The sequence below is a fragment of the Pedobacter sp. AC163 genome (assembly GCF_979258665.1).
Genome location: NZ_OZ409872.1, coordinates 2133845 through 2364530, shown reverse-complemented (window position 1 = coordinate 2364530; position 230686 = coordinate 2133845). Strand labels below are relative to the sequence as shown.

Genomic DNA, 230686 nt, shown 5'->3' with positions numbered 1-230686 from the left:
ATCTGAGAACCTGGTTACCTATGGTGAAAGTCATGATGAAGAGCGGTTAAATTTTAAAAATTTCACCTACGGAAATGCCGCTGGCGCTTATTCGATCAAAGGCAATTTAGCTACATCTTTAAAACGAGAAGAAATGGCCGCAGCTTTTCTATTGGCTATTCCCGGGCCAAAAATGATTTGGCAATTTGGCGAATTGGGCTACGATGTCAGTATCAATTTCAATGGAAGAACTGGCGAAAAACCCATCAGATGGGAATATTTCACCGAGCCTGGTCGGAAAGCGCTGTTCGATGCTTATGCAAAATTTATCCGTTTAAAAAAGAACAATTCTATTTTTAACACGGCAAATTCAACTTACAATTTAGCTGGCGGGATTAAGTATATCAAGCTTATAGAGGGTTCGAATACGGTAATTGTTGTGGGCAACTTTGATGTAGTTAATCAAACTTCAAACATTGATTTCGGATCTTCCGGATCGTGGTTTGATGCAGTTGGTAGCAACATTAACTTGTCTTCTAATGCTTACACGGCCACTTTTGCTCCAGGCGAATATCATATTTTCAGTAAAAGTATGTTGAAATAGCGCTTTTATAATTTCATTTCGAAGCTCCCGTTTCACACTTTAATTCGATTATATCTGTAAATCTGCGACTTCGGTCTTAATAATCTTGATGTTTTTAGTTAATATTGTTTTAACAACAACTCATCCTAAATGAACGAAAAATTAACGCATCACCTGTTATGGGAACGAATTCGTTCTGGCGACAGAGATGCGTTTTTTGATCTTTACCGAACGCTTTATTATCCACTCGTAAATTTTGGAATTCGGGTTTGTGCCGATGCAGATACTTCCAGCGAAGCTACGGATCTGGTTTTTACCACCATTTGGGAAAAGCATGAAACACTCAATCGGGTAGATAATGTAGAGGCCTATCTTCGAACCTTTTTAAAACGCAAACTCTTGCGAATCCTCGAGCGGAAGCGCAAAATTAACGACGCACTTTCGAACGCTGGTGCCGATGGAGAATGGATGGAAATGAGTTATGAGGAGTTTATTGTAAAAGTGCAAAGCGATGAACTGGTGAAACACCAACTGAAAAATGCGCTCGAGAAGCTCACTTTTCGTCAGAAACAACTGATTCATTTAAAGTTTTTTGAGGGTTTAAGCTACGAGCAGATTGCTGAACAAACTAACCAAAGTATTAAAACGGCTTACAACACCATTTACGATGCGCTTAAAATATTGAGGAAAGAGTTTAAGGGATAGATCGGGTTGCTCTGGGATATTAAGCCAAACTTGCTTTCTTCAGCGTTCCTCAACCAAAGATTCACCCGCTGCATTTCAAAGAAAGCCTGCCGCTGGTCGTCATCCCGGCGAGCTCCCACGGCCCGTCATCTCGACCGAAGCGCAGCGTAGTGGAGAGATCTTTTCCACTTGTGAACATCATTCAAAGATTTTTTTGCTTCATAAATAATATAATTATCAACAAAGCACTTTATCCCGCAATTAAATTTCTTGTTTTCAAGCCTGCAAAGGCCAATTATTCTGAATATTATAAAAAAGTTAAAATTTCTTTAGGAAAAAATTAAACTTTTAGGCACTGATATATAAAAGGCAAACAACAATGGTTGATAGAAGTAAATTCAACGCAGAAGATTTCCTTGTCGATTCTACATTTCAGCAATATTGCGCTGGAACCGACAAACTTTGTGTTGGATATTGGGAGAAGTACATTAATGCCCACCCGGAACAGGCGGAAGTAATTGCCGAAGCGAAAAAATTATATGTGATTTTGAGCGGAAAAAAACGCCAGTTAAATTCACAAGTAGATTTTTTTAAGCAAGAGATGTTTCCACAACAGGAGATAAGTGCTAAAATAAGGTCTTTTTTATGGCTAAAAATTGCAGCGGCAATTGTGGTAGTTTTAGGTGCCACTTTACTTTATTTAAGCTATCGTAATTTTAAGAGCAGCGAATCCACACAGGAAGTGTTCACCTGGACAACAAAAAGCGGTGAAAGAAAAAAAATCAAGCTACAGGATGGAACGGTGGTTCTGCTAAATGCAAAAAGTACACTTTCAATTCTTAAAGGATTTAATCATGATAAAAGAGAAGTAAACCTCATAGGGGAAGCTTTTTTTGATGTCGTTCATAATAAAGAAAAACCTTTTAAAGTACATACTTCCGATTTTGATATCAATGTTTTGGGTACAGCATTTAACGTTAAATCTTATCCAGATGAAATCACTTCCGAAGCGACTTTGATTCGAGGTTTAATTACAATGGAAGCCGCAAATGGCAATGGAGGTACAATTACGTTGAAACCAAGCCAGAAGGTAACTTTCTACAAAACCCAACCATCGCTCAGAAAACCCAAGTTATCAAAACCCTCGCTGGCACGACCGGAAATCGCAATAAACCATTATACCGTTATAAAAGACAGCACAATCGTAGAAACCGCCTGGACTAAAAATCGCATCGAAATTTACGATCAGGATTTTGACGAAATCAAAGCCGTTTTAGAAAAATGGTACAATGTTAAAATCAAGTTTACTAACAGCGAAGTTGAAAAGTATCGTTTCACGGCTACATTCAGCAACGAAACCATTGAACAAGTTCTTTCAGCATTACAAAACGTAGAATATTTTAAATATGAGATAAAAGGAAATGAGGTGATCATCTCAAAATAAGAATAAAAAAAGGACGGTGTTGGAGCACCGCCCTTAATATTTCTTCTTTGATTAATTAATGGCAGTTTATGCGCAAACAGATTGCTGCCAAGAACTTATGCAACCAAAAAAACAAAAATATGATTAATTATTACTTACTGCAAGGGCATCCGCTTCGCCGGAAGCTCTTAAAATTCATTTTGCTAATGAAATTGGCCTGTATTATGGTTTTCATTACTTGCCTGAATGTTTCTGCATCGGTGTTTTCTCAGGAAAAAATATCCCTCGATGTAAAGAAAACGAAATTAGGTAAGGTTTTACAGATTATTGAACAGCAGAGCAGCTACCATTTTGTGTATAGCGCTTCTTATGTCCCGGTAAATAAAGATGTAAGCATCACCGTAACCAATACTTTGGTTACTGACGTTTTAGCCACTATTTTAAACAGAACGAACCTGAAATATTCTGTTTCTGATGGAGGTTTGATCGTGATTAGCAGGAATAAAGAAGTACCCATTACCGGTACAATCAAAGATGCTTCAGGAGGCGCATTACCGGGTGCAAGCGTTCGTGTTAAAGGGACAGGAATTGGAACCTCGACCGATATTAATGGCAAATTTGCTTTAAATGCTCCAGAAAATGCTGTTTTAGTCGTTTCTTATGCGGGTTTTCAAACTAAAGAAGTTGCTATCGGAAGCCAAACGACAATCAGTATTACATTGGTTGAAGATACCAAACAACTTACTGATGTAGTGGTAACCGCATTGGGTATTAAGAAAGAAAGAAGAGCACTAGGTTATTCGGTTACGCAGCTTTCTGGCGAAACTTTAACGCAAGCCAGAGAAAATAACATCACCAATTCGTTAGTAGGTAAAGTTGCGGGCTTAGATATTGCCGGAACTTCAGGAGGAGCGGGAGCGGCTACCAATGTCACTATTCGTGGTGTTTCGAGCATGGGTCCATCAAGTCAGCCGCTTTATGTGGTTAATGGGATACCGATGGAAAACTCTCCGGTAGGATATAAAAGCACCATTGGAATTGGAAACAACGGTGGGCAATACGATAACGCACCAGATTTGGGAGATGCCATTAGCAACATCAATCCTGATGATATCGAGAGCATTTCAGTATTAAAAGGAGCTGCAGCATCAGCGTTATATGGCAACCGAGCTAAAGCAGGTGTAATCTTAATCACCACAAAAAGTGGTAAAGGAAACAGCATTGAGTTTAGCAGTAATTATGTAGCTGAGCAGGTAATGGACAGAACCAACTGGCAATATGTTTACGGTCAGGGGGTAAACGGACAGAAACCTACTACACAATTGGCTGCGGCTTCTACAGGAAGCTCAAGCTGGGGTGCGCCTCTTGATGGATCAAGCGTTATTCAGTTTGACGGGGTAAGCAGGCCGTATTCAGCACAGCAAGATAATATCGAAGATTTTTATAGAACCGGTGGCAGCTGGACAAACACTTTGGCTTTGAACAAATCGTTTACAGGTGGAGTAATTCGTTTATCTGCAAGTGATTTAACGAATCGTTCGGTGGTGCCAAACTCAGGTTTAAACAGACAAAACTTTACATTGTCGAGCACATTCGATCCGATTAAAAACCTGGTGATTGATGCCCGTGTAAACTACATTTTAGAGCAGGCAAAAAACCGCCCGATGTTATCAGATGGGGCAGGAAATGCCAATTACAATGCAGCATTTTTGCCAACCAGTGTAAACATCGCAACATTACAGCCAGGCAAAAAGCCCGATGGAAACGAACTTTCGTACAATACAGGCAATCCGTATGCTACAAATCCTTGGTTCGCTGCAAACGATTTTATACATGATACCAATAGAGAACGTTTGTTAAGTTCGGTAAGTGCGAAATATACTTTTGATAATGGATTGTTTTTGCAAGCCAGAGCCGGAAGAGATTCTTATAAAGATACGTACATTGCAGTTACGCCATCTGGCACCGCTTATGATGTTGATGGAGGATATACCGAACAGAACAGTAAATTTTCTGATATCAACGTGGATGGGTTAATTGGTAAATCATTCAAAATTGATGACATCTCCATTACGCCCAATATTGGCGCCAGCTACCGTAGAACACATAGTGAAGGAATAACCAATAGTGGTGCGAATTTCCAGCTTTTTGGAATTTATACTTTGGCCAATACGGGTGGGAAATCTGTTTCTGCCTATAAACAAGATCAGGAAACACAGTCCATCTATGGCACGCTGGAAGTTACTTATAAAGATATTTTATACTTAACGGGAAGTGCCCGCAGTGATTGGTTTTCTACATTGGCAACTCCTGGAAGAGACAATAAACTAAACACCGTTTACCCTGCAGTTAGTGGATCATTTGTTTTTTCTGAATTGTGGAAACCATCTTTCTTAAGCTTTGGTAAATTAAGAGCAGGTTATGCGATGGTTGGTCAGGCTACCAGTCCTTTTCAAACGCAATTGTATTACAATTTACGGAGCGAGTCCATCAACAATAATCCGCTGGGTAATATTGTTAACGGCGCAATTCCGAATGCTTCTTTATTTGCATCAAGTGCAACAGAGTTGGAAATTGGAACGGAGTTGAGATTTTTCGGAGATCGTTTAAATGTTGATTTCACCTGGTACAACAAAAAATCAAAAGATGAAATTATCGATGTGCCCACTTCTACCACAACAGGATACAATGGTGCGGTATTAAACATTGGTCAGTTAAGAAATCGGGGTATTGAAGCCTTGGTTTCTGGGGTGATATTAAAAAATCAGGATTTTAGCTGGACATCAAGCATCAACGGATCTCGTAATAATAATATGGTACTTACGCTTGCTCCTGGAACGGCGTCGCAGCCTTTGGCAACGTCACGCAGTAACGTTGGTTTTCTTCAAAATTTAGAAGGTAAACCTATTGCACAAATCATGGCTTACGATTTTCAGTACGATGCAAATGGAAACATTGTAAGAGATACGAATGGTGTTCCACAACGAGGAGAATTAAAAGACTATGGTTCGGCATATCATAAATGGACTGCCGGCTGGAATAACGAATTTAATTATAAAGGCGTAAATCTCTCTTTCTTAATCGATGGGAAATGGGGCGGTAAAATCTTCTCAGCAACAGATTATTATGGCTATGTTTTTGGTTTACACCAAGCCACATTAGAAAACCGTGATCAATTGGGCGTTGGTGCAGCAAATTATTACAGCACTTATGCCAACAATGTTTCTAAACAGTTTGTGCAAGATGCCAGTTTCATCAAGTTCCGTCAATTTATATTGGGATATAACTTTCCAGCAAAGGTTTTTAATAACAAAATTAAAGGCTTAAACGTAAGTTTTGTAGGGCGTAATCTTTTCATCTTAATGAAGAAAACAGATAATATCGATCCCGAATCCAGCTATAACGCAACCATTCCTGGGATGGAACTGGGTGGCGTTCCGCCGGTGCGTACCTATGGTTTAAATTTAAGTGTTAAGTTATAATCTTTAAAAAGAATTGAAAATGAAAACGATCATAAAATTATACGTACCACTTCTATTATCAGGCCTGGCGCTAATAACAAGCTGTACTAAAAACTTCGAAAAAATTAATACCGACCCTTTATCGGTAAACCAAGAGCAGTTTAACCCAAATTATTTATTATCAACAGCCCAATTGAATTATACGGGAAGTGTAGATTTTGCTTATGAAACCTGGCGTGGCAACCTGATTTATGCCTCAACAATGATGCAGGGCATGTCATCAGTAATTAGTTATTGGGCTGGTGATAAATACATGCTGAATGAGGGCTACACCGCCGCCTATTGGGAAAAAGCTTATCCTGATCAAATAAAATATGCAGCAGATTTGGTTGAGTTTACCAAAGGGAAAGCTCAATATAATAACGTACACCAAATTGGTAGAATCTGGAAAGCGCTAATGTTTCAACGGTTGACAGATTTATATGGTGATATACCGTATTTCGATGCAGGTAAAGGATATTATACCGGAAATTTATATCCAAAATATGATGCACAGCAGGCCATTTATGCCAATCTATTAAAAGAAGTTGATGAAGCAGGAACAGCGCTTACAGCTGGGGGTGATGCAGTAACGGGCGATTTAGTTTATGGTGGTGATGTAAACAAATGGAAGCGCTTTGCTGCCAGTTTAATGTTGCGCATGGCGATGAGGTTAACGAAAGCTGATGCAACTTTAGCACAAAGTTACCTTACTAAAGCTGTTGGTAAAACTATGACTGGCGATGCCGATAACGCCTTATTTAAACATGATGCTAACGGTGGCCGGGTAACTCAAAATAGAGCAGCACAGGTATTATTGGGCGATGGTGGTCAAGAGAACTTTTATACCCGATGGAGCAGTACTTTTATCAATTATTTAAAAGCCAATAACGATCCGCGTTTGGGTAAAGTTGCAGTAACGAAGCTTTATTTAACAGATGTAACAAAAGCGCAAAACCCTGCTTTTATTACAACTGCATCTGTTCAAAAAGGGATGCCAAATGGTAAAGATTTAAGTGGTATTGCAGGTAGAGATGTTCGTCAAGATGCTTCTTATACCGATTTTACTGACTATTCTTCTCCTAATCCAGGCATGTTAAAAAGAGATGGAAATACCATTATTCTTACCTATGCAGAAACGGAATTACTTTGGGCAGAAGCCGCACAACGCTTCAATATTGGTGGCTCGGCAGCTGCACACTATAATGCAGGCGTTACCGCCGCAATGACTTATCTATCTCAGTTTGATCCATCGATGGCTTTAACTGCCGGCGATGCTGCTACCTATTTAACTGCTCACCCTTACGTTGCAGCTAATGGTTTAGAAATGATTTCTACGCAATATTGGGCGCACACCATTACCATGTTGGATTTTTACGAAACGTGGTCGAACTGGAGAAGAACTGGATTACCTGCACTGGTTCCAATTGTTTACCCAAATACCAATACAGGCGGCTCAATTCCACGGAGGTTCCCTTATCCTTTAATAGAAGGCGTATCTAATGCGGCGAATTACAAAACAGCGTCAGCAGCGGTTCCGGGTGGCGATAAATTGGTTGGTAGAGTTTGGTGGGATAAATAAACAGACTTGAAAGCTTTTAAAACCGGTGTCATTTATTTTGGCACCGGTTTTTTTTGAGTAACATTTCTAATGAGGTTTTTGATTAACGGCAGTTTAACTTGATATTTATGAACCAAACTCAACTAAATGAAATCCAGATTTTTACTAAGCATGTTTTTACTTGCAGGCATAGCTACTTATGCTCAGCAAAGCCCAAAAAGAAACCAGTCAAAAGAAACTGTTACCTCAACTCAAGTTACCGTAAAAGAAGAGCCTAAATCAATAGCTAATGAACGGACCATAAAGGTCGAAAGTTCGGTGATCACCAATCATTCTGTAAATATCGATGGCAGAGCAGTTCCTTACAAAGCAACCACTGGCACCCTTCCCGTTTGGGATGAGGATGGAAAACCCATAGCAGGGTTATTTTATACTTATTATGAAAGAAGTGATGTTTCTAATCGCGATAAAAGACCGTTGGTAATCTCCTTCAATGGTGGCCCCGGCTCTGCCTCAGTTTGGATGCACATCGCTTATACTGGTCCGGTGGTATTAAACATCGATGATGAAGGTTACCCGGTTCAGCCATATGGCTACAAGGAAAATCCTTACTCTATTTTGGATGTTGCAGATATCGTGTACATCGATCCGGTAAACACGGGTTATTCTCGGGCAGTAAGTAAAGATATTCCAACCAATAAATTTTTTGGTGTAAAAGCCGATATCAAATATCTGGCAGAATGGATCAACACCTTTGTAACCAGAAACAACCGCTGGGCATCGCCTAAATTCTTAATTGGTGAAAGCTACGGAACCACCCGTGTTTCAGGTTTGGCTTTAGAGCTTCAGAATAACCAGTGGATGTATTTAAACGGAGTCGTTTTGGTTTCTCCAACAGAACTGGGAATAGAGCGTGGTGGGCCAGTTGAAGCGGCTTTACGCTTACCTTATTTCGCGGCGACCGCCTGGTACCACAAATTATTACCTCAAGATTTGCAATCAAAAGATTTAACAGCAATGTTACCCGAAGTAGAAAGCTTCACCATTAATGAGGTGATTCCCGCAATTTCTCAAGGCAGCATGTTGAGTGCTGAAAAAAAGAAAGCTATTGCAGCGAAAATGGCCCGTTATTCTGGTTTGTCGGAAAAAGTAATAATAGACTATAACTTAAATGTGCCAACAAATTTTTTCTGGAAAGAACTGATGAGGGACAAGGGATTTACGGTTGGCCGTTTAGATTCTCGCTATCGCGGGATTGATAAAATGAGCGCTGGTGAAGGTCCGGATTATAATGCAGAGCTTACTTCGTGGCTGCATTCCTTCACGCCTGCAATAAACATGTACATCCGCAATGAGCTTAACTACAAAACCGATTTAAAGTATAACATGTTTGGCTCGGTTTATCCATGGGATAGAAGTGGCGACCAAACCGGTGATAACCTTCGTCAGGCGATGGCGCAAAACCCTTATTTACATTTATTGGTGCAATCGGGTTACTACGATGGAGCTTGCGACTACTTCAATGCGAAATACAGCATGTGGCAGTTAGATGCTGCGGGCAAATTTCAAGATCGCATGAGTTGGGAAGGCTACCGTAGCGGGCACATGATGTACCTGCGTAAAGAGGATTTGAAAAATTCGAATAATCATATTCGAGAGTTTATCAAAAAAGCATTGCCAAAAGCAGGTGAAGCGGCAAAGTTTTAACCAGGATTTTTTTAGGATTTAGGGATTCTAAGATCATACGCAAATTGGGTATGAATCCTCAGGCGCTATATTTCAAAATCAGTCTTGAGACAAAATTATTTGAAGCGCAAAGTCAGTACAACTATTTCTGTTGGTCCTGCTTTACGCTTCAATCTTTTTTGCGTAATTGTTGTGGAAAATTGAACAGAAGCTATCAAAAAAGTATTTTCGCTTCAATCAGGGCTAATTAACTTTGGGTATTGAATAGCCAGCTTACAACAATAGTTCCCAGCAATATTAACGGTTAACTTACCGTATGTGGCTTCGAAAGCAAATAACCAATTCACTTTTCCTTGTGTTGACGGTAAGTTAGTGAACATCAGATAACTGTTTCTTGCTACCTCCTCGTCCCAGCGGGACGTTTCCTCGGTAGCAAAATTAGGTGTGATAATTATTTCGTTCCGTTAGGAACGTTTCATGATCTTCGTCGATCTTTATTCAGGTGTTGCCACCTAAACCTGATCGACCGGATACCGATTCTTCATCGGTAGGAGATAGAGCAGGGCGGGACCAAGGCGATTTTTTACTGTCATTGCTTTCCAAATCATAGTCAAAATGCAATTCATCATCGCGTTATTTAGTTAGCAGGAGCGAAACAAAAAACTGTTGACCGCAAACTAAAAATAATTACTTATTTTTGTGGTTCAATTATGCAGCAAATAAAAACATCATTCGATTTTGAGAAACCTATTGCCGATTTAGTTCAGCAGATAGAAAAGGTTAAACAAGTTGCCGATAAAACAAAGGTAGATATGTCTGCCACGTTAGACGAGCTTGATGGCAAATTAGAAGAGACCACCAACAATTTATATAAAAATTTAACTGGCTGGAATAAGGTTCAAATGAGCCGTCATCCCGATCGTCCGCAAACACTCGATTACATCAGCATGATTTGTGATGATTTTATTGAGTTACATGGCGATAGGACAGTTAAAGATGATAAGGCAATTATCGGCGGTTTTGCTACCATAAACGGTCAAACGGTAATGGTTATCGGGCACCAAAAAGGTAAAAACACCAAAGAACGACAGTTTCGCAATTTCGGTATGGCCAACCCTGAAGGCTACCGCAAAGCTTTACGTTTAATGCGCCTGGCCGAGAAGTTTAACAAACCTGTAGTTTCTTTTATCGATACGATGGGTGCATATCCTGGTTTGGAAGCTGAAGAACGTGGTCAGGGTGAAGCAATTGCCCGCAACTTATTAGAAATGTCGGTGCTTCGTGTGCCCATTATTTGTGTTGTTGTTGGCGAAGGTGCATCTGGCGGCGCTTTAGGTATTGGTATTGGCGATAAAGTTTATATGCTTGAGCATACCTGGTATTCGGTTATTTCACCAGAATCTTGCTCTTCAATTCTTTGGAGAAGCTGGGATTTTAAAGAAAAAGCTGCTGAATGTTTGAAGTTAACTTCTGATGATATGTTCGGCAACAAATTAATCGACGGCATTATTCCAGAACCACTTGGAGGTGCTCATCAAGATCCTGAATTAATGGGTCAAACGCTGAAAGAATATCTTATAAAGGATTTGGCTGCCTTAGGTAAGTTGAAAACCGATAAGATGATCGAGCAAAGAATTGAAAAGTTCTGTGAAATGGGCGTTGTAAATGAATAATCATTAAAAAATAAATTTTGAATCCCGTTTAGCATCGCTAAACGGGATTTTTTTTGGATTATTAGTTTCATGGATACCCTCGTTTTCTTGCCACGCCCACACATGCCCACGCTCGTTTCAAACGAGCGTGTAAATAGGCAATCGTATATTACGATGGAAATCGTAAAATATAGTGCGCTTGTTAGAAATGAGCGCAGGCGCTAGAAGAATGCTAGCCCTTATGCCCACGCTCGTTTCCAAACGAGCGTGTAAATAGCTGATCGTATTTTACGATGGAATCGTAAAGCTATAATGCGCTCGTTAGAAATGAGCGCAGACCTAATAACCACTCGACAATCCATAAAAAAAGCAGCTACAATTAAATGCAGCTGCTTGAAAGTATTTTGAGAACTAATTTACTGTGGCGCTTGTTGCGAATAATAAGCTGAGAATTTTGCCTCTAAGCCAGTAAATATTTTCTCCAGCTGTGTGCTCACTTTGGTTTGTCCATTTGCTTTAGCTGTCCTAATCATTCTATCCAGATAGTACAACCCAGTTTGCACATTTTGCGATCCTGTTAAACCTTTTGAGGCAGAAAGATCCGCTAGATAGGTCAACTCTTTATTGATATAATCTCCAGATTGAGTTAGGATTTCATTGGCCCTTGCGGTTTCACCCAGTTTGTATAAGTTTTCAGCCATGTAGAATTTAACAACAACTGTACGAATGCCATAAAATTTCTGAGGCATTACTTCGCAATACTTATCTACCACTTTTTTAGCTTCAGCGGTTTTACCTTCCTTAATTAAACTTCCGGCTAGGTTACTGAAAATATTAGTAAAGATAAAGGTATCATCAGATGATTGTGGATCTAAATAAGTAGCATTTTTCATGTTACCCCATTTAAATTTAGTCATTACGTTGTTGTACAATACAGGTGTATTTAATTGTTCTGCTCTCTCTTCCGATGTTGTTGTGTCAGGTTGTAAAGGCATTAAACGTAATGCTAAACCTTCACTATACAAATATTTATCTAAACCATTGTATTGTTCTGAAGGAACGGTTGAAGCAAAATAAATTGGACGTTTCCAATCGTTATGCGCCAAAATATCAAGCATCGCCAGTGTACCTTTTGTAACGTAACCTTTGTTGAAAGTCCAGGTCATTTCAGGAACAATTTTCGAAGCATTGGCTGCGCTAACTGTACCTGTGCTTAACACTTGTTTAGGATCAATTGTAATTTTGAAGTTTTTAGTAGGCAAGAAATTTGATTTAGTACCATCCTGCATCGCAACCTTATCATTATCATCATTTGATAATAAGAGATCCACAATGTTTTTCAATTCTACCGCACCAGCAATTTTATAATCATCGTAAGGCATTACATCACGCTCACCCTGAACATATTGCTCTGGTTTCATCGTAATTGGTAGCGGTGCAGATTCATTTTGTTTTTTTCTGGCGCCATTGATGTACCAATCGGTATCAAACAAACTTAGGTTTACTATACGAATATCAGGACGCACATTTTCTACTTCCTGGATATACCAGAGCGGATAAGTATCATTATCGCCATAAGTAAACAGGATGGCATTTGGTGCGCAAGATTCTAAGTAATCTAAGGCAATATCATGCGGAACCATTTTGGTAGAACGATCGTGATCATCCCAACCTTGTTGCGCCATAATTACCGGAGCGGCCAATAAGCCAATTACGGTTGCCGCCACAGCGCCATTTGTTGCTGATAGCTTTTTAAATACCCATTCTTTTATGGCCAAGGCACCGAGACCAATCCAAATGGCAAAAGCATAAAAAGACCCTACGTAAGCGTAATCACGTTCACGAGGTTCTAAAGGTTTTTGATTTAGATATAAAACGATCGCAATACCTGTAAAGAAGAACAATAATGCCACTACGCCAGCATCCTTTTGGTTGCGTTTGAAGTGCCATAATGCCCCAATAATTCCCATAATTAATGGTAAAAAGAAGAAACGGTTATAAGCATTGTTATCCACTGTAGATGGTGGTAGATTAGTTTGATCGCCCCTTAACATGGCATCAATTGGCTTAATCCCGCTAATCCAGGTTCCTTCGTGGCCGCTACCCTGGCCTTGTTCATCATTCTGGCGACCAGCGAAATTCCACATGAAATAACGCATATACATGTAACCAATTTGATAACTGAACAAAAAGCCTACGTTATCAACCAAGTTTGGAACTTTGGCATCATCTAAACGCATCCATTCTTTATAAAAGGCTGCATGTCGGGCATCATCGCTATACATACGCGGCAATAAAGTGTTGTTATTATACTCGTAATCGGTTTTTACACCAGCTTTCTCGTATTTTTCGTTTCCTTTTCTCCAGATTGTTTTTCCGCCTTCTTTAATTCCAGTTCGTTCCGAATTATAATTTGGACCATAAGCTAAAGGTCTATCGCCATATTGCTCACGATTTAAATAACTCAAAAAGGAGAATGCGTCTTTCGGAGCACTGTTATTTAAGTTCGGGTCTGCTTTTGCTCTGATGATAATCATTGAGAAAGAAGCGTAACCAAAAATGATTAATACAGTAGAAATTAAGCCTAAGTTTAATAACTTCTTTTGATGTTTGATGGAGTAACGAATGCCCCAAACCAAGGCCGAAATCACTAAAATAGCGAAAAATAGAACACCCGTTCCGAAGCCTAATCCTAAAGTATTCACGAAGAATAAATCGAAGTAGGCACCAAATGAAACCAGGTACTGGATAATTCCGTATTGGATCACCGCCAAAATTAAAATACCAACTACCAGAGTTTTTATAATTCCAGAAGTTGTGGCTTTGCCTGTTCTTTTAAAGTAATAAATAAAAGCTAAGGCTGGTATGGTAAGTAAATTTAATAAGTGAATTCCGATTGATAAACCCATAATATAGGCTATGAAAAGCAGCCAACGGTCGGCTTTTGGTTCATCTGCATGAGCTTCCCACTTCAAGATTGCCCAAAAAACGATTGCTGTAAACAATGAAGATTGCGCATAAACTTCAGATTCAACTGCCGAAAACCAAAAACTATCAGAAAATGTATAGGCTAAGGCACCTACAGCACCAGCACCCATAATACTGATCAGTTTTCCAGTGGTCAGTTCATCTCCTGCTTTTAAAATTGTTTTCTTGGCCAAAGCGGTGATGGTCCAAAATAAGAATAGGATGGTAGCGGCACTACAAATAGCCGAGCCAATATTCATCCAGTAAGCAATTCTGGTTAAATCGCCTGCGGCGAAAACAGAAAAGAAGCGTTGAATCATCAAAAATAATGGTGCTCCTGGTTGGTGAACAACCTGCATTCTAAATGCTGAGGCGATAAATTCGCCGCAATCCCAGAAACTTGCTGATGGTTCAAGAGTTAAAACGTAAGTTATTGTGGCAATTAAAAAGCAGATCCAGCCGACTATATTATTGACTTTTGAATAATTCATTGGGTTGTTTGATGATATTAAAAAATGTTTTCACATAAAAATGCTGCCGAAATTAACTATTCTAGTCGATAAAACAGGTAAATTATTGGATTGATTTAACAAATTTTAACGGCTTAGCTATCATTTGCATTCACTATTTTAATCTACTTTTAATTTCAATAAATACAAAAACCCATAAACTGAATTGAAAATCTCGTTTACGGGTTCATTTTTGAAAGATGATAACTTAACTTGAAGCAAATGGACTAAAACGGCCGATTAGATTATTATATTGATCTTCCAGTTTTTTGCTTAATTCCTTTTGTTTAAATGTTTCTGTCAACCGTACCATTTGGGCAAGATAGGTAAGATAAATGCGAACATTTTGCTCGGATACCAGTTGACTTTTGCTTTCAGAAACATCAGCCAAATAAGTAAGTTCTTTGTTAATGTGGCTTGCTGATTTATTTATCATTTGGTTTGCTCTGTTCAAATCGTTTAATCGATAAAGGCTTTCCGTAATGTAAAATGAACTCACCACCTGGCGCATGGTGTAAAATTTTTCAGGAATGACCTCAAAATATTTGTTCGCCACCTGGGTGCCTTCGATGGTTTTGCCTTGATTAATCAGTGTGCTTAACAAGCCACCAAACATATTCGAAACATAAGTAACATCATCTGCCGATTGTCTATCAAGGTGGTTGGCGTGTTTAATGTTTCCATAGCTATAAACCCTCATTAAATTATGAAGCATTGGCTTTGGATTGATTAATTCATCATTTTCGGTTTCCAAACGCTCGGGTTTTAACGGAAGCAATCGCTTATTTAGTCCTTCTGTATAAAGGTATTTGTCTAAACCAATGTATTGGTCTTTCGGCATGGCAGTTGTAAAATAAATCGGCCGTTCCCAATTGTTATGCGTTAAAAGATCGAATAAAGCCAAAGTGCCTTTACTTACATAATTACCCTCATAAGTCCATTCCATGGAATTTGCAATTCTACCCGCATCTTCTTTTGGCACTGTTCCGGTATCTAAAACCTGCTTCGGATTAATAGTTAGTTTTAGATTTTTTGTTGGCAAAATATTGTATTTCGAACCGTCACTCATGGTTGCTTTGTCTTGATCATTATCAGAAAGCAAAACTTCCAAAATATCTTTTAGTTCTACCGGTTGTGCAATTTTATAATCTTGGTAATACATTACATCCCGCGTTCCGGCTACATATTGTTCAGGTTTTATAGTTAACGGCAGCGGGGCAGATTGATTTTGCTTCCGTTTCATTCCATCTATATACCAATCGGCAGTAAACAAACTTAAGTTTACTACCCGTACATCGGGACGAATATTTTCTACCTCTTGTGCATACCAAACCGGATAGGTATCGTTATCGCCATAGGTAAAAAGAATAGCGTTTGGCGCACAAGATTTTAAGTAATTCACAGCCATATCATGCGCTACGTGGCTTTCAGAACGGTCGTGGTCGTCCCAGCCTTGCGAGACCATGAGTATAGGAACAGATAAAAGGGCAATTAAAGAAGCGAAAATGCTTGCCTTGGTTGGCGAAAGCTTCTGGAAAACCCAATCTTTCAAACCAAATACGCCGAGTCCGATCCAAATTGCGAAAGCGTAGAATGAACCTACATAAGCATAATCCCTTTCGCGTGGTTCGATAGGTACTGAGTTGAGGTAAATAACTATAGCTATACCTGTGAAGACGAAAAGCAATCCAATAATTCCAGCGTCTTTCTGGTTACGTTTGAAATGCCAAATGGCTCCGATTAAACCAATAATTAATGGTAAAAAGAAAAACCTGTTGTAAGCTTTGTTTTCGGTAATAGATGGGGGTAAATTGGTTTGATTACCCAATCTTAATGCATCGAGCGGTTTAATTCCGCTTAACCAGGCACCGTTTCGCCCGCCCAACTGCCCGTCTTCATTATCTTGTCTACCCACAAAATTCCACATAAAATAGCGCATGTACATTTGTCCGGTTTGGAAAGAGAACATATAACTTAAATTATCGCTCAAAGTTGGCTTATGGGAATCATCAAAACCCATGTAATTTTTGTAGAAATTAGCATGTTCAGCTTTATCGCTATACATCCGCGGAGCCAATGTTTTATCAGCAAAAACATATTCTGATTTAGTGCCTGCAGATTCATATTTATCTTTTCCTTTTCTGTAGAGCTGCCCGGTTTCTTTGATGTCGATTTTCTCAGAGTTGTAATTTTCGCCGTAAAGTAATGGGCGATCACCATATTGAGATCGGTTTACATAACTCAAAAAGTTAAAAGCATTTTCTGGATTGGTATTGTTAAGGTTCGGTTTTGCATGTGCTCGGATAATTAAAATGGCAAATGAACTGTAACCGAAAATTAACAGCGTGGTAAAAAGCATAATTAAGTTCATTGCTCTTTTATGCTTGCGGATAGAATAAATTATTCCATAGCTTAAGCTACCGATAACTAAAATAGCAAAGAACAAGATACCGGTGCCGAAACTTAAACCGAGGTTGTTCACAAAGAAATAATCGAAGTTTGCCGCAGAGGAAATCAGGTATTGGATAATTCCAAATTGAACAAAGGCCAATGCGCAGATTGATATTATGAAAACTTTGATGATGCCTTGCCAGCTTGGTTTCGGATATTTCTTGAAGTAATACACGAATATTAAAGCCGGAATGGCTAATAGATTTAACAAGTGTACACCAATAGAAAGCCCCATGATATACGCCACGAAAAGCAACCACCTATCTGCTTTGCTGTCCTGAGCTTGTGATTCCCATTTAAGAATTCCCCAAAAAACTATCGCTGTGCATAGCGATGACATGGCATAAACCTCAGCCTCTACTGCCGAAAACCAGAAACTATCAGAAAATGCATAGGCTAAAGCGCCAACCAAACCAGCGCCAATAATACTGATGGTTTTTGATGTAGTGATTTCTTCGCCGTTTTTAATGATGGTTTTTTTGGCCAAGGCAGTAATTGTCCAAAATAAAAATAAAATGGTGCCGGCACTTGCCAATGCAGATGCTAAATTCATGAAGTATGCAACCATCGTTTTATCACCGAAAGCGAGGGTAGAAAATAGCCGTTGAACCATGGAAACGAGAGGAGCGCCAGGTTGATGAACTACTTGCATCCGGAAGGCAGAGGCGATAAATTCGCCACAATCCCAAAAGCTTACCGATTGATCTAGGGTTAGAATGTAGGTTGTAGCGGCAACTAAAAAGCATAGCCAACCCGTAATGGTGTTAATTTTAGCGTAGTTCATAGTAAAATTTAGTCTTTGATAATAAATGATTTAAGTGGTTCTCACTTAAAAAAGTCGTAGAAAAAAATAAAATGTTGCATGCGATATGATGATTTTTTTATCTTTGCAACGCAAGAAGGAACAGTAGGAAAGAAATTAAAATTATTTTAAAATCACTCTTGCAAAATTAAAATAAGGTTCCTAAATTTGCATTCCCTTTCGAGGATTCGTTCTCGAGAAAGATTGTCCGATAGTATAAGGGTAGTACAACGGTTTTTGGTACCGTTTGTCTTGGTTCGAATCCAGGTCGGACAACGAAAATTTTAATGTCGGATCGTGTTTGTAAAATGACATGATCCGATTTTTTTTAACCGTAAACTACACGGATCATGCCATTGCAGTTTAACCCGGTAAAGTTATTTTCCGGAACAGGTTCAAGAGGACTATCACTTAAAATTGCTGAAAGTTACGGCAAACCACTTGGTGATGTTACCATTCACAAATTCAGTGATGGCGAATTTCAACCTTCTTTTGATGAATCTATCCGCGGCTGCGATGTTTTTTTAATCCAATCTACTTATCAGCCTAGCGATAATTTAATGGAACTTTTGCTAATGGTTGATGCCGCTAAAAGGGCTTCAGCGCATTATATAACAGCAGTTGTTCCTTATTATGGTTTAGCTCGTCAGGATAGAAAAGATAAACCTCGTGTAGCAATCGGTGCTAAATTGGTAGCTAACTTATTAAAATCTGCAGGTATCCACCGCATCATGACGATGGATTTACATGCGGCACAAATACAAGGCTTCTTTGATATTCCGGTAGATCACTTGGATGGATCGGTAATTTTTGTTCCTTACATCAAAAGTTTAAATCTACCTAATTTAACTATTGCGTCGCCAGATATGGGTGGTTCATACCGGGCCCGTACTTTTGCGAAGTTTTTTAATGCAGAGGTAATTATTTGCGATAAACGCCGTAAACGTGCCAATGAGATCGAATCAATGTCGATTATTGGAGATGTAACCGGGCAAGATGTAGTGTTGATCGATGATATTTGCGATACCGCTGGAACCTTATCAAAAGCTGCGGCTTTGATTATGGAAAATGGTGCTGCAAGTGTGAGAGCCGTTTGTACACATGCTGTACTTTCAGGCAAGGCAGTAGAAACGGTTGAAAATTCGGTATTAACTGAATTAATTGTTACGGATACGATTCCTTTAAGAATTGAAAGTCCGAAAATTAGAGTGCTAAGTACAGCAAGTTTATTTGCAAGAGCAATTGCTAATGTAAATGAACATGGTTCGATTAGCGACTTGTTTAGAGTTTAACGTTGCGGTAAGCGTGAAAACGCCAAGCGCCAAACAATAGAAAGAGTTTAATAAATAAATATAAATAAAATGAAAACAATCGCAATTAGCGGTTCTCCAAGAGAGAACGTAGGGAAACGCGATGCCAAGGAACTTCGTTACGAAGGTAAGGTTCCGGCGGTATTGTATGGTGGAAAAGAGCAACAACACTTAGCTGTAGTTATTGCTGATTTAAGAGATGTTATTTATACCCCGGAAGTAAATTTTGTGGAAATTGATGTGAACGGTGCTAAAACTAAAGCTATCGTTAAAGACACTCAATACCACCCACTTACCGACGTGTTAATGCACATCGATTTTCTTCAGTTATTCGACGAGAAAGAAATCGTGATGGAAATTCCAGTGAAATTAACAGGAACTTCTCCAGGTGTTAAAATGGGGGGTAAATTAATTCAGAAATTACGTAAACTTCGCGTTAAAGCTTTACCAGCTAACATGCCACAAAACGTTGAAGTAAGCTTAGATAAATTAGAAGTTGGTAGTTTATTCCGCGTTCGCGACTTAAAAGTTGACGGATTCGTAATTACTAACACTCCTGAAGATACTATCGTTTCTGTTGCAATGTCTAGAGCATTAAAACAAGCAGAAACTGAAGCTGCTAAAGGTAAAAAATAATCAAGTTCTCTTGATTTTAAGAAACGGCTCGATGCAAATCGAGCCGTTTTTTTTATTTAAAATTTTAAATATGCTGCCATTTTGTTGCCTTTATTCTCCATTTCCCACTGTCCATTTCCTTTATTCCGCTAAATATCATACATCCTGTATTTATCTTTGGTCTTTCAGCTTTAAGCTTTTACATTTGCACACATGAAATATCTCATCGTTGGCTTAGGAAATATCGGACCAGAATATGCTCATACTCGTCACAATATAGGTTTTGATATTGCCGATGAATTGGTGAAGAGCTTAAATGGTAGCTTTGACAACATCCGTTTAGCTTATTATTCGGAAGTAAGTTTCAAAGGGAAAAAACTTCATGTAATCAAACCCACTACGTTTATGAATTTGAGTGGGAAGGCTGTAAACTATTGGATGAAAGAGCTGAAGATTGCTCCAGAAAATGTTTTGGTAATCGTGGATGATCTTGCGCTTCCCTTAGGAAAATTACGACTTAAACTTCAAGGTTCGAGTGCTGGCCACAATGGGCTAAAAAGTATTGAAGAAGTTTGTGGCGGACAAAATTATGCCCGCCTTCGATTTGGAATCGGTAGCGATTACCCAAAGGGTCGCCAGGTTGATTTTGTGCTGGGCTTGTTTGATAAAAATGAGCAGCTCGAACTCCCAGCCCTAATAGATAAAAGTGTAGACTTGATTAAGAGTTTTGTTACTATTGGGCCTGCCCATACGATGACGGCTTTTAATAAATAGAATAAAAAAATCTTATGACTGTGTCTGAATTTAAGCAGTCTCTTGCAACCGATCAACCGCCAGCGCAACTAAATGTTGAGTTGATAGCCCTCTGGTATGATGGTAAAGGAGATTGGGATAATGCGCATAAACAAGTCGATCACCTTAATTGTGCTTCAGCATCTTTGGTACACGCATATTTGCATCGAAAAGAAGGTGACATCTGGAATGCCGATTACTGGTATGCACGAGCCAAAGAAACTCGTCCAGATATCTCTTTGGAAGAAGAATGGAATCAACTAGTTACTCGATTCCTTAAATAATTTCTCTGGCCAGACCTCAGTAATAGTATTGCTCAATAGTTATTATTGGGGATGAAGGTGAATTTTTAGGTAAAAAAAAAGACCATCGAACGATGGTCTTTCTGATATTTTTTTAGTTGATGATTACTTCACTTGTTCCTGAGCTCTGGCAATATAAGCATCAATCATTTGTGCTTCAGCGCTTTCAGGATATTGTGTTTTGATTTTTGTGTAAGCATCAACAGCACCCTTAAAGTCTTTTTGGTTTTCTGCAACCAGTCCTAGTTTTTTAAGAAACATCGGAGAAGTAAACTTGCTTGCTTTATCCGAAGCTTTCTTGTAGTAAGTAGTAGCCTGTTTGTAGTCTTTCAACTCGCTATAAGCATCTCCAAGTAATCCTAAAGCCAATGGATCTGCAACTGGACTGCCAGTAGCGCTATATTTGCTTAACGATTCAATAGCTTGTTTGTAATCGCCTTTGCGCAGATAAATTCCACCTAGGTATAAATTGGCTAAATTAGCCGATTTTGTATTGTCGTATTCTTTAGCAATTTGTTCTAAGCCTGGATATCCACCTTCACCTTTAATCGCTTTGTTTGATAAAGAATCTACACCGATAAATTGTTCTGCTTTAAACATTTTGCTTGCAGCTTCCTCAGCACGGTCTTTTAAATACACACCTTGGTACCAAAGATATACTAAGATTAATAAAACTACAGCACCTGCTATAAATAATAAGCTCTTAGTGTTTTCCTGTAAAAATGAACCTTTTTTAATAGGTTGAATTGTCTGGTTATCTGTTGTAGACATGTTTGTTTAAAAAATTTAAGATTGCAAAAATACATTTTTCAATCAAAGAATCAATCTTTATTTTGAAGTATTTAATTAAACATTAGTTATTTAGAGGGCAAAAAAAGGTAAATTGCGCCATATTTATGTGGTTAAAGAATATTACGCTTCTAAATTTTAAAAACTATAACGATGCCGATATCCAATTTTCGGATACGGTAAACGTTTTCACGGGTAACAATGGCTCGGGCAAAACAAATATGCTCGATGCGATTCATTACCTGTGCCTATGCAAAAGCTACTTTAATCCTATCGATGGGCAACAGATCAAAACTGGCCAGGAAATTTTCATGATTCAGGGTGATTTTGATCGCAGCAGCAAAAATGAAAAGATTTCTTGCGGCGTAAAACGCAATCAGAAAAAGCAGTTTAAACGTAATAAAAAGGAATATGATAAGCTGGCTGATCACATTGGCCTTTTTCCGGTGGTGATGGTATCTCCTTATGATGTAAACCTGATTATGGAAGGGAGCGAGGAACGGAGGAAATTTATCGACAATGTCATTTCTCAAACAGATTCACATTATCTGGATCAGCTGATTTCTTACAATCGGATTCTTTTAAATAGAAATGCATTTTTAAAACAGATTGCCATCAGGCGCAAATACGATCCAGCTTTGTTGGAGATTTTGGATGAACAACTGGTATTGGCCGGCAATAAAATTTTTGCTATCCGTAAAGCATTTATGGATCAGTTTATTCCGCTATTTAATCAATATTATATCTACCTTACAGAAAATAAGGAAACTGTAGAACTCAATTATCAATCGCAATTAAACGATGCCAGTTTTAACGAGTTGTTGGCAAAATCAGTAGAAAAAGATCGGGTTTTAGAAAGAACGACCACTGGAATTCATAAAGATGAACTGGCTTTCGTAATCAGCGGGATGCCCCTAAAAAAATTCGGTTCACAAGGGCAACAGAAATCTTTTTTAATTGCTTTAAAATTGGCACAATACGCTTACCTGGCAAAAAATAAAGGCTTTAAACCCCTGCTTCTGCTAGATGATATCTTTGATAAATTGGATGATAACCGGGTACAAAAATTGATGCAAATGGTTTCTCACCATGATTTTGGTCAAATATTTATTACCGATACGGGTAAAGAAAGGGTGAAATCGATTTTTGAAAACATAGATGTTGAGGTAACTTTGTTTGAAGTGGAGGAAGGACAAATAAAAAATGCGTAAACCTAATGATTTAACCATGAAAGATGCCGTTAGCAAAATGCTCGACGTGTATCGCTTACGCCGTAAGTTTGATGAGACTTCTATTTTGGCTATTTGGCCAGAAATAATGGGAACTGCAATTGCGAATAGAACTACTCAAATTTATATTCATGATAAGAAACTCTTCATTAGAATCGAATCATCGGTAATAAAAAATGAGTTGGTAATGGTGCGCCAAGGAATAATTCAAAAACTAAATGAGCATGCAGGTAGTCAAGTGATTACCGAAATGGTTTTTCTTTAAAAATATCTAATAACAAAAAGGCTGGCAAAATTATTTACCAGCCTTTTTGTTAAGCTTTCACTTAGCCCTGTGGACTTCATACTTATGACTGAAAACTAGCTCCTTCCGCCGCCAAATATTTTGGCAAGAATCCAGATGAGTAGTGCAACAACTACTATAACTATAATGACACCAGACCAAATGCCGGCTTTAAATATACCTCCAACAAGTTCACAACTGCTTAAGGTAGTGCATAAAAATGCGATTAGTGCTATAGGTAATATCTTTTTCATATTGATGTTAATTATGTATATCCTAACATCAATGATTACATAAAGTTTTAATTAAGGCTATTTACCGTTAACTTTTAACAATTCTACTTCAAAAATCAAAGCACTATAAGGTGGGATATCTGCTCCTGCACCACGTTCGCCATAAGCCAAGTGATAAGGAATGAAGAACTTATATTTTGAACCAGCAGGCATCAATTGAACACCTTCAGTCCAGCCCGGAATAACTCTGTTTAAAGGGAAGCTAATTGGTTCACCTCTATCGTAAGAGCTATCAAATTGTTTGCCGTTTAATAAGGTTCCTTTATAATGAACTAAAACTGAATCGGTAGCTGTAGGTTTTACGCCAGTTCCGGCAGTTAAAACTTCATACTGTAAACCGCTAGCGGTAGTTTGAACGCCAGCACGTTTTTTGTTTTCTTCTAAAAACTCTTGTCCTTCTTTTATCATGGGTGCAAATTTAATTTTGTTAGCTTCATTTTCTGCTTTCATTTTTACTGCTGATGCTTTTGTAATCGCATCATTAATACATTGCTGAGCTTGTTGCTGCGTTAATGCCACTTTGCCGCCTGCAAAAGCGTCTTTCAAACCTTTTAGCAAGGCTTCGTAGTTTAAAGTCGATAAACCAGTAGATTTTAAACTAGTGCCCATTGATGTTCCAAAAGCATAACTGGTAGAATCTAAACCAGATTTTAATGCTATTGTTCCCGGAATGGTTTTCGAAGTGGCTATCGTTTTTTTAGCTACAGGCTTTTTCGCTACAGCTTTGGTTTGTGCATTTGCCGAAATAGCGATACCTGAAATACATGCCGCCAATAAAAATTTTTTCATTATGGAAATTGTGTTAATATTCCAACGCTGAGTTGGATGGATTATTTTAAGGCTGAAAGATACAAAATAGATAAAACAATAAAACCCCGAAAAATCGAGGTTTCATTATCATATTCTCTTTTTCTAAAAACTAGAAACGCTCGTCTGCCTTGAAGAAGAAGTTTCCTTCAATTTCTGCGTTCTCATCAGAGTCTGATCCGTGAACTGCATTTGCATCAATTGATTTAGCATATTTTTGACGGATAGTTCCTTCAGCCGCTTCAGCTGGATTAGTAGCGCCAATTAACTTTCTAAAATCTTCAATTGCATTATCTTTTTCTAAAATAGCAGCAACGATAGGGCCTGAAGACATAAAGCTTACCAAATCTTTGTAAAACGGACGTTCAGCGTGAACAGCATAAAACTGGCCAGCAGTTTCATCAGTTAACTTAGTATATTTTAATGCGATGATTTTGAAACCTGCATTAGTAATGTCATTTATGATCGATCCCATGTGACCGTTAGCAACAGCGTCAGGCTTGATCATTGTAAAAGTTCTGTTAGTGCTCATTGTATTGATATGAAATTTTCTGCAAAAATACGTTTTAATTGATGAATATTAAAAGGATAACGTTAAATACCCGACATTAATATTAATTTTTACTTAGCTTTGCAGCGCAAAAAATATATGTTAACATTAACTGAATTAAAATCCCTGTTGGCTACGCCACAACGAATTGTGATTACAACGCATCACAAACCTGACGGCGATGCGATGGGCTCATCATTAGGGTTATATGGATATTTGATTCAAAAAGGACACCATGTTAAAGTGGTTACCCCGACAGATTATCCAACTTTTTTGCATTGGATGCCAAATAATGGCGATGTAATTATTTTTGCCGAAGAGCAGGAAAAAGCTGCTAAACTGGTAGATGAAGCTTCCATCATTTTTTGTCTTGACTTTAATACTTTAAGTCGCATTAACGAACTTGGCGAATTGGTTCGGGCTGCAGGGGCTAAAAAGGTAATGATTGATCATCATTTAGAGCCTGAAGATTTTGACGATTACCGTCATTGGGATATCAACGCTTGCGCTGCTGCACAACTCGTTTACGATTTTATCGTTAATCAACTCGAAGATAAAGCAGGAATTAACAAAGATGTGGCTTCGTGTTTATACACGGGGATCATGACAGATTCTGGTTCATTTCGTTTCGAGTCGGCAACATCAAATGTTTATCGCATTGCAGCAGATTTGATCGATCTTGGAGCCGAACATTGGAAAATTCATCAGGCAGTATATGATAATGCAAGTGAAGATCGCTTACGTTTTCTAGGTTATTGCTTATCTAACAAATTAGAAGTAATTAGAGAATACAACACCGCAATTATCTCGGTTACTAAAGAAGAACTGTCGCGTTTTAAAAGCGAGACTGGCGATACTGAAGGCGTAGTAAATTATGCGTTATCGATAAATGGCGTTCGCCTGGCTGCTTTAATTGTAGAAAGATCAGATAAGGTGAAATTATCAGTAAGATCAACCGGTGATTTTCCGGCCAATGAAATTTGCAAAAAATATTTCAATGGCGGCGGACATAGAAATGCTGCTGGCGGTGCTTCAGAAAAACCTTTGGCCGAAGTGGTGAATGAGTTCAAATCGATATTAGAAGAATATAAAAATCAATTAATTGCATAAAGCAAGAAACCAAATAAAAACAAGTTTAATTATAAAAATGAAAAAAGGAATAATTGTTCTTTTAGCAGCAACTCTAGGTTTAGCGGCTTGTAACAAAGAAAAAAAGGGTGCGGGTGGTTTATTATACACTATTCACCATTCTGAAGGAAAAGAAAAAATCAAAGAAGGTGATATCGTTAAAATGAATTTCATTCAGAAAAACGATAAAGATTCAGTTTTAGGTAGTACTTATGACATGGAGAATCCTCAGGTTTTTCCTGTACAGAAAAAAATGTACGCTGGTGACATGAATGATGTTTTAACTATGTTCGGTGAAGGTGATAGTGCAACATTTAAAGTGAATTTGGATACTATGGCTTTTTATAGCAAACAGCCTAAGCCAGAGCAATTCAAAAATGATAAATACCTTACGTTCACAGTAAAAATCGAAAAAGTATTTGCTAAAAAAGCTGGTGAAGCCGATTCTACTTTCAACAAGAGAGCTGGTGAGTTTTTTCAAGCTGACTTCAAAGCAAATGCTGATAAAAAGAAAAATGCTGAAGAGGGTAAATTAAAATCTTACATCGCTGATAATAACTTAAAAACTACTACATCTGCAAGTGGCTTACAATATATTATCAAAGCACCAGGAAACGCTGAAAGAGCTGCTCTGGGTGATACTGTTACCTTAAACTATACAGGTAGAGTAACAAAGAAAAATAGCAAAGGTAAATATCCAATCTTCGATACGAGTGACGAAAAAACGGCTAAAGAAGAAGGTAAATTCCAGGCAGGCAGACCATATGGTCCAACTAAAATGGCTATCGGATCAACAATTCCAGGTTTTACTGAAGCGATTCAATTGATTGGTAAAGGTGGAAAAATCATGGCTATCATTCCTTCGAAATTAGGTTATGGCGAACAAGGTGCACCGCAAGTTGGTATTATGCCTTACAGCCCAATTGTTTTCGAAATCGAAATTACTGATATTAAAAAAGGTACAGCTCCTGCACCAAGTGCACCAGCCATGCCTGCAGCTCAATAAAAATTAAAAAAAAATATTATTCATAAAAATCTTGTTCATGATATTGGGCAAGATTTTTGTGTTTAAACGCGATATCAAAACTAGGGAAGGTTGCATTGGCACCATCAATTTAATATATCAATGAAAAAAGGATTAGTGATTTTATTTGCAGCCGTTTTAGGTTTATCTGCTTGCAATAAATTTGAAAAGGGTGAGGGCGACATGACCTATAAAATTTACAAAAATGAAGGAAAGCCCAAAATTGAGGAAGGGGATTTAGTGAAGTTCAACGTTATCCAAATGATTGATACGAAGGATGGCGATTCTACTTTGGTAAATACTTATGATAATGAACGTCCGCCGTTTTTTACGGTCACAAAATCCAAATTTAAGGGAGATTTAGTAGCTGCGCTAAAGCTCTTGGGCGAAGGAGATAGTGCTTCGTTTAAATTAAATTTAGATTCATTAGCCAAATACAATGACCAACCCAAGCCATCAGCAGCTCAAAACAATTATGCAACCATTACGGTGAAAATTGAAAAGGTTTTGCATAAGATTGCTAATGAAACCGATTCGGTTTTTGAAGATAAAAAAAGAGCGTTTTACAAAGCAGAATATGAAGGTTTGGTTCAGCGAAATAAAGCAAATGAATCGGCCAAAATTGCAAAGTATATTGCCGATAATGATTTGAAAATGAACACAACGCCCTCTGGATTAAGCTACCTGATTGAAAGACCTGGAAATGCAGAAAGGGCAGCGCCATCTGATACTATTTTGGTAGATTATACCGGTCAGTTTACAAATAAAAAAGCAGATGGTAAACTCAATGTTTTTGATACTTCAAATGCCAGAATTGCGAAAGACGCCGGGATTTATTCTCCATCTGCTCAATATGCTGCTCGCCCTTTGGTGTTAAATCAATTACCTGTTGGTTTTGCTGAAGGCATTAAGCTCATCGGCGTAGGCGGTAAAATAAAGATAATCATTCCGTCTAAATTAGGCTATGGCGAAAACGGAGGTGGGTCTATAAATCCTTTCACGCCATTAGTTTTTGATGTTGAATTAAAATCAATCGTTAAGCCTAATAACGGAGCCGTATCGGCGCCACTTTCCAGATAGATAACGCATCAAGATCATTGGAGTCTATTATGAGATAAAACAAAAAAATCCGCAACATCTACATGCTGCGGATTTTTTTTTAACTTGAAGTTTAGGCCTGAGCTTCTAAATATTGTGCGTAACAATAGCCTTCTTCACCATCTTTGGTGCGTACAAGCCACCACAAATCGTTACTTCTGTTAACAAGTGTAATAATTTCATCATGTGCCGCCTTTCCAACAATTGGTTGGTCTGTTCCAGGCCCTTTGCGTATATTTAAATTGCTACTCTGAGTGATCACTTTTGCATGCGTAACTGCTGCATCAATGCTCACATTTACGTTTAAAACCAAATCACCGGAGGTAAAATTAGGATCGATTTCGTTATACACTTCCCATAAATGATCTTTTGTAGCGCCATCAGCTGCTGTTCCATCGATGTATAAGATTCCATCTTGTTCGCGAACAGCCAAATCAGTTATACCAGCTGCGGTTGCAGCGTCGGTTAATGCTTTATATTTATCTTCTAATGCCATGGTAGAATTATTTTACAGTTAATTTGTTGTCGATTTTTTTAGGTTTTAATGCGCTTAGGTGTTGCATTAATGTAATGAGTGACGCCTTTTTGATTTCGCCTGTAAGCAAAACCACACCATCTTTAACTTCAGCTTTTACCATTGGAAAATCTTTTGTGGCATCGGCAACATTTTTAGTTAAAATTGGATCTTCAGCAATTACAACAGGCTTTTCTTGTTCAATTGTTAAACTGTTGATTACCGATTTAACACCTTTTTCTGCTTTGGCAATCTCTTCTGCTTTTACTTTTGCAGCATCATCAGCAACCTCACCTGTTAAAGTTACATCGCCTTTTGCCACAGCCACGGTGATGCCGGCAGCTTCTTTGGCTTGAATTGCAGCCTGTAAATCTGCATCTTTTGGCTTACACCCTACAAAAAACAATGTAGTGGCGATAACCATACTCATCAAAAATTTAGTTGTTTTCATCCTTTGTTTATTATAATGTTTAATATTTTTTATCGTTGAAACCGGAAATTTGGGATGTCCGCTTTCTGAAATTAAACAAGGATGATTTTTGTAAAAACGAATATAGTAATAGCGTTTAATTGAAAGAGAAATTATAGATTTTATTTTTGAACATTAATATTCCAGAGTTTAAATGGGTGTTTAGTTAGATTTGAATTGTAATATTTTTTCTCCTGAGTAACTTCTTCAGCTACCCATTCTGGTAATTCGAATTTCTCGTCTTCTGAATCCAATTCTATCTCTGCCACAATTAATCCATTGTTGTCGCCTAAAAAGACATCAACTTCCCAAAGTTTAGCCTGATGATGAATTTCATATCTTATTTTTTCAAGTTCGGCTTCGGCGAAATTATCGAGTAGTTCCGATCCTTCACCTAATGGAATTTCATATTCGTATTCTAATCTGGAGGCACCGACAGAAATACCCTTAATGGTTATCCACGCTTTGTCATCAGTGGTACGTACCCGAATAGTTTTATTAGGGTCGCTAACCAGATAGCCTTGTCTTAAATGTTTTCCGCCTGGCTTGTCAAGATTGGCCCATTCAGACGCCTTGATCAGAAATTTTCTTTCGATTTCTCTCCCCATTATCTGCTCCTCTTTTGCAATTCGGCGATTGGCATGCTAATTAACCTACCCACTGGCTCCTTACCTTTGTAGGTAATAATGCGAAGCATGCTGGCATCTTTCGGTGGGGTTAAAGCGCCAGTATATTTTGGGTAAAAGCGATCAGGACTCGAGTTATCAAAACTGTAGTAAATATCCAGACCGTCAATTTCTGACGTAAGCTCAATAATTAGTTGTTTATCAGCACTTCGTTTCACTGTAAAGATAGGATCGTAAATGGCTGGAGAATATTTGATTTCCGCAAGATCAAGGCGCTTAAAATGTTCTTCAGTACGATAGATGAAATTCGTCCAGTTTTTCTTTTCAATCGGGCTCCAAACTGATTCTGAGATTGCAAAAGCACGTGGCCACAGCATATACTGTACCTGGCGGAAATTAAAAATCTGCTCCGTCCACAGGTTTGCTTGCCCACCAATAATGTATTTAGGATCGGCTCCGGCAGGAATGGGATTGAATTGGTAGGCCTTGTTTAACCTTAAAGAAGCATAAACTTTCGGTTCGGTAATTTGGTCTGCCTGCATGTAATCCAGATAAGCAAAATCTGTTGGGCTCATCACTACATTGTGTTTATCTTTTGAGGCTTCTATGCCATATTTTAAGCCTCTCCAACTCATAACAGAGGCTGTTGGCGAAACGCCACCCTCTAAAATTTCATCCCAGCCCATAAACTTTTTGCCTTTTGAAACTACAATTTGCTCCACACGTTTTTCAAAATACGCCTGAACTTGTGGAATGGTTTTTAAGCCTTCACGCTGCATCAATGCTTTCACCTGGTCGTTCTTTTCCCAAAAGTTATGAGGGGCTTCGTCTCCTCCCATGTGGATATATTCAAAGGGGAAAAGTTTTGCTATTTGCGTAATCACCGAATCGAGAAAAACATAAACTTTTTCGTTTGCGGGGCAAAGTGTATTATCTACTAAAGCTGTTGGGGGTGCGCCGCGGCTCCAATCCATTATTTTTTCTCCCGATCGCACTTTGTAATTCACTGCATCGGGTGTGCAAGAAAGGTCGGGGTAAGAAGCAATCGCCGCCAAACTGTGCCCTGGAACATCTATTTCGGGCATAATATTTACAAATCGATCTTGTGCATATTGAACCAGTTCTTTAATATCTTCCTGGGTGTAGAAACCGCCATAAGTTCGTGGTTCATTTGCCGCTGGTGGAATAAAATCGCCAAAAGTGCCGGTTTTCTGAACACTCCAGGCCCCAACTTCTGTTAATTTCGGTAAACCTTTAATTTCGATTCTCCAGCCCTCATCATCTGTTAAATGAAAATGTAGCAAATTGAATTTATATCGAGCCATTTGATCAATAAACTGTTTCACTTCATCTTTGGTGAAAAAGTGACGGGCAACATCAAACATCAGGCCTCGCCAGCCTAATTTTGGATAGTCAACAACATCAACACAGGGTAGTTTCCACTTTGTGTTTTTCGTCAATTCCTTACTCTCAATTTCAACAGGAAAAAGCTGAATTAGAGATTGGACACCCCAAAATATACCCGCAGGTTTATTGGCCGTAATCACAATCTGAGTTGGATTAACATTCAGCTTATAGCCTTCAGATCCGAGTTGATTGTCATTTTCGGTATTAAGAATTAACTTAATTGTAGGATGATTTGCCGTGGTAACATTGCTGACAAACTTGCCGGTAGCAGTTTCGATTCTTTCGGATAATAAAGCAATAGATTGTTGTAAACCCTCATTTTTTGATGCTAAAATGCTGACATTTTCCGGTAATGTAAAGGTTCCTGCCTTTTTCATCAAAGAAACTGGTTCAGGAATAATGGCAATTTGAGCCTGTAAAATCGGACTATCGCCCTCAGAAACTTCAGGTTCACTTATAATACTTTGAGCGTATATATTTGTTGCAAAAACGATGGCGGAAACGATAAGGAAAATCTTTTTCATTAATAATAAATTGCAGTTTAACCGAATAAGTGTTAATCCGCAATTTATTAAAAAAGATTTTTACTAGCAGTATTATTTAATACAATTTATACGCTATCCTATCAAATGATATCCTTTTGATTATCTAGGGTTAATATTTAGTTTAATTGCATTAATGAATGCCTCATGTAAATTTTTGCTGAAAGGACTTTGCTGATCCTTTAATCTTTCTGGATGCCATTGTATAAAGAGAAGAAATGATTTTCCTTCGGGATCAAATCTTTCCATAGCTTCGGTTACACCATCAGGAGATATGGCGCTAACAACCAAGCCCTTTCCTGTTCTGTCGGTACTCTGGTGGTGATTGCTATTTACCAAACCTTTATCAGTATTTATAATGCCACTTAACCATGAGGAGGGATTGACGATGACTTCATGATAACGATCACTTTTATCAGGCATTTTCGAATGGTTAAATTTTCCCCACATTGGGATATCCGGAATTAAATTTCCGCCAAAAAATACGTTTCCAACCTGCATTCCGCGGCAAATTCCTAAAACTGGGATGCCATTTTTTTCAGTGTATTCCAAAACCTTAAATTCAAACTCATCGCGTTGCTCATCAATATCATCTTCATAACAATACGGATAATACTCTGGCATATTGTAAAACCTCGGATGAACATCTTCACCGCCGGTTAGTACAACGCCGTGGCATTTTTCTATCTCCTCAAAATTATTCAATTTATAACCCAGCTGGATGACTTCAACATTTTCATTGTAGGATAAAACCCAGTTGCTGTAAATATCGAATTTGCTACAATCTGTAACGCCTATAATTATTTTATCAGACATAAATATTTTTTTACCACAAAATAAAGGGGAATAATAATTAATAGTGGAATCGGTTTAATGTAGCAATTTTTATTATTTAAAATCAAGATTCGACTCAAAAAAAAGGTTCAGAATATATCAGTGTGTGTTTAAAAAGATATCCGCTTAACAAAGGGAAAGTACATGCTGCTAAAGAAATTTTAGCATTTATTACAATTGATTATCTTGTAGGCATCAAAAAATATTTCATGTTGGAATACGCACTCAAACCCTCTGAAAATTTCAGAAAATCAGCTGTTAGATCAGTCTGGGCAATCGCCCTATTTGTATTTACCTATGCTTTCTTAATTTTTATTTCCATAGCGCTCACAATAGTTTGCGGTTATTTAGGGGTAAAATTGATTGAGTTTTATGTAAATATCTTTACGCTAATGTTAGGATTAGGCATGATTGGTTTCGGCTTCTTAATCTTGTTTTTCTTAATCAAATTTATGTTTAAGAGCAATAAAATGGATCGATCGCATCTGGTGGAAATCACTCGAAATGGAGAGCCGCAATTATTTAAAATGATTGATGAAATAGTAGCGGATGTTCATACTGATTTTCCGAAGAAGGTATATCTATCGAGCGAAGTAAATGCATCAGTTTTCTACGACTCTAACTTTTGGAGCATGTTCTTTCCGATTCGAAAAAACCTGCAAATCGGTGTCGGTTTAATTAATACAACAACTGTAGATGAATTGAGAGCGATCTTAGCACACGAGTTTGGTCATTTTTCGCAAAAAAGCCTAAAAATTGGAAGCTATGTTTATAATGTGAATCGCATTATTCATGATATCTTGTATGACAATGATGGTTACAACCAGGTGGCCAGAAAGATAGCTGATTCAACCTCGTATTTTGGAATATTTGTTTTGCTATCTGATAAAATTGTTGGCTTAATGCAGCAAATTTTGGTTTGGGTTTATGGCGTACTTAACGCAAATTACTCTAAACTTTCTCATGAGATGGAATATCACGCAGATGCCATAGCCGCTCATGTTGTGGGTTCGAAACCCTTAATTGATTCATTGTTGCGTATGCAGTTGGCTAATCAGGCGCTTGATATGGTATTGAGTTACTATGATAGAAAAATCGAGGCAAATCTTAAAACAACTAATGTATTTCCGCAGCAAATATTTGCAATGAATTTTCTGGCGAAACTGAATAAATTGCCTATTGAAAATGAATTCCCAGAGGTAGATCTCCGTTACTACAATAGGTTTAATAAATCAAAAATCAGTTTTAGTCACTTGTATTCGTCGCATCCAGAAACTGAAGATCGAGTAGTTAAACTGGCAGAAATTAACGGTGAGTTAAAAAATAGCCAAACAGGGCTTGCAATAAATTTGCTGGTAAACAAAGACCAGATATCGGCCCAGCTAACCGATAAAATGTTCGTTAATGTGAATTATTTGGAAGAGCCTATCGATCAGGAAAGGGAAGATTTTGAGCGAGATTTTATAAGCCAAACCAAACAAAATTCTTTCCCAGATTTATTTAACGAGTATTTCGATTATAGAAATCCTTACACAAAGTATACTGAAAGTGATTTCGAAAAATCAATACCTGATACTGATTTAAGCTTTGATCTCCTGTTTGGAGATAAGAGTTTGACTCTAATTTATGAACTGAATGCCCTTGAAGCTGATTGGAATACAATTGATAGAATAGATTCTGGTTTGATTGATATAAAGACCTTCAATTATAATGGCCAAAAATATTCGAAAGCTGATTGTAGGGCTATGATTGATTATTTGAATTCGGAGATTGAAAATAAGAAGATAGAACTGGAGAATTTGGATATAAAAATTTTCGAGTTTTTCCGCCATGCGGCTTTTAGGCAAAATCTCGCTTCTGAATTTCAGGTTTTAGCAATATACTATCAAAGAATAGCCGAAAAGTTCAAACTCCAACAAATTGTTTATGCTGATTTGGCAAATGCAACCTCGTTTATGCACAGCACCACACCGTTTAATGTGATTAAAAAGAATATGGTTGTGGTAAAAAAGGAAGAGAAGAAATTTAAGGAGAGCATACTTTCCATTCTTGCTGATGAAGATTATGTTGATGGTTTCAGTGAGGAAGTCAAGCTTCGCTTTGAAGAATATTTGAAGTATGATTACAAATATTTTGGTGCAGATTTATATTTCGACGAGGAGCTTAAAGTACTGTTCCAGGCGATGGCTGATTATGCTGACGTGATCACCGACATTCACTTTAAGGCAAAAAAGAAGCTGTTGGAATTTGAAGCACACTTGAGTGCTCCGGTTTTAACCTAAATTAAAAAGCGCCGATCTTTTTAGGTATCGGCGCTGTTAGTGTGTTAATGCAAATCCTGACTTTTGTTAAAAATTTGGCTGTCTCTCGTATTTTTCTGTACCGTGATGGCACCAAACAGCGAAAGCAGAAAGGCAAAGGCATAAAATCCTTTCTCGCTGGGTAAAAGTGTGGCGTTCCATAATCCAATTACCAATAAGGTAATGGTTAATAATGTTGAAAACCAGCTTAAACCATAGTAGATTTCCGTTACCGGAATACCTTCCAATTTATCGCGAACAGCTTTTTGTAATGAGATTACGGCGAAAAGACCAAACATCAATACAGTAAAATAATATCCTTTTTCATTAAGAAGCATGTCAGAACGCCATAGGCCAACAATAAAGCCTATCATTCCAATGCCCAATGCAATCCAGGCCGCAGCCACAAATGCATTCGATGGTTTTTGATTCATTTGATTAGAGTTTAATTTAATTCAATGGAAAACGCTAAAGTTTGTTAAAAGGTATATGCGCCTGTAAATATCTTTTTACCAGGTTATTAAATAATCAATCAAAGCCGAAACTTTTTCATTAGCGCTTATAATGGTATATTAGTTATATGCAAACACTGCTTACTTCTGCCCAAATGCGCAAGGCTGATAAATTCACCATTGCCAACCTGCCAATAGCATCGATTGATTTAATGGAGAAAGCTGCTCGTGCTTTCGTTCAAACCTTTTTAAGGGACGAGTTTGATGCCAATAAAAGTATCGCAGTATTTTGTGGTAAGGGTAATAATGGAGGTGATGGATTGGCTGTAGCGCATTTGCTTTGCAACAACGGATGCGAAAATGTGCGTGTTTATATTGTTAACTTTAGCAGTAAGCAAAGCCATGATTTTGCAATCAACCTGCAGCGTTTAGATGAATCCAAATGTAGGAAAACAATCATCAACACCGCGGCCGATTTAAGAAATGTAAAAGCTGATATTATCATTGATGCCATTTTAGGGTCTGGCTTAAACAAACCTTTGGAGGGAGAATATGCCGACCTGGCCAAGAGTATTAATAAACTCAATAAAAAAATCTATGCAGTTGATGTCCCTACAGGCTTTCCGTCAGAGGGGAAAATTTCAGCAGATTACCGAGGAATCAAGGCTTATAAAACCATTTGTTTTCAGCGGCCAAAAATTAATTTCTTTTTCCCTGAATCAGCTTTAGCTACAGAAAAATATGAGGTTGTTGATATTGGATTGGATGAGGGTTTTATTCAAGGCCAAGATTCTGATTTCCATTTGTTGGAAGAGGAAGATATCCAGGCAATTGTTAAGCCCAGGAAATCATTCAGTCATAAAGGCACTTACGGACATGCGCTAATTATTGCTGGGAATGTTAACACAATGGGTGCAGCTATACTTTCATCAATGGCTTGTTTGTATGCCGGAGCGGGTTTAACTACTGCATGTATTCCGCAAAGCGGATTGATAGCCCTAAATACGGTATTGCCAGAAGTGATGGCTTTACCAAGAGACGAATATACACGAATTGAAAATCCAGCTAAATACCAGGCCATTGCAATTGGACCAGGCTTAGGTATTTCGACAGAAAACGAACGGCTACTGGAAAGTTTAATTGCCAGTAATCAGCCTTTGGTTATAGATGCCGATGCCTTGAATATTTTAGGCGAAAGGCCCGATTTGATAGACAAGTTACCTGAAAATAGTATTTTGACTCCTCATATGAAAGAGTTCGATCGGCTATTTGGAGATCACGAAACTTGGTGGGAACGTATAGAAACAGCTAAAAATAAAGCGCAAAAAGGTAAGATGATCATCGTACTCAAAAATCAGTTTACATTTATTTGCCTGCCCGATGGCAAAATCTATATTAATCCAACTGGCGATTCTGCTATGGCACAGGGGGGTATGGGCGATATTTTAACAGGCATTATTGTAGCTTTTATTTCTCAAAAATACACATCTGCCGATGCCGCAATTTTGGCCTGCTACGTTCACGGTTTGGCAGGAAGCAGTTTAGCTAATTCAAGGATTGTAGTTACCGCCTCGCAGGTGGCCATGCAAGTGCCTAGAGAAATAAAATCGCTTCTGTTATAATTATCATCCCTTTGGCTTAAGAATTGACTAATTCTAAAAACAACCGAATGATCAAAATAAATAAATCTAATCACTAATGGAAAAAAGAGAATACACGCTTAATGAGCTTATACAGGAATCGGCAGAGAACCCAAATGAAAATGATTTTTTCGAATTGGAAAAGCCGGCAATGCTGGAAGTAAACTTAAAAAATCAAAAAATTATGGCCAAGGCGGGCTCAATGGTAGCCTATATTGGGAATGTAGATTTTAAACGCGAAGGTTTGTTAAGTAAAGGCCTTGGTGGATTGCTAAAGAAAGCCATTTCTGGAGAAGGTACATCATTGATGCATGCCGCAGGTACAGGTAAACTTTATTTGGCCGACGAAGGTAAAAAAGTGAAGATCATTAAACTTCAGAACGAGTCGATTTTCGTAAATGGCAACGATGTTTTAGCCTTGGAAGATACCATCAAAAATGAGATTAAAATGCTGAAAAGTGTGGCAGGCATGATGAGTGGAGGCCTTTTCCAAGTCAAATTATCTGGAAGTGGTTATATTGCAATTACCACCCATGGTGAACCAATTTTGTTGCGTGTAAGTGCTAATCAACCTGTATATACCGATCCGAATGCAACGGTAGCTTGGTCAGAAAATTTGTCACCTAATATTAAAACAAATTTAACTTTTGGTTCTTTTATCGGGAGGGGAAGTGGAGAATCGTTTCAACTGGAATTTTTTGGTGAAGGTTGGGTTTTGGTACAGCCTTATGAAGAAGTGAAGTACGCTCAAAAATCGTAAGTAATAAAAAATCCCGACAATTTTTGATTGCCGGGATTTATATATTTTTCACGAGGTTTACTTATACTCCACCCATTACAGCTAGTTTCTCCATAGTTGGGTTAACGCTTCCGCCCATTGGTTCAAGTGTTACAGCAAAAGCTTGAGCTTCTTGTATGGCTTGCATTTTCTGTAAAGCTTCTGTTGATGTAGAATCTGTTTTTCCAAATACGCCTAAGCTCACTGGCTTGCCATTTACTAATGCCCAAAGCTGATATTCGTGTTCAGCGTCGGCTTTTGGTAAATCCATAGCCACATAGTTAATCAATACACTTTTATCCTTTTTGTTCCAATAAACATTCATTTTAGATTTAGGACTAAAAGCCTGTCCAGCCATTCGAATGGTTGCCCATTCTTTACTGTCGTTCATGGCCACCATATTATCCAAACCTTTGTTCTCAAACTCAAGCTTACTCACTACCCCGGCAAATTTTTCTTTATCGAGATTTAAACTGGCTATTTGATCGTGAGCAGCATTTAATTTATTATAGGTGATGAAAAGTGCTCCAGTGCTAATAATCAATAAAGCAACACAAGCAACCAATGCAAAACGTAATGTTCTAACTTTACTATCACTGTTATCCAATCTAACTACCTTGGCTTCTTCAGTGTAGGCTGGGGTAGTAGATATTGCTTCTACATCTTCACTTTTTCCTAATCCTAATTTCTCAAATAGTTTGGTTTCTATATCTGCAGATGGCGCTACAGCATTTTCCATAGCATAATTTTCCATGGCAATCTCAATGGCGGTTAATTCACTTTTAACCTCAGGGTATTGAGTTGCCATTTCCTCTACCTGTAACGCTTCCTCAGACGATAAATCACCTAAAACGTACAATTCAAGTACTCCAGATTCGATATATGCTTTTAAATTTTCCACGTTCAATTAAAACTCCTTCTCAATTCTATAATAGCCAGGCGAATACGGGTTTTCACCGTACCTAATGGCAAATTTAACTTTTCTGCGGCTTCCACATGCGTGTAACCTTTATAATAAACTAAATTGAGAACTGCTTGTAAGTCTGGTTTCAGGTTCTCTACAAGTTGCTTTACTCCAAGTACGTCTGGGTTAAAAGTCACCTTGTTTTGCTCATCAACGAAACTTACGTTATTTTCTATATCTTGGTTTTTAAGTGAATTCTTAAAGTCTTTAGAACGGAGTTTATCAATAGATAAATTCCTGGCAATATTCATCATCCAGGTAAACAAACGTCCTTTGGTATTGTCGTAGTGTGCTGCAGATTGCCATATCTTCACAAAAGTTTCTTGTAAAACATCTTCCGCTAACTCAGTATGGATAATAATACGTGAAATAACGCCGTAAAGTGCAGAGGAGTACATGCTATACAAGGTCTTCAACACCGCAGGATCTTTCGATTGCAGGGCGAGAACAAGTTCAGGCTCGGTTAGGGTTAATTTTTTATATGCAGTCACTATTGGTTACTAAGATACAATACAGAACAGCAAAACCAAAAAAATGTTTTTATAATTTATTCCCGCAAGGAATGCTATTTTGGAAACATTTTTTAAGCCTGGCATAAACCGGATACTAGGCGATTCCTTCAATTGGGAAAAGATGTTTTTCGGCATGATAAGATGAACGTACCAATGGGCCGCTTTCTACATACTTTAAACCTTTGGCTAAACCAACTTCTTTATACATGGCAAAAGTATCAGGGTGAATCCAATCAACAACCGGGTGATGGTTGCGGGTTGGTTGCAAGTATTGACCCAGCGTTAAAATATGAACACCATTAGCAACTAAATCATCCATGGCTTCAAAGATGTCTTCCTCAGTTTCACCTAGCCCAAGCATAATGCCTGTTTTGGTTCTTAAACCGAATTCTGAAATCCGTTTCAGTGCTTCTAAACTTCTATCGTATTTCGCTTGAATACGCACTTGTCGCGTTAAGCGCTTTACCGTTTCCATATTGTGCGACACCACTTCAGGACGTTCTTCCAATACGCGGTATAAATTATCCCACTGGCCTTTAAAATCAGGAATTAATGTTTCTAGCGTTGTAATCGGGCTTTCCTTACGGATGGCCTGTAATGTTTCTGCCCAGATAATTGAGCCCCCATCTTTTAAATCATCGCGATCTACTGATGTGATAACGCAATGTTTTACGCCCATTAGCTTTACGGAATTGGCCACACGGTTAGGTTCATCAACATCAACCGCTAAAGGCCGGCCGGTTGCAACCGCACAAAACGAGCAGCTTCGGGTACAAATGTTACCTAAAATCATGAAAGTTGCGGTTCCAGCTCCCCAACACTCACCCATATTAGGGCAATTCCCGCTTTCGCAAATGGTGTGCAACTTATGTGTATCTACCAAACTGCGAACTTGTGCATATTCTTTTCCAACAGGCAATTTTACACGCAACCAATCGGGTTTACGTTTAACTTCAGTTACAGCAGGTACTACCGGTAAATCAATCATATCGCAAAGTTAAGGATTAGGATTGAAATGTTGTAATGTCGAAATGTTGTTCTGTTGTAATGTTTGGTTGCAAAGCGAGCAATTCGGAAACGTTTAGCTGTTGATGTTTAAATTTTTAGAATTCAGCACTTGAAAGCCTTCTTTCAAAAAATTGTTTTACCACAATGATTTTGCCTTATCCAATAACTCGCTACCTTTTTTAGTGATTTCCTTTTTGCCGTTTTCAATAGTAGAGGGTTGAGTATATTGGCTTACCGCATTAGACATTTCTTTGAACTTATTGATGTTTGCGAAGATTTCCTTTGTGTGTGGAACATTGTTTTCTCTCATCACTTTCTCCCAATCAATTTTCGCTAATACTGAAATCATATACTTTGAAGCCAGCGTGGCCATGAATGCTTTGTCGTAAACGCCTTTCAAAGCAGCATCCGGCTCACGATCTTTAACATAATCGATGGTTTTTTGTATGGCATCACGTTCACTGTCAGAAAATAGAGGACTGGTTTTTAATTTTTCTAAAGCCGGAATTGCCTTCTCCGGCTTTTCTCTTTTCAAATTGAGATAGGCATCCACCAACCAAACTAATTCGGTTTCTAAGCCAAGCTTGTTCATATCCTTAACAAAAGAGTCAAAATCTTCCAAAGATCTTTCTTCATCAACTTTTCTTTCCATTCGCATTCTATCAAACCCTCTGAAAAGGTAATTCATGCCATGGAAAGCGGTATGTGCTTGTGCATCGCTCAAATTTCTCCAGCCAAAAAAAGCTTTAGTATAAGGCATGGGAATACTTTCATTTTTATCGAGCCATTTAATATTGCGGGATAAACCGTCTTCGGATAAGTAATAAAGGTTGTTGCCGAAGAAAAGGAAGCCTCTAACAAACTCCAACAGCGTTTTAATCTCCGAATCATCCAAAAGCTCTGGTTGTGTTTTTGAACATTCATATAAGGCAAACGGCTGACCTAAATCTCTTGTGGTTAAAACCGCCATGCTTAGAATCGCGTGTTCGATATTCTGAACACGTGTTTTCTCTTTGGGATCAACAGTATTCATGTCAACTTTTGGTGCTCCATACATTACGTTAAAACCTTGTACTAGGCTAGGAAACACATCTTCGTCGGTATTTTTGACCAATTTTTTTACTTTACGATAATCATTATAAAGTCGCAGCGCCTCCATTACAGAGATACTTTTTTTATTGGTATCGAGCTTATCCATCGTATTCAAGATGTTTCGGGTTTGTGATGAAAACTTTTGGTATTCAACCATATTGGTGTCGAGTACGGCATTTGAACGTACCGCTATTTTTGCAAACTTGTAAAATACGATCTTGTCGTAATTAATATTTTCCTCAAGCTTTTCTTTATCCAGTTGAAGTAAAACCTCGTCGGTTTTTTCTCCGGAACAGCCGGCAAATACAATGATGCAAATCAGTAGAATTAAATTTTTCATCTTAAACATTCCGTTAAAAGAAGCAAACGCTTCAACTAAATAAAAGTATACTTTTGAAGTGGGATGTTTTTTTCGGATGACTATTCGCTTACAATATCTAAATTTCTGCTGCATTTATTTTATTATTCGTGTGTAATAGATGCAGAACCCATTGTTTGATGAGCAAAAACAAATCAATTGTTTATCGGGTTATGATTTCTAATATAATCCTAATGAAGATTTAATAATTTCGCTATAAAAATTAACGTTTTCAATTTAATTATGCTAATTAATGCTACCGGTTTCAAATAAAAATACATTTTTTAGCAATTTTTTAGTTTTCATATGCGAAAATTCGTTTCATGTTTAAAATGATCCTAAATTTGTAACTCCTTTAAAATAAGATGACAAAAAAGATAAAGACAGTTGGTAAAACTGACGCAGATGTGATTTTAATTGGCGCTGGAATTATGAGCGCAACACTTGGTGTTTTATTAAAAGAATTAGAACCCAATTTAAGTATTGAAATATATGAAAGATTGGATATTGCAGCAGCAGAGAGCTCTGATGCCTGGAATAATGCCGGTACCGGACATTCTGCTTTTTGCGAACTAAATTATACGCCTGAAAAAAAAGATGGAACGGTTGAAACTAAAAAGGCGGTTCAAATTGCCGAACATTTTGAGGTTTCAAAACAATTCTGGTCTTATCTTATCGAAAAGGGATTAATCTCCAACCCCGAGAATTTTATCCGGAAAATTCCACACATGAGTTTTGTATGGGGAAAAAAGAATGTAGATTATTTAAAGAAACGCTACGACGCTTTACAGCAATGTGATTTGTTTAGCGACATGGAATATACCGAAGATCCGGAAGTGGTAAAAAATTGGGCACCATTAATTATGGATGGCCGTAAAAAGACTGATAAAATTGCCGCCACGAAAATGGATTTAGGTACCGACGTTAATTTCGGTTCGCTAACCCGCGACATGTTTAATCATCTTAAAGAGCAACCTAATGTGAGTCTTTATTTCAATCATGAGATTCGTGATTTGCAGAAAAACAAAGAAGGTAACTGGGTTATAAAAGTTAAAGATTTAGAAACAAAAGACAAACGCAAACGCGTTGCTAAATTTGTTTTCATTGGTGCTGGTGGCGGTTCATTGCCATTGCTCGAAAAATCTGATATCCCGGAAGGTAAAGGTTTTGGTGGTTTCCCGGTAAGTGGCCAATGGTTAAAATGTACTAACGAAGAAATCATTAAACAACATCATGCTAAAGTGTATGGTAAAGCCGCGGTTGGCGCTCCACCAATGTCGGTACCGCATTTAGATACCAGGATGATTAATGGCAAACAGGCCTTGTTGTTCGGTCCTTACGCTGGGTTTTCTACCAAATTTTTAAAAAATGGATCGTTTTTAGATTTACCAAAATCGATCAAATTCAATAATATCCGCCCGATGTTATCTGCAGGTTTGCACAACCTCGATTTGACTAAATATTTAATTGAACAGGTAAGGCAATCTCCTGAAGATAGATTAGAAGCTTTAAAAGAATATTTACCAACAGCACAATTGAAAGATTGGGAACTGGAATATGCTGGCCAACGTGTTCAGGTAATTAAAAAGGATGAAAAACAAGGTGGAATTTTAGAATTTGGTACTGAAGTAGTAAGTGCTGGCGATGGTTCCATAGCGGCATTACTGGGCGCTTCTCCAGGAGCATCAACAGCGGTATCAATCATGATTGAATTATTGAGTCGTTGTTTTAAAGACGATTTGGCAACTGATGAATGGCAAGCTAAAATGAAAGAAATGATCCCTACTTTCGGTAAAGAGTTGGCTAACAATCCTCAACTTTGCAAAGAAACCAGAGCGAGAACATCAAGAGTTTTAGAGATAGAAAAAGCCTAGAGATAAAATTTTTCATCCTTCACAAATTGGAATGAAACATTTTTAAGATAGAATATATGATAAAAAAAGGGGCGCAAATTTTAAATTTGCGCCCCTTTTTGCTGAATATTTTTTTGATTATGCCGCAACAATTACCTCAGCCACTTCTTCTGCAGAGATATCGCTATGTGATGCTTCCAAAACACAATCTCCATCTTTAATTAATAAAATTTGTGGCGATTGGTGTGTAACCTGAAAAAGATGGGCAACCTCAGCAGAAATTTCCCTGTAGGCAATTAAATCCAGAAAATAAAGTTTGGTATCTTCCGGAATAACATCCCAGCTAAATTCAAAATTTCTTTTGGCCATCGAACTAATTGAGCAACGTGTACTGTGCTTAAAAATAAGGCTGTATCCGCTTGCTGATTTTATTTCATTAAGCTGATCTATAGAAGTTAAGTTAACCCAAGTCATAATATATTGTTTTATACGTAAACACATGCAGCTAAATAAAGTTCTGCAGATGACTGTAAAATGAAATTCTAATGTTTTAAACTTAGTTTCTTCTGCGTTTACCTTCAGGGTAAGAGCTGTAAGCAGGACAAAGTTTTGAAGAGCATGACTCTAAAATGGTAATGGTGCAAAACACCGCCAATAATAAGATGGCAACTTTTTTCATTAGATTGGGGGATTAAAGCGCTAAGGTACAAATAGTTTATTAAAACACAATTTTAAATATTGGCAGAAAAGTCGGCCATTTTAATTGCGGTGATAGCCGCTTCATCGCCTTTATTACCATGTTTGCCTCCAGCACGATCTTGTGCCTGCTCCAAATTATTGGTAGTTAAAACACCAAAAATAACAGGTTTACTATATTTAATGCCCACATTAGTTACACCCTGTGCAACAGCATCGCAAATAAAATCGAAATGTTTTGTATCCCCTTGAATTACACAACCCAAGCAAATCACCGCATCAATATCGCTTCTTTTGCTGAGCAAAATTTCCGCTCCACCAGTTAATTCAAAACTCCCAGGCACTGGTAACGAAACAATATTTTCTTCGGCTACGCCATTTTCTAACAAAGTTTTTAATGCACCATTGTATAAAGCGCCAGTAATTTCGGCATTCCACTCGGCAACAATGATTCCAAATTTATAGTTCGCTCCATTCGGAACAGTGGTATGAGAGAAATCAGAAAGATTTTTTAGTTGTGTAGACATGTGGCAAATATAATGCTAAGCGTTTAATGTTGAAAGGGCTTACTGTTTAAATGTTGTAACTTTAATTTAAGTCAATTTTCGGCCTCCGTTTTCCAGGAGTTACGTAAATCATTTCGGATCAGAAAAAAAAATATTTTGATTGATTTGGAAAGCAAAACCAGTATTTCAATTAAATGTTCGTCCCGCTCTCCGTTTTACTCACCCGATAAAAAGAATCGGGTTTCGTGTTCACTGCGATCAGGTTTAAAATGCTTAATGCTTTGCTACTATTTAAGCCTTCGAAAGCAAACTGCCAAAGTTTAGCTTAAATATTTTCAATTGATTGTTCAAAATTCTCTTTACGCTTTTCGGCGAAACTTAGTAAAGTGAGAAGTGCAAAATTCATTAGTTTAGTAAATCATCAGATATATGTTTAAATAATTTATGGAATCCATTTTAATATTCCATCTAAAGTTTAAATCCCCGGTTATGAAAAAAACGCTACCAATCTTATTGCTAATCATTTCTTTTTGCTTTTATTCCGCATCCGTTTTTTCCCAAAAGAAGCAAACTTACTATCAGTCAGCTTTTAAAACTATAGATTCTCTCGCTCTCGCAACAAAGCCGAAGGAAGCCGTTCCAATCTTAAATAAGTTAATCGAAAAAGCCCGGAAAGAACAAGAAACAGCTTTAATCATTAAGGCAACCATGTATCGAATGTTATTTCAAGGTTACCTGGAAGAAAATGCTTTTTCAAAAATAAATAAAGAATTACAACAAGATATTCTTACTGCCCGCCAACCCGCCAAAAGTATTTTACAATCATTACTAGCCGAAAGTTATTGGAAATATTACGATCAGAATCGATTCCAGTTGCTTAATCGCACCAATGTCCAATTAAATCTGAGCGATGATATTAAAACCTGGCCAGCCAGTAAATTTTTAGAGGAAACTGCTAGAAATTATTTAGCATCAATTGCAGAGACTAAAATTTTGCAAAACACAAAAATTGATAGTCTGAGCGAAATGATGATTGGTAATGAACAAAATAGGTTTTTAAGGCCTACACTTTATGATTTACTAGTACATAGAGCTATAGATGTTTTGATAAATACACAGATAGAAATTACCAAAAATGATGATGCAATCGATTTTAATGATGTGAAATGGTTTGATGATGATAAGGCATTTTTAAAAATTGAGCTTCCAACTAAAGATTCGACTTCATTCTCATCAATGGCATTAGCCATTTTTCAGAAACTTATCCGCAGCCATCAAGAAAGTAAGAATATCGGTGCTTTAGTTGATGTGGATCTTAAACGGTTAAATTACGTTTATTCCAGAAGCACCCGCGAAGATAAAATGGGGCTTTATGATGCAGCAATCCAAAAACTTGCCAATATCTCCAGATCCTCAGAACTGTATGCCGATGTGCTTTTTGAACTTGCATTGAAAAAATACGAGATGCGAAATCTGCAAACTCTAAAACAAGATATAGATTTAAAGGAATTACTGGCAATAGGCAACCTGGCTATCGAAGCCTACCCGAAAAGTATTGGTGCCAAAAACTTTGAAAAGTTAATTGCTGACATAAAAAGTAAAATGTTGGAAATTAAGATGAATCAATTTTTAATGCCAGGAAAACCAGCACAAATACGTTTTAGGTATAAAAATACGAATACAATTTCATTACAGCTTTTTAAGGTAAGCAGAATTACCAACCGTTTTCACCTTGGCAATCTGGAAGATTATGAGAAATTTATCGCTACAAATAAAATCCAAAAAGAATGGATGGTTAGCTTGCCTGAAACTGATGATTATAAAGAGCATACTTTAATAGACAAATTGGATGGTTTGGAGAAAGGTCAATATGTTATCATCGCCAATACTACCGGCAATAATGCGATGTTTAATTACCTAACCTTTCAAGTTACAGATCTGGCTGTAACCAATCGCATCACAGAAATCCTTAATCATCAATATTTTGTTTCCAATAGCTCCACGGGAGAGGCTGTAGTAAATGCAACTATAAATGAGGAAAACAATGAATATGAGGATGGAAAATATGTATATAAACCCAGGGGAACTTTAAACACAGATAGAAATGGATTTGCAGAGAGTTCGCTAAATGCATCGGTAAACCGTATTGAAACCATCTATGGCAATGATACGGTTGTAATGGATATTAACCAGCGTTTTTATAAATACATGTCTGCAAAGTCGAAAGTGGTTTTATTTACCGATCGGCCAATTTACCGGCCCGGCCAAACCGTTTATTATAAAGGAATATATTTTGAATTTGAAGATGATAAGAACCGGATCTTAAAAGAATCAACTATCGAAATCAACTTTAGTGATGCCAACAGGAAGGAGATTGAAAAAACTTCGAAAATTACGAATGAGTTTGGCACTTTCCACGGTTCGTTTACTATCCCAATGGGTAAGTTAAACGGCAGGATGAGCATTAATACAGCTTATGGTAATGTTGATGTTCAGGTAGAGGAGTATAAGCGACCTACTTTCGAGGTTTCATTTAATCCATTGAATGAAAAATACAAGTTAAACGATTCGATACTTGTACAGGGAAAGGCAATTGGTTTTGCGGGTTATGCCGTTTCTGGCGCAAAAGTTAAGTATGTTATTACCAGAAATATCCTCTCGTCCAATGATCGCGTTTATGGTTACAGTCCGAGTAAGCAAATAGCTATTGGCACAACTGAAACGAAAGCCGGAGGTGTTTTTGACATTCGCTTTTTTGCTGCAGCAGAGAATACCAGCATTAATGCATATTCCTATCAAATCAATGTAGATATCACTGATTTGAATGGTGAAACAAGAAGCAAATCTCAGTTTATTAATGCTGGCAAAAGTGATGTTTTACTTAACGTAGATATACCAGAAAATATTTTTACTGCTAATTTTAAGGGTAATTTAGCTTTCGAAATTACCAATTTAAATAAGGCGCCAATTAATGGCAAATTAACTGTAGAGTGGTACAAACTGGAATATCCGGGTAGAGTGGTTTATCCGAATACTTTAGGTAGAGCAGAAAAATACAACCTGAGCAGGGCCGAATTTGTTAAGCAATTTCCTTACGATGAATACGAGAATGATGGAACTCCTGAAAGTTGGCTGACAGGAAAAATCAGTTTTGTTCAGCATCAAAAAGTAGAACAGGGTTCTTGTAATTTAGAAATGAAGGGCGTTAAACTTCCTTCGGGATATTACAAGGTGAAGTTTAAAGCACTTAATGAGAATCTGGATTCCATCATTGTAGAAAAAATTGTACGAATTTACGAAAGTCCAAGCGAGAAAATATTACTCGCAAAAGAGTGGCTTGTAGCGGAGAAGACCGTTGTTACAACTAATGAATCAGCTGTTTTTAGGTTTGCCAGTGTTTTGCCAAATGCCAGGGCTTACTATGAAGTGTATTATAAAGACCAGGTTATAAAAAAAGTTTGGTTAAATCTAAGCCATAAGCAGGAAGTAGTAAACATCAAGCCTGAAGCTCAATTTGTAGAAGGTTTCGCTGTTCAGTTTACCTTAATTCAAAATGGTAGAATATTCCAATCTATGAACGTAATTGCCATTGTAGATGAAAGTAAAGAGTTGGATATTAATTTTACAAGTTTCAGGGATAAACTACAGCCAGGTGAAAAGGATATATGGAAATTAAAAATCACTAATAAAAAGGGCGAAAAACAAATGGCTGAAATGGTGGTGTCTTTATATGATGCATCGTTGGATGATTTAAAAACCATGAGCTGGAATAAAATCGTTTCGCCTAAATACAACTACAATATTTACAACTGGGGCTATAATCTCACTGCGATACAAACGGCGAATGAGATCTGGCACAAAGACCGATATCGTGGTTATTACGACATACGGAAGCGAGAATACGAAGCAATAAATTATTATGGTTTCGATTTCAACACCTACAATTTAAAATATAATTATACGCAATATTTGGCTGGAGTAGAGGCTAATAATCGAAAATCTAACAGCGGAGTGGCGACCAAAAAACTTGCTTCGTTAAAATTATCTGGTTTGGTATATGGTATTGTAACCGATCAGTATGGTTATGGCGTGCCCGGAGTTGCAGTAAGAGTTGGTAAAAAGGGATCAACCACTGATGCCTATGGTATTTATAGTATTGATGCTAAAAGCGGAGATGAATTAACCGTAAGTTATATCGGATATCACCGAGCAACAGCGGTAGTCAAAACAGCTAAAAGAATCGACTTTAAATTGATAGAAGATAGGCAAGGACTAAACGAGATTGTTGTGGCAGGCTACGGAGCCCAACAAAAGAAAAATGTAACAGGCAGTGTATCCAATTTAAGGGAGGAGGTTGAAGTGTTGGCTGCGAGCGGCCCTGTAACAACCATCAAATTAAGGGGAACAACCAGTGTGGCGTATGATCCGGCTGGAGCGCCCGCCCCTGAAATGCTGAGAGAGGCCATTGCTGTTGATGATAATAAAGTTTACGATTTTGTGAGCATTGAAGGCTACGATCCGAAGACGGATACCTACATCATTAATGGTAAACCTGTTAAAAAAGCTAAAGTTATTCCACGTACCAATTTTACTGAAACCGCTTTCTTTTATCCGCAGTTAAAAACCGATGAATCAGGGCAAATTGAAGTAGAATTTACAATCCCACAATCTTTAACGCGATACAAAATGATGGGTTTTGCGCATACTAAAGATTTTAAAACAAAAACCATTACCAAAGAATTGGTTACGCAGAAAAAGCTTTCCATTTCGGCAAATGCACCACGTTTTTTTCGTGAAGGAGATACTATTTTGTTCAGCGCTAGGCTCAATAACCTATCTGGTAAACCGATTGGTGGTTTTGCAGTGTTAGATTTATCCGATGCCATCACAGGAAAAAAGATTTCGATTGTAAGCAATAAAGATGCGGTTCAGCAAAAATTTCAATTGGAAAATAATGGGAACCAGGCATTAAAATGGTCTCTGGTCATTCCTCCAGGCATTGGAGCAATTACATATAAGCTTACTGCTCAATCAGAAAATTATGCTGATGGAGAGGAAATGACCATACCGGTTTTACCGAATTCTATGTTGGTAACTGAGAGTATGCCGATAAACGTACGTGGAGGTGTTAAAAAAACCTTCACTATGGATAAATTACTGCATGCCGGAGATTCGAAAACATTAAGAAACCAAGCCTTAACTTTTGAATTTACTTCCAATCCGATTTGGTATGCGGTGCAGGCTCTACCATATCTAATGGAATATCCTTATGAATGTGCCGAGCAAACCTTCAGCAGGTTTTACGCCAACAGTTTTGCGACGGGCATCATCAATTCATCGCCCAAAATAAAAACGGTTTTCCAATCCTGGGAACAAATCAACAATGGCGAAGCTTTAGTATTTAATTTGGAGAAAAACTCAGCCTTAAAATCAATTTTATTGGAAGAAACGCCATGGGTGCGACAAGCTAATAATGAAACCGAGCGGAAGAAACGCTTAGCTACTTTGTTTGATTTAAACAGCATGACTTATGAGCTTAAAGCGAATTTCGAGAAACTGGAGAGCATGCAGTTTAGCAGTGGTGCATTTCCATGGTTCACAGGAATGCAGGAAGATCGATACATCACCCAACACATTGCAATGGGTATCGGGCAACTGAAACACCTTAAATTAATTGATGAAAAAACTTTTCCAAAATTGAATCAGATGCTTTCGAAGGCTATCAGCTATTTGGATGGTAAATTGGTTGAAGATTATACTTTAGATCTTAAGCTTAAAAGACAAGGATTTAATTATTTAACTCTTCACTATTTATATGCCCGCAGTTATGCAAAGCAAAAAAATGATGATCCTAATTATATTAAATCGGTTAACTATTTCTTACAAATACTTACATCGAAATGGAAATATTTAGATCCCTATCAGCAAGCACAGGCAGCCATAGTTCTCTATAGAAATGGGCGTGAAGCTGAGGCATTGGAAGTGATAGGTTTATTAAAACAAACGGCACAGCATCATGATGAACTGGGTATGTATTGGGCAGATAATAGCAATGGATATTTTTGGTATCAAAATGCCATTGAAACGCAAGCTTTGTTAATAGAAGCCTTCGATGAGGTGGCAAAAGATACGCACTCCGTGGAAGAAATGAAGATTTGGTTGCTAAAAAATAAGCAGACTAATGACTGGAAAACTACAAAAGCAACGGCTGCTGCAAGCTATGCTTTGCTGATGCGGGGTTACGATTTATTAAATGAATCAGCAGCACCAGAGATTGTGATCGGCGGTAAATCATTCGCCGAAATGGACATCGCAGAACCGGAAAAAGAAGCAGGAACAGGCTATCAAAAAATAACCATTGCCGGGCAAAATGTTAAACCCGAAATGGCCAGGGTAGAAATTACAAACAACAATAAAAGTATGGCCTGGGGTGCATATTATTGGCAATATTTCGAGCAGTTGGATAAAATCACATCCGCCGCAACGGGGGTGAAAATAAATAAACAATTATTCCTCCAAAAACAAACCGATAAAGGAAATTTGCTCACGCCATTAACAAATTCAAATCAATTAGCTCCAGGCGATTTATTAAAAGTGAGGATTGAAATTTTTTGTGATAGAGATATGGAATATATTCATCTAAAAGATATGCGATCATCTGGTTTTGAGCCGGTTAATGTGATTTCTCAATTCAAATATCAGGATGGTTTAGGTTATTATGAAAGTACGAAAGATGCTTCAACAAATTTCTTTATCAGTTATTTACGCAAAGGAACTTATGTTTTTGAATACCCACTCAGGGTTACGCATGCTGGCAACTTTTCTAATGGAATTACGACGTTACAAAGCATGTATGCGCCAGAATGCACTACGCATTCTGCAGGGATTAGGGTAACAGTTAAACCTTAACTACAGCAATTGAATACCGGTGTAAGTTGCCCCAATCGGAATAATTTTTTCTCCTATCCAAATTTGGCTGCGGTCAAATTTGGATATTTTGTTTTTAGCTACAATGAATGCCCGATGGCAACGAATGAAATCAGTTTTAGGAAGTAGTTCTGCCAAATCATTAATGGTAATCCTTGAGCTCAAAAGCTTGTCTTTTAATTGAATCTGGGTGTAATTTCCTGAAGCTTCCACATACAGGATTTCATCTAGTTCAACTTTAATTTGTTCATAACCATCCTTCACAAAAATATATTCATTTTTTGCTTCCTGTTTCTGTCCACGCAGATTATATAATTCATGCGCCTTGTTGCAGGCCTTTAAAAACCTCGAAAGAGAAAAAGGTTTTAACAAATAATCAACAGCATCAAGTTCAAAACTCTGGACTGCATGTTCCGTGTAGGCGGTTGTAAAAATAACCATCGGCGGATTGCTCAAACTCTTCAAAAAATCTATCCCGCTGATGTCGGGCATTTTAATGTCCAGAAAAATTAAATCGACTTTATTGTTTTGGAGATATCCAATTGCCGCAAAAGCATCAGTAAAAGTTTGCTGTAATTCTACAAAAGGAACTTTTGATGCATGGGAGCTTATAATCTCAAGTGCAATGGGTTCATCATCTATAGCAATAGCAATCATAGTTTTTGCGGGCAAGATAACAATTGGTTAATCCAAGTGCAAAGTTAAATGCACAAAGAACTCATTTGCACTTTCGCGGATAATTAATTCGTGTTTTTCTGGATACAGTAAAGCCAATCTTTGCTTAACATTTTCTAAACCGATGCCACTTTTCAATTTTTCCGGATCGTTGTCTGCTTTGATGTAAATGCTGTTGCTCACATCAAAAAATAACGTTCTCTCTTTTGTTTGCAAAGTCATTTTGATGTATGATGGTTGCTGTAAACTAATGCCGTGTTTAAAAGCATTCTCGATAAATGGAATTAATAACATCGGTGTAATCTGCAAACTATTCAACTGCTCTTCAATATGCGCTTCAATTCTTATATCGCCAGAACGCGATGTTCTGAGCTTTTGCAAATCGATGTAGTTGTTCAGGTATTCAACTTCCCTAGTCAATGAAATTTTATCTTGTGTATTTTCATGCAACATAAACCGCATCATGTCGCCCAGTTTTTGAATGCCTTCACCCGTTCTTTCTGCATTTTCTTGAAGTGCCGTACCAAATAGTGTATTTAAGGCATTAAACAAAAAGTGTGGATTAATCTGCGATTTAAGAAAATTTAAACTTGCATCTGATTTTCCTAGCTCAGTTTTGAGCATTTGGATTTCCGTTTGTTTCTCAAATTTATGTTTATAAATGTACCATGCCAATGGCGTAGTAATGCATACAAGACTAATAGAAGTAAAAATTAGTGCTATAGGTAATGCATCGCCATTTCTCATGAAGGCTGCAAGCATGATCAAGAGTAATAAAACGATTAGTATGGAAAGAACAACATTCCCCCAAAAATACCGGCCAAATCTTTTTCCCTTTTTCCGGAGGCCTGGAATGATCTCATAAATTGAATAGAAGGCCAATAAGATATTTGCCGGTGGAGCAATTAACCAGATCACCACAAATTCATAATCACGTGTTGGAGAAAAAATAACCGCAAACACCATTAGCGTAATTAGCCATATTTTAGCCGATGTGAAAATTTCCAGCAGAATATCTGTCTTGAAACGTTTCAAAAATGGAATCTTCTCCAACAATGATATTCCTCTCTCGTTGAAATAAGCATAGATGTTGAACAGTAAATAGAGTAAAAAAATATAGGTGAAAGCTTCTCCAAATAAAATAGCGTAAGCATGATTAATATCGGCCTCTTCAATCAATCGATCGGCTTGAGAATAGGTATTGGCAACCATCCAGATGATTACGGAAACTCCGGTGACCATTATAGTAAGAATGATATTTAAAACTACATTGTTCTTTCTCGCAAGCTGTGGCATAAAGCAAAAATTAATCAGTAAGAAGCTGATATAAAGAATACTTATTTTAAAAATTTCTGGCAAGAAGAAATTAGTTAATCTACTGTATTCTAAATGATTTTCGATAAAACGATAAGCGTTTGCGGTGCCATAACTCGTAGAAGTACAAATGCCAATGAGTGCCAGAACGTAAAGTGCTGTCGAAATCCAAAATTCCAGTTGATTGATGCTTTTAGTTTTCATTGTCGGGTCTTCGCCAGAAAGAATAATCATAATGTGTTGTAGTTTATACCACAATGTTACTAACTCTTCTCACTTCAGTTTTTTAAAATGTGATGGATGGTGGTAAAAATGTGATGAACTATTTACGTTGTACGTTTTACGTGAAAAGTTATATGTAATACGTTTTAAGCTGGGCAATTTGGCTTTTAAATCTAAAACTTATTACGTACAACTTACAACACTTTATTATCTTCGGCGTTCCAACTTCACTTAAAATTTAGAACACAAATGATTGTTTACGGAATCCCAAATTGTAATACAGTAAAAAAATCACTCGATTGGTTAAAAGCTCATCAAATTGATTTTGAATTTCATGATTTCAAAAAGAAAGGAATCACTGCCGAAAAGCTAAACGATTGGAGCAATGCTTTTGGTTGGGAAACGGTGTTAAATAGAAAAGGATTAACCTGGAAAAAATTGTCGAAAGAAGAACAAACTGCGATTGATACGCAAGATAAGGCGATCGCCTATCTGATAGAAAATACCAGCGCAATTAAACGGCCGATTATAGAGAAAGACGGTAAAGCAATATTAATTTCTTTTGATGAGGATCGCTATGCTCAAACACTTGGCTGATCCAGTTGTTATAGTCTTAAAGTTTGTTAAATACAGCTTTGAAACATTTTAATACTTACTTTTGATTTATGTATAAGCTGATTATTTTTCTTTTAATTGCCCTTCCTGTTGGTGTTTTTGCGCAAACAGTTACCACTGGTACTGTATTCGATTACAATAAAAAATCGCTCACGTTACCAGGTGTCTCTGTCAGAAATTTAAATAGCAAAAAAGTAACCACTACCTCAAGTACGGGTAAGTACACTATCCCTGCTTCTGTAGGAGATTTGATTGAGTTTTCTGCCGTGGGTTACCATACCGATACGCTTTACTTAACCAGCTTATTGAATAGAAGCATTTATCTTCCGGTAAAATCGACCAGCCTAATGGATATTGATGTAAAAGGGGTGAGAATGAATAGCCAGATTACAGATGCAAAAGACCCATTGGCAGAAAAATATACGCTACTTAATACCGGCGGTAATTTAGGTAGAAAGCGCATGAAAGATAAAGTTGGCGGCTTAAACCTGAATCTTGGTTACGGAAAATACAAGCGGGAGCAAAGAAAAGAAGCTGAGCTAGAAGAAAAAGAAATGTACCAGGAAGAAATTGACGCTGGTTTTAGTGAGAAAACAATTACCGATTTAACAAAGCTTCAAGGCGAAGATCTCAAACACTTTATGATCATTTATAGGCCGTCAATAGAGTCGGTTAAAGCAGAACGACCTTTCAGATATGATTATCATATCTCTAAAGCCTTTGTTGCTTGGCAAAAATTAACTCCTCAACAAAGAAAACTACAAGATTTGCCGAAGTTAAAGCCAAATTAGTTCGATAATACTTTCATGTATCAATATTATAACCACATATAGCGCTATATGTGGTTATTTTTTATCTTTACGATCAAATAACAACTTATTAAACTCATGAAAATTAATAAATTATTCACTTTGTGTGTTGTTTGTTGCGCTTTTGTTATTTCGGCAAATGCTCAGCAAACCGCTCCTGCCACAAATTACAATCCTGCTGAAGCTTTCGGGCCTTTGTTTTACACTCAAAACGGAAACGAGTTTCGTTCAGCAATGGGAATCCCAGGGCCAAAGTATTGGCAAAATCGCGTTGATTATAACATTACAGCCAATTTGGACGAAGCCAAAAGTTTGGTTACCGGAACAGTTACCATAACCTATAAAAATAACAGTCCGGATAAGTTACCGTATTTATGGTTACAATTAGATCAGAACACATTTAAGGAAGATTCTCGTGGCAAACAAGTAACTCCAGCCCGTAGTCGTTATGGTGCCCAAGGCGAAAAATTCGACGGAGGTTACAAAATTCAAAATGTGAGTGTATCTCAAAAAGCTGCGGCAGTAAAATTCACTTCAATTGTTGAAGACACCCGTATGCAGATTCGTTTGGATCAGCCGATGGCTGCCAATGGCGATGTGGTAACTATTAAAATGGACTATTCTTATACTGTTCCGAAAGAAGGATCGGATAGAACTGGTCATTTAACTACTAAAAATGGCGAAATTTATGCCATTGCACAATGGTTTCCACGCATATGTGTTTACGATGATGTAATTGGCTGGAATACTTTACCGTATTGGGGCGGTGGAGAGTTTTACTGCGAATATGGCGATATTACTATGGCTTTAACAGCTCCAGCAACCCACATTTTAATGGCGTCTGGAGAACTCTTAAACCCTCAAGAAGTTTTTACTGCACAACAATTGCAAAGATGGAATGCTGCTAAAAATAGCGATGCAACAGTTCACATCCGTTCCGAGGCAGAGGTTACCGATCCTAAATCTCGTCCGGCGAAAGATAAGTTAACCTGGAAGTTTAAAATTTTAAATGCCCGCGATGCGGCCTGGGCTTCATCAAAAGCTTTTGTTTTAGATGCTGCTCGTATCAATTTACCAAGTGGAAAAAAATCATTAGCGGTTTCTGCGCAACCTGTAGAAAGTAATGGAGCTGATGGTTATGGCCGCGGGGTAGAATATGTTAAAGCCAGTATCGAACATTATTCTAAACAATGGTTCGAATATCCTTATCCAATGGCAGTTAACGTTGCTACAAATATCGGTGGTATGGAGTATCCAGGGATTGTTTTTTGTGGTTGGAAGGCTAAAAAAGGCAGTGCATGGGGCGTAATCGATCACGAATTTGGTCATACCTGGTTCCCGATGATTGTGGGCTCAAACGAACGCAAATTTGGTTGGATGGATGAAGGTTTCAACACCTTTATCAACGGCATTTCGGCTAAAAACTTCAATAATGGAGAATATATTGGTCGCCCAACCAACATGAATTTTATAGGCAAAAACTATATCGGTAATCCTAAGTATGAAAACATTATGCAAATGCCTGATGGAATGACAGAGGCAAATATTGGCATTAACTTGTACTCTAAACCAGGATGGGGACTAGATATTTTGAGAAATGAGATTTTAGGTGAGGACCGATTCGATTATGCATTTCGTCAATACATCAAAAACTGGGCTTACAAACACCCAACTCCTTATGATTTTTTCCGCTCGATGGAAAATGCTGCAGGAGAGGATTTAGCTTGGTTTTGGAGAAGTTGGTTTTTAAATAGCTGGAAAATGGATCAGGCCATTGGTTCGGTTGAGGAAATTAAACAAGATGGAAACTTATCAGGATATTCTATCCGTGTGAATAATTTGGAAAAAATGCCAATGCCAATTATCCTTCAGGTAGAAACTAAAAGTGGTAAAAAAAGTATTGTAAAAGTACCTGTTGATGTTTGGATGAAAAACACCTCTTGGTTGGTGCGTTTCCCAACCACTGAGGAAATAGTATCAGTTACCTTAGATCCAAATAAGGTTTTACCAGATTCGAATCCTGACAATAATACCTGGACCGCAGGAAAGTAACATTCAGTTTTTCAAAGCCCTTAAATGCAAATTTAAGGGCTTTTATTTTTATGGTGATGAATGAAAAAGAGAACGTTTTTCATGTTTATAATAAAATTGCTGATTGGTTTGGGGAAAACAGACCTCGTAATTTAATGGAGAAACCTTATCTGGATACAGTTATTGAGTTGATCCCAAGGGGTGCAAGTCTGCTAGACTTAGGCTGTGGAAACGGAAAACCCATTATGGAATATTTCCTGCAATCTGGGTTTATGGTAACAGGAGTTGATGCAAGTGAAAAAATGTTGAAACAGGCTAAACAAAATTTTCCGGCAGAAGAATTTCTCTTGCAAGATATGCGCAAGCTTAAACTTGAAACCAAATTTAATGCAATCATTGCCTGGCATAGTTTTTTTCATTTACCAGCGGAGGATCAGCCGAAAATGTTTGAGATATTTGCCAATCATCTCCTTCCAAATGGAATAATTTTATTTACCTCGGGCACCAAAAGAGGAGAGGCGTGGGGAATAAATGATGGCGAAAATCTTTTTCATGCTTCACTTGATATCGAAGAATACCACAATTTGCTAGTTAAAAACCAATTTGAAATTTTAAATCAAACCGTAAATGATCCTTCATGCGGCAATGCAACGGTTTGGCTCTCACAATTTAATCCGCAATAGTTTTATAATTTATTTAGCTTTGTGCATGGCCGATCAACAGAAAAACAATCCACTTCACGGAATCACTCTTGAGAAAATCGTTACTGATTTGCAGGCGCATTATGGGTGGGAGCAGTTAGGGTCGCTAATTAGAATCGACTGTTTTAACAACAATCAAAGCATTAAATCAAGCCTCAACTTTTTGCGTAGAATGCCTTGGGCTCGTAAAAAAGTCGAAGATTTGTTTTTAGATACTTTTCATAAATAGCGTTTACTCATATGCTTTTTGCAATCCTTTTCTCAAATCAAACAACAGCCATTGTTTGCTGATAACTTCTTCCTTTTTCGTTTTCAATAACTCCAGAAAGTCTTTAACACCAAGCTCTTCATTTCCATTACCATGGATAAGCACAATACTTCCATTATTTGCTTGTTGTCCTTTTGCTAACCAGGCATCGCTTCCAATTGGGATTAAACCATAAGCTTCAATTTTTTGCACAATACTTCTATCGGAAACTAAACCTGGAAAGCGGAAAAAAATAGAGGGTGTCAACCCATTTTTGAGCATTAGTTTTTCATTTTCTAATACCTCTGTATCAAGATTGGTGCCTGGTGCTAGTAAAAAGTTTTCGGCCAGAGGAAGGCTGTTTACCTCATGATTATAAGAATGATTTATCCAGGTGATATCTAAGTCTTTTTTGTTGACCAAATCTTTCAGCCAATTTAGGTCGTCCTGGTGTTTAAGCATCCATTTTCCCGATACCGAAATGGCAAGAGGTGCCGGCTGCTCTATCTTTTTAAATTCATCAAATACCGATTGAAAAATAACGCTGTCTAAGGGTTTGTGAGAGGGGCAAAGGTCAATCGTTAATGTTATTCCTTGTTCTCTTGGTATGGCATTATCGATGCCCGCATCTTGTATTTGAAAATCTTTCGCGGCAGCTGCAGTTAAAGATTTTATGTATGGGCTGGTTTTAAATTCGAGTAAAATCTTTGGCCATGGTGTTCTACTTATTACATAATTTGAAGCGAGGTCAACTTTGCTATCAAGCGTCTGCGGATTAACAAGCAATAAATATTGTTGCCCATCATTTGCGAAACTCCGAATGCCAATTAGTTTTTCAGCACCCTTATTCGCAACAAGATAATCCAATTTGTATTTCTTAATCGATTTGAAGTTTTGACCCAAACTCGAACTGGTGCTGAGAAGAAGAACAGAAATAATGAAATAAAAGAACCTGAAGCGTTTCATCTTTTGCTTATTTAAAACCTTTCTAATTTAAGGCAAAAATTTTATCTTTACCACATCACCATGAACAAAGAAAAACTAAAATTATGGTTTAAGCGTGTGGGCTTAATCGGGTTTTTATTCTTCCTGATAAAAGGATTAATCTGGTTGGTGGTATTCTATTTTATCGGCAAAAACGTTACCTAAAAGTAAACATCAGGTTGGCGATAAAATTCCAAATAAAAACAATCGCAATAGCAAAAAACTTAGCCACATAAAAGTTTGTACCGTTTTTACGTTGGTGGAAAAGATATATAATAACGGTGTTTAATGCCAATCCAATTACACTTACCACGATAAATTTGCTAAACTCGGTTCCCCAGTGGATGTTGGTGCTTTGAAAAGTCCAAACGCGATTAATTAAATAATTGTTGGTTACAGCGAAAATGAAACCTAGCGCATTGGCCACGTATTTATTTATTTTAATTTTTTCTTTGCAAAGCCAGGTCACGCCGAAATCAATTGCCATTCCAAGCAAGCCCGTTACACCAAATTTCAGAATGCGAAAAAATAACTCCATGCTATTGTATTCTTACCAGATAAAAACGTTCTAAAACCTGAGGGCGTGTTTTAGCATTTATAAACTTTCCCGTAAGTTTTGTGACGTGAAAGTATTCAAATGATTTGAGGATTTGGGTATTGTAATCCTTTTTCAATCGCTCCATTTCTGGCTCCCAAACATAGATCACCATGTTCTTATCTGTCTTATGTTTGTTCAATGTCTCAAAATCCCAAAAATACTGAGGCTCTCCATTCGCATAAAAATCGAAAGAATAAGCATCAGGATACATCAATACTGCTGGTTTAGCATTAGGCTGGTTTTCCTTTAGCCAAATGCCCGCTTCCATTCCCGATTCATATTTCAGCAATGCAGGATAAAAGAAACCTGAAAGAAAAATCATCAAGCCGATAGAAATCATACTACTTCTGGCGATAATGGTTTCAATTTTTAATCCTCTAAAAAATAATACAGATAAAAATAGCAAAACGATTAGTATCGCGTTTGCAACGGAGAAGTAATCGAATTTGAAAAATATCGAAACGCAGATTAATATCGCTACAATTAAAACTGCCAAAACCGTTTGAGCGATGAAAAATATTTTCAGACTTTTCCCTTCTAGTTTCTGCAAATACAGAGCAGCGATCACGGCAAATTGCGGTAAAATAATCAATATATAATGCGGCAATTGAAATTTAGATAGTGAAAATAGCAGAAAAGTGATGGCGGCACTTGTCCAGATTATAATGCTTTCGGGGGGCAAAGAAACTCTGTTTTTCTTTTTGAGAAGATTAATTACCGCAGTATAAAATAGAATGGACCAAGGTAGAAAAGCCCAGATGGTGGTGTGTAAGAAAAATGAGATATCGCCTTTGCCTTTTATTGGTCCGTTATTAAAAAAGCGACCAAACTGACTGTCCCAGAAAAAGAATTTTAATCCCGAAACTCCCGTTTTTCCAAATACAATTTTTTCTGGCTGTAAATCAAACTGCACATACAAGGTGTAAAGTTCGGGAATGATAAAAACCAGAATTAGCACTATCGCAAGCCACCATTTCAGTTTTAATAACTCTTTATATTGTTTGGTGATGAGCCAATAAAGGATAAAACCACCAAAAACCGGAATCAAAACAAAAATTCCTTTGATCATAATGGCGCATGCGGCGAAGAATGAACCTAAAACGATATGCCAGAAAGACCCTGATTGCGCTTTGTAATAATGGTAAATGGCTGCCAAAGTAAATGTTGTAATGTAAACTTCGGCCCTTACATCAAAAGTTGATATTAATATGTGTAAAGAACTTAGAAAGATTAACGCACTTATTAAGCCCATTTTATGGTTATAAATATCTTTCGCCAACTTATAGAGATAACCTGCTCCAAACAAACCAAACAAAAACGAAGGCAGCTTATAAGCAAAGGCATTTATGCCGAAAATTTTGAAAGAGGCTGCTGCCAGCCAAAAAGTTAAATGTGGTTTATCAAGCCAATCTGCACCACGAACGTAAATGTTAATCCAATCATCACGCAAAACCATATTTTTGGCTATTGATGCATAAAGCGCAGAATCCGGTTCCATAATCCCACCAAATAGTGCCAGCGAACTGATTACAGTAACAATTCCGATTAGAATTTTATATAGCGTGATGTCTTTCGATTTCATTTACTGAAAGCAAATATGAGTAAAAATAAGTCAATTTTTTTGAACCTTTAAAGATTAACAAAGCCAAAGCCTTATCTTTGTTGCATGACAAAGTTATCGGTAAACATCAATAAAATTGCTACGTTGAGGAATAGTCGCGGAGGTAATAATCCTGATTTAGTGAAGGTTGCCTTAGATTGTGAACGCTTCGGTGCACAAGGAATTACGGTACACCCACGCCCAGATGAACGCCATATTCGTTATCAGGATGTTTACGATTTGAAAGCTGTTATTGCCACTGAATTTAATATTGAAGGCAATTGCCGTGAAGATAAATTTGTTGATCTGGTTTTGGCTAATAAACCTGCACAAGTAACATTAGTGCCCGATGCCGAAGGACAAATTACTTCTAACCATGGTTGGGATACAATAAAACATAGAGATTATTTAAAAGAGATGGTTTCGGTTTTTCAAAAAGAGGGTATTCGGGTTTCCATTTTTGTTGATCCGGTAGTTGAAATGGTTGAGGGAGCAGCAGAAACAGGTACAGATAGAATCGAATTATACACCGAGGCTTATGCTCATAATTATTACGCTGATAGAGAAAAAGCAATCGTTAACTACATCGCCGCTGCACATCACGTAAATAGATTAGGTTTAGGAATAAATGCAGGTCATGATTTAGATTTACACAACCTTCATTATTTTGCCCAAAGCATTCCTGGTTTATTGGAAGTTTCCATTGGTCATGCACTCATTAGCGATGCGCTTTATTTGGGTTTAGAAACTACAGTTCAAAAATATTTACAACAACTTTTATGAGTTTAAAGTTGAAAGTATAAAGTTGAAACCGGTCGTTGACAATATACTTATCGCTAAAAACTTTCTACTTTAAACTTCTCACTCCATTATGTTAAAAGGAATTCTCCTTGTTTTTTTTGGTGCCTGCAGTTTCGGTATCCTTTCTACTTTTGTAAAACTCGCATACCACGATGGATATTCTCTCGGCGATGTTACCGGTGCTCAGGCTTTTTTTGGTGCAGTAATTCTTTGGGTTTTGTTTTTCTTTCAAAGCAGGACTTCAAAGTATAAGACACAAGAAATAAAGCTAATTACACCTAAATGGAAGATGATTCTAGCTGGAACCTGCACCGGTTTAGTAAGTATTTTCTATTATCAATCAGTTAAACTTGTGCCTAACTCAGTGGCTATCATTCTGCTCATGCAATTTATTTGGATGAGTATTTTGCTAGAGTTTATCATCTACAAAAAGAAGCCGACGGGATTACAATTTTTAGCGATCCTTTTGGTTTTGGGAGGAACAGTTTTGGCAAGTGGAATGCTAGAAACAACTATTTCAAGTTTGAGCTACAAAGGTATCGGCTTTGGTTTGCTCGCTGCAGTATGTTATGCGGGCTTTTTAATGTTAAGCGGAAGAATCGGAAACGAGTATCCACCACTGCAGAAAAGTGCATTAATGATTACTGGAGCATGTATTTTGATCTTTATCCTGTTTCCACCTGCGTTTCTGTTTAATGGCGCATTAAACGGAACTTTGCTTAAATGGGGGCTAATTATTGCCGTTTTCGGAACAGTAATTCCACCGTTATTTTATGCTGAAGGTGTTCCACGCATTGGAACAGCGTTGAGCTCAATTTTAAGTGCAGCAGAATTGCCTGTAGCGGTAATGATGGCAGGCTTTGTGTTGCAAGAACAAGTTTCATTTTTGCGTTGGGTAGGCGTGTGTGTCATTTTATCGGCAATGGTGTTGCCTAATTTGAAGTATTTAAAGAGAAAGTGATGTTTTACCCCAAAGGATGTAAAGACAAGGCGCAAAGATTGCAAAGCTGGGTGCTCAAATTTTTACTTCTCTTCCTTTGCGAAAAACTCAGTGTTCTTTGCGCTTAGAATAAAAAAATAAATACCTTTAAAAAGCAAAAAATGAAAACATGAAAAAGCAAATTCTTTATATTCTTTCTTTTCTAATTATCGGCTTCGCCGGATGTAAAACTAAAACAACCATCAACCAGGATGAGGCGGGAGAAGTGATTACAGATTATTTAAAAGCCAACCCTGAGTATAAAACCATTCGTTTCAACTTTGGAGAAATCAAGTTTAATAGCACGAATGACATGTTTGAGCTAGGGAAATACAAATCGTTAGCGAGTAAAGGATTAGTAACTCTGAATTTAAAAGAAGCGAAAAAGAAGTTCCTTTCTAAAGATAGCAGTTTCGTATATCAAATAACTTTAACTGATAAAGCTAGTCCGCTGGTTTTGAAACAAGATGGCGACAGGGCTACTGTTAAAGCCGTTACCTATGTTTTAGCAGATGAAAAGCCCGTAAACTTTGAACAGGTAAATTCGAGCACAGCTAAGGTAACCGTTTCCTTAAAAATGTTGACTACCGATTTTGAACCTTTTGATAAAGACGCCAATAAAAACAGCAACTTCATTACCAAAACTTACAAGTTGAAGTTGAGTAAAGATGAAGGCTGGAAAGTGCAAAAGTAAGGAGTTTTAAATAATAAGTCGACATGCTGAATTCATTTCAGCATTTGTTTTGCTATTAAGATCCTGAAATGAATTCAGGATGACGGTCGTTCTTGTATAATGTAAACAACAGAGAGTAAGCTTTTGGAGCTTGCATTGTTTCTAAACCCCCGCCTGCGGCCAATGTCATTAAGTTAATGGATTTTTATATGCTATCTTTTTGATTTTTAATTAAATCTTTATAAGACTAACTTAATGACATTGTGCCTGCGGCAGGTAAGCAAAGACGGAAAGTTAAAAACTTCAATGGTAGCCTTAGCCTTTCTTTTTTAGAAACCAGTTTTTGAATTTCTTGAAGATATCTTCCTTTTTTGGCTTTGGCGTACCATCGTGGGTTAAATTATTATCGTAGTGGTTTTGTAGTGCTGTGGCGTAGTCTTTTTCACTTTGATTACCTGATTTTAATTCTTTAATAAATCGGGTAGCGTTAAAATTTAAGGTGCTGTTGAAAGAAACTGCATAATATTCGCTTCTTTTATTGAGGTTTTTATTGATGTTAATCTCTGAAGCTCCGTTCTCGGCGAAGTAATCTATATGATGAATTAATGGATTTAACTTCTTCAAACGTTTTGTGCCATTCCGCTCATTCCTCCATGGATGTTCATTTTTGTAGAGCTGTGCTAACAGATAATCTTTTTTCCAAAGGGTAACCTGGTGCGACATTAAAAAATCTGATTTTTGATTATCCACTTCGGCAACATTAAAACCTTCTATAAAAATCTCAGTTGGCTTGATTTTGTAAACATCAGAACTATGAAGTTTAACATGTTTCCAGTTGTTCTTTTTTGCTAAATCGAAAAGCTGATTAAAAAATTCGTGGTTAACAGGTTTACTCAGCCACATATCTTCCTGAAAGTATAAAACGTATTCTTCATCAATATTCCTCAATAAGGTTGCCAAGCGATCGGCCCATTCGCCTTTGCCAGATTTAATATTAATAAAGCCATTAACTTTTGCGTTTTTAACCTCTGTAGCAAAATAATAATTGCAGGGGATTTTAAAATCCCAGTTGTTTGAAAAAGTATAGTCGAAACCTTGGTATAGAAATTCGTAACGGTCGCAGGCGTGAACTAAAAGTGCAACGTTATTTTTTGATTTCAACATGTAAGCTAAATGGATTTTTTTTCGAAGGTATGAAAACTTTAGATTCCGGGCTTGTAGCAGCCCTGAATTTATTGTCATGCTGAGAGGTTCGCATTTTTTTCAAAAACACATAAATCGTCGAAAGCCAAAATTGTAGTCGTTATGAGGTACGAAGAATCTCTTACCTGTTATTTACTTTTCTTGCCTGATTAACTTCCGTTTACGGCAGTGGGGTATTAACGTATGTTTTTTCATCGCTTGCAAATGCTTCGTTCCTCAGCATGACAGAAACGTAAAAAAAGATTGTAGAAAATGGCGGCAACAAACTTTAATTTTTGTAGCGTTACTGCTTTCCAAATAAATGAAATTTCTTCCTGAAATGAACAAACGTTTGACTTTAAATACAAACTTAAAATCTACCAATTTTGTCGCCTTTAAGCGTAAATAAGACACCTTTTTTACACTGATATATAGCAAAATACAATATCGTTTTTCCTACCTTTGCAGCAAATTATTATTCATACCTGCATGAGCTTAAATATCCACTACAAGGAAGATTTTCAAAATCGTCATATTGCACCAAATGAGGCAGATACTGCTGAAATGTTGCAAGCTGTTGGCGTAAATTCTATTGATGAGCTGATTGAACAAACTGTTCCGACGGCAATTAGGTTAAAACAACCATTAAATTTGCCTGCGGCGAAGTCAGAAACTGAATATTTGGGTGCTTTAAAACAAACCTCATTGTTGAATAAAGTTTTTAAAAGCTTTATTGGTCAGGGTTATTATGATACCATTACCCCGGGTGTAATTTTACGTAACGTATTTGAAAATCCAGGATGGTACACGCAATATACACCATACCAGGCAGAGATTGCACAAGGTAGGTTACAGGCATTGTTAAATTTCCAAACGATGGTAATCGATTTAACCGGAATGGAAATTGCCAATGCATCTCTTTTAGATGAGGGTACAGCTGCGGCAGAGGCGATGTTTATGCAATACAGTACGCGTAAAAATCAAGCTGCAAAAAAGTATTTCGTTTCAGATTTAGTTTTTCCTCAAACGATAGATATTTTAAAAACCCGAGCTAATCCTTACGGTATTGAATTAGTCATCGGCAATCATTTGGATTTTGTGGCTACAGAAGATTTCTTTGGTGCGATTGTTCAATATCCGGCAGGTAATGGAGAAGTTTTCGATTACAAAAACTTTGCTTCTGAATTACACAATCAAAATATTAAATTAACGGTTGCAGCAGATATTTTAAGCTTAACCTTATTAACGCCTCCAGGCGAATGGGGTGCTGATATCGTGGTAGGTACAACGCAACGTTTCGGTATTCCGATGGGTTTTGGTGGTCCACACGCAGCATTTTTTGCAACTAAAGAAGAATATAAACGCTCAATTCCAGGTCGTATTATTGGTGTAACCATCGATAGCCACGGCGATTACGCATTACGTATGGCTTTGCAAACCCGCGAGCAACACATTCGTAGAGATAAAGCAACTTCGAACATTTGTACGGCGCAAGCATTATTGGCCATTATGGCTGGTTTTTATGCAGCTTACCACGGTCCGAAAGGATTAAAAGCCATTGCAGAACGTACGCATGGTTTGGCGGTTAGTTTAGCGTCAACTTTAAAAAGCTTAGGTTACGAGCAATTAAATTCAGCTTATTTCGATACCATTCGTTTCGATTTAGGCGACTTAAAAGGTGGCATTCATTCAGGTTGTTTAGATAACGAAATCAACTTGAATTATGTGGGTAACGTGGCTACCATCTCTATCGATGAAACTACTACTTTTGAAGATGTTGCATTAATTGCTAAAATCTTCGCTAAAGTAAAAGCGGTTGCTGCTGATCAGGTTGAGGTTGTCGAAAATGTTGAAACTGTAATTCCATCAGCTTTACAGCGTACTTCAGCATACTTAAGTCACCCAATTTTCAATTCTCATCATTCAGAGCATGAAATGTTGCGCTACATCAAATCATTAGAGGCGAAAGATTTATCGCTTTGCCACTCGATGATTGCCTTGGGTAGTTGTACAATGAAATTGAATGCTACTGCAGAAATGATTCCAGTAACCTGGTCTCACTTTGGTCGCATCCACCCATTTGCTCCAGCCGATCAGGTTTTGGGTTACTATTCGGTTTTTAACGAACTGGATAAATGGTTAAGTGAGATTACCGGTTTTGCGGCGATGAGTTTACAGCCAAACGCTGGTGCTCAAGGTGAATATGCAGGTTTAATGGTTATTCGTGCTTATCACCACGATAGAGGCGATTTCCACCGTAACGTTGCGCTAATTCCTGCATCTGCTCACGGTACAAATCCTGCTTCTGCAGCAATGGCTGATATGAAAATCGTTGTCGTTAAATCCTTAGAAAACGGTAACATCGATGTAGAAGATTTAAAGGCAAAAGCAGAATTACATAAAGACAATTTATCTTGTTTGATGGTGACTTATCCATCAACTCACGGTGTATTCGAAGAAAGCATCATCGAAATTTGTGAAACGATCCACGCTAACGGCGGACAGGTTTACATGGATGGAGCAAACATGAATGCACAGGTTGGTTTAACAAGCCCAGCTAATATCGGTGCCGATGTTTGCCATTTAAACTTGCACAAAACTTTCTGTATCCCTCACGGTGGTGGCGGCCCAGGTATGGGCCCAATTGGTGTGGCGAAACACTTGGTTCCTTATCTTCCTGGTCATGCTGTGGTTGATATCGATAAAGGAAAATCAATTTCTGCGGTTTCATCTGCACCTTGGGGTTCAGCTTCGATCTTGATTATTTCTCATGCTTACATCGCTATGATGGGTGCTGAGGGATTAACCAATGCGACTAAATATGCGATTTTAAACGCCAATTATATGAAAGCTCGTTTAGAGCAACACTACCCAGTGCTTTATTCAGGTGCTCAGGGTCGTTGTGCACACGAGATGATTTTAGATTGTCGCTCATTCAAAGCTTTCGGTATTGAAGTTACTGATATTGCCAAACGTTTAATGGATTATGGTTTCCATGCACCAACAGTTTCATTCCCGGTTGCGGGTACGTTAATGGTTGAGCCTACCGAATCGGAGCCTAAACATGAGTTAGATCGTTTCTGTGATGCATTGATCGCGATTAAAAAAGAAATAGATCAGGTTGAAAATTTAACTTTTGATAAGGTTGATAACCCATTGAAAAATGCACCTCATACTGTAGCAGTAATTACCGCTAACGAGTGGGAGCATGCTTATAGCCGTCAAACAGCAGCTTTTCCACTTCCTTATGTGTTGGAACGTAAGTTTTGGCCATCAGTTGGTCGTGTGAATGATAGCCATGGCGATAGATCATTAATTTGTGCTTGTCCGCCAGTTGAAAGTTATTTGGAAGAAATAGTGCCTTAAGAAAGTTGAGGGTAGAAAGGTAGAGTGTTTAAGGTTTCCTTTCCATCGCCAACTCCGTCATTGCGTGCCTGCTGTAAGCAGGCGAGGAGGCTTTTTCAGCCAACGTGGCAATCTTATCTAGTGCCTTGGTTTGTGTCCTCACAAACCAATCATCTGCAAGTTTTATGAATTCATTTTCATATAGCTTGCAGTTTTTTTTTGCCCCTCATTTCGAGCGAAGCCGAGAAATCTTGTAATTAAAAAAGCTATGTTAAAAGATTTCTCCATTTCACTACGTTCAGTCGAAAAGACGACTTTCCGAGACGGAACCATTTAACTAAACTCCCCAAAATGCCAAAGAATCCCCGATGGATCGTGGAGGAAACATTCACTTCCCCAGCTTTCAATTCTGATTGGGCTTAGCTTTACATTTTCATATTTAGCAGGTAAATCAAGCGCTGAAAGTTCATTGTAAAACTGATTCACATTATCCACTTCCATAAAAATCATGGTGTTATCTATCCAATCTTTAACGTAGGCTTTTTGTAGATAAAAAGCGAGGTTGCCGCTTTTGAAGACCGACATACTTTCGCCCAGAGTTACCTCTTCAAAACCGAGATCACGGTAGAATTTTCTTGACGTTTCGAAATTTTTAGCGCCTATAAATGGTCGAAGTGATTTTGCGTTGTGGTTCATTTTCAAAAAAAATATTCACCAAGATAAATAATTAAATTTATTTCCGCTTTGCAACCCTAAATAGCAACAGAAGCTTATTGGATTTAAACGGGATTGAAGTGATATCCTTTTTTGTTTTACTGGCTTCGATAAAATCTGTATGGCAATCAAAAAAAGATTTAACGAAAAGCCCGACTATCATTCAACCTGACTTCTGCATTTGCTTTTCAAATAATTTAAATTAAATTAAACCTCAAGTACAATCCTTAGTCAATAGAGTGCTTTCAGATAAATCGATCGTTTTTGAAAAAGTTAACATACATCAATAACAAACAATCTATCTTAAACTTATATTTGCACCATAAACTAAAAAATCAAACATGAAATTAAAAATCTCTTCCATCCTTTTGTTAGTTGCAGTTGTGTCATTATCAGCTTTTACAACTATTAAACCAGTTACTTATACTGTAGATGCAGCAAAATCAACCATCACCTGGATTGGTAAAAAAGTTACAGGTTCTCACAACGGAACTATCGCTTTGCAATCAGGAACTTTAAATGTTGATGGCAAAAAAGTAACAGGTGGTACTTTCACAATCGATATGAATTCTATTAAAGATGCTGATGGCAGTGCAAAATTAGAAGGTCACTTAAAAGCAGACGATTTCTTCGGAACTGCGAAATATCCAACTTCAACTTTCGTAATTACTAAGGTTGCTGGTAACAATGTAACAGGTAACTTAACCATTAAAGGCACTACTAAACCAGTAACTTTCCCTGCAACTATTTCTGTAAATGCAGATGGAACTGTTTCTGCTTTAGCTGGTAAAATTTTAGTGGATAGAACTAAATATGACATTCGTTATGGTTCGAAATCTTTCTTCGATAGCATTGGCGACAAAGCAATTGATGATAACTTCGAAATCGGCGTGAAATTAGTAGCTAAGAAATAAAACGTCCTAACCCTCTCCTGAAAGGGAGGGCTGAAACAATAAAGGTCTCGATTTTATCGGGACCTTTTTTTGTGTTGTCATAGCGAAGTACGAAGCAATCCTTGTACATCTGTAGTAGACTTTTTATGAATTCTATCTTGGTTTTAGAAAGCAATTGCGGTATAATTATTAAAGTTTATTCCCGCCATTCGCTACAATCTTTTTCAAACCTATAAGGTTTTTAAAACCTTATAGGTTTAATCAAAAGTATTTTCGCTGCTGTCGGGTTTAGGTACTTAATGAGCTACAAGAAACAAAGACTTTCAAACTGCAGGATTTGGCTAAAGCCTTGCTTGCTTTATTTATTTTTCGTCAGTTGAAACTGACGACGATGAAATTTATTGCCAAGCGGTTTGCCAGCTTTAATCCTTTTACTTTAGCTTTTCTGTTTTGTCTTTCAACTTTTTCTGCAACTTAATTTTTCGACTTGCATTTCATTGCCGTTGGCTTCAGCCAACGGATAACGGATAACAATCAATTATCTTATCCTAAACCCGCCGTCAATTTCATCAACAAAACCTGTTGCCTGATCTTTGCTGTGGTAAAATAAACATTCCCAGTTTTCAGCAGCAGCTCTTTTTCCAAACTCCTTGCGTAATTCCATCGCTTTGCGGCCATCGAAATCGTATTTGGCAATGAAGTTTTTAATCAATTCGCTAGGTTCTGGCAATACATCGCCGCCGAAAAAAACTTTCTGATTCCCCTCCGTTAATAGAAAAACCTGGTGGTTTGGGCAATGGGCACCTGTAAATTCAAATGCAATGGTTTCATCCAAATTTCCATCGCCTTCTACAAACTTCAGCTGTGCATTACGTTGCAGGTATTCGAAAATATCGGTGTGGTAAGAGCTTGATGTGCTACTAAAAGCCGTTTCCCATTCGCCACGATTGATTACATATTCTGCATCCGGAAAACTCAGCTCCGTTTGATCGCCTAATTTGTGAATCATTCCACCAGAGTGATCGTAATGCAAATGCGACATCAAAACCTTCGTAACATCTGTTGGATCAAACCCGGCATTCCGAATGTTTTTGTGTAACATCAGTTCGCCATGGTCATCACTGAAACCTAAACCGGTATCAAAAAGAACTAGATCATTCTTAAGTTCTACCAGAAAAGGTTGGACGTTGATAAACAACGAAGCCGGGCGATCTTTATAGTTGTGAATGGATGAATCAAACGGTATGAATTTTTTTGAGGCATCTACAGAATAGGTGCCTTCGAATAAGGTATGAACTTGCAAAATGTAGAGATTTAAATTAAAAAAGTATATTTACTGTTCGGAAACAAATATAATGGAAAAAAGATGGGTGCTGACATCAAATTGTAATGATGACACGGTAAAGAAATTAGCAGAACAACTCAATATAGATCAATCACTTTCACAAATTTTAGTTCAACGCAATGTTTGTGATTTTGACCAGGCGAAGTATTTTTTTAGGCCTGATTTAAATCATCTTCACGATCCTTTCTTGATGAAAGATATGGATAAAGCAATAGAAAGAATCGAAAATGCATTAGCAACTCACGAAAAAATTCTGATCTATGGTGATTATGATGTTGATGGAACCACATCGGTAGCTCTTGCTTTCAGCTTCTTTTCTCAACTTACCCCAAACATCGAATACTACATTCCAGATCGTTATTTAGAAGGTTATGGAATTTCTACCGCCGGTATCGATTATGCGAATGAAAACGGTTTTTCTCTGATTATTGCGTTAGATTGTGGTATAAAATCCATCGATAAGGTTGATTACTCGAATAGTTTAGGAATAGATTTTATCATTTGTGATCACCATTTACCTGGTGATGATTTGCCAAAGGCAATAGCGGTTCTAGATCCTAAAAGATTGGATTGTGAGTATCCGTTTAAAGAATTGGCAGGCTGCGGAATCGGCTTCAAACTGGCGCAAGCCTATGCTCAAAAACATCATCTTCCAGAAGAAACCTATTTGCAATATCTTGATTTGGTAATGGTAAGCATTGCCGCAGATATTGTTCCGGTAGTAGGAGAAAATAGAATTTTAGCTTATTATGGGTTAAAGAAATTAAATACCAATCCATGCGAGGGCTTAAGGGCTTTAATGGAGGTTTCGGGTAAAACTGAAAATTACACCATCACGGATGTGGTTTTTACTTTGGGTCCGCGGATAAATGCCGCAGGCCGTATTGACCATGCAAAACATGCCGTAGCGATGTTGCTTTGCCAGGTTGATGGAAATTCTTTGGAGCAGAGTGAACTAATAAACCTGAAAAATACAGAGCGCAAAACATACGATCAGGATATTACCCGGGAAGCGCTGGCTTTAATAGGGGAGAGCGAAGTGCTTATTAACCGAAAAACTACTGTCGTATTTAACGAAAATTGGCACAAGGGTGTTATTGGCATTGTAGCTTCGAGGTTAACAGAAAAATATTACCGCCCAACAATCGTTTTGACTAAATCAAACGGTCATGTGGCAGGTTCTTGCCGATCGGTTGTGGGCTTCGATTTATATGAGGCGTTGAGTGGCTGTGCTGATTTACTAGACCAATATGGCGGTCATAAATTTGCAGCTGGCTTAACCATGCAGGAGCAAAATGTAACCGCTTTTGCCGATAAATTTGAAGAAATTGTTTCGTCAAGCATTACCGATGAATTGTTAACGCCGATGATCAAAATTGATGCGGAAATAGATCTTGCTCAAATTGATGGTAAATTTTATCGGGTATTGGCTCAAATGGGTCCGTTCGGGCCAGAAAACATGGCGCCGATTTTTGTTACACATAACGTATACTTAGATCGGGCTGCAATGGCAGTAGGTGCAAACCACCTTAAAATAAATATAAAGCAACAAAATTCACTTATTTTTGAAGGCATTGGTTTTGGTCTGGCTGAATTTCAAAATCTCTTACAACCAAAAGTGCCATTTTCTGTTTGTTATACTATTGAAGAAAATGTTTGGAGAGAAAAGCGACGTTTACAGCTTAATATTAAAGGGATTAAGATAAAGGAGCAAGGATAAAAGAGTAAGGACAAAGGAGCAAAGCATAAAGGATAAAAAGTAAAGATCAAAGAGAAAAGACAAGACTTAAGGATGAGGAATGAACAACCCAGTCTTTATTCATTGATCTTTGTTCTTTTATCTAAAAATTAATAAAGAATGATATTAAGAGCTGAAAATCTGGTAAAAAAATACAAGCAACGCACTGTTGTAAACAATGTTTCATTTAATGTGAGTCAAGGGGAAATTGTGGGTTTGCTTGGTCCGAATGGCGCCGGTAAAACGACTTCTTTTTATATGATTGTAGGTTTAATTAAGCCAAATGAAGGTCGCATTTTCTTGGAGGATGAAGATATTACGGAAGATGCCATGTACCGTAGGGCACAGAAAGGTATCGGCTATTTAGCCCAGGAAGCTTCTGTTTTTAGAAAGCTAACTGTAGAGGATAATATTCTCGCTATTTTAGAAATGAGTAACCTAACCAAAGAAGAACAGAAAGACAAGCTGGAAGAATTGATCAATGAGTTTAGCTTACACAAAGTTCGGAAAAACAGAGGCGATTTATTATCAGGCGGGGAGCGCAGACGGACTGAAATTGCCCGTGCTTTAGCGGCAAACCCGAATTTTATTCTCTTAGATGAACCATTTGCAGGGGTAGATCCAATTGCCGTAGAAGAAATTCAAAGCATTGTTGCAAAACTAAAACATAAAAATATTGGTATACTAATAACCGACCATAACGTTCAGGAAACGCTTTCCATTACTGATAGGGCTTATTTGCTTTTCGAGGGAAAAATTTTAGAGCAAGGTGTTCCGGAGGTTTTGGCAGAAAACGACATGGTAAGGAAAGTATATTTAGGATCTAACTTCGTATTGAAACGTAAGAAATTTGATGTTTAACTGCAAATATATAGGATAGACACATTTTAATATTTGAAATCCCATTGTAAATAAAATGAGCGTAAATAAGAGCATTTTGAGAATTGATGATAATTCTGGTTCATTGCCAGATCTGTGTTTATCTGTGGTAAAAAAATAAAGCATGGCAATCGTAAATTCAATTTTTACCTGGTTAATGAAAAAGCGGATTCATCAGATCGAGCTTTTTATGAAATATCCACACGATGTTCAACAGGAGTGGTTTCATACGCTAATTGATAGTGCAGAAAATACAGAATGGGGTAAGTTATATGATTACAAATCTATTTTAACCCCGCAACAATATCAGGAACGGGTTCCCATTCAAAACTATGATACATTAAAGCCATTTATTGAAAGAATGCTGGCTGGAGAACAAAATATTTTGTGGCCATCAGATATTAAGTGGTTTGCCAAGTCATCAGGAACTACAAGCGATAGAAGTAAATTCATTCCGGTTTCGGCAGAAAGTTTGGAAGAGTGCCACTTTAAAGGTGGTAAAGACATGCTTTCCATCTACTGCAATAATCGCCCAGACAATCAAATGTTTACCGGAAAAGGTTTAGTGCTTGGCGGTAGCCATCAGGTAAATCAACTCAACGAAGACTGTTTTTATGGCGATTTATCAGCAGTATTGATTAAAAACCTGCCCATCTGGGCTGAGTTTTACCGCACTCCCGATATGTCTATCGCATTGATGGATAACTACGAGGTAAAAATGGATAGAATGGCAGAGGCTACCATCCATGAAAATGTAACCAGTATTTCGGGCGTACCAACCTGGACCATTGTTTTGGCAAAGAAGGTTTTAGAACTTACGGGCAAGAATAATTTATTGGAAGTATGGCCAAATCTGGAAGTTTACATCCACGGTGCCGTAAATTTTGCCCCGTATCGTGAACAGTTTAAACAGCTCATTCCATCCAGCGAAATGTACTACCTGGAAACCTACAATGCTTCTGAAGGTTTTTTTGGGATTCAGGACCAGGACGATTCTGATGAAATGCTGTTAATGCTTGATTATGGCATTTTTTATGAGTTTGTTCCGCTGGAAAATATTGGTGAAGATAATCCAAAAGCACTCTTATTGGGTGAAGTTGAATTGCATAAAAATTACGCGATTATAATCTCAACGAATGGTGGTTTATGGCGCTATATGATTGGCGACACGATTCAGTTCACCTCACTTTCTCCTTATCGGATAAAAATTACCGGCCGTACGAAACATTTTATAAATGCTTTTGGCGAAGAAGTAATTATAGACAATGCCGAACAGGCACTAACAAAGGCTTGCCTTGCCACTGGTGCCGAAATTAAAGATTACACTGCTGGTCCGATTTATTTTGAAGGTGAAAAAGCCGGAGGACATGAATGGATCATTGAGTTTGATAAACAACCTAACGACTTCGAAAAGTTTATCGATGTAATGGACAATACCTTGCGGGAAGTAAATTCTGATTATGATGCGAAACGATTTAAAGATATGGCTTTGTGTAGGCCTACAGTGCATAATGCTCCGGCCAACACCTTTTATAATTGGTTAAAAAGCCGTGATAAATTGGGCGGCCAGCATAAGGTTCCGCGTTTGGCTAATGAGCGAAAATATATTGACGATATTCTTGAGATGATGAACGCATCAGCTGCTTAAATAAAAATAGGATGAGCGCTAAACAACTGATATTGTGTTTGTTTTTTCTGACCTTTTCAGGCTTAAAAACATTTGCCCAGATTAATGAAAGTAAGAAAGCAAAAATCGCTTATAACATTGTAGAAACCTCTCCCAGATGTAAACAACTTACTAAAGGCTTGTTTGAAAGGATAAAGAAAAATGGAGGAACATCTTATGGTATAATGTTAGAATCTAGCCCAAATCCTAAAACGGATCCTTCACAAAGCTATTCCAAAACCTATGGTTTTAACTTACACGAAAGCTATGCTGACAGGATGCCCATCATTGCCAGATTCATTTTTGATCCGGTAAAAAGGCAGTTATTTGAAGAAGACACTGCAAATGATAAGCTTGTGCCGATTTCATTCGATAGAAAGTTGCTTTTATTGTTTGATCAAAAATAATTGAAGCTGACTATTTATTTAAAAGGCAGATGATTTAACTTTTTTGGACGTTAATTTGTAAAGCATTATTTATGAGATTTAATAGGAAGAGAGTTTTAGATTTTTTTAAGAAATCTGAAAATAGAGCAACGTTGATTTTGAACGACAAATCTAAAGCAAGTGGCACAATTAAAGATGCTTTGGGCAAAGCGATAAATAACAAAAGCGATCTTGATGGAGTATGGACTAAAATGGTTTTACTATTTGGCGTGGCAAAAGATTATGTAAACGGCGACTATACTGAAATTCCAAAAAGATCTATCGTTGCCATTTTGGGAGGAATTATATATTTTCTTTCTCCTTTGGATATCGTTCCGGATTTTGTTCCACTTTTAGGTTTTATGGATGATATTTTTGTACTTAATTTAGTATATAAACAAGTTTTAAAAGACCTGGAAAAGTACAAAATATGGAAAGATGCTCAATTGAAAGTTATCGCCAAATTAGATGATCCTTCAACAACTTAGCTTTATCGATTGGCTAAGCCGCCATCTTTTAGCTTGCCCTTTCAAAACCTATTTTGGTTATGATTGCCCGGGTTGTGGTTTGCAGCGGTCTATAGTTTCACTTTTGGAAGGCGATTTCCTTGCTTCATTTAAGTATTATCCGGCCACCATTCCTTTAGTTTTCATCATCATCTTTACTGCATTTCATTTAAAATTTGATTTTAAAGTAGGGGCTTCTGTAATAAAATTCGCATTTTTAGGTATTGCAGCAATTGTGTTTATCAACTACATTTACAAAATATATACCCATCAACTTATCGCTTAACTATGTCAGACGAACAGCAAAATCCGCCACAAAATAATCCAATTGATTTAAATAAGCCAGAACAAGCCAACACTCCTCCATCTGGCTTTGGACCAATAACTCCGCCACCTTTTCAGCAGCCACCTCCATTTGGTCAATTTGGTGGAATGGGCGGTCAGCAAAATCTTCCAAATGCTACGGTAGCTTTAGTTTTAGGTATTTTGGCACTTCCGGCATGTTGTTTCTATGGCATTTTCGGTTTAATATTTGGTATTATTGCATGGGCACTTGGTGGCAGCGATGTTAAAAAGTATCAGTTAAACCCAACCATGTATACCGAATCATCATTTAAAAATGCTAAAGCAGGTAAAATCTGCGGGATGATTGCGACGATATTGAGTTTACTTTTTATTATCTTCTTCGTGTTAATTATAGCTGGTGCCATTACCCACCCAGAGGCTTACGATAGATTTTTTAAAGGATTTAACTAGGTGCTAATTTTACCTTAAAAATATAAATCGGATGGTGCATACCATCCGATTTTCTTATTTTTGTACCATTCAAATTGTAAATAAAAACTAACGATAATGTATCCAGAATATTTAGTAGAACCAATGCGTAAGGAATTAACTAACGTAGGTTTTCAAGAATTAAAAAACGCAGAAGATGTTGATCAAGCCATTAAAGGCGAGGGCACTGTGTTGGTTGTAGTGAATTCGGTTTGCGGTTGTGCGGCGGCTAATGCCCGCCCTGCAGCAAGAGCAGCAGCAGCTCACGAAAAACATCCAGATAAATTGGTAACAGTTTTTGCCGGAATGGAAAGAGAAGCTGTAGATCAGGCTAGAAATTACATGATGCCTTTTCCTCCTTCATCTCCTGCAATGGCCTTATTTAAAGATGGTAAATTGGTTCATATGATCGAGCGTCATCAAATTGAAGGTCGCCCTGCACAAATGATCGCCGATAACCTGATTGGCGCTTTTGAACAATATTGTTAACACGGATTAAATGATTTTAGAGGATTACACAGATTTAGGCTACCTAAATCTGTGTAATCTTTATATCTGTGTAATCATCTTCTAAAAATCTTTATTAAGCAACTTCTCCAGCTCTCCGAAAGAAACATTCATTCTTACTCGTCCTTGTTTGGCATAAGAAATTTCTCCTGTCTCCTCTGAAATAATTACCGCTACTGCATCAGTAGTTTCAGATACACCAATACCAGCCCGGTGTCTTAACCCAAATTGAGAGGGCAGTTGGTCGTTATCTGTTAAAGGCAAAATGCAACTGGCACTTTTAATTTTATTTTCCGAAATCACAACAGCGCCATCATGCAACGGACTGTTTTTTTGAAAAATACTTTCCAGGAGTCTTTTCGAAATTTTCGCATCAACAACCTCGCAGCTGTTGGCAAAAAATTGTTCGTCGTAAAATTTTACAAACACAATCAACGCACCAGTACGGGTTTTTTTCATTGTTTTACAGGCATCAATAATGGGTTTTATCCGAGTTAAATTATTCCGCTCAATTTCCTTCCGGCCAAATAAGTAACCCCACCAAGCTTTATTTTTTTGCAGAAATGCATTTTTGCCGATAAGCAAAAGAAAACGCCTGATTTCAGGGTGAAAAATAACAATCAGCGCAATGATCCCTACGCTCATAAATTTCTCTATGATGGTAGTGAGTAATTCCATGTGAAGGGCTTTTACTATCCAATAAAAAACTGTGATAATAAACATGCCGACCAATAAGTTTACCGCCAGCGTATTGCGTATCAGTGTATAAACGTAGTAAATCAATATTGCAACAAGTACAATGTCTACTACATCTGTTGGCGATACCTTAAGAAAATCAAAATCAAAACCTTTCATCAGTCACAAGATACTAAAACAGTTATCAGTTTACAATTTTCAGTATCATATCTGAGATTATCCCTGAAGCCTTTCGACCAATTTCACACATTCAACAGCTTCCTTTACATCATGAACCCTTAATATTTTAGCTCCTTTTTGCAAAGCAATGGTATTTAAAACCGTGGTGCCGTTTAGTGCATCCGCTGCCGTTGTACCCAATGCTTTATGGATCATACCCTTCCTTGAAAAACCAACTAAAAGCGGGAGTTTAAATATTTTGAAAGCTTCCATTTCTCTCAGTAATTGGTAGTTGTGTTCGAGTGTTTTTCCAAAACCAAAACCTGGGTCAATAATTACGTCGTGTATCTTAAGTGCTCGAAGTTGGGCTATTTTTTTAGCCAGATAATCTACGACTTCTAAGGTTACATTTTCGTAATGAGGGTTTTGATGCATGGTTTGTGGCGTGCCCTGCATATGCATCATTAGGTATGGAACTTTTAGCGTGGCTACCATTTCGAACATTCCCTCGTCCAGATCGCCAGCAGAAATATCATTAACAATGTGTGCCCCAGCATAAATGGTTTCTTCTGCCACTTTTGCTCTAAAAGTATCGATAGAAATAACTGCTTCCGGAAGCATGGTTGAAATGGCTTCAACTACTGGAACAGTGCGATATAACTCTTCTTCAATAGATACATCAATTGCTCCGGGTCTCGATGAATATCCGCCAATATCAATAAACGTAGCGCCTTCTTTCAAAAATTTTTCGGCTCTGGAAAGTGCTTCATAAATTGATTTGGTTCTGCTTTCACCGAAAAAAGAATCTGGGGTAATGTTTAGTATCCCCATCACTTTAGGCTCACTTAAATCAATTATTCGTCCCTTAGCGTTTATACTTTGCTGGGCTTCTAAAAAGTTTTTTTCTGACATAATAAACCCTTTCGGGATTTGGGTTTCGCTATAAAAATGTATCTTTAGCTTTTGTTCAATCTAGACAAAAATACACTAAAACTAATAATTTATTGATTTTGATACAAACAAATACTGCTGTAGAATTTGATGAAGTGATCGCGGTTTGCAGATCTTTATTTCTAAAAAAAACCAAGGATTATGGAACAGCCTGGCGTATTTTAAGGTTAAGTTCAATCACTGATCAGATTTTTATTAAAGCACAACGCATCCGCACTTTAGAGGAGAAAAAAGTTAGTCTGGTAGGCGAAGGCATCATCTCTGAATATATTGGCATTGTAAATTATTGCGTTATTGCGATGATGCAAATGGAGTTGTCGGAAACTGACCCAAATGAAATGCCTTACGACGAGGTTGAACTCCAATTCGATGCAAAGATTGAAGAAACCAAAAACCTAATGTTTGCAAAAAACCATGATTATGGCGAAGCTTGGAGAGACATGCGAATCAGTTCTTTAACTGATTTAATATTGATGAAGGTTTTTCGCGTAAAGCAAATTGAAGACAACGAAGGGCAAACACTTGCTTCAGAAGGGGTAAAAGCAAACTACCAGGATATGCTAAACTACTCCGTGTTTGCATTAATTAAATTAGGCGTAAAGTAGATGAAGAATATAATCTTAAGTATTTCAAGAATTTTCGTTGGTGTTCTCTTTATATTTTCGGGTTTAATTAAGGCTAATGATCCATTGGGGTTTGGCTATAAATTGCAGGAGTATTTTGAAGTTTTCCATTTAAATTTTTTGAGTGGTGCAGCAACAGGGATTGCGATTTTGCTCTGCACACTTGAGATTATACTAGGCGCACTGCTGCTTTTAGGTTTTTGGAGCAAAAAAGTGGCCTGGGGTTTACTTGTCCTTATCATTTTCTTTACCATACTTACTTTCGTATCGGCTGCATTTAAGGTGGTTACCAGCTGCGGTTGCTTTGGCGATGCCATTCCGCTAACAACCTGGCAGTCGTTTAGTAAAGATTTAATTTTGCTGGCTTTGATATTGGTTATTTTCTTTAATAAACACCACATTAAACCGGTTTTTACCAAGCCAGCTGTTCAGCGAAATATCGCGATCCTCATCACCCTCGTGGCTTTAGGTTTTGGAATTTTCACTTATAACGTTTTACCGATAATAGATTTTTTGCCGTATAAAGTGGGAGTGCACATCCCGTCTCAAATGATTATTCCGCCAGGCGAAAAACCAGATGAGTATGAAATTATGTATCATCTGGTAAATAAGAAAACCAAAGAAGAGAAAGATATGAGCGATAAAGCCTATCTAAAAACCGAAATTTGGAAAGATAATAATTGGGAAATTGTTGGTGAGCCGGTACAGCGCCTGGTTAAAAAAGGCTATGAGCCGAAGATTAAAGATTTAAAAATTACTGATGCTTCCGGCACCGATTATACAAAAGAGCTTATTGAAAATCCATACTATAGTTTGATTTTCGTTGCTTATGATTTAAAAAATGCCAACCAGGCTGCTGTTGGAAAGCTCAATGCACTGGCAATAAACGCGACGCAACAGTTTAATATTCGCACGGTTTTATTAACGGCAAATTCAGCTCAGGATGCAGAAGCGTTTATTAAAAAAAACAACCTTTTCTCTGAAGTCTTTTATGCTGATGCTGTTCCATTGAAAAGCATGGTGCGGGCAAACCCAGGAGTTCTGTTACTCAAAAATGGCGTAGTGATTAACAAATGGCACTTTCACAATGTGCCTACCTTTGATCAACTGAGCCGAAAATATTTCGATAGATAATGATTGCATATGCTATAAAAAAACTGATGTATGGCTTGCTGGTGATGGCGGGCGTAGTATTGGTTGTTTTTGTACTCTTTAACATTTTGCCGGGCGATCCGGCCCGGATGACGATGGGTCAGCGAGCTGATGTTCAATCGCTGGAGGCAGTAAGAAAGGAATTTGGTTTAGATCGTTCAAAACCCATGCAATTTGTACTTTATGTAAATGATCTTTCACCGATAAGCATTCTTGACAATGATGGTGTAACTCAAGCCAAGTATCATTATGCCAAATTAATCGGATTCGATCAAAAAGCACTAGTCTTAAAGTGGCCATATCTGCGAAGCTCTTACCAAACTAAACGCGATGTAACGGCAATTTTATCAGAAACGGTTCCTAATACCTTTGTATTAGCGCTTACCGCCATGATTTTTGCCACCATTATTGGTGTGTTCTTAGGCGTATTGTCTGCTGTTTACAAAGATTCATGGATTGATAAAGCCGCCAATGCTTTCGCTATTCTGGGTATTTCGGCACCCTCTTTTTTTGCTGGAATCATCATAGCCTGGCTTTTTGGTTTTGTATTAAGTGACTATACCGGGTTAAAAATGAGTGGAAGCCTGTATTCTTACGATCCTTTCAGTGGCGAAGTTTTAACACTAAGAAATCTCTGGTTGCCAATGATCACGTTGGGTTTGAGGCCACTTGCCATCATTGTGCAACTTACCAGAAGCGCTATGCTTGATGTTTTAGCACAGGATTATATCAGAACAGCGAGAGCCAAAGGATTAAGTAGAAACGCTATCATTTACAAACATGCTTTAAAGAATGCGATGAATCCGGTAATTACCGCGATTTCGGGCTGGTTTGCTTCATTGCTTGCCGGTTCTTTCTTTGTAGAATATATTTTTGGCTATAATGGTTTAGGCAGAACTACTGTAACTGCGTTAGAAATGTCAGATTTTCCAGTAGTCATGGGCTCCATTTTATTTATTGCTTTTGTGTTTGTGGTAATCAATATCCTGGTGGATATACTTTATGCTTACGTTGATCCAAGAGTAAAATTGGCTTAGCCTCCCAACCCCCTGAAGGGGGAACTGCAGGCGAGATGGAAATAACCACAATCTAAAAAAGAAATAAAAAATTAAACATTATATATGGCTGATGAAAATTCAGGGTACGAAAGAAAGGAGAAGTCTCCTTTAGGGGATTTAGGGGTTAGCAATTCAGATTCCCATTTAAGGGCGGAGGGATTAATTTTCCTCATTGGATATATGGGCTGCGGTAAAAGCACCAAAGCAAAACAGTTGGCGCATCGGCTAGAATGCCCTGTTATTGATCTGGATGCTGAAATTGTAAGCAAATCAGGCAAAACGATCGCTGAATATTTTGTAGAATTTGGCGAAAGTGGGTTTAGGAATTTTGAAAGTGAGATGCTCAAAACTTTTGATTATCCTGAGACTTGTGTCATTGCAACAGGTGGCGGCTTGCCTTGTTTTTTCGATAATATGGATTGGATGAATGCCAACGGAACAACGGTTTACCTCCAAATGGAACCTGCAGCTCTGGTTTCACGATTACACAACCGTCAAAAACGACCATTGATAAAAGATTTGAACGATGAAGAGCTTTTAGCGTTTATTGAAGTAAAGTTAGAAGAACGCAACCCTTTTTACACGAAGGCTAAAATAATCGTTGATGCTTTTGATCTGGATGCTGAGCAGTTGGAAGAAACGATCAAAAATAAAATTAGCTAGTTCGTTAGATCCTGATCTATTATTTTAGCCGAAAGTAGCGCCAACGGAATTCCACCTCCTGGGTGAACACTACCACCGCAAAAATAAAGTCCCTTTATTTTAGAACTAAAATTTGCATGCCGCAAAAATGCAGCAAACTGGTTATTTGAGCTATTTCCATACAACGATCCCTGATAAGATCCGGTTTTGGATTCTATGCTTCTTGGGTCCAGAATTTGCTCAGCTACGATGAGCTCATCAATATCAACTTTTAAAATCCTCTTTATTTTATTGATAATATTTTGCCTAGCAGTATCGATCAATTCATCCCAGTTTTGGCCAACGTTCGCTGGAACATTAATCATTACAAACCAATTTTCGCAACCCTCAGGGGCATCCGTTTTGATGTGTTTTGAAGTGATATTGATGTAAATTGTTGGGTCAGTGTAAATGGTCTTGTCTTTCCAAATGGCATCAAACTCAGCTTTGTAGTCTGCCGCGAAAACAATATTGTGCAAATCCAGTTCTGGGTAACTTCCTTTAACTCCCCAATAAAAAATCAGAGCAGAACTGCTCCGTTCCTGACTTAATAATTTCTCTGGTGCTGGAAAATTCTTTAGTAGGTTCCGATAGGTAAACCAAATGTCGAGGTTAGAAATAACTACTTCCGCAGCACTTTTCTGTTCGTTGCAAACTATGCCTTCAACAACTAACGTTCCATTCTTTTTGGTACAAAAAACTTCGCTTACTTTGGAGTTGAAATGAAATTTTACACCCAAATCTTCTGCCAGCTTTACCAATGAAGTTGTAATGCTATACATTCCTTTTTTTGGGATAAAAGCGCCAAAATGATATTCGAAATGCGGTATCACATTTAAAGTCGCAGGTGCCTGATACGGGTTTGAACCATTGTAAGTAGTGTATCTGTTAAAAAGCTGCACAATTCGCTCATCTTTAAAAAAGCTTTGGTTGGCCTTCGCCTGGGTTCTAAAAGCATCAATTTGTCCGAAACGAAAAACCGATTTAAGCGTATCCCAATGCAAATAACTTTTGACCTTATGAAGTGATCTTTCTAAAAATACTTTATTCGTGACTTCATAAATGGTCTCACTTTTTTTAAGAAACTGATGAATTTCTTTGGCGCTGGCTGCTGTTTTTGCTTCAATTTCCGCGGCGAATTTATTTGCGTCAGTATGCGCAGTGAGCCGTAAACCATCTTCATAAAAATATCTGCAAACTTCATCCAGGCGTTCGTATTCAAAATAATCTTTCGGATTTTTCCCCGCCAGTTGGAAAAGTTCATCAACATATTGTGGCATGGTAAACAAGCTCGGTCCGGCATCAAACCTAAAACCTTGAAAGTTCATTTCGGCGAGTTTCCCACCAGCATAAGCATTGGCTTCGAAAACTTCTACATCAAAACCTTTTACAGCAAATCTAATGGCAGAAGCTATTCCTGCAATTCCTGCTCCAATAACAATGGCTTTTTGCTCACGCATCTTACTTCAACTCTTCGAGATAAACTTTTGTTTGGTTCTCAATTTCATTCGTTGCAAATTTTATTGCCGAACCTACGCGGGTGGTTTCAGCTATAACTGGCATTTTATTAATAGTGGCCAAGGCCTCAACGTACCATTTGCTCCATACTTCTATAATGTGTTTTTCGTCGGCTGCCAATTTGCCTTCGGTTATCGCTTTTTTACTGAGTTCGAATTCGGTTTTTAAGCGAATCAATGCATCAGATTTAACCTGTTTAACGGTGGTTAGAGCGGTATTTTCATCTGCAGAAATTAGGGTATAAGCAGCAGTTAATCCACTAATGCCCACGTTTTTCATTTCCGTTGGAGAAACTTTGTCTAATCGGTCATTATCTGTATGGTAAAATACATCGGTAAAATGCCACATCAGCAATCCTGGAATTTTGTTTTGAAGAAATGGGGTGTGATCACTTCCACCTTCGAAAGGATTGTAATTTACCGTCCAGTTGGCAAATTTTCCTTGAGCTTTGCAGATATCAAAAATAAAATCGTTGAAATAATGTGGGAACAAGTTTTTCTCCGAGACTTCGCCAGCGCCCCATTCGGTATGTTTATCTGTTCCTCTCGTCCAAATCGCTGATGGGTCCGGCATCTTTTCGATCAAGAATGATCCGCCTGTTTTTTTGGTATCCTCGCCAACCATATCTAAACTCATTCCCCACATAATGCCTTTAGCCCGGGCGGTATCTTCAACAATGTATCGCTTTGTCGATACAATTTCATCTCCCCATAAAAAAGTTAGGGTTCTTTGTGGTATAAGCTTTTTCGTTTGATAAAGTTCGGCTGTTAGTCTGGCCATTTCGGCTAATGTGCCTACGCCACTAGCATTGTCGTTAGCACCAGGTTCTTGCACATGCGCACTGAAAACGAAGCGTTCATTAGCCTTCACTGCGCCTCTTACATTTGCCACTATTGTTAATTCTTCCGAAGGATAGATTTTGGTTTGAATATTAACTTTCAGCTTTGTCGAACCTTTTAAACAAGCCGCCTTAAGTTTCTCTTTGGCAGCATAAGATAAAAGTAATGTCCAAACTTCACTATCGGCCTTCATGCTTCCAAATTGTATCGAGGTTTGATGCACTTCTGGTTGCGTATATTTCGGCATGGAATAGCCAAGAACACCAATTGCACCTGCTTTTGCCGCAATAGCCAATAGTCGCCCTGGATGATTCTCAGAAAAAATAATTTTCCCTTTAAGATCTAACTTTTCTAACTCAGCCGGTTTTAAACTATTTACCAATACCACATCTGCTGTAACGCCACCAAGAGGTGTAGATTTGCAGTTTATAGGAATCATGTTCCGGTTGGTTTTGAAAGAAATTAACGGCTGCTGTTCTCCAACAATTTCTACACTCGCATCTATAGGTTCCCAGGTATTGTTTTTGAGCGGTCGCTTTTCAATTCTGTAGGTCAGGGGTGCCTCCAATTCGTTTTGTGTTTCTGCAACAAATCCCGCTTTTTTAAGAACGTTTTCTACATAATAAATACTTGCGTTGAAGCCGCTATTTCCCGGAACGCGAAAATATTTCTCAATAAAAGCTGTGGTTTCGTAAGCGTTTTTTTCTTTGAAACCATTTCTTGTTAATTTAAAATAGTCATCAGTAGTGTTTTGAGCAAATCCTGCCAACCCCACCAGAAGAAGAGCGAAAAGTATCCTTATTTTCATTTTGAATTAAAAGGTGAAAGATACTAAGAATATTCAGTCATGACTAAAATTGTTCTTCGCTTTGCAGCTAAAGATCCGCTCAATTGAATGAAGTCTGAAGCACAAACAAAGTTTTAACCAACTGATGTAAAATTAACATAAAATTAATTAATACCGTTATGGTTTTCGGTATGATTTTGTATTATTGTGCAAATAGATAGGTTTTTTATCATGAGCAAAGAAATATTAGAGTTTTCTGTATTAGTAGATGAAAAGTTTGACCTAAAATTTAATTGGCTTGAAGGTTTCTGGGAAACTGCATTTAAAATTTTTGGGAAATAATTTTTCAAATCAAAATTTCTGAAGGAACAGTTCCTGTTCAAATGGAATGTTGCACCCCTGTGTTTCGGTTTTTCTGGCTTTGACCTTTCTATCTTCAACCTTTAGCCTCTTTTTTCTATCTTTGCAAAATAATGAGTAGAAGAAAACCAGGTACGGTAACAATAGTTCCAAACGTACATATAATTGATATTGCTGAAGAAGGAAAAGGTGTAGGCAAAGCCGATGAGTTGGTTATATTTGTTGATAAAGCCGTTCCAGGCGATGTGGTTGACGTTCGTTTAACTAAAAAGAAAAAGAATTTTGCTGAAGCAGTGATCGATCAAATCCACGAGAAATCAGCATTGCGTACCGATCCTTTTTGTCCTCATTTTGGAACTTGCGGCGGTTGCAAATGGCAACACATGGGTTACGATTCGCAATTGAAGTTTAAGCAGAAAAATGTGGAAGCAGCTTTACAACGTTTGGGTAAAATAGATATTTCCAATGCTGAGCCTATTTTAGGTTCTGTTAAAAATAGATATTACCGGAATAAGTTAGAATTTACTTTTTCGAATAAACGTTGGTTAGAAAGAACCGATGTGGAGCGGGATGAAGATTTTGACATGAATGCACTGGGTTTTCACGTCCCTTTGCGGTTTGATAAAATTTTGGATATTCAACATTGTTATCTGCAAGATGAACCTTCTAATTCTATCAGAAATGCAGTACGTAAATTTGCTTTAGAAAATGAATTATCGTTTTACGATCTACGTAATCATGAAGGGGTTTTAAGAAATCTGATTATTCGTACTTCCACTACAGGAGAGGTGATGGTTGCAGTGGTGTTTGCTTATCCTGAAAAAGAGCAGGTTGATGGCTTAATGAACTTCTTGAAAACAGAATTTCCGCAGATTACTTCCCTGCTATATATCATCAACCAGAAGAAGAATGATACCATTTTTGATCAGGACGTTAATGTTTTTGCTGGTCGCGATCATATCTTCGAAGAGATGCCTTCTGGCTTGCCGGGAGAGGAAGCTATTCGCTTTAAAATTGGGGTGAAATCTTTTTACCAGACCAACTCGGAACAAGCTTTTGAATTGTATAAGATTACAAGAGATTTTGCAGGATTTAAAGGCGATGAACTGGTTTACGATTTATATACCGGAGCCGGAACCATTGCTAACTTCATTGCTAAGCATGTAAAGCAAGTGGTTGGTGTAGAATATGTGCCAACAGCTATTGAGGATGCTAAATTCAATGCGGAATTAAATGGTATTGATAATACCATTTTCTATGCTGGCGATATGAAAGACATTCTAACCTCAGAATTTATTTTGGCTCATGGTAAACCTGATGTCGTAATTACCGATCCGCCAAGGGCAGGTATGCATGCAGATGTGGTTCAGCGCTTGCTGGAAATGGAATCGGAAAAAATTGTATATGTAAGTTGCAATGCGGCAACCCAGGCCCGCGATTTAGAACTGTTAAGCGCTAAATATGACGTCGCCCGCATTAAACCAGTTGATATGTTTCCACATACGCAACACGTAGAAAATGTAGTTTTATTGAGGCTGAGAGATTGAGATTGAGATTGAGGTTGAGCACTTAACGTTGTCCTTAACCTTATCCTCAAAATTAACATTAAAATGGATAGAGAAGAATTATTAAGTGCAACACCAGAAGATAGCGGACAGCCGCAGAAAAAGCAGGAGAGTCCTCTGGTAAGTTTAGAAAAGGACCTTGAATTTTATGCTGATGCCATTAAAGAGGTTTCAATAGAAATTATGGTGGAAGGAATTTCTGCGCATCCAATTTTTATTGCACATCAACATGAGGTTAATATCGGTGAATTAATTCTGAATAAAGAAGAGTTGAATACCGATTGGACAATACAAGCCTCCACCTTGGAAGAATTTGTAGAAAAAGGGATCATTAAAAAAGATAAAAAAGAAGCTTTTTTAAAGGTTTACAAAAAGCCTGAAGATTTTATGTGTGTATTTGTAGTGGTGCCCGAAGGCGCTAATTTTATCTATTATCCTTATAACAAGAGATAGGGTTTAAGGATTACTATCGATACGTGAATTAAAATCTGTAAAATCAGTTTTGAAAAAAGCCGCTTTGCATCCACAAAGCGGCTAATTTTATCATTAACTAAACTAAGTTCTTAATTTACGTGGTGAACATCGCCACTTTTTGAGTTTGAAGTTTTCTTCAAAGAAGCATTACCTTTATAACTCACATCGCCACCGCCGCTGGCTGCAGCTTCTAATCCTTTATTTACATATAAATTTACGTCAGATCCGCCTGAAGCTTGTACTTTGGCGTAATCCGTAACAAATTCGTAAGCATCAATGTCGCTTCCACCGCTTGATTCAATGCTCATATTTTCAGCTTTTCCTTTTAAATCGATATCGCTACCACCGCTAGATTGGATGGTTAAATCTTTACAAACTACATTGAGCTTCAAATCTGATCCGCCAGAAGAGTGAATAGCCAACTTATCGGTTTTTAGCTGATTTTGAGTGAAAACATCAGATCCACCTGAAGCCGCTAAAGCGTTTAAAGTTTTATAATTTACATAAGCTTTAATTATTCGGTTTTTAAACATCCCACTCCAATTGATTCCATCCTTAAACTTGATAGAAATGTTACTGCCGTTTTGTTCAACAATAAGATTTTTCAAGGTTTCGGCATCCGATTTTATGGTCACTGCTTCACTACCGCCTTGGGTTAAATACAAATCTATACCGCTACTTACGCCGATACTGTTAAAGTTTTTTACGGGATAATTTTTTGACTCTTGTGCCTTTGCCGTATAGCTAATTACTATAATGAACAAAAAGGCAGATGATTTAAGGAATAACTTCATGGGTTTTGTTTTTGGTTATTGATTAGACGCATCCACATCCAAAACGTTGCAAGCAATCGAAATTATTTTTCAAATAGTTTGAATTTCAGCCTTAAAATCGTTCTTTTTGTATTCAACCTTTTTATACAATGGCATCGCAACTACTTATTCTTAATAAGAAACAAATCCAACAAAAGATAGATCGTATCGCTTACCAAATTTTAGAGGATAATTTGAACGAAAAAGAGATTGTACTGGCTGGAATTTGGGATCGTGGATATAAACTTGCACTTCGTTTAGAAAAGGTGTTGAAGAAAATATCTTCTTTTAAGCTTACTTTGTTACGTATTGATTTACAAAAAGAAAGCAGTAAGTTAATTGCCAGTACCGATTTAGATGAAAGCCATTGGAAAAATAAAGTGGTAATCATTGTTGATGATGTGCTCAATAGTGGTAAAACCCTAGCCTATGGCCTTGGTGTTTTCCTCAACACGCCACATAAAAAAATTCGTACGGTAGTGCTAGTAGATAGAAGTCATAAAATTTTCCCAATAGCCACTGATTTTGTTGGTTTAGAATTGGCTACAATTTTAAAAGAACATGTGGATGTGGTAATGGATGTAGAAGGCGAAGAGGATCGGGTTTATTTGAGCTAGGAGGTAAAAGGGAAAATTTTGAATGAGATAAGATATATTGTATTAATTGAAGTTAACCATTCGTATAATATGCCATTTCGACAGAAGTGGAGAAATCTTTGAACAGGACATCAAAAACTCTATATCCATTATACAAAAGGGGGCTATAATTCATCTATGCTATCGTCCTCGTTTGTAACGAGCATGCACGAGAATAGCGATTTTATCGCTTTTTAAATCAATTCAATTTTCACTAAACCTTTAATTCCAGCATAATCTTTAGCGCTACTATAAATGTATTGCTCAGGAAATTCAACAATACCAGCTTTAACAGGATTATCATGAATATAATGTAGTTTTTGAAAAGCATCGATTTCTTGTAAATCGATAGGGTGATTGTCGTCTTGCCAGATTTTGTGATTTTCTGCCCGATTGGTCTTTCTTGCTTCGAAACTAAATTTATCTAAAAGCCAATCTCTCCTACTTTCAGGTATCTCTTTAATTGTAACAGCCAATTGCTTCGAAGTGAATTTTTTAAAATCTCTCAGAAAATCAGACATTTTATTTGGCTCTTTACACCTTCCAATAAAGTGAATGTGATTCGTCATCAGAACCCAACCATTTAATATTAATCCTTTATTTTGGATACAGTGGTTTAATGAATCGACAATTATGTTTTTATATTCTGGTCTAGTAAATAAGTCTATCCAACCAACTATTGTACATGTTATAAAATAAGTCTGATTTTGATCGGTAATTATATATCTGCTTCCTCCCATAATCAAATAAGATTAAATCTTTTATTAAATTATATTCTCAACAAAGAAAATATTTGGGAGATTTATAGTGAATATAGCTATATTATACATAATTGCGATAATCGTACTCGTTTGTGGAGAGTATGAATGAGAATAGCGATTGTATCGCTAATATTTAATCGGTTTAAGCTATTACGCCACATTGCAAATGTGGGTCTCGCTAATCCTCGTTACAAACGAGGACTATAACAAGTCTATATGCTACACATTTGCAATTCACCTCAATTTTTTGCAACTTTCGTGCATGTATCAGCCCAAAAAGAATACAATCATCTTTAATTTTTTTTCCTGGTATATTCAATTCATCATCCGGAAAGATTTTGCCGCCTATAAACATGATGAAGCAGCGATAAATACAGCGTCTTCTATTCTTATTCTGAGTAATCATTTCAGTTGGTGGGATGGTTTTTTTATCTTTTATCTCAATAAGAAAGTTTTTAAGAAACAATTCCATGTTTTGGTTAATGCTGATAACTATAAAAAAGTTGGCTTTTTAAAATACCTCGGAGCCTTTGCGCCAGAAACGAGGGGTAAAGATGTATTAGCCACACTTGATTATGCTGGTAAACTGCTGGATGACCCACAAAATTTGGTTCTTATTTTTCCGCAGGGGAAATTACATTCGAATCATGAAAAAACTATAAAATTTGAAAAAGGAGTGATGCAGGTAATCAATGCCAGCAAAAAGAAGCTCAACGTTGTGTTCGCCGCAACTTTTATTGACTATTTTTCAAAACGAAAACCTTCTGCCTATACTTATTTGCAAAATTGGACTAACGAAGAGTACGTAAGCTTGCAATTATTAAAAAGCGAATACAATAAACATTACGATCAGTCGCTTGTTAAACAAACACAAATTACTGAATGACAATTTTTATTTACGCAGTTTTAATTTTCCTGGTGATTAGGTTTTCGGTAACAGTATTCAACTTTTTATCTAATCCAAAACTGCCACGAACAGTTAAGCATTATCACGATAAGGTTTCAATACTCATTCCTGCAAGAAATGAAGCTGAAAATATACTTGTTCTGCTAGAATCTATTCGTGACCAGGATTATAAAAATTATGAGGTAATTGTTCTTGATGATGATAGTGCCGACGATACCTACAACTTAGTCGAAAACTTCGCCAATAAGCATCACAATTTCAAGGTTGTTAAGGGTAAAGTGCTTCCAACGGGATGGCTGGGAAAAAATTACGCTTGCCATCAGTTGGCTGAATTAGCTACCGGAAAATACCTTTTTTTCCTCGATGCAGATGAATCAATAAAACGTGGATTGATCAACAGTTTAGTTGAACGAATGGAAGTTGGCCAGCTGGCATTGCTGAGTGTTTTTACCAATCAGGTAATGAAAACACTTGGCGAAAAACTAACCGTTCCATTAATGCATTTTATCCTGTTAAATTTACTTCCGCTGCGGCTGGTTAAGTTCTCTGCTAATCCGGCTTTTGCAGCGGCCAGTGGGCAATGCATGTTTTTCAATACTAAAAACTACCATGAAAACCAGTGGCATGAGCAGGTAAAGAAACAGGTAGTGGAAGATGTAGAGATTATAAAATTGGTGAAACAATCAAATTACGCCGCTGAAGCACTTTTAGGTAACCAGCTGATTTATTGCCGGATGTATAAAAACCTTGCTGAGTGCCTCTCAGGCTTTAGTAAAAATTTGCTTGCAGGTTTTGGTAATAACATTTTAATATTGCTAATTTACCAGCTTTTGGTGATTGTGGGGCCAATCATTTTGTTGTTTAACTTCAACTTTGATCTGCTTGCCTTACCAATAACATTAATCATTTTAAGTAGAATGATGATTTCTTATTTATCAGGACAAAACGTTTTAATAAATTTGATTTTACATCCTTTACAGATGTTATTCTTTTTAATAATATCATTAATCTCTATAAAAAAACATATTCTTAAACAAGGCACATGGAAGGGCAGAACGATCAAAGCGATTTAAAAATTAAAAGAATTGCAGTTGCTATAATTGTTATATTCCATTTGGTAGGGATGATTGGCTTTCTGATTCCAGCCACGCAACCCTATTTTACCCGATTAGTGCCCTTCCACTTGTTACTGATGTTTGCTGTGATTATTTTTTCTTACAATGCAGATGTAAAACGTTTATTGCTATTCGTTTCAGGCGTTTTCCTCAGTGGCTATTTAGTAGAAGTTTTAGGCGTACACACGGGTAAAATTTTCGGAAGCTATTATTATGGCGATACATTGGGTTATAAAATTGCAGCAGTTCCGCTATTGATGGGGGTTAACTGGGTGATTTTAATTTTCAGCATCGGCCAGATGATGAAAACCTTTAAAGTTAGAAATACCATTATCGCATCGTTACTGGGTGCTGTGGCGCTGGTAACACTCGATTATTTTATTGAACCCGTAGCCATGAAATTTGATTATTGGCATTGGGACCTCCACGAAATTCCGGGCCAGAATTTTGTGGCTTGGTTTATCGTTTCCGTGATATTGCTTAAGTTTTATTATGCCTTAGGTTTAAAACAACAGAAATACATTGGTGTTACTATGTTTGTTTCGCAGTTAATCTTTTTTGTTGTTTTATACATGACAACCGGAACAAATATTTTTGCTTAATTTTGCGAAGTTATTTAAGTAATTTTATATGATGGAAACACTAATCGTACAGCCTAAGAATAAAAAGCAGCTTTTGGCTATTGAGGCCGTGTTACAAGCATTGAATGTAACTTTTAAAAAAGAGAAAAGCTATAGCCCTGAATTTATAAGTGAAATAGCTAAAGGGGAAGAGGATATAAAAAATGGACGTCTAACCAGGATTAAGGATGTTCAAAATATATGGGGAAGTATCTTGTAGACATTACAGATCAAGCTAAAAAACAATTAGCTGAGATCCTTAAATCAGGAGATAAAGGTTCCATAAAAAAAATCCAGCAAATTTTTATAGAATTAAGTGTTCATCCAGGATCAGGTGTAGGTAAACCAGAAAAATTAAAATTTCAATTTTCTGGCTATTGGTCAAGACAAATAAATAAAAAAGATAGGTTAGTCTATAGAATCGATGAAGAGATTATTACTGTATTTGTAATTTCTGCTACTGGACATTACCACGATAAATAACTAATCCTGAGAAAAAAAATGAGCAATTTAAACTTACAAGTCAATATCGATAAATCATCAGGCTTTTGCTTCGGCGTAGTTTATGCGATAGAAATGGCAGAAGATATTTTAGAAAGTGAAGGCTATCTATATTGCCTAGGCGATATTGTCCATAACGACGAAGAAGTTGAAAGGTTAACCAAAAAAGGTTTGAAAATCATCGATCATGATGTTTTGAAAGACCTTAAAAATGAGAAAGTTTTAATCAGGGCGCATGGCGAGGCACCTTCAACTTACCAATTAGCCTTAGAAAACAACCTAACCCTTATCGATGCTTCTTGCCCAGTTGTATTAAAACTACAAAACAGGATTAAAAACTCTCATGATGATGAGGAGCAAGTTTTGATTTTTGGGAAACACGGTCATGCTGAAGTGATTGGTTTGCAAGGCCAAACAGACGGAAAAGCAATTGTTTTCCAGGATTTAGCAGAGCTAGATCAGGTAGAACTGCCTTCAAAATTTACCCTTTATAGCCAAACCACAAAGAGTACTGATAAGTTCTATCATATTAAAGATGAACTCATATCCAGAGGTTATGACGTTAAAGCAAATGACACCATTTGCAGACAAGTATCTAACCGTTACGAAGAATTGGAAAATTTTGTAAGAGATTATGATAAAATCGTTTTTGTTTCGGGTAAAAAATCATCCAACGGAAAGGTACTTTATGATGTTTGCAAAAAGTATAACGATAATTCCTATTTCGTTTCCAATGTAGAGGAGTTGGATCAAAACTGGTTTGCAGCAAATGATAAAGTGGGGATTTGTGGCGCTACATCAACTCCAATGTGGTTAATGGAAAAGGTGAAGGATGCGTTGGAGCAATACTAATCCAAATTTTTAGATAACCTTTTTGAATGTTAACTGTTTAAATATTATTGCAGTTCAGCTATAAATCATACTAAAGGTGTCCCAATGGGAAAAAATCAAAGCTCATTTCTTGGTGTAATAGTAGCTTCTATCGTAATCTTATGCTGGTTTCTTTCACTATATTTTCTCTTGAGATGGGATTTTGCTTGGAATAATCCATTAGTTTACCTGATGATTTTTGTGCAAATGCACTTGTACACCGGTTTGTTTATCACCGCTCATGATGCAATGCATGGCACTATTTCCTCAAATAAAAGCATCAATAATTTTTTTGGCTATTTATCGGTATTTCTTTACGCAGGTTTTTTCTACAATAAACTTTATTCGAAACACCATAATCATCATAATCACGTTCACACGGCCAATGATCCTGATTTTGCACCTCATGGTTTTTGGCGATGGTATTTTAGCTTCATGATGAACTACGTTACCATTATTCAGTTGGTAATCATGGCGGTCGCTTTTAATGTTCTTCAAATCTGGGTGAAACAAGAAAATTTGCTGCTTTTTTGGGTGCTACCCTCATTGCTCAGTACGTTTCAGCTTTTCTATTTCGGCACTTATGTGCCTCACCGGGGCGAACATGACAACGAGTATCATGCATCAACCTTGCAGAAAAACCATTTTATAGCTTTTATTACTTGCTATTTTTTTGGTTACCATTTAGAACATCATCAAAAGCCGCATATGCCTTGGTGGCAATTGTATAAAACTAAATAGATTAAAAAGGGTTTTTACCAAATCTTGATACTTACTACACCAAATTTGACGCTAAAAAAGCGATATTTGCGGCACAAAACATATTCTAGAATTAAATGAGCAAGAAGGGAATTTTACTGGTAAATTTAGGAACACCCGATAGTCCACAAACTGCAGATGTGAGAAAATATCTCGATCAGTTTTTGATGGACGAAAGGGTAATCGATATTCCTAAATTAAACAGAACATTATTGGTGAAAGGCATTATTGTTCCGTTCCGAAGCCCTAAAACAGCCAAATTATACAAAGAAATATGGAATGAAAATGGCTCGCCACTATTGTATTATAGTCGCTTGCAGGCAAAAATGTTGCAAGTAAGATTAGGTGATGATTATCATGTGGAGTTGGCTATGCGTTACCAAAGTCCTTCCATAGCTTTGGCGTTGGCTAACTTAAAAGCAGGTTTGGTAGAAAGCATCCAAGTGATCCCAATGTTTCCTCAATATGCTTCGGCGAGTTCTGGTTCCGTTATCCAATTGGTGATGGAGCTGGTAAGCAAGTGGCAAACAGTACCGCCAATATCTTTTGTTAACTCCTTTCATGATAATGAGTTAATGATTAAACTGTTCGCAGAAAATGCCCGCAAGCATGGGGTAGAAAATTATGATCATGTTTTATTTAGTTTTCATGGATTACCAGAAAGGCAATTGCTTAAATGTGATCATACCGGAAGCTATTGCTTAAAGACTGCTGATTGCTGCCAGACATTAAACGATACAAATAAATTTTGTTACTCAGCTCAAGGTCATGATACCGCTCGACTAATTGCGGCCGAATTGAACTTACCAAAAGAAAAATATACTGTTTGTTTTCAATCTCGTTTAGGTAAAGAACCTTGGGTGCAACCTTACACAACCGATGTTTTAAAGAAATTAGCCGCTGAGGGGAAAAAACGTTTACTTGTTTTTAGTCCTGCTTTTGTAGCCGATTGCTTAGAAACACTATACGAAATTACAGTAGAATACCATGAAGAATTTAGAGCTTTAGGTGGCGAACACGTTCAGTTGGTAGAAAGTTTAAATGATAGTCCGGTATTTATCGAGGCACTTGCCGGGATGGTTAAATAAATTAAAGAATGGCAAGATTTATCATTTTAATGGGGGTTTCTGGTAGTGGCAAAACGGTTATTGGTAAGTCCCTTGCCCCAAACCTCAACGCTGAATTTATTGACGGTGATAATTTGCATACGCAACGAAATGTAGATAAAATGGCTGCCGGCATTCCGCTTACTGATGAAGATCGGTTGGATTGGTTAAATCTTATCGCAAAGGTTGGTCATGATCATGCTGAACATGGAACCACCTGCATTATTGCGTGCTCAGCATTGAAACGTAAATACCGTGATATTTTAAGAGCGACCAATCCGAAAATGGGTTTCATTTATTTAAAGGGAAGTTATGAGCTAATTTTTGATCGGATTTCAAAACGCTCTCACCAATATATGCCAAGTAGTCTATTGCAAAGCCAGTTTGATACTTTGGAAGAACCGCAAGCCGATGAAAAGGATGTGTTTATTGTATCTATAGACCAGGAAGTTTCAGAAATTGTGGATGATGTTGTTAAGGCTGGTTTGGTTAAATAATCATTGAAATAATCTTATCCGTTGCCCCCTTTTGGTCATCTACATATTTTTTAGCAGCAATCGGAGCAATTTCGTTTGCTGCGAACGATTCAAATGCAGTTAGTAACTCATCACCAGAAGAAATACTTTTTGCCGCACCTATTACAATCAAATCTTTAGCTTCCTGGAATTTATCGTACTTCGGGCCAAAAATTACAGGTAAACCGAATGCCGCAGCTTCAAGCGTATTATGTATTCCAGCTCCAAAACCACCACCAATATAAGCCAATTTCCCGTATTGATACAAAGAAGAAAGCATACCAATGTTGTCTACAATGAGCGTTTGGTATTCGGCGTTTGGCGTTTGATTATTAGAATTGAGAACTGAAAACCGCACACTGCCAAGAGGAAATTGCTTTTCTATACTTTCAATATGGCTTTCATGAATTTCATGTGGTGCAATAATAAATTTCCAATCAGGATATTTCTTAGGCAAAGCCGATAAAAATTTTTCGTCTTCCGGCCAGGTACTTCCACAAATTAATGTCGGTGAATTACCGATAAAATCTTCTACTTCTGTAAGCTTTCTAGGGGATTTAGCGTTTTCATAAACCCGATCAAAACGGGTGTCGCCGCTAACTACCGCGTTAACCAATCCAATTGAGCTCAGGAGCTTTTTACTTTCCTCGTTCTGAACAAAGAAATAGGAAACTGCTTTTAAAATCTGGCGATAAAAACTTCCATACCATTTGAAAAAAACTTGGTTTGGTCTAAAAATTCCTGAAATCACATAGAGTGGAATGTTGCGGTTATTTAATTCTTTGAAATAAAAATGCCAGAATTCATACTTAGTGAAGATAGCCATCTCCGGATTAATCAAGTCCAGAAATCGCTTGGCGTTATGAGCAGTATCGATAGGAAGGTAAAAAACATCTGCAAGCGCATAGTTTTTTCTAATCTCATATCCCGAAGGAGAAAAAAACGTTACTAAAATCTTTTTTGCTGGAAAAAGGACCTTAAGTTTTTCTAATACTGGCCTTCCTTGTTCAAATTCTCCCAATGAAGCGAAGTGAAGCCAAACATGTTTTTCTCCAGCATCCACCTTTTGCTTTATTTCATTAAAAAGGTTTTTACGGCCCTTTATAAATAATTTCGCTTTGCTATTAAACAGCGAAAAAATCAAAATAATCACATGGTAAACTCTAATTCCTAATATGTAAAGCAAAAGCATTGTTGTAAATTCCTATCTTCGTGGCCAAGATAAAACGAATATATTTAAAAAGCTTAAAAATATATGAAGATAGCCGTTATTGGTACCGGATATGTAGGATTGGTTACCGGAACATGTTTAGCCGAGACAGGAAACGATGTGATTTGTGTGGATATAAATGAGGATAAAGTTCTGAAAATGCAGAACGGCGAGGTTCCCATTTACGAACCTGGTTTAGATTTATTATTCCATAGAAACATAGAACAAGGTCGGCTAACCTTTACCACAATTTTGGCCGATGCAATAAAGGATGCTCAAATTATTTTCATGGCTTTGCCAACGCCTCCGGGTGGAGATGGGGCTGCAGATTTATCTTATATTTTAGGTGCAGCAAAAGACATTTCAAAGCTAATCACAGAGTACAAAATCATTGTCAACAAATCTACCGTTCCGGTAGGGACGGCCGATAAAGTAAAAGCGGTTTTCACGGAGAATACTAGTATTGAGGTTGATGTGGTTTCGAACCCAGAATTTTTAAGAGAGGGTGTTGCTGTTGATGATTTCATGAAGCCAGACCGTGTGGTGCTTGGTACCAGAAGTGAGAAAGCAAAAAAAATAATGGCCGAACTTTATGGTCCTTATGTTCGCCAGGGAAACCCCATTCTTTTTATGGATGAGCGTTCTTCTGAATTAACAAAATATGCTGCAAATTCTTTTTTAGCCACTAAAATCACCTTCATGAACGAAATTGCAAATCTCTGCGAGTTAGTAGGTGCTGATGTTGATGCCGTTAGAAAAGGAATCGGTTCTGATGACCGGATTGGAAAGCGCTTTTTATTTCCAGGTGTAGGTTATGGTGGCTCTTGTTTCCCAAAAGATGTCCAGGCGCTGGTTAAATCTTCGGATGATTACAAATATGATTTCCAGATTTTAAAATCGGTGATGGAGGTTAATGAACGACAGAAAACCATCTTAGTTGATAAGGTGTTAAAATATTACAAAAACGATATTAAAGGCAAGCATTTTGCTCTTTGGGGTCTGGCTTTTAAACCAGAAACGGATGATATCCGCGAAGCGCCGGCTTTATATATTATTGATTCACTGGTTGCCAACGGTGCAACTGTAACGGTTTTCGATCCGGAAGCAATGGGGAATGTAAAAAATACCATAGGTGATAAAGTGAATTATGCTAAAAACCAATATGAAGCCTTAGAAAATGCAGATGCATTGCTTATTGCTACAGAATGGTCGGTTTTTAGAAATCCTGATTTCGATAAAATTGATGAAGCCTTAAAAAGTAAAGTAGTTTTTGATGGTCGCAATTTATACGATTTGCAAAAAATGATCGATCTTGGTTACTATTATAACAGCATAGGAAGAAAGCTAATAGATTAACATGGGCAAAAAGAAGATTTTAATCACCGGCGCAGCAGGTTTTTTAGGCTCGCATTTATGCGATAGGTTTATAAAAGAAGATTTCCATGTGATCGGGATGGATAATTTGATTACCGGAGATCTGGCAAATATAGAACATCTGTTCAAGCTGGAAAATTTTGAATTTTACAATCACGATGTATCCAAATTTGTGCACATTCCTGGCAAGCTTGATTATATTTTACATTTTGCTTCGCCAGCTAGCCCGATTGATTACTTAAAAATCCCCATTCAAACGTTGAAGGTTGGTTCATTGGGAACGCACAATTTATTAGGCTTGGCCAGAAACAAAAGTGCCCGAATGCTTATTGCTTCAACTTCCGAAGTTTATGGTGATCCAAGTGTAAACCCACAGCCCGAAGAATATTGGGGAAATGTAAACCCGGTAGGTCCTCGTGGGGTTTACGATGAAGCAAAGCGTTTTCAGGAAGCCATCACCATGGCTTACCATACTTTCCATGGCGTAGAAACCAGAATCGTAAGGATATTTAATACTTACGGACCAAGAATGCGACTAAATGATGGTCGGGTTTTACCAGCATTTATTGGTCAGGCATTACGGGGCGAAGATTTAACTGTCTTCGGTGATGGTAGTCAAACCCGTTCTTTTTGTTATGTTGATGACTTAATAGAAGGGATTTACCGCCTGTTGATGAGCGATTATGCCCAACCAATGAATATCGGTAATCCAGATGAAATTACCATCAAACAGTTCTGCGAAGAGATTATCAAGCTTACAGGAACATCACAAAAAATAGTTTATAAGGAGCTTCCTCAGGACGATCCAAAGCAAAGAAGACCTGATATCACCAAAGCAAGAGAAATTTTAGGATGGGAGCCAAAAGTAGGACGTGCAGAAGGACTAAAAATTACCTACGAATATTTTAAATCATTGCCTCCAGAGGCTTTAGCGAAAATAGATCATAAAGATTTTACCACATTTAACCGTTAAAAATGTCAAAGATATTAGTTACCGGCGGAACAGGATATATTGGTTCGCACACCGTAGTAGAGTTGCATAATGCAGGTTATGAAGTGATTATCGTTGATAATCTTTCGAACTCGAACATTAAAATTTTAACCCAATTGCATGCCATTACTGGTAAGTGGTTTGAGTTTGTAGAAATTGATCTTCAGGATGATAAAGCTGTACAGGATTTCGCGGAAAATAATACCGATATCACAGGCATTATCCACTTCGCGGCTTCAAAAGCAGTTGGAGAATCGGTAGAAAAACCTTTAAAATATTATAAAAATAATTTTTATGGGCTAATCAACCTCCTTGTATCATTCAATAAAAAAATTGATTTTGTATTTTCATCATCTTGTACGGTTTACGGTCAGCCAGATAGCCTACCAGTAACTGAAGCTGCTGAGGTTAAAAAAGCAGAGTCGCCATATGGAAATACGAAGCAAATTGCCGAAGAAATTTTAGCCGAAACGGCTGCGGTTACTCCAGATTTAAATGTAATTGCTTTGCGTTATTTCAATCCGGTTGGCGCACATGAAACTGCATTGATAGGAGAATTGCCAAATGGTGTTCCGGCAAATTTGGTTCCTTTCATCACACAATCGGCTATTGGTAAACGTGGTCCGATTACAGTATATGGCGATGACTATGAAACACCTGATGGTTCTGCCATTCGCGATTACATTCACGTGGTAGATTTAGCCAAAGCTCACGTTGCTGCCATAAAACGTCTCGAAGATGGTAAAGCAAACTCAAATTATGAGGTTTTCAATATCGGAACGGGTAAAGGATCATCAGTTTTGGAAATTATTTCAGCCTTTGAAAATGTTACCAGAGAAAAACTTAATTACAAAATCGGACCAAGAAGAGCTGGTGATATTGTACAGATTTTTGGCGATGTGCAAAAATCAAATAATGAATTAGGCTGGAAAGCAAATCTTGATATCAATGAAATGATGCGTTCGGCTTGGGAGTGGGAAAAATACATCAAGGCTAACCCTTTTTAAATGAAATTATCAGAGCACAAAGATCTAAAAACGGCAATTACAGATTTGCCTATCAAAGAAAAAGATAAGCTCTTATTGCGTTTAATAGCCAAAGATAAAGTGCTCACAGAACATCTTCACTACAAACTTTTAGAAAGTGAAAGTGATCTGGAAGATCGCAAAGAAAAAATAAAAACCGATGTGAGCGAACAAGTTTCTGAACTTAGAAAACTCAATGCAAAAGAGGCTTTAGTTAAAGTGAGAAAAATGATCACATCGGTTAACCATTTTTATAAGGTTACAAAAGATCCTATCGGAGAAGTAGAACTGAAGCTCTTCATTCTAAATGTCGTTCCTTTCGATTACCGAAAATCTATTTTTGGCTATCGCGATTATATGATTTTGTTTTCATCGTTTTACATTAAAACAGTTGCAATAACCATTAATAAGTACAAGAAACTGCATGAAGATTTGCAGTTTGATTTAAGCGAAAGCTTAAATAATTTGCTCGATAAAATCTATTCTTCTAAATTAGCAGCGGCAGCCGAAGCATCAAATTTGCCAAAAGAATTAAGTTAAAGTCATGATCTATCGCTATGTTCGGATTGTTTAAGAAGAAAAAAATAGTTCCCGAATTTAACTTTTCAAATATTGGAACTGATATGCATTCTCATATTATTCCTGGGATAGATGATGGTGCACAAACCATAAATGATTCGATTCTACTGGCTAAAAAGTTCAAATCATTGGGATTTAAAAAACTAATTGCCACCCCACATATCATGGCCGATTATTTTCGCAATACGCCTGATACCATTAATCGCAGTTTAGATATTTTAAGGAAAGGTTTACAAGAAATTCAGCTTGATTTGGAGGTTGACGCCGCCGCCGAATATTATCTAGATGAAACATTAGAGAAGAAAGTTAAGCAAAAAGAAGTGCTCACTTTTGGTAGCAATTACTTGCTCTTTGAACTTTCTTATATCAATGCGCCTCAAAATTTATTCGACACGATAAAAATGATGCAAGATGCAGGTTATAAACCGGTGCTTGCTCATCCCGAACGCTATCCATACTACTACGGCAGTTTAGAAAATTATAGCCAGATCAAAGAAACTGGTTGTTTGTTGCAAGTGAATTCAATTGCCTTAACAGGATATTATGGCTCCGGTGCCAAAAAAGTTGCTGAAGAAATGGCCGAAAACCATTTGGTTGATTTTATTGGAAGCGACATGCACCACTTAAAACATGCAGCTGCGCTGGAAGATAGCTTGACTACTCCAATAATGCAGCGCCTACTAAGCCAGCATCAGCTAAATAATGTGTTGATTTAATCAGCCAGTTTGCGAAATTGGGGCTTATTCATATCTTAAAGCCTCAACAGGATCTAATTTCGAGGCTTTTTTTGCTGGATAGTATCCGGAAACGATTCCTACCAACACACAAAGGGCAAAGCCTCCGATAATGAAAAACCATGGAATAATGAAGGTACCGCCCATGGCTAATGATATCACATTTCCTAAAACAATGCCTAAAAATATACCTAATACCCCGCCCATTAGGCAAATTACCACAGCCTCAATTAGAAATTGTCTGCGAATAACCTGAGGATTAGCACCAATGGCTTTTCTGATTCCGATTTCACGTGTACGCTCAGTAACACTTACCAGCATAATATTCATCAAACCAATAGAAGCGCCCAGTAAAGTAATAATACCGATCGCTACGCCGCCAACGGCAACAAAAGCCAGGTTTTCGAATAAGGTTTGCGCAATGGCATCGCTCTTGGTAATTTCAAAATTATTGCCCTCGCCAATTTTTACTTTACGGATATTTCTAAATAACGCTGTCGATTCGCCAATTACATTTTCCTGATCATTATTATCAGATACCATTACAGTGATGGTGTAAGATGGATTAGCGTTGGCATTAATCTGTTTGGCTTTTAACAAAGGAACATATACTGCCCTATCTCCGCTAAACCCCATACTAGAACCTTTTTTTGCCAACACGCCGATAATTTTAAAACGATTGTTTCCAACGTTGATCAACTTATCCATCGGATCAGAATCCTTAAAAAGTCGTTCTACAACTTCTCCTCCAACAATACACACATTGCTTCCCATGGCAACTTCAGAAAGTCCGAAGTTTCTACCTTCTGATAAACTCAAGCCTTGCGAAGCTAATCCATTCTCATCTATACCCTGAACGTTAATGTTAGGATTTGTTTTTAATGTACCATACTTTACGGTAGAACCACCGCTGGCAAAAACACTAACGGCAACCGTAGCCGGGGCATTTAAGCCATTTTTAAATTTAACGGCATCTTCATAACGGATAGATTTAAAAGGTTTTGGTCTTTTTCCGTTTCCAATTCTAATTCCTGTTCCGCGGTTTCTAATTGTAAATGAGTTGGCACCCATGCTACTAAAAGCATCAGTCATACTTTTCTTTACAGCATCAAGAGTGGTTAAAATACCTACCAGAGCCATTAAACCTATGGCAATAATTAGGGCAGTAAGCATGGTGCGTAAGCGATTGCCCTTGATAGATTCTAATGCCAGTCTGATGTTTTCTCTGTAGTTCATTTAGTATTGCGATAAGCGTTTGGCGGACAAAGCCTGTAAAAATAAAAAAAGTCCCGATGTTTAGACAAAGGGACCGCACTATATGTTACAATAATATTTTATTTATGCCGAGAAACTCGTTCCGCAACCGCAAGTGCTTGTAGCATTCGGGTTAACGAATGTAAAACCGCGAGAGTTTAAACCATCTTGCCAGTCAATCATCATACCCATCAGGTACATTTGATGTGCTTTGTTCATAAAAACCTTAATGCCATCAATAAAAAATTCCTGATCGCCTTCTTTTTTCTGGTCGAAGCCTAAAACGTAGTTCATTCCAGCGCAGCCACCACCTTCAACGCCTACACGTAAACCATAATCCTCACTAATCTCCTGCTGATCTTTTAATTTATATAACTCTTTTGCTGCACCTTCCGAAAAAGTAACTGGTGCAAATGATGTATCAACTGTTGTGCTCATGTTATTTAAATTTTATCTGTTACAAATATAAATAATAATGCACATTTTTGCTTTTAACGGTGGGTTAATATTACCGTATTTAAACAATAGTATGAATATTCAACAGATTTTAACAGATATAGTTATTCTATTTGCAGGTATCTTTTTAGCCTTGATGGCGGTTTATTATATTTTAAAGAACGATATACAACGTTTTTTCAACTTAAAAAATATTGAACTTAATAAGGAAAGTAGAGCACATTTATTACCGTTGCGCTTACAGGCACACGAACGATTGATCATTTTTACTGATCGCATCAATCCTGCTAATTTGTTAGTACGCCTCCATCAACAAGGGATAGGCATTGGAACATTACAAGCCGGAATTTTAAATGAGGTGCGGTCCGAATATCAACATAACATTACGCAACAGCTCTATGTAGATAGCGTAACCTGGAATGTGGTACGAAAACTTAAGGATGATACCATCGCTATGATTAATAATGCTGTGCAAGGATTACCTGCTGATGCAAATGGTATTGAATTAAGTAAAGCGATTTTACAACACATGGCCAGTATTGATGAAAATCCTTATGATTTGACTATAGAGTTGATCAAAAAAGATATTCAGAAGCTATTCTAAATTGATAATAAGCGATTGGCTTTAAAGTTGATCAATTTAAAAAGAAGTATTAATTGATTTAGTGATATTACAAGTAGCGATCAGTTCACAAATCGACAAGGCCTATTGAACTAACCAAATATGAGCGATAACAAACATACTACCACTTCGGGCATCGAAATTAAAGAGATTTATACTTCGGCAAAGCCGATGGAAGAAAAAGCTGGTGAATTTCCTTTTACCCGAGGAATTCAGAAAGATATGTATCGCGGAAGGTTATGGACCATGCGTCAATATGCGGGGTTTTCTACCGCAGAAGAATCAAATAAACGTTACCATTATTTATTGGCCCAGGGAACTACCGGATTGTCGGTAGCATTCGATTTACCTACGCAAATCGGCTACGATTCTGATCATGAAATGTCAGATGGAGAAGTTGGAAAAGTAGGTGTGGCCATCGATTCGTTAAAAGATATAGAGATTCTTTTCGATGGTATTGAATTGAAAAACATTACCACTTCGATGACGATCAATGCGACGGCATCAATTTTATTGGCCATGTACATTGCATTAGCTAAAAAACAGGGAGCAGATTTGAAACAGATATCGGGTACCATCCAAAACGATATTTTAAAAGAATACGCCGCAAGAGGAACGTATATCTATCCTCCAAAACCATCAATGAGGTTAATTACCGATATTTTTGAGTTTTGCAGTAAAGAAGTACCAAAATGGAATACCATTTCTATCTCTGGTTACCATATCCGCGAAGCGGGATCTTCTGCGGTGCAAGAGCTGGCATTTACTCTGGCTAACGGAAAAACCTATTTGAAAGCTGCGATAGATAAGGGTTTGGATATTAATGTATTTGCAAAACGTTTGTCGTTTTTCTTTAATTGCCATAATAACTTCTTTGAAGAGATTGCCAAGTTTAGGGCAGCCCGAAGAATGTGGGCAAAGATAACGAAAGACCTGGGTGCTACTGATGAAAAGGCTCAAATGTTGCGTTTTCATACTCAAACGGGTGGCTCAACGCTAACTGCGCAGCAGCCACTCAACAATGTAATCAGGGTAACCAACCAAGCCATGGCTGCGGTATTAGGCGGAACGCAGTCGCTCCATACCAATGGCTATGATGAAGCGCTTTCCTTACCCACCGAAGCTGCGGCAAAAATCGCTTTGCGTACACAGCAAATTATAGCATTTGAAAGTGGCGTAACCGATACAGTCGACCCTTTAGCGGGCTCATTCTTTATCGAAAATCTAACTGATGAAGTTGAAGCCGCGGCCTGGGCTTATATTGATAAGATCGATGCGATGGGAGGTTCGGTAAATGCCATAGAAAGTGATTACATGCAAAATGAGATTGCCAGTGCATCTTATCAATATCAAAAAGAAATTGAAACAGGTGAGCGGATTTCGGTGGGCGTAAACAAATTTACCCAACAAGAGGAGGGTTTAACAGAGGTTTTTAATATCGATGATTCTATCCGCGTGTTGCAAACCGAAAAACTTCACCGCTTAAAAAGCGAACGTAACAACGTTGAAGTAATGGAAGCACTCAATGCATTGGAGAAAGCAGCAATCGGTACTAAAAATTTGATGCCGCTGATTATTGATGCCGTAGAGAAATATGCAACACTAGGCGAAATTGCCAACGTATTGCGTAAAGTATTTGGAGAGTATTAACAACTGATACTTCATTTTTAGCCTAGAGCTTTTCATATAATAAGCGCTTCCAGTCCAGTCGTATGTTTTCTGTTATAAAGTTATTAGGCTACAAGCACAACGACATATTCTAAAACTAAACTGGCTCAGACATTAAATATAAATCTAGTCTACTCAGGATGTAAAAAGGGGAAATCTTACCACAATGTATCCCGTTTCAACGGGAAAATTTTAACACCATTTTATCTGCTTTAAAGTAATTGCTTTGATAGTCAGTTCTTTGGTTTTTCCAAAACAAAAACTCTAACAAATACCCCAACAAAATGGTGTAGTGGCTTGGATTTTGCTTCTGTGAGGGAGATTCAAATAAGGTTCGGATATTGGCGTTAAATGAAGGGAAATGTGGAAAACCGGTGTTAATAAATAGTTATCAACACAAAAAATTGAGGTTAAGCAAGCTACCATATTCCTTATCAGTACGTTACGATTTATTTGAGATTTTTGTTTAAAATGTTGATAATTTTCTCAATATTCGTAGTCCCGAAACGGACCATCCTTTTAATTCGAATCGGTACTGTAAACCAATAAATTATAAAAATCGCAATGGAAAAAACTTGTACAGAAGTGTGGAAGAACTGTCTTCAAATTATTAAGGATAACATCCCGAACCAAAGTTTCAAAACCTGGTTCGAGCCTATCACAGCCCTTAAATTGGAAGGTAAGGTTTTAACCATACAAGTACCAAGTTTGTTCTTTTACGAATGGCTTGAAGAACATTATGTAGGCTTACTACGTAAAACAGTAAAAAAACAACTTGGAGAGGATGGCCGGTTGGAATATAATATCGTTGTTGATAAATCATCGAACAGTGGTAGTCCATATACCACAAACATGCCATCAAATGGAAATGGGGCAGAGGCAAAAGTGCAATCGATGCCAATCCCAGTTTCAATAAATAAGGACATCAAAAACCCTTTCATCATCCCTGGATTAAAAAAATTAAATGTTGATCCACAATTAAATTCCAATTATACTTTTGAAAATTATATAGAGGGCGATTGCAACCGTTTAGCTCGCTCTGCAGGATATGCCGTAGCGGCAAAACCAGGTGGAACTTCATTCAACCCATTGATGATTTATGGTGGGGTTGGTTTGGGTAAAACTCACTTAGCGCAAGCAATTGGTAATGAAATTAAACGCAGCATGCCAGATAAACTGGTGATTTATGTGAGCTGTGAGAAATTTTGCCAGCAGTTTGTAGATTCATTAAAGAACAATACTATTAACGATTTTGTGAATTTCTATCAGGCAATGGATGTAATCATCATGGATGATGTACACAATTTTGCCGGTAAGGAGAAGACTCAAGATATTTTCTTCCATATTTTTAATCATCTGCACCAATCTGGTAAGCAAGTGATCTTAACTTCAGATAAAGCACCAAAAGATTTAGCTGGCTTGGAAGAACGCCTTTTAAGTCGTTTCAAATGGGGTCTATCTGCCGATTTGCAAATCCCTGATTTGGAAACGCGTATTGCCATCTTAAGAAAGAAAATGTATGCAGATGGAATTGAATTGCCTGGTGAGGTAGTTGAATACGTTGCGCATAACATTGATAATAATGTTCGTGAGCTGGAAGGTGCTATGGTTTCTTTACTTGCCCAAGCAACGTTGAATAAGAAAGAGATCGATTTAGCGTTAGCTAAACAAATGTTGAAGAACTTTATTAAAAATACATCGAAAGAAATTTCAATGGAATATATCCAGAAATTGGTTTGCGAATATTTTGAGGTTCCGGTTGATATGGTAAAGTCGCAAACCCGGAAACGGGAAATTGTACAGGCCCGCCAAATTTCAATGTATCTTTCAAAGAGCCATACCAAATCATCACTAAAAACTATTGGTGCTTTCTTTGGTGGCCGCGATCATAGTACGGTAATTTATGCTTGCCAAACGGTAGAAGATTTAATCGATACGGATAAGAAATTTAAAGCTTATGTTCATGATATCCAAAAGAAATTGAAAATGAGCTAATCAGGTTTTAAGGAAGATGATTTATTAAATATATTTGATAGCTATTATCACAAAAAAGGTCCTGATTTGAATTCAAATCAGGACCTTTTTTTGTACTCGTCGAGTGCTACGTTCCCAAATAGGGCAAGGGTGAAAAGAGTTTTATACTTCTTTCATGTCCTCTAGCGCAGCTAACCATAATGCAATGCGGCCACGTGTATACATTGGGCAATCTTATTTTCTTTAAGTAATAGTTTTACTTCATCAATGGTATATTCTTCAACGCTTAGAATTTCGTGTTCATCTAAATGTTGTTCATGCGTTTTAATCCCGCCTGTTAATACATAAGTAAATGTTCTGTTGTTTGCTGTAGCCGGATTGGGATAGAGCTCGGCAACCAGTTTGCAAGTTTTGAAGGTGTAACCAGTTTCTTCCAATAACTCCCGCTTTACACCTGCCTCCGGACCTTCATCTCCATCTATTACACCGCCAGGAACTTCCAAAGAAACGATATCAGCAGCATGGCGGTATTGCCGAACCAATATCATTTTGCCTTCTTCCGTTAAGGCGATCGCAGTGGCCCAATCAGGATATTCGAGTACGAAATAATCATCTTTAACAGTCCCGTTAGGAAGCATCACTTCGTCTACTCTTAGCGTAGCCCACTTTTCTTTCACTAAATATTTAGAAGCAAGCTTTCGCCACTTTTCAATTTTGGTCATATTTCTTAATCTGAAATCGTAAATTAAATATATTGCTGAATCGTTTTCTGTCGATGCAGATTAACCAAATGTACAACCTTATGTTTATCTGATAAATAATTATAGATCATATTTAGTTTAGGGGCGATTAGCTTGTTTCGTTCAGCGCTTACCCCCAGTTCATAGTATAAAAATTCACTTAGCGAATCAAGCTTCTCGGGAGACAGATTTGCAGATTCAAGCCAGGTTTTGAAAATAGCTAGATCGGTATCTTCTAAGCTTGCGGGTGCTAAAGTGAAACTTTTTTCCATTGTTTCGTCAAACATTGCCTGAGCATCTCGAAGTTTACCTTCTAGTTTCAGCCCCATAATCCGGGCTAAAACTTCAGCAAGCTTTTGGATCTCCGCGGTGATTAAGTCTTTTCTATACATTTAGTTTTAATGTTTTTTGCTTCAAAGTAAATAGGCGCTATTAACAAATAGTTAGGTGAGTATTCCAAACCTATTACCTATTACTTATAACTCGGTTCTACCAGCTGCCACTTGATCCGCCACCGCCAAAACTTCCACCGCCGAAGCCACCAAATCCACCGCCACCTCCAGAAGAACCTCCTCCAAAGCCACCGCTACCCCAGCTGCTTCCGCTACCGCGGCCACTTCCACTTCCGAAAAGCATAGCCCAAAAAAGCGCATTTGAAGCACCACGGCCACCAATAATTTCGCTGCCGCCTCCTCCACCACCTTTACGCATGATGATAATCACTACAATAACAATAATGATAATTACAGCAATACTACCAACGCCGCCTTTTTTTGAGGCATTCGATGTTCGAGGTTTATCATTCTTATATTCGCCTTTAGTATACTTAATTATTTCTGTGGTTGCCTGGTCTAATCCCGTATAGTAATCACCGGTTCTAAAATTTGGCTTAATATCTTCATCTATAATTCGCTTTGCGTAAACATCAGGTAAAGCACCTTCTACGCCGTAGCCAGTTTGAATAGAGATTTTCCGATCTCCAACCGCCACTACAATCATGATTCCGTTATTTTTACCTCCCTGGCCCACGCCCCATTTTCTACCGAGTTCTACAGCATATTCGTTAATATCATAATCCCCAACCGATTTCAATACCGCAATCGCTATTTGCGTGGAGGAAGAATCATCAAATGCTACAAGCTTTTTCTCGAGGGATGCTCTTTGTTCAATAGAAAGCACACCTGCATAATCATTAACCAGAGTAGATGGTTTTTCGGGAAAATCTTGGCCAAAGCCAATGCTTGCCGTGAAGATAAATAAGAATAAAAGGAATATTTTTCTCATCTCTTATTTATTTTTTTTGTCGTCCATGTAAACAATATCATTTGGCAATTCATTTATATCTCCATTTTGAGGAGGAAAAAATAATGCTAGTTTTTCTCCAGCCAAAGCTACTCCTGCAATTATTCCATCGGCTAAATCGCCTTTGGCAAAATGGGCAGTCATGGCAATTTTAGTAGTTTCCCAGAAATTTTCCGGTACCAGAGTATTAATCCCTGAGTCACCGATGATGGCAAATTTATGATCAACATGCGCCAGGTAAATCAAAACGCCATTTCTTCGCGATGTTTTATCCATATCCAAGTCAGAGAAATACTGTGTAGCTCTGGTAAAAGGATCATCGGGGCAGTGCTTTTCTATCGCAATCCTGATTTCACCCGTGGTTGCTTTTTCGGCATCGGTAATGGCCTTTGCAATTTTGTCTTGTTCCAACTCTGAAAATAACGACATGTCTTTAGTTTTAGAAGTAAAAAAGGGTAATACATGTTAAAACAGTTAAACACGTATTACCCCGAAATGTTATCGTTCAATAGTTAGAATTCTACCTTTGGTGCATCTTTTGCAGTGGCATCCGCTTCAAAATAACCTTTAGGTTTAAATCCAAACATCCCTGCTGTTAAATTAGTAGGAAAAGATCTGATCTTACCATTATATTGCTGAACAGCATCATTAAAATCTTTACGTGCTACAGTAATCCTGTTTTCGGTACTTTCCAATTGGGCAGATAGATCACTAAACTGCTGGGTAGCCCTAAGTTCTGGATAGTTTTCCGTGATGGATAGTAACTTACCCAAAGCCTGACTTAACTGGCCTTGTGCGGCTTGATATTTTTGAATATTTTCAGGAGTCAAATCATCTGCTTTAACAGTCATCTGAGTTGCCTTTGCTCTTGCTTCGGTAACTGCCGTCAATGTTCCCTGTTCAAATTTTGCTGCACCTTTAACAGTCGCTACCAGGTTCGGAATCAAATCCGCTCTTCTTTGATATTGTGTTTGTACCGTTCCCCATTTCGATTTCACATTCTCGTCCAGGCTCACCATACTATTGTATCCGCATGAGCTTAAAGTGCTTACCGCAATTACAGCAGCAATAATTCCAAATACTAATTTTTTCATATTTATGTTTTTTGTCTTTGTTCCAATTAAATTTTATTCAATTTACAAATTAGATATCAAATTGTATGCCTTTGTTACAAACTGTCATAATAACAGCTTTTAGCATCACTAAAAACTCTAACCATATGATAATTTAACAGCACAATCAGTTAAATACTATTTATTGCTCCGATTTTGTATTTTTGTACTTTCTTGGGATAAATACCTGAGCAATGATATATGCAAAAAGACATCGAAATTACGCTTCTTCCTCATCAGCTCGATCAGGATGAAATCATCAAAACCAAGCTTTCAGAATCCTTAAAATTGCCGGAAAACCGAATCAAGGCTTTCGAGATTTTGAAACGTTCTATTGATGCCCGTTCCAGAAAGGTTATTTTTCGCCTGCAAGTAAGGGTTTTTATTGATGAAGAACCTGCAATAGATATCTCGGTGGTCACTTATCAAAATGTTAGTGATGCAAAACCTGTATTAATTATTGGGGCCGGGCCTGCAGGATTATTTGCCGCATTACAATGTATTGAGAATGGTTTAAAACCCATCATCATTGAGCGTGGAAAAGATGTGAAGCAGCGCCGCAGAGATTTAGCAGCTATAAATAAACAAGGTCTGGTCAATACCGAATCAAATTATTGTTATGGAGAAGGCGGCGCCGGTACCTATTCTGATGGGAAACTTTATACACGCTCCAATAAAAGGGGGGATATAAATAAAGTATTACAGGTTTTTGTTGATCACGGTGCTGAGAAGGATATTACGATAGATGCTCGGCCGCACATTGGTACAAACAAGTTGCCACACATTATTACTGCAATAAAGGATACCATATTAAATGCCGGTGGAGAAGTTTTCTTCGATACACAGATGACAGACATCATTACCGAATTTGGTAAAGTAAAAGGCATTGAGGTAAATTTTGAAGATAAGATCTATGCAGACCATCTCATTCTTGCCACTGGTCACTCCGCAAGAGATGTATATGAATTATTGCATAGAAAGAATATTCTAATCGAAGCAAAGCCATTTGCATTAGGAGTAAGAATTGAACACCCTCAGGAAATTATCGATGCAGCCCAATATCATTGCGATATACGGTCTGAATTTTTACCGCCTGCTTATTATAGCTTGGTAGAGCAGGTGGGGGCACGCGGAGTGTTTTCATTTTGTATGTGTCCCGGCGGCATTATAGCACCTTGTGCTACGGGCGAAAATGAGATCGTGGTAAACGGCTGGTCGCCTTCAAAAAGGAATAATCCTTTTGCAAATTCTGGCACCGTTGTTCAGGTTACTTTAGATGATGTTCAGGGTTATGATCCGCTGAGAATGCTAAACTTTCAATCGGAAATAGAAAAGCTTGCTTTCGAAGCTGGCGGTGGAAATTTGGTAGCTCCGGCCCAACGCCTGATAGATTTTGTCAATAACAAGCTATCGATAGATTTGCCTAGAAATTCTTATCTGCCAGGTACCAAAAGCGTAATGTTAGATAATATTCTCCCCCAATTCGTATCCGAGAGTTTAAAAGCAGCACTGCCCTTGTTTGGAAAAAAAATGAAAGGGTATTATACAAATGAGGCAATCTTGGTTGGTGTAGAAAGCCGAACCTCTTCTCCCGTTCGTATTCCACGAGATAAAGAATCTTATCAGCATCCCCAGATTAAGGGCTTGTATCCTTGCGCAGAAGGTGCAGGGTATGCTGGCGGAATTGTTTCAGCTGCTATTGATGGAATTAATTGTGCCAATGCAATCCTAAAATCGCTATAAAACATTATAATCCTAGGCTTGTTGTTTAAATATGCTGAATATTTTAAACGAAATGCAAAAAGCCTTTAATGGCGATGCTTGGCATGGTAATCATTCCATGCAGATTTTAAATAATGTTCTGGCAGAAAATGCCTTCGAACATTTCATTCCTGGAGCACATTCTATTGCAGAAATTGCACTCCACCTTACCTCTTGGACAGAAGAAGTGACTTCAAGGTTGATGGGCGCACCCTCGGGTGAACCAATAAAAGGAGATTGGCCAATTCCGGAAGCAAAATCTGCTCAAGCGTGGGAGAGAATTATTTTTGATTTCAAGGTAGCCAATGAAGAACTTATCAGGCAATGCACTGAATTTTCAGATAGTCAATGGGATTTAGAAACATTAAATGAAATCATTCCAATTTCAGGTTCAGCAATAACCAATGCAGAGTTGTTAAATGGCTTGATACAACACCACGCTTATCATGCTGGCCAAATTGCGCTATTATCAAAATTCAATAATGCTTAACTTTAAGAAATGAAAAAGACATTAATAATAGGAGCTTCACCAGATCCATCTAGATATGCTTATAAAGCCGCTCATATGTTAAAGCGCTTCAATCACGATTTTGTAAATGTTGGCATCAAAAAAGGTGAAGTTGCTGGCATCGAGATCGAAAAGCCCGGAGTAATCCATGACGATATTGACACTGTTACACTTTATATTGGACCAGCCTTGCAGCCTCAGTATCATGATTATATACTAGACACCAAGCCAAAGCGGGTGATTTTTAATCCTGGCACTGAAAACTTTGAACTTGAAAAGTTATTAGATCAGCATGGAATTGAACCGGTTAGAGCTTGCACATTAGTGATGCTAAGTACGGGTCAATATTGATTTAGAAAGCGCTATTTGCATTGTCGAACTTTAGCCAAACCTCTGCTTTAACTTTTTGTCTCCAGAATTAGGCACTGAACTTGTTTGCTACAATTATCAATCATTGATTTTCCGTTGAGATCGGTTCTGGTAGAGACATCCGTTAGATATAACAACATTCTACCCGTCCAACAAACCAAAAACCTCGATACCGAACCCCTTTCCGCTCTGACTTACTAGCTAAGTAACCAATATACTTTCAGTCTATATGTCCTATATATCTATATGGTTCATAAAAACAAAAAGCGCATGGTGAAGGCCAAAATCACAGCGGCCGCTGAAGCCAAAACAACCTTTGGGCTGTAAAACCTATATTTTCTATATCTCTATATGGTTCAAAAACCCAAGAAAGCTCACGCTTTGCAGCATAAGCCTTTCCTTTGTTTCCTGCTCCCGCTAGCTCAGCCAGCGTCCTGCGGATGTGATTTTCCGAAGCATACACCCGATTGCCCTATTTGTTTTGCTGTTCTCGAAAAATTTTCCGCTTGAAAAACAGGCTTTTACAATAAAGATCAAAAAAAAGGGTGTGTAGTATTTGCTGGGAGCGGAATTTTTTCTATTTTTGCATCCCGCTTCGGAGGAAACGGTTGCAGTGAAAAGATGGATCTGGGGAATGTGAGAGGAGAAAAAGGCCAAGAATTTATTTTAAAATAAATTTGCGGAAAAGAAAAAGATCGCTACCTTTGCAGCCCGGTTCGGAAGGAACGGGAAGCCGCCTGAAAAAGCGGCATATTGAAAAGCAGAAAGAAAACGGGAACGAAAAAATAAAGATTATTTTATTTGGAAGTCCGAAAAAGTTTTCTACCTTTGCACTCCCAACCGAAAGGAAAGGAAAAAAGTCGAGCGGCGGATGTCGCGGAAGACCAGAAACAAAAAGATTGAAACGAGCGGAAACAGGGAAGAGACGATCAAGACTCATGCCCAGATGAAGCGAGCAGATATATAGAGACAGGCCGTGAGGCGATTGTCGATAAGTTCTTAAAAGAGATGTCAATGATGCGTAGTGGGGTAATGAAGTACGAATTCAAGTACAGAGTTCCTTATTACATTTTAAAGTCAATGTCCAACGGACAAAACAAAAGAAGACTATTTTTAACGATAGTTAAAACTGGTCAGAATCTTACAACACATTTTACAATGGAGAGTTTGATCCTGGCTCAGGATGAACGCTAGCGGCAGGCCTAATACATGCAAGTCGAGGGGTAGAAGAGGCTTGCTTCTTTGAGACCGGCGCACGGGTGCGTAACGCGTATGCAACCTACCTTCATCTGGGGGATAGCCCGGAGAAATCCGGATTAATACCGCATAAAATCACAGGATGGCATTATCCAATGATCAAACATTTATGGGATGGAGATGGGCATGCGTGTCATTAGCTAGTTGGCGGGGTAACGGCCCACCAAGGCGACGATGACTAGGGGATCTGAGAGGATGGCCCCCCACACTGGTACTGAGACACGGACCAGACTCCTACGGGAGGCAGCAGTAAGGAATATTGGTCAATGGAGGCAACTCTGAACCAGCCATGCCGCGTGCAGGAAGACTGCCCTATGGGTTGTAAACTGCTTTTATTCGGGAATAAACCTATTTACGTGTAAATAGCTGAATGTACCGAAGGAATAAGGATCGGCTAACTCCGTGCCAGCAGCCGCGGTAATACGGAGGATCCAAGCGTTATCCGGATTTATTGGGTTTAAAGGGTGCGTAGGCGGCCTGTTAAGTCAGGGGTGAAAGACGGTAGCTCAACTATCGCAGTGCCCTTGATACTGATGGGCTTGAATGGACTAGAGGTAGGCGGAATGAGACAAGTAGCGGTGAAATGCATAGATATGTCTCAGAACACCGATTGCGAAGGCAGCTTACTATGGTCTTATTGACGCTGAGGCACGAAAGCGTGGGGATCAAACAGGATTAGATACCCTGGTAGTCCACGCCCTAAACGATGAACACTCGCTGTTGGCGATACACAGTCAGCGGCTAAGCGAAAGCGTTAAGTGTTCCACCTGGGGAGTACGCTCGCAAGAGTGAAACTCAAAGGAATTGACGGGGGCCCGCACAAGCGGAGGAGCATGTGGTTTAATTCGATGATACGCGAGGAACCTTACCCGGGCTTGAAAGTTAGTGAATGATCCAGAGATGGATCAGTGAGCAATCACACGAAACTAGGTGCTGCATGGCTGTCGTCAGCTCGTGCCGTGAGGTGTTGGGTTAAGTCCCGCAACGAGCGCAACCCCTATGTTTAGTTGCCAGCACGTTATGGTGGGGACTCTAAACAGACTGCCTGTGCAAACAGAGAGGAAGGAGGGGACGACGTCAAGTCATCATGGCCCTTACGTCCGGGGCTACACACGTGCTACAATGGATGGTACAGAGGGCAGCTACATAGCAATATGATGCGAATCTCACAAAGCCATTCACAGTTCGGATTGGGGTCTGCAACTCGACCCCATGAAGTTGGATTCGCTAGTAATCGCGTATCAGCAATGACGCGGTGAATACGTTCCCGGGCCTTGTACACACCGCCCGTCAAGCCATGGAAGTTGGGGGTACCTAAAGTATGTAACCGAAAGGAGCGTCCTAGGGTAAAACCGATAACTGGGGCTAAGTCGTAACAAGGTAGCCGTACCGGAAGGTGCGGCTGGAATACCTCCTTTCTGGAGTGGAGTTGACTACTCACTGCGCAACATGATATTTCAAAACAAGAGAAACAAAAAAGAAAACACCCAGAAGAAATGACGGTTGTCTGGTAACCAAAAGACATCGGAACGAAAGCTAGGTAAAGCAAATGGAGCGGTAGCGGTAATATACTAACCGCAAAGAATGCCACACCGAAAAGCACAGTCCCGTAGCTCAGCCTGGTTAGAGCACTACACTGATAATGTAGGGGTCTCCAGTTCAAATCTGGACGGGACTACTTTAATAATCCTGGGGGATTAGCTCAGCTGGCTAGAGCGCCTGCCTTGCACGCAGGAGGTCAACGGTTCGACTCCGTTATTCTCCACAGTAAGAAAACACATCACCGGGATCGGTGGTCATCATTGACAGATTGAAAGAAAGAAAAGAAACGCCATGGGGCACTTGTGATAATCTAAGTACTATATACTGAGTACTAAGGACTACAAGAAACGGTTCGAGACCGCAGTTTTTGACTAACGAAGCTGAAACGGAGCTTAGGTATAGGACGATGAAATCCTAAACCTTTATACCTTCGATCTTCAGCCTTGGTAAAGTTCTTTGACATATTGGAAGAAGTTAAAAAAGAAGAGCAAACAACAATAGGCGACTGTTGTGTTTGTGCTCGCTTAAAGGAATCGCAAGAGACCGATAAGCATGAGACATCATAACAAGAGCAAAAAAAGCATACCATATGGCGCAAAAGGCATATGAGTAGAAGAAAGTAATAAAGAGTACACGGGGGATGCCTTGGCTCTCAGAGGCGATGAAGGACGTGATAAGCTGCGATAAGCTTCGGGTATTTGCAAATAGGAATTGATCCGAAGATTTCCGAATGGGGCAACCCGGCTGGTTGAAGACCAGTCACATATAATGAGCAAACCTGCCGAACTGAAACATCTAAGTAAGCAGAGGAAGAGAAAATAACAATGATTTCCTGAGTAGTGGCGAGCGAAAGGGAAAGAGCCCAAACCATCCATGTTACGGCATAGGTGGGGTTGTAGGACTGCAACGTGGCATTAGCAAACAGAAGTGGAATGGGATGGGAAGCCCAGCGATACACGGTGATAGCCCGGTACACGTATAGAATGCTAGTCTAGCAGTATCCTGAGTACCGCGAGGTCGGAGACGCCTTGTGGGAATCTGCCGGCACCATCCGGTAAGGCTAAATACTCCTGAGAGACCGATAGTGAACCAGTACCGTGAGGGAAAGGTGAAAAGAACCCCGAACAGGGGAGTGAAATAGAACCTGAAACCGTGTACTTACAAGCGGTCGGAGCATCCAAGTGGTGTGACGGCGTGCCTTTTGCATAATGAGCCTACGAGTTACTCCTCTCTGGCAAGGTTAAGTGCTTCAGGCACGGATCCGAAGCGAAAGCGAGTCTGAATAGGGCGTATAGTCAGAGGGGGTAGACGCGAAACCTTGTGATCTACCCATGGACAGGTTGAAGGTGCGGTAACACGTACTGGAGGACCGAACCGATAAACGTTGAAAAGTTTCCGGATGATCTGTGGGTAGGGGTGAAAGGCTAATCAAACTGGGAAATAGCTCGTACTCCCCGAAATGTTTTTAGGAACAGCGTGGATATTAAGTTTCATAGAGGTAGAGCTACTGATTGGGTGCGGGGGAGTCAAATCCTACCAAATCCAGACAAACTCCGAATGCTATGAAATATGATCTGCAGTGAGGCGCGGGGTGCTAAGGTCACGCGCCGAGAGGGAAAGAACCCAGACCATCAGCTAAGGTCCCCAAGTTACAGTTAAGTTGAACTAACGAGGTCCGATTGCACAGACAGCTAGGATGTTGGCTTGGAAGCAGCCATTCATTTAAAGAGTGCGTAACAGCTCACTAGTCGAGCGATCGGGCATGGATAATAAACGGGCATTAAATTGTACACCGAAGCTATGGGATTGAAATATATCGGTAGGGGAGCATTCTAGCGGCAGCGAAGGTATCTGGTAATGGGTGCTGGAGCTTCTAGAAAAGCAAATGTAGGCATAAGTAACGATAAGGCGGGAGAGAAACCCGCCCACCGAAAGGATAAGGTTTCCTGATCAACGCTAATCGGATCAGGGTCAGTCGGGACCTAAGGAGAACCCGAAGGGGAAATTCGATGGACAACTGGTTAATATTCCAGTACTTTTTATAACTGCGATGTGGGGACGGAGTAGTGACACTGCCGCGATCTGACGGAATAGATCGTTAAAGACAGTAGGTAATGGAACGGTAGGCAAATCCGCCGATCTAGCTGAAAGTCGATAGTACCGCAAGCCTTCGGGTGAGTGGATAGCGCAGGTAATCAGACTTCCAAGAAAAACCGCTAAGCTTCAGGTTATAAAAACCCGTACCGCAAACCGACACAGGTATCCGGGAAGAGGATTCTAAGGTGCTCGAGTGAATCATGGCTAAGGAACTCGGCAAAATGGCCCTGTAACTTCGGGAGAAGGGGCGCTGGCAGCAATGTCAGCCGCAGTGAAAAGGCCCAGGCGACTGTTTAACAAAAACACATGGCTTTGCAAAATCGAAAGATGAGGTATAAGGCCTGACACCTGCCCGGTGCTGGAAGGTTAAGAGGGGATGTCATCCGCAAGGAGAAGCATTGAATCGAAGCCCCAGTAAACGGCGGCCGTAACTATAACGGTCCTAAGGTAGCGAAATTCCTTGTCGGGTAAGTTCCGACCTGCACGAATGGTGTAACGATCTGGGCGCTGTCTCAGCCATGAGCTCGGTGAAATTGTGGTCCCGGTGAAGACGCCGGGTACCCGCAACGGGACGGAAAGACCCCATGCACCTTCACTACAATTTAACATTGACATTGGATACAGGATGTGTAGGATAGGTGGGAGGCTTTGAAGCGGCGTCGCTAGGCGTCGTGGAGCCAACGTTGAAATACCACCCTTTCTGTATTCGGTGTCTAATCCCGCCTAGCGGGAGACATTGTTTGATGGGTAGTTTGACTGGGGTGGTCGCCTCCAAAAAGGTAACGGAGGCTTTCAAAGGTAAGCTCAGTACGCTTGGTAACCGTACGCGGAGTGCAATAGCATAAGCTTGCTTGACTGTGAGACATACAGGTCGATCAGGGTCGAAAGACGGATATAGTGATCCGGTGGTTCTGCATGGAAGGGCCATCGCTCAAAGGATAAAAGGTACGCTGGGGATAACAGGCTGATCTCCCCCAAGAGCTCATATCGACGGGGAGGTTTGGCACCTCGATGTCGGCTCGTCACATCCTGGGGCTGGAGAAGGTCCCAAGGGTTCGGCTGTTCGCCGATTAAAGTGGCACGCGAGCTGGGTTCAGAACGTCGCGAGACAGTTCGGTCCCTATCTGTTGTGGGCGTAGGAATTTTGAGTGGGGCTGACCTTAGTACGAGAGGACCGGGTTGGACTAGCCTCTAGTGAATCTGTTGTTCCGCCAGGGGCATTGCAGAGTAGCTACGCTGGGAATAGATAAGCGCTGAAAGCATCTAAGTGCGAAACTAGCCACGAGATGAGAATTCCATATAGGACCGTAGAAGACTACTACGTTGATAGGCTACAGATGTAAAGCTGGCGACAGCACAGTCGAGTAGTACTAATCATCCGAAGCTTTCAAAGCAAACAGACTGTTGTTTGTTCTTCTAACATAACTTCTTTCAATAATATGTCATTTAGTAGTTGGTACTGAGTACTTGGTAGATAGATTAGATATCTAAATACCAACGGCTAAATACCACATACTATTTAAAAACATTTAGGTGCCTATATCGGTGGTGTCCACCTCTTCCCATTCCGAACAGAGAAGTTAAGCCCACCAGAGCCGATGGTACTGCGGTAACACGTGGGAGAGTAGGTCGGTGCCAAATCTTAAAGCCCCAAAAGGGCATTAGCGAGAACCCCGTCAGCAACAGCTGATGGGGTTTCTTCGTTTAAAACGGTTCTGTAATTCAGGGGGAGAAAAAGAATAAAGGGTAGGGAACAGAGAGCAACTGTCTCTAAGTAATTACAGAACTGCCTGGACTTGTTGAACCATATAGGAATATAGGTCATATAGCTGGGTACCCGGTTTTGGAATACCTGTAGGAAGACAAGTCCGACCGATGAAACACCTATCTTAAGTTTGATAAACCTGATGGTACGAAAATCCTTTTTGTACCGCTACCGCTAAAAGCCGATATACCCCAAAACAAAAAGATTGAAGGGACAGCGGGATTGAAGGAGAAATGAAATGCTAACAATCATTTTCAAATACTATATTGAAATCTGTTAAAAAATGTAAAATGTATAGCCCCCAAGGCAATAAAACCGTATTATTGTAATATTACGTACACCTTGTTTATCATGAATAATATATCCAAATTAGTTTTATTCATTTTTTTTTGCGTTTTCGCTGCAAATGTTTTTGGTCAATCTAAGGACGTAAAGCTTCCTGCCAATTGGTACAATTTGGATTTGACTGAAAGTGGCTATTTTGGTATCAGTGCTGAAAAAGCATATAGTAAGTTATTAAAAGATAAAAAAGTTAAGCAAAATATTATCGTCGCTGTTATTGATGGTGGGGTTGATACGAATCATCCCGATTTAAAAAGTGTTTTGTGGACGAACAAAAAAGAGATTCCCAATAATGGTATTGATGATGATGGAAATGGATATGTTGATGATATTCATGGGTGGAATTTTATAGGATCTAAAAAGGGTAACCTAGAATTTGATAATTTAGAACTCGTAAGACTCTTAAGAATTTATACTCCAAAATACCAATCTACAACCAATCTTACTCCTTTAGATAGCGCACAAAAAGAAGAATATAAGTTGTATAAAAAAATGGTTGGCGATTTCGGTAAAAAATATGAGGATGCCAGCAATACTTTTTCTGTTTTGTTGGCTATTAATAAAGTACTGGATTCCGTATCAATAGTAAATAATAAGAAAATTCCATCCTACGAAGACATTGAGAAATATAAAGCTGATGATGAAACGGAGGAACAAGTGAAGACGATTATCAGAAAAGGCTCAAAAGAAGACGGGAGTTTTGAGAAATTTTATAAAAGTATTAAGGATGGCTATAAGCAATATGATGCTATGCTTAAGTACAATTTAAATCCTAAATACGATATGCGTTCTGAATTGGTTGGTGATGATTACACCAATGCCAATCAACGAAATTATGGCAATAGCGATGTAAAGGGACCAGATGCCTTTCATGGCACACATGTATCGGGAATTATTGGTGCCGATCGTTCAAATTCTTTGGGCATTATGGGGGTGGCAAATAGTGTAAGTATTATGGCTATTAGAGTGGTGCCTACTGGAGATGAGCGTGATAAGGATGTGGCTAATGGAATCAGGTATGCGGTAGATAATGGCGCCAAGGTAATTAACATGAGCTTCGGAAAATCCTACAAATGGGACAAAAAGATTGTTGATGAAGCGGTGAAATATGCAGAAACCAAAGGAGTTTTGTTGGTGCACGCTGCAGGCAATGATAATCAAAACAATGATATTGAAGAAAACTTTCCAAATAAATATTTCGAGAGCATGGAAGCTGAAGCATATAAAGAAACCCATAAAAAACCTGCTAAGCCAGATTTTGTACCCCTTCCAAGAACTAATCAAAATAGTGGAATTGGGGGAATGGCACCTTCGATAGGGAGAACGCTTGAAACTAAAACAATTCCGTTAGATACCGCAAAGTTTGCTCTCCCGCATGCCAATAATTGGATTGAAGTGGGTGCAAGTTCCTATAAAGATAATGAAGACTTAAAAGCAAGTTTTTCTAATTATGGAAAACATACTGTAGACGTTTTTGCTCCTGGATTTTTAATCAATTCTACTGTTCCTGAGGGGAAATATGAAGACGCTGATGGAACAAGTATGGCTGCCCCAGTGGTGTCAGGTCTTGCTGCATTAATTCTCGGTTATTATCCGCATTTAACTCCTGCACAGGTACGTGAAATCATTATGAAATCGGTTTCGCCAGTGGCTCATAAAGTAAAATATAAAGATATTAAGGGTGACAATGTTCGTGCTATGTTTAGCGAGATTTGCGTAAGTGGTGGAATAGTTAATGCGTACAATGCCTTGAAATTAGCAGAGACCTATAAATAGTTTTAATCTGCTCCTTGCAGTTTTATTTATCTATCAATTATTTTTTGATGTTTCTCATAAACTGCTGAAAAGTACCGAACGGATAGTCTTTTGATTTTAGCCACTTGATAAACTCGTCCATTCTACTCATCATTTTATCGCCAGTGTTTTTACGAACATAGGCTGGAAAGCCAAATTTTTCAAAATCGTCAAGATCTGTAAATTCCCAAGGGTGGAAGTAAATATTAAGGTATTTATCTTTTTTATAAGTCCAGCTGGCCAATTTCTTATAAAGGCTTAAAGGTAAATTATGAAAGGAAAGCCAAAAGAGTGGAAACCTTACAATTGGACTAACTGAAGCCGGAATTTGTAAAACATTCTCTTCGGTATAAATTGTTCTGGAGATATGAAAATTGTTGTATCGGCCGGGAAGATATGTAGGATTAATTGAAGTATTATATTGATATCCTGCTTTTTCGATTTCCTTTTCATCCACAGGCATCATCCGAGCCATGCGATAGCCGGTGATTTCTGCACCCGATAGTTCTTCCAATTTCAATTTTGATTGAAGCAAATGCTCTGGTTTGAAATCGGAATGGTAGTAACCATGAGAAGCCAATTCGTGGCCAGTTTCAACAATTCGTTTGATAAGATCTGGAATATTTTCTGCAAATGTTACTGTGCAAAAAAAGGTAGCTTTAACTTGATGTTTATCTAACAGATCCAGAATAGCAATTGTACCCTTTCTGGAAATGGCGATTTGATCGGCAAAAGAAATATCTTTTCCGTATTCAAAGGGCATATCAAATTCTTCAATATCGAAACTTAAAAGCACCATTATTTATTGGGAATATTTGTTGAACGGATGATATAATTTGGACGGTTTTTAGTTTGCATAAACATTTTACCCACATAGATGCCGATAATACCTAAAATGATTAGTTGCAAACCACCAAAAAATACGATAGTCATGATCATTGATGCCCAGCCGGAAACCTCTACATTGTTTACAAATGCATAAATAACGTAAGGAATATAGAGTACCGAAGCCAGTGACAAGATGAAGCCTAAATAGACGGCAGAATAGAGTGGTTTAATACTAAATGAGGTAACACCGTGAAGTGCGAGGCGAAACATCTTTTTTATGGTGTATTTACTTTTTCCAGAAAAGCGTGCAGCCGGGTTATATTTTATGGCGTACTGTTTAAATCCCAACCATTTTACCAGTCCACGCAGAAACGGTTCGTTCTCCTGGAAATTTCTAAACACATTCACCACTTTTTGATCGAGCAGACGAAAATCTGCTGCTCCGGGTTCTAAATCGATATCTGATAGCCAGTTTAATGTTTTATAAAATAAACTCGACGAACTGCGTTTTCCTTTTGAAAGCGTCTTATCTTCCTCACGAATGGTATAGACAACTTCAAAACCTTCCTGCCATTTTTGTAGCATTTCTGGAATTAGTTCTGGCGGATGTTGCATATCACAATCCATAGAAATCACACAATCACCGAAAGCATGGTCCATGCCTGCTTTTACAGCAAGTTGATGGCCAAAATTCCTGGAGAATTCAAGGAAAAAAACATTATCGGAAGTTGATGTATAAGCTTTGATCTTTTCGAGCGTATGATCGGCGCTTCCATCATCCACCAGTATGATTTCATAATGATAATCAATTGAAGAGAAAACCTTTTTAATACTTTCTGCAATAACAAAAATATTATCAGCTTCGTTGTAAGCCGGTATCACTATGGAAACTAATTTTCTCATTTATCGGTAGTCAAATAAGATTCAAAATCTTCTTTCAGCATCTGGAAAATAATGGTTAGCCAGATGATTATACAAGGTAGGGCTTTGAGCGAATATAGACGAATAAATTCTTTTATCGCTCTCGGAAAAATGTCAGTAGGCGATAGGCTGGTCAGTATAAACGCAAAAATGAATAAGCCCACAATCCAATTGTTTTTTTGCTGAATAACAAACCAAATTGCGACACCAGCGAATGCAATGATGTAAGTCGGCGATTCGGAACCACTGCTAAAAATTACCGTAAATATTAAGGTAGAAGCCAACAACATTAATCGAAAGGCTAAATGCTTAAATTGGTTAACACGTAAATATGGTAAGCCAAAGAGTAATAATCCACCCAATAGAAATGGGGTGTTGGATAGTTCCACATTTCCACTAATTCTCCTTGCCATGCCCATTAGCGATATATCCTGAAAAGACGTTAATGATGCATTTGTCGCATTTTTATGCACCAGTGAATTATACCAATCAGCATAAGATTGAACTACAAATGTTGGAGATGATAGAACCATCGGTAAAGCGAATAATATACAAAATGCGATAAGCCCAGCTATAATAAACTTAAGTTTGTTACGGGCAAAGAAAAAGAAAGCCAGACCTACTATCCCATATAATTTTATTAATGTGCCAATGGCGATGAATAGCGCAGATTTAACTTCTTTCTGTTTTATTAAGTAGGAAAAACTGAGGATGATGAGCCCTGTAAGTGCAATATTAAATTGAAAACTGAATAATGCGGTTAAAGTTTCGTGGGCACAAATCCACGCAATGATACTCCTTTTCCTTATTGAAATTGGCAGACTGAAAATTCCAAACAGTAGCACAGCAACATTTGCTACGTTCCATAAAATCATCCCCAAACCATCTGGTAATAATGCAAAAGGTGCTATAAACACCGAAAATATAGGGCCATAATGGTTACTATCGCCATACTTAGGATAATTATTATAAAGGTTCTGTAAGTCTATTGTGTGGTAATAGACATATTTGAAAATGAGATAGTTGTTATAGGAATGATGTTGGTATTGCTTGAAGCCAGCAATAAGGGCCAGAAGAACGTAAACGGCAATGATACATTCCTTTTTTAGTAGAAAGCTAAAAATTTTACGTGATTTTGGGTTATTTGAATCCGCCATGGTAATTAACAGCCGAAGATAAGCATTTTTGGTAAGTGCATTATTTTCTTGAAACAGCAAATGAGGAGTAAATTATTTCCAATTGCTAACTATCATTTGGTCTCCCTGGTTGATTTTACCTTCTCCTTTGTGGATAAGATTTTGACCGAACATAATCTTATTACCTTCTTTACGGTAGCTAGCTAAAGTCTTTAAGGGCTCGCCTCCTTTCATTCCTGTTTCTTGATCAACTGTAATTAAGACACATCGGGCACAAGGTTTAACGCATTGGAATTCAATTCCATTTAATGCGAATGTTTTAATGCGGTCTTCCATATGCGCCTCACCACCGGTAAAAACAAAGTTAGGGCGAAATCGATTCATATCGAGTTGGTCTTCAAGCTTTTGATTAAGATTATCCAATGATGATTGCCCGATAATCAGGCATGGATAACCATCTGCAAAACTCACGATTTCACCCTGGGTAGCATATTTTGGATCGACTTTTCTTTTTGCTGTTAAAGGCATTTTTACAAGTCTGACTTCCGTTTCCATTAAATCAGAAAACCATTTGCTCACGTTTTTACTCACTTCCACACCAACAGAAACATCATCCCAAATGCTAACCACAATTTCTGTAGCACTAACCTCGGCTATGGGAAACGAAATCTTTATACCAGGATCATTTTTGTGAGAAACAATAATGTTTTCATTCTGAATTTCTACTTTAAGTAAGGCCAATTGATGGTGCTTCCGTTGTGTAATAAAAGTTCCTTCATCATCAACGAGCATCCACCTTCTATCGTATTTCAAGCCACGATCTTCCATAATAGCCTCCTTTAAACTAACGCCACCAAGAGACTTGATTGGGTAGATATAGATACCAGAAATGTATAAGTCATTCATCCCATAAAGATAGAAAACAAAAAACCTTTTGCAGAGTAGGATAGATAATAAGCCCTGCTGATTGGTATTAATAATAAGTTCACTTTGATAAATATCAAGCCGTGTAAGATTATGAAGCAAAATTGCGGTCTAAAACTTTAGCTAAGCTGTACTGTTGTTATAGCTTCATCTTGATATATTCTTAATGGCAAAACGCGGCTTGGTTTGGTTTAAAAATGATTTAAGATTGCATGATAACGAAGCCTTAACAAAGGCAGCAGAAGAATGCGACGAATTAATGTTTTGCTATTGTTTTGAAAAGTGCGATTTTGAGAAGCTGGAACTTGGATTTCGAAGAATAGACATAGTGAGATTCAAATTTTTGGAACAATCTGTTTTGGATTTGGAAAAAAATCTTGAATCAAAAGGTGGTAACTTAGTCATCGGATCGGTGTCTGCACTAGAAACTTTGCCCATACTGGTAGAAGAGTATGGCATAACAGCTATTTATTCGGAAAAAGAATATGCTGATTATGAATTGAAGCTGGTTAATCGCGTCACTGAAGCTTTACCAAAGGTTAAATTTCATTTTTATTGGGGGAAAACGCTTTATCATATAGATGATATTCCCTTTACGATAGCCAAGATTCCACTCACTAGTAAAGCCTACCGAATTCCCGCGGGGAAAAAAGCTGATCCACGGGCAACCCTCGGCACACCTGACAAATTGAAATCAATCAAAAAAATTGTAAGTCACAAATTTCCTTCTTATAAAACCTTCGGATTTACTAAAAAGGAATATGACGGTGCAAAGCCTTTTGTTGAGGGTGGTGAAACGGCAGCTTTAAAAAGGTTGGAATATTATACCTTCCAATCCCAACTTTTAACGGATTACCGCTGGAGTAGAAATAAATCGGACGGGTTAGATTACAGTTCGAAGTTTTCTCCTTATTTGGCATTAGGCTGTATTTCTGCCCGAGAAATTTATAAAAAAGTTAAAGATTACGAATCGAAAATCAAAAAAAATCAAAGTACCTGGTGGCTGGTTTTTGAGCTGGTATGGAGAGACTATTTTACTTTCAAAGCCATGCGCTTCGGTAGCAAAATTTACAGAACAGAAGGTTATAAGAAGAAAAAATTAGAGTGGGAAAACGACCCATTGAAGTTTAAGAAATGGTGCGATGGTGAAACGGGAATTCCGTTTATTGATGCGCATATGCGGCAATTAAACGAAACCGGATATATGAGTAATCGTGGACGGGTAAATTGTGCCAGTTACTTTGTACACGATTTAAAAATCAACTGGACCTGGGGGGCAGCCTATTTCGAATCGAAATTAATCGATTATGATGTCAGCTCCAATTGGATGAACTGGCATATGCAGGCCTTCGAAATCTGGTACACTAACCCCGTGCACCAATCAAACAAATACAAGGCACAGGATTTTATACGCAAATGGATTCCCGAACTTTCGGACAAAAATGATATTGAAGTTTTAATCCCTTGGCAATTTGAAATTCCAGAATATATAAAGCCAATTGCGGTTTACAAAAAGTGGGATAGGGCAATTGGCTTGATCGAAAAACTGTAAGTTTGAGTAACAAACCTTGATTATAGCGAATAAAAAAATCAAATAACTGTTCGATATTTAGCGATTGGCACGAGTCTGGTCCCATGCCAATCGATAGGTAGTTACTTGGCTAAATAAGTCATGCCACCATCAACTATGATTTCTGCACCCAGTACGAAAGAAGAATCATCAGAAGCTAGGAAAACTGCTGTTTTGCCAATGTCTGATGATTGTCCAATTCGGCCTATCGGCATTTTCTCTGCGAATTGTGTTTTCATGGCCTCAAGGTGTTCAGCAGTAACAAACTGCCCATCTGGAGAAAAAAGGTTAATTCAGCCATTTTAAATAATTCACACTGGCAGGAAAGAATTTAATTGGCATAATTATCGCTTGTTTATCACTATGAGACAGATATATTTTATTGTGGCGTTATCGGCAATGCTTCTTACCAGTGCTTGTTATAGTACCATAACAGCTGGCAATAGCGGCAAAATTCCGCCGGGTCAAGCCAAAAAGGGCACCGGTTCAAAATCGGCGAGGCCTTTTGCTCCAGGGCAACAAAAAAGAAATTAAAAAAGAAAACCCTCCAATTCGGAGGGTTTCTTTCTTTTATTATAAAAATAACTAGTGTTTTCCTTTGCCATTACCCTGGCCATGACCTTTGCCATTTCCTTTATTAAAATGGGCTGCTTTTGACGGTTTCGCTTTATCGCCTTTATACACTTTGGCATTCCCCTTGGCCGATGCATATTTCTGGCCTTTGCTTTTCCCTATCGCCGATTGGCCATGGTTGCCCTTAAATTTAGCGTATTTTACTTTATGGGTTTCAAAATAACGGTAAGGCTGAGCGGAGTTAATTACAACCTTATAACCATTATATAAATTATAGCTGCTATATCTCGGTGGAAGCGCTGTGGTAAAAACCCAGCCCCCACTGCCTAAATAAATAAACTGTTTTTTAGGTACATAATAATAGCTCTCTATATCTGGCAGATAGTAATAATCTACATAATCATACCCGGTTGGGCCCCACGCAGGTTGCGCTCCAATATTTACGTTTACACTTACCTGTGCCTGAGATTTAAAAGTAAGGCCGCTGCTTACCAACAGCAAAAAGAAAAGAAATAACTTTTTCATCGTTTAAAATTTGGATGTGAACAGTTTATTTTACTGTTTTAAAGTTACCGTACCTAAGGATGTATTTTGTCCTAAAGCTACTTTTACAGCAGTAATAGTGCTATCTCTATACCCAACAACAGGTACAAATTTAACGGAATAGGTACCAGAGGATAAACCACCAACTGTAAACTTACCCGTTAACGGATCTGCAAGGGTACCCACTGTATCTGTACCTGCAATTACCAATACTTCAGGATGGCTTGCTAAAGGCAAAACAGTTCCCGAAATTAATCCGGTAGTTGCTGCTGCAATTCCACGTACTACTGGTTTTAATAAATATTTGCCATTTCCAGTGCTTACAATAGATTTCGCGGCATCAAAATCTAATAAAAGTGTATAAGCAGCGCCCTCAACCAGTTCAGGATTAGCCGTTAATTTCACCTTCCAGCCAGACGTTTGTGCACTTGGCGTTTTAAGTTCCTGCTGAACCCCGTTTACTACAATTGTATTTCCGGTTTCGTTAAGTACCAATCTGATTTCGGTAATTTCACCAGAAGGCATTTCACCTGAAGCGACTAAAATATCAGGGTTACTGGTTCCAATCCTAAAATCCAGAATATCGAAAATACCGGTAGTTGCTGCAAATACATAAGGTTTATCACCCGATACCAGTACAATCTCTTTTACGCTTAAATTAATTTTATCGAAGTTACCCGGGGCATCGGTCATTTTAATTTGAACTTTTGTTGTTCCCTGGCTCGATTCATTTTTCTTACATCCATAAAAGACAGTCATCCCAATAACAACGAAGACGGCTAGCATGGTATTTACAAAATTTGTTTTCATAACTGTAGATTTTATTTAAAGTTTTACACTTCAAAGTTGAGGACCGAAGATGAAACCAACATGAAATTTAAAATTTATTTTTTTCATTTTATTTTCATTTTGGCAATCTACTTTTGAAATGTGAGCGCACCATGTATGGGTGGTTTTTAGGTAGGTTTACCTCTTAGGGGGTAAACTTTTTTTATATTTATAAAATGATTCGATTCGTCTTTATTTATTGCCTGGGAATAGTCCCGTTATCGGGTGTTTTTGCTGTGCAACAAGATACTACCGCTTCAACTGTTTCAAATCAGCAGGAGGAGCTGATGAAAAAACAGGATAAAGAAAAAAAAGACAAACAGCCTGGAAACCAAAAGCCTGAGCCACTTCAAATTAAAGAAGTGCCAAAAGCCAAAAAACAGTTAAAACCCATGGCAGTAAAACCTAAAGTAAAAGTAAAACCCATTAAGATTATTAAACCCAAAATTAAAAGGCCGTAAAGGATAACGTATGCACATCCGTCTCTTAATCTTTTTTTCATTTTTGGTGATATCGAACGTAAAGGCGCAGCAAGATTCGACAAAAGCTACCCTTACTGTTGCTGCGATATATAATAGTAACATTAACTATTATGGACAGGTTACTCCTGAAAAATATCCCTATTTGCTCTTTAATGCCACCTTACGATTTCCCAATGGTTTGTATTTTTCGGGCGGTGGTTATAAACTCTTGAATTATGGCGCTACTATATCCGAAACAGATTTAGGAATAGGTTACGATTATGACTTTAATGAAAAATTTACTGCCGGACTAGCCTATACCCATTCTTTTTTCCCTTCTAATTCACCTTTACTCCAGGCATCCAATAACAATAACATAAATGCATCGGCCGCTTATCAATGGCCCTGGTTTAAAACAGATCTTAGTCTTGATTTGGCCTTCGGAAAGCAGACGGATGGATTTATTAGTTTTGGTAATTCAAAAGAAATTGAATTGGGAACGGTATTCAACGAAAATAATCTTATTTCAATTACACCGGTTGTAGAGATTGCAGCAGGCACTACCCGCTTCTACGAAACCTATATTATCGAAAAAAACAAAAGACAGAACTCGAACGGGAATGGTAAGGGAAAAAGTGAAACAGCTCCTGGGATCGTTAACGGCAGCACCACTGAGGTGGTTGAAAATACGTTAAATCAGTTTAAACTGTTGTCTTATAATTTTAAGCTACCTTTAAACTGGAGCAATGGAAACTTCCTTGCCGAAGCCAGCTATCAATTCTCGATACTTGGAAACAGAAAAGAAGAAAGTGTAAAACACCAACAATCTTTTTTTGGCTTAGCAGTATACTACCAATTTTAACCCAGATGAAGGTCTTAATCATAGAAGATGAAAAAACGCTTGCCTTTGAAATGGAAAAGTTTCTTAAAAAAGCTTTTTTCTTGTGTGATCTGGCTCATAGTTTTAAACAGGGTTTTAATAAGCTAGAGGCAAACCAATATGATTATGTATTAATTGATTTAGGTTTACCAGATGGCGATGGGTTTGAATTGCTTAGCAAGGCGAAGAAAAGCAATCCAGATGCGGCGTATATTATTCTTACGGCAAGAGGTAAATTGGAAGATCGGGTGGCGGGATTAGACATGGGTGCAGACGATTATTTAGCTAAACCTTTCTTTTTACCTGAACTTCAATCGCGGATGCAGGCCATTGCCAGGCGAAAATTTAAAGTGGCCGAAGAGTTAATCTCACTTGGAAACTTTAGCATCGATTTGCAAAAACGCTTCGTGTTTTTTGAAGAGGAGCAGATTGAACTTTCCCGCAAAGAATTTGATCTTTTAAGTTATCTTCTACTCCATAAAAACAGGGTGCTTACCCGGATGCAATTAAGCGAACATATTTGGGGCAACTTTGTTGATGATGATTACGACTCGAACTATATTGATGCGCACATTAAAAATATCAGGAAGAAATTAAATAGCTATGCCCCCACCGAATGGCTAGAAACCGTTAGAGGCGTTGGTTACAGAATTAAAAAGTAATTTGAAACTATCTACTAAACTTACTTTATTTATTACCGGATCGAAACTTGCCATTGTAGGTCTGTTTATCCTGTTGCTCCCTTTTTTAATTGAACAGATTGCTTCTAACTACATTAATTTTTCGCTTAGAAACCAGCAGAAAAAAGTACTTCAAAACATTAATAAAAAGGGAATAGATTATTACCTTGAAGGGGATAACAGTTATGGGAGCTACACCATGCTGAAAGATGAGTATATTGCACTCGAAACGGTAGCAAAAACCCTAAATTTAGAGACCATACGCGATACTAAGCGGATTGTAGAACAAGATACCATCGCGTATCGGGTACTGAGTTTTACTTTTCAAAAAAGTCAAAAAAACTATCTCTTAGAAATCGGTAAAACAACTGCCAGTATAAATCTCTATAACGATGCGCTACAACGCTTTGCTTTATACGTACTCATTATTCTTATTGCCTTAAGCATTATTATAGATTTGATTTTTACCCGCCAGTTAATCAAACCACTTGGTCAAATTATCAAATTAAGGCTAACCAATAGCCGGTTTCCGTTTAAAAAAAAACATGGCTATATTAATACCAGTACAGCCGATTTTAAATACCTCGATCATTCGCTCATTTCGTTAATGGATCAAATTAACGAGGCTTTTGAAAAGGAGCGGGAATTTACGGCCAACGCCTCGCATGAGTTTATGACGCCCATTAGTATATTGCAAAATAAAATGGAAAACCTGCTTACCGAAGAATCGGCATCGGAAGCGGTACAGGAACATATTGTGGATATGATGAAAACCCTGGAGCGCTTAAAAAAAATATCGCGTTCCCTTCTGCTTATTTCCCGAATAGAAAACGAGCAGTTCTCCAAACAGGATGAGATAGAACCGAAAACACTCTTTAATGAGATAGTAGAAGAAATAGGCCATAGGCTCGAAGAAAAGAACATTCAGATCGATATCAACCTCAGCCATAATAAACGTTTAAGCCATATTAATCACGATCTCTTGTTTCAGCTCTTTTATAACTTAATTAACAATGCCATTAAGTTCAACAAAGAAAATGGAAGTATCCAGATTGCTGATCACTTTGAGAAAGGTTCTTATTCCATTTATGTTAGCGATAACGGACAAGGCATTAAAGCAGAAGATCTACCGCATGTATTTGATCGTTTCAAAAAAACCGGTCAGGCTGAAAATACGGGTTATGGATTAGGCCTGGCCATTGTAAAAAGCATAGCAATTTACCTTAATTTAAAGGTTGAAGTAGACTCGAAATACGGCCAAGGGGCAAGCTTTAAAGTGAATTTTTTATAATTCATATCTCAGTGAAGGTATGAGGTGGAATAAGGCTTATTTTTCAGCCCTTAATAAAGGTGGGCGTACCAAGGTAAGGCGATCGATGGCAAGCAATTCATAGCGTGGAGACTTGAATACTAGGATTCAAAGCAAAATTAGTTTCAAAGATTTTGATGTCCCTAATAAAAAAGGAAGCAATCTGGCACTGATCTGACCTAGAGTTGAGAGGTTGTTTAATACTGCTTTTCTTTGTTCTAGGGTAACTGGGTTGGTTTGCTAGATTTAGCCGACGGCTAGGTTAAAGGTTATTAAAATAGATTTGGATTTCCTATTTTAGAACACGTACTGGTTTTTTTGTTTAAAATTGTTTCGTACAAAATTTAGATAAGCCCATTTTGAAAGCAGTTGCAAGGTTAAAAAACAGGTATTCCTTTTAGTCAAATTTAATACAAAATGAACAAAATTCTATTTGCACTCGTTCTTGGTATCATTAGTTTTAAAGGCTTCGGACAGACCTCAAATCTATCGACAGAGAAATTTAAGAAATTGTATCCCGAGCAAACTAACGTATCTCCTTATCACAACACGTGGACTCAAAAGCATTTTCCAAAAAGGATTAAAGAGTTTATGGAGCAGCCGCTTGAATTTGGAGAAATTGTTTTCGTTGGCAACAGCATTACAGAAGGCGGTGGTGATTGGAGCAGCAAATTTGGTATCAACCATATTCGAAATCGGGGTATTGCAGGCGATCTCTCAGATGGTGTGTTGCGACGTTTGGGTGAGATAACTTATTTCAAGCCAAAGGCTGTTTTTATCCTCATTGGGATTAATGATTTGTTTAATATCCACCAATTGGAAGATAATCCTGCTTTAAAATATACCAACACCGTTCCCTCTCCGGTTTTTGTAGCGAAAAATATATTAAAAATCACAAAGCAGATTCACCGCAAATCGCCCCTTACCAAAATCTTTGTTCGAACGCTGATGCCAAGCAGAAGAGCCTTTCTTAAGCAGGACATTCTTATTCTAAACAGTCACATTAAGCAAAATGCAACCAAGGGATTTTATCAGCTTGTTGATCTCTATTCTGTATTTTTAGATCGCAACGGCGAGTTAGACAAAGAGCTTACAAAAGATGGGGTGCATTTAAATGATAAGGGATATCAGAAATGGGTAGCCTTTGAAAAACCACTGCTAGAACAGCTTTAGTGATCACTCCATTGTTCTTTTCATGAACAGCCTTGATGTAGGCCGTTGAGTTAAGGTCAACGAAAGATTTTTTTTAAATCAGGCTAATCTTGTCCTAAAGTCAGTGGGCGTTTGTCCTAATAATTTTTTAACGTACCGTGTAAAGAAAGATGTGCTGCTGAAACGCATCTCCTCCGCAATCTCCGATATATTTAAGTGTCTATTTTGCAAGAGTAAAATGATTCTTTCTCTGGCATGGCTTTGTATCCAGTCTGAAGCGGTGCGATCTGAATGGATTTTGCAAAGGTGGTTTAAGTATTTTGGCGTAATGTTTAATTCATTGCCATAAAATTGTACCTCTCTTTGGGTGAGGCAATGCTGTTGCAGTAACTGGATAAACTGTTCGTAGAGCGTTCCTGTTTGCAAACTATGCCGCCGCCGCTCATATTCGTTTGCAAAGCTATGCCACATCTCCAATATAAACAGACGCATTTGTAATTTGAGTGCTTCCTCGTAAAAGCGGTGATCGGTTTCCTGGAAACGCAGCAGGAGCCAGGTAAAGTTGTTTAATATTTTATCCTTCTCGGCTTTAGTGTGAATATCTTTAACAGGGTGTACCCTGGAGTGGAGTTGTGCATTGATGCTCCATCCCTGATCGGGAACGTTATCGATCAGAAAATCTTTCTCCACGAGTAAAACCGTTGCCTTAAAACCTTTTGATACTTGAGCTATTTCCCGTCTGGATTCTGCAAACCAAAAGAGAAACTGGCCAGCTGCACAGCTCATTTGCTGATCGTTGAAAATAAAATTTAGTTTCCCACTATGGCAATACAAGTGCACGTGATACTTTTTTAAAAGTTTTTGAGTCGCATCATCCATGTGGCGAAGTGATAAGGATACAACTCTTGGGGCAGGCGTTTGTGTCATTTTTATAATTTGCATTCTAAATTAAGTAATATTTGACATTTAAGGCGCCATTAGTGGCATAAATCAGAACTAAAATGGTCGGAAATTTGATGAATACAAAAGATGAAAAAGAAAGATCACTCGGTATTTGATGATTTAAGAAATGGCGAAACAATCACTTCATTCCATCCCGGTCGCGACGAACTTAGAAAATCATCTTACGCAACTATTGGCTTATTACAGCAAATGAATAGCAGCGCCGATCCGCTTTTAATTAATGATTTTTTGGCTAAAATTACCGGTAAAAAGATAGATGAAACGGTAGCTGTGTTTCCGCCATTGTACATCAACAACGGAGAAAATTTAAGTATTGGAAAAAACGTTTTCATCAATTTCGACTGCACTTTCCTGACTTTAGGTGGAATCACCATTGAAGATCATGTACTCATAGGCCCGAAAGTAAGTTTGCTTTCTGAAGGACATCCACTGACTGCTGCTGAAAGAGATTCACTGGTGCCAGGCAAAATCCACATTAAAAGAAATGCCTGGATAGGTGCTAATGCCATCATTTTGCCGGGAGTAACTGTTGGCGAAAATGCTGTGGTTGCTGCTGGTGCAGTAGTATCAAAAAACGTTGATGACAATACCGTTGTTGGCGGGGTGCCGGCAAAGTTTATTAAACAGATTAATGTAGTAGATAATGAAAAAATTGATCATCCTAAGCTTGATAGCCTGCTTTAGTACGCTCCAGCTACAGGCACAAGTAAAACATGAGAAAACAGAAAACAACATGAAAAGAGATATTCCAAAAATCAGCGATTTCCCAACGGGAGAAGAAAATACGGGCTTTGCCCAGTATTTTACGGGTAAATCTTATCTCGCTCCATTAACCAGCAATAAAGATCTTAAGGTTCCATTGGCAAATGTAACTTTCGAACCTGGATGTAGAAATAACTGGCACAGCCATACCGGCGGGCAGTTGCTCATCGTAATCGGCGGCGAAGGCTTGTATCAGGAGCGGGGGAAACCGGCCAGGCATTTAAAGGCGGGTGATATTGTTGAAATCGGGCCAAATGTTGAACATTGGCATGGCGCCACAGCCAACAGCTGGTTTTCTCACCTTGCCACCAATGGTAGCCCGGCTTCCAATGAAAATAAATGGCTGGAGGCTGTTAGTGATAAAGATTATCAGATTGCTAACAATCAAATTTTAAAATAATGAAAGTCATCAGCTGGAAAGTTGGATTGCTCCTTTTGCTCTCCAATATCATGATTCCCAAAACGAAAGCACAAGAAATGGCCAAATTAACTAAACAGGAAAAAAGCCTCGCTGGTATTTCTGCTACAACGGCAACAGGTAAGCTAGACTTGCTTAAAATTCAACTCGTTGAGGGTTTGAACAATGGATTGACGGTTAATGAAATCAAAGAAACCCTCACGCAATTGTATGCTTACTGTGGTTTTCCACGAAGTTTAAATGCTATCAATACGTTTTCTGCCGTATTAACTGATCGCAAAGCGAACAAAATCAACGATGTTGAAGGAGAAAAAATTATCCAGAATACGGTAAAGGATAAGTACGAACAGGGCAGAAAGGTTTTAGAACAACTCACTCAAACACCGCAAGCAAAGCCTGCACCTGGTTTTGGCGAATTTGCGCCTCGTATCGATGCTTTTTTGAAAGAGCATTTGTTTGCCGATATTTTTGCCAGTAAGGTGTTGGATTTTCGCCAGCGGGAACTGGTTACCATTAGCGCACTGGCTTCTATCGAGGGCGTAGAAAGCCAACTACAATCTCATATCAAAATGGGCAGAAACGCAGGAATTACAGTTGCCGAGCTGGAAGAACTGAGTGCTGTGGTTCGGCAGTTGGTAAGTACTACGCAGGCGAACACTTTGCTCAAGAATATAGATCGACCAACACTTGCAGTGATCAAGCCCGATATGATGGTTCGTATTTCCGAAATCGAAATATTTCCAGAAAATCTGGAGGCCTATAAAACAATTTTAAAGGAAGAAGCGGCGGCATCGGTAGCGAAAGAACCTGGAGTGATCGCCATTTTCCCAATGTTACAAAGGGAGCAACCCACACAAGTGAGGATTATCGAAATTTATGCCGACAAAGCTGCCTACGAACAGCATTTGCTTACCCCTCATTTTAAAGAGTACAAAAATTCAACGTTAAAAATGGTGAGAGCATTAAAATTGATTGATATGGAAAGCCTGGATCAGGAAACCATGAAGGCAATATTTAAAAAGTTGAAATAAGCCTGAACTATTATTTGAGATGACAATAAGAAAATGAACCATACCCTGGCAACTTTAGTGTTTTTTGAATAATAGCATTTGGACCGTGGTTTTCCTTAAATCTATTGCAGAAACAGATTTCGCTGTTTTTGGTTAATATATGCTCCCTTTTAATTGCCACTTCGAAGAAGGAACTATTTTAACTTTTGGTACTCACCCGAATTCTAGTTAGCTTAGGCTAATAGAAGATAAACCTTTGTTAAGAAGCACAAAATTTAGGAAACCAAATGGGATCTCTTGCCTAGAGTGTCTTTCGGTTGAATGAATCAATTTTTATTGGATGCCTTAAAATGCCTTTATCATGCCTTCATCCTGCCTTAGGGATGCAATAGGCGTGCAGTAGGAAACCTACATACGTTGGATAAGTGTCGGTATATTAAAAATCCATTCTCGTTGATATGCAAGACTGGACTCAAAACCGCAACCTTTACCTAATGAAATGATTGACAGAATTAAAATACCTGATGATATGAAAAGGATTTTACAGATTTCTATACTGTCAATGGCAGCATTATTTTCATTTAGTAATGATAAAAAAGGAAAATCAACAACAACAGCCCAAACAGTAAAAAATATCAATTACGAAATTTCATTTCATGCATACAATAAATTTCATTTCGATAAGTTTATTTGGCCAACTTCAACGGTAAAGGATTCCCTCGCCAAGATTTTATCACTATTAAAACAACGTGCTATTGAGCATGAACCTGATACACTTGGAGAATATTACACATTTTACAAGGGGACTGGGTTTGTTCCCTTAAGTAGTTATGTAGAACAGGCCAAGGCAAGAAAATCAAGCCTTCTTGGAAGTTTAGTGGCTGCAGAGAAGGCAGTAAAGAACGGTCAGATTGATAAGGACAAACTCTTTCAAGTTGATCACTACTGCCTCTTGTTAAGTAGTAGTGAGACTTTTCCAAACGACTGGCTTATTTCTCCAGATTATTCATTTTCTAGCGAGCTTATAGATATCGTTTTTAAGAATCAGCATGAACTGCTTTATAATCAATATCTTTATGATAATGATCCAGAAAGCCAATTTCATTTGCCAATTCTAGAGAAACTAAATTTCGGTGATGAAACAATAATAAGCCCTCATTTTATTGATAGCAAGCATGCTGCAGGGCTCATTCATATTTTAGATCAGCACAAAGTTGATCGAGATGATTCTCTTGAAAAGGAGATCAAGTTGTTCAAACATTTACTGCAGAAGGTGGTTTTAGGCGATATTATATTGGTATTAAACAATCATAGCCAATAAAGTATTTTAAATTAGATATTTATGTGGTAAAGGACTTTAAGCAGAATAACCTCCTTCAGCTCAGACGGATAATTTATTTAAAGGCAATTATTTTGTATTTTCGCCTTATCACGAATGTCAAACTATCCATCATTTTCTGACCAGCAACTCGTTCTGCTCCTTCAGCGGGGTAATAGGGGAGCATTTGCAGAGATTTACAATAGATACCAGACACTGCTTTTTCTCTACTCTGTAAAAAAGCTCCAGGATCAGGAAAGTGCGGAGGATATCGTGCAGGAGGTATTCGTATCCTTATGGAATGCGAAGCAAGGCCTTAATAGTGAAATGGCCTTAGGTCCATACCTCTACCGGGTAGTATTGAACAAAATATTGAATATTTTCAGAAACCGGAATGTTTCACAGGAATATATCTCCTCATTACAATCAACCATAAACGAGCGCTTCGAGGAATCAGCTGATTATTTAATACGAGAAAAAGATATTTCGGCTGCAATTGAATATGAAATTTCAAACTTGCCTGGTAAAATGCGTGAAATTTTTGAACTTCGAAGGAAAAACTACCTGAGTAATAAAGAAATTGCCGCTGTATTAAATCTTTCGGAGCATACTGTAGCCACACAAATCAAAAACGCCCTAAAAATCTTAAGGAATAAACTCGGATCCGCAATAATTTCCGCGTATTTTCTTCATCTGTAATTTTTTTTTCATTCTATCTACCCGATCGGTCCGCTTTAAGTGTATTGTTAGTATAGAAGATAAAAAAATGATTGAAAAATTTGATGCAAAGGATCTGTTAGAGAAATTCAGTGCTGGAAAATGCACTGCTGATGAAGAGCAGGCAGTGCGTTACTGGCTTCACAACTTTCGCTCCGGCTCAGAAACCTCTTATTCTGCTGATGACCTGGAAGCGATATCGGAGGAATTGTGGGCGAAAATCGAGATCGCTACCGTTCCAACCAAAATTAGCAGGTCGTCCATCTGGCCACGCATAGCTGCTGCGGCCGCTGTCCTCTTATTCATTGTTGCTGCCTTCTACTTCCTTCCATTTAGAAAAACAGGAACCGACAAAATTTATAGCGTTTATAAAAATGACGTGCAGCCAGGGGGAAATAGGGCCTACCTGATCTTAGCTGATGGCAAAAAGATAAATCTTGATACCCTTCGGGGAGCCCTGAATCAACCAGGCGTTCATATTTCAAAAGGCAAAGACGGTACACTGACTTATGTTGCGCTGGAGAATGCCGGGGCTGCAGATCAAGAAAACACAATTAAAACCCCAAATGGCGGAAAGTTCAAAGTCTCACTACCGGATGGCACAACTGTCTGGTTAAATGCTGCCTCTTCCCTAAGCTATCCGCTATCATTCAAGGGCAGCGCAGAAAGAATAGTTAAGCTTGTTGGAGAGGGCTATTTTGAGGTTTTCCACGACAGCTCACATCCATTTATCGTTCAATCGGCAGGACAGTCACTTAAGGTATTGGGCACGCACTTCAACCTTAAGGCATATGGGGAGGAAAACCAGATTACTACTACACTTCTATCTGGTTCGGTGAAGGTTTATGCCCCGGGGTTAAACTCTTCAAAGATATTGAAACCTGGTGAACAGTCAGCTTTTGATTCAAGCAGATTTACACTTTCTCCAGGAGATACAGAGCAGGCGACTGCATGGGTAAACGATGATTTCGTGTTCAACGGCGAAGACCTTCATGGGGTGATGAGACAGATCGCCCGCTGGTATGATGTTGATGTAGAATATACTTCTCAGAAAGATGATGCCGTGTTCTACAGTACCATATCAAGAAAAAAGAAGCTTTCAGAAATTCTAAAGGCACTAACATTAAATCAGGGTGTTCATTTTAAGCTTGAAGGAAGGAGGGTTACCGTTATGCCTTAACTAATAATGCATCCTGACAAAAAAACGGGAGCGTTAGTGGCGCCCCCGATACGGTAGTTAGGATCAATAATGTTCGAATACAATTATCAACTAAAAACAAACCAAACAAATGTATAAAAAATACCATGTAAATGGATACGATCCGACCAATCGTATCCGTAGATTACCATTTATCGATAAGGCATTGCAGGTTGCACAGACTTGCTTTAAGAAAGCTACCGGAAGGACGTTTTTCCTTTTTATTGTGCTGGTTATTAGTAATTTAGTTTCTTCTGCTCAAAGCCAGAAGATTACTCTCAATAAAAAAGAAGCTTCACTTACCGAAATATTGAGGGACGTAAGAAAGCAGACCGGAATTGATTTTGTGATCAATAAGGAACAGGTGGCAAAATCAAGAAAGGTCACTGTAAACTTTAAAAATACGGATCTGAAGACAGTTCTTGATGAATGTTTCAAAAATCAGCCCCTTGATTATTCGATAGAGAATAAGATTATCGTGGTTGTGAACAAGATACTGGTAGAAACCAAAGCATTTATTCTTGGGCTTAAGGTTCGCGTTCAGGATCAAAATGGAATCCCGTTGCCTAATGCCACCGTGTTCTCGAAAGATGCGGGAACATTGGGCTATACTGATGCCGATGGGCTGGTTACCTTTTCAAGGTTGCCTCAAAATTCACGAATTGTTATTTCATTTATTGGCTATAAGTCAGATACCTTAACTGTCAGGTCGGCAGCGGAGCAACTGGTGATGCTAAGCCAGCAAACCACCATGATGGACGATGTGTCTATCGTTTCAACCGGTTACCAAACCCTTTCACGTGAACGGGCAACGGGATCTTTCGGGAAACCGGATATGCAGATTTATCAGAACAGGGTGGCCACTCAAGATCTGGTTTCCAGGCTGGATGGACTCGTTGCCGGAGTAACGGTTATTGCCGGGCCGAAAGGACTTACGGGAAACAGGCAGTTTGGTGGTGGAAATACGCAACAAAGTATCATCAGGGGCAAATCTACTGTTCAGGCGAATGGAGATCCGCTTTACGTTGTAAACGGTGTTCCTGTAACTGACTTATCAGTAATCAATCCTGACGATGTTCAGGATATTTCGGTGTTGAAAGATGCCTCCGCAGCATCCATATGGGGCGTAAGGGCCTCAAACGGTGTAATTGTGATTACGACAAAGAAGGGCTCAGCAGGAAAGCCTTTAAAGATCAGTTATTCGGGAAATATCTCTCTCTTCGGTAAACCAGATCTGGATTATATTCCAATGATGAACAGTTCGCAATATATACAAACGGCGAGGGAACTGTTCAATCCTGCTACTTTTCCATATGCATCTATTGGCACCTCGGTGATTGCGCCACACGAGCAAATCCTATACAACCAGAACCGTGGCATGATCAGTTCAGCTCAGGCGCAGCGCAGTCTGGATAGTTTGAGCAATCTCGATAACAGCGACCAGATCAGGGATTTGTTATTTAGAAATGCTTTCACCACCAACCATACGCTTTCCGCCTCTGGTGGATCATCTGCCTACAACTTCTATGCCTCTGGTTCTTACACTAATACCACCAGTAGCCATCCAGGAGATCAGAATGGCGTATATCGTTTAAATATCAGCCAGACTTTTATGCCGATCAGCAGACTTCGGATCAGCTTGAATACTGCATTGAACAATACCATCACCAGTAGCGACAGAAGCATAGTTATCGGCAGCAATTTTGTTCCCTACCAGCTCTTTCAGGATAATGCAGGCAATAACCTGCAAATGAATTATGTTCAGGGGCTTTCGCCGGAGGTAAGAAAAGATTACCAAACCAGAAGCCGGATCAATCTTGATTATTCGCCTTTGGACGAAGTTAATATGGGATTTACAAAAGGGAATACCCTCTCGGTAAACCTCACCGGTAATGTGAATTTAAAACTATGGAGAGGACTGAGCTTTGATGGTACATACAGTTATCAGAAAGCGCCATCTGCGAGCCAGCTTTATAACGATAGCAAAACCTATGACCTGCGAAGGGAGCTGCTGGGTTTTACGGTTGCACGTACTGCGAATGATGTACCTGTATATTATTTGCCCACCTCGGGAGGAACTTATAAAACGGTGAATATTGATCAGCGAAATTATACACTACGAAACCAGCTGATTTACAATATGGCGCTTAGGGACGGAAAGGATCGGCTTAATGTTCAGATCGGGCACGAAGCACTTGAGCAGCTGGCAACCAACAGAACCAACATTGCAAGGGGTTATGACCAGGATCTGTTGACTTCGGCCAGCCTTAACTATCTGGCCTTGAGCCAGGGAATTTTTGGAGCAGTATCGTCCTTTAGAAGTACTTTCAACGAAAAACCATTTGAGACTTTTGAACAGCTTAACCGGAATGAATCATTTTTCGGACTGTTCAATTACACCTTGAATGAAAAATATATGCTTGATGCCAGCGTAAGGCGAGATTATAGCAATCTTTTTGGTTCGGAAAAAGGAAAGCAACGTAAACCGACTTTTAGCGTGGGTACGAAATGGCTGATTAGCAAGGAAACCTTCCTGGAGCAGAGTACATGGATTAATAATCTGGCACTTCGTACCACGTATGGCGTTACCGGTAATTCGCCGTTCATTGGTGCAGGTTCATCAAGGGATGTGATCCAGATCGGCCGGAACAATGTAACGGGTGACTATTATACGCTGGTGGGCCTGGCCAATAATCAGCTTACTTTTGAAAAAACGGCGACGGTTAATATTGGGGTTGATTTTAGTGTGCTACATAACGCGATTAGCGGAAGTATTGATTTGTATAATAAGAAAACCACTGATATTCTTGGGCAGGTAGGTCTCAATTCGGTCAACGGCGCATCTATTATTCGGGGTAACCTGGGTAACATGAGCAACCGCGGCTTGGAAGTCACCTTGAATTCGAGAAATTTGCAGCTTAAAGATTTTAGTTGGACAACAGGCTTAACCTTTAGTTTGAACAGAAACCGCCTGCTGAATTATTCGACTCCCCAGCCCACTCAGCTAACCACCAATGGAAGGATAAATAGTAATTATGTGGTTGGCTACGGTTTACAGCCGTTGTTTGCCTATCAGTTTGCAGGGCTCGATGCGCTTGGCGATCCACAGATCCGTTTGGCCAACGGAACCGTTACCAAGGATCCAGAGGTTGCTACGGCCGAAGATCTGATCTATATGGGTACCACTATTCCGAAATTTAACGGTGGGTTGAGTAATACCTTCAGATATAAAAATCTTTCGCTTACCGCAAACATGATCTATAATTTCGGTAACGTGATGAGACGGGATGTTAACCGTTATTTTTATGGAAGGATTGAATATGGCACCGGCAGTTTCGGCGGTAACCTGAGCCCGGAATTTCTGGACAGATGGAAAAAACCGGGGGATGAACTCCTGACTAATATCCCATCTTACGTGGCCAGTGCCGGCGTGAATGTAAGCCGGAGAAATATTGATTATTACACTTACGCTGATATCAATGTGGTGAGTGCTTCCTATATCAAACTCCGGGACCTTACACTGAACTACATAGTGGGGCCAAAGTTGTTGAACCGCCTGCATGTGGAATCTTTATCGTTTTTTGCACAGACTGGGAACTTTATGATCTGGAAAGCTAACGACTTCGATATAGATCCGGAATACCAGACTTTTAACCAGGGTGGACGAAATATGCCCGCCTTTAAGCACAGTTTCAGTTTCGGTGCAAACCTTACCTTTTAATCTTAAGATGATGAAAATATATCAATATTTATCTTTCCTGCTGCTGTTGGTTTTTGTAGCAGGGTGTAAAAAATCCTTCCTTGAAGTAGTGCCCAAGGGACTATTAGTTGCCAAGACAACGGACGACTATGATAAGATCATGAACGCTCCGGATCTCTATCTTTACTCCTATGCCGGCGGCTGGCAATCAATGGTGCTCATGGGAGACGATGTGGCTGCAGAAGGCAGTTACTTCTCATCAGCTTCACCGATGAGCCAGAATGCATTCAATTATAAGGCAGATATATTCAGGGCTCAGGATAATACCTTTGATTTCAAAGTTTATACAGGTAACCTGTATGCGGTAAATAAGGTGATCAATGAGATCGATGAATCTACGGGGGGGAGCGCCTCGCAGAAGATGGCATTGAAAGCCGAAGCACTGGCTAACCGGGCGTGGATATATTTCCAGCTCATTAACATTTATGCTAAGCCTTATAACACTGCATCGGCATCGCAGGATTTGGGTTTCCCTATTATCCGGGATGCCGACATTAATTTGAGTGGACACATCAGAAATAGTGTTGCCGAGGTTTATGCCTTTATCATCCAAGATCTCAATGATGCGATTAGTGCCGTGCCCATGAACAACAAGTTTGCCCAACGTTTTTCAAAGCCCGCGGCGGAAGGAATATTGGCCAAGGTATATTTATTTATGGGCAGAAACGCGGAAGCCCTGGCTATGTTCAACACCGCTCTAACTGATGCTGCGGCCCAGACCAGGCCTGCTAAGCTTTACAATTACAATGTGGAATTTGCTTCAGGAGGGAAGTTTGATCCAATCGGCTACAATGGTCCAAATAATTCTCCTGGGATAAATTATGATGACGTAACAGAATCGGTGCTGGCGAAAACATTTTACAATGGGCCCTACAGCGGAAACGAGTTTGGAAATGACTTTCTTGTGCTTTCTCCCAAGGCACAGGCGCTGTTTGCTTCGGGAGATTTGAGGCTGAATTTTTATGGCGCTTTTTTTCCGAATTCTACACCCAACCCCTCAGGCAGGCTATCGAAATATTCAGTTAATTATTCAAAGTTTGGATTACAGTTGGCTGAATTATACCTGTTAAGGGCAGAAGCAAATGCGAGGTTAAATAATCTTGCAGCCGCAGTTGCTGATCTGGAGCTGCTGCGTAGAAACCGTATGCCTGCAAATATTGCCGGGGTTCCTGCTCAGGCTGCTTCCAGTAAAGAGTCACTGATCATGTTTATCTTCCAGGAGCGTACCAGAGAGTTTGCCATGGAAGGATACCGGTGGTTTGATATGCGTCGCTGCTCTATCGATCCCATTTTCTCCGGGGAAACTTTCTCGCACATCATTTATAATGACGAGACTTCTACCAATATTACCAGTTTTAATCTGCCTCCGGACAGGCTTACGCTTCGGCTCCCGCCAATCGTAATGAATGCCAATCCAGGCTTTACCAATAACCCTTAAATAATGATCATGAATATTTTAAAAATCAATATCCGCTTAGCGATTACCTTAAGTTTACTACTGTTTTCAGTGGCTGCTTTTTCACAGAACAAATTCACCATCAAAGGGCAGCTTTCGCCGGAGATTAATGGTAAAAAGATCGTGTTATCCTATAAAAACAACGGTGTAAGCATAGAAGATTCTACCTTATCGCAAATGGGTAAATTCACCTTTAAGGGTGTGATCGGAGATCCGGCCTATGCGAGGATCACAGTAGATCCTCCTGCCATGACCACTATGCAAAATGTAAAAAGTATTGATGTCCGCGATTTCTTTATTGATGCCGGCGAAATTTTAATCACAGGGTCTGCAGGAGTAAAAACAGCATCGGTTAAAGGTGGAAAAACACAAGCAGATCTTCAACGGAGGTTTGAGCTTTATAAGCCAGTACAGGCCCGAGTCGATTCCTTGAATACATTGATAGCCGGTTATAAGGAAACAGGTGACACTAAAGCAATGGATGCTGCCAGACTGCTGATGAATGCAGAATTAGCCAAAACAGGGAAAATTGACAGTAATTTCATCAAGGAAAACCCTAACAGCTTTCTCTCCCTTGACATCTGGAGATCAAAACACCGGGGCACTCTGCGTTCCAGCTTTGAGCCAGAGTTCAACAAGTTCAGTCCAGCGGTTCGTAATACCTTCGCCGGCAGGGAGATCCAGGCTAAATTTGATCTGGCAAAAAAACTGGCTCCAGGACAGGTGGCACCTGATTTCAAATTGAAGGATACTTTAGGTAAGGAAGTTTCGCTGTCTTCGTTAAGAGGAAAAAATGTATTTCTTTGCTTTTTTACGCCGGATTTTATGAATTATGACGCCTTTGCATTTAACCTTGGACGGATCAACAGAGCCTTAAAAGATAAAAACACTATGATGGTTACTGTTTATTACAGCTATGCCGACAGACCAGAGTCTTATTGGATGGAAACAATCAAAAAATCGAATTTTGACTGGTTGAATCTTAATGATATTGGTGGCGTCAACGATACTGGTAGTGTGAGTCCAACTGCAAAAGCCTACGGACTGACTTACTACACCATGCCTAGTGCACTTTTAATTGACACAAATGGAAAAATCCTGGCTAGCCAGCTCAAATTAAATGATACGGGATTGGCGCAGGAACTCACCCAATTAATAAAATAGATATGAAAAAAAAAGTAATATTGACAATTGCGTTTATGGCAACTACTATTATAAGTTTGTATGCGCAAACTCCTAAACGGGAATACCTTGATGTTGGAGATACCATCAATGTTTATCCGAAGGTGGAGTGGATTAAAGGAACTGCCGTTGATAAATTCGACCCAGCTAAAATATACATTGTTGATCTCTGGGCAACATGGTGTAAACCCTGTATTGCAGCAATGCCCCATCTTAATGAAATGGCGTTGAAATTTAAAGACCAGGGTATAATTTTCGTTGCACAGGACGTGATGGAGGATGATAAGCCCAAAGTATTAGAGTTCTTAAAAGCAAATGATAAAATGATGAGTTTCAATGTGGCCTTTGGCGGCGGAAAGGGAAGTGAATTTGAGCGGGACTGGATCAAGCCAGCAGGTGTGAACGCTATCCCTCAAACCTTTGTGATCAAGGGGAATAAATTGCTTTGGCAAACTTCTCCAGATATGATCAATGAAGCTGTTATCGAAATGCTGATTAAAGGTGAGTTTACCATTGACAAAGCCAAGACGGCTATCTCAAAAGGTAAATAATTTTTGGATAATTATCTATTTTCTTATAATTTAAGCGTTTGCGGTTGTTTGCCGCAAACGCTTTTTCCTGTTTGAGGTTTCCTGTGAAATATATGGAGATGGTCTTTAGGTCTGGCAAAACTAATCTGTGTGACCCTGTAGCGCCAAATTCCTATTGATAAGGTAATTAATGATTTTATTCGAATCACGTTTCTGTTGAGATGGAGCAGTTTGCTGCGATTGATTTAGTGATGTTTCGCAGGTTCTTCTCATTAAGTTTTTAAGTAATTCTATATGGATTCGTTTGGAGTTCTCTTCGCCAATACATTCAGCGTTAATGTCGTTACCTGTGCCTTGACGTTTGGGAGCAGGCTTCGGAAGTATTAAGCGAGTTTGGCAAATCTATCTGTAAGGTAGAGGTGAAAATAACTGGCATAAAACTGAATGGTCATCGATAAGAATCAGCTTGATAGCAGAAAATTGCGTTAGCAAAATATTCTGCGCTAGCGCTACTGAGGGAAAAATCTGTCGTAATCATCTCTTAATTAAAACAATCGTTACTAAACGCAATGGTTCTCAGAAATAAAACAATGGCGCTATGTTTACCATGAATTTCATGTTGCAAAACATTAACCAATTTTTTTGATCTATAACATTTCAGGTTAAAAATTGAGCTTTTTTCGCAAAAAGAGATTAATTACAGCCGAAGGCTCATTTAACGCCTATCAAATGTTTGACATTTTAAATTGTTTTAAATAATATTGAGTGCTTTTAATTCAAAAATTGGTCTTTGAATTGATTCGGTGAAGTACCCACTTCTTTCCTGAACAGGCGAGAAAAATAAGTGGTGTTCTCAAAACCAAGTAGATGCGAGATCTCCGAGACATTCAAGTCGCCTTCAGCCAATAGGTTTTTCGCTTCCCCTATCAGGAAAAGATGGATCAGTTCCAGTGCCGTTTTACCTGTTTCTTCCTTTAACAGGTCGGTTAGGTAGCGGGGAGATATATGCAGCTTTTCTGCCATTAGCGCAACGGTTGGTAGGCCAGTTTCCTTGGTTTTCCGCTCCTGGAAATTAGCCGTAAGCAGCTCCTGGAACTTTGTAAGTGTTGACCCTGATAGTTGTGAACGATTTATAAATTGCCTTTTATAAAAACGCTGCGCATATTTGAGCATGGCGTCAAGGTGGCTGATAATGATGGCCTTGCTCAGCTCGTCGGTATTGTTATTGTATTCTTTTTCTATGCTGAAGTAGAGGTTCCAGATGATGTCTTCCTCTGCGGGTGAAAGGTGCAAGGCCTCATTCACTTCATAATCGAAATAGCCGTATTTTTTAATTTCGTGGTAAAGGCTGGTTCCGGGCAAAAAGTCTTCGTGGATCATGATCAGAAAGCCTTTCTCTTCCAGTTCGACATTTTTAAAGGAAACTTTCTGACGGGGCCTTACAAAAGACATTGAGCCACGGTCGTGGTCATATTTTGTTTTTCCATACTGCATACTACCAGCTCTTAGCTTTTTAAACCCTATAACGTAAAATTCCGGGGAAAATTCGATTATACTGTTGCCATCACAAGCTTCCCGCTCACCGTATGCCACGCTGAAAAGTGGATGTTCCGGAGGTTTTACACCAAGCGCTTCGTGCAGCTCGCTAATTTTTTTGAAATGATCCATATCTAGCTTTCATAAAAGCAGGATTCGGTAAATCCAAATCCTGCAAAGTTAAACTTCTATTAGCCGTGGGCTGCAATAGAAACATCCTGCCATGATTCCCATGTCTTTAAACGCTCTTCGTAAGTATATTTTACCCAAGGTAATGTTGTTTTGCCCAATAACAGCCTTAATGGGGGATTATCGGTATCCACCAGTTTTAGGATTGCGCCAACGGTTGCCATTGGGTTGCCCGAGTCCTGTTCTGTGGCATGCTCATAAAAGTCTTTCCTGATTTCTCCGTAGGCCGCTGCTGGCTCGCTTGATGCAAGGGAATTGGTGCCGAAGAAATCCGTTGAGAAACCTCCCGGTTCCAGTATGGTAACTTTAATTCCAAAACCGCCCACCTCGCCAGCCAGTGTTTCTGTAAGGCCTTCTATTGCGAACTTTGATGCACTGTACAAGCCCATCAAGGATACCGTATTAAGGCCAAGCGCACTGGAAAGCTGAATGATGTGCCCTGATCTCTGCTCCCGCATGATCGGCAAGACCGCTTGCATGGTCCATAAGGAGCCCATTACATTTGTTTCAAATTGTGATCTGACATCCTGCTCGCTTAGTTCTTCGATAGCCCCGATGTGACCAAAACCTGCATTATTGATCAATACATCAATTCGGCCAAAATGTCTCTTTGCAGTCTCGATCGATTCAAAGCTCATCTCTTTATCGGTTACATCAAGTTCCAGGACCAATAGATTTGATGGAAATTCCTTTGTAAGGTCTTCCAGTGCATAGGGATTACGGACAGCTGCAACTACGTTATCTCCGCGTTTTAGGAACGCTTCTGTCCAGATCCTGCCAAATCCGCGGGATGCGCCTGTTATAAAAATTGCCTTTGCCATTATTTTATATTTTAGTGATTGATAATGACAAAGTTCGTTCAATCATTCAGTGCTATAGTGATACAAAAGTAGGCAATAATGGAACGTTTTAACGAAACGCCGGTCCTCTGCTAATTCTATATCCATGTTTGTCTGATCGTTAACTTTTAATTGATCTGTTGCTTTGCCTAAATCTCCCTGAAGGCTGGTCTGGGCAATTCCAGATTACCTCTAAGCGTATCCGATTCATACTCGGTGTGGAATACGCCACGCTCCTGCAAAATGGGAACCACAAGGTCAATAAAATCCCTGAGTCCGTGGGGATGGTCCTGCCGGACCACCAGCATATCCATTGCGCCGGCCTCATGCCATGTTGTTATCTCATCGGCAATTTTTTCGGCCGTGCCAAAAAATTGAGGAACCGGAATCCGATGGTATGGTGCCAGGGAAGCCAGTTCCATATACTTCTTTTCTGCTTCTGCAACGGTACGCCCTACGATCGGATTGTGGGATAATGCCACAACATAGTCTTCGGGCGACCTACCTTTTTCAACCAGCTTTGCTCTTAAGGCATTTGCCGTGTATAAAGCTTCATCTATTGTACTACCGGCAATAAAGGCACCGTCCGTGTAGGTGGCGGCAATGTCCACAAACGTGGGCGAACCTCCGGCGGTGTACACTACCGGCCTTCCCTGTACAGATCGACTGATGTTCAACGGCCCATCGACAGAGAAGTAGTTACCCCTATAATTTATGGGGTGCATCTTGCCGGGCTCAAGGAAAATTCCACTGTGCTTATCACGCAAAAAAGCATCATCTTCGTAGGTATCCCAAAGCCCCAAAAGGATTTCCAGAAACTCACTATGCATTGGATATTGGTCCGCTTTACCCAAATGCCCCCTGCTAAAATTTACCATGCCGCCCGGATTTGAAGTGACAATATTCAGCGAAGCCCTTCCCTTGCTTATCTTATCCAGTGATAAAACCTGCCGGGCTACATTATAAGGATCGGTGTAGGAACTGGAAGCAGTGAAAGAAAGGCCCACGCGTTCCGTCTTCATGGCGATGGCCGACATGATAGTTGCCCCTTCAAACATGCTCAGGTAATGGGGAATGTTGCCCGGGCCAACATGACTCACATCGAAGAGAAAAAGCGTCTCGAATTTTGCATCCTCGGCAAGCTGCGCCTGCCGTACATAAAAGTCAATGTTTTCCCCTGCATCTGCCAGCATGTCGGGATGGCGCCAGGATGTAAAGTTCCATCCCGTACCATCGATGCCGGCCGCTAGTTTTAATTTCTTTCTATTTTTCATCTAGTTTGTAATTTTAGATTCCTTCGTTGATTTCGCCCATCATCTCGGCAAACAGTCTGGCGGATTTTATGCGGTCTTCGATGGAATATATCGTTGATACCATGATAAGTTCATCTACCTGGGTTTCCTTGAGAAATGCCTGGATTTGACTTTTTACCGTAGCCTTGCTTCCAACAAAGGAAAATTTCAACATTTGATTAAGTGTCGGATGCTTCAGCAGCTCTTTTAGGTCACCTGTCAGTTCCGATGGTGCTTGCAAGGGTTCTGCGGCGCCGGTCAATACGCCTACGAACATCCTGATCAGGGAGGTGAACCATCGCTCAGCCTCTTCATCGCTATCGCCTACAAATATATTCACGCCAGCTATGGTATAAGGCCTATCTAAAAACGGGGAAGGCTGGAACTCCTCCCGGTAAATGTCCAGTGCCTTTGATAAGTGCGTTGATGCAAAGTGGCTTGCAAATGCATAGGGCAACCCTTTTTGTGCGGCAAGGTGGGCACTATCGGTACTGGAACCCAGAATGTAAAGTGGTACATCGGTGCCTTCGGCAATGGCAGCCCTAACTTTTGAGTTCCTGTTATCCAATGAAAAGTAGCTTTGGATCTTGGCAACCTCAGCAGGAAACGTTTGGGCGGCCTGCATAAAATCCGGCCGGATCGCCTGTGCGGTAAGCGTATCGGTACCGGGTGCCCTGCCCAGGCCTAAGTCAATTCGACCGGGATACAATTGGGCCAACGTCCCGAACTGTTCTGCAACAATCAACGGTGAATGATTGGGAAGCATGATACCTCCAGAACCGACCCTAATGTTACTTGTATTTTCAGCTACATAACCGATAAGGATCGTAGTAGCACTACTGCCAACATTTTCGGAATTATGATGTTCTGCGAACCAGTATCGTTTGTAGCCAAGGTTTTCGGCTGCCTTGGCTAATGTGAGTGAATTGTTGAGTGTTTGCTTGAAGGTACTGCCTTGGGAAACAACGGCGAGTTCCAAAATCGAGTAGGCTATTTTTTCTCTTTTCATCTTATGTGGATAAATTCTGATCGACGATTTTGACCTAGGTAACCAGCCAAACCTCCGAACATAAAAATATAGTTGCAAAGGTAAACAGAATTACTTTACTTTGTATAGTACTTTCCCTAAGGAAAGTCAAATATAAATGGCAGAAAAAAAATGTTGCGAATGCCTGGACACGATCAGGCCGGTAAGGGATGCCCTGGAGGTAATCAGTGGTAAATGGAAGTTACAGATTATTATCTCTATAGGGGTAGGCAATAATCGCTTTACCGACATACAGGAAAGCATACCGGGTATAACCCCAAAGGTACTCGCGAAGGAACTGAAAGCACTGGAACAGCACCAGTTGGTAAAAAGGGCCATCACTGATGGTTATCCTGTCAAAATATCTTATACATTGGATATGTATGCAGATACACTTACGCCTGTCATCTATTCGCTGAAGGACTGGGGGTTGAATCATCGTAGCAGGTTGTTCCCCGATAAGACAGTTTAATTCCTTCTTGATTGGGATAAGATGGTATTCTACAATCCCTGCTTAAAGGTACTTTTCCTGTCTTTATATATAAACTACGCCCCAAGGATTATATCAAAATATGGTAGTCCTTGGGTCGTAGAAGATTCATGAGATTGTTGTTGATGGTAAATCCTGGTATAACCTGCCAATCCGGGTATTTAACTACATGAATAGTGTACGGTTTATACGAATGGCTAACCCTGCGTCCTCTTCACTAGGTGAGTTTCCTACACGTTTGGCGAAATCATTACCCATTCGTTCCATAAAGACAAGGATAGCAAGGTCTCTGCGCTTCGACAAACGTTCCTTTTCGGCTTTGTCAGTCCATTCCTTTAGTTCGTTCATGGTAAGATCGGTACAATAGATTGGTGAGCCTGGTTGTTGTCTCCACGAATCAGCTAATGATCCCGTATAAAATGCGTCAAATCCTGTATCATTTATTAATTTAACAGCTACATCCCTATCTATATCACGATCGGCTGCTACAGGAATTGCGATCCGATCGTCGCTGCCTTCAGGCTTGCCTTTCACCGCAAAAGAGTGCGAACCAATAGCGTTCCAAGCCTTTGCGAAGGGGCGGCCTAATTGCTCCATCACCCATACACTTTCCACCAATCCCGATTCGATGCTTTCAATCTTGCTATCGCGGGCGGGATAATAGTTTGAGGTATCAATCAAAGTGGTTTCTACGGGGACATTCGAAAGAAGAGGCGCAATTTCCGGAATTCGATTGAACGGTATAGATAGAATGATTACATCCTTGTCACGAACTACGTCTTGAGTTGTTACTGCTTTGGCCCCGGTAGAGAGGATATCTTTGTTGATGTTTTCCGGTCCCGAGGAATTCGCGACTGAAACCTCATGCCCTGAATCCGCTAATTTTAATGCTAATGTTTTTCCTATAAGGCCTACGCCTATGATTCCTATTTTCATAATATGATCTTATAAATTTGAATACAAAATTAACCAAAAAGTACCTGTACAGCTACAGGCCTTTCCTCTAGGAAAGCAAAAAAGGTAAATTTCAAAAAATGCTTCGGTTTAAATTCAGGTCAATGCTCTGAGAAGGTTTGATACTATTATTCACAATGCTGGCCTTTATCATTCTCCTGCAAAAGAGTTGTTTACTCGAAGAATATAAGGCATTTGTTGCCTACCTGCAAGATGCTGTTTTTGGAAAAAAAGTTAAAAGATTTATCAATTATTGATTTGTGTCCAATACCATTGCGTCCCAAAATATCTGAGATTGGTTCTATAAGTATTGCGCTCTTACTGAATTTGCAACCAAGTGCCTGACAGCAACATATACCCCTATGATTGAGAATTTTTATATCGGTCTATTTTTATGTGAGCAGATAGTTGGGGGTAGGGGTAAACATAACTTCTTTATTTATGCGTCACAATTCAAGCGTAGGAAGTGTTTTGCTGTCTCATTTGTGTCTCAAAGTGTGTAGAGAGAGGATATTCAAAGAATTGAAATCTGCTTAAAAACCAAAAAAGCCTCAAGAAATTAATCTCAAGGCTGTTTTAATCTGTAGAGTCAATCCGCGGAAGTTCGAACTTTTATGAGCATTGCGAAGCGATAGTTGATTTTGAGAATTTGTTAAACAATAAGGTGGAAAGGCAGTATCGTAAAAAGAAATTACTATAAGTTTTACCAAGGAATTTATCATTTTGAAATCTATTCCAATAGCCTCTTCAATGAATTGTTTCGCCCATTTTTGTATTATCAAGAAACGACCGTTTTTTGATAATTGGAAGAAGAGAAATAATGATCGCAATATTTCTCTTGCTCTGCCGTGTATTAGAACCCCTAGCTGAACTATCATAGATAGCTTAAACCTTGGTCTTGCAGCTTTGAATTGGTGCTTGCTCTAAAAAACTGTTAAATAGCAAATTAAATTGTTCAGAGAAATCCAAAAGGCGTACCAGTTAATGCAATAACGTGATCGTAAATTTGAGGTATTCCCTTTTATAAGTCCAGCAACTTCTAAGGCTTTAAGATGCTTTGCAACTGAAGATTCTTCAATTGGCAGATCGTTTATTACTCCTTCAGTACAACTTTCTTTCCTTGCAAGCCGGATCATTATAGCCATCCGGGCTGGGTGTGCCAAGACCCGCATGAACTTTGCAAGCTGCTTTTCTATTGGCGCATAGTCTCTGGTGTTGACCTCCATTTGGTTAGTGTTATTTGGCTAGTCGCAATGCATCTGCAAATTCACTTTGCAACAAACTATTTTCAATAGCTCTTGCTGAGGCTTCTACGTCATATTCAAACCTTATAAACTCTACCTGTATGCTGTTTTTATCTGATAGGGAGCTGTCTGCAGCAATGGTAAGTATCACATAGCAGCCCCTGGGATCTCCGTCTTTAGGCTTTCCTACCGACCCGAGGTTAACTACGTGCTTAAACTTATTATCATTATCCTCTAAAATACGATGGTAAGGCTTGTGAGAATGACCAACAAAGAGCATGTCTGCACCTGCTTCCTGCATCATATCTAAAACATACTTTTCATCCGTATCTATTAAAATATATTCATCTATACTTCTGGTGCTGCCGTGGGCAAAAACAAGATTGAGTGTTTCGGATTGTAGTTTGTATTCCAATTTAATGTGCGCAGGCAGTGTCTTCAGGTAATCTCTATTATCCTGGCTGATTAAATGATACGCATAATTCTTCCCTGGCTCCTGGAGACTATTCGGGGTTGTAATTAATTTTTCAACCTTCTGGTCATGATTACCTTTCAAAGTTCCGATTCCACGCTTACGGATCTCCTGGATAATTTCGTTTGGATAGATGTGGTATCCCACCAGATCACCGAGACAATAAACGGCATCGGGTTTTTGGTCATCCATATCGTCTAACATTGATTTAAATGCAGGTAGATTGGCATGAATATCTGAAAATAGTGCTATTCTCATACCTTATCCTCTACGCAACATGTCTGCATATTCATTCGGAAGAGGACTATCCTCTACGGCTTTAGCTGCCTTTTCTATATCATACTCAAAGCGAATAAATTCGACTTTAACACTGTCCTTATTGTTTACTGTACTATCAGGGTTGATGGTTAAAATAACATAACCACCCCTTGGGTCGCTGTCTTTTGGTTTACCTACTGAGCCAATATTAATGGCATGCCTGAAATGATCCGCACCTTCATTCCCTGAGTTTAAAATTCTATGATAAGGCTTGTGGGTATGGCCAAAACACATAATATCTGCATCTGCCTGTTCCATGATCCGAAGCATGCTTTTTTCATCACGGTCTTCAAAAAGGTATTCATTGACCTTACGGGGGCTACCATGTACAAACAGAATATTGCGTTTATCGTGGTTCAACTGGTATTCTAGTCTAATGTGAGCAGGAAGGGTTCTTAGATAAGCACGCTGTTCGTCCCTTACCACTTCGTTTGTGTAGGAGATAGAAACCTTACCTAATGCTTTTTCTTCTTCTGTTTTATAGGCACAACCGCAATCATCACTAGACCTGCCAATGCCCCAGTCATAATTTCCTGCGATAGTTGGTATGCCTCGTTTGCGAATTTCATCTATTACTTCGTTTGGCCAGATGTTATATCCAACTAAATCTCCAAGGCAATAAATTGCATCAGTGTTTCTGGTTTCAACGTGTTTAAAAAAGGCTTCCAGGGCAGGAAGATTAGCATGGATATCTGAAAAAAGTGCAATTCTCATTAATGTATGGTGTTTAATTTTTTTGACGGATAGTATTTCTTGCGGAAGTAAAAAGCAAGGTTGACCAGGGCAATCAGTGCCGGGACTTCAACCAAAGGGCCAATAACGCCCGCAAATGCTTGTCCCGAATTGATTCCAAAAACACCAATAGCAACTGCTATGGCCAGTTCGAAATTATTTCCTGTGGCCGTAAAAGCAATTGATGTACTTCTTGAATAGTCTGCACCGAAGTAACGGCCAGCAAAAAAGCTGATCACAAACATGATAGAAAAATAAATAACAAGGGGTATAGCAATTCTCACTACATCCATTGGAATTTGTACAATCAGTTCGCCCTTCAGGCTAAACATAATTACGATAGTAAAAAGTAGCGCTATCAAAGTAATTGGGGAAATCAGCGGGATAAACTTGTTTTGAAACCAGTCTTCACCTTTCAGTTTAATAAGGCCGTACCGACTGATTATACCCATTGCAAAGGGAAGCCCCAGGTAGATTCCTACGCTTTTAGCAATCTCGGAAATGGTGATGTTTACTTCAAGGCTCTCCAGACCAAAAAAAGGTGGCAAAACGGTAATAAAGATATAAGCAAACACACTGTAGAGCAATACCTGAAAAATGCTGTTCAGTGCAATCAAGCCTGCTGCATATTCCCTGTTACCCTCTGCAAGCTCGTTCCAGACCACCACCATAGCAATACACCTTGCCAGGCCAATAAGGATCAGCCCAACCATATATTCCGGATAATCTCTTAAAAAAGTGATTGCTAAAAAAAACATTAGAAGTGGACCAATTACCCAATTCAGAACCAGGGATACGCTTAAGACTTTAGTGTCTTTAAAAACTTCTCCCATCTTTTCATATTTCACCTTAGCAAGTGGCGGATACATCATTAAGATCAGTCCGATAGCTAATGGGATGTTTGTGGTTCCACTGGAAAACGAGTTTATAAATCCGGAGGAAGATGGTAGAAAATAGCCGGTAGCTACACCGATACCCATCGCTAGAAAAATCCATAGTGTAAGGTACCGGTCTAAAAAGCTTAATTTTCTTCTTTCGGCAGCAGGTGCACAGTTGTTTGCAGACATAGTTTATGATTGATTATTTAGCAGCAACCGCCACCTGGTGTACACGCTGATCCTGAAGCAGCAAGATTCTGAAATTGTACTTTTTGTTTTACTTCAGGAACACCACATAGTTCCGGAGCAAGGCACGCTGTTGTCTTAGCAATAAGCAGGAAGTTTTTACCATCGTAACCAAGGTCGTATTTACCAATAGTTTGAGCCTGGTATTCTACCTCAATTTCCAGATCTTCCATCGCCAATACTTCTTCAGAAAGAGATATGATGTTTAGCAACTTGCCTGCTTTCAAACGATGCTCAAAATCGTTGGCATCCCAAAGTTGGAAGTTGGCTACTTTTTCATGACGTACCGTACCGCCACAATCAATAAAATCTTTAGTAACAACACCAACTTCGGTCACATGGAAATGTTCAGGAACTGGTGTACCGTTTTCTAATTGAAAGTTTACGCTTTCAGCCTGCGCCAAGTGGGCTTTTATTTCTGATAGTTTCATAATTAAAGATTTAAGTATTTTTATATTGCAATTAAACGATTGATTTGATTAAAAAAAGCTAGCAGCAGCTAGCTTCTAGCTTATATGATCCAAGGAAGGCACCGATTTGGGCTTCCAGTAATTTCCATGTTTCAGGGTTTATGCAATAGCAAACGCTAACCCCTTCGATGGTACCCTGGATAATCCCGACAGACTTTAATTCCCTTAAATGCTGGGAGATTGTAGCTTGGGCAAGACCCAGCTCCTCTACAAGATCTCCACAAATACAAGTATTGAAAACTAGTATTCTTTGCAGAATAGCAATACGTGCAGGGTGAGCCATTGCTTTTAATAGCTGAGCAAGCTGGTTCTGCTCGGAGGTAAACATTTCGGTTTTTGTAAGTCCCATATAATATTGCAATATTACGATTTATTAATGAAACAACAAATTTATCAGAATATTAATTTTAATTCTTCTGATCTCTCTTTTTGCTGCTAAGGTTTAAAATCAAATAACCTAATAGTCCTGATATTACGGAGCCGACAAGAATTGAAAACTTTGCTTCCTGAACAAGCAGCGGGTCAGCGAAGGATAAGATTGATATAAATATGGACATGGTAAACCCGATACCTGCAAGTAGGCCAACACCAAGGATATGAACCCATTTTGCATTTTCAGGTAGCTCACTTAGCTTAAGCTTTACGCTGAGCCATGATATAAATAATATACCCAAAGGTTTACCAATAACCAGACCTAGCACAATGCCCATTCCCAGACCTGTAAAAAGCCCTTCTACCATGCCGTTTTCAAAACGGATGTTGGTGTTGGCCAGTGCAAATATTGGAATGATCAGAAAATTAACGGGTTTAGTAAGTGCATGCTCTAGTTTTTCCAGTGGAGACTCTTTATGATCTGCTGTTGTGGGTAGTGTAAGCGCTATCAAAACTCCTGCAATAGTTGCATGAATGCCTGAGTGATGAACAAAGTACCAGATAAAAATACCTGGAATTAGGTAAAAGGCAAGGTTCTTTAACCCGAAGCGATTAAAGAGGAACAGTAGTATCAATATAGCCCCGGAATAAACCATATTCATATAGTGGAGATCCGAAGAGTAAAATACCGCGATTACTAATATTGCAAGCAGATCATCAACAATAGCCAGGGCAGCTAGAAAGATCTTTAGGGAAAGTGGAACCTTTACTCAGGAGCGATAGAATGGCTAGTGCAAAAGCAATGTCTGTAGCCATTGGTATACCCCATCCGCTAGCAGTTGGCGTATCACGGTTAAATATGGTATAGATTATTGCCGGCACAATGGCACCACCAATCGCACATATAATCGGAAGTATTGCCTTTTTAGGTGAGGAAAGTTCACCTTCCACAATTTCCCTTTTAATTTCAAGTCCCACCAAAAGAAAGAAAATGGCCATCAGGCCATCATTGATCCATAGCGCAACAGAATACTTTAAATGTAAACTGGTGGTTTCATATCCAATTTGATTCGCTAAAAAGTTATCAAAGCCTTCACCCAGTGGCGAGTTTGCTATTATTAAAGACAAAATTAAACAGGAAAATAAGATAATCCCACTTGATGTTGTAGAGTTGAAAAAGTCTTTAAAAACCTTTTTGTTGATCGACATTGGCATATTTTTCAAATATAACATTTTCATTTTTACGGTCTAAATCTGCCTCCTGTTAATTCAGACACCAGAGCAAAACCATAGGTAATGACAGATTTTAAAAATATTTTTCTATTTTTGCATCAATCGAAATGAGAAAAGTTAAACAAGTTTCATATAACCCTGTGACAAAGCCCTGAATTCTTTCAGTGACTCTTTTCTCCCTTAGCATAATCCCTTGCTAGGGCAATGCCCCTTATTTTATAATTTTTGACCTTTAATTTTATTGGTATGTTCTTACGTACACGTTTTTTTGACTTATCTCAAAAAGTCAACTACAAAACCGAAATTTTGGCTGGCATCACTGTGGCCATGACCATGATGCCTGAATCGCTCTCCTTCGCTATCCTTGCGGGTTTCCCCCCCTTGGTCGGTCTTTATGCAGCTTTTATTATGGGGCTTGTAACCTCAGTTCTGGGCGGTCGTCCAGGTCTGATCTCAGGCGGTGCAGGAGCAGTCGTAGTTGTGCTGATTGCTTTGATGCAGGCGCATGGAATTGAATATGTATTCGCCGCTGTAGCCCTCGCCGGCGCCTTTCAGATCCTGGTAGGTCTTTTCAAGCTTGGGAAATTTATCAGACTTGTTCCCCAACCGGTAATGTATGGCTTTGTTAATGGACTGGCAGTTATTATATTCATGGCCCAGATTGAACAGTTCAAAACCATCATCAATGGAAAAGAGGCCTGGTTGACCGGTAGCCCACTTTTAATCATGGCCGGGTTGGTTGCGCTTACCATTGCTATCGTACTATTCTTTCCAAAGATAACAAAGGCGGTACCACCATCCCTGGTTGCTATTATTGTTGTTTTTCTTGTCGTCCTCGGGTTCGGTATCGATACTAAAACAGTAAGCGATATTGCCTCTGTCAGCGGAGGGTTTCCACCATTTCACATTCCTCAGATTCCATTGACATTTGAAACCTTTCAAATTATATTGCCCTATGCCGCGATCATGGCAGGAGTTGGGCTTACCGAGGGGCTGTTAACACTTAACCTAGTAGACGAAATTACTGCAACCAGGGGGAATGGTAACCGTGAATCAATAGCTCAGGGTATTGCCAATATTCTGAATGGCTTTTTCTATGGTATGGGAGGATGTCCAATGATTGCTCAGACTTTGGTAAATCTTTCAGCAGGGGCGAGAGCCCGCCTGTCGGGCATAGTGGCAGCACTCACTATTTTGCTTATCATTCTGTTTGGCGCACCGATAATTGGTTTAGTTCCAATGGCTGCCCTTACAGGCGTGATGATCATGGTGGCCGTAGGAACCTTTGAGTGGATCAGTTTACGGATCATCAATAAAATGCCAAAACAAGATATATTTATTGGCATACTGGTGGCTGCGATCACCATTTGGCTTCATAACCTCGCCCTTGCAGTTTTAATTGGTGTAATTATATCGGCACTTGTTTTTGCCTGGGAGAGTGCAAAAAGGATTCGTGCAAGAAAATTCGTGGATGGAAGTGGCACCAAGCACTACGAAATTTATGGGCCATTGTTTTTTGGTTCAGTTACAGCGTTCACTGAAAAGTTCGATGTTAATGAAGACCCATCTGAAGTAATTGTTGATTTTAAGGACAGTCGAGTGTCGGATATGTCTGCTATTGAAGCATTAAACAAGTTAACAGAACGATACCATCTCGCGGGTAAAAAACTTCATTTAAAACATTTAAGCGAAGATTGTAGGCTACTACTTAAAAACGCTGAAAGTGTTATTGATGTTAATATATATGAAGATCCGACATATCGTGTCGCTATTGACAAATCTTAAGTATAAATTAGAAATTTGGATGGAGCTTTTTATATAGCTCCTCCAGTATTTCCGTTATCATTATTCCCTCGTTTTTTGAAAGATGACTGCTAGTCCTATCACTATTCCACCGTTTTTTGATAGAAATTGAGATGAGTATTTGATAAACAGTTATAGAACTATTGTGTCTTTTCTAGCAGGCCAGCGATGAAGTAAAGTCTACAGTTGTTTCCTTTCAACCATCAAGAAAAAGGAAGAATACAAGTTATCCTATGAGAGATTTTTGGCTATATTGTAATCACCTACATTTATTGAAATGAAAAACGACAAAACATCACAAAACTACACGTTAAACAGACGTAATTTTGTTACTGGAATTATCCCGGTGATAGCTGGCGCAACAATACCATCCTGGGCTTCGGCGAAGGAGATTCAACAAACCAGAGAAGACAATGACTTTCCAGGACTTATTACGCGAGAGAAAAAGCCATTAAATATGGAGTTTCCATTTCCTACGTTAAAAAACAGGATTACTCCAAATAACCAGTTCTTCATCAGGAGTCATTTTAATATTCCCAATATTGATGCTACAAATTGGGAATTAGAGATTGGCGGCAACACCAATCATGTCATAAAGATCAATCTGAGCGAACTTAAAAAGCTTCCTGCAAAAAAGGTAATGGCTACTATAGAATGTGCCGGAAACGGACGTGCTAACCTCGCCCCAAAAGTGAAGGGTTTAGGATGGGAACAAGGTGGGATCAGCAATGCTGAATGGACAGGAGTACCTTTATCCGTATTGTTAAAGAAGGCTGGCATAAAGGTGGGTACGGTAGACATTATTTTGGAAGGGAATGATGAGGGGATGATTACAGAAGAGCCGAAATCACCAGGAAAAATCAAATTCGCCCGAAGCATTCCGTTAAATATAGCAATGCAGGATCACATCATCATCGCCTATGAAATGAATGGAAAACCATTGAGTGCTGAACATGGTTTCCCGGCAAGGGCAATTATTCCAGGATGGTATGGTATGGCATCTGTGAAATGGCTGATGAAAATTACTGCATCTGAAAAGCCGTTTGATGGCTATTGGCAGACGATTGAATATGCTTACTGGAAGCGTGTTGAAGGACTACCTACCTTGACGCCCGTAACCACTACATTGGTTAAGTCTGAAATATCAAGGCCGGTATTGTTTGAAGCGGTGCCGGCTGGAAAACCTTATCAAGTAAGGGGTGCAGGATGGTCAGGTGATAGTAACCTATCGAAAGTAGAAATAAGCACGGATAAAGGAAATTCATGGCAACCAGCAAAATTAATTGGTCCTGCTATCCCTTTCGCCTGGCAGCTATTTGAATTTGAATGGGTGGTTCCTGCTAAGACTGGAAGATATAGTTTAATGGCTAGAGCGACAGATCAAAATGGCAAAACGCAACCCATGGAGCATGATTTAGACAGAAGAACTTACATGGTTAATTTTATCTCGCCAATTGATGTAGATGTAATATAGCTCAATAAGAACAAATTTCAGGATCTTGCGGTTATCGCATAAGGCTTGTTTGGCATAAACAGTTTATCACAATTAATATTCTACATCAAACCATGATCAGATTCACGTCTATACTTCTACTATTTGCTAGTTTCTCTGCACGAGCACAACATGAACACATGCAAATGGCAACTAAAAAAAATGTCTTCCTTGGGCAAATGGCTCATATGATGATGAAGATGGATGAAATATCAGCTACCACATCTGCAGACAGAGATTTCATACAAATGATGATCCCACATCACCAGGGTGCTATTGATATGGCAGAAGAAGAGATTAAGACCGGAAAAAATAAAGAAATGATTCAGCTAGCTAAAAGTATCAAAGCTGAGCAACAAACCCAGATTCAGCAAATGCGACTCCTGCTCAGCCATCCTGAAGGATTTATCGCTACAGGCAACCAACATCAAAACGCCAACCAGAAGATGATGAAAGTGATGATGGAACAAATGCCTGAAGAAAAACAATTGTCTGATACTGATCTGTCCTTTGCAAGGATAATGCTTCCTCACCATCAGGCTGCCATCGACATGGCTAAAGTTGAGTTGCGGTATGGAAAAAATAAAAATGTAAAAAGACTGGCCGAGAATATTATCTCAGATGAACAGATAGAAATCCAACAAATGAAGACATTTACAAACTCCCATTAACATATGAAAAAGATATCCTTGTTTACGCTATTAATATTCAGTTTTGCCCTACAATCAAAAGCACAATCAATCTATGCCCAAGACAGGGTTTATACAGGCAATCAGATATCTAATACGGTTTCTGTCTTAGATCCCTCAACACAAACGCTATTAGGAAATATTGTTCTTGGTAAACCCCAACCTGATATCTTAAGTCCTCTATATAAGGGACAGGCCCTGGTTCATGGCCTGGGTTATTCCCCTAAAAGGCAATTACTAGCAGCGGTTTCCATTGGATCAAATTCAGTAACCTTTATTTCAACAGCAAAAAATAAAGTTTTAAAAACTGTTTATATCGGACGTTCACCGCATGAGGCAACCTTTAACCCTTCAGGATCACAGGCATGGATATCGGTAAGAGGAGAATCGTATATCAGCGTAATTGATGCAAATAAACTGATTGAAATCAAGCAAATTCCAGTAGCCGACGGCCCGGGAATGGTTGCTTTTACTCCAGATGGAAAATGGGCTTATATTTGTTCCAGCTTTACTGCAGAAGTGGATGTAGTGAATGCAACTTCTTATGCTATTGTAAAGCGTATTCCAGTAGTTAGTCCATTTTCTCCAAATATATTCTGTAGTCCTGATGGGAAATGGATTGCATTGACACATAAGGATGTAGGGAAGATCACTGTCATCAGCACGGAGACAAATACGATACATACAGTACTAAATACAGGTCCAATTACCAACCATGTCACTTTTACTTTAGTTAATGATTCACCTGTGATGCTGGCAACCATTGGCGGAGAAAACAGCTTAAAAGTATTTAGTGTTTCACAAGATTTCAAGCTTACTGATAGCGTTGCGACAGGATCATTGCCACATGGCGTCTGGACTTCGGCAGATGGTAAATTTGCATATGTCGGATTAGAAAATGATGACCAGGTACAAGTGGTTGATCTGGTAAAAATGGCCGTTGTAAAAACCATTGCTATTGGACAATGTCCGCAAGCATTGTTGTACGCCGCTAATGCCAGCCCTGCAAATGCCTCAAAAGAAAATTTAACCCCGCTTAATCTTGCAGACAAAAGTCAGGTGATTAAATTGATGAATAAGGATAATTCAATGTCATCAGGCATGCTAAACGTAAGAAGCGTAGGCTTGACTGATCTTGTCCAACAGGACTTTAAAAAACTCGAGCCAAATACTTCGTATACTTTAGCGTTAACCAACTCCTCAAATGATACGTTTAACGCAGATTATGTCATCAATTCTTTTAAGACCGATGAAAAAGGAGCTTTTAGCGGTCAATCCTCGGGGATAATTAAGAGTGTAGGAACAGGTGGCGCCGATTATAAACATGTGGTTCTTATTGATGATCTTTCAAAAAAGCTGGTGATGATCAGTAACTAATGTATTTTAAACCAAAGATATAACTGCCCATAATGCAGCACTTGAAATTACTATCCATAAAATTACGCCTTGTAACAGTGGCATTATCCCCACTGCTTTCAAGATAGTAAATGAGAGTCCGCTTCCTATCAGGAACAAGGTTAAAGTTAAGCCTGCTTTTGCTAATGCTACAAAGTAGGGCGCAAAAGGCTTAATAAAAGGTAAGTAGGTGTTGGCGATCATTGCCAGGATAAATAGCCCTATAAAATAGGGTATACTAACTTTGCTATTGTTGCTTTTGAACAGGAAAGATGTACCAAACGCTACGGGAACAATCCATAGTGCTCTGGCTAACTTAACAGTTGTGGCTATCTGTAGTGCTTGTTCACCATATTTACTGGCTGCCCCAACAACAGAACTGGTATCGTGAATAGCAATGGCACACCACATACCAAATTGTGACTGTGACAAGTTAAGCGCATGTCCGATAGCGGGGAAAAGAAATAAGGCCACCGAGTTGAGTATAAAAACAGTACCCATTGCAACGGAGATCTGTTTTTCTTCTGCGTTCATTACAGGCGACAATGCAGCAATAGCACTTCCACCACAGATCGCCGTTCCAGCTGATATCAAAAAAGATGTTTTACGTTCTATTTTAAATACTTTTCCCAGGATAAAACCAATGATAAGCACTCCGAAAATAGAAACTACGGTAAACAGTACGCCTTCTTTTCCTGCTTTCATTGCACTGAATACATTCATTCCAAATCCTAGCCCGACAACAGAAATTTTTAGCAGCAGGTTTGTGGCCTTGTGATTTAAATGCAGATAGGGATGTTCCATTAGTTGCGCCAATACTAATCCTAGCAATAAGGCTAAAGGAGGCGACATAAATGGAAAGAGGCACAGCAAAACTGCCAGGATGAAGATAATTTTACGGGTGTTTAAATTTAAGTTTAGCAGGTTACCCGCCTTTATTTTAGAAGAATTTGAATTGTCTTTGATTTGTGTCATAATTTTGATTGTCTTTATTTTCTAATTCAAAGATCCATAACTAATAAACCCCGATCAAATCATTAAAACTTATCTTCCATAACTTCATGTTATAGAAGATAAGTTTTTAGACATTATTTATTCCCAACCCCATTTTTTGAAAATGAGATGTCCTTTATCGGATTGCATAAACTTGATAAAATCCTCAGTTTCCGACTTATGCGTACCAGTGCTACCCCTCACTACAGGTGTACCTCTATAGACTGTTTGTGTAACAGGAATCCTAACCATTGAGGTGAGGTCTGGTAAACGGTTATGCCAGGAGCCAAATGTTATCCAGGCATCATATTGAGGATCATTTTTCCATGCAGCAATACCCAATGCCGAATTTGCAAATGTACCTGCTATACGCTGCTGTATGTTTGCAATCAGATCTTGTCGACCTGCCAAATCTTCCCAAAGCCCCATTTGCCCAGCCCCATTCACATCAAGAATTTTCACACCTGGTTTACAGAGATCGCCCAGATTTTTGATGTTTTTAGGATTGCCGGGCCGTACCAGGATCGCTGCCGCACGTTTATATAACTCTGTCCGAGAGTTCGCCACTATCATGTTTGGGTGGTCAGACATGAATTTTGAAAGCATGTATTCTGCTCCTCCAAAGAACAGATCTGCATGTTTCATTGCATCCGGCATCCATTCATTATCTGGCCCGGCAGTGACTTTAATTACGATATCATGCTGCTTTCCAAAAACCTTCGCACATTCATTGATCGGTCCGAGCGGCCCACCGGGACCATAGACATATAAAGTATCGTTTGGGATTTGTGCATTCCCAATGGTCACTACAGCAACGACTGACAATATGGTTAAAAATATATTTTTCATTGTGTTTATGTTTAAGGTAAATCAAAACCAAACTTTTTGTAGATGGCAGCAGCCTGCGGACTGATCAAAAAATCCATAAAATCTTTTGCAGCGGCCGGATGTGGCGCATCTTTTAACTGTCCCGCTATATATTGCGCATGGATATTCTCTTTTTCAGGAATTTCAATGAGCTCAACAGGATGGCCAATCATTTTCTGATAGTAGGCCTCAGTATACCATACTGGAGCGGCGTCACTTTCGTTGTATAGGATCCTCATTGGTGATTGGCGATGATGGATCATGGTAAGATAAGTAGTCTTATCTTTAACTTTATCTTCCATGATGGTAGATTTTAATGTTTCCCCTCCAGCTTTCACATAGGCTTCTTCAATACGTTTACCGATCCCTTCATTCTCTGGATTGGGCATACTGATCCTCAGCTCTTTATTTGCTAAATCTTTGAGTGACTTCAATGCCTTCGGATTTCCCTTTTGGACCATGATTGCCAACCTGTTTCTAGCATATAAAGTCGTTTTGCTAAACCATTCAGGGGTCATGTCTATCCGGTTCTTACCAGCTGTATAAACATCCGGCTTTAAGGTAATTCTCATGTTGCCCACCACAATGCTACCGGTTTTTATTTGTTGGGCTAAAATGCCTGGGGGAAGCGTTTCGGCAAATACCCGCTGATAATGTGGATATGACTTTTTAAAGGCTGCAATTAATTCGTCAATGCACATAAACTGGTTACCGGCAAAGAAAACCACCAGTTGGGGATCATTAATGTCTCCAAAAAGATCAGGCACATTGTCTACTCCAGGTACTGTGAACTGAACTTTACTTTCAGGTGGAGTATTCCAGGGCGGATCAAAGCGATGATCCTGGGCCTTAACATTTCCACAAAGCAATAAAAATGCAACTGTGGCTAAAAAGGTGTGATTTATATATTTCATGATTTTCTAATTATTTGGTTTAAGGATGTACAACTGCCCATCCCTGATATTGACGGATGATGATTTCACCATTGCCGCTGGGTACATAACTGATAAAATCAAATAAGGTATTTTTTTCGATTTTCCTTTCTCTGACGGTATTTTCACATTGTGCAAGAATTACTCCTCTGGATTGCAGTTCTAACAATGTTTTTTCAAAAGATCCGTTCTTCTGGTAAACAGCTACGCCATCTCCAAAGGCAATAAGTTCTGCATTGATTTTCCCTTTTAACCTGGGATCGTCGAGTGCATTTTTTAGGTTTCGAAGTGTTCCTGCAATCTTTTTCTCATCACCGTTATTGATTACATACAGTGCCTTATAATTTTTCAGGGTGGCTTTTGCCCCTGTAAAATTAGCAGGTGTAGCTTGGGCAAAAGTGGCCGAGGTTGCTGCGATCAGCAAAAATAATGTACAGATTAAGGTTATTTTTTTCATGATTTTAGATTTTGATGATTTATTTAGTTGTTAGTTTTACTTGTTTTTCGGAGGTTACAATTGGTGCAAATGGACCATACTTATGTTGATTTTCAGAAAATTTGTCGGCATATGGTCCGTATGGCGCATCAAAAGGTTTTTTTAACAAATCAGGGTAATCTTTTCCCTGATCTTTATGTGGTCTTGGCTGTGAGTTCACAAAAGCAGCGAGATCCCAGGCCTCCTCATCACTTAACTGCGCATCTCCATATCTGGCACCATATGGCATATTGTTCTTTACGAACCCCGCAAAGTTACTGAGTCTATACATCCCTGCGCCATCATTGTAGCTGTGTTTGCCCCATAATGGCGGATAAACATAAGTTAGTTTGTCTTCATCAAGTATTCCCTCACCATTTGCACCATGACAACTTTGACATTTACTGGTATATAAAATCGCTCCATGTTTGACATTCGCTGCCCTATCCAGGAATTTTAATTTTTCGGTTCCCGTTCCAAACACTTTCTCCCCTTTTTTTACACCTGTTCCAAGCCATTTCATATAAGCCAGCATTGCCTGTATCTCTTTACTAGATTCGTCTGGTACTTTGCCTGCAAGACTTCGATTGAAGCACTCTGCAATACGTGCCGATGCAGGTTCAACCTTTCCTGATCTGCCACTCATTTTAGGAAAACTGGAAATAAAACCAGCATAATTATTTCCGAACAGTTTGGTTCCACCCTCGAGGTGACAATTCTGACAATTCATACCATTTGTAATACGGGCTATGGATCCATTTGGCCCAAAATATTTGCTCGTATGTGCTATTAATTCTTTGCCATACCTGATCATCTGGCCGTACTTGGTGTCCGCCGGAATCGTATTTTCATCAGGCGCTTTCCAGGCATCAGCAGGTACAACCTGGCTTTTGACGTTAACAGCAGCTATACCGGTTTCCACATCCTGTTTGGTTTTTGCTGTCACTACATCTGGCTGCCCATTAAAAAATAAAGTGCAGATGAAAATGGTTCCACAAGCAACAAATAGAAACGCAATGATAGCCGTTGTCCTGGCTGTATATATAAGTGCTTGTCTGATTTCTTTTTCTGTTGATTCCTTATTCATAACCAATATTTTTCTGTTACAAATGTGCATTTATTCTACTCATCAGAAAAAGCATAAAAAGTTATTGATGATAACGTAAGGTTATGATGTCAGTACCCGTTGAAACAAATTGTTTGTATCTTAGGTTATCTACTAAAACCGTGTATGATAGATTTCCGTTTGCAAGTATTTTATGCTGTCGCTAAAAGGCTGAATTTTACAAAGGCCTCGGCAGAGTTATTTATCAGTCAGCCTGCTGTAACCAAACACATTAAAGAATTAGAGCAGGAGTTCAAAATGTCATTATTTGAACGCAGTGGAAACAAAAAAATCAGCCTCACCCCAGCCGGCGAATTATTGTTGCATTACGCAGAACAGATTTTTGGAACTTACCGGGAACTGGAATATGATATGAATCTACTTACTAAACAGCATAAAGGAATATTGAGGATTGGTGCCAGCAGTACTGTGGCACAATATATCATTCCACCTGTATTGGCACAGTTTCACAATAAGTTTAAGGATATACAAATTCAACTGGTTACCGGAAACACAGAAGATGTAGAGCAGCGTTTGATTGCTAAGGAAATAGATTTTGGAATCATTGAAGGCATCTCCCGGAACCCACAGATTAAATACGAACAATATCTAAAAGACGAGCTGGTGCTGGTGTGTTCTGGTCACAATTATGCCATGAAAAAGGAAATGATCAAACCGAATGAGTTGAAGGATTATGATTTATTACTTCGTGAACCTGGTTCTGGTACACTAGATGTTATTGCATATGCTTTAAAAGCACACCAGATAAAGGTGGGGGACTTAAATATAGAAATGCAGTTAGGTAGTACCGAAAGCATTAAATCCTATTTGATTCACAGCAAATGCCTGGCTTTTTTATCTATCCACTCCATATTGAAAGAGCTCAAGAATAATGAATGCCGCATCATAGATATCAAGGATATGGTTATCGAAAGGCCGTTTCATTTCATTCAGCTTCATGGTCAGCAGGACGCTCTGGCGGAACTATTTATGCGCTTCGCTAAAAGCTACAACTATAATGTATAGTGTTACCGAAATTTCGAGGCAATATCAGCCAGCTAAAGTGCTGCTGCTCTTTGTTTCTGAAGCTCCTGGAGGTGACGATAAACATTTTTACCTGGGAAATACTAATCTGTTTCGAACAATTTATCTTGCATTTAGTGAGGTATTTGGCGATTTTAAATCTGTAGAAGATTTTTTGCAGTTCTTTAAAGGCACGGGATGCTTTTTGGAACATCTAACTTGTACACCTATTGATAAATCGTCAGTTAAAATCAGAAAAAACCAGAGGCAGGGGGGAATAGAGCAATTAGCTCATAAAATCAGAACATATCAACCCCGATTAATCATGATCCTAATGAAAAGCATTGAACAAGAGGTTAAAGAATCTATTGACCTATCAGGCTTATCGTTTATCGAAGAAATTGCAGTTACCTGCTATCCTGCCGGCACTGAATCAAACAGGCTTACTTGCATCCGGGATACCAGGGTTATCATCTCCAAACTGGCATCGATATTGACATAACATGCAAATATATTGCTGTAATATACCGATACAGAACAAGATGAAAATTCAAGATCAGGAAAACACCAAACAGCATGCAGGAGACCATTTGGCTAATGAAAGAACATTTTTGGCCTGGATCAGAACCAGTATTGGTATCATGGGATTTGGCTTCGTGGTGATGAAATTCTCGCTATTTATCAAGCAGATCAGTGCCGCACTGGGGAGTAAAGTGCCCCTGCACCAAACCGGAGATTCCCGCATTATCGGGATTTTTCTAGTTGCCCTGGGAGCAATTACTATCATTTGTTCTTACTTAAGATATAATTCAACGAAAGAACAATTGAATCAGGGGGTGTATTACCATTCAACACTTTTTGTTAAAGTTTTAACCGCTTTAGTTTTCATAGCTAGTATACTTTTACTGCTCTACCTTATTAAAACAACATAGGCAGTTAAATCATCTGTACTTGATGCTTTAGAAAAGAGAGGAAGGAAAGCGGTCGATATAGCGTTGTTTTTTGATATAAATTGCTGATTGCATTGGTCAAGGATCTTATAAAAATTTCACCTCTTTATGATAATCCACAGGAACAGGATAAGTCAATATTTTATGTTCCCGTAAATATTTTGGGTACCGCAATACGCTGTGAAGAATATATACCTGAATGGCCACTGAAAAAATAGGCTGTAAAACAGGCTACCGCAAAAAACATGGTGTATTCACTACCAAAAAGTTCTATACCCATAATCGTACAGGCAAGGGGTGTATTCGTTGCACCAGCAAAAACAGCAATAAATCCAAGGGCAGCAAACAAACTAACTGGAGCATTTAATAAGGTCGAAAGTGCATTGCCTAATGTTGCGCCAATATAAAACAAAGGCGTTACCTCACCACCTTTAAATCCAGTTCCTAATGTTAAAGTTGTGTAAATGGTCTTCCATAACCAGCTCCAAGTATCTGCTCCACCAGGCTGAAAAGCAGAGGGAATTGTAACGGCTCCTTGGTATTCGCTATCCACGCCCAAACTTAAGTAATCCGGTTTCCCGATGGCGTAAGTCAAGCCTATAATAATCAGACCACCGATAACAGGAATAAGCCACTGGATCTTACATACTTTAGAAAAAAAGGCCTTGATCTCATGCACCATTACAGCAAACAGGTAGCTGGCCAGACCAAACAATGTGGATGCTAGAATAACCTTACTAAGCAGGAGTAGGTTTACCGGCAGGTATTCAGATAGAAAGTAGGCACTTTTCTCTATGAGATCGATGTGATAAGCGGTATGATGGATGCCCCAGGCAGAGACAGTAAGATCACCAAGCACGCTGGCAATTAATGCGGGAAGTAAAGCCTTGTACTCTATTCTTCCAATGGCCAGAACTTCCATTGCAAATATGGCACCGGTGAGCGGTGTTCCGAACACCGCCCCAAACCCGGCTGCAATTCCCGCGGTAAGGAGCATCTTGGTGTCTACCTCATTTAGCTTAAACCAGCGGCTAAACATTCCTGCGATGCTTCCTCCGATTTGTACCGCGGTTCCCTCTCTTCCAGCCGATCCGCCAAACAAATGGGTAATCACTGTAGTTATTAAGATTACTGGCGCCATCTGCCTGGGCACTCCACCACCCGGCCTATGGATTTCATCCATGATCAGGTTATTTCCTTTTTCTGAGGACCTACCAACTGACTGATAAATCAGGTGGATCACAATACCTGCTAAAGGTAGCAGAAAAATGAGACAGGTATGCTGAAAGCGAAAGTGAATGGCCCAGCCTAGCAGCCAAAGGAACAAGGCAACCATACTTCCTATTGCAATGGCAACAGGAAGTATAAGCAGCGTCCATCGAACCGCATATTTAAAAACCGAAAGGTGTTCAAATAAAAATTTATTATGTTTCATTGTAGGTTAGCGGCTGATTTATAATTTTTTATAAAAAGTATTGATTCCTGCAAATGATGCCCTATCACCAAGTTCTTCTTCTATCCGAAGCAACTGGTTAAATTTAGATACCCTTTCAGAGCGGCAGCCACTTCCTGTTTTGATGTGCCCCGCACCGGTAGCGACAACCAGATCCGCAATTGTCGTGTCTTCAGTTTCACCACTGCGGTGAGAAATAAAGCAATTGTAACCGTTTTTTTGGGCTAGTTCTACGGCCTTTAGCGTTTCGGAAACTGTACCGATCTGGTTCAATTTAATCAGTACGCTGTTTGCAATGCCCTGGTCGATTCCCTGCTGGATAATACTCGGGTTGGTGCAGAATATATCATCTCCAACCAATTCCACTTTGTCTCCCAAAAGGCTGGTCAGCTTTTTCCATCCCTCCCAATCGTTTTCGCCCAACCCGTCTTCCAACAGGATAATTGGGTACTCTTTTAACCATCCTTCCCAAAAGCCAATCATTTCATCTGTTGTGATCCGTTCTTTAGAACTTTTATAAAATTCATATTTTCCATTATTCCACATTTCGCTGGTCGCTGGGTCAAGACAAAGGGAAATATCCTTGCCTGGAGCAAAACCGGCAATATGTATCGCTTCCATGATGATTTGGACGGCTTCCTCATTAGAACTCAGATTTGGCGCAAACCCACCTTCGTCACCAACTCCGGTATAATAGCCTTTCGCTTTTAGCAGACTTCTCAGGGAATGAAAAACAGCTTCGCCCATACGGATACTTTCCTTAAACGAGGGGGCGTTATGAGGGGCAATCATAAATTCCTGAAAATCGATGTTGTTATCAGAATGCCTTCCCCCATTAATGACATTCATGCACGGTACGGGCATTACGTAACCTTCCCTTTCCACTAGCTGCCTATACAAGGGAATCCCTTTTGCAACGGCCGAAGCCCGGGCGAAGGCGATTGAGGCCGCAAGCATCGCATTTGCGCCGAGCCTTGATTTATTCTCGGTTCCATCCAGACCAATTATATGATCATCGAAGGCCTGCTGACCCTCAAAGGATAAGCCGGTGACTGATTTGCCGACTTCGACGTTAATCCCTTTTACTGCTTTTTCCACGCCTTTACCATTATAGCGCTCTGGATCACCATCTCTAAGCTCTACGGCTTCTTTTTCACCCGTACTTGCCCCGGATGGAGAAATACCCCTTGCTGTTGTTCCGTTAAGAGTGACTTCTACTTCTACTGTCGGATTGCCCCTGGAATCCAAAATTTCACGGGCATGAATTTTAGTTAATTTCATAGTTTTTTGTTTTATATTGATTTTTAGTATTTCGGTTGCTTACAAATAATTGAGTTTCTCAAAAGATCAAAACCAGTGTTCCCCCAATGATCAGCAGGGCACCAAAGAATACTTTCAGGGTAAGAGCTTCTTTCAGGAACACCATTGCAAGTATAATAGTTAGGGCAACACTCAACTTATCAACAGGGGCGACCTGGGACACTTTCCCGATCTGCAAAGCCTTGTAGTAGAATATCCAGGACAAGCCGGTGGCAAGGCCAGATAAAAAAAGAAATAGCAGGTTATGCTTTGACAGTTCCGTAATTCCTTTAAGTTCGCCTCTGGCCATTACGATCCCCCAGGCTACAATCAGTATTACCACCGTTCGTATGGCAGTAGCCAAATCAGAATTGACATTGGTTACGCCGACTTTTGCAAAGATGGCCGTAAGGGAAGCAAAGAAAGCTGATAATAGCGCGTAGATCCACCACATAGTTTTATGTTAATTTTCCGTTATTGAATAATTCCAAAGTAAATGAGTACAAGAACCGTTGCTCCGGCAATGATCCGGTAAATGCCGAACCAGCGGAAAGAATGCTTTTGAAGATAGGTGATGAAAGAGCGGATGGCCATCCATACATCCCACCCGCACCTGCTTTACTTAAATGAATGATCGTAGTTAGATTCGGTTCATGGGAAGGGCGTAGACGCTTAACGGTGTTTTTAATCAGTCCTGAAGCAATCTGATCTGCACTAGCAACTAGTAGCGCAATGGTAATAAGAACCTGCCAAATTTTTTTGCAGAAATTCTGGAAGAGGCAATAAATAATGAAGGCATAAAAAGGAAGCCAAAAACGCTTATCACTGGCCCAGTACATGATCGTATCCCAGAATGCATTATGGTGCTGATTTATCCACAAGAACCATTCAGTTTCAACCGGCAGGACCATTGCTAACACTGATCTCACTTTGGCAGACAGACAAAGTAAGACAAGCGCAATTAAGATAGCTGCCAGCAATAAGAGTTGAGAATTTATTTTTAATTTTTTCACCTACAATACTTTGACCGGCAGATTTTATTACCTGCTGGAATTTCTATTGTAGGCGCCATCAGCTTTTGAAAAAAGCGGTTGAATCGGAAGGACACCATTTCCGTATTGCAAATATAATACTAATAAAATGATGTGCAAAATCTTAAAGTAGGTGTTGAGAATTTAATTTATCACTATTCCTCCTTATTTGAATACGAGAACCAGTTTCTTATTCTTCTACCGTTTAAACAAGCATCATATCACGGGATTAAAGCTTTTCTTAAACAAAATGAAACCGCCTGGAAATAACCATGTTATCTATATAGGAATTTTTTTTATAACCCTAAAAAATTAAAGTTATGGGATACCATGAATGGAAAAACTGTATTGATGCATGCTTAAAGTGTGCTTCAATTTGCAATCATTGTGCAAGTTCATGCACTCAGGAAGAAGACGTGAAAATGATGGCGCGGTGTATTGAGCTTGATATGCAATGTGCAGCCATCTGCTACTCTGCCGCTCAATTGATGAGTATGGGTAGCTCTTTTGCTCAAGACATTTGCCGTATTTGCGCAGATATTTGCCAGCAATGCGGAGATGAGTGTAGTAATCATCATACCCAGCATTGTCAGGAATGTGCAGATGCTTGTAAGGCTTGTGCGGAAGAATGCAGAAGAATGACAGGAGTAGCTGCTTAAGATGCCAATCACCGTGAGCATTAATTGATTAAGGGCAGCATTCTAGTTGCCCTTTCATTTTTATAAATAGGCAAATTTATTCCATTCATTTTATTTTCATTATTCCCTCATTATTTGATATTTACCAAGGTTTGAGGTTGTTCTTGGTATGTCCTTTCTCTAGCCTTAAAAAAATGGGTTTTTTAGGATATGATTCTCATAAACTCATTCCATTATTCAAATAAGAATTTCAGTTTTTGATGATGAGTACTTGATAATTCGAATTCTATGAAAATGAAGGCTAGATGCGAGTTGAGGAATGCATTAAATAATGCATGAACTTTCAATTCCCGCTTCATCAAATTATTTCAAAAAACAAAAAATACAAATTTCATTTCAATGGCGGTGTTAAATCAATCACGTTGTTAAACCGAGGGTATGTACCTTCTAAATTAAATGCAAGCTACATGGCATTTGCGCATAATTGTAAAAAAATTTAGACCAAACGGATTTCCCCCCGTTTATCCTATAATTGAATAATATTCAAGCTGATCGATGTTCGCAATTGAAACTAATCCACATGCTTATTTGGCTAATTAGATAGCAGTTTATGGAGTTCAACACTGATGTCTAGACAATTGGTGTTTTATAAATAGTTGCGGTATATCTTAATTTTAGGGAAAATTCTAAAAAGTTCGAACCGAAAAATTCAATTTAATCTATTGTAAGTGACTTATTTTCAAGTTCTTAATGCTTAAAAAATAAGAGGCATACTTTTTAGATGCCTCATATTGCCACTTAGTAGGGGCAATCCGCGGAAGTTCGAACTTTTATGAGCATTGTGAGGCTGTAGTCCATTTTGAAAATATGCTGAAAAATAAAGTTGAAGGTCACTATCGAAAAAAGAAGTCTTATAATAAAAAGGAAGATTGATTGGATAATAAGAAAATTAGGATATTGTGTAAAAAATCAACTAGGTACTCACTGAAATATATATGCCGGCTTCCAAGGGATTTGATCAAATGCTAGAGCTCAAGAATTCTACTTGTTGTAGTCTCAATAATATTTTTGTTGATGAGGTTGTGGCAAGATTAGTTAATTAAGGTTGCTTTGTTCAGAAAGCTGTTTGGAAATTTTTTGACTAGATAGCCGACTTCCATATGTCTGCAATTTTAATTTTTAAATTCCAGTCATACTTTACTGTAACCTAGGATTCGTTATTTTCGTCTAGCAATTATAGAAAGCGAGAAATTATATAACAAATTTATAAAATTATATAAAGTTCTTGCAACAGAAAAAGGTTTCTTGCGAACATGAAAGTCATTGCAATTTTTATGGTAATCTGCATGAGCCTGATTTCAGTTGTTACTGGAACAGTACAGGCTATGCAATACGATAAAGAGCCAAAATGTTGTATGCAATTAGGTATGGCTAAGCCATGCAAGTCGCACAAAAGCGATAAAGCAATGGGCATGTGTTTGACTAAACTATGCTGCAATGTGCCAGGATTTATTATAAACAAAGTGATTCAAATAGTGCCAACGGTTCCTATAGAAGTTAAAAATTGTTCAATTAATCTAGCGCGTAAAAGCACAATTGACTTTTCATTCCCTTTCTGGCACCCGCCGAAAGTAGTGTTGATATAAATAAACTAAAATTAACGCCGGTTTTTTTATCACAACAATAAAATATTCAAATGAAAAAGTTTCTTATCATCACATCAATGATGTTGATCAGTCTATCTACATATACTTTCGCAGGCAACACGCCATGTTGCAATCGTAAAATGAACAATTGCAACAAATGCTCAAAATCCTGTACAAAAGGTGTATGTGAAGATTATTGCAGTAAACAGTGCAAAGACACTGGTGGATGCAAAAAATGTAAATAATTACAAAGCCGGGAACTTTTCCCGGCTTTGCTGTTTATGAAGGGTTGTAGCCAAATGATGTGATCAAACCATTTTGCTATGGTATTAGCAGCTTTGTTCGAGAGAAAGATAAATACTTGGTAAATAACTAAATTTGAGCTACCAGCCGATAAAAAACAACAACATGGAACACACCTATAAAATAACCGGAATGAGCTGTCAGGGCTGCCGGACCAAAGTTGAAAATGCGCTGAATGGCATTGATGGCATTTCCGCAAATGTATCCCTGGAGCCGGCTGAAGCCATCATTACAATGGAAAAGCATATCCCAACAGAGAAATTGCAGGAGGCGCTGTCTGCCGCCGGACATTACGGCATTGAAATGGGTGGTCAAGAAAAACATGTTATAAAAGCGGTTGAACATATAGATTATTACCATCGTGGATTATCCCATGGACAAAATTCCAGCGCTCAAAAGCTTGGTAAAAATGGAGCTGAAGGATTATTTTATTGTCCGATGCACTGCGAAGGAGATAAGACCTATGATAAGCCGGGACATTGCGCCGTATGCGGGATGGACTTGGTAAAACAACCTGTAAAGAAAGTCTCTTCACAGTTTACGTGTCCTATGCATCCCGAGATTATCAGGGATAAACCGGGCGCATGCCCAATCTGCGGCATGGACCTAATCCCATTGGGGGTAGATATTGAAGAGGAAGATAAAACTTATGAAACCCTGCTCAAAAAATTCCGGATAGCCACAATTTTTACTATACCCATTTTTGTTATAGCCATGACTGAAATGATTCCAAATAATCCTTTGTTTGATCTATTGGAACTTAAGTACTGGAACTGGGTTCAGTTCGCGCTTTCTATTCCCGTAGTTTTTTATGCTACCTTGATGTTATTTCAGAGGGCATGGCAATCTATAATAACCTGGAAACTGAATATGTTTACGCTGATAGGAATTGGTGCAGGAGTTGCCTGGGTTTTTAGCCTTGTCGCACTTCTTTTTCCAGATTTTTTTCCTGATCAGTTTAAAACACATCATGGTACCGTTTTTGTTTATTTTGAGGCGGCGACCGTGATCCTGACCTTGGTATTGCTTGGCCAGCTTTTGGAAGCCAGGGCACATGGCAAAACCAACAGCGCCATTAAGGAGCTGCTGAAGCTAGCCCCGAATACAGCAACAAAAGTGGTTGGGGATAAGGAAATATCAGTATCTATTGATGATATCCAGAAAGGAGATCTGCTGAGGGTTAAGCCAGGTGAAAAAATTCCGGTAGACGGGAGTATCAAAACTGGGGAAGCTGTAATCGATGAATCCATGATTTCCGGTGAACCCGTTCCCGTGGAGAAGAATATCGGGGACAAGGTAAGTTCGGGCACGATCAATGGAAATAAAACCTTTGTGATGCTTGCAGAGAAGGTGGGTTCAGAAACGCTTTTGTCGCAGATCATAGAAATGGTGAATTCGGCCAGCCGCTCAAAAGCACCCATTCAAAAAATGGCGGATAAAATTTCAGGTTATTTCGTGCCTGTTGTGGTATTGATTTCCATCGCAACGTTCATAGTGTGGTCAGTATATGGCCCTGATCCAGCCTACGTTTATGCTTTTGTAAATGCAATCGCGGTATTGATTATTGCATGTCCATGTGCGCTTGGCCTTGCAACCCCAATGTCGGTAATGGTCGGAGTAGGTAAGGGTGCTCAGTCTGGGATACTGATCAAGAATGCCGAGTCCCTTGAGAAAATGAATGCGATTGATGTAGTGGTCATCGATAAGACCGGTACGGTAACCGAAGGTAAACCTTCGGTAGAAAAGGTGGTCAGTGCAGATCCGGATTTTACAGAGCGAGATGTTCTTGAAAAAATTGTGGCTTTGAACAGCAGCAGCGAACATCCATTGGCTCAGGCAACTTTGCGTTATGGGGAAGAAAACAAGATAGATGTTAAACCTATATCAAACTTTGAGGCGATCACGGGAAAGGGAGTAATGGGTAGTTTGGAGGCTGAAAAACTGGCTTTAGGGAACCAAAAATTAATGGAACATGTTAAAGCGACAATTGATCCTGAATTAGAGGAACAGGTTAGAGCCGCTCAAAAGCAGGGTAAAACCGTTTCTTATTTAGCTGTAGGAAATAAAGCTGTCGGATTTGTTGTGATTTCTGATAAGATCAAGCCTTCCAGTGCAGATGCAATCCGAAAACTCCAAAATGAGGGAATCGAGGTAATAATGTTTACAGGTGATAATGAGGATACAGCAAGGTCAGTAAGCGAAACCTTGAATTTGGACGGTTTTAAGGCTCAGATGCTGCCAGAGGACAAACTGAATGAAATAAAAAAACTACAGGCCCAGGGCAAAAAGGTAGCCATGGCAGGCGATGGCATCAATGATGCACCTGCACTTTCTCAGGCTGATATCGGTATAGCGATGGGCACGGGGATAGACGTTGCCATCCAGAGCGCAGCAATCACATTGGTGAAGGGAGATTTAAATGGGATCGCCAAGGCAAGGCTGTTAAGCCATAAAGTTATGGCAAATATCAAAGGAAACCTGTTTTTTGCACTGGGGTACAATATATTGGGTATTCCGATCGCGGCAGGCATTTTATATCCTTTTTTTGGGATTTTGCTTTCACCTATGCTGGCTGCACTCGCGATGAGCTTTAGCTCTGTTTCTGTAATTTTGAATTCTTTGCGCTTGAGAAGTACAAAGATTGATTAGGTTTTAATGAACAATGAAAGCCTATGTAATGGCGATATGTTTTACCAATGATGGGGAAGCTGATTTGACCTGGTTTTTCAAGCGGTTGAAAAGGTAAAGTGCACCTTTTGACTTTATAGCCACTACAAATGCAATCAAATTTATTTTGGGCTATTAATTTTATATAGTGATATCTATACTCCATCTAAATGCAGTCAGATCCATAACCGATAAAATAGTGTCGAAATTGAATTCTGACGTGTTAAATAAGATGTGGAAGCATCTCCAAAAGCGATCCCCCCCTGACTAGTGAGTTTGCTGGGGCCCTGAGGCTTGCAAAAACCCTCAATCAATTAATAATCCAATTTGATATTGCCATACTCTTATTCTTTATTATGCCTGCTTTGCAACCGATAATATCATATAATAACGGCGCGGGTATCAGTAAATTTTATACTTTTACACCGTGAAATTCATTGCCCTGGTTTTATCTCTCATCATATTTACGCTAACCGCGATACCATGCTGTGCTGTAGCGCGAGAAGATAACCATGCACTGAAAACCGATAAAGCGGAAAAACATGCCTGCAGTGAACATAATGATAATTGCTGCAAAGGCTGTTCACCGTTTTATGTCTGCGGTAACTGTATCGGCTTTACCATCACTACACGGACAATGATCGTTTTTGCGGTCCACCTTTTACCTGTTCAGCACAATACGGCTTATATTCCGCTTGAACTTCAGGCTATTTCTATTTCCATCTGGCAGCCCCCCAAACTTTCGTAGTTTATTTTCCTATTGTCCTAAATGGACATATTTATCGAAATCATTATTTAAAGATCATTATGAAAAGAACGATTGTGGTTTTGGCTATACTGTTGTTTACAGTTACCGCCTTTGCCCAAAATACATATAAAGCCGTCATCAAAGACGCAAAGACAAACCAGGTACTTTCAGGAGCCACGTTAAAAGTGCTTGGAACGACCATTGGCGGTAAATCAGATACGGCAGGTAATGCAAGTATTAATAGTATACCCTCAGGTAAACAGATTATTCAATTTAGTTATTTAGGCTACCAGACAAAAACCGATACGCTGACCTTTCCCCTTGCTGAAACTAACCTTTTGACTGTTTTACTTACTGAAGCTGAAGAAGACCAGGAACTGGAGGACGTAGTGATCTCAGCTACAAGGAGCAGCCGTACCATTGAGAATATTCCTACACGGGTCGAGGTCATCGCCGGGGAAGAACTGGATGAAAAGGGGAATATGAAACCTGGCGACATCCGCATGATGCTGGCAGAAAGCACAGGCATCCAGACCCAGCAGACTTCTGCGACCAGCGGAAATTCCAGTATCCGCATACAGGGACTGGACGGAAAATATACCCAGATCATTAGAGACGGTTTTCCATTATACTCTGGTTTCTCTGGTGGATTGGGCCTGCTTCAAATTGCCCCATTGGATCTGCAGCAGGTAGAGGTGATCAAAGGTTCATCGTCCACCCTATACGGAGGTGGGGCAATTGCTGGACTGGTAAACCTGGTTTCTAAAAAGCCGACTGAAACGCGTCAGCTTAATTTCCTTTTGAACGGTACTTCTGCTTTGGGTCTGGATGCCAGTGGTTTTTATGGACAGAAATTTGATAAAATAGGTATCACGGTTTATGGTGCATACAACAAAGGGACTGCCTATGATCCTTCTGATATTGGCTTAACCGCTATCCCCAAGTTTGACCGTTTCACCCTGAACCCCAAACTATATTTTTATTTCAATGATGCGACTACGCTTTCGGCCGGAATCAACGCCACAACTGAAAAACGGATTGGCGGCGACCTGGAATATGTGAAGGGAAATGGCAGTGCTGCCCATTCTTATTTTGAGGAGAATAAAACCGGGCGTTACAGCTCTCAGGTTGAGTTGGACCATAAACTGAGTGAAAAAGAAAAGCTTGTTATCCGCAATTCGGTCAGCTATTACGACCGGAGTATCGGGTTGCCAAATTACCTTTTTTCAGGCGTTCAAGTGTCAACCTACAGTGAGGTCAATTATAGCCGTAACGGAGAAAAAGCAGACTGGGTGTTGGGGGTGAACTTTTTGACCGACAATTTTAAGGAAGACCAGAACAGTAATAATGCACTCAGAAGTTATAATTATAATACCATTGGGGCATTTGCACAGAACACCTGGAACATATCTAAAAAAATTAGTCTTGAATCAGGAGTAAGGGGAGATTACCACAATGAATACGGATTTTTCTTCTTACCAAGAATTTCCGGATTGTGGAAGATCAATGAACATTTTTCTACCCGCTTAGGCGGTGGTTTAGGTTATAAGGCGCCAACTGTATTTACCGAAGATGCCGAGCGGATCCAGTTCAGAAATGTAGCGCCTTTAGATGTGGCAAATACAAAGGCGGAACGCTCATATGGCGCCAACTATGATGTTAACTATCGCACCTCCTTGTTTGATGGAGCGGTTGGATTCAGCATCAACCAGATGTTTTTTTATACCCGTATCAATAACCCGATATTGTTGATGGCCTCTAGTGGTGGCAATCTCACCTATGTACAGCCGAAAGGCAATTTAGATACAAGGGGAATGGAAACTAATGCCAAAGTAACCTATGGTGATTTTAAACTTTTCATAGGTTATACATTGGCGGATGTAAACCAGCATACAGCAAGTGCCAGCACGGGTTATCCGCTGGTTTCAAAACACAGGTTAAATAATGTACTGATGTATGAGATTGAAGATAAGTGGAAGATCGGTGCAGAGGCATACTATTTCAGCAAACAGTTGCTAAATGATGGTGCCACTGGTAAAAGCTATTGGACCGCCGGTCTGATGGGAGAAAAGCTTTGGGAACGGTTTTCAATTTTTGTGAATTTTGAGAATTTAACGGACACCAGGCAGACCAGCTTTGATTCTATCTATACAGGAAGCATTACAAGTCCTGTTTTCAGGGACATCTATGCTCCTGTCGATGGGTTTGTGATAAACGGAGGGATAAAATTCAAACTTTAAACCTGGGGTAATTGACCTTTCTGTGTAGTTAATTCACATTTTAGCCGGGCCAGGGATTTGATATTTAAGAAATCCCTGGCCGGTTGATTTGAAACTGTCATCGCGGTTAAAAGCCATGTTCCATCAGAAGAGTCTATGCTGGCCGATAAGGTCAGTTGTGTAAGGTTGAAGGTTACCCTGGACTTGTCTCATCAATAAATGAAAACTTCCTTTCCTTTTTACCCAGATTATATGAAGTTTTTTGGTTTGGGCAAAGGAGGTTTCCGGTTGCTTGTTCAAGTAGTGAAACTTTTGAATGATGGGTTGAAACCGGTAGGCTATGTTTATTTTAATTAAAAAGTATTAAATTTTTTCAAACCAGGACTAAAAAATTTTGTTCTTAAATAAATTTATATATTTGGTAAAATTTTGAAAGTGAAAATATCCAGTTTGTTTCTCTGCTTCATTATCGTAATACTCAGCTGCATTCCATGCGCTGACGTATTGGCTATGGGCAAGTTGCATGGTGGACCTTTAACTGAAAAAAGCATAACAACACATTCTGCAGAAAAAGAACGCAGTGATTTTTGTTCACCGTTCTGCGTTTGCTCGTGCTGTAATACCACTTCTGAAGTTATTTCTTCAACACCTCTTGTGGTAATCTCAAAACCAATAAGCTCAGAGTATAATGAAGCTTACAGGGGTGAGGTTATCTCTTTACCATTATCTGTTTGGCAGCCGCCTAAATTAAGTTAAAAATCGATCTTCATTTCGATGCTGTGTTTTTGCCCGTAATCCATACGAGGCTACGCTGTGCATTGATCTGGCTTTTTCATTTTTTACTTAATTAAACAAATAATGCTGAAAAAAATTATTCAGTTTTCAATAGCGAATAAGCTTGTAATAGCCCTGTTCACTTTGGGGCTGATCGCATGGGGCGTATATTCCCTGAGACAACTTCCCATTGATGCCGTTCCCGATATCACCAATAATCAGGTTCAGGTCATAACCCTTAGCCCATCCCTTGCTACCCAGGAGGTAGAAAGGCTTATTTCCTATCCAGTAGAACAGACCATGTCCACCATACCTGAAATAGAGCAGGTACGCTCCATTTCAAGGTTCGGACTATCGGTTGTAACCATCGTCTTCCAGGATGATGTTGACATCTACTGGGCGCGGCAACAGGTAAATGAAAAGCTTGCCGAGGCCAAGAATAACATCCCATCAGGACTTGGTAATCCGGAAATATCACCCATCTCAACAGGTCTTGGGGAGATATACCAGTATGTGATCCATGCAAAGCCCGGATTCGAAAAGAAATTCAATGCACGCGAGCTGCGCAGCATCCAGGACTGGATCGTAAGAAGACAGCTCCTTGGAACGCCGGGCATTGCGGAGGTCAACAGTTTCGGTGGACTTTTGAAACAGTATGAGATTGCGCTTGATCCCGATAAGCTGCGTAGCCTGAACCTGAGCATCAGCGATGTTTTCGATGCCCTGGAACAGAACAATCAGAACACGGGGGGCGCCTATATAGACAAAAAGCCCAATGCGTATTTTATAAGGAGCGAAGGCCTGGTCGGCAATCTTGATGACATCAATAAGATCGTTGTCAAAAACAATGCGAACGGAATCCCGGTGCTTATCCACGATATAGCTACCGTACAGATCGGCAGTTCAATCCGTTATGGCGCACTTACCCGTGCAACAAAGGATGGAGAAGGTGAGGCTGTTGGCGGTATAGTAATGATGCTGAAAGGCGCAAATGCCAATAACGTGGTAAAACAGGTGAAGGCTAAGATAGACAGAATCAGTAAAACTCTACCTAAGGGGGTAACCATTGAACCGTTCTTAGATAGAAGTGCGCTTGTTGACCGTGCCATGGGCACAGTAGCCAAAAACCTGATCGAGGGCGCCCTGATTGTTATTTTTGTCCTGGTTCTCTTCCTTGGGAATTTTAGGGCCGGGCTGGTTGTTGCTTCAGTGATTCCGCTAGCTATGCTTTTTGCGATTTCCCTGATGAACCTTTTTGGCGTATCGGGAAACCTGATGAGTCTTGGCGCGATAGATTTCGGACTTATCGTCGATGGGGCCGTAATTATTGTGGAAGCCACAATGCACATCCTCTCTGGGAATAAGCTTGGCCGAGCCTACACGCAGGTCGAAATGGATGAGCAGGTTGAGAAGTCCGCCGTCCGCATGATGAGTGCCGCTGCATTTGGACAGATCATTATCCTGATCGTTTATCTTCCCATCCTTGCCCTTGTAGGTATTGAAGGCAAGATGTTCGGTCCTATGGCACAAACCGTTTCCTTTGCAATATTGGGGGCCTTTATTTTGTCCCTTACCTATGTTCCTATGGTTTCCTCGCTGTTCTTAAGCAAAAAAGTTGCGCACAAAAAGAATTTTTCAGATCGGATGATGGATTTTTTCCAGCGCCGTTACACTCCAATGATCAAGACTGCACTCAATAAAAGAGTAATTGTTGTGGCATCATCGGTTGTTCTTCTGGCTATCAGTATTTTTATCTTTACCCGAATGGGGGGAGAATTCATTCCCACGTTGGAGGAAGGTGATTTTGCGGTAGAAACCAGGCTACTTACCGGCAGTTCCCTTTCCCAGACCATTGATAAAGTAAATCAGGCTTCAAAAATCCTTGTAGAAAAGTTTCCAGAGGTGAAAGAAGTAATTGGTAAGGTTGGTGCTGCCGAGATTCCTACCGATCCAATGCCAATGGAAGCATGTGATTTGACCATTATACTCAAAGATAAAAAAGACTGGACAACAACTCATGATAGAGAGGAACTGGCCGAAATGATGAGTAAGGCCCTTGAAGAAGTTCCCGGCGTTAGTTTTGGTTTTTCACAACCAATCCAATTACGCTCAAATGAACTTATCTCAGGAGTTAGACAGGATATTGGGATCAAAGTTTTCGGAGATGACCTCGAATCCCTTACCAGTATCTCCCAAAAGATCGGGAAAATTGTTTCGGGTGTAGAGGGCGCAAAAGATCTCTATCTGGAACAGGCAACCGGTCTGCCACAGATTGTGGTAAAGATCAACCGTGACCGGATTGCACAATATGGATTGAGCATAGGGACGGTTAACCAGGCACTCAACACTGCTTTTGCAGGACAATCTGCGGGGCTGGTATATGAGGGAGAGCAGCGTTACGATATCATTGTGCGCCTTTCCCAACAGAACCGCCAAGGTATTGACGATGTTAAAAATGTCTATGTGACTGCCCCGAACGGCAATCAGGTTCCACTTGACCAACTTGCTGACATAGAGTTTAAGATAGGCCCTAACCAGATTCAACGTGAGGATACCAAACGGCGCATCATAGTGGGGCTGAATGTCCGTGGGCGTGATATCCAGAGTGTGGTAACAGAGATCGAGCAGAAAATAAACGAACAGATCAAAATGCCCGCAGGATATTACATTACCTATGGGGGGCAGTTCGAAAACTTAAAAGAGGCGACACAAAGGCTCTCTATTGCTGTTCCAGTTGCACTTTTACTGATATTGCTATTACTGTATTTCTCATTTGGATCTGTAAAACAGTCAATACTGATTTTTTCTGCTATTCCGATGGCCGCAATCGGCGGAATATTTGCATTAATCCTAAGGGGAATGCCTTTCAGTATTTCCGCCGGTGTTGGATTTATTGCATTATTCGGGGTAGCCGTGCTCAACGGAATCGTACTGATTACCGAATTCAACAGATTGAAAAAAATGGATAAATATAGTATAAGGGACATTGTCCTCAAGGGAACTGCTATCCGTCTGCGACCTGTCCTGATGACCGCAACTGTAGCCTCTCTTGGGTTCCTTCCAATGGCAATATCCAGTGCAGCAGGTGCTGAGGTACAGAAACCATTAGCAACCGTAGTAATTGGGGGACTGATTACCTCCACCATATTAACCTTAATCGTACTTCCAGTGCTATATACTTATTTTGAAGGTTGGAAAAGCAAAAAAACTGCCCTTCCAACAGCTGTAGTTGCCCTAGCGGTGTTTTTTGGACTCTTCATTTTATCGGGACAGACCCAGGCGCAAACCGTTCTCTCCAAGGGCATGAGCCTTGAGCAGGCTTTGAACACAGCATTGAGTAATAACCAGGCTGTGAAATCTTCAACACTGCAGATTGGCAGGCAACAGGCGCTAAGGGGATCCTCAACAGATCTGGGAAAGACCAGCATTGAGGTACAGTACGGACAGATGAATACCATCAAACGCGACAATAACTTTTCGGCTTCTCAGAACATTCCCTATCCGGGACTGTTCAAAAGTCAGCGCAACTTGTATGATGCGCAGATCAAGGGAGCTGAAATCGGCCTTCAGGTAACACAAAGAGAACTGTCCTATCAGGTGAAAAGTGTTTACGCCCAGTTGGGCTATTTCATTGCCCTTCAAAAGCTTTACAAAAGCCAGGACAGTGTTTACAGTAACTTTCTGAAGGCCGCCTCATTGAGGTACCAGGCAGGAGAGACCAATCTACTTGAAAAAACTACAGCCGAAACTCAGTATAATGAGGTTCGCAATCAGATGAGCAAGAACGAGGCTGATATCCTTGCCTATACCGCCGAACTTAAGCGTTTGCTCAATACCAGGGAACAGATCAGTATCATGAACGCGGAATTTGGCCAGGTAGTCTGGAATGTTAACGAGGCTGATACCGTTACATCAGAAAATCCAATTCTTGCGCTGCAGGCCCAGCAGATAGATATTGCCGACAAGACGGTAAGGCTCGAGCGCTCACGGTCAGGCCCAGATTTCAGTATCGGCTATTTCAACCAGTCTATTATCGGAGCACAAAATGTTGGCGGTCAGGATCTTTATTTTAATGGAGGCAAACGTTTTCAGGGGGTTTCCGCCGGGATCTCCATACCGCTTTTCTTTAAGCCTTTCTCCTCTAGGATAAAAGCTGCGAAGATAGATAAACAGGTAGCCGAAAGCGATTTTATCCTTTCCCAGACAGATCTTCGTGGAAGGTATGAGCAGGCCTTCCAGGACCTTCAGAAAAATTCCAGAAGTATCGCCTATTATAAAAACAGTGCCCTGCCGAATGCCAACCTGATCCTAAAGCAGTCCCAGATTGCATTTCAGGCAGGGGAGATCGGCTATGTAGAATATCTGCAGGCCCTGCGTACCTACTCTGATATCCGCTTCAGCTATCTGGAGGCCATCAACCAATACAATCAATCAGTATACACAATACAGTACCTAAAAGGTCAATAACGATATAAAAATGAAAAAAATATTTAAAGTCCTCAGCCGATTATCTTACATAGGAACACTGGCGGTAGTGCTTTCTTCCTGCGGCAGCAAGGAAAAAGATGGCTCTGGAACAGAAGCCGCTGCAGACAGCACAGCCACGGAGGAAAGCAACTCAGTAGAGCTCAGCCAGTCACAGTTCAAGTCTGTAGGGATAGAGCTGGGAAGTCCCGAGCTCCGTGCACTCAGCGGTATGCTGAAAGTAAACGGCTTTATTGACGTGCCACCACAAAACCTGGTGAGCATTACCACTCAGATGGGCGGTATCGTAAAATCCACTCCACTGTTACAGGGGACAAAGGTGAGCAAAGGTCAGGTTATTGCCATACTCCAGAATCAGGAATATGTGCAGATGCAACAGGATTACCTGGAGAGCAAAAGCCAGCTTGAACTTTCGGATTCTGAATACAAAAGACAACAGACCCTTGCCCAGCAGAACGTTAATGCTCAAAAAACACTCCAACAGGCCAAAGCAGCTTATTTGGGAAATCTGGCAAGGGAAAATGCATTAAAGCAACGTCTTCAACTGATCAATATCAATCCGTCCTCGCTCAATGCGGGCAATATCCGTAGCCAGATAAATATCTACTCGCCGATTAATGGCTACGTTACCAAGGTAAATGTGAATACAGGTAAGTTTGTGGCCCCCAACGATGCGATGTTTGAGATCGTAAACAGTTCGAATCTCCACGTCGAGCTCAACGTTTTCGAAAAAGATGCACAGAAGGTAAAAAAAGGACAGAAGGTACTTTTTTCACTCACCAACGATTCTACCCAGCGGACTGCTGTGGTACAGCTGGTAGGCGGTGAGATCAATGCCGATAAAACTGTGACTGTTCATGCTATTGCCCAGGGAAGCGCCGGCTTTATCCCTGGTACTTACCTTAAGGCTTTCATTGAAACAGGTGCCGTGCAGGTAATGGCTTTGCCTTCTGCAGCTGTTGTAGACTTTGAGGGCAAAAAATACATTTTCGTCCAGAACTCGGCGGACAAAAAGGCAAAGGAACCATCAAAAAACGAGTCTGAAAACAAAGAGGGCGCCACTGAGGCCGGCCATCATTTTGAAATGGTAGGGGTTACAACGGGTATATCCGATGGCGGTTATATCGAGGTAACCATGCCTTCGGGACGGGATTTTACAGGCAAGGTTGTACTTAAGGGCACTTATGATCTGCTGTCAAAAATGAAGAACAGCGAAGAAGAATAAAGGCGCGACATAAAGAATTTTTAGTACACACATTTGAACAAAAGGTGCCTCGTTAGGGAGGCATCTTTTTAAAAAAAAGTGAACCCACACGGGCAGAGAATACAGATAAAGCGGTTGCCCTGAATATTCAATAAAAATCAATTTACCCCGATATGGAAAACAAGAAGAAAAAATCCGACACCAAATCATCTGCCAAAAAGTCCGTAGTCCGGAAGGAAGGCTCAGATTCTAAAGAAACAAAAGAAAAGCCGGTAAAGGAAGAAACCAAAACTTCTCCACAGCCTATTTCCGAAAAACCATCCAAGAAGGTAAAAGAACCTGAAAAGGAGAAAGAGGCACATCTTGACCATACTGAAGATGAAGGCCATGATCATGAACATGGCGGGATTTTCGGGAAGAATACGGAAATGATCTTCGCCTTTATCTGTGGCGCGGCGCTGGGGATAGGATTTGGAATTTCTTTCATAGACGGTGTTCCCGAATGGGCAAGCCTTGCACTCTACATAACAGCCTATTTCTTTGGCGGTTTCTTTACGGCCAAGGAAGCAGTTGAAACTATACTGAAAGGTGGCTTTGAGATCGATTTTCTGATGCTGGTCGCCGCAATCGGCGCAGCGATCCTGGGTTCCTGGGCCGAAGGCGCTTTATTGCTCTTCCTGTTCAGTCTGGGACACGCGATGGAACACTATGCGATGGGCAAGGCGAGAAAATCCATAGCTGCCCTTACCAGTCTGGCTCCCCCGACAGCCCTGGTTGTTCGGGATGGCAAGGAATCTGAGGTGCGCATCGAAGAGCTTCAGCTTGGAGATGTCATTATCATCAAGCCCAACAGCAAGATTCCGGCAGACGGAGTGGTTGTAAAGGGTGAGGGCAGTGTCAATCAGGCCCCTATAACAGGAGAGAGTGTGCCAGTGGACAAATCACCCGTACCGGACGCATCAAAGGACTATTCTGCCGAAAAAACCATCAAGCCCCAGTTCCGTGTATTTGCCGGAACAATCAACGGAGCATCGGTTCTGGAGGTTAAGGTAATCAGGGAAGCAAAGGATTCTACCATCTCACGCCTGATCAAGATGGTAAATGAGGCGGAAAAACAAAAATCCCCAACGCAGCTATTTACCGACAGGTTCGAAAAGTATTTCGTTCCGGTTGTACTAGTTCTTGTGACCGCACTATGTTTTGCATTCCTGGTTATCGATGAGCCTTTTAGCAAAAGTTTCTACCGCGCGATGTCCGTGCTGGTTGCTGCCAGCCCATGCGCTTTGGCGATTTCTACCCCAAGCGCAGTACTTAGCGGTATTGCAAGGGCTGCACGTGGCGGAGTCCTTATAAAGGGAGGGCGGCCACTGGAAGATCTGGGCGAACTCAACGCCATCGCGTTCGACAAGACCGGAACACTTACCGAAGGTAAGCCCCAGCTCACAAACGTGATTCCACTGAACGATATATCAGAAGAGGAACTAATGGGTATTGCCGTTGCAGTTGAAAAACTCAGCGACCACCCGCTGGCCGAGGCGATTGTAAAAGGCGCACTCGAAAAGATGAAGAAAAAATCCGTTCCTGAGGCACATAGCGTCAAGGGCATTACCGGAAGGGGTGTTCAGGCTGAGGTCAACGGTAAAAAAGTATTCATTGGAAACAAGGCCCTTTTTGAGAAGGATGGAATACCCGAAGATATTCTCAAACAGGTTGAAGAGCTGGAAAAGGGCGGACATACTTCAATGCTTGTCAGGGTCGATAAAGATTTCATCGGCATTCTTTCCCTTATGGATGTTCCCCGTGAAGAGGCAAAACATGTGCTTAAAGAACTCGAAGATCTGGGGATCAAAAAAATGATTATGCTCACCGGGGACAACCAACAGGTCGCAGAAGCGGTAGCTAAACAGATCGGTGTAACCGAGGCGTGGGGCAACCTTATGCCGGAAGACAAAGTCAAGGCAGTACAGAAACTTGCCAAATCAGAAAAAATGGTTGCTATGGTGGGAGACGGCGTGAATGATGCCCCGGCTATGGCCAAAAGTACCGTAGGTATCGCTATGGGCGCTGCGGGATCTGATGTTGCTTTGGAAACAGCAGATATTGCCCTGATGGGCGATAAGCTTGAAAGCCTTCCCTTTGCCATCGGGCTTAGCCGCAAAGCCAGGGGCATCATTAAACAGAACCTCTGGATTTCCCTTGGTGTTGTCGCGGCACTTATTCCGCTGACCATACTGGGTGTCGCTTCGATCGGACCGGCAGTAATCGCCCACGAGGGATCGACGCTTGTCGTAGTGTTCAATGCGCTGCGTTTACTTGCTTACGACAACGGACATAATAAAAAAGCACCTAAAAAGAGGAAAAAATAAGGCATGTTCAAAAAGGTTAAAAAATTCCTAAAGGCCCTGGGGCCGGGCATCGTTACCGGTGCGAGTGACGATGACCCATCAGGTATTTCCACCTATTCACAGGGCGGTGCAAAATATGGTCTGGCAGCACTCTGGACAGTGATCATCACGATCCCCCTGATGGCTGCAGTCCACGATCGCGACCGTATCAGGCTGACCACAACGCTTAGGAAACACTATCCAAAATGGGTATTGTACCTGTTGATCATATTCAGCGTGCCGGCTATCGTCCCGAACATAGATCCCGATGTCGCTGATATGGACGCTGTGGAGCATCTCATATTTCCTGCCGTTCATGCAATTGTTTTTAGTGTGCTCTTTACCGGAGTACTTTTATTCTTCATCATTTATATGCCTTACTCGACATTTGGCTTAGTGCTGAAATATCTGCCTATAGATTTTATTTAATAAAGAATTATGCAGGCTAAACAACTTATTTCATTAAACATAATGCTGTTTGCGGCGGTTCCGGTCGTCTTACTTATAGTCGGTGGCATGATCGTAACCTGGAAAAAGCCCACGGCTGCTGTGCAGAGTACGATCCTCCACTTTGCTGCAGGGGTAGTTTTTTCCGTCGTGGCAGTTGAGCTTTTGCCAGATATGATCAGGATCCATGATACAACCGCAATAATTATAGGTTTTACATTGGGTATTTCGGCCATGCTTCTGATCAAATGGTATACCGCCAGGCTTGAGCTCAAAACGGCCGGAACAAACGACAGCAAGTTGTTGCCTTGGGGAATGCTTATCGCGGTAGGCATTGACCTGCTCTTGGACGGTCTTCTTTTAGGGATAGGATTCGCAGCGGGATCAAAAGAAGGAACCCTGCTTGCACTGGCACTTGCGATGGAATGCCTTTCGCTAGGACTCGCAGTAGGTACCAGGCTGACCAAGCTTGGAAGTTCCAAAAGGAGGCTGATCAGGGTGCTCTCGCTATTTGGCCTGGTTTTTCTATTGGGAACGGGGGGTGGTTTTTTTATGCTGCATTTTACGGGAGAAAAAGTACTGGAACTTGTGCTCTCATTTGGTAGCGCAGCCTTACTGTTTTTAGTTACCGAGGAACTTCTTGTCGAAGCCCATGAAGAAAAGGATTCTCCATTTTTTACCGCGGCTTTTTTCCTAGGATTTCTTCTGTTTATGGTTCTGGGACTAATTATTTAATCTAAACCAATGCATATGATCACTAAAATCAGTCAGCTCGATGCGAACCATAAACTTTACCTCTCCCTGGGTGTTGCTCTTGCCGTCCTTGGTATTTGCTATGCTATAGAACTGGAAACCTCTGTCAGGTGGATGGTTGCATGGCTAAGCTATGCAACAACCAGCATAGCGCTTGCGTGGACAACCATTAACGCCTCGCATCCCAGTCAGATAAAACACGATGCCCATGCGCAGGATTCAAGCAGGACGCTCATTTTTCTTTTTGCCATAGCCGCTGCATTCGCCAGTCTTTTTTCCATTATTATCCTTTTGCGTGAGAATTCGGAAAAGACCGATCAGGGCCTTGTTATGACTATCGTTATTCCGTTGCTCTGCGTAGTTAGCTCATGGTGGCTGGTTCATACCGTCTTTACCATGCGATATGCACATTTCTATTACTGTGACATCGGACATGAGAAGAAAGGAAAAATAGAAAAGCCCGGAGGACTGATCTTTCCGGGAGAAGAAGATCCCGATTATATGGATTTTGTCTATTTCGCTTTCGTGGTTGGAATGACTTTTCAGGTATCTGACGTAGAAATCTCCTCCAAACGGATCCGAAGGCTTGCCTGGATGCACGGTGTGCTTTCATTCGCCTTTAATACAGTAATAGTTGCCCTGACAATCAATGTGCTCTCGGGCATGATCCAAAAATAATTTAATATAAAACTAAAAACCTATGGACTGGACACCAGAAAATTTTCCACTTGAGATGAAGGACCTTGACCCAAGGGTAAGGGAAAAAGCGATCGAGATCGCCAACGAACTTAAAATTACTAGAGAGGTAAGCGAGCTCAATATTGTTGAGGTTGCCATAAACAGGGCCCAGCAATGGTTTATCAGCCTGGAGGGATAATGGCAGTGCAAAGATTATCCCCTGAGCACACAAAATATAATCCAAACCGCGGAAAGGTATCCACAAGGCTCCTGACCGATCTTAAAACATTGAATAAAATGCAGACCAAAAGAAACAACAGGCCCAGGCCTGCTGCTGCCAGGGGTGGGGGAACAGCTCCAAAAAAGAAAAAGGCCAAGGGGCCAAAGAAATCGGTTTTCCTGATGCTATTTTATTGGATACTGGCGCTGCTGCTGGCACTCGCCATTTATTTTAAAGCCAAACATTTCTATAATTCACATTGGAACAAGGATACCAACGAAAAAAACAACGATTCTCTTATCACCACCCCCGGATCTAAAAAATAAACCATGAAGCAGATTTCTATGAAAAGCCGATATAGTGTACTATATTCCTTTATCTTTTTCTTCATCTGTGTCTCGACCATGCTGAGGATCAGTTTTACTGCGATTTCGCTCGGAAAGGCGGGGCTGGGCTTTGGAGAAATCCTCACCGCCTTTGCTAAAGGATTCGTCTTCGATCTTGGGGTTGCCACATATTTCAGTGTATTTTATGCCTTTTATCTGCTCATCCTTCCCCAAAAATGGAACGGGACTGGATTTAACAAGGTGTTTACCCATATCCTTCTTTTTCTGATGGTATTGATTTCGGTATTTTCTTTTTTTGCAGAATTTACTTTTTGGCGGGAATTTGAGAGCCGTTTTAACTTTATAGCAGTAGATTATCTGGTCTATACTTATGAGGTTGTGCACAACATCAACGAGTCCTATCCGCTGCCGCTTTTGATTTCAGCTGTTGTCATCATCTCCCTTTTATGGAACTATCTTATGAAAGGGGCGTTCAGGAAGAGCTTCGAGTCTGCTACACCTTTTGCCCGTCGATCGGTAAATACAGCCCTGATCATTCTGATAGCAATATTCTATACGATAGAGATAGATAACTCCTGGGGAGATAAAAGCGGTAACCGTTATGCGGCAGAAATTTCCAAAGCAGGGATATATTCTTTCGTAGCGGCCTTTAAGGCGAATGAGCTTAGCTACGATCAGTTTTATCCGATGCTCGCAAATCAGCTTGCCTTCAATTTGGTAAGAAAAGAACTCTCCTCTCCCTCTAGCAGGTTTATTTTCAAAGGCCCTTCAGTACGTAGATCGGTTCTGGCCGGTAATGGCCAGACGGAACCCAATGTCATCATGGTGGTCATGGAGAGTTTCAGCGCTGATTATATGGGCACTTTTGGCAATACACAAAAACTGACACCTGTTCTGGATTCGCTGGCCAAAGAGAGCATTCTATTTGAGCGCATGTATGCAACAGGCACCCGTACCGTGCGAGGGATGGAGGCGCTTTCCCTCGCCGTTCCGCCAACACCGGGGAACAGTATTGTAAGGAGGAGCAATAATGCAAACCTGAGCACAATAGGCAGTATTTTTTCCAAACGTGGGTATTCCACAGGCTTTTTTTATGGCGGGGACGGTTACTTTGACAATATGAACCAGTTCTTCGGAAGCAATGGCTATGACATAACAGATAGGGGGAGGAAACTTACAATGGGCGATGCCTATCTGGGAAAGCGGACCATCCTGAGCGATAGCGAAGTGAGCTTTGAAAATGCCTGGGGCGTTTCGGACGGGGATCTTTTCGCTGCGGTAATCCGTGATGCGGATAAAAGGCACTCGTTAAAGAAGCCTTTCTACGATTTTGTCATGACCACTTCCAACCATCGGCCCTTTACCTATCCCAAAGGAAAGATAGATATCCCACCAGGCACGGGAAGAGAGGGCGCAGTAAAATATACCGATTATGCCATTGGGGAATTTTTAAGACAGGTCCGGAAAAAGCCATGGTTCAGCAATACCGTGTTTATATTCGTTGCCGATCACTGCGCGGAAAGCGCAGGAAAGAACGAGATTGATATCTCCCGTTACCATATCCCGGCGATGATATACAACCTCAATGGACAGCCCCCTTCGATAATTCCCAGCCTTTGCTCACAGATAGATCTCTATCCAACCTTGTTCGGTCTGTTAAAATGGGACTTTGAGAGCAATAACTTCGGTATGGATGTTCGCTCAGCCGGGTACCGCCCAAGGATCTTGCTAGGAACCTATCAAAAGCTCGGTTATCTCCGTAGCGACACACTTGTGGTACTCAGTCCAAGGAAACCCCCGCAGAGCTATCTTTATGATTTCAAAACCAATACACAGACCTCGGCGAAATCTTCTGAAACATTTGGAAGGGAAGCCATTTCTTATTATCAGAGTGCCTATTATCTCTTTAGGACAGGCGGATTAAAAAAATAAGAATATTATGAATTATTATCAGTTATTATTGATCTGTGTGCTAGCGGGGTCTGTGATCCTGCTAACAGGTAAATACTTTTTTAAGCGCAGGCGCAGAAACATCTTCAGTATGCTTATTGGAGATGTTCAAGCTTATGTAAGCTATCTTTTTGAGGAGCACTGGCAGACTGACCTGGCATACCACGATCTGGATCATACCAGACTTGTGGTCAAAAGGACCCAGGAAATCGCTTCCAATTTTCGCCTGGATGACCTTCAGGAATTCATACTTTTCTCTGCCGCATGGTTTCATGATACCGGGCAGCTGACTGGACCTCCTGCCGGCCATGAGCAGAGAAGCGTGAAGCTTATGGAGGAGTTTCTTAGTGAAAAGGGGGTTGACCAAGAGATCATTTCAGCTATTGGCCACTGTATCTTTTCCACCGCCATTCCGCATAGCCCTAAGAATATCCTTGAAGAAATTATCTGTGATGCGGATACCTATAACCTGGGCAATGAGGAATTTCTCATCACCGATGCAAAGGTTGCGCGCGAAATGCACAAAAGGGGAAACGAAGACCTAAGCAACTGGGATAAAAAAACACTTGCATTTCTATCTGCACACCGTTTTTTTACCCCTTATTGCAAGTCTATGCTCTCTCAGGGAAAGCAAAATAATATCGATTTGGTGAGGGAACGCATAAAAAATAAATCAGACTAAAAAGAAGAAATGGATATGCACAATGAATGCAATATACTTCTTAGGCTCCTTATCGCATTTGTCCTTGGAGGCATCATAGGGGGCTGACCGGGAAAGGTGTGGAAAAAATGCTGAAATAAGTACTTATGCTGCGGTATGGGTGCCGCCCTCTTTACCGCAATCGGTGAACATATGGGCGATACCTCCTCCTCATAATGGAATAGCCAACATTCTCGTTGGGACTGGTTTTCTCTGCGCTGGTATTATCTATAAAAACGAGCTGGCCCAATAGCTCGCAGGGATTGATCAATGCCGCCGCGATCTGGCGCACTGCGGGAATCGGCGTAGCCGCCAAGTTCAAATGTTTGTGATCGCCGTAGCCGCTGCCTGTGGAATTTATTTTCTGCTAAGCCACCACCAAAAAAAATGGTATGTAAAATGGAAAAACAAAATGAAAAATGATAACGATCCCCATCTAATGGATGGCTAAACAGCAAAAAAATGAAAATATTTGGCAACTTTTTATTAATGATAACTGTCCTGGTTCCCATATTATCCCTTGCCCAGGTTTCAGCCGATAGCCTAAAATCAGATACCGGTATGTCTGCAGAATACAAGAATGAACACCGAAGTCAATTTAAGATCAGAATGTCCCCTTTTGCCGCAATTGCCTCCTCAGCGGGTATTGCTTACGGATTTGTAAAACTTGGCAACCATGGGTTGAGTGACCTGGACATCGCTGCACGTCACGAATTTGCCCTTGAGCACCCTCACAGCAAGTTCCGTGTGGATGACTATCTCCAATTTGCCCCCGGAGCGCTGGTTCTGGGTCTTAGTGCTGCAGGTCTGAAGGGACGAAACCGGACAATTGACCAGGCGGGGATTTACCTGTTGAGCAATATCATTCTTACCGTATCCTGTCAATCCCTGAAAAGGATTACCAAAGTACCAAGGCCAGATGGCTCGAGCAATGCCTTTCCCTCCGGACATACCGCGGAAGCGTTTGCTTCCGCTGAGTTTCTAAGCCAGGAATATGGAGCCAGGTCTTTGGCCTATCCCATCTCGGGTTATGCTGCCGCAGTTGCAACAGCCTATTACCGCATGTACAATAACAAACATTGGTTGAGCGATGTTGTTGCAGGGGCAGGTATAGGGTTCCTTTCAACGCGTGCATCATATTGGTTATATCCGAAAATAAAGAAACTCTTGAGCGCAAACGAAAATGGACGTTCTGTTTTGCTGCCCAGCTATGGTCATGGTGCTGTTGGGGCAGCAATGATCTGTTTCTTTTAAGTTTGGTGATAAATGCTGTTTGCTGTGGCCTCTCAGATATACATCGGGAAATCCTCTTTGGATTCCATCTAAAATAAGTGACAGAATTAAAAATAGGTTGATATACCGAACTGGACTGCTCCGGTTCTGGCAGCCGGGTTTCCAAGGATATCCTTCTGCCACTGTTTTCGGTAGGAAAACCTCAGCACAGTCTGTTGCCTTGGCCTAAAACTGATGCCGGGCATTACGCTGAAAAGCTCATCACCAATATTCCCGCCAGTCTCCCTGAACTTTCCCACATTCCAGTCCACATATTCTACCCTGCAGGCTAAACTTATAACAGAATGCTGCCAGCCCAGGATCGTTCTTTTGATCACAGGTTGAACAATATCCATGTATCCCCCCATCTGACGGCTCCCGAACTGCTGTGAATAGGTGTCGGGAACATCGACCTTGATCCATGCCCACTCCGCGGTGATGAAGGTCTTAAGTTTGGGAAGTGTGGTGTTAAAGTCTATGGCAAAAACATTTAGCCTGCGTTTGTCATCGATCACGATCCCATCAGACTGCCATTTATTGTAAACACCTCCCATATAAGATAGGCCGAGTTCGCCTATATTGCTCCTGCGTACAGCAACCTTTCCCGTTAAAAGCGGCTGCCCGCTTGCAATTTCTTCAAACCTTTCCGGATTCCTTTTTGAGGCAGCCAGGGAGGTCCTGTTTTCAGGGTTTGCAATAATGGAATCGTCAAAGCTGCTTGTGGCATATAACTCGTAGCCCAGCATCCAGTCACCACTATAGTTCTTGCCATAAATCCCGAATCCTGCACTGCTCCAGGTTGCAGGCAGCATCTGTGTCATGGCGATCGGACGGTCGGTGAATTCCCATTTAGGACCATCATGGTTCTGGTTGAATGCACCAATGGGATTTAATATCATTCCACCCCTTAAATTAAGCAAGGGGTGGAGTTCCAGATCCAGCGCAGCAAATTCAACCGCTATTTCTTTTTCAGCAGGTTCAAATTCGATCTCGGAAAGAAACTTGATGCGCTTGGAAATGGTTGAGGCTACAAATAGCGTCATCCTTCGGAACTGAAACTGCTGTCCTTCAGAGACGCCGTCGGTACCCTGATACTGCCAGTTGGCTTCCATATACCCGCCCACCGACACCGGAAGTTTTCCCACGGCAATAAAAGGCCGTTCATAAACTGCATCCATGTTGAGTGAGTTTTTTGCGGTATCACTGGGTTTGGCCCTTAAAAGTTTCGGATCGATCTGGGCAAAAGCCATCTGACCGATACCAATAGATATGATTAGCGTAAAGAGTTTTTTCATACGGCCTTCAGTGAAATTTTGATCCTAGTTTTTTCTATGGTGATGGGGAAGGTTCTTAAGTTTGCTTCTGCCGGACCATTGGTCATTCTGCCCTTATTGTCAAACTCGCTTCCGTGCGCCGGACATTGAAGCCTGTCTCCGAAAGCCTGGAGCTCAGTTCCCTGGTGTGTACACTGCATCCACAGTGCAGAATAATTCAGTTCGTCATGCCTATAGATACAGATGGGATATCGGAGCAGGTCATTGCTGACTACAATGTATCTTTTGAACTGGACATTTTTTCCCTGTCTGAGCTCAAAGTCCTTCATTTCTACTACAAGGTTATCCCCTGCAATCTCGCCCGTCGCCGGCACCAGGCTGCTGCATCCACTGATCAACGTGGTGATCCCAAGGCCTCCAAGGCAGGCCATTCCACAGCCTTTTATAAAATCTTTTCTTTTCATTTCTATAGTGATTCTAAAAATCTCAGCATGGCATTTTTTTCTGCCCCTGAAAGCTGGTTGAACCTGTTGCGGCTTGCAGATGCCTCGCCGCCATGCAGGGTTACCGCCTCTTCAATGCTTTTTGCCCTTCCGTCATGCAGCAGATGATAAGATCCCCCCTGTGAATTCATCGAAAGTCCCAGTCCCCATAGGGGCGGGGTCCTCCATTCGAAGGTTTTTGCCGATCCTTCCGTATAACCATCGTCCAACCCAGGTCCCATATCGTGAAGCAACAGGTCGGTATAGGGATGAAATTCTTTGTTGGAGAGAGCAGCCACCGGGGAAAAACCTGTTTTTAGGGTAGGCTTGTGACAGCCTGAACAATTGATCTTTTCGAACAGTTTTCTGCCAGTTTCCACTTCCGCATTCCCCGCATCACGCTGTATGGGCGCTTTTAGCGTCTGTAGATAAAACACCACATTATTCACTGTAAGTGTGGGGATTTCAGGATCAATCACCATCCGCGTATAGGCATCCACAGGATCAAAGCTTGAAGTGATCCCGATATCCTGGTTGTAGGCATTCACGGTCTGGTGGAGCAGGTTATATGCTGCCGCCTTTTTTCCAAAACGATGGATATATTTTCCCTTCAGTGCAATAGCATTGTTAAAGGCCTGAACATATGCGGGAAGTGCTGCGTAGTTTGGGACACCAGAAATGCCGTCGTTATCCAGATCCTGGGGGTCAGCCATAGCTAGTATATCTGCATCAGCTACCAGTTCGAGAAAGCCAAGGCCTGTATTGGCAGGCGGTGTAAATTTTGAAAAGGTGGCCCCTGCTGGGATTTGCTCGGGTTTGTACCCCGGAATAGCCCTGTTCTGCAGTTGTGGGCCTCCCTGGTCTAAAAATTTATTGCCTGTCTCATCGGTCTGCCCGAAACGTACCAGCGCAGTGAAAGGATGGCCTTTGCCGTCTCCAGCATGGCAGCTTCCGCAGCTGGTTGCAACAAAGCCTGGCCCAAGGCCATTCGCAGGACTAAATATCTCATTGTTAAAGGCTGCATCTCCCAAAGAGAAACGTCTGAGCTGTTCATAGCTGAGTCCTTCCACTGGGCCATCAAGAATTTCATCCTCTTTTGGTGAAGAAGGGATTATCTTCTCACAGGACACCATTATAGCAACCAGGCTCATAAGTGAAAGCAGGACAATGGGTAATCTTTTCTGCATGTTATCTGATTTTTTTTGTAAATCTAATAATAAAAGTAGAAAAGACTAAAAATAAATTTAGATTTATCTAAAATTATTTTTAGATTGATTTTGATGTTGTCAGAATTATAATGCACGGCTCCCAAAATGAGCTACTTTTTTAACATGAGCACGGAATGCAATATTATAAACCGAAACAGTAAATCATCTATCGCTTTCAAATCAGGAACTTGACCGGATAGGGTATTTTGTTGGCGGATGCTACAGTTTATCCTTTGTAAGCAGATGTAATAAGGCAAGGCAATGATGCTGGGATTCGGAATTTTTAAAGTTCTTTTTGAATTTTGGTTGAAATGTTTAGTTTTAGGGCTGGAATACGGTTTCCTAGATAAAAAACAATACCCGGGTCATTTGGCCCTTAAAAAAAACAGTTATGGACAAATTCAAACAGGTGCAGGAAGTTATTGCTTCAGTAGAAGCCGATGTAACGAAATTTTATGATGGTGGAAATTCAGCGGCTGGTACGCGAGTGCGTAAGGCAATGCAGGACCTTAAGGTTTTAGCTCAGGAGATCAGGGCTGAAGTTACGGAGAAAAAAAATAGCGATAAATAATAAACAAGAGACTGATTTGGGAAATAAAGTCACTGGTTTAGATCAGTGGCTTTTTACGTTTATTGGGTTCGGAGTGCTCTGTTGTTTGGGCAACAGCCGGGCTATCCGCTCATACGCCTTCGGGCCTTAAACGCAGGGCTGGTATCCGCTGCTATCCCTGTTGCGGAAAGAAAGATTGTTTAACGATTTAGGGAACGAAAGGGTGTCGAACCTAGCGGTGTAATTGATTGTAAATTAGTATTTTGAGTTTTGTTAATTCTGGTTTGATGCCAAAAATTTACCTTTAATTAATTCTCATCTTCACCACCAGATATTTTTTTTCAAAAAGCTGAACGTGATTCCTTAATCCTCCACACGCTTGACAGAAGTATTTTTGATCCATTATGAGAAATAAAATTTGCATTTATTGGTTTTATAGCTCATACCATTAATCAATACAATCTTGTTAATTTAATTGAAACGACATTTATTTCACTATGTTCTATCGAAATGGGTATAAACATTAGTTTGTTTTTTTGTCTATTGCCTATCAGGTGAGTCAATGTTTTTAATTATTCCTCTTTCTGGAATTAGTGCATTGCCATTGACAAACTCCTCAACTAGATGAAAGTTTTTTAATACAGGATCCAACCAGTAATCCGGAGGAGCATGTTCAAGCAAAATTATCTGAAACTCATTCTTATGTTCATCAACGATATTGGAAATAAATTTATCGAGTAATGAAAAAGCATCTTTCAATGTATTTCGATCATCGTCCATACTTAAATTCCCCTCTTTATCAACTTTGTCTTTATCCCCATAATAAGGTTGACTTGGTTGGTCCATTATAATGAATTGTGGAACAAATTTTTGTTTTTGTATAATAAAAAGCTCATGGATTCCAAGAAATAAACACAGGTGAAGGAACATGTAATTAGATTTACTTCCAATTTGACTTGTACTTAACTCATCAGGTTTTCTGAGTTTTAACACTTTTAATTGTTCATCAAACAATACTTTATAATTTTGATAAACCCCCATTGAGCTTGTAGCATCAAAATATTTTTGAATTGTTGCCTCCAACATTGATAGTACAAGCCTTCTTTTTTCACCAGTATTGCTAAGTTTGGACTCTAATTCTTCAATTTCCGCCAATATTATTGATGCTGGTGGAAGCTCATCTAATATATTCCACTTATCTTCATAAAAGTTTAGCTGAGCTTTAAGTTCTCCTATAAAAATAAACTTCTCCGCCTCGCCATTTAAATCTTTAGTAACAGTTGGCATTTTGTCAAGAGTAGAATCGATCCTTCTTATTTCACCCTCAAGTCGTTTTATTTCCGCTGTTGTATTAGTGGAAATAGTTCTTCTTTTGCCTAATTCTACCTTTATTTTATTAAGAGAATCTTCTAGGCTGCTAATAAATGTTTTAACCTCAAGTGTTGGAATTAAGTCTTCAAAGTTTTCTTTTAAGTAACGAATTGGACGAAGGCTATCGAAATCATTTTTTAAACTTTCTCTGTAGGAATTATATTCATTATTAAATCTTTCTAGATTACGAATTTTTTTAAATAAAGACCTTTTATTTCGATTAAGTTCATCAACTTCGACTAAATTATTTGAGTATTCGGAAACTTTGTAATTGTTTATTAACTCCTTGAGCCTATCATAGCCATCTTCGGGCGTGAAAAGCTTTTGTTCAATAAGATCAAATTTTTGTGCACGTATTAATAATTCAAGGATTTTAGTATTGAATAAGCGTTCTTCTCTGCCAACGACTTTTAATTTTCTTTCGTTTTTTTCGAGATCATTTTGAAGGTTAGTTATCTTTTCCTTTAATAATACATTATTTGCATCATCAACGCCCATTGCAAGAAAGAAAATCCTATTGAGGGCTTCAATATATTTTTCTCTGTCGTGAAGATCAAAATCAAAAAAAGTTGTTGTGTGGGCAATTATATCTTCTGACATGGTGTTAAAAAGAAGAAAATACCGGTAAGAAATTTTTGAACCTGCTGATATTTTCCGGCCACCATAAGGAATAACTAGTTTGTCATTTATCCCAAATTCCGTTTGCAAGATACTTTTTAAACTTTTTATATCAATATTTGCAATAGGGGTAATAGGATCGGCACCTGAACTTGAAAAGTAAACTTCTCCCGAACCAAGATTATTTACGGGATGTTTTCTGATAATTACAAAATCTTTCTGATTTATTGTGAAATATAGGCCGTACCATGAAACACTCTCATTAATTACCTCTTGGACAATTCTAGAATGTGTGGCCATCAGACAGTAATCTATAATACTAAGAATACTGGATTTTCCGGTACTTTTTGCTCCAGTAATAACGTTAACCTTATTTGGTAGAAATTTTAGAGTGCGAGGCTCTGCACTGTTTCTAAACCAAAGTTTAACCATTGATATGTTAAATTTCATAATGTAATTTTGAGCTTTAGATAAAATGAGGCAGAGGAATCACTGTTAATTATAGGGATTAATTGTTCAATACCTCTGAAAAGCTGTTTCGCTCTACTTCCGATATTAAAACTATTGATTGGATCGAATTCTGTATTGTTATTAAAATACAGAACGTCTTCAATCGCATAGATAATCTCTGCTTCTTTCAGAATAGTAATTCCATTTATTGCTAGTGATAGATAGTTGAAGTATCGGGAATTAAAGCCCATTAAAGTTTCAGGACTTTTGATGATAAATTCTTCTAAACTCCTTATTATAGAAGTGCCTTTAAGTTTTTTAAGACATGGCTCATGCAATATAAACGGTAATACAAAAAGAATCTTTGAGAGTTCAATTTCTTGTTTAAGATGAAGAAAGTAACCGAGAGCCATCGTTGCAATTGCTTCGTTATTGTAGTTAAAATTATTTTTGTTCATCCTAATATTTAGTTTGCCAATCCAAATGCCAACCAAGGTTTTTTTGTTGGGAGAGTAGATAAAAATGACCGTTGCTCAATTCAGTAGAAAGAATATTGTCATCGATTTTAAGAATTTCCTTCCTCATTTCATCTAAGCAATCTAAAGCAGCCGATTTAATTTTAGAGGTTATATCGTCTGCCGCCTCTCCACTTTCAATAATTGCTCGAATTTCCCGATACTTACTTCGGAAAGAATTTTTCCAAATCATAATGGAATTCTTATCAAATGCAGAAGTTTCAGATGGCAAAAGATCACCATTTGCTTCCCAATCTTTTAGTTGATTGTAAAGGGTCAACATTTGGGTTGTGTACTGAATTATTATATCATCTTCACCCGGAAAAATATCGCCTATATCAATTAGTTGTTTAATAAATAATTGATCGGCTGGATTGCTGGGTAACAGTATTTCAAAGCTACGTACGGGAAGTTTCGTACTTAATGCACTCTGAAAGCATTTTCCAAATCTTTTTGTGAAATCATCGAATGAAAATTGAATTTTCTTTTTTTCTTTGATATCAGAGTAAATCGCATCCCTTAGTTCAGAATTCAGGCTATCATATACTGATTTAACTTTCGCTGGAATATGTATTTTTTCCAATAACCTTTCCTGAATTTGATTGATAAGATCATCCATCCCGAGCGTAAACTCCAAATTCTTAGCAAATAAATTGAGTTGTTGCGCCGGCAATGATTTTACCGAAGAAATATAACTCTGGATAGTTTCATTTTTTGTATTCGCGGCTAATTCCGTGAGGTATTTCTTAAACTCTGTTACAGTTATTTCCCCACTTCGAAGGAGCGATATTTTGTTTAAAGTCGTGTTTGTTCTAAGGCTTTTATTACTTACTAGGTAAAATTTTGTATTCGTCAAGAATTTTACCGGATCACTATCCTCTAAGATGAATTTAGACCAGTTATGTAGGCTTTTCCATAAATCAGTATCTAAGTTGGTCAAGGCAATTATAGAATCATCTGAGGTAGTCTGCACCGAGTGTTTAGCTTGCATAAGTTCAACCCTGCCATCACCAAATTCAATATGTAAATCATCTTTAACCTCTAATCCGACCGATTGCCCATGTCTTAGTCCTAGCAATAGATAAAAAAAGTAGTAGTATTGGTAATCGAATCCAATGGATTTACTACCTGCCAATGTATCCTCTTGGTGGCTCATTTTTGAAAAATATTGATTGCGTTAAAGGTAAATATAGAAAACTATTCGGAAAGTGGTAATCCTATGAATGGATAAATAAAGAAATCAATACAATAAATGGTGTTTTCGTATGGATATCTTGTTTTTAGTTAATTCTAAAGGAACGTATCTATGGCTTTATGCTGTTAGTATAGTGCCTAGTTCATTACTCATTTATACCTTAAATGCGTATCGCAGTATTCCAAAATTCTATCCCGGCAAAATAAACAATCAATAGATAAAGTTGAATTAGTTGTTCAATAATTCCAAACACGACTAAAAAAAACTATTTTGACCAACTGAATCAACGCATCAACAATGAAAGGAAAATTGATGGACTGGTCTAATCTTGGATGGGCCAAATTTCAAAAATTAAGTTTATACCTTGCTCAGGGTATTCTGCCTCACCTAAGATTCGAGGAATATCTTAAGCCGGGCAATGATCAACATGGTATCGACCTCATTTCTACCGTAAAAAAAGATAAATACACTGTTATCCAGTGCAAAGATGAAGATTTATCTCCTGGGAAATTGGATGCACTTATCAAAGAATTCAAAGATGGAAATTTCTTTAGAGAAACTTCGCACTTTATATTAGCCACAACTTCGGACCTGCAAACTGAACAGAGAAGAAAGTGCATTGCTAAAATAACAGATGATCTGGCCGTAAGCGGAATACAGTTTGAGCCTTGGGACGTGACCTATTTTGAAGATCAGCTTAAGAGCTATTATACACTGGTAGCGAATTATTTCGGCATAACAGCTGCAAAAGAACATTGTTTTTTACAACACAGGCCTAGTCTTAGAGAGCTTAAAGATTTTGGCGAAGATTTTATACCCAGGACTATTATAAATATAGATAAGGATCGACGCACTAGTTCTTTAAGTTGGTACTTTAAAAAAGATGAAACTGTAAATCTCACAGATTTCTTAATACAACAACGGCTTACACATCCACAACTTTGTATCATTGGTGATCCCTATCAAGGGAAAAGTTCGCTACTTAAGCAAACTGCTTATGAACTAGGCACCTTAAACAATGCCTTTGTACCGATCTTTTTGGAACTGAAAGCTTTTACCCTGCAACCGATAGAGAAAATACTGTGCCAACAGGAGGGAGCGTGGCAATCAACTCCTTTACAGGATTTGGTTATTTTTATAGATGGCTTGGATGAAGTTCCGACGGACCGGTTTAATGACGCGATAAGTTACATTAATGAGTTTGCTACTAACTACTCTAATCTTTGTATAGTATTTACTTGCCGAAAGTTATTTTATTACCATTATAGCATTGAATATAAGCTACCAAATTTTAAGACTTATGAATTGTATGATCTGACCGGCTCAGAAATTGATCCATACCTGAGAAGAGTCCTGAATAGGAGTTATGACAAATTCATGGAAGAGGTTAAAGCAATTAATTTAGAAGGCTTGCTTTATGAACCCTTTTATTTAACTGAGCTGATTAATTCATATAAAAATCCTCCCTTTAAGCTTGCCACTTCTAAAGCGGCTATCATCGAGCGTTTTATACAGCGTTCAATAGAAAGATCTGACCTAAGAAAACTCTCTATGGGTAGGGATTTTAAACATATACAGGTGCCCTACAGAGTTGGAATACAAAAAATGGCGTTTGCTTTGCAGGTTCTTGGACTGAATGCAATCGATGCAATTGAAATGCAGAAGCTTTTTTCGGAAAAAGATCTGGAAATACTTCAGCATAGCGCATTGGTGACAGTAACGAATGATCAATGGTTTTTTACAAGCGCTTTATTCCAGGAATTTCTAACAGCAAGGGTATTATTGAAAATGGATTACAAGGATGTTGTCCCCTTAGTAACTGTGGGAAATAAAATTGTAAAGATTAAAGCTAAATGGGTGCAGACCTTTGGGACATTACTTGCGCTTACGGAACCTGATGACCCCAAACGAAATAAATATATAGCAGTAATGGAAGCAGACAATGTTGAGCTGCTTTTTGATACAGACCGGTCAAAATATGATGATGCTTTCCGTTTGCAAATCTTAAAGAAGCTGGTAAAAAGAAGCATAAAAAAGAATATGCGGACAATGGTTATTTATGAAAATAAAATCGGGGCCTTTATCGGAAGTGATGAGAAGTGTATAAAATTCTTATTGCAAACAGCTGGGGCGAAGCAAACAAGTGCCATAGTTAAGCAATTGTGTTATAGTGTGATGAGATTTGTCCGGCCAGATTACGACCTAATCAAAAAAATCGAATCTATCTGTATAAAGGAGATCACCTTAACAAAAGAATTTTATGTAGCGGAAACATGCGTTGCTATTCTTTGTGATTTTAAGGTTTTTAACCTACAGACAGCCAGTGTTTTGGTGGGCAGAACAGATCTCAGCCTGGCGCATGAGTATAGGAATAAAGTTTATCGATACCTGACAGAAGGTAAGTTTGCAAACCAATATTATTTTTATGGATTGGAAGGCGTGAAAATCCTCATCGAACATAATGAAGGAGTCAATCATCACAACTCGGAACGATCCCTTGTAGCTTTCTTACTAGATGCCGATACAGAAGTAAATTTAAAGCAGCTTCTAATTAGGATTGTTGAACAAGACTGGCTTCGTTTTTTTACATATAAAACAGAAGATAGCCAAAACTTCATGAAAAGCCTCATAGATATTTGTGTGCGCATTTTTCAAAGAAGTCCTAGAGTAGTTTTCGATGTTATCCAATACGTACGGACACTTAACAGGCGTGACCTAATGGATGATATGCCAGAAATCAATAACTTCTTTGACAGAACCCAAACCCATAATATTGCGGTTGGCACATTGTATAAGGACATGCTGGGTGACCAAGGCTATCAGTATTCTGGGTTATTAACCGAAACTATGCTTCCCTATCTCTTATTTGAATATGAAGAAGGGAATTATAAAACCTCGGATTTATATAACTGTGTCTATGGATTAAACAAAGCAAAAAAATCGGATGTGGCAGATAAGCTTTTGGCAATCTATAAGGATCTGATTAGCATTGAAGCAACAGCAAATGACAGAAGCCAAATTGATCCTTGGCAGGAATTGGAGATCAAAAAATGTGAAAATGACGCTCTGTATCTTCATTCAGCCGAAGCGTTCAGCAAAGGTTTGATCCAGCTTTTTGACTCGTTTGGCAAAAGGGATATATCAACAGATGATATTTATATCGAAGGTGGAGATCCAGAGATCAGGAAAAGTGTGTTTTCAAATTTAATGTTCAGGCTTTTGTTGCGCTGTCGGAATGATCTTAAGGAAGTTCATCTTGAAAGATGCCTTAAGGTCATCAATACACCTGCTTCCTTTGATTTTTTTTTAGTGGAGGAAATAATGGAGCTGAACGATGGGAACAATGAGAAACTCTATAGAGATTTTTTAGAAGCCTATTATAATCGGGAGATTGTTATGGCAAATTTCGAAAATTGTTATTATTCTAAAGATGGAAAGTGGTTTCACAGACGGAAAGAAGTGTTACTAAGTAGACTTTTTCAAAAATATGCCTTTAAAACACCAATTCCGATTTTATTGCGGCTTGTCTGGATGGATAAAGGTGGCCCGAGAAACTTGAGGGATTTGGGTAATGATGATCCCAAAACGCTTACAGCTAAAATTACGGAAGCTTTGGGAAAGGACAATATTAACAGGTTAAGGGATGAAATATTAAGTAATATGGAGATAGGCATTTTTCAGAATGAAGTTTTTGGTAATCATGCTGCCTTGGCTCATTATTTTAAATTAGAGGATGTAAAAGATATTATATTGGAGCGTATAAGGAAACAAGCGATAGATAATTATGATATCCCTTACCTGGCCAAATTTTATTTAGAATTAGGTGGAGGCAGTAAAAAGTTAATTCCTTCTTTCCGTAAACTCATTAATTACAATCCTCATACTTTCATCGAAATGGCAGATATATTGGTGGATTTGGAATCTGCTGAAGTCAAGCGACTTTTCAACAAATACCTTAACCAACCAGAACAAGAAAACAGTCAACATATTTCAGTAGCCAACAGGCTTAGTGCCATGGGAGAATTTAGTGGTTTTGAATATTTGGTTGATAAAATCAAAGTTAACGGGAAATCGCCAATAACCATTCAGGGGAGGTTTACCATAGAAAAGCAAAATACTACCAGAGCCCTGAAAAAATTAGAAGAAGTTGTCACTCATGTTCTGGATAAAGATATTGGCTCATTCCATGAAAGTGCTCGCTCTATTATCGTGGAATGGTTATTTAGCCTTGCTAGTAAATCAGAAGAAGATTTACTAGTGGTTGTGGATTTTTTCCATGAGTCAAGAGCTAAATATGATTCGCTGACTGATTCAGATAATTTCTATTGGTACGCTGATAGATGTATAGAGAAATTCAGGGAAAGCAGTTCATCTACAAATGATATAGCTACTTTGAAAAATATCATTGAAAATGTATCCGATCAAAAACTTGATTTCGTTGGGATCATTTAGTATAAAATCCTTGGACAAATAATGGAAATAAATTAGCTAAGCAACTTTAACTGTTCATCAATATCTCCTATCATTTCATCCATATTCTGCAGTAACACAATCAAGATAGGTTTATCGACTAACACCTTTTTGCCGTTCTTATCTTTTCCGTTTCTGTGGACAAAATGATGCCTTTGACGTACCGCTTTAAATACTTCACCGAACTCTGGGAATTTAATGTTCAAAGTATCTTTGTAAATCCCTGAAACGAGGGGGAGATTATGGTACATAATGCCTAGCATCGCCTCTTTCGCTACTGTTTCAGCTTTGTCCTCAAATTCATAGTATGCAGATACAGCTATTTTTCGTTTTGAAAAATCTTTATAGGTTCTAAAAAACCGTTTCAAAAGATCAGGTGTTTTGAAAACGGTATTAATAAATGCATCAGATAGATAAACTTCCATCGTTCCAATGATTCCTGCATATAATTGCCGGTAAAGGACTTCCTGTAAACGGGGGTCAGGAAGACTGACCTCAAGTAGCCTTTTGATATCTGCAATCTCAGTCGTGTAAGTATCAAAGAATGCTGTGTTGTCTGCTATCGCTTCATATTGTTCAAGTAGATATTCCGCTTCAATTTCTTCAACTTCAACATCCTCATCGGTAACTAAGTTAGCCACCAATCCGTCGCCGCCACCGAAAGCAACCATGATTTCAATTTCATAATCCTTACTACATGTTGGACAACTAGCATAACCTTCATTTTCCACCTGGCTGTCGCTGGAATTCTCCGCCATGTAATTTGGCTCCGGAACGCCAATCCGCTCGCTTTCTACTATGGAAGAGCATTGGTCACATGAAAACCTAACAATTATAGCTTCAGTGCCAAAATGATTAAATGTAAATTCCTTCATATATTCTGCGTAAACTTTCGATGACAAATGTAATAAATTAGCTCGCTAAAAATTGTTTCAGAAACTTTGTTCTCAAGTTTTTCTTAAAACGTATAGGTCCGGTAAGTGTTACAGTTTATATTATAAAGTTTAATTTCTTTACTTACTATTTTTTTATAGTTTAGAGTCGTTAACTGCTTGAAAAAATGAATAAATTTTTTAAAAACATCGACCATGCACTCTCATTTGCAGAAAAAGGTCTTTCAGAATCCATACATGTTAAAACATTGATAAAAGCGGCAGACTATGTTAGCTGGCAAAAAAAACTCGTCAAAGAGGCCGATTTGGAATCTTATTTATTAAGGGGCAAATATAATTTGCTAATTCTTGCTGTAGCGGCAGGGATAGATATGGATCGTGCGATTCCTTCATTAAATAATTTCCATGCCAGCAAATTAATGGCTGCCCTGGATAGCTACTTAAACCTTTTTCCATTTCTCCTGAAGGATAAGAAATTTATATCTAAGCTGAAAAATCTCGATGGCCTGATTGCAACCATCTGTGAATTATCCCTCGCAAAATATTTTCATTCGGCGGGATATAAAGTGAGCTTTGAGACACCTTTTCAAAATATGACCTCTTCCACAACAAAAGATGTTGATCTAAGCGTAACAGATAAACTTGGAAATACCATACATTTTGAAATATATATGCCGGTACATTCAATTGAAGTGGAAGGCTTTTTTGCCCCAGAAGAAGAGGACCATCATTTCGAATACAAGGTAATGAAAAAACTGGATGATAAATTTGGTAGTATAGGAATACAGGGTATTTCTGGGAAAATTTTTTTGGCTGTCAATATCGATCATTACGATGAATTACGGACCAAAAGACTGCTATTTGGCGGAAATGACGAGCTGTTTGTGAAAGCAAAAACGCATTTGCCAAACCACATAGACGGGGTGCTTTTTTTTCGTGATGAATTTATATCTGGAAGTAAGATAGCCTTTGATGGCCTAATTACAAAATAACATGGGCGGGACGAAGAAGACATGTATGAATCGGATAGAAGATTGGTTGTTGAAGCGCAAAAAATGTAAATATTTTCCATGTTTTTAAAGAATATAAACTTCATGCTTCAACTTGCAGTATTTTTATCTCTTAATTATACTTATATATCTTAGGGCCAATTTTCCTATGGGCAAGCCGATCACAGAAGTTAGAAGAAAGGTGCTTGTAAATAATGATAACCCAGACAATTTAGACATAATTTGGATAATGAAGTACATCAATCATAGGAGAATTATCACACGATAAATGTGGTCATTTTTCTGGAGACAATCACCAGATGCCCTACCTATCGCTAGTTCGAAGAATATTGAGAAGGCATTTGATGAAAGTTTATTGGGTGAAAAAAAAAATACGGTTTTACTAGAGAAAAAATTTTACCTATCCCTGAAGTGCAATCTCATTATTATAGTATTTACTAAAAAATAGATGTTATTTACATGCTTTTTATTATGTTTGGTGAAACAATGTTATTACCATGAATACAATAAAATTTCTGTCCAGGCTATCTGCAAACTTCAAAAAAAAAATATTAGATAATCTAGATCATGCTGCCTCCGTTACAGTCGATAAGTATAATCTCGCCTTCAAGATTATGGAGGTAAGTCCTTTAGAAACGACAAATATTCTTAAGATATATGTTCAAACTGAACAGTTGCGTAAACTCAATGGGCTGGCACTTGATTCTATTAGCCTAACGAGAATAACCCGTGAGATGTTCAATAAACACGATTTTAAAAATACAATTATAGACGTTAGAGTAATTCCCTTTATACCTTCGAGTATTGATTTAATTGATGCTGACTGGGTAAGTAAAAAGTTAAAATGGAATGAACTCACAATAAAAAACATATCTGATGATACAGGGATTGACAAAACTAATTTGTCAGCCTGGGCAAACGGTTCCCGTCCTATGAGTCATCCTGTAAAAGCGTTAATGCATTACTACTTTAAATCGATTGATCAGCATCGTTATGAATTTACACCAAACGAGATACAAAAGCTCCGAAACACGATTCTGAAACTGGAATCGGAAAAGGTAACTTCAACAAAAAAAATGATCCGTCATAAACTACGCTCGGAATTTGGCTTCTACATTTCAGAATTTAAAGACCCTAATTTGGGCTTTACTACAGCAGATTTTGAATTGCTTCTGCATAGCGGAAAAATAAAAGTAAACGGTCAATAAAACAAGATGGTTAAAAATTAAAACATCACTATGAAACTTTGTAAACTATGTCTTGAAAGGCCCGCTGATAAAACTAATACACATTATTTGACGGATGGCATTATCAGAAGCTGCTTGAATGTAGCAGGATCAAATGAGAGGGAAAAAGCCATGGCTTTTGATATCTCTTTAGATCAGACTTCTATTGAACCTAGGTTTCAACGGAATACCAGCCCAGAAGAGATACTTAAAAACTTTGGACGAGAAGCCACGGAAATAGAGATTGAAAATGCGAAGACACCATTTTTTGCCGTTGATCATGTTTTTTGTAGTGAATGCGAGAAAAAATTTACTGCGATAGAAAGTCCTTTCCTTCAGCATATCCTTCCCAAATTACGCGGTAAAGATTTTACTGGTAAAAAGGAAATAGACTTTGATAGCGATCAGGTTCGGGAATTCTTTTTATTACAGGTTTATCGCTTAGCAGTATGTGACCCTGGGTTTCAATTAAGGGCTGATAAATTAGATAAATTGCGTCAGTATTTTAATGCACCTAAAGAAAATGTAAATATGCTTAAATCAATCCCATTACAGGTGAGTTATCTCAATACCCTAGGAGGGGATGAAGAATATACAACCAATGCAGTAGGGATTGCTACACAGGGAAATAATCGCTCTGTTATTTTTAACGATTTTATAATCCAGATCTCAGCAGATGACTTGGAAATGTATCCGATTAATCTTTATGGAATTAATGCGGGAACCGTGCTTAGTGACTTTACCAATGTAAATGAAGAGAACTTTAGAATTAGAATTATTGAAAATACTCAAAGAAAAGCATTTTACGAAGCTTACCACAAAGAGAAGGCAGAAAAATTTAAGAATAATTACCGGCACGAATTCACTAGACGCTATTTCGGCGCATATGGACTTATTCCTAATCCTTCTGTTACAGAAACTTTTGTAAATGCAATTATCCATGAAAAAGATGTAGAAGATGAATCAAAGTATTCTGAGAGCCATTTTGAAAAAACCATAGCTATTTATCTGAATAAATATAGGCCTAGGTAGGGTAGAGGTAATCCTAGAAGCGCAATATCCTTTTTCATTCGATGTGTTTTAAGTGTTTAAGAATGTTTACCAGTGGCCTCTAAACATCAATTTCCTCTCAGCTTGGGCATATTTCCTCTCTCTGTTTAATCTTTCTTGGAGATAAGCCGAACAAGCTGACATGTTTAAACGCGCCTGCATTATTAAGTGACGCCGATTAATTAATTATGCTGATATTTAATACTTAGAAATGTTTAAACTAGAATATATTTTTATCAAGGATGAAGATTCCAAACTGGAAAATCTATCAAATAGAGACAACAAATTTTTTCAAAAAAATGGGCTTCAACGCGATCGAAGGAGCCAAAATTGAAGGAGCTAGGGGTTTACATGATGTGGATGTATTGGTTAATGGAAAAATCAATGGCATTTCTTTTGTGTGGATCATAGAATGTAAAGCCTGGAATTCAAATGTTCCAAAAGAAAAAGTATTAGCCTTACAATCTATTGTAAATGATGTTGGCGCAGATCGTGGATTTTTATTATCAGAGAAAGGTTTTCAATCTGGCGCGATACGATTAGCCGAAAAGTCAAACATTATACTTTCGAGTATTGCCGATCTAACTGCGATAACGAGTACAGATTATGTATTGGAGAAAGTAAACTGGCGTATTCAAAAAGAAAAACAGAGGTTACGTCATTTAAGAAAGCTATTTTACGATGATATGTATTATCCACCTATGATAGCAGAATTAGGGGAATTGGGTATTTTAGAGTCAATGCTGGCTGATGCAATGAAAAATGAATACCCTATTAGATATCGTAATGGCATTGATATAAATAATGCCGAAGAGTTAATTAAATTGAGTAATGAAATTCTGGGAAATGTAGAACAATGGCAACCTACGGATGTCTAAAGCATTATTATTTTAAATAACAATGGGAATCCTTAATTCTCATTGTTACTTTTTTAATAGTCGAAAATGTTGCCTATCTTAATGCGATTTGTATATTTCTGCCTACCTAAAATTTCTACCCTCATGAAATGCATTTTTCGTCGCGTCCTCTCGCACTTGGGTCCTTTTATTTTGTGATAGATAGGGCGCGGTCTTTTCATCCCCTCGAGCCAGAGTTAACACAGGCAATTCATCCACCTCACGCTGTACCAATTTGCCGAGCATCTTTGTAAAATCAAAACATTTGCTCACGATTACATGTACCACCTGGCCCTCGCGTTGTAAACGGCCTTCGACCATAAGCAATCTGGAGTGCAGTATTTCCTTCCGATAGGTTTCAAATAGCTTTTCAAAAACCACAAGATTTGAATATCCTGTTTCATCCTCAATCGTAATAAAGCAAACTCCGCCAGCGGTTCCAGGGCGCTGGCGCACCAGTACCAATCCAGCTACTTTGACCAATTGCCCATCAGTAGAATCGTTATTAATGTGATGGCATGTTCGGATGTTCAGCATATCCAACTGTGAACGGACAAAGCTTACCGGGTGTGCTTTTAGCGATAAACCAACGGTTGCATAATCCTGCACCACATGTTCTCCCTTGCCCATAAGCGGCAGCTCCACCTGCGTTTCCAAGATACTTTCCGATGCCTGGCCCTTGAACAATTCCACGGGCATATCCTGCAGAGCGGAAACTTCCCAAAGCGCCTTGCGCCGATCCATTCCCATTGACCTGAACGCATCCGCATCAGCCAACCTTTCCAGCGCCGCAATAGATACTCCCACATCACGAAGTGCGGTAATACTTTTATAACAGCCAGCTCTTCCATTAACCAGAATGTCCATATCATCGGCCCTTATCCCGCTTATCTGCCGAAATCCCAAGCGCAGCGCAAAGTATTTTCCCGATTTTTCTTCAAGCCTGTTATCCCAAAGGGAATGGTTAACATCCACTTCGCGGACTTGAACACTATGCTTCTGCGCATCAATAACGATTTGTGCAGGCTGGTAAAATCCCATCGGCATACTATTGAGCAATGCGGCGGCGAAAACATCAGGATAATAATGTTTGAGCCAACAGGATACATAGACGAGGAGGGCAAAACTGGCAGCGTGGCTTTCGGGAAATCCATAACTCCCAAACCCTTCCAGTTGCCTGAATATCCTTTTTGCAAATTCCTCTGTATATCCCTTTTTCATCATTCCGTCGATGAGTTTTTGCTCATACTGGTTCACCATTCCCTTAAACTTGAATGTTGCCATGCTGCGACGCAGCCCATCGGCTTCAGCAGGGGTAAAGCCCGCCGCTACTATGGCAATCTTCATCGCCTGTTCCTGAAACAGCGGAACGCCCAAGGTTCTCCCCAAAATCTCCTCTAATTCTGGTGACGGGTAGACCACAGGTTCTTCGCCGCTGCGCCTGCGCAAATAAGGATGGACCATATCTCCCTGGATAGGTCCTGGGCGAACGATCGCTACCTCTATCACCAGATCGTAGAATTCCCTTGGCTTAAGCCTTGGGAGCATGGACATCTGTGCCCGGCTTTCGATCTGGAATACGCCCAGGGTGTCGGCCAGGCAGATCATGTCGTAGACTTCCGCATCATCCTGTGGTATGTTTGCCAGGGTATACTGCACCCCATAATGATCCCTGCAGAGATCAAAAGCCTTTCGGATACAGGTCAGCATCCCAAGTGCAAGCACATCAACTTTCAGAAAACCGAGTGCGTCAATATCATCCTTGTTCCATTCGATATTGGTCCTGTCCGCCATCCTTGCATTTAGGATGGGGCACAGGTCGGTAAGTTTTCCCTGCGTAACTACAAATCCTCCTGTATGCTGACCGAGCTGCCGCGGAAAGCCCATCATTTGGGAAGTAAGCTCAAGTGTTTTCTTAAGGTGTGGATCATTTGGATTTAGACCTTGCTCGGTAACGCGCTTGCCCTCGAACCATTCATCTGTAAACTCCCATATTGAAGTTGACAGGCGATTGATTGTATCAACAGATAGCCCCATTGCCTTGCCTACATCCCGGATGGCTCCTTTCTGGTGTTGCTGTGTGACGGTTGCAACGATTGCCGCACGGTCACGTCCATACTTGGTATAGATATACTGGATGATTTCTTCCCTGCGCTCATGCTCGAAGTCGACATCAATATCGGGAGGCTCGTTTCTGGCGGGTGAGATGAAGCGCTCAAATAGCAAATCAAACTTCATCGGATTGACAGAGGTAATACCCAGCACGAAGCAAATTGCAGAATTAGCTGCCGAGCCCCGACCCTGGCAGAGAATCCCGCGGGATCTGGCCTCACGAACAATATCCTCAACAAAAAGGAAGTAATTGGCATAATCCATCTGCCTCACAAAAGCCATCTCATGATGGATCATGTTAACAACCTTTTCCGGGATCTTCTCGCCATAAAATTCATGAGCACCTTTCCAGGTTAAAAATTCGAGCTCCTCCATCGGATTGCGTCCGCTTGGATTGATTTCTTCGGGGTAGACATATTTGAGCTCATCAAGAGAAAAATTGCAGGCTTCGGAAATGACCATCGTGTTTTGAATTGCGCTTGGATATTTTCTGAAAAGTCTGTCCATCTCAGCCACCTCTTTCATGTACCGCTCAGCATTTTGATGCAAACGAAACCCTGCTTCCTGAATGGTACATTTCTCCCTTACACAGGTCAGTACATCCTGAAGTTCTCTTCGTGAAGGATTGTGATAATGGATGTCGCCTGTTGCAACGACCGGTATTTCGTAAAATTTGGAAAGCTGTGAAGTTCTAAATATCAGCTTATCATCGTTTCCCAGATAAGATCTTGTCGCCGCAAGGTAAAGCTGACCACCTAAAGCTTCGCGATATTCTGCAACTGAGGCGATAAAGCTAGCCTCATATTCAAAGCGACGGTTCAAAGCGCCCGGCATTACAAGGGCAAAGATGGTCCCTTTGCTGTGGGCGTAAACATCCGCACGTGAGATATGGCAGCTGCCCTTTTCTGCTCTCATATTGCCCAATGTCAATAGTGCGGACAACCTGCCATAAGCTTCCCTATCCGTCGGATAGGCGAGCAGACTCGGTCCATCCAGCAGATCCAGCCTGCAGGCGGGAATTAGTTTTATGTTTTTCTCACGGCAGTCAGCATGCGCACGTACAATTCCGGCAAGTGTATTCCTGTCGGTTATGGCTATTTTTTTATAACCGAAGATTTCGGCCTGTTCAACCAGTTCATGCGCATGCGAAGCGCCACGCAAAAAGCTGAAGTTTGAGGTAATCTGTAATTCACTGTAAGCCATAACCCATATCCTTTAAGCAAAAAATCCATGAATAAACCACTTGTGTTTTTGTTCCCCGCCATAGTATCCGGACCGGAAAAGCCAGTAGCGGCATCCATCTTCATCTTCCACCTGATAATAGTCTCTATGCTCTCCCTTATCCATCCACCACTCGCGCTCAATCCGTTCGGGACCGTCTGCCTTTGAAACCAGGTGGCGGACGCCTTTATAGATAAAAAACTTTGGTGGATGATCCGGAATCAGTGCCATTACCTCAATAGGGGCGGGAACCTTAAGCATTTCGGTCGGCCTGGGCTTATCTGTTCGCCATGGAGTTGAGGCCTTTTCTGTTACCGAAGCTGCCTTTGATATTGAACGTTCCGGCCAGTATCTGGTTGCAGGCAAAAAACGATGGATTGCCTGCGCACCAACCTTTCCGGCAACACGGTCCAAAAACCTGATCACACTATTATCATTCAGGCCGGGCTTGGTTGACCACATTTCTTTCTGGGGCACCTCGACATCCTCCACCTTTGGCGCATCAAGAACAAATAGTTCAATCCCCAGCGCAGGGCGGATCTGATCGATCTTTAACTGAAAAAGTTTGAAAAGATGGCTTACGCTATGCGAAGCGCCACTGGTTCCGATGGAAACCTGCACAATTTTTCCATCGATCCGGTATCCTGTCAGTATCCCTGTTCGCAATCCCTTACCTTCAGATTGCATCCTGTCGCACAGGTTTTCAAGCATCTTTTGAATCGCTATCTCGATTGCGGTTTTGGTTTTGATCGGTTCCATGCAGGCTAGCCTTTCGCTGAATGCAACGGGAACCTTTAATGGAATAAGCGCTTCAGCTTCGGTTCCGATAGCCTGTGCCAGCCGCAATAAAAAATCTTCTCCAAATCGCCTGCGTAGTACCGATCTGGGCATCCCGATAAAGCTTTTTATCTGATAGAATCCCAGTTTACGAAGTTTCGCAAGTATTGTATCTTCCAGTCTTAATGCCTCGGGAGACAGACTGAGCAGTGCATCTACGTGTCCGCCGGAAGGAACCAGCGGCGTAACTTTACCAAACCGGGACACGGCCCAAGCAGCGCCGGGTGTATCGGCAATCGCTAAGCGTACGGTATAGCCCTTACTTTTCAACCTGCTGACAATTTCCTTCAGGTATTCTCGCTCTCCACCCCAAAGATGCGGACAGCCTGAAACGTCAAGTAACAGTCCGTCCATTCCGAATCCGTCAATGGATACAGAGGGCGAATAGCGCACACACCATTCGCCTAGTCCCCTTAGCAGGTTTTTCGGGCGGCCTGGCTTGTCGTCCAGAACCTCGAGCCCGGGACATATGGCCTTCGCATCCGCTGCACGCATGCCGACCTCAACTCCAAGGCTAAATGCCAATGGATTTACTGCGGTTATCATCATCCGCCCATGGTCGGGCGCAGCGAAAACAAAAGGCACCTCGGCTAGTTCAGGGCGGCGGATAAGCTGCCAGTCAGCCAGTAATTGGCGGAACCATATCGAAACAAAACGCCTTTGCATAATATCTATCCAATTTGTCTGCCCTCCAGATCAGACCAAATCGGTTGATTACCGGTTTTCTTAATTGCTTCAAATTTTTCGCCTGCCCATTCCAGTATAAAGCTTCCCGGATTTCCATTACGGACTTTTAGCAGTTCAACCTGCCAGCGCGGGAATCCGATCCCGGGCAAGCCGTCCTGCGTAAATGAAGGAAGCGGGCTGACTTTCCACCTGGCTGTTGCCACAGTGCTCGCCTTCTTATTTCCGTCCTTGCGAAGGATAAATCCCGTAACACCACTGGTCTCAACCGCCAGCTGCAGCCTGCGGGATTCAATAAGGCTCACATTGTTCAGTTCTGCCACAACCGCCGCAAGCCCCTCACATTTGATGGCCTCCTCCGTAATCCATAGCACATCCTTTTCGCTCTGAACATCCATAAAAATAATGCGCTCAGGTTCTACGTTGAATAAGCTCAAAGAAGCGGGAAAGAGATGCCGGGTCGTGCTTACCCAAACGCAGGCCGCACCATTTTCCATAAGCACGGAAAGTAGCCCGGCGATAAAGCCGTCACTGGCCGCCGAATGCTCCGGCTGAATGGTGATAAACTCATGAATGGCCTTTTTAGGAAAAACACCACCGGGAAATGAATTTTCAATCTCTCCCAGTCCGATGCGTTCGGCATTACCTGTGTGATGGGGTTTAAACCCCTGCCATAACAGGATATCCTGTTGCAATTTCTGAAGTAATTCTTTTTTGGCATTCATGACTTACTGAATTAAATGCTATTGAGTTTAGTATTATGAAATTATTCAACAAACATAAAGCTAAAAATGTTAGTAAAAAATGAATTGTGGAAAACATTCCCGTTTTGGTGGAAAGTTTGCATTCCTTACTGTGATGACCATCCTTGATAAAATAGATCTTAAAATCTTATTTATGGATAATAATTCTTAATCGATTTTATCCCATCTTCCTGATTTTCAAAACCTATCTGCTCAAATAACTGTTGTTACAAAATGGAAAGAAAAGAAGTAACCAGCCTATTTAGTGAGGTAGAAAAAAGTGTCATTAGCTGGGCAAAAGCACATCGCAGTGAACTGATCATTGGCGGTATTTTCGGATTTTCCTTAACTGCGGCTTATCTAATTTTCTCAAAAAAACATTTTAAATTAACTAAGCTTTTAAAACCATTGCAGCCCGGACTGAATATGGAAAGATACATTTTTGAAATCCCCACCGACAGCGGGATAAAACAAGCTGTCGTAGAAACTTCAGGCGAATGCTATGGGGTGAGTTTGGATGGCAAGTATATCGGAAGCATGTGGCGCGATGAAAATCTTGGTCTTCAATGGGACACACTCGATGAAGAACTTGCGCCTCATGTCTGGGATATCGCATCCAAGCTTTCAGAGGCTTTTTCCAGACAGGGATATCCATCACTATTAAAGGGGGCCTATCCCGAAATTGAGTCTACCCAGTGGAAGAGCAGTGAAACCCTTGAGGTGGTTATTTCAAAGGAAACAGATATGGAAGTCTTCACTACGTTCTTAAAAGATGAGGTCTTAAACCTGGTTGATTTCGAGGAGCACCTTGACCTGATGGTCAAGAAAGCAGATGATCCGTATTTTGTAATTATAGGCATCAACTAACTATTTCCTATTTGGTTCAAGATTTTGTATTTTTAAGATGATGAAAATAGAAGAAGCTTTTGAGATTGTCCTGCCCGATATTAAGATGATCGTTACCTCGCATCTGATCGGAGGCAGTGAAATATATAGGATCGAGTTCTCGGATGGAAGACCACCACTAAACGTAACCGAAGCGAATGGTTACAGGTCATTCTGGACATCTGTTCCGCAGGGAAGACAGATAGAGGCGGAATTTTTTGGTAAAAAGATTGCTGAACATTTGAAAAATAAATAATTATGTGTTACTACAATGGTCAACGCGTTTCAAGGGCAGAGTTTATTTCACTCCTTCAACTTGAAAAGGCGGTAAAAAATTATCAGTTTCTCGACAGGGCTGTTCATAACGGTTTTGCATATTCACCCGTTGCGGTATTAAAAAGAGATGCAGAGCAGACAAACTTTGATATAGTGCAGATGGAATGGGGTTTTTTGCCTCCCTACCTTAAAAACCGCGAGGCTGCAAAGAATTTTCGCAACGGATATAAAGATGCTGGCGGTAAATGGCATATCGGATATACTACACTCAATGCAAAAGCTGAAAATCTTTTTTCAAATGAAAAAGGTGGTCCATCGATTTATGCAAAGGCAGCCCGCGAGCGCAGATGCCTAGTACTGTCAACCGGATTTTATGAGTGGCGACATGTATTTCCAAAAAACAAAAAAACAGGAGAGCCTTTGAAAACTGCCGTTAAGTATCCGTACTATATTTCTGTTAAGGACGAGGAATACTTCTACATGGCGGCAATTTATCAGGAGTGGACCGATCAGGAAACCGGGGAAATTGTTGAGACAGTCGCTGTCACTACCGCGCCGGCCAATCCGCTTATGGAACAGGTCCATAATTCCAAAAAACGTATGCCTACCATTTTAAATGATGAGCTGGCCTATGAATGGATGTTCGGAGATCTAAGCGATGAGCGAATCACCGAGATTGCTTCCAGTCAGTTTCCTGCCAAACAGATGGATGCCTGTACAATCGCGAAAGAGTTCTTGTCGACACTTGAGCCATCAACGCCCTTTATTTATGAGGACCTGCCCGCCATCGAGTACTCGATTTAACACGGTTGGATGCTTTCGTAAAGCGCTTTTTAGGGGTGATCGTTTAGGGTTTAAAACCATTTTCAGTTGAGATCAGTTATATCATAAAAATTAATATTATGAGCGATAGCAAACATAAACAGGACGGCAGAGAAGATTCAAAAGTTGATCTAAACGATGCAGGCGAAGTTGCTTATGCAGCAAAACAGGCTAAGGTAACTTCTGCTCAGTATAGGGAACTGGCTAAAGCTTCGGGAAGTTCTTCCAGGGCGAAGATTGCCGAATATATTAAGTCAAATGCCAAGGCGTAAGTCGGTAAATACCTCACTTGATGGGCTTGCCGGAAAACTTGGAGCAGAGATTTTTAGTGAATCTCCGGGTTTTCTCTGTGTGCTCCCTCAGGATATCCATGAATCGATACTTGGAAGAGGGAATTCTGTTGCTGAAGCTGTAAACACCTGGGGTGAAAAACTTAAGGCCCATCTCCGTAACAGCACCGCAGTGGATCCTGTAGTGGATCATGTCCAAAAAATATTAAGCAGTACCACGCCTGATCATGTTCAGTCCTTTTATGATCAGTTTTACCCGGTTGTGAAAAAACAGAAATTTAAATATCGTGATGGATAAGAAGCGAAATGGTCTGGCAAAGTTTGGAAATAAAATAAACTGGACAGCGACAGCAATTCAGTTAAATCCCCTAGTTCCGATGATCTCTTCGACAGACATGAAAGTGAGAGTGATCTTGATTCCCTGGAGTCACAGGAGTTCGGGACAAATGAAGGCGAGCTAAATGTGGATGATCCTGGTGAGCTCCTCTACTGGGCTGAACAGTTTCAGATCAGTACGGATGAACTAAAATCCGCGGCACTTCTTCGGGGAAATTCCATCCACGAAATTAAAAAATATCTATCCGCATAATTCCATGGCAGAACTACCTGATTTGACCGTATTCGCCCAGATACTGGCCAGAAGATTTAAAGGGCAGACTTTGGAGACGCTCGAAATTACGGTATCTAAAAAAATTAATGTCTCCGCCAAGGAAATGAAAAAAGCTTTGGAAGGCAGAGAACTTTTGGATGTCCAGCGTTCCGGAAAGACGCTTCAGCTTATTTTCTCAGGTTCACAGGTTCTCGGTCTTCACTTAATGCTCAGGGGCGAACTGATCTCCATAGATCAGGATGAGCCGCCACGCTTCCAGATTCTAGGGTTTCATTTTGAAGGGGGTCATGCATTTGCATTGATTGACCTTCAAAAGCAGGCAACGCCTACCTTAAATCCTGAACATACCGATGTTCCTGACGCGCTTGAAATGGAAGAAGAATATTTTTTTGATTTACTGGCTAAAAAGAGAGCATCGATAAAAACTTTGCTCATGGATCAGCATCTTGTTCGCGGGATAGGCAATTCCTATTCGGATGAGATACTTTATCATGCCGGAGTCTCTCCCTTTTCAGTCGCCAAAGCGATTCCGGATAAAGCGGCAAAGAGATTATACAAAAGTATAAAATCTGTATTGAGCGAGGCGATATCAAATATTGCAGAAGCAAATGGTGATGAGCTAAAAGGTGAGCTTCGTGATTTTATGTCTGTACACGGTGCAGAATTAAAAAAGACATCAAAGGGTGATGAGATTTTGTCTGAAAAAATCGGTGGGCGAATAGCTTATTATACCAGATCGCAGGAACTTTTTGAATGATTCTGAGCACTTACAATATAAACGGAGTCAATGGCCGGATCGAAATTTTGCTAAAATGGTTGAAAGAGCGGTCGCCGGACATTGTCTGTCTGCAGGAAATAAAATGTCAGGACAAGGACTTTCCGGTCAAAAAGTTGATGAATGCAGGATATCATTCCGTGTGGCAGGGGCAGAAAAGCTGGAATGGAGTAGCAATCCTATCCAAAACGGAAATCAAAGAAACAAGGCGCGGTTTGCCCGGTGATCCTAAAGATGATCATAGCAGATATATCGAGGCTTTTATTAATGGCCTCGTCATAAGCTGCATTTATCTTCCCAATGGCAACCCTGCGCCGGGGCCAAAATTTGAATATAAACTAAAATGGTTCAAGAGGCTGAATGCCCATTCGAAAAAACTGCTTTCTTTTGGCATCCCAACAATTATGATCGGCGACTATAATGTTATACCGACTGACCTGGACCTTTATAATCCAGACAGGTTCAGGGATAATGCGCTTTTCTTTCCCGAATCAAAAAAAGCATTTAAGAAGCTTTTGGCTCTGGGCTGGACCGATGCAATAAGAGCCCTGTATCCTGATGAAATCATCTATACATTTTATGATTATCTTCGGAATGCATTTGGAAGAAATGCCGGTTTGAGATTGGACCATTTTCTCCTTTCTCCGGATTTAAAAGCGACTTTGGTTGATGGCGGCGTCGACAAGCATGTCAGAGGTTGGAAAGGAGCTAGTGACCATTGTCCGGTTTGGATTGAAATTCGACCACTAAAATAATCTCCTAGATGTATATTCAAACGATTGGATCAATTTTCAAAGTTATATTGACATCAAAATATCTATCATCCCTTTTTCCGTAGGATAATGAAAATTTATCGCCATAAGCCAAACCTAATCGCTTTTCAATATTCTCCATTCCTTTGTTAAAACCTGAATGGTGAATCCTGGTGTTGATCAAGTTGGAGGTACTTACTAACAATTTGTTTTTACTCAATTTAATATCTAATATTCCAGGTTGGTGTGGCTTTTGTAAATTTCCATGCTTAAGCATGTTTTCTAACAATGTGATTATGACCAATGGTATAAAACAAAAATTCTTAACTTCTTCAGGATAAGAAAGATTAATATACTGTTCTTTGTCTTTCCTTATCTTATTAAGGGATATGAGATTATCAATCTGATGCAGTTCCTCCTCCAAATGGGGAAATTCTTCAGGTGATTCCTTGGTTTCAAGGCTAAACCGCATCAATTCAGCCAAATTAAGAACTGCTTCTCCAGCGTCCTCATTATATTTTCGGACGCTATCATATAAAAAACTCAATGTGTTGAACAATAGGTGTGGATTGATTTGGGCTCGCAAATATTCATACTTCGCAACATGCAATTCATTTTGCATTTCTTTATTTTTCAAATCGTTCAAATATTCCATTCTTTCTGACTGTTCTCTTTTCAGCCGTTCCTCTTTGAAACGCAAAAACAAAAAGTAAAAGCAGGAAAGAACGATAAAAAACAAACCTCTCCAGAGCGATTGAAAAAAACTTTTATGGTTAGTAATAATTGTTGGGATGTTAAATCCTTCATGAGTTCCTTCGAGTACGTAATTAAGATAAGACCTGAAAAAAATATATAAACCGATTTGAATTATCATGAGGATGATTACCCTTGTCCAGGGTTTAGGCTTTGTAAAACTCTTCTTAAGCAAAAAATGCGCATTCGTATAAAATAGAATAATATTAAGAATATAATGGAGGGCATAATTCAAAGCTTTTCCAAAAAAGCCCATTGAAAGTCCGATTAGTCCGACTTCTAATGTTATGAATATCGCCCATCCAATTAGGTGCAAGCGCTGCACTTTTCCCCATTCGAAAATTTTCTTAGTCATGCTATAATTGCTCTTGGTGTAACCTCATTTTATCGCGGTGTAAAAACTTTTTTTACGCTAAATAATGGCTCTAGTTTCAAAATAAAAACATGAAACAGAACTCTAAAAAACTGGTCAAAAAAACAGTATTTGTTTTTAGATCGCAGCAAACAATTCGAAAGTCCGAAACTGATCCGACTACTTCCAGCATCATCATTATTTCCAATGAAACGTTGATTAGCCATCGTTGAGGGTTGGTCTCACATTTGAATCCTTAAGAATTCCGGCCGGATCTTAATGTTTTATTTTCAGAAAATTCAATAAAACCTTGCTTGTAGTTGTTGCCCATCGGAATGATGTGTGCTCCAAGCTTTAATGTATTCCCAGCTATTTTTTCAACCCTTTCTTCATTTACGAAGTAACTGCGGTGAACTCTGTAGAACAATGTGCCCCAAAACTCCTTTTCAACTTCCTTCATTGTCAAATAGACTGTGTAATCCTCATCCTCAGTGACGATTTTCATGTAGTTTTTCAAGCTTTCGAAAAATAATATTTTGGATTTCTTTATCTTCAGTTTCTGTCCCCTTTCGCCAATGCTTACATAGAAATATTTTCTTTGGGCAATCCTTATCCCTTCAATTCTTTTTCTTTCTGCATCTAAAATGTCCCAAACGGTTTTAATGAATTTCGGTTTTGAGATTGGCTTAACCAGATACCGAGAAGCATTTACTTCAAAAGCTTCTATTGCATATTTTGTAAATGCAGTAGTAAATACAATAAATCGAGCTCGATTGACTAATTTTTTTGCGAGCTCAATGCCGGTAATTTCTGGCATGTCTATATCCAAAAAAATAAAGTCTATTTTGTCTCTGATGCTGATTCCTGATAGTGCAATAAGGGGATCAAGAAAAGTTTTGACTAGTTTTAGGTTGGGATTCGTCTCAATGTAATCTGAGAGAATCGAGATTGAATGTTTTTCATCGTCGATTACGACGCAACGAAGTTGTTCCATATGTCAAAGTTTAGGGTAATCTCAAAAATGATCCCTCAATTACTTTGCATATCCAAATTAACTTTTTTCTTTTGGTTCGATTTTAATCACCTCAGTGGTTTTCTTTTGGGACAAAGAACCATCTTTGTTAATTTTGTTAGTTCTCCTTAAAGTTAATACGACCATGTCATATTTTGGCTGCTCCAAGGGGAGGATATCTTGTATAGTGCAATTGAGAGCGCTTGCTAACAAGTTTATATGTCTAATGCTGTATTTGGCACGTTCTGTAAAAGTTTCTACTTTTGAAATAAACCCATCAGCTAATTTCATCTTCTGAGTTAACTGAAGTTGAGTCATTTTACTTGCAATTCTCAAGGCCCTAACTCTTTCAATCAACATAAAATCTAATTGAGAGATTTCAACAAAAATTAACTCGTCTTCAGGTGCTACCATTTACATGTGCAAGTGACTGATTTTGATGATTTAAGTCAACTCCACTTGTGGATTTGGTTAATGTTTTGTATCTTGGCTTTAATAAAATTAACGATATAGAAAAACGATAGAATATAACTTCCATTAATTTGGATTGAGTAATTACTGAAAGAACTTGTGGTGAAAAGTAGGACGTTCGAACACGAGAGGTAGGTAAAACTCAATTCCTATGCTATCTTTGTATAGCATACGGATTTGGGTCGCCTGCTTTATTTGAGTTCGGCCGCTGCAAGGCGGTGGTGGTCCTACACCTTCACTTCAAATAAAGCGTAAAGGCGGCCCTTTTCCGTTTGACTTTCGGTTAACACAGATTAGCCATGAAAGCATTTGAAATCATCATTTCTTCAAATTTCAGCAGAACATGCTATTTTCTGGCCTACTTTTTAGGCCCTCAAATCTCTGTTTTTTATACTCTCGGATGGACATTTATCATCCTAATTAGCTTGGTTATCTGTTCTCCTGAATAAGATGCCAGGCTAAGGCAGGTCAACCCTACGGTTAATGATAGAAAATAGGTTCTTTAATAATGCGCCTGCCTTAGTTCTCTTCAGTATTTGAGATTTCTCATGTAATTTTCCGATCAACTAACTTAAAACAACAAACAATGAAAAAAACGATATTATTTATCGCTTGGGCACTGCCATGCCTTTTTTTTAGGCATTATATTTTTAGTCCATTCTCAAAATTATCACATAACCTTTTAAGTAAAAAGATTCCTTTTCAATTCCCTTGTGAGCTAAGTACAACAGTTAGCATCCTGTCATCACTTTCGAAAAAGGAAATAGCCCTTGAGTGGCTAAAGCGCAAAAACTATCCGCTGGTTCTTTTGTTTTTTGTCGCTGTTACCTGTCAGGCACAGGAAGGAATTTCTGAAAAGAAATTAATGGTCG

Annotated in this window: 205 protein-coding genes, 2 tRNA genes, 3 rRNA genes, 1 pseudogene and 1 riboswitch (2 of these 212 cut by a window edge); of the genes and pseudogenes, 129 read left to right on the top strand and 82 right to left on the bottom strand. The window is 39.4% G+C overall.

Annotated features, from left to right (window positions below):
- The 7 genes from ACZZZK_RS10060 to ACZZZK_RS10030 form a co-directional block, all read left to right on the top strand.
- Positions 1 to 583, top strand: the end of a protein-coding gene (locus ACZZZK_RS10060; RefSeq protein WP_463484004.1) for an alpha-amylase family glycosyl hydrolase. It extends 1301 nt beyond the left edge of the window; the window shows 583 of its 1884 coding nt (coding positions 1302–1884); its start codon lies off the left edge, out of view; the stop codon is at positions 581 to 583.
- A gap of 129 nt (positions 584 to 712) precedes the next feature.
- Positions 713 to 1267, top strand: coding sequence for an RNA polymerase sigma factor (locus tag ACZZZK_RS10055; protein ID WP_463484003.1), 555 nt, complete (start codon positions 713 to 715; stop codon positions 1265 to 1267).
- A 358-nt stretch (positions 1268 to 1625) separates the two neighbouring features.
- Positions 1626 to 2690 (top strand): FecR family protein, encoded by a 1065-nt coding sequence (locus tag ACZZZK_RS10050; protein WP_463484002.1) that lies wholly within the window; start codon positions 1626 to 1628, stop codon positions 2688 to 2690.
- 119 nt (positions 2691 to 2809) lie between these two features.
- Positions 2810 to 6151: a SusC/RagA family TonB-linked outer membrane protein gene (locus tag ACZZZK_RS10045; RefSeq protein WP_463484001.1), complete on the top strand. Its 3342-nt coding sequence runs from the start codon at positions 2810 to 2812 to the stop codon at positions 6149 to 6151.
- 19 nt (positions 6152 to 6170) lie between these two features.
- Positions 6171 to 7751, top strand: coding sequence for a SusD/RagB family nutrient-binding outer membrane lipoprotein (locus ACZZZK_RS10040; protein WP_463484000.1), 1581 nt, complete (start codon positions 6171 to 6173; stop codon positions 7749 to 7751).
- 126 nt (positions 7752 to 7877) lie between these two features.
- Positions 7878 to 9437 (top strand): S10 family peptidase, encoded by a 1560-nt coding sequence (locus tag ACZZZK_RS10035; protein WP_463483999.1) that lies wholly within the window; start codon positions 7878 to 7880, stop codon positions 9435 to 9437.
- A 689-nt stretch (positions 9438 to 10126) separates the two neighbouring features.
- Entirely contained in the window at positions 10127 to 11089 is a 963-nt protein-coding gene (locus ACZZZK_RS10030; RefSeq protein WP_463483998.1) for an acetyl-CoA carboxylase carboxyltransferase subunit alpha, read from the top strand.
- 395 nt (positions 11090 to 11484) lie between these two features.
- On the opposite strand, the gene ACZZZK_RS10025 is transcribed toward ACZZZK_RS10030, so the two are convergent.
- Together ACZZZK_RS10025 and ACZZZK_RS10020 are read right to left on the bottom strand one after the other, a co-directional pair.
- Positions 11485 to 14526 (bottom strand): glycosyltransferase family 117 protein, encoded by a 3042-nt coding sequence (locus ACZZZK_RS10025; protein ID WP_463483997.1) that lies wholly within the window; start codon positions 14524 to 14526, stop codon positions 11485 to 11487.
- A gap of 226 nt (positions 14527 to 14752) precedes the next feature.
- Positions 14753 to 17779 carry a glycosyltransferase family 117 protein gene (locus tag ACZZZK_RS10020; protein WP_463483996.1) on the bottom strand — a complete coding sequence of 1009 codons (3027 nt, stop codon included), beginning with the start codon at positions 17777 to 17779 and terminating at the stop codon, positions 14753 to 14755.
- 368 nt (positions 17780 to 18147) lie between these two features.
- Between ACZZZK_RS10020 and ACZZZK_RS10015 the strand changes: the two genes are divergently transcribed.
- The 4 genes from ACZZZK_RS10015 to ACZZZK_RS10000 all read left to right on the top strand — a co-directional run bounded on the left by ACZZZK_RS10015 (position 18148) and on the right by ACZZZK_RS10000 (position 20798).
- Positions 18148 to 19089 carry a ribose-phosphate pyrophosphokinase gene (locus ACZZZK_RS10015; protein WP_056851930.1) on the top strand — a complete coding sequence of 314 codons (942 nt, stop codon included), beginning with the start codon at positions 18148 to 18150 and terminating at the stop codon, positions 19087 to 19089.
- Between the two features lie 69 nt (positions 19090 to 19158).
- Positions 19159 to 19743 (top strand): 50S ribosomal protein L25/general stress protein Ctc, encoded by a 585-nt coding sequence (locus ACZZZK_RS10010; protein ID WP_056851931.1) that lies wholly within the window; start codon positions 19159 to 19161, stop codon positions 19741 to 19743.
- 192 nt (positions 19744 to 19935) lie between these two features.
- Positions 19936 to 20496 carry an aminoacyl-tRNA hydrolase gene (pth, locus tag ACZZZK_RS10005; RefSeq protein ID WP_056851932.1) on the top strand — a complete coding sequence of 187 codons (561 nt, stop codon included), beginning with the start codon at positions 19936 to 19938 and terminating at the stop codon, positions 20494 to 20496.
- Positions 20497 to 20510: 14 nt separating this feature from the next.
- On the top strand, positions 20511 to 20798 hold the full coding sequence (locus ACZZZK_RS10000; protein ID WP_463483995.1) for a hypothetical protein: 288 nt from the start codon (positions 20511 to 20513) through the stop codon (positions 20796 to 20798).
- A gap of 123 nt (positions 20799 to 20921) precedes the next feature.
- Here ACZZZK_RS10000 and ACZZZK_RS09995 read toward each other — a convergent pair whose 3' ends face one another.
- Positions 20922 to 21587: a tetratricopeptide repeat protein gene (locus ACZZZK_RS09995; protein WP_463483994.1), complete on the bottom strand. Its 666-nt coding sequence runs from the start codon at positions 21585 to 21587 to the stop codon at positions 20922 to 20924.
- 125 nt (positions 21588 to 21712) lie between these two features.
- Here ACZZZK_RS09995 and recF point away from each other — a divergent pair, with 125 nt between their 5' ends.
- Together recF and ACZZZK_RS09985 are read left to right on the top strand one after the other, a co-directional pair.
- On the top strand, positions 21713 to 22816 hold the full coding sequence (gene recF, locus ACZZZK_RS09990; RefSeq protein ID WP_463483993.1) for a DNA replication/repair protein RecF: 1104 nt from the start codon (positions 21713 to 21715) through the stop codon (positions 22814 to 22816).
- Complete coding sequence (locus ACZZZK_RS09985; RefSeq protein ID WP_265800029.1) at positions 22809 to 23099, top strand: DciA family protein; 291 nt, start codon at positions 22809 to 22811, stop codon at positions 23097 to 23099. Before recF ends, ACZZZK_RS09985 begins: the two co-directional genes overlap by 8 nt.
- Positions 23100 to 23428: 329 nt before the next feature.
- Here ACZZZK_RS09985 and ACZZZK_RS09980 read toward each other — a convergent pair whose 3' ends face one another.
- Together ACZZZK_RS09980 and ACZZZK_RS09975 are read right to left on the bottom strand one after the other, a co-directional pair.
- Positions 23429 to 24199 carry an FKBP-type peptidyl-prolyl cis-trans isomerase gene (locus tag ACZZZK_RS09980; RefSeq protein WP_463483992.1) on the bottom strand — a complete coding sequence of 257 codons (771 nt, stop codon included), beginning with the start codon at positions 24197 to 24199 and terminating at the stop codon, positions 23429 to 23431.
- 130 nt (positions 24200 to 24329) lie between these two features.
- Positions 24330 to 24749: a nucleoside-diphosphate kinase gene (locus ACZZZK_RS09975; protein WP_463483991.1), complete on the bottom strand. Its 420-nt coding sequence runs from the start codon at positions 24747 to 24749 to the stop codon at positions 24330 to 24332.
- 117 nt (positions 24750 to 24866) lie between these two features.
- Between ACZZZK_RS09975 and ACZZZK_RS09970 the strand changes: the two genes are divergently transcribed.
- The 3 genes from ACZZZK_RS09970 (at position 24867) to ACZZZK_RS09960 (ending at position 27999) form a co-directional block, all read left to right on the top strand.
- Positions 24867 to 25877, top strand: coding sequence for a DHH family phosphoesterase (locus ACZZZK_RS09970; RefSeq protein ID WP_463483990.1), 1011 nt, complete (start codon positions 24867 to 24869; stop codon positions 25875 to 25877).
- A 37-nt stretch (positions 25878 to 25914) separates the two neighbouring features.
- Positions 25915 to 26901, top strand: a complete 987-nt coding sequence (locus ACZZZK_RS09965; protein ID WP_463483989.1) for an FKBP-type peptidyl-prolyl cis-trans isomerase — start codon at positions 25915 to 25917, stop codon at positions 26899 to 26901.
- Positions 26902 to 27021: 120 nt separating this feature from the next.
- On the top strand, positions 27022 to 27999 hold the full coding sequence (locus tag ACZZZK_RS09960; RefSeq protein ID WP_463483988.1) for an FKBP-type peptidyl-prolyl cis-trans isomerase: 978 nt from the start codon (positions 27022 to 27024) through the stop codon (positions 27997 to 27999).
- A gap of 91 nt (positions 28000 to 28090) precedes the next feature.
- On the opposite strand, the gene ACZZZK_RS09955 is transcribed toward ACZZZK_RS09960, so the two are convergent.
- The 5 genes from ACZZZK_RS09955 to ACZZZK_RS09935 all read right to left on the bottom strand — a co-directional run bounded on the left by ACZZZK_RS09955 (position 28091) and on the right by ACZZZK_RS09935 (position 32391).
- Positions 28091 to 28513 carry an SH3 domain-containing protein gene (locus ACZZZK_RS09955; RefSeq protein ID WP_463483987.1) on the bottom strand — a complete coding sequence of 141 codons (423 nt, stop codon included), beginning with the start codon at positions 28511 to 28513 and terminating at the stop codon, positions 28091 to 28093.
- Positions 28514 to 28520: 7 nt separating this feature from the next.
- Positions 28521 to 28982: a BON domain-containing protein gene (locus ACZZZK_RS09950; RefSeq protein WP_463483986.1), complete on the bottom strand. Its 462-nt coding sequence runs from the start codon at positions 28980 to 28982 to the stop codon at positions 28521 to 28523.
- 140 nt (positions 28983 to 29122) lie between these two features.
- Complete coding sequence (locus ACZZZK_RS09945; RefSeq protein ID WP_463483985.1) at positions 29123 to 29608, bottom strand: CYTH domain-containing protein; 486 nt, start codon at positions 29606 to 29608, stop codon at positions 29123 to 29125.
- Positions 29608 to 31557, bottom strand: coding sequence for a beta-N-acetylhexosaminidase (locus tag ACZZZK_RS09940; protein ID WP_463483984.1), 1950 nt, complete (start codon positions 31555 to 31557; stop codon positions 29608 to 29610). The genes ACZZZK_RS09945 and ACZZZK_RS09940 overlap by 1 nt, the downstream gene beginning before the upstream one ends.
- A 120-nt stretch (positions 31558 to 31677) precedes the next feature.
- The gene (locus ACZZZK_RS09935) at positions 31678 to 32391 is read right to left on the bottom strand and encodes a gamma-glutamyl-gamma-aminobutyrate hydrolase family protein (protein ID WP_463483983.1); all 714 of its coding nucleotides are present in this window, start codon (positions 32389 to 32391) and stop codon (positions 31678 to 31680) included.
- Between the two features lie 122 nt (positions 32392 to 32513).
- On the opposite strand from ACZZZK_RS09935, the gene ACZZZK_RS09930 reads away from it, so the two are divergent.
- Positions 32514 to 34691: a M48 family metallopeptidase gene (locus ACZZZK_RS09930; protein ID WP_463483982.1), complete on the top strand. Its 2178-nt coding sequence runs from the start codon at positions 32514 to 32516 to the stop codon at positions 34689 to 34691.
- 44 nt (positions 34692 to 34735) lie between these two features.
- Here ACZZZK_RS09930 and yiaA read toward each other — a convergent pair whose 3' ends face one another.
- Entirely contained in the window at positions 34736 to 35143 is a 408-nt protein-coding gene (gene yiaA / locus ACZZZK_RS09925; RefSeq protein ID WP_463483981.1) for an inner membrane protein YiaA, read from the bottom strand.
- Positions 35144 to 35289: 146 nt separating this feature from the next.
- Here yiaA and ACZZZK_RS09920 point away from each other — a divergent pair, with 146 nt between their 5' ends.
- Positions 35290 to 36783: an NAD(P)H-hydrate dehydratase gene (locus tag ACZZZK_RS09920; RefSeq protein ID WP_463483980.1), complete on the top strand. Its 1494-nt coding sequence runs from the start codon at positions 35290 to 35292 to the stop codon at positions 36781 to 36783.
- A gap of 76 nt (positions 36784 to 36859) precedes the next feature.
- Entirely contained in the window at positions 36860 to 37561 is a 702-nt protein-coding gene (locus tag ACZZZK_RS09915; protein WP_463483979.1) for an AIM24 family protein, read from the top strand.
- A 61-nt stretch (positions 37562 to 37622) separates the two neighbouring features.
- Here ACZZZK_RS09915 and ACZZZK_RS09910 read toward each other — a convergent pair whose 3' ends face one another.
- The 4 genes from ACZZZK_RS09910 to ACZZZK_RS09895 all read right to left on the bottom strand — a co-directional run bounded on the left by ACZZZK_RS09910 (position 37623) and on the right by ACZZZK_RS09895 (position 41495).
- Positions 37623 to 38480, bottom strand: a complete 858-nt coding sequence (locus ACZZZK_RS09910) for an anti-sigma factor (protein ID WP_463483978.1) — start codon at positions 38478 to 38480, stop codon at positions 37623 to 37625.
- A 2-nt stretch (positions 38481 to 38482) separates the two neighbouring features.
- On the bottom strand, positions 38483 to 39034 hold the full coding sequence (locus ACZZZK_RS09905) for an RNA polymerase sigma factor (protein WP_463483977.1): 552 nt from the start codon (positions 39032 to 39034) through the stop codon (positions 38483 to 38485).
- Positions 39035 to 39149: 115 nt separating this feature from the next.
- On the bottom strand, positions 39150 to 40043 hold the full coding sequence (gene lipA, locus ACZZZK_RS09900; protein WP_463483976.1) for a lipoyl synthase: 894 nt from the start codon (positions 40041 to 40043) through the stop codon (positions 39150 to 39152).
- Between the two features lie 156 nt (positions 40044 to 40199).
- Positions 40200 to 41495, bottom strand: a complete 1296-nt coding sequence (locus ACZZZK_RS09895; RefSeq protein ID WP_463483975.1) for a hypothetical protein — start codon at positions 41493 to 41495, stop codon at positions 40200 to 40202.
- 383 nt (positions 41496 to 41878) lie between these two features.
- Here ACZZZK_RS09895 and ACZZZK_RS09890 point away from each other — a divergent pair, with 383 nt between their 5' ends.
- Positions 41879 to 43387, top strand: coding sequence for a malate:quinone oxidoreductase (locus tag ACZZZK_RS09890; protein WP_463483974.1), 1509 nt, complete (start codon positions 41879 to 41881; stop codon positions 43385 to 43387).
- Between the two features lie 117 nt (positions 43388 to 43504).
- On the opposite strand, the gene ytxJ is transcribed toward ACZZZK_RS09890, so the two are convergent.
- Complete coding sequence (gene ytxJ / locus ACZZZK_RS09885; RefSeq protein WP_265800005.1) at positions 43505 to 43840, bottom strand: bacillithiol system redox-active protein YtxJ; 336 nt, start codon at positions 43838 to 43840, stop codon at positions 43505 to 43507.
- 257 nt (positions 43841 to 44097) lie between these two features.
- Complete coding sequence (gene ribH, locus ACZZZK_RS09880) at positions 44098 to 44589, bottom strand: 6,7-dimethyl-8-ribityllumazine synthase (RefSeq protein ID WP_463483973.1); 492 nt, start codon at positions 44587 to 44589, stop codon at positions 44098 to 44100.
- A 468-nt stretch (positions 44590 to 45057) separates the two neighbouring features.
- Here ribH and ACZZZK_RS09875 point away from each other — a divergent pair, with 468 nt between their 5' ends.
- Entirely contained in the window at positions 45058 to 51477 is a 6420-nt protein-coding gene (locus ACZZZK_RS09875) for an alpha-2-macroglobulin family protein (protein ID WP_463483972.1), read from the top strand.
- Here ACZZZK_RS09875 and ACZZZK_RS09870 read toward each other — a convergent pair whose 3' ends face one another.
- Together ACZZZK_RS09870 and ACZZZK_RS09865 are read right to left on the bottom strand one after the other, a co-directional pair.
- Positions 51478 to 52152, bottom strand: coding sequence for a LytR/AlgR family response regulator transcription factor (locus ACZZZK_RS09870; RefSeq protein ID WP_463483971.1), 675 nt, complete (start codon positions 52150 to 52152; stop codon positions 51478 to 51480).
- Between the two features lie 27 nt (positions 52153 to 52179).
- Positions 52180 to 53718 carry a sensor histidine kinase gene (locus tag ACZZZK_RS09865; protein WP_463483970.1) on the bottom strand — a complete coding sequence of 513 codons (1539 nt, stop codon included), beginning with the start codon at positions 53716 to 53718 and terminating at the stop codon, positions 52180 to 52182.
- Between the two features lie 237 nt (positions 53719 to 53955).
- On the opposite strand from ACZZZK_RS09865, the gene ACZZZK_RS09860 reads away from it, so the two are divergent.
- From ACZZZK_RS09860 to ACZZZK_RS09840, 5 genes are all read left to right on the top strand, one after another.
- Positions 53956 to 54303, top strand: a complete 348-nt coding sequence (locus ACZZZK_RS09860; protein ID WP_463483969.1) for a Spx/MgsR family RNA polymerase-binding regulatory protein — start codon at positions 53956 to 53958, stop codon at positions 54301 to 54303.
- 68 nt (positions 54304 to 54371) lie between these two features.
- Positions 54372 to 55112 carry a peptidase associated/transthyretin-like domain-containing protein gene (locus ACZZZK_RS09855; RefSeq protein ID WP_463483968.1) on the top strand — a complete coding sequence of 247 codons (741 nt, stop codon included), beginning with the start codon at positions 54372 to 54374 and terminating at the stop codon, positions 55110 to 55112.
- A 96-nt stretch (positions 55113 to 55208) separates the two neighbouring features.
- Positions 55209 to 57182, top strand: a complete 1974-nt coding sequence (locus ACZZZK_RS09850; RefSeq protein WP_463483967.1) for a M1 family metallopeptidase — start codon at positions 55209 to 55211, stop codon at positions 57180 to 57182.
- A gap of 56 nt (positions 57183 to 57238) precedes the next feature.
- A complete protein-coding gene (locus ACZZZK_RS09845; protein WP_463483966.1) occupies positions 57239 to 57844 on the top strand; it encodes a class I SAM-dependent DNA methyltransferase in 606 nt (201 codons plus the stop codon).
- Positions 57845 to 57869: 25 nt separating this feature from the next.
- Positions 57870 to 58091, top strand: a complete 222-nt coding sequence (locus ACZZZK_RS09840) for a VF530 family protein (RefSeq protein WP_265799988.1) — start codon at positions 57870 to 57872, stop codon at positions 58089 to 58091.
- A gap of 3 nt (positions 58092 to 58094) precedes the next feature.
- Here ACZZZK_RS09840 and ACZZZK_RS09835 read toward each other — a convergent pair whose 3' ends face one another.
- Entirely contained in the window at positions 58095 to 59075 is a 981-nt protein-coding gene (locus ACZZZK_RS09835; protein WP_463483965.1) for a polysaccharide deacetylase family protein, read from the bottom strand.
- A gap of 60 nt (positions 59076 to 59135) precedes the next feature.
- Here ACZZZK_RS09835 and ACZZZK_RS09830 point away from each other — a divergent pair, with 60 nt between their 5' ends.
- Positions 59136 to 59258 (top strand): hypothetical protein, encoded by a 123-nt coding sequence (locus ACZZZK_RS09830; protein ID WP_260300610.1) that lies wholly within the window; start codon positions 59136 to 59138, stop codon positions 59256 to 59258.
- Here ACZZZK_RS09830 and ACZZZK_RS09825 read toward each other — a convergent pair.
- Positions 59251 to 59631, bottom strand: coding sequence for a GtrA family protein (locus ACZZZK_RS09825; protein ID WP_463483964.1), 381 nt, complete (start codon positions 59629 to 59631; stop codon positions 59251 to 59253). The two genes, ACZZZK_RS09830 and ACZZZK_RS09825, sit on opposite strands and share 8 nt — an antisense overlap.
- A gap of 1 nt (position 59632) precedes the next feature.
- Positions 59633 to 61273, bottom strand: coding sequence for an ArnT family glycosyltransferase (locus ACZZZK_RS09820; RefSeq protein WP_463483963.1), 1641 nt, complete (start codon positions 61271 to 61273; stop codon positions 59633 to 59635).
- 84 nt (positions 61274 to 61357) lie between these two features.
- Between ACZZZK_RS09820 and ACZZZK_RS09815 the strand changes: the two genes are divergently transcribed.
- The 3 genes from ACZZZK_RS09815 (at position 61358) to ACZZZK_RS09805 (ending at position 63765) form a co-directional block, all read left to right on the top strand.
- Complete coding sequence (locus tag ACZZZK_RS09815) at positions 61358 to 62074, top strand: pyridoxine 5'-phosphate synthase (RefSeq protein WP_463483962.1); 717 nt, start codon at positions 61358 to 61360, stop codon at positions 62072 to 62074.
- An 88-nt stretch (positions 62075 to 62162) separates the two neighbouring features.
- Entirely contained in the window at positions 62163 to 63053 is an 891-nt protein-coding gene (locus tag ACZZZK_RS09810) for an EamA family transporter (RefSeq protein ID WP_463483961.1), read from the top strand.
- 148 nt (positions 63054 to 63201) lie between these two features.
- Positions 63202 to 63765, top strand: coding sequence for a hypothetical protein (locus tag ACZZZK_RS09805; protein ID WP_463483960.1), 564 nt, complete (start codon positions 63202 to 63204; stop codon positions 63763 to 63765).
- A gap of 294 nt (positions 63766 to 64059) precedes the next feature.
- On the opposite strand, the gene ACZZZK_RS09800 is transcribed toward ACZZZK_RS09805, so the two are convergent.
- Positions 64060 to 64908 (bottom strand): hypothetical protein, encoded by an 849-nt coding sequence (locus tag ACZZZK_RS09800; protein WP_463483959.1) that lies wholly within the window; start codon positions 64906 to 64908, stop codon positions 64060 to 64062.
- A gap of 507 nt (positions 64909 to 65415) precedes the next feature.
- Between ACZZZK_RS09800 and gcvP the strand changes: the two genes are divergently transcribed.
- Positions 65416 to 68292 (top strand): aminomethyl-transferring glycine dehydrogenase, encoded by a 2877-nt coding sequence (gene gcvP, locus ACZZZK_RS09795; RefSeq protein WP_463483958.1) that lies wholly within the window; start codon positions 65416 to 65418, stop codon positions 68290 to 68292.
- Between the two features lie 312 nt (positions 68293 to 68604).
- Here the strand turns inward: gcvP and ACZZZK_RS09790 are convergent, their stop codons facing one another.
- Complete coding sequence (locus ACZZZK_RS09790; RefSeq protein WP_463483957.1) at positions 68605 to 68967, bottom strand: VOC family protein; 363 nt, start codon at positions 68965 to 68967, stop codon at positions 68605 to 68607.
- 359 nt (positions 68968 to 69326) lie between these two features.
- Between ACZZZK_RS09790 and ACZZZK_RS09785 the strand changes: the two genes are divergently transcribed.
- Positions 69327 to 69899, top strand: a complete 573-nt coding sequence (locus tag ACZZZK_RS09785; RefSeq protein WP_463483956.1) for a YceI family protein — start codon at positions 69327 to 69329, stop codon at positions 69897 to 69899.
- Positions 69900 to 70416: 517 nt separating this feature from the next.
- Here ACZZZK_RS09785 and ACZZZK_RS09780 read toward each other — a convergent pair.
- Positions 70417 to 71181, bottom strand: a complete 765-nt coding sequence (locus ACZZZK_RS09780; protein ID WP_463483955.1) for an MBL fold metallo-hydrolase — start codon at positions 71179 to 71181, stop codon at positions 70417 to 70419.
- Between the two features lie 52 nt (positions 71182 to 71233).
- On the opposite strand from ACZZZK_RS09780, the gene recJ reads away from it, so the two are divergent.
- The 8 genes from recJ to ACZZZK_RS09740 all read left to right on the top strand — a co-directional run bounded on the left by recJ (position 71234) and on the right by ACZZZK_RS09740 (position 77700).
- On the top strand, positions 71234 to 72943 hold the full coding sequence (gene recJ / locus ACZZZK_RS09775; protein WP_463483954.1) for a single-stranded-DNA-specific exonuclease RecJ: 1710 nt from the start codon (positions 71234 to 71236) through the stop codon (positions 72941 to 72943).
- A gap of 138 nt (positions 72944 to 73081) precedes the next feature.
- Complete coding sequence (lptB, locus tag ACZZZK_RS09770) at positions 73082 to 73822, top strand: LPS export ABC transporter ATP-binding protein (protein WP_463483953.1); 741 nt, start codon at positions 73082 to 73084, stop codon at positions 73820 to 73822.
- 142 nt (positions 73823 to 73964) lie between these two features.
- On the top strand, positions 73965 to 75488 hold the full coding sequence (locus ACZZZK_RS09765) for a GH3 auxin-responsive promoter family protein (RefSeq protein WP_463483952.1): 1524 nt from the start codon (positions 73965 to 73967) through the stop codon (positions 75486 to 75488).
- Positions 75489 to 75499: 11 nt separating this feature from the next.
- Entirely contained in the window at positions 75500 to 75913 is a 414-nt protein-coding gene (locus ACZZZK_RS09760; RefSeq protein WP_463483951.1) for a hypothetical protein, read from the top strand.
- 71 nt (positions 75914 to 75984) lie between these two features.
- A complete protein-coding gene (locus tag ACZZZK_RS09755; protein WP_463483950.1) occupies positions 75985 to 76419 on the top strand; it encodes a YkvA family protein in 435 nt (144 codons plus the stop codon).
- Positions 76400 to 76723 (top strand): DUF2752 domain-containing protein, encoded by a 324-nt coding sequence (locus ACZZZK_RS09750; RefSeq protein WP_463483949.1) that lies wholly within the window; start codon positions 76400 to 76402, stop codon positions 76721 to 76723. The genes ACZZZK_RS09755 and ACZZZK_RS09750 overlap by 20 nt, the downstream gene beginning before the upstream one ends.
- A gap of 2 nt (positions 76724 to 76725) precedes the next feature.
- Complete coding sequence (locus ACZZZK_RS09745) at positions 76726 to 77193, top strand: CCC motif membrane protein (RefSeq protein ID WP_463483948.1); 468 nt, start codon at positions 76726 to 76728, stop codon at positions 77191 to 77193.
- 96 nt (positions 77194 to 77289) lie between these two features.
- A complete protein-coding gene (locus tag ACZZZK_RS09740) occupies positions 77290 to 77700 on the top strand; it encodes a BrxA/BrxB family bacilliredoxin (protein WP_463483947.1) in 411 nt (136 codons plus the stop codon).
- An 81-nt stretch (positions 77701 to 77781) separates the two neighbouring features.
- Here the strand turns inward: ACZZZK_RS09740 and cdaA are convergent, their stop codons facing one another.
- Complete coding sequence (gene cdaA / locus ACZZZK_RS09735; RefSeq protein ID WP_010602775.1) at positions 77782 to 78573, bottom strand: diadenylate cyclase CdaA; 792 nt, start codon at positions 78571 to 78573, stop codon at positions 77782 to 77784.
- 57 nt (positions 78574 to 78630) lie between these two features.
- A complete protein-coding gene (gene folP, locus ACZZZK_RS09730) occupies positions 78631 to 79485 on the bottom strand; it encodes a dihydropteroate synthase (protein WP_463483946.1) in 855 nt (284 codons plus the stop codon).
- Positions 79486 to 79586: 101 nt separating this feature from the next.
- Between folP and ACZZZK_RS09725 the strand changes: the two genes are divergently transcribed.
- The 4 genes from ACZZZK_RS09725 to ACZZZK_RS09710 all read left to right on the top strand — a co-directional run bounded on the left by ACZZZK_RS09725 (position 79587) and on the right by ACZZZK_RS09710 (position 83020).
- Positions 79587 to 80129: a DUF1599 domain-containing protein gene (locus ACZZZK_RS09725; protein ID WP_463486285.1), complete on the top strand. Its 543-nt coding sequence runs from the start codon at positions 79587 to 79589 to the stop codon at positions 80127 to 80129.
- Positions 80130 to 81281 (top strand): BT_3928 family protein, encoded by a 1152-nt coding sequence (locus ACZZZK_RS09720; RefSeq protein WP_463483945.1) that lies wholly within the window; start codon positions 80130 to 80132, stop codon positions 81279 to 81281.
- Positions 81281 to 82336: an ABC transporter permease gene (locus tag ACZZZK_RS09715; RefSeq protein WP_463483944.1), complete on the top strand. Its 1056-nt coding sequence runs from the start codon at positions 81281 to 81283 to the stop codon at positions 82334 to 82336. Before ACZZZK_RS09720 ends, ACZZZK_RS09715 begins: the two co-directional genes overlap by 1 nt.
- An 84-nt stretch (positions 82337 to 82420) precedes the next feature.
- Entirely contained in the window at positions 82421 to 83020 is a 600-nt protein-coding gene (locus ACZZZK_RS09710) for a shikimate kinase (RefSeq protein ID WP_463483943.1), read from the top strand.
- On the opposite strand, the gene crtD is transcribed toward ACZZZK_RS09710, so the two are convergent.
- Both crtD and ACZZZK_RS09700 read right to left on the bottom strand, forming a co-directional pair.
- Complete coding sequence (crtD, locus tag ACZZZK_RS09705) at positions 83017 to 84498, bottom strand: 1-hydroxycarotenoid 3,4-desaturase CrtD (protein ID WP_463483942.1); 1482 nt, start codon at positions 84496 to 84498, stop codon at positions 83017 to 83019. The two genes, ACZZZK_RS09710 and crtD, sit on opposite strands and share 4 nt — an antisense overlap.
- A gap of 1 nt (position 84499) precedes the next feature.
- Positions 84500 to 86203, bottom strand: a complete 1704-nt coding sequence (locus tag ACZZZK_RS09700; RefSeq protein WP_463483941.1) for a M28 family peptidase — start codon at positions 86201 to 86203, stop codon at positions 84500 to 84502.
- A gap of 210 nt (positions 86204 to 86413) precedes the next feature.
- Between ACZZZK_RS09700 and ACZZZK_RS09695 the strand changes: the two genes are divergently transcribed.
- The 3 genes from ACZZZK_RS09695 (at position 86414) to ACZZZK_RS09685 (ending at position 88560) form a co-directional block, all read left to right on the top strand.
- Entirely contained in the window at positions 86414 to 86524 is a 111-nt protein-coding gene (locus ACZZZK_RS09695) for a hypothetical protein (protein WP_056851986.1), read from the top strand.
- A gap of 131 nt (positions 86525 to 86655) precedes the next feature.
- Entirely contained in the window at positions 86656 to 88089 is a 1434-nt protein-coding gene (gene rlmD / locus ACZZZK_RS09690; protein ID WP_463483940.1) for a 23S rRNA (uracil(1939)-C(5))-methyltransferase RlmD, read from the top strand.
- A gap of 63 nt (positions 88090 to 88152) precedes the next feature.
- Positions 88153 to 88560: a hypothetical protein gene (locus ACZZZK_RS09685; protein WP_463483939.1), complete on the top strand. Its 408-nt coding sequence runs from the start codon at positions 88153 to 88155 to the stop codon at positions 88558 to 88560.
- Between the two features lie 110 nt (positions 88561 to 88670).
- On the opposite strand, the gene ACZZZK_RS09680 is transcribed toward ACZZZK_RS09685, so the two are convergent.
- A complete protein-coding gene (locus tag ACZZZK_RS09680) occupies positions 88671 to 89375 on the bottom strand; it encodes a head GIN domain-containing protein (RefSeq protein ID WP_463483938.1) in 705 nt (234 codons plus the stop codon).
- A gap of 128 nt (positions 89376 to 89503) precedes the next feature.
- On the opposite strand from ACZZZK_RS09680, the gene ACZZZK_RS09675 reads away from it, so the two are divergent.
- Positions 89504 to 90010, top strand: a complete 507-nt coding sequence (locus tag ACZZZK_RS09675) for a phosphoribosyltransferase family protein (protein ID WP_056851990.1) — start codon at positions 89504 to 89506, stop codon at positions 90008 to 90010.
- Positions 90011 to 90222: 212 nt separating this feature from the next.
- Here ACZZZK_RS09675 and ACZZZK_RS09670 read toward each other — a convergent pair whose 3' ends face one another.
- Positions 90223 to 90768, bottom strand: a complete 546-nt coding sequence (locus ACZZZK_RS09670; protein ID WP_463483937.1) for an REP-associated tyrosine transposase — start codon at positions 90766 to 90768, stop codon at positions 90223 to 90225.
- A 283-nt stretch (positions 90769 to 91051) separates the two neighbouring features.
- Between ACZZZK_RS09670 and ACZZZK_RS09665 the strand changes: the two genes are divergently transcribed.
- From ACZZZK_RS09665 to ACZZZK_RS09625, 9 genes are all read left to right on the top strand, one after another.
- On the top strand, positions 91052 to 91675 hold the full coding sequence (locus ACZZZK_RS09665) for a 1-acyl-sn-glycerol-3-phosphate acyltransferase (protein ID WP_463483936.1): 624 nt from the start codon (positions 91052 to 91054) through the stop codon (positions 91673 to 91675).
- The gene (locus ACZZZK_RS09660) at positions 91672 to 92769 is read left to right on the top strand and encodes a glycosyltransferase (RefSeq protein WP_463483935.1); all 1098 of its coding nucleotides are present in this window, start codon (positions 91672 to 91674) and stop codon (positions 92767 to 92769) included. The genes ACZZZK_RS09665 and ACZZZK_RS09660 overlap by 4 nt, the downstream gene beginning before the upstream one ends.
- A complete protein-coding gene (locus ACZZZK_RS09655) occupies positions 92739 to 93413 on the top strand; it encodes a carotenoid biosynthesis protein (RefSeq protein ID WP_463483934.1) in 675 nt (224 codons plus the stop codon). The genes ACZZZK_RS09660 and ACZZZK_RS09655 overlap by 31 nt, the downstream gene beginning before the upstream one ends.
- A gap of 28 nt (positions 93414 to 93441) precedes the next feature.
- Positions 93442 to 93651 carry a DUF2683 family protein gene (locus tag ACZZZK_RS09650; RefSeq protein ID WP_463483933.1) on the top strand — a complete coding sequence of 70 codons (210 nt, stop codon included), beginning with the start codon at positions 93442 to 93444 and terminating at the stop codon, positions 93649 to 93651.
- Positions 93633 to 93914, top strand: a complete 282-nt coding sequence (locus ACZZZK_RS09645) for a Txe/YoeB family addiction module toxin (RefSeq protein ID WP_463483932.1) — start codon at positions 93633 to 93635, stop codon at positions 93912 to 93914. The genes ACZZZK_RS09650 and ACZZZK_RS09645 overlap by 19 nt, the downstream gene beginning before the upstream one ends.
- A gap of 18 nt (positions 93915 to 93932) precedes the next feature.
- Positions 93933 to 94784 carry a 4-hydroxy-3-methylbut-2-enyl diphosphate reductase gene (locus tag ACZZZK_RS09640; protein WP_463483931.1) on the top strand — a complete coding sequence of 284 codons (852 nt, stop codon included), beginning with the start codon at positions 93933 to 93935 and terminating at the stop codon, positions 94782 to 94784.
- 84 nt (positions 94785 to 94868) lie between these two features.
- On the top strand, positions 94869 to 95543 hold the full coding sequence (locus ACZZZK_RS09635) for a fatty acid desaturase (protein ID WP_463483930.1): 675 nt from the start codon (positions 94869 to 94871) through the stop codon (positions 95541 to 95543).
- A gap of 95 nt (positions 95544 to 95638) precedes the next feature.
- Positions 95639 to 96649: a ferrochelatase gene (gene hemH, locus ACZZZK_RS09630; RefSeq protein WP_463483929.1), complete on the top strand. Its 1011-nt coding sequence runs from the start codon at positions 95639 to 95641 to the stop codon at positions 96647 to 96649.
- 8 nt (positions 96650 to 96657) lie between these two features.
- Positions 96658 to 97164 carry a gluconokinase gene (locus ACZZZK_RS09625; RefSeq protein WP_463483928.1) on the top strand — a complete coding sequence of 169 codons (507 nt, stop codon included), beginning with the start codon at positions 96658 to 96660 and terminating at the stop codon, positions 97162 to 97164.
- Here the strand turns inward: ACZZZK_RS09625 and ACZZZK_RS09620 are convergent.
- Positions 97157 to 98374, bottom strand: coding sequence for a 3-deoxy-D-manno-octulosonic acid transferase (locus ACZZZK_RS09620; protein ID WP_463483927.1), 1218 nt, complete (start codon positions 98372 to 98374; stop codon positions 97157 to 97159). The two genes, ACZZZK_RS09625 and ACZZZK_RS09620, sit on opposite strands and share 8 nt — an antisense overlap.
- A 63-nt stretch (positions 98375 to 98437) precedes the next feature.
- On the opposite strand from ACZZZK_RS09620, the gene ACZZZK_RS09615 reads away from it, so the two are divergent.
- The 5 genes from ACZZZK_RS09615 to ACZZZK_RS09595 all read left to right on the top strand — a co-directional run bounded on the left by ACZZZK_RS09615 (position 98438) and on the right by ACZZZK_RS09595 (position 103077).
- The gene (locus ACZZZK_RS09615; protein ID WP_463483926.1) at positions 98438 to 99748 is read left to right on the top strand and encodes a UDP-glucose dehydrogenase family protein; all 1311 of its coding nucleotides are present in this window, start codon (positions 98438 to 98440) and stop codon (positions 99746 to 99748) included.
- A 1-nt stretch (position 99749) separates the two neighbouring features.
- Positions 99750 to 100739, top strand: a complete 990-nt coding sequence (locus ACZZZK_RS09610) for a UDP-glucuronic acid decarboxylase family protein (RefSeq protein WP_463483925.1) — start codon at positions 99750 to 99752, stop codon at positions 100737 to 100739.
- Between the two features lie 2 nt (positions 100740 to 100741).
- Entirely contained in the window at positions 100742 to 101764 is a 1023-nt protein-coding gene (galE, locus tag ACZZZK_RS09605) for a UDP-glucose 4-epimerase GalE (protein ID WP_463483924.1), read from the top strand.
- Positions 101765 to 102322 carry a hypothetical protein gene (locus tag ACZZZK_RS09600; protein WP_463483923.1) on the top strand — a complete coding sequence of 186 codons (558 nt, stop codon included), beginning with the start codon at positions 101765 to 101767 and terminating at the stop codon, positions 102320 to 102322.
- Positions 102323 to 102405: 83 nt separating this feature from the next.
- Positions 102406 to 103077, top strand: a complete 672-nt coding sequence (locus ACZZZK_RS09595) for a tyrosine-protein phosphatase (protein WP_463483922.1) — start codon at positions 102406 to 102408, stop codon at positions 103075 to 103077.
- A gap of 24 nt (positions 103078 to 103101) precedes the next feature.
- On the opposite strand, the gene ACZZZK_RS09590 is transcribed toward ACZZZK_RS09595, so the two are convergent.
- Positions 103102 to 104331, bottom strand: coding sequence for an ABC transporter permease (locus ACZZZK_RS09590; RefSeq protein WP_463483921.1), 1230 nt, complete (start codon positions 104329 to 104331; stop codon positions 103102 to 103104).
- Positions 104332 to 104433: 102 nt separating this feature from the next.
- A complete protein-coding gene (locus tag ACZZZK_RS09585) occupies positions 104434 to 104787 on the bottom strand; it encodes a HesB/IscA family protein (RefSeq protein WP_010601380.1) in 354 nt (117 codons plus the stop codon).
- A gap of 91 nt (positions 104788 to 104878) precedes the next feature.
- Here ACZZZK_RS09585 and ACZZZK_RS09580 point away from each other — a divergent pair, with 91 nt between their 5' ends.
- The 3 genes from ACZZZK_RS09580 (at position 104879) to dnaA (ending at position 109090) form a co-directional block, all read left to right on the top strand.
- Positions 104879 to 105409 (top strand): DUF7935 family protein, encoded by a 531-nt coding sequence (locus ACZZZK_RS09580; protein ID WP_056852025.1) that lies wholly within the window; start codon positions 104879 to 104881, stop codon positions 105407 to 105409.
- A 120-nt stretch (positions 105410 to 105529) separates the two neighbouring features.
- Positions 105530 to 107077, top strand: a complete 1548-nt coding sequence (locus tag ACZZZK_RS09575; RefSeq protein WP_463483920.1) for an acyl-CoA mutase large subunit family protein — start codon at positions 105530 to 105532, stop codon at positions 107075 to 107077.
- A gap of 582 nt (positions 107078 to 107659) precedes the next feature.
- The gene (gene dnaA / locus ACZZZK_RS09570; RefSeq protein WP_056852006.1) at positions 107660 to 109090 is read left to right on the top strand and encodes a chromosomal replication initiator protein DnaA; all 1431 of its coding nucleotides are present in this window, start codon (positions 107660 to 107662) and stop codon (positions 109088 to 109090) included.
- Positions 109091 to 109260: 170 nt separating this feature from the next.
- Here the strand turns inward: dnaA and ACZZZK_RS09565 are convergent, their stop codons facing one another.
- The 5 genes from ACZZZK_RS09565 to ACZZZK_RS09545 all read right to left on the bottom strand — a co-directional run bounded on the left by ACZZZK_RS09565 (position 109261) and on the right by ACZZZK_RS09545 (position 112205).
- Complete coding sequence (locus ACZZZK_RS09565; RefSeq protein ID WP_463483919.1) at positions 109261 to 109791, bottom strand: NUDIX hydrolase; 531 nt, start codon at positions 109789 to 109791, stop codon at positions 109261 to 109263.
- Positions 109792 to 109814: 23 nt separating this feature from the next.
- Positions 109815 to 110201: a hypothetical protein gene (locus tag ACZZZK_RS09560; RefSeq protein ID WP_463483918.1), complete on the bottom strand. Its 387-nt coding sequence runs from the start codon at positions 110199 to 110201 to the stop codon at positions 109815 to 109817.
- Positions 110202 to 110298: 97 nt separating this feature from the next.
- Entirely contained in the window at positions 110299 to 111093 is a 795-nt protein-coding gene (locus tag ACZZZK_RS09555) for a TPM domain-containing protein (protein WP_463483917.1), read from the bottom strand.
- 3 nt (positions 111094 to 111096) lie between these two features.
- The gene (locus ACZZZK_RS09550; RefSeq protein ID WP_463483916.1) at positions 111097 to 111540 is read right to left on the bottom strand and encodes a TPM domain-containing protein; all 444 of its coding nucleotides are present in this window, start codon (positions 111538 to 111540) and stop codon (positions 111097 to 111099) included.
- Between the two features lie 83 nt (positions 111541 to 111623).
- Positions 111624 to 112205, bottom strand: a complete 582-nt coding sequence (locus tag ACZZZK_RS09545; RefSeq protein WP_056852010.1) for a LemA family protein — start codon at positions 112203 to 112205, stop codon at positions 111624 to 111626.
- A 219-nt stretch (positions 112206 to 112424) separates the two neighbouring features.
- Here ACZZZK_RS09545 and ACZZZK_RS09540 point away from each other — a divergent pair, with 219 nt between their 5' ends.
- From ACZZZK_RS09540 to ACZZZK_RS09500, 9 genes are all read left to right on the top strand, one after another.
- On the top strand, positions 112425 to 113966 hold the full coding sequence (locus ACZZZK_RS09540) for an NAD(P)/FAD-dependent oxidoreductase (RefSeq protein WP_463483915.1): 1542 nt from the start codon (positions 112425 to 112427) through the stop codon (positions 113964 to 113966).
- A gap of 31 nt (positions 113967 to 113997) precedes the next feature.
- Positions 113998 to 114474 (top strand): DinB family protein, encoded by a 477-nt coding sequence (locus tag ACZZZK_RS09535; protein ID WP_463483914.1) that lies wholly within the window; start codon positions 113998 to 114000, stop codon positions 114472 to 114474.
- Positions 114475 to 114483: 9 nt separating this feature from the next.
- Positions 114484 to 114843, top strand: a complete 360-nt coding sequence (locus ACZZZK_RS09530) for a CoA-binding protein (protein ID WP_463483913.1) — start codon at positions 114484 to 114486, stop codon at positions 114841 to 114843.
- A 1173-nt stretch (positions 114844 to 116016) separates the two neighbouring features.
- Positions 116017 to 117536: ribosomal RNA gene (locus tag ACZZZK_RS09525) — 16S ribosomal RNA — on the top strand.
- Positions 117537 to 117721: 185 nt separating this feature from the next.
- A tRNA-Ile gene (locus tag ACZZZK_RS09520) sits at positions 117722 to 117796 on the top strand.
- 13 nt (positions 117797 to 117809) lie between these two features.
- Positions 117810 to 117883 (top strand) — tRNA-Ala (locus tag ACZZZK_RS09515).
- Between the two features lie 390 nt (positions 117884 to 118273).
- Positions 118274 to 121150 (top strand): 23S ribosomal RNA (locus ACZZZK_RS09510).
- Between the two features lie 136 nt (positions 121151 to 121286).
- Positions 121287 to 121398 (top strand): 5S ribosomal RNA (gene rrf, locus ACZZZK_RS09505).
- The 16S, 23S and 5S rRNA genes sit together here with 2 tRNA genes alongside, the layout of an rRNA operon.
- A gap of 475 nt (positions 121399 to 121873) precedes the next feature.
- Positions 121874 to 123640 (top strand): S8 family peptidase, encoded by a 1767-nt coding sequence (locus ACZZZK_RS09500; RefSeq protein ID WP_463483912.1) that lies wholly within the window; start codon positions 121874 to 121876, stop codon positions 123638 to 123640.
- A gap of 37 nt (positions 123641 to 123677) precedes the next feature.
- Here the strand turns inward: ACZZZK_RS09500 and ACZZZK_RS09495 are convergent, their stop codons facing one another.
- From ACZZZK_RS09495 to ACZZZK_RS09480, 4 genes are all read right to left on the bottom strand, one after another.
- Complete coding sequence (locus ACZZZK_RS09495; RefSeq protein ID WP_463483911.1) at positions 123678 to 124457, bottom strand: polysaccharide deacetylase family protein; 780 nt, start codon at positions 124455 to 124457, stop codon at positions 123678 to 123680.
- Positions 124457 to 125389: a glycosyltransferase family 2 protein gene (locus tag ACZZZK_RS09490; protein WP_463483910.1), complete on the bottom strand. Its 933-nt coding sequence runs from the start codon at positions 125387 to 125389 to the stop codon at positions 124457 to 124459. Before ACZZZK_RS09490 ends, ACZZZK_RS09495 begins: the two co-directional genes overlap by 1 nt.
- Positions 125386 to 126564 carry a glycosyltransferase family 87 protein gene (locus tag ACZZZK_RS09485; protein ID WP_463483909.1) on the bottom strand — a complete coding sequence of 393 codons (1179 nt, stop codon included), beginning with the start codon at positions 126562 to 126564 and terminating at the stop codon, positions 125386 to 125388. The genes ACZZZK_RS09490 and ACZZZK_RS09485 overlap by 4 nt, the downstream gene beginning before the upstream one ends.
- Positions 126565 to 126636: 72 nt before the next feature.
- Positions 126637 to 127449, bottom strand: coding sequence for an MOSC domain-containing protein (locus ACZZZK_RS09480; RefSeq protein ID WP_463483908.1), 813 nt, complete (start codon positions 127447 to 127449; stop codon positions 126637 to 126639).
- 184 nt (positions 127450 to 127633) lie between these two features.
- Between ACZZZK_RS09480 and ACZZZK_RS09475 the strand changes: the two genes are divergently transcribed.
- Positions 127634 to 129019, top strand: a complete 1386-nt coding sequence (locus ACZZZK_RS09475; RefSeq protein WP_463483907.1) for a DASH family cryptochrome — start codon at positions 127634 to 127636, stop codon at positions 129017 to 129019.
- Positions 129020 to 129120: 101 nt separating this feature from the next.
- On the opposite strand, the gene ACZZZK_RS09470 is transcribed toward ACZZZK_RS09475, so the two are convergent.
- The 3 genes from ACZZZK_RS09470 to ACZZZK_RS09460 all read right to left on the bottom strand — a co-directional run bounded on the left by ACZZZK_RS09470 (position 129121) and on the right by ACZZZK_RS09460 (position 130963).
- Positions 129121 to 129276 (bottom strand): SDR family oxidoreductase, encoded by a 156-nt coding sequence (locus tag ACZZZK_RS09470; protein WP_463483906.1) that lies wholly within the window; start codon positions 129274 to 129276, stop codon positions 129121 to 129123.
- A 346-nt stretch (positions 129277 to 129622) separates the two neighbouring features.
- Entirely contained in the window at positions 129623 to 130135 is a 513-nt protein-coding gene (locus ACZZZK_RS09465; RefSeq protein WP_463483905.1) for a hypothetical protein, read from the bottom strand.
- A gap of 30 nt (positions 130136 to 130165) precedes the next feature.
- Entirely contained in the window at positions 130166 to 130963 is a 798-nt protein-coding gene (locus ACZZZK_RS09460; RefSeq protein WP_463483904.1) for a DUF4382 domain-containing protein, read from the bottom strand.
- Between the two features lie 194 nt (positions 130964 to 131157).
- Here ACZZZK_RS09460 and ACZZZK_RS09455 point away from each other — a divergent pair, with 194 nt between their 5' ends.
- The 5 genes from ACZZZK_RS09455 to ACZZZK_RS09435 all read left to right on the top strand — a co-directional run bounded on the left by ACZZZK_RS09455 (position 131158) and on the right by ACZZZK_RS09435 (position 135484).
- Positions 131158 to 131442, top strand: a complete 285-nt coding sequence (locus tag ACZZZK_RS09455; protein WP_463483903.1) for a hypothetical protein — start codon at positions 131158 to 131160, stop codon at positions 131440 to 131442.
- A gap of 10 nt (positions 131443 to 131452) precedes the next feature.
- On the top strand, positions 131453 to 132304 hold the full coding sequence (locus ACZZZK_RS09450; RefSeq protein WP_463483902.1) for a hypothetical protein: 852 nt from the start codon (positions 131453 to 131455) through the stop codon (positions 132302 to 132304).
- Positions 132305 to 132309: 5 nt separating this feature from the next.
- On the top strand, positions 132310 to 132984 hold the full coding sequence (locus tag ACZZZK_RS09445; protein WP_463483901.1) for a response regulator transcription factor: 675 nt from the start codon (positions 132310 to 132312) through the stop codon (positions 132982 to 132984).
- Position 132985: 1 nt separating this feature from the next.
- The gene (locus ACZZZK_RS09440; protein WP_463483900.1) at positions 132986 to 134293 is read left to right on the top strand and encodes a sensor histidine kinase; all 1308 of its coding nucleotides are present in this window, start codon (positions 132986 to 132988) and stop codon (positions 134291 to 134293) included.
- A 435-nt stretch (positions 134294 to 134728) separates the two neighbouring features.
- Positions 134729 to 135484 (top strand): GDSL-type esterase/lipase family protein, encoded by a 756-nt coding sequence (locus tag ACZZZK_RS09435; protein ID WP_463483899.1) that lies wholly within the window; start codon positions 134729 to 134731, stop codon positions 135482 to 135484.
- 78 nt (positions 135485 to 135562) lie between these two features.
- Here ACZZZK_RS09435 and ACZZZK_RS09430 read toward each other — a convergent pair whose 3' ends face one another.
- Positions 135563 to 136405 (bottom strand): helix-turn-helix transcriptional regulator, encoded by an 843-nt coding sequence (locus ACZZZK_RS09430; RefSeq protein WP_463483898.1) that lies wholly within the window; start codon positions 136403 to 136405, stop codon positions 135563 to 135565.
- An 87-nt stretch (positions 136406 to 136492) separates the two neighbouring features.
- On the opposite strand from ACZZZK_RS09430, the gene ACZZZK_RS09425 reads away from it, so the two are divergent.
- The 10 genes from ACZZZK_RS09425 (at position 136493) to ACZZZK_RS09380 (ending at position 148798) form a co-directional block, all read left to right on the top strand.
- A complete protein-coding gene (locus tag ACZZZK_RS09425; RefSeq protein ID WP_463483897.1) occupies positions 136493 to 137110 on the top strand; it encodes an acyltransferase in 618 nt (205 codons plus the stop codon).
- The gene (locus ACZZZK_RS09420; RefSeq protein WP_463483896.1) at positions 137070 to 137588 is read left to right on the top strand and encodes a cupin domain-containing protein; all 519 of its coding nucleotides are present in this window, start codon (positions 137070 to 137072) and stop codon (positions 137586 to 137588) included. The genes ACZZZK_RS09425 and ACZZZK_RS09420 overlap by 41 nt, the downstream gene beginning before the upstream one ends.
- Positions 137588 to 138637, top strand: coding sequence for a carboxymuconolactone decarboxylase family protein (locus ACZZZK_RS09415; protein WP_463483895.1), 1050 nt, complete (start codon positions 137588 to 137590; stop codon positions 138635 to 138637). The genes ACZZZK_RS09420 and ACZZZK_RS09415 overlap by 1 nt, the downstream gene beginning before the upstream one ends.
- Before the next feature lie 508 nt (positions 138638 to 139145).
- The gene (locus ACZZZK_RS09410) at positions 139146 to 139937 is read left to right on the top strand and encodes a hypothetical protein (RefSeq protein ID WP_463483894.1); all 792 of its coding nucleotides are present in this window, start codon (positions 139146 to 139148) and stop codon (positions 139935 to 139937) included.
- A gap of 114 nt (positions 139938 to 140051) precedes the next feature.
- Positions 140052 to 140633, top strand: coding sequence for an RNA polymerase sigma factor (locus ACZZZK_RS09405; RefSeq protein WP_463483893.1), 582 nt, complete (start codon positions 140052 to 140054; stop codon positions 140631 to 140633).
- A gap of 67 nt (positions 140634 to 140700) precedes the next feature.
- Entirely contained in the window at positions 140701 to 141831 is a 1131-nt protein-coding gene (locus tag ACZZZK_RS09400) for a FecR family protein (RefSeq protein ID WP_463483892.1), read from the top strand.
- Positions 141832 to 141940: 109 nt separating this feature from the next.
- Positions 141941 to 145570 (top strand): SusC/RagA family TonB-linked outer membrane protein, encoded by a 3630-nt coding sequence (locus ACZZZK_RS09395; RefSeq protein ID WP_463483891.1) that lies wholly within the window; start codon positions 141941 to 141943, stop codon positions 145568 to 145570.
- Between the two features lie 7 nt (positions 145571 to 145577).
- Positions 145578 to 147047, top strand: coding sequence for a RagB/SusD family nutrient uptake outer membrane protein (locus tag ACZZZK_RS09390; RefSeq protein ID WP_463483890.1), 1470 nt, complete (start codon positions 145578 to 145580; stop codon positions 147045 to 147047).
- A gap of 9 nt (positions 147048 to 147056) precedes the next feature.
- Complete coding sequence (locus ACZZZK_RS09385; protein ID WP_463483889.1) at positions 147057 to 148229, top strand: DUF4369 domain-containing protein; 1173 nt, start codon at positions 147057 to 147059, stop codon at positions 148227 to 148229.
- 2 nt (positions 148230 to 148231) lie between these two features.
- The gene (locus ACZZZK_RS09380) at positions 148232 to 148798 is read left to right on the top strand and encodes a TlpA disulfide reductase family protein (protein WP_463483888.1); all 567 of its coding nucleotides are present in this window, start codon (positions 148232 to 148234) and stop codon (positions 148796 to 148798) included.
- A 750-nt stretch (positions 148799 to 149548) separates the two neighbouring features.
- Here ACZZZK_RS09380 and ACZZZK_RS09375 read toward each other — a convergent pair.
- The 4 genes from ACZZZK_RS09375 to ACZZZK_RS09360 form a co-directional block, all read right to left on the bottom strand.
- Positions 149549 to 150445 (bottom strand): helix-turn-helix domain-containing protein, encoded by an 897-nt coding sequence (locus ACZZZK_RS09375; RefSeq protein WP_463483887.1) that lies wholly within the window; start codon positions 150443 to 150445, stop codon positions 149549 to 149551.
- A 59-nt stretch (positions 150446 to 150504) separates the two neighbouring features.
- On the bottom strand, positions 150505 to 151323 hold the full coding sequence (locus ACZZZK_RS09370; RefSeq protein ID WP_463483886.1) for an SDR family NAD(P)-dependent oxidoreductase: 819 nt from the start codon (positions 151321 to 151323) through the stop codon (positions 150505 to 150507).
- A 167-nt stretch (positions 151324 to 151490) separates the two neighbouring features.
- Positions 151491 to 152615 carry an NtaA/DmoA family FMN-dependent monooxygenase gene (locus ACZZZK_RS09365; protein ID WP_463483885.1) on the bottom strand — a complete coding sequence of 375 codons (1125 nt, stop codon included), beginning with the start codon at positions 152613 to 152615 and terminating at the stop codon, positions 151491 to 151493.
- 13 nt (positions 152616 to 152628) lie between these two features.
- Positions 152629 to 153642, bottom strand: a complete 1014-nt coding sequence (locus ACZZZK_RS09360; protein WP_463483884.1) for an LLM class flavin-dependent oxidoreductase — start codon at positions 153640 to 153642, stop codon at positions 152629 to 152631.
- A gap of 136 nt (positions 153643 to 153778) precedes the next feature.
- Here ACZZZK_RS09360 and ACZZZK_RS09355 point away from each other — a divergent pair, with 136 nt between their 5' ends.
- Complete coding sequence (locus ACZZZK_RS09355) at positions 153779 to 154132, top strand: winged helix-turn-helix transcriptional regulator (RefSeq protein ID WP_463483883.1); 354 nt, start codon at positions 153779 to 153781, stop codon at positions 154130 to 154132.
- Between the two features lie 183 nt (positions 154133 to 154315).
- Here the strand turns inward: ACZZZK_RS09355 and ACZZZK_RS09350 are convergent, their stop codons facing one another.
- From ACZZZK_RS09350 to nhaA, 8 genes and pseudogenes are all read right to left on the bottom strand, one after another.
- The gene (locus tag ACZZZK_RS09350; RefSeq protein WP_463483882.1) at positions 154316 to 155086 is read right to left on the bottom strand and encodes an NADPH-dependent F420 reductase; all 771 of its coding nucleotides are present in this window, start codon (positions 155084 to 155086) and stop codon (positions 154316 to 154318) included.
- A gap of 941 nt (positions 155087 to 156027) precedes the next feature.
- A complete protein-coding gene (locus ACZZZK_RS09345) occupies positions 156028 to 156276 on the bottom strand; it encodes an ArsR/SmtB family transcription factor (protein ID WP_371566363.1) in 249 nt (82 codons plus the stop codon).
- Positions 156277 to 156340: 64 nt separating this feature from the next.
- Positions 156341 to 157078 (bottom strand): metallophosphoesterase family protein, encoded by a 738-nt coding sequence (locus tag ACZZZK_RS09340; RefSeq protein ID WP_088300345.1) that lies wholly within the window; start codon positions 157076 to 157078, stop codon positions 156341 to 156343.
- Between the two features lie 3 nt (positions 157079 to 157081).
- Positions 157082 to 157852 carry a metallophosphoesterase family protein gene (locus tag ACZZZK_RS09335; protein ID WP_088300344.1) on the bottom strand — a complete coding sequence of 257 codons (771 nt, stop codon included), beginning with the start codon at positions 157850 to 157852 and terminating at the stop codon, positions 157082 to 157084.
- Complete coding sequence (arsB, locus tag ACZZZK_RS09330) at positions 157852 to 158937, bottom strand: ACR3 family arsenite efflux transporter (protein ID WP_088300343.1); 1086 nt, start codon at positions 158935 to 158937, stop codon at positions 157852 to 157854. Before arsB ends, ACZZZK_RS09335 begins: the two co-directional genes overlap by 1 nt.
- A 17-nt stretch (positions 158938 to 158954) precedes the next feature.
- A complete protein-coding gene (locus tag ACZZZK_RS09325) occupies positions 158955 to 159425 on the bottom strand; it encodes a DUF6428 family protein (protein ID WP_088300342.1) in 471 nt (156 codons plus the stop codon).
- A 58-nt stretch (positions 159426 to 159483) separates the two neighbouring features.
- Positions 159484 to 159813: an ArsR/SmtB family transcription factor gene (locus tag ACZZZK_RS09320; protein WP_088300341.1), complete on the bottom strand. Its 330-nt coding sequence runs from the start codon at positions 159811 to 159813 to the stop codon at positions 159484 to 159486.
- A 58-nt stretch (positions 159814 to 159871) separates the two neighbouring features.
- Positions 159872 to 161045 (bottom strand): annotated as a pseudogene (gene nhaA, locus ACZZZK_RS09315) (Na+/H+ antiporter NhaA).
- Between the two features lie 270 nt (positions 161046 to 161315).
- On the opposite strand from nhaA, the gene ACZZZK_RS09310 reads away from it, so the two are divergent.
- The 4 genes from ACZZZK_RS09310 (at position 161316) to ACZZZK_RS09295 (ending at position 166430) form a co-directional block, all read left to right on the top strand.
- Complete coding sequence (locus ACZZZK_RS09310) at positions 161316 to 162854, top strand: SulP family inorganic anion transporter (RefSeq protein WP_088300340.1); 1539 nt, start codon at positions 161316 to 161318, stop codon at positions 162852 to 162854.
- Positions 162855 to 163149: 295 nt separating this feature from the next.
- Entirely contained in the window at positions 163150 to 164346 is a 1197-nt protein-coding gene (locus ACZZZK_RS09305; RefSeq protein WP_008245487.1) for a sulfite oxidase, read from the top strand.
- 92 nt (positions 164347 to 164438) lie between these two features.
- Positions 164439 to 165035, top strand: a complete 597-nt coding sequence (locus ACZZZK_RS09300; RefSeq protein ID WP_082489588.1) for a DUF305 domain-containing protein — start codon at positions 164439 to 164441, stop codon at positions 165033 to 165035.
- Positions 165036 to 165038: 3 nt separating this feature from the next.
- A complete protein-coding gene (locus tag ACZZZK_RS09295) occupies positions 165039 to 166430 on the top strand; it encodes a beta-propeller fold lactonase family protein (protein ID WP_056095402.1) in 1392 nt (463 codons plus the stop codon).
- A 6-nt stretch (positions 166431 to 166436) separates the two neighbouring features.
- Here ACZZZK_RS09295 and ACZZZK_RS09290 read toward each other — a convergent pair whose 3' ends face one another.
- The 5 genes from ACZZZK_RS09290 to ACZZZK_RS09270 all read right to left on the bottom strand — a co-directional run bounded on the left by ACZZZK_RS09290 (position 166437) and on the right by ACZZZK_RS09270 (position 170802).
- Positions 166437 to 167423: a YeiH family protein gene (locus ACZZZK_RS09290; protein WP_008245480.1), complete on the bottom strand. Its 987-nt coding sequence runs from the start codon at positions 167421 to 167423 to the stop codon at positions 166437 to 166439.
- Between the two features lie 117 nt (positions 167424 to 167540).
- The gene (locus ACZZZK_RS09285) at positions 167541 to 168290 is read right to left on the bottom strand and encodes a substrate-binding domain-containing protein (RefSeq protein ID WP_008245473.1); all 750 of its coding nucleotides are present in this window, start codon (positions 168288 to 168290) and stop codon (positions 167541 to 167543) included.
- An 11-nt stretch (positions 168291 to 168301) separates the two neighbouring features.
- Positions 168302 to 169222 carry a molybdate ABC transporter substrate-binding protein gene (locus tag ACZZZK_RS09280; RefSeq protein ID WP_056870676.1) on the bottom strand — a complete coding sequence of 307 codons (921 nt, stop codon included), beginning with the start codon at positions 169220 to 169222 and terminating at the stop codon, positions 168302 to 168304.
- 19 nt (positions 169223 to 169241) lie between these two features.
- Positions 169242 to 169697, bottom strand: coding sequence for a DsrE family protein (locus ACZZZK_RS09275; RefSeq protein WP_008245470.1), 456 nt, complete (start codon positions 169695 to 169697; stop codon positions 169242 to 169244).
- Positions 169698 to 169716: 19 nt separating this feature from the next.
- Positions 169717 to 170802, bottom strand: a complete 1086-nt coding sequence (locus ACZZZK_RS09270) for a c-type cytochrome (protein WP_082491480.1) — start codon at positions 170800 to 170802, stop codon at positions 169717 to 169719.
- Positions 170803 to 170946: 144 nt separating this feature from the next.
- On the opposite strand from ACZZZK_RS09270, the gene ACZZZK_RS09265 reads away from it, so the two are divergent.
- Genes ACZZZK_RS09265 through ACZZZK_RS09255 form a run of 3 tightly spaced genes read left to right on the top strand, consistent with a single transcriptional unit; the run spans position 170947 to position 172775 of the window.
- Positions 170947 to 171846, top strand: coding sequence for a LysR family transcriptional regulator (locus ACZZZK_RS09265; protein WP_056095397.1), 900 nt, complete (start codon positions 170947 to 170949; stop codon positions 171844 to 171846).
- Positions 171839 to 172345: a hypothetical protein gene (locus ACZZZK_RS09260; RefSeq protein ID WP_056095394.1), complete on the top strand. Its 507-nt coding sequence runs from the start codon at positions 171839 to 171841 to the stop codon at positions 172343 to 172345. Before ACZZZK_RS09265 ends, ACZZZK_RS09260 begins: the two co-directional genes overlap by 8 nt.
- Before the next feature lie 40 nt (positions 172346 to 172385).
- A complete protein-coding gene (locus ACZZZK_RS09255; RefSeq protein ID WP_008245456.1) occupies positions 172386 to 172775 on the top strand; it encodes a YidH family protein in 390 nt (129 codons plus the stop codon).
- 160 nt (positions 172776 to 172935) lie between these two features.
- Here the strand turns inward: ACZZZK_RS09255 and ACZZZK_RS09250 are convergent, their stop codons facing one another.
- Genes ACZZZK_RS09250 through ACZZZK_RS09235 form a run of 4 tightly spaced genes read right to left on the bottom strand, consistent with a single transcriptional unit; the run spans position 172936 to position 176558 of the window.
- The gene (locus ACZZZK_RS09250) at positions 172936 to 174228 is read right to left on the bottom strand and encodes a voltage-gated chloride channel family protein (protein WP_008245455.1); all 1293 of its coding nucleotides are present in this window, start codon (positions 174226 to 174228) and stop codon (positions 172936 to 172938) included.
- 18 nt (positions 174229 to 174246) lie between these two features.
- On the bottom strand, positions 174247 to 175527 hold the full coding sequence (gene eno, locus ACZZZK_RS09245; protein WP_008245454.1) for a phosphopyruvate hydratase: 1281 nt from the start codon (positions 175525 to 175527) through the stop codon (positions 174247 to 174249).
- 58 nt (positions 175528 to 175585) lie between these two features.
- On the bottom strand, positions 175586 to 175999 hold the full coding sequence (locus ACZZZK_RS09240; RefSeq protein WP_008245453.1) for an EamA family transporter: 414 nt from the start codon (positions 175997 to 175999) through the stop codon (positions 175586 to 175588).
- A 4-nt stretch (positions 176000 to 176003) separates the two neighbouring features.
- Positions 176004 to 176558: a phosphatase PAP2 family protein gene (locus ACZZZK_RS09235; RefSeq protein ID WP_124910972.1), complete on the bottom strand. Its 555-nt coding sequence runs from the start codon at positions 176556 to 176558 to the stop codon at positions 176004 to 176006.
- A gap of 42 nt (positions 176559 to 176600) precedes the next feature.
- Positions 176601 to 176669: riboswitch (Fluoride riboswitch) on the bottom strand.
- A gap of 227 nt (positions 176670 to 176896) precedes the next feature.
- Here ACZZZK_RS09235 and ACZZZK_RS09230 point away from each other — a divergent pair.
- The 15 genes from ACZZZK_RS09230 (at position 176897) to ACZZZK_RS09160 (ending at position 198721) form a co-directional block, all read left to right on the top strand.
- Complete coding sequence (locus ACZZZK_RS09230; RefSeq protein ID WP_008245450.1) at positions 176897 to 177235, top strand: four-helix bundle copper-binding protein; 339 nt, start codon at positions 176897 to 176899, stop codon at positions 177233 to 177235.
- 1292 nt (positions 177236 to 178527) lie between these two features.
- A complete protein-coding gene (locus ACZZZK_RS09225; protein ID WP_463483881.1) occupies positions 178528 to 178860 on the top strand; it encodes a hypothetical protein in 333 nt (110 codons plus the stop codon).
- Between the two features lie 408 nt (positions 178861 to 179268).
- Positions 179269 to 181812, top strand: coding sequence for a heavy metal translocating P-type ATPase (locus tag ACZZZK_RS09220; protein WP_463483880.1), 2544 nt, complete (start codon positions 179269 to 179271; stop codon positions 181810 to 181812).
- Between the two features lie 825 nt (positions 181813 to 182637).
- The gene (locus ACZZZK_RS09215) at positions 182638 to 184818 is read left to right on the top strand and encodes a TonB-dependent receptor (RefSeq protein ID WP_463483879.1); all 2181 of its coding nucleotides are present in this window, start codon (positions 182638 to 182640) and stop codon (positions 184816 to 184818) included.
- Between the two features lie 414 nt (positions 184819 to 185232).
- The gene (locus tag ACZZZK_RS09210) at positions 185233 to 185553 is read left to right on the top strand and encodes a DUF6660 family protein (RefSeq protein WP_440790377.1); all 321 of its coding nucleotides are present in this window, start codon (positions 185233 to 185235) and stop codon (positions 185551 to 185553) included.
- Positions 185554 to 185655: 102 nt separating this feature from the next.
- Entirely contained in the window at positions 185656 to 190038 is a 4383-nt protein-coding gene (locus tag ACZZZK_RS09205; RefSeq protein WP_463483878.1) for a CusA/CzcA family heavy metal efflux RND transporter, read from the top strand.
- Positions 190039 to 190048: 10 nt separating this feature from the next.
- Positions 190049 to 191281 (top strand): efflux RND transporter periplasmic adaptor subunit, encoded by a 1233-nt coding sequence (locus ACZZZK_RS09200; RefSeq protein ID WP_463483877.1) that lies wholly within the window; start codon positions 190049 to 190051, stop codon positions 191279 to 191281.
- A 152-nt stretch (positions 191282 to 191433) separates the two neighbouring features.
- A complete protein-coding gene (locus tag ACZZZK_RS09195; RefSeq protein WP_463483876.1) occupies positions 191434 to 193626 on the top strand; it encodes a heavy metal translocating P-type ATPase in 2193 nt (730 codons plus the stop codon).
- Between the two features lie 3 nt (positions 193627 to 193629).
- Positions 193630 to 194073, top strand: a complete 444-nt coding sequence (locus tag ACZZZK_RS09190) for a hypothetical protein (RefSeq protein WP_463483875.1) — start codon at positions 193630 to 193632, stop codon at positions 194071 to 194073.
- 9 nt (positions 194074 to 194082) lie between these two features.
- A complete protein-coding gene (locus ACZZZK_RS09185; RefSeq protein WP_463483874.1) occupies positions 194083 to 194826 on the top strand; it encodes a ZIP family metal transporter in 744 nt (247 codons plus the stop codon).
- 15 nt (positions 194827 to 194841) lie between these two features.
- Positions 194842 to 195522 carry a DUF1345 domain-containing protein gene (locus ACZZZK_RS09180; protein ID WP_463483873.1) on the top strand — a complete coding sequence of 227 codons (681 nt, stop codon included), beginning with the start codon at positions 194842 to 194844 and terminating at the stop codon, positions 195520 to 195522.
- A gap of 22 nt (positions 195523 to 195544) precedes the next feature.
- Positions 195545 to 195721, top strand: a complete 177-nt coding sequence (locus ACZZZK_RS09175) for a DUF2188 domain-containing protein (RefSeq protein WP_463483872.1) — start codon at positions 195545 to 195547, stop codon at positions 195719 to 195721.
- A complete protein-coding gene (locus ACZZZK_RS09170) occupies positions 195697 to 196068 on the top strand; it encodes a hypothetical protein (RefSeq protein WP_463483871.1) in 372 nt (123 codons plus the stop codon). Before ACZZZK_RS09175 ends, ACZZZK_RS09170 begins: the two co-directional genes overlap by 25 nt.
- A gap of 3 nt (positions 196069 to 196071) precedes the next feature.
- On the top strand, positions 196072 to 198021 hold the full coding sequence (locus ACZZZK_RS09165) for an LTA synthase family protein (RefSeq protein WP_463483870.1): 1950 nt from the start codon (positions 196072 to 196074) through the stop codon (positions 198019 to 198021).
- A 7-nt stretch (positions 198022 to 198028) separates the two neighbouring features.
- A complete protein-coding gene (locus ACZZZK_RS09160; protein ID WP_463483869.1) occupies positions 198029 to 198721 on the top strand; it encodes an HD domain-containing protein in 693 nt (230 codons plus the stop codon).
- Between the two features lie 242 nt (positions 198722 to 198963).
- Here ACZZZK_RS09160 and ACZZZK_RS09155 read toward each other — a convergent pair whose 3' ends face one another.
- On the bottom strand, positions 198964 to 199218 hold the full coding sequence (locus ACZZZK_RS09155) for a hypothetical protein (protein ID WP_463483868.1): 255 nt from the start codon (positions 199216 to 199218) through the stop codon (positions 198964 to 198966).
- Between ACZZZK_RS09155 and ACZZZK_RS09150 the strand changes: the two genes are divergently transcribed.
- Positions 199202 to 199993: a phosphatase PAP2 family protein gene (locus ACZZZK_RS09150; protein WP_463483867.1), complete on the top strand. Its 792-nt coding sequence runs from the start codon at positions 199202 to 199204 to the stop codon at positions 199991 to 199993. The two genes, ACZZZK_RS09155 and ACZZZK_RS09150, sit on opposite strands and share 17 nt — an antisense overlap.
- Positions 199994 to 200079: 86 nt before the next feature.
- Here the strand turns inward: ACZZZK_RS09150 and ACZZZK_RS09145 are convergent, their stop codons facing one another.
- From ACZZZK_RS09145 to ACZZZK_RS09135, 3 genes are read right to left on the bottom strand one after another with little or no spacing between them, the layout of a single operon-like run.
- Positions 200080 to 201306: a hypothetical protein gene (locus tag ACZZZK_RS09145; protein ID WP_463483866.1), complete on the bottom strand. Its 1227-nt coding sequence runs from the start codon at positions 201304 to 201306 to the stop codon at positions 200080 to 200082.
- Positions 201303 to 201749: a QcrA and Rieske domain-containing protein gene (locus ACZZZK_RS09140; protein ID WP_090985871.1), complete on the bottom strand. Its 447-nt coding sequence runs from the start codon at positions 201747 to 201749 to the stop codon at positions 201303 to 201305. Before ACZZZK_RS09140 ends, ACZZZK_RS09145 begins: the two co-directional genes overlap by 4 nt.
- A gap of 2 nt (positions 201750 to 201751) precedes the next feature.
- Positions 201752 to 202954 (bottom strand): di-heme oxidoredictase family protein, encoded by a 1203-nt coding sequence (locus tag ACZZZK_RS09135; protein ID WP_463483865.1) that lies wholly within the window; start codon positions 202952 to 202954, stop codon positions 201752 to 201754.
- A gap of 412 nt (positions 202955 to 203366) precedes the next feature.
- Between ACZZZK_RS09135 and ACZZZK_RS09130 the strand changes: the two genes are divergently transcribed.
- Complete coding sequence (locus ACZZZK_RS09130) at positions 203367 to 203546, top strand: histone H1 (RefSeq protein WP_463483864.1); 180 nt, start codon at positions 203367 to 203369, stop codon at positions 203544 to 203546.
- Between the two features lie 519 nt (positions 203547 to 204065).
- Here the strand turns inward: ACZZZK_RS09130 and ACZZZK_RS09125 are convergent.
- The 3 genes from ACZZZK_RS09125 to ACZZZK_RS09115 are packed head-to-tail and all read right to left on the bottom strand — an operon-like array spanning position 204066 to position 207635.
- The gene (locus ACZZZK_RS09125) at positions 204066 to 205964 is read right to left on the bottom strand and encodes a DUF3732 domain-containing protein (protein ID WP_463483863.1); all 1899 of its coding nucleotides are present in this window, start codon (positions 205962 to 205964) and stop codon (positions 204066 to 204068) included.
- Positions 205961 to 206422 carry a three component ABC system middle component gene (locus ACZZZK_RS09120; RefSeq protein ID WP_463483862.1) on the bottom strand — a complete coding sequence of 154 codons (462 nt, stop codon included), beginning with the start codon at positions 206420 to 206422 and terminating at the stop codon, positions 205961 to 205963. The genes ACZZZK_RS09125 and ACZZZK_RS09120 overlap by 4 nt, the downstream gene beginning before the upstream one ends.
- Before the next feature lies 1 nt (position 206423).
- Complete coding sequence (locus tag ACZZZK_RS09115; RefSeq protein ID WP_463483861.1) at positions 206424 to 207635, bottom strand: ABC-three component system protein; 1212 nt, start codon at positions 207633 to 207635, stop codon at positions 206424 to 206426.
- A 336-nt stretch (positions 207636 to 207971) separates the two neighbouring features.
- Between ACZZZK_RS09115 and ACZZZK_RS09110 the strand changes: the two genes are divergently transcribed.
- Positions 207972 to 212126 carry an NACHT domain-containing protein gene (locus tag ACZZZK_RS09110; RefSeq protein ID WP_463483860.1) on the top strand — a complete coding sequence of 1385 codons (4155 nt, stop codon included), beginning with the start codon at positions 207972 to 207974 and terminating at the stop codon, positions 212124 to 212126.
- Positions 212127 to 212158: 32 nt separating this feature from the next.
- Here ACZZZK_RS09110 and ACZZZK_RS09105 read toward each other — a convergent pair whose 3' ends face one another.
- The gene (locus tag ACZZZK_RS09105) at positions 212159 to 213019 is read right to left on the bottom strand and encodes a hypothetical protein (RefSeq protein WP_463483859.1); all 861 of its coding nucleotides are present in this window, start codon (positions 213017 to 213019) and stop codon (positions 212159 to 212161) included.
- A gap of 185 nt (positions 213020 to 213204) precedes the next feature.
- Between ACZZZK_RS09105 and ACZZZK_RS09100 the strand changes: the two genes are divergently transcribed.
- From ACZZZK_RS09100 to ACZZZK_RS09085, 4 genes are all read left to right on the top strand, one after another.
- Positions 213205 to 214029, top strand: a complete 825-nt coding sequence (locus ACZZZK_RS09100) for a hypothetical protein (RefSeq protein WP_463483858.1) — start codon at positions 213205 to 213207, stop codon at positions 214027 to 214029.
- 515 nt (positions 214030 to 214544) lie between these two features.
- On the top strand, positions 214545 to 215255 hold the full coding sequence (locus ACZZZK_RS09095) for a hypothetical protein (protein WP_463483857.1): 711 nt from the start codon (positions 214545 to 214547) through the stop codon (positions 215253 to 215255).
- Positions 215256 to 215285: 30 nt separating this feature from the next.
- Entirely contained in the window at positions 215286 to 216305 is a 1020-nt protein-coding gene (locus ACZZZK_RS09090; RefSeq protein ID WP_463483856.1) for a hypothetical protein, read from the top strand.
- Positions 216306 to 216565: 260 nt separating this feature from the next.
- Positions 216566 to 217201: a restriction endonuclease gene (locus tag ACZZZK_RS09085; RefSeq protein ID WP_463483855.1), complete on the top strand. Its 636-nt coding sequence runs from the start codon at positions 216566 to 216568 to the stop codon at positions 217199 to 217201.
- Between the two features lie 102 nt (positions 217202 to 217303).
- Here the strand turns inward: ACZZZK_RS09085 and ACZZZK_RS09080 are convergent, their stop codons facing one another.
- Genes ACZZZK_RS09080 through ACZZZK_RS09070 form a run of 3 tightly spaced genes read right to left on the bottom strand, consistent with a single transcriptional unit; the run spans position 217304 to position 222798 of the window.
- Positions 217304 to 220534, bottom strand: coding sequence for an error-prone DNA polymerase (locus tag ACZZZK_RS09080; RefSeq protein ID WP_463483854.1), 3231 nt, complete (start codon positions 220532 to 220534; stop codon positions 217304 to 217306).
- Between the two features lie 12 nt (positions 220535 to 220546).
- The gene (locus ACZZZK_RS09075) at positions 220547 to 222055 is read right to left on the bottom strand and encodes a Y-family DNA polymerase (RefSeq protein ID WP_463483853.1); all 1509 of its coding nucleotides are present in this window, start codon (positions 222053 to 222055) and stop codon (positions 220547 to 220549) included.
- A gap of 5 nt (positions 222056 to 222060) precedes the next feature.
- Positions 222061 to 222798 (bottom strand): ImuA family protein, encoded by a 738-nt coding sequence (locus tag ACZZZK_RS09070; RefSeq protein ID WP_463483852.1) that lies wholly within the window; start codon positions 222796 to 222798, stop codon positions 222061 to 222063.
- A gap of 252 nt (positions 222799 to 223050) precedes the next feature.
- Here ACZZZK_RS09070 and ACZZZK_RS09065 point away from each other — a divergent pair, with 252 nt between their 5' ends.
- The 8 genes from ACZZZK_RS09065 to xth all read left to right on the top strand — a co-directional run bounded on the left by ACZZZK_RS09065 (position 223051) and on the right by xth (position 227229).
- Positions 223051 to 223683, top strand: coding sequence for a hypothetical protein (locus tag ACZZZK_RS09065; protein WP_463483851.1), 633 nt, complete (start codon positions 223051 to 223053; stop codon positions 223681 to 223683).
- A gap of 37 nt (positions 223684 to 223720) precedes the next feature.
- Positions 223721 to 223957: a hypothetical protein gene (locus tag ACZZZK_RS09060; protein ID WP_463483850.1), complete on the top strand. Its 237-nt coding sequence runs from the start codon at positions 223721 to 223723 to the stop codon at positions 223955 to 223957.
- Positions 223958 to 223959: 2 nt separating this feature from the next.
- Complete coding sequence (locus tag ACZZZK_RS09055; RefSeq protein WP_463483849.1) at positions 223960 to 224781, top strand: SOS response-associated peptidase; 822 nt, start codon at positions 223960 to 223962, stop codon at positions 224779 to 224781.
- Positions 224782 to 224879: 98 nt separating this feature from the next.
- The gene (locus ACZZZK_RS09050) at positions 224880 to 225071 is read left to right on the top strand and encodes a DUF3606 domain-containing protein (RefSeq protein ID WP_463483848.1); all 192 of its coding nucleotides are present in this window, start codon (positions 224880 to 224882) and stop codon (positions 225069 to 225071) included.
- Positions 225058 to 225387, top strand: coding sequence for a hypothetical protein (locus tag ACZZZK_RS09045; protein ID WP_463483847.1), 330 nt, complete (start codon positions 225058 to 225060; stop codon positions 225385 to 225387). Before ACZZZK_RS09050 ends, ACZZZK_RS09045 begins: the two co-directional genes overlap by 14 nt.
- Before the next feature lie 165 nt (positions 225388 to 225552).
- Positions 225553 to 225678, top strand: coding sequence for a DUF3606 domain-containing protein (locus tag ACZZZK_RS09040; RefSeq protein WP_463483846.1), 126 nt, complete (start codon positions 225553 to 225555; stop codon positions 225676 to 225678).
- Between the two features lie 4 nt (positions 225679 to 225682).
- Positions 225683 to 226456 carry a DNA-formamidopyrimidine glycosylase family protein gene (locus ACZZZK_RS09035; protein ID WP_463483845.1) on the top strand — a complete coding sequence of 258 codons (774 nt, stop codon included), beginning with the start codon at positions 225683 to 225685 and terminating at the stop codon, positions 226454 to 226456.
- Positions 226453 to 227229, top strand: coding sequence for an exodeoxyribonuclease III (gene xth / locus ACZZZK_RS09030; protein ID WP_463483844.1), 777 nt, complete (start codon positions 226453 to 226455; stop codon positions 227227 to 227229). Before ACZZZK_RS09035 ends, xth begins: the two co-directional genes overlap by 4 nt.
- A gap of 16 nt (positions 227230 to 227245) precedes the next feature.
- Here the strand turns inward: xth and ACZZZK_RS09025 are convergent, their stop codons facing one another.
- The 3 genes from ACZZZK_RS09025 to ACZZZK_RS09015 all read right to left on the bottom strand — a co-directional run bounded on the left by ACZZZK_RS09025 (position 227246) and on the right by ACZZZK_RS09015 (position 229757).
- The gene (locus ACZZZK_RS09025) at positions 227246 to 227863 is read right to left on the bottom strand and encodes a sensor histidine kinase (RefSeq protein ID WP_463483843.1); all 618 of its coding nucleotides are present in this window, start codon (positions 227861 to 227863) and stop codon (positions 227246 to 227248) included.
- 724 nt (positions 227864 to 228587) lie between these two features.
- Positions 228588 to 229325, bottom strand: coding sequence for a LytR/AlgR family response regulator transcription factor (locus ACZZZK_RS09020; RefSeq protein WP_463483842.1), 738 nt, complete (start codon positions 229323 to 229325; stop codon positions 228588 to 228590).
- Between the two features lie 57 nt (positions 229326 to 229382).
- Positions 229383 to 229757: a helix-turn-helix domain-containing protein gene (locus tag ACZZZK_RS09015; RefSeq protein ID WP_265836325.1), complete on the bottom strand. Its 375-nt coding sequence runs from the start codon at positions 229755 to 229757 to the stop codon at positions 229383 to 229385.
- A 643-nt stretch (positions 229758 to 230400) separates the two neighbouring features.
- On the opposite strand from ACZZZK_RS09015, the gene ACZZZK_RS09010 reads away from it, so the two are divergent.
- A protein-coding gene (locus ACZZZK_RS09010) for a TlpA family protein disulfide reductase (RefSeq protein ID WP_463483841.1) crosses the window boundary here: on the top strand, positions 230401 to 230686 show its beginning. Its footprint extends 458 nt past the window's final position; 286 of the gene's 744 nt are visible here — the first part of the coding sequence; it begins with the start codon at positions 230401 to 230403; its stop codon lies beyond the right edge, outside the window.

What these genes read in the sequence shown, in the direction of transcription:
- ACZZZK_RS09390 (WP_463483890.1), top strand. Translation starts at nt 145,578, where the DNA reads ATGATGAAAATATATCAATATTTATCTTTCCTGCTGCTGTTGGTTTTT.
- ACZZZK_RS09305 (WP_008245487.1), top strand. Translation starts at nt 163,150, where the DNA reads ATGAAAAACGACAAAACATCACAAAACTACACGTTAAACAGACGTAAT.
- ACZZZK_RS09680 (WP_463483938.1), bottom strand. Translation starts at nt 89,375, where the DNA reads ATGAAGTTATTCCTTAAATCATCTGCCTTTTTGTTCATTATAGTAATT.
- ACZZZK_RS09485 (WP_463483909.1), bottom strand. Translation starts at nt 126,564, where the DNA reads ATGGCGGATTCAAATAACCCAAAATCACGTAAAATTTTTAGCTTTCTA.
- ACZZZK_RS09595 (WP_463483922.1), top strand. Translation starts at nt 102,406, where the DNA reads ATGCATTCTCATATTATTCCTGGGATAGATGATGGTGCACAAACCATA.
- ACZZZK_RS09815 (WP_463483962.1), top strand. Translation starts at nt 61,358, where the DNA reads ATGACAAAGTTATCGGTAAACATCAATAAAATTGCTACGTTGAGGAAT.
- ACZZZK_RS09240 (WP_008245453.1), bottom strand. Translation starts at nt 175,999, where the DNA reads ATGTGGTGGATCTACGCGCTATTATCAGCTTTCTTTGCTTCCCTTACG.
- ACZZZK_RS10030 (WP_463483998.1), top strand. Translation starts at nt 10,127, where the DNA reads ATGCAGCAAATAAAAACATCATTCGATTTTGAGAAACCTATTGCCGAT.
- ACZZZK_RS09965 (WP_463483989.1), top strand. Translation starts at nt 25,915, where the DNA reads ATGAAAAAAGGAATAATTGTTCTTTTAGCAGCAACTCTAGGTTTAGCG.
- ACZZZK_RS09415 (WP_463483895.1), top strand. Translation starts at nt 137,588, where the DNA reads ATGAAAGTCATCAGCTGGAAAGTTGGATTGCTCCTTTTGCTCTCCAAT.
- ACZZZK_RS09475 (WP_463483907.1), top strand. Translation starts at nt 127,634, where the DNA reads ATGGCAAAACGCGGCTTGGTTTGGTTTAAAAATGATTTAAGATTGCAT.
- ACZZZK_RS09345 (WP_371566363.1), bottom strand. Translation starts at nt 156,276, where the DNA reads ATGCGGGTCTTGGCACACCCAGCCCGGATGGCTATAATGATCCGGCTT.
- ACZZZK_RS09060 (WP_463483850.1), top strand. Translation starts at nt 223,721, where the DNA reads ATGATGAAAATAGAAGAAGCTTTTGAGATTGTCCTGCCCGATATTAAG.
- ACZZZK_RS09495 (WP_463483911.1), bottom strand. Translation starts at nt 124,457, where the DNA reads ATGGTGCTTTTAAGTTTCGATATTGAAGAATTTGATATGCCCTTTGAA.
- ACZZZK_RS09695 (WP_056851986.1), top strand. Translation starts at nt 86,414, where the DNA reads ATGAGCAAAGAAATATTAGAGTTTTCTGTATTAGTAGATGAAAAGTTT.
- recF (WP_463483993.1), top strand. Translation starts at nt 21,713, where the DNA reads ATGTGGTTAAAGAATATTACGCTTCTAAATTTTAAAAACTATAACGAT.
- ACZZZK_RS09385 (WP_463483889.1), top strand. Translation starts at nt 147,057, where the DNA reads ATGAATATTTTAAAAATCAATATCCGCTTAGCGATTACCTTAAGTTTA.
- ACZZZK_RS09160 (WP_463483869.1), top strand. Translation starts at nt 198,029, where the DNA reads ATGAATTATTATCAGTTATTATTGATCTGTGTGCTAGCGGGGTCTGTG.
- ACZZZK_RS09100 (WP_463483858.1), top strand. Translation starts at nt 213,205, where the DNA reads ATGAATAAATTTTTTAAAAACATCGACCATGCACTCTCATTTGCAGAA.
- ACZZZK_RS09140 (WP_090985871.1), bottom strand. Translation starts at nt 201,749, where the DNA reads ATGAAAAGAAAAGATTTTATAAAAGGCTGTGGAATGGCCTGCCTTGGA.
- ACZZZK_RS09365 (WP_463483885.1), bottom strand. Translation starts at nt 152,615, where the DNA reads ATGAAAAATAGAAAGAAATTAAAACTAGCGGCCGGCATCGATGGTACG.
- ACZZZK_RS09710 (WP_463483943.1), top strand. Translation starts at nt 82,421, where the DNA reads ATGGCTGATGAAAATTCAGGGTACGAAAGAAAGGAGAAGTCTCCTTTA.
- ACZZZK_RS09050 (WP_463483848.1), top strand. Translation starts at nt 224,880, where the DNA reads ATGAGCGATAGCAAACATAAACAGGACGGCAGAGAAGATTCAAAAGTT.
- ACZZZK_RS09535 (WP_463483914.1), top strand. Translation starts at nt 113,998, where the DNA reads ATGCTGAATATTTTAAACGAAATGCAAAAAGCCTTTAATGGCGATGCT.
- ACZZZK_RS09500 (WP_463483912.1), top strand. Translation starts at nt 121,874, where the DNA reads ATGAATAATATATCCAAATTAGTTTTATTCATTTTTTTTTGCGTTTTC.
- ACZZZK_RS09035 (WP_463483845.1), top strand. Translation starts at nt 225,683, where the DNA reads ATGGCAGAACTACCTGATTTGACCGTATTCGCCCAGATACTGGCCAGA.
- ACZZZK_RS09430 (WP_463483898.1), bottom strand. Translation starts at nt 136,405, where the DNA reads ATGCAAATTATAAAAATGACACAAACGCCTGCCCCAAGAGTTGTATCC.
- ACZZZK_RS09645 (WP_463483932.1), top strand. Translation starts at nt 93,633, where the DNA reads ATGGGGAAGTATCTTGTAGACATTACAGATCAAGCTAAAAAACAATTA.
- ACZZZK_RS09855 (WP_463483968.1), top strand. Translation starts at nt 54,372, where the DNA reads ATGTATAAGCTGATTATTTTTCTTTTAATTGCCCTTCCTGTTGGTGTT.
- ACZZZK_RS09790 (WP_463483957.1), bottom strand. Translation starts at nt 68,967, where the DNA reads ATGAACCACAACGCAAAATCACTTCGACCATTTATAGGCGCTAAAAAT.
- yiaA (WP_463483981.1), bottom strand. Translation starts at nt 35,143, where the DNA reads ATGAATCAAAAACCATCGAATGCATTTGTGGCTGCGGCCTGGATTGCA.
- crtD (WP_463483942.1), bottom strand. Translation starts at nt 84,498, where the DNA reads ATGCGTGAGCAAAAAGCCATTGTTATTGGAGCAGGAATTGCAGGAATA.
- ACZZZK_RS09670 (WP_463483937.1), bottom strand. Translation starts at nt 90,768, where the DNA reads ATGGGAGGAAGCAGATATATAATTACCGATCAAAATCAGACTTATTTT.
- ACZZZK_RS09600 (WP_463483923.1), top strand. Translation starts at nt 101,765, where the DNA reads ATGAAATTATCAGAGCACAAAGATCTAAAAACGGCAATTACAGATTTG.
- ACZZZK_RS09895 (WP_463483975.1), bottom strand. Translation starts at nt 41,495, where the DNA reads ATGAAAAATTTAATTCTACTGATTTGCATCATTGTATTTGCCGGCTGT.
- ACZZZK_RS09195 (WP_463483876.1), top strand. Translation starts at nt 191,434, where the DNA reads ATGGAAAACAAGAAGAAAAAATCCGACACCAAATCATCTGCCAAAAAG.
- gcvP (WP_463483958.1), top strand. Translation starts at nt 65,416, where the DNA reads ATGAGCTTAAATATCCACTACAAGGAAGATTTTCAAAATCGTCATATT.
- ACZZZK_RS09080 (WP_463483854.1), bottom strand. Translation starts at nt 220,534, where the DNA reads ATGGCTTACAGTGAATTACAGATTACCTCAAACTTCAGCTTTTTGCGT.
- ACZZZK_RS09840 (WP_265799988.1), top strand. Translation starts at nt 57,870, where the DNA reads ATGGCCGATCAACAGAAAAACAATCCACTTCACGGAATCACTCTTGAG.
- ACZZZK_RS09360 (WP_463483884.1), bottom strand. Translation starts at nt 153,642, where the DNA reads ATGAAAAGAGAAAAAATAGCCTACTCGATTTTGGAACTCGCCGTTGTT.
- ACZZZK_RS09225 (WP_463483881.1), top strand. Translation starts at nt 178,528, where the DNA reads ATGAAAGTCATTGCAATTTTTATGGTAATCTGCATGAGCCTGATTTCA.
- ACZZZK_RS09070 (WP_463483852.1), bottom strand. Translation starts at nt 222,798, where the DNA reads ATGAATGCCAAAAAAGAATTACTTCAGAAATTGCAACAGGATATCCTG.
- ACZZZK_RS09205 (WP_463483878.1), top strand. Translation starts at nt 185,656, where the DNA reads ATGCTGAAAAAAATTATTCAGTTTTCAATAGCGAATAAGCTTGTAATA.
- ACZZZK_RS09860 (WP_463483969.1), top strand. Translation starts at nt 53,956, where the DNA reads ATGATTGTTTACGGAATCCCAAATTGTAATACAGTAAAAAAATCACTC.
- ACZZZK_RS09565 (WP_463483919.1), bottom strand. Translation starts at nt 109,791, where the DNA reads ATGACCAAAATTGAAAAGTGGCGAAAGCTTGCTTCTAAATATTTAGTG.
- ACZZZK_RS09825 (WP_463483964.1), bottom strand. Translation starts at nt 59,631, where the DNA reads ATGGAGTTATTTTTTCGCATTCTGAAATTTGGTGTAACGGGCTTGCTT.
- ACZZZK_RS09180 (WP_463483873.1), top strand. Translation starts at nt 194,842, where the DNA reads ATGATCACTAAAATCAGTCAGCTCGATGCGAACCATAAACTTTACCTC.
- lptB (WP_463483953.1), top strand. Translation starts at nt 73,082, where the DNA reads ATGATATTAAGAGCTGAAAATCTGGTAAAAAAATACAAGCAACGCACT.
- ACZZZK_RS10050 (WP_463484002.1), top strand. Translation starts at nt 1,626, where the DNA reads ATGGTTGATAGAAGTAAATTCAACGCAGAAGATTTCCTTGTCGATTCT.
- ACZZZK_RS09320 (WP_088300341.1), bottom strand. Translation starts at nt 159,813, where the DNA reads ATGGGACTTACAAAAACCGAAATGTTTACCTCCGAGCAGAACCAGCTT.
- ACZZZK_RS09290 (WP_008245480.1), bottom strand. Translation starts at nt 167,423, where the DNA reads ATGACACAAATCAAAGACAATTCAAATTCTTCTAAAATAAAGGCGGGT.
- ACZZZK_RS09065 (WP_463483851.1), top strand. Translation starts at nt 223,051, where the DNA reads ATGGAAAGAAAAGAAGTAACCAGCCTATTTAGTGAGGTAGAAAAAAGT.
- ACZZZK_RS09650 (WP_463483933.1), top strand. Translation starts at nt 93,442, where the DNA reads ATGATGGAAACACTAATCGTACAGCCTAAGAATAAAAAGCAGCTTTTG.
- xth (WP_463483844.1), top strand. Translation starts at nt 226,453, where the DNA reads ATGATTCTGAGCACTTACAATATAAACGGAGTCAATGGCCGGATCGAA.
- ACZZZK_RS09405 (WP_463483893.1), top strand. Translation starts at nt 140,052, where the DNA reads ATGTCAAACTATCCATCATTTTCTGACCAGCAACTCGTTCTGCTCCTT.
- ACZZZK_RS09940 (WP_463483984.1), bottom strand. Translation starts at nt 31,557, where the DNA reads ATGAAAAAGATTTTCCTTATCGTTTCCGCCATCGTTTTTGCAACAAAT.
- ACZZZK_RS09995 (WP_463483994.1), bottom strand. Translation starts at nt 21,587, where the DNA reads ATGTCTACAACAGATAACCAGACAATTCAACCTATTAAAAAAGGTTCA.
- ACZZZK_RS09285 (WP_008245473.1), bottom strand. Translation starts at nt 168,290, where the DNA reads ATGAAAAATATATTTTTAACCATATTGTCAGTCGTTGCTGTAGTGACC.
- ACZZZK_RS09480 (WP_463483908.1), bottom strand. Translation starts at nt 127,449, where the DNA reads ATGAATGACTTATACATTTCTGGTATCTATATCTACCCAATCAAGTCT.
- ACZZZK_RS09045 (WP_463483847.1), top strand. Translation starts at nt 225,058, where the DNA reads ATGCCAAGGCGTAAGTCGGTAAATACCTCACTTGATGGGCTTGCCGGA.
- ACZZZK_RS09785 (WP_463483956.1), top strand. Translation starts at nt 69,327, where the DNA reads ATGAAATTAAAAATCTCTTCCATCCTTTTGTTAGTTGCAGTTGTGTCA.
- ACZZZK_RS09270 (WP_082491480.1), bottom strand. Translation starts at nt 170,802, where the DNA reads ATGAATAAGGAATCAACAGAAAAAGAAATCAGACAAGCACTTATATAT.
- ACZZZK_RS09380 (WP_463483888.1), top strand. Translation starts at nt 148,232, where the DNA reads ATGAAAAAAAAAGTAATATTGACAATTGCGTTTATGGCAACTACTATT.
- ACZZZK_RS09850 (WP_463483967.1), top strand. Translation starts at nt 55,209, where the DNA reads ATGAAAATTAATAAATTATTCACTTTGTGTGTTGTTTGTTGCGCTTTT.
- ACZZZK_RS09550 (WP_463483916.1), bottom strand. Translation starts at nt 111,540, where the DNA reads ATGTCGTTATTTTCAGAGTTGGAACAAGACAAAATTGCAAAGGCCATT.
- ACZZZK_RS09675 (WP_056851990.1), top strand. Translation starts at nt 89,504, where the DNA reads ATGGCATCGCAACTACTTATTCTTAATAAGAAACAAATCCAACAAAAG.
- ACZZZK_RS09165 (WP_463483870.1), top strand. Translation starts at nt 196,072, where the DNA reads ATGAAGCAGATTTCTATGAAAAGCCGATATAGTGTACTATATTCCTTT.
- cdaA (WP_010602775.1), bottom strand. Translation starts at nt 78,573, where the DNA reads ATGAAAGGTTTTGATTTTGATTTTCTTAAGGTATCGCCAACAGATGTA.
- ACZZZK_RS09150 (WP_463483867.1), top strand. Translation starts at nt 199,202, where the DNA reads ATGAAAATATTTGGCAACTTTTTATTAATGATAACTGTCCTGGTTCCC.
- ACZZZK_RS09135 (WP_463483865.1), bottom strand. Translation starts at nt 202,954, where the DNA reads ATGCAGAAAAGATTACCCATTGTCCTGCTTTCACTTATGAGCCTGGTT.
- ACZZZK_RS09395 (WP_463483891.1), top strand. Translation starts at nt 141,941, where the DNA reads ATGTATAAAAAATACCATGTAAATGGATACGATCCGACCAATCGTATC.
- ACZZZK_RS09560 (WP_463483918.1), bottom strand. Translation starts at nt 110,201, where the DNA reads ATGTATAGAAAAGACTTAATCACCGCGGAGATCCAAAAGCTTGCTGAA.
- ACZZZK_RS09810 (WP_463483961.1), top strand. Translation starts at nt 62,163, where the DNA reads ATGTTAAAAGGAATTCTCCTTGTTTTTTTTGGTGCCTGCAGTTTCGGT.
- ACZZZK_RS10040 (WP_463484000.1), top strand. Translation starts at nt 6,171, where the DNA reads ATGAAAACGATCATAAAATTATACGTACCACTTCTATTATCAGGCCTG.
- eno (WP_008245454.1), bottom strand. Translation starts at nt 175,527, where the DNA reads ATGAAATTAACTAAAATTCATGCCCGTGAAATTTTGGATTCCAGGGGC.
- ACZZZK_RS09450 (WP_463483902.1), top strand. Translation starts at nt 131,453, where the DNA reads ATGCACATCCGTCTCTTAATCTTTTTTTCATTTTTGGTGATATCGAAC.
- ACZZZK_RS09655 (WP_463483934.1), top strand. Translation starts at nt 92,739, where the DNA reads ATGGAAGGGCAGAACGATCAAAGCGATTTAAAAATTAAAAGAATTGCA.
- ACZZZK_RS09955 (WP_463483987.1), bottom strand. Translation starts at nt 28,513, where the DNA reads ATGGCATTAGAAGATAAATATAAAGCATTAACCGACGCTGCAACCGCA.
- ACZZZK_RS09685 (WP_463483939.1), top strand. Translation starts at nt 88,153, where the DNA reads ATGGATAGAGAAGAATTATTAAGTGCAACACCAGAAGATAGCGGACAG.
- ACZZZK_RS09465 (WP_463483905.1), bottom strand. Translation starts at nt 130,135, where the DNA reads ATGAAAAAGTTATTTCTTTTCTTTTTGCTGTTGGTAAGCAGCGGCCTT.
- ACZZZK_RS09865 (WP_463483970.1), bottom strand. Translation starts at nt 53,718, where the DNA reads ATGATTATTCTTTCTGGCGAAGACCCGACAATGAAAACTAAAAGCATC.
- ACZZZK_RS09325 (WP_088300342.1), bottom strand. Translation starts at nt 159,425, where the DNA reads ATGAAACTATCAGAAATAAAAGCCCACTTGGCGCAGGCTGAAAGCGTA.
- ACZZZK_RS09545 (WP_056852010.1), bottom strand. Translation starts at nt 112,205, where the DNA reads ATGAAAAAATTAGTATTTGGAATTATTGCTGCTGTAATTGCGGTAAGC.
- ACZZZK_RS09335 (WP_088300344.1), bottom strand. Translation starts at nt 157,852, where the DNA reads ATGAGAATTGCACTTTTTTCAGATATCCATGCTAATCTTCCTGCCCTG.
- ACZZZK_RS09470 (WP_463483906.1), bottom strand. Translation starts at nt 129,276, where the DNA reads ATGAAAACACAATTCGCAGAGAAAATGCCGATAGGCCGAATTGGACAA.
- ACZZZK_RS09085 (WP_463483855.1), top strand. Translation starts at nt 216,566, where the DNA reads ATGAAGATTCCAAACTGGAAAATCTATCAAATAGAGACAACAAATTTT.
- ACZZZK_RS09185 (WP_463483874.1), top strand. Translation starts at nt 194,083, where the DNA reads ATGCAGGCTAAACAACTTATTTCATTAAACATAATGCTGTTTGCGGCG.
- lipA (WP_463483976.1), bottom strand. Translation starts at nt 40,043, where the DNA reads ATGATTGATTTACCGGTAGTACCTGCTGTAACTGAAGTTAAACGTAAA.
- ACZZZK_RS09230 (WP_008245450.1), top strand. Translation starts at nt 176,897, where the DNA reads ATGGGATACCATGAATGGAAAAACTGTATTGATGCATGCTTAAAGTGT.
- ACZZZK_RS09830 (WP_260300610.1), top strand. Translation starts at nt 59,136, where the DNA reads ATGAACAAAGAAAAACTAAAATTATGGTTTAAGCGTGTGGGCTTAATC.
- ACZZZK_RS09350 (WP_463483882.1), bottom strand. Translation starts at nt 155,086, where the DNA reads ATGAAAATAGGAATCATAGGCGTAGGCCTTATAGGAAAAACATTAGCA.
- ACZZZK_RS09615 (WP_463483926.1), top strand. Translation starts at nt 98,438, where the DNA reads ATGAAGATAGCCGTTATTGGTACCGGATATGTAGGATTGGTTACCGGA.
- ACZZZK_RS09580 (WP_056852025.1), top strand. Translation starts at nt 104,879, where the DNA reads ATGAATATTCAACAGATTTTAACAGATATAGTTATTCTATTTGCAGGT.
- ACZZZK_RS09300 (WP_082489588.1), top strand. Translation starts at nt 164,439, where the DNA reads ATGATCAGATTCACGTCTATACTTCTACTATTTGCTAGTTTCTCTGCA.
- ACZZZK_RS09800 (WP_463483959.1), bottom strand. Translation starts at nt 64,908, where the DNA reads ATGTTGAAATCAAAAAATAACGTTGCACTTTTAGTTCACGCCTGCGAC.
- ACZZZK_RS09310 (WP_088300340.1), top strand. Translation starts at nt 161,316, where the DNA reads ATGTTCTTACGTACACGTTTTTTTGACTTATCTCAAAAAGTCAACTAC.
- ACZZZK_RS09540 (WP_463483915.1), top strand. Translation starts at nt 112,425, where the DNA reads ATGCAAAAAGACATCGAAATTACGCTTCTTCCTCATCAGCTCGATCAG.
- ACZZZK_RS10045 (WP_463484001.1), top strand. Translation starts at nt 2,810, where the DNA reads ATGATTAATTATTACTTACTGCAAGGGCATCCGCTTCGCCGGAAGCTC.
- ACZZZK_RS09490 (WP_463483910.1), bottom strand. Translation starts at nt 125,389, where the DNA reads ATGAGAAAATTAGTTTCCATAGTGATACCGGCTTACAACGAAGCTGAT.
- ACZZZK_RS09090 (WP_463483856.1), top strand. Translation starts at nt 215,286, where the DNA reads ATGAAACTTTGTAAACTATGTCTTGAAAGGCCCGCTGATAAAACTAAT.
- ACZZZK_RS09175 (WP_463483872.1), top strand. Translation starts at nt 195,545, where the DNA reads ATGGACTGGACACCAGAAAATTTTCCACTTGAGATGAAGGACCTTGAC.
- ACZZZK_RS09445 (WP_463483901.1), top strand. Translation starts at nt 132,310, where the DNA reads ATGAAGGTCTTAATCATAGAAGATGAAAAAACGCTTGCCTTTGAAATG.
- ACZZZK_RS09095 (WP_463483857.1), top strand. Translation starts at nt 214,545, where the DNA reads ATGAATACAATAAAATTTCTGTCCAGGCTATCTGCAAACTTCAAAAAA.
- ACZZZK_RS09170 (WP_463483871.1), top strand. Translation starts at nt 195,697, where the DNA reads ATGGTTTATCAGCCTGGAGGGATAATGGCAGTGCAAAGATTATCCCCT.
- ACZZZK_RS09370 (WP_463483886.1), bottom strand. Translation starts at nt 151,323, where the DNA reads ATGGCAAAGGCAATTTTTATAACAGGCGCATCCCGCGGATTTGGCAGG.
- ACZZZK_RS09375 (WP_463483887.1), bottom strand. Translation starts at nt 150,445, where the DNA reads ATGGATCATTTCAAAAAAATTAGCGAGCTGCACGAAGCGCTTGGTGTA.
- ACZZZK_RS09420 (WP_463483896.1), top strand. Translation starts at nt 137,070, where the DNA reads ATGAAAAAATTGATCATCCTAAGCTTGATAGCCTGCTTTAGTACGCTC.
- folP (WP_463483946.1), bottom strand. Translation starts at nt 79,485, where the DNA reads ATGTCAGAAAAAAACTTTTTAGAAGCCCAGCAAAGTATAAACGCTAAG.
- ACZZZK_RS09760 (WP_463483951.1), top strand. Translation starts at nt 75,500, where the DNA reads ATGAGCGCTAAACAACTGATATTGTGTTTGTTTTTTCTGACCTTTTCA.
- ACZZZK_RS09945 (WP_463483985.1), bottom strand. Translation starts at nt 29,608, where the DNA reads ATGGGGAGAGAAATCGAAAGAAAATTTCTGATCAAGGCGTCTGAATGG.
- ACZZZK_RS09145 (WP_463483866.1), bottom strand. Translation starts at nt 201,306, where the DNA reads ATGAAAAAACTCTTTACGCTAATCATATCTATTGGTATCGGTCAGATG.
- ACZZZK_RS09765 (WP_463483952.1), top strand. Translation starts at nt 73,965, where the DNA reads ATGGCAATCGTAAATTCAATTTTTACCTGGTTAATGAAAAAGCGGATT.
- ACZZZK_RS09715 (WP_463483944.1), top strand. Translation starts at nt 81,281, where the DNA reads ATGATTGCATATGCTATAAAAAAACTGATGTATGGCTTGCTGGTGATG.
- recJ (WP_463483954.1), top strand. Translation starts at nt 71,234, where the DNA reads ATGGAAAAAAGATGGGTGCTGACATCAAATTGTAATGATGACACGGTA.
- ACZZZK_RS09220 (WP_463483880.1), top strand. Translation starts at nt 179,269, where the DNA reads ATGGAACACACCTATAAAATAACCGGAATGAGCTGTCAGGGCTGCCGG.
- ACZZZK_RS10020 (WP_463483996.1), bottom strand. Translation starts at nt 17,779, where the DNA reads ATGAACTACGCTAAAATTAACACCATTACGGGTTGGCTATGCTTTTTA.
- ACZZZK_RS09970 (WP_463483990.1), top strand. Translation starts at nt 24,867, where the DNA reads ATGTTAACATTAACTGAATTAAAATCCCTGTTGGCTACGCCACAACGA.
- ACZZZK_RS09250 (WP_008245455.1), bottom strand. Translation starts at nt 174,228, where the DNA reads ATGAAACATAATAAATTTTTATTTGAACACCTTTCGGTTTTTAAATAT.
- ACZZZK_RS09015 (WP_265836325.1), bottom strand. Translation starts at nt 229,757, where the DNA reads ATGGTAGCACCTGAAGACGAGTTAATTTTTGTTGAAATCTCTCAATTA.
- ACZZZK_RS09425 (WP_463483897.1), top strand. Translation starts at nt 136,493, where the DNA reads ATGAAAAAGAAAGATCACTCGGTATTTGATGATTTAAGAAATGGCGAA.
- ACZZZK_RS09750 (WP_463483949.1), top strand. Translation starts at nt 76,400, where the DNA reads ATGATCCTTCAACAACTTAGCTTTATCGATTGGCTAAGCCGCCATCTT.
- ACZZZK_RS09740 (WP_463483947.1), top strand. Translation starts at nt 77,290, where the DNA reads ATGTATCCAGAATATTTAGTAGAACCAATGCGTAAGGAATTAACTAAC.
- ACZZZK_RS09075 (WP_463483853.1), bottom strand. Translation starts at nt 222,055, where the DNA reads ATGCAAAGGCGTTTTGTTTCGATATGGTTCCGCCAATTACTGGCTGAC.
- ACZZZK_RS09700 (WP_463483941.1), bottom strand. Translation starts at nt 86,203, where the DNA reads ATGAAAATAAGGATACTTTTCGCTCTTCTTCTGGTGGGGTTGGCAGGA.
- ACZZZK_RS09105 (WP_463483859.1), bottom strand. Translation starts at nt 213,019, where the DNA reads ATGAAGGAATTTACATTTAATCATTTTGGCACTGAAGCTATAATTGTT.
- ACZZZK_RS09920 (WP_463483980.1), top strand. Translation starts at nt 35,290, where the DNA reads ATGCAAACACTGCTTACTTCTGCCCAAATGCGCAAGGCTGATAAATTC.
- ACZZZK_RS09575 (WP_463483920.1), top strand. Translation starts at nt 105,530, where the DNA reads ATGAGCGATAACAAACATACTACCACTTCGGGCATCGAAATTAAAGAG.
- ACZZZK_RS09200 (WP_463483877.1), top strand. Translation starts at nt 190,049, where the DNA reads ATGAAAAAAATATTTAAAGTCCTCAGCCGATTATCTTACATAGGAACA.
- arsB (WP_088300343.1), bottom strand. Translation starts at nt 158,937, where the DNA reads ATGTCTGCAAACAACTGTGCACCTGCTGCCGAAAGAAGAAAATTAAGC.
- ACZZZK_RS09665 (WP_463483936.1), top strand. Translation starts at nt 91,052, where the DNA reads ATGTATCAGCCCAAAAAGAATACAATCATCTTTAATTTTTTTTCCTGG.
- galE (WP_463483924.1), top strand. Translation starts at nt 100,742, where the DNA reads ATGTCAAAGATATTAGTTACCGGCGGAACAGGATATATTGGTTCGCAC.
- ACZZZK_RS09915 (WP_463483979.1), top strand. Translation starts at nt 36,860, where the DNA reads ATGGAAAAAAGAGAATACACGCTTAATGAGCTTATACAGGAATCGGCA.
- ACZZZK_RS09340 (WP_088300345.1), bottom strand. Translation starts at nt 157,078, where the DNA reads ATGAGAATAGCACTATTTTCAGATATTCATGCCAATCTACCTGCATTT.
- ACZZZK_RS09890 (WP_463483974.1), top strand. Translation starts at nt 41,879, where the DNA reads ATGACAAAAAAGATAAAGACAGTTGGTAAAACTGACGCAGATGTGATT.
- ACZZZK_RS09020 (WP_463483842.1), bottom strand. Translation starts at nt 229,325, where the DNA reads ATGGAACAACTTCGTTGCGTCGTAATCGACGATGAAAAACATTCAATC.
- ACZZZK_RS09845 (WP_463483966.1), top strand. Translation starts at nt 57,239, where the DNA reads ATGAATGAAAAAGAGAACGTTTTTCATGTTTATAATAAAATTGCTGAT.
- ACZZZK_RS09555 (WP_463483917.1), bottom strand. Translation starts at nt 111,093, where the DNA reads ATGAGAAAAATATTCCTTTTATTCTTATTTATCTTCACGGCAAGCATT.
- ACZZZK_RS09265 (WP_056095397.1), top strand. Translation starts at nt 170,947, where the DNA reads ATGATAGATTTCCGTTTGCAAGTATTTTATGCTGTCGCTAAAAGGCTG.
- ACZZZK_RS10055 (WP_463484003.1), top strand. Translation starts at nt 713, where the DNA reads ATGAACGAAAAATTAACGCATCACCTGTTATGGGAACGAATTCGTTCT.
- ACZZZK_RS10035 (WP_463483999.1), top strand. Translation starts at nt 7,878, where the DNA reads ATGAAATCCAGATTTTTACTAAGCATGTTTTTACTTGCAGGCATAGCT.
- ACZZZK_RS10010 (WP_056851931.1), top strand. Translation starts at nt 19,159, where the DNA reads ATGAAAACAATCGCAATTAGCGGTTCTCCAAGAGAGAACGTAGGGAAA.
- ACZZZK_RS09620 (WP_463483927.1), bottom strand. Translation starts at nt 98,374, where the DNA reads ATGCTTTTGCTTTACATATTAGGAATTAGAGTTTACCATGTGATTATT.
- ACZZZK_RS09610 (WP_463483925.1), top strand. Translation starts at nt 99,750, where the DNA reads ATGGGCAAAAAGAAGATTTTAATCACCGGCGCAGCAGGTTTTTTAGGC.
- ACZZZK_RS09745 (WP_463483948.1), top strand. Translation starts at nt 76,726, where the DNA reads ATGTCAGACGAACAGCAAAATCCGCCACAAAATAATCCAATTGATTTA.
- ACZZZK_RS09960 (WP_463483988.1), top strand. Translation starts at nt 27,022, where the DNA reads ATGAAAAAAGGATTAGTGATTTTATTTGCAGCCGTTTTAGGTTTATCT.
- ACZZZK_RS09870 (WP_463483971.1), bottom strand. Translation starts at nt 52,152, where the DNA reads ATGATTGCTATTGCTATAGATGATGAACCCATTGCACTTGAGATTATA.
- ACZZZK_RS09355 (WP_463483883.1), top strand. Translation starts at nt 153,779, where the DNA reads ATGGCAGAAAAAAAATGTTGCGAATGCCTGGACACGATCAGGCCGGTA.
- ACZZZK_RS09820 (WP_463483963.1), bottom strand. Translation starts at nt 61,273, where the DNA reads ATGAAATCGAAAGACATCACGCTATATAAAATTCTAATCGGAATTGTT.
- ACZZZK_RS09400 (WP_463483892.1), top strand. Translation starts at nt 140,701, where the DNA reads ATGATTGAAAAATTTGATGCAAAGGATCTGTTAGAGAAATTCAGTGCT.
- hemH (WP_463483929.1), top strand. Translation starts at nt 95,639, where the DNA reads ATGAGCAAGAAGGGAATTTTACTGGTAAATTTAGGAACACCCGATAGT.
- ACZZZK_RS09585 (WP_010601380.1), bottom strand. Translation starts at nt 104,787, where the DNA reads ATGAGCACAACAGTTGATACATCATTTGCACCAGTTACTTTTTCGGAA.
- ACZZZK_RS09835 (WP_463483965.1), bottom strand. Translation starts at nt 59,075, where the DNA reads ATGAAACGCTTCAGGTTCTTTTATTTCATTATTTCTGTTCTTCTTCTC.
- ACZZZK_RS10015 (WP_056851930.1), top strand. Translation starts at nt 18,148, where the DNA reads ATGCCATTGCAGTTTAACCCGGTAAAGTTATTTTCCGGAACAGGTTCA.
- ACZZZK_RS09130 (WP_463483864.1), top strand. Translation starts at nt 203,367, where the DNA reads ATGGACAAATTCAAACAGGTGCAGGAAGTTATTGCTTCAGTAGAAGCC.
- ACZZZK_RS10025 (WP_463483997.1), bottom strand. Translation starts at nt 14,526, where the DNA reads ATGAATTATTCAAAAGTCAATAATATAGTCGGCTGGATCTGCTTTTTA.
- ACZZZK_RS09125 (WP_463483863.1), bottom strand. Translation starts at nt 205,964, where the DNA reads ATGAAATTTAACATATCAATGGTTAAACTTTGGTTTAGAAACAGTGCA.
- ACZZZK_RS09975 (WP_463483991.1), bottom strand. Translation starts at nt 24,749, where the DNA reads ATGAGCACTAACAGAACTTTTACAATGATCAAGCCTGACGCTGTTGCT.
- ACZZZK_RS09660 (WP_463483935.1), top strand. Translation starts at nt 91,672, where the DNA reads ATGACAATTTTTATTTACGCAGTTTTAATTTTCCTGGTGATTAGGTTT.
- ACZZZK_RS09275 (WP_008245470.1), bottom strand. Translation starts at nt 169,697, where the DNA reads ATGAAAAAAATAACCTTAATCTGTACATTATTTTTGCTGATCGCAGCA.
- dnaA (WP_056852006.1), top strand. Translation starts at nt 107,660, where the DNA reads ATGGAAAAAACTTGTACAGAAGTGTGGAAGAACTGTCTTCAAATTATT.
- ACZZZK_RS09280 (WP_056870676.1), bottom strand. Translation starts at nt 169,222, where the DNA reads ATGAAATATATAAATCACACCTTTTTAGCCACAGTTGCATTTTTATTG.
- ACZZZK_RS09255 (WP_008245456.1), top strand. Translation starts at nt 172,386, where the DNA reads ATGAAAATTCAAGATCAGGAAAACACCAAACAGCATGCAGGAGACCAT.
- ACZZZK_RS09590 (WP_463483921.1), bottom strand. Translation starts at nt 104,331, where the DNA reads ATGAACTACAGAGAAAACATCAGACTGGCATTAGAATCTATCAAGGGC.
- ACZZZK_RS09755 (WP_463483950.1), top strand. Translation starts at nt 75,985, where the DNA reads ATGAGATTTAATAGGAAGAGAGTTTTAGATTTTTTTAAGAAATCTGAA.
- ACZZZK_RS09115 (WP_463483861.1), bottom strand. Translation starts at nt 207,635, where the DNA reads ATGAGCCACCAAGAGGATACATTGGCAGGTAGTAAATCCATTGGATTC.
- ribH (WP_463483973.1), bottom strand. Translation starts at nt 44,589, where the DNA reads ATGTCTACACAACTAAAAAATCTTTCTGATTTCTCTCATACCACTGTT.
- ACZZZK_RS09410 (WP_463483894.1), top strand. Translation starts at nt 139,146, where the DNA reads ATGAAAAGGATTTTACAGATTTCTATACTGTCAATGGCAGCATTATTT.
- pth (WP_056851932.1), top strand. Translation starts at nt 19,936, where the DNA reads ATGAAATATCTCATCGTTGGCTTAGGAAATATCGGACCAGAATATGCT.
- ACZZZK_RS09935 (WP_463483983.1), bottom strand. Translation starts at nt 32,391, where the DNA reads ATGTCTGATAAAATAATTATAGGCGTTACAGATTGTAGCAAATTCGAT.
- ACZZZK_RS09625 (WP_463483928.1), top strand. Translation starts at nt 96,658, where the DNA reads ATGGCAAGATTTATCATTTTAATGGGGGTTTCTGGTAGTGGCAAAACG.
- ACZZZK_RS09635 (WP_463483930.1), top strand. Translation starts at nt 94,869, where the DNA reads ATGGGAAAAAATCAAAGCTCATTTCTTGGTGTAATAGTAGCTTCTATC.
- ACZZZK_RS09875 (WP_463483972.1), top strand. Translation starts at nt 45,058, where the DNA reads ATGAAAAAAACGCTACCAATCTTATTGCTAATCATTTCTTTTTGCTTT.
- ACZZZK_RS09120 (WP_463483862.1), bottom strand. Translation starts at nt 206,422, where the DNA reads ATGAACAAAAATAATTTTAACTACAATAACGAAGCAATTGCAACGATG.
- ACZZZK_RS10000 (WP_463483995.1), top strand. Translation starts at nt 20,511, where the DNA reads ATGACTGTGTCTGAATTTAAGCAGTCTCTTGCAACCGATCAACCGCCA.
- ACZZZK_RS09190 (WP_463483875.1), top strand. Translation starts at nt 193,630, where the DNA reads ATGTTCAAAAAGGTTAAAAAATTCCTAAAGGCCCTGGGGCCGGGCATC.
- ACZZZK_RS09530 (WP_463483913.1), top strand. Translation starts at nt 114,484, where the DNA reads ATGAAAAAGACATTAATAATAGGAGCTTCACCAGATCCATCTAGATAT.
- ACZZZK_RS09295 (WP_056095402.1), top strand. Translation starts at nt 165,039, where the DNA reads ATGAAAAAGATATCCTTGTTTACGCTATTAATATTCAGTTTTGCCCTA.
- ACZZZK_RS09455 (WP_463483903.1), top strand. Translation starts at nt 131,158, where the DNA reads ATGATTCGATTCGTCTTTATTTATTGCCTGGGAATAGTCCCGTTATCG.
- ACZZZK_RS09640 (WP_463483931.1), top strand. Translation starts at nt 93,933, where the DNA reads ATGAGCAATTTAAACTTACAAGTCAATATCGATAAATCATCAGGCTTT.
- ACZZZK_RS09950 (WP_463483986.1), bottom strand. Translation starts at nt 28,982, where the DNA reads ATGAAAACAACTAAATTTTTGATGAGTATGGTTATCGCCACTACATTG.
- ACZZZK_RS09055 (WP_463483849.1), top strand. Translation starts at nt 223,960, where the DNA reads ATGTGTTACTACAATGGTCAACGCGTTTCAAGGGCAGAGTTTATTTCA.
- ACZZZK_RS09460 (WP_463483904.1), bottom strand. Translation starts at nt 130,963, where the DNA reads ATGAAAACAAATTTTGTAAATACCATGCTAGCCGTCTTCGTTGTTATT.
- ACZZZK_RS09985 (WP_265800029.1), top strand. Translation starts at nt 22,809, where the DNA reads ATGCGTAAACCTAATGATTTAACCATGAAAGATGCCGTTAGCAAAATG.
- ACZZZK_RS09805 (WP_463483960.1), top strand. Translation starts at nt 63,202, where the DNA reads ATGAAAAAGCAAATTCTTTATATTCTTTCTTTTCTAATTATCGGCTTC.
- ACZZZK_RS09260 (WP_056095394.1), top strand. Translation starts at nt 171,839, where the DNA reads ATGTATAGTGTTACCGAAATTTCGAGGCAATATCAGCCAGCTAAAGTG.
- ACZZZK_RS09215 (WP_463483879.1), top strand. Translation starts at nt 182,638, where the DNA reads ATGAAAAGAACGATTGTGGTTTTGGCTATACTGTTGTTTACAGTTACC.
- rlmD (WP_463483940.1), top strand. Translation starts at nt 86,656, where the DNA reads ATGAGTAGAAGAAAACCAGGTACGGTAACAATAGTTCCAAACGTACAT.
- ACZZZK_RS09720 (WP_463483945.1), top strand. Translation starts at nt 80,130, where the DNA reads ATGAAGAATATAATCTTAAGTATTTCAAGAATTTTCGTTGGTGTTCTC.
- ACZZZK_RS09435 (WP_463483899.1), top strand. Translation starts at nt 134,729, where the DNA reads ATGAACAAAATTCTATTTGCACTCGTTCTTGGTATCATTAGTTTTAAA.
- ACZZZK_RS09110 (WP_463483860.1), top strand. Translation starts at nt 207,972, where the DNA reads ATGAAAGGAAAATTGATGGACTGGTCTAATCTTGGATGGGCCAAATTT.
- ytxJ (WP_265800005.1), bottom strand. Translation starts at nt 43,840, where the DNA reads ATGACTTGGGTTAACTTAACTTCTATAGATCAGCTTAATGAAATAAAA.
- ACZZZK_RS09980 (WP_463483992.1), bottom strand. Translation starts at nt 24,199, where the DNA reads ATGAAAAAATTTTTATTGGCGGCATGTATTTCAGGTATCGCTATTTCG.